We start from the raw sequence: 230,686 nt of genomic DNA on the forward strand, positions 1-230,686 counted from the left end.
GCGGTATGTCAACTCGCACGTTCTATACCGACCTGTGGCCGGCCGTACGTGAGGCACTGAAACCCGGCGATTGGGTAATCGTGTCGATAGGCCACAACGACAATGGTGAATTCTTTGACCAAAAGCGCGCACGTGCCGTCATTCCCGGCGTAGATCCCGACACCTGCTACGTAGGTTTCAACCAGCGCACGCAGAAGCAGGACACTGTATATAGCTATGGTACCTATCTGCGGAAATACATCCACGAGATACGTCAGAAAGGGGCCAACCCTATCCTGATGTCGCTCACCCCACGCGACGCCTATGACGCCAATGGGCTTATCATTCGCAAGCCCCAAACAGGATGGGCTTCCTATATTGCTGAGGCAGAGGGAGTACCCTTCGTTGACCTGAACGAACGCTCTGGACAGAAACTCGATTCCTACAGCACTTGGAAAAAGAAATATCATTTCTACGGCGATAAGATTCACACCTCGAAATGGGGTGCTGAGATGAATGCCCATTCGGCGGCTGAAGGCATCTGGGAGAGTAAGAACGCGCAACTGAAACCGCTGCAGGACATGATGGTGAATGTAGAGGAGGAATGCTATGAGGTTGATCGCACCGGCGGAAAGCCCGTGGTATTCTTTACCGGCGACTCTACTGTGAAGAACATGGACAACGACGACAACGGTATGTGGGGATGGGGCGCACAGGCACAGACCGTATTCGACGAGTCGAAGATCACCCTGTGCAACGCTGCACGTGCCGGACGCAGTACACGTTCGTTCATTCGTGAAGGACTGTGGGAAAAGGTGTACAACTCGCTGCAGCCCGGCGATTTCGTAACCATTGAGTTCGGCCACAACGATATTTGTCCCATGACCGACAAGAAAGCCCGTGGAGTGATAGCCACCGGACGCGACAGCAGTCATGTGTACAAGTTGGACAACGGCACTTACGAGCTGGTTTACTCGTTCGGCTGGTACCTGAAGAAAATGATTGACGACACTCGCGAGAAAGGTGCTACGCCTATTCTCGTTTCGCTCACCCCACGCAACGAATGGCCTGACGGAAAGATAGAACGCCGCGACGCTTCTTACGGTAAATGGTACCGTGAAGTGGTAGAGGAAACAGGAGTAGAATTCGTTGACCTGCATAATATCTCGGCCGACTTCCTGGACAAGAAGTTCAGCGTAAAGAAGTTGCCTAAGGACAAGGAGAAAGCCAAGGCCAAGATAGCCAAACTGAAAGAGAAGGCTGGCAAGTATTTCAAGAAAGACCACACCCACGCTTCAAAACTGGGAGCACAGATGAATGCCCGGTCAGTGGCCAAAGGTCTGCGTGCCAACCGCTCTCCATTAGTAAAATACCTGAAATGACACGTTAATCAACACAAAAAACTAAGGGATGTCTCGCAAAGCGAAACATCCCTTCTTTATTATATCAGGACTTTTTATCCGAAGAACTCACCGTCGCCCTGCGACTGATCGTAACTACTGCCATCAAAGCAGTGGGTACAGATCTGCGACTTGGGCATGCCGATAGAGGCAACAAGGTCTTCAAGTTTAGCAAACTTCAACGATGAGAGTCCCAAACGGCGGGCCACTTCATTTACCATACGATTGTATTCGGGAGTTCCCGTCTGTGAATACTTGTCGAGATTGGTCTTATCATCTCCCTCGAAATCACGGATAATCTGACGGGTAATCAACTCCATATCGCTCTTTGAACTGGTGAAGCCGATGAACGGGCAACCATATACCAGTGGAGGACAAGAGATACGTACATGCACCTCTTTGGCACCATTCTCAAAGAATTCCTTTACATTATCGCGCAACTGAGTACCGCGAACAATACTATCGTCACAGAACACTACGCTCTGGTCGCGAAGGATAGCCTCATTGGGAATCAGTTTCATCTTAGCCACCAGGTTACGACGGCTCTGATTGCCGGGAGTAAACGAACGAGGCCATGTGGGTGTATATTTCAATACGGCACGCTTGTATGGAATCTTGGCGCCAACGGAATAGCCAAGAGCCATACCTACACCAGAATCGGGAATACCGCACACCAAATCGGCTTTCACATCATCCTGCTCGCCCATCATCTGACCGTTACGCTCGCGCACTTCCTCAGTATTGATGCCTTCATAGCAAGAAGCAGGGAATCCGTAGTAAACCCAAAGGAACGAACAGATCTGGCAACGCTTGAATGCCTGCTGCATCACCTCGATGCCATCGGCACGCAGACGAACAATCTCGCCGGGACCTACATCGCGCAGCACTTTATAACCTAAATTAGGGAAACTTGTTGACTCGCTTGAAGCGGCATAGGCCGAAAGGCTCCATTCCACCAGCTCGCCATTAGCCAGACGGTCCTGGTGTGTCTCTTCTTTCTTGCCCAGCACAATCGGGGTGCGACCCAGGAAGTCACGGGCAGCAATGATACCATCTTCAGTAAGAATGAGCATTGAGCATGAGCCCTTGATCTTACGGTAAACGAGATTGATACCGTCAACGAACGTATTTCCCATATTGATGAGCAGTGCCACCAATTCAGTCTGGTTGATGTTGTTGGCAGAAAGCTCACTCAAGTGCATACGCTGAGCAAGGAGCTCATCGGCAATTTCTCGAAGATTGTTGATTTTGGCCACTGTCACCACTGCATAACGGCCCAGATGTGAGTTTACAATAATAGGCTGCGGGTCAGTGTCGCTGATAACGCCCAGACCTTGGCAGCCTACAAACTTGTCTAGTTCGTCTTCGAACTTAGAGCGGAAATAGTCGCGCTCAAGCGAATGGATACTACGATTAAAGCCACGCTCCTGATCGAAAGTGACCAGTCCGGCACGTTTTGTTCCAAGATGAGAGTTGTAATCGGTTCCGTAAAACAAATCGTTTACGCAATCCTTGGTTGATATGGTTCCAAAAAAGCCACCCATATTGTTATCGCTGTTTTTGTGAAAAATGAGGTTGCAAAGGTACAAAAAATTCTGAATTGTAAAAAGTGAAGAGAAAGTTTTTGCTTTACCCCTCACTTTTTTTAATAATCGTCAACGCTATTTTTAATAATTACAATTGATTCTATTTGCTTACACGAAGGTCTCGATGAACTTCACAGTTCCTTCTACCTTCAGTTCCTTGGCGGTGGCAGGAATCAACACGGTCTCGCCGGCATTGAGCGAAGTGGTCTGTCCGTTGCAGGTCAGGGTGCCGCTGCCTTTCAGGCCGATAAGGATGACGAATGAATCCAGGTCGGCATAGTCGAGGGTCATCGGCTCGTCTAAATCATAGACGGCGGTAGTGAAGTAAGGGCAGGTGACCACCTGCTGGGGCTCGTTCTTCTGCAGATTGTACTCTGTGCGGTAGTTCTCGAGTACGGTATAGTCGATACTCTCGGCAGCCAGTTCGGTGTGCAGCTCACGATAGTTACCATTCTTGTCACGGCGCTTGAAGTCGTAGATACGATAGGTGACGTCGCTGGTTTGCTGAATCTCGGCCACAAAACAACCTGCGCCAATGGCATGAATACGTCCGGCTGGAATAAAGAACACATCGCCTTCCTTCACCTCATAGCGAGAGAGGGCTTCGGTGATGGTATCGTTCTCCACCATCTGCTTATATTCCTCGGGAGTAATTTTCTGCTTTAAACCGTTATAGAGCTGGGCGCCCTTGTCTGATTCCAAGGCGAACCACATTTCGGTCTTTCCACGCTCCTTACCCTGACGATGAGCAATCTCATCGGTAGGATGCACTTGAATAGAGAGGTCCTGACGGGCATCGATAAACTTGATGAGCAGTGGAAATTCGGTTCCGAAACGTTCAAAATTTGCTTTTCCAACAAGCTGGGCACCATACTCAGCCACCAGGTCATTGAGCTTACGGCCTTTCAGTGAGCCTTCACTCACTACGGTCTCATTGCCGGGAACGCCAGATATTTCCCAGCTCTCGCCAACCTGTTCCATCTGCACATTCAAATGCTTGAAAGCAATAATCTTGTCACCACCCCATATCGTCTGTTTCAGAAGGGGTTCAAACTTTAACAATTCCATTCTTACTACTATTTAATATGAATATATCATTAGTTCTCTTTCCAGAAACTGCGGGTGAAAAGCACCAGTACCGCCAGTATTTCAAGACGGCCTACCAGCATCAGCAGTGCGCACGCCCATTTCATTGCATCGGTCAGATCGGCCCACGACATCACAGGGCCGATATTGGTATCAAGACCTGCTCCGACATTGCTCACCAGACTGAGGGCGATGGTCACCGAGTTGGTTATATCCACTCCTGAGCCATTCACCATCACCGTTACTCCTATCAGCATACCCAGATAGAGCAGCAGCATGGCCAACAACGATACCAATCGACTTTGCGGAACGCTCTGTCCATTCACCTTCACAGGCAGAACGGCATTGGGATGGAGGATATGCCGAATCTCATTGCGCACCACCTTGTACAGCATCAGTCCGCGAATGCATTTGAATCCACCCGTTGTTGAACCGGCACAGGCTCCGATAAACATCAAGCCACCAAGCACAAACCAGGTGATGGGAGGCCACATGCCGGCATTGTCGTTAGACAGGCCAGTGGTGGTCATAAACGATACCACCTGGAACAAGGCCGAACGGAAAGCAGGTTCATAGTTATAGTGCAGTCGGTAAACGAGCATATACATGATGAAGAGTGTGGCCACAGCAATGATGCTCACATAGACACGGAACTCAGAATTACGTACTACCGTCCCTATACGCAGTCGGAAGATAGACATATATAATAAGGTGAAGTTGATACCTGCCAAAAACATAAACAGAATGGACAGATACTCAATGGTGACAGAATTAAAGAATACCGTCGAGCCATTATGGGTAGAGAAACCACCGGTAGCCGTTGTTGTCATGGCATAGTTCAAGGCATCAAACCAGTCCATGCCTGCTGCCCAGAAACTCAATCCGCAGGCTGCTGTGAGCAAGAGGTAGATAGACCATATCCACTTGGCAGTAGTACTCAGTCGGGGGTGCATCTTCGAACGCATAGGGCCTGTTGCCTCGGCAGCAAACACCTTTACGCTACCACCTACCAATGAAGGCAACAGGGCGATGGTGAAGAATACGATTCCCAAACCGCCTATCCACTGCATCAGTGAGCGCCAGAACAGAATGCCATGAGGCAGCCGTTCCACATCATCAATAGTAGTAACGCCCGTAGTGGTGAAACCAGACATGGTTTCGAAGAAGGCTTCCGAGAGGTTGGTCAATGAACCGTGAATAAGAAATGGCAGCATACCGAACACGCTGAACACCAGCCATGTGGCTGTTACCACCACATAGGCATCGCGGCGCGACAGACTGTTCTCTGCCGACCGGCCTTGTAACAGGAAAAGGAAAGCGGAGCTGAACGTGATAAGGGCCGACATGACGAAAGCCATCACATCGTCCTCATGATGGCACAACGCCATTATCAGGCACCAAGTCATGAAGAATGCCTCGATAAACAGCAATGAGCCAAGAATCTTTAATATGATACGCCAGTTTACCATCTTTATTTAGAAAAAAGTACTATAGGCACTATAGGTACTATAGGTACTATAGCCACTATAGCCACTATAGAAAAACCCCTAAAACAGTCCTTGCTTCTTGAAAAACTTTTCTATTTTGCCCAACTGATGCTCGTGACAGAACACCATCACCGAGTCACCAGGCTGAATCTGTGTCATACCACTTACCAACTGGCCTTCGCCGTTGCGCACCAGACCACCGATGGTTACGCCGAAAGGAAGTCCAAGGTCTTTCACCACTTTCTTTGTAACGCGCGATCCTTCGGCAGCCACGAACTCGGCCACATCACTATCCACCATCATCAGCGAACGCAGATTGCGCACGTCGGCTTTCATCATCATCTGGAAGATATGGCTGGCAGCGATGGTCTTCTTATTGATAATAGTACCGATATCCAATCCTTCTGCCATGCTCACATAGTCAAGGTTCTCGACCATAGCGATCGTCTTGCGAACCCCCTGTTTCTTAGCAGTCAGACAGGCAAGGATGTTTGTTTCGGCATTGTCGGTCAGCGCCACAAAAGCCTGAGTATGCTTGATGCCTTCTTCCTGAAGCAAAGCCAGATCACGGCCATCACCATGAATCACCATTGTGTCGGTATCGGCCAACAACTGGTTTAACCGCTCACAACGGTCGGCATCGTGCTCAATAATTTTCAGGTTCATATATTCAGGCAACGTAAGTGCAGCACGCACGGCCGTCTTACTACCGCCCATGATGATGACATTCTGTACATCGTCATAGTGCTCTTTGCCAACAATCTTACGGATATAGGGTATATACTCGGCGGTGGTCATGAAATAAGCCAAGTCGTAGGCATGGAGTTCGTCAATACCACTGGGAATAATGGTATCATCGCCACGACGGATAGCCACGATATGGTAGGGATCATTCGGTCCGCAGAGGTCTTTCAGCGGTTGGTTCAGAATGGTGGCCGATTCACGCAGTTTCACGCCCAACAGTACGAGGGCACCATCATGAACATCCCAGCGCTGGCGTACCCATGATAGTTTCAGACCATTGATGATATCTGAAGCAGCCAACACTTCGGGATAGATAAGAGAATCGACGCCAAGATTCTTAAAGAACTGCTGGTTAGACTGCAACAGATACTCATAATTATCAATACGAGCCACTGTCTTCTTCGCACCTAACTGATGGGCCAGACTACAAGCAATTATATTAGTACTCTCTTCAGGAGTGACGCCTACAAACAAGTCGGCCGAACCTACACCGGCATCTTTTAAAGTCTTGATACTGGTGGGCGAGGCATTCAGAGCCATGATATCATAGTTGGAATCGATGCTTCCAAGACGTTTCTCGTCGGCATCAATCAACACACAGTCATGTTTCTCGGTAGAGAGAAGTCTCGACAAATGAGTTCCAACGGCTCCGGCTCCGGCTATAACGATTTTCATGAATAGAGACTTTAGAATTCAGAATTAAGTATTTCCTTGCGGATACTGTCAACATCCAACCCCACGATTTTCAGCAGTTCGTTGACTGTACCATGTTCCACGAATTCGTCTGGCAAGCCCATACGAACCACCTGTGGCTGATAACCGTGATCGCTCATCCATTCCAGTACGGCCGAACCCAGTCCGCCATTACGAACTCCATTCTCTACGGTAATAATCTTACGGAACTTGCGTCCAACCTCGTGAAGGATATTCTCGTCGAGCGGTTTCAGGAAGCGCATGTCATAATGGGCTGCTTTCGTTCCTTCAGCGGCCAGTCCGGCATTATTGCCCACTGGTCCGATAGACAGTACGGCCACGCCCTCGCCGTCTTTCATTTTGCGTCCGGTTCCCACTTCCATTTTCTCGAGCGGACAACGCCAGTCAGAAAGGACGCCACAGCCACGCGGATAACGAATGACAAAGGGTCCCATATCGGGCAGCTGGGCCGTGTACATCATACGACGCAATTCATGCTCGTCCATTGGTGAGCAAATAGTGAGATTAGGAATAGGCCGCAAACTGGCTAAGTCAAAAGCACCATGATGCGTTGGTCCGTCCTCGCCTACTAGTCCGGCACGGTCCAGACAGAGTACTACGGGCAGTCGGAGGATCGCCACATCATGAATAATATTATCGTACGCGCGTTGCGCGAAAGCGCTATAGATATTACAGAAAGGCAGCAAGCCGTCTTTTGCCATACCGGCTGAGAAAGTGACAGCATGACCTTCGGCAATACCCACGTCAAACGTGCGTTCGGGCATCGCCTGCATCATAATGTTCATGGAACAACCTGTAGGCATGGCCGGTGTAACGCCTACTATACGTGGATTCTGCTTGGCCAGTTCTAAGAGTGTTTCACCGAAAACGTCCTGGAATTTAGCCGGTTTACCCTTGGTGTCGCTCTTAATCAGTTCGCCTGTATTGGGATCGAAGCGTCCTGGCGCATGCCATATCGGGGTATAATCCTCGGCAGGAGCGAATCCGTGTCCTTTCTTTGTATGCAGATGCAGCAGTTTTGGTCCTTTCATATCCTTCAGTTGTCGAAGAATACGTACCAGTTCTTTCACATCGTGACCGCCGAAAGGACCGAAATAGCGGATATTCATACCTTCAAAGATATTCTGCTGATGCGAAATGGCACTCTTGATGGCATTGGTCAAACGGATAAGACCTTTACGGCGGTCTTCCTTCAACAATCCCTTTGAGCTCAGCCATTGCGATACTTTGAAGCGTACACAGTTATAGGTTTCGTTGGTGTTCAGTCCCAACAGATATTGTTTCATGCCACCCACCGACAGGTCGATAGACATGTTATTGTCGTTCAGAATGATCAGCATGTCGTTCGGACTCGACGACACGTTGTTCAGTCCCTCAAAAGCCAGTCCGCCACTCATGGCACCATCGCCGATGACGGCCACCACCTTGCGTGGAGAGGATGAAGATTTCTGAAAGTTGGCGGCTACTGCCATACCAAGAGCAGCCGAGATACTATTTGAAGCATGACCACATACGAACGAGTCGTACTCGCTTTCCTCTGGAGAAGGGAAAGGCTTGATGCCATGCAACTTACGATTTGTTTTGAATTGTTCGCGACGACCAGTCAGTATCTTATGTCCATAAGCCTGATGGCCCACATCCCATACGATGCGGTCTTCAGGAGTATTGAATACATAATGGAGTGCTACCGTCAGTTCCACCACGCCCAGGCTGGAGGCCAGATGGCCCGGATTCACCGACAGTTCTTCTACAATGTCCTGTCGCAACTCGTCACAGAGTTGTGGCAACTGATCTACCGTAAGTTTTCTTAGGTCTGCAGGAAAGTTTATGCTACTGAGAAGTTCTTGATTATTTGCTTCCACAATCGGTCAATCTTAGTTCTGACAAAACGATCATACCCTACCCACATCCTTAGATGTTTGGCAGGGCAGTCCCTTCTGGGGCAATGGCATAGAGTGTCATATCGAAAATCAGTGTACTATAGGCGGGGAGTCCAGTCTGACTGGCAGCTCCATAGCCCAAAGCATAGGGGATATATACACGCCATGTATCGCCGCGATGCATGTGCAGCAATGCTGTGGTAAATCCTAATACCGTGCCCGACACTTTGAAACGGGCCGTAGCATTCGTTTTCACGTTGTAGTCGCCATAAACAGTGCCGTCAAAGATTTTTCCGTCGGAACTGTTGGCCACTTCAGTCGATATGATACGTCCCTGATAGCTCACCCTCACCGAGTCGTTGAACAGGGGTCTCACCGTGTCGGTAGTCTCAAAACCGGTAGGAATCACCTTCACATAGATATAATCGGTATTCTTTCCGGGTATTGAGTCGGCACTCTTTGAGAAGCACTTGATTTTCTTCCAAGTACCTGAGCCATTGGCGAGCGAGTCTTCCAAGGTGGCAAAGAACTGGTCGTTGCGTTCCTGCCAGTTGGCATACTGATCCACCTCGCCTGTATCCTCAGTGCATGACGACAGGCCGAGAAGGCCCATCGTCATTACAGTGAGAAATATGATGAAATGATTTTTCATTTACTGGAGTTTTTTCAACAAAGAAGCGATGCTCACCTTATCCTCAATGATTGAAGCCAGGTCGCTGATCTTCACACGTTCCTGCTCCATGGTATCGCGGAAACGCAGGGTTACGCAACCATCGTTCAGGGTATCGTGGTCAACGGTCACGCAGTAAGGAGTACCGATAGCATCCTGACGGCGATAGCGCTTTCCGATAGAGTCCTTCTCATCGTACTGGCAGTTGAAGTGGAACTTCAGGTCGTTGATAATCTCGCGTGCCTTCTCGGGCAGTCCGTCTTTCTTCACCAGAGGCATCACAGCCAGCTTCACAGGAGCCAGTGCTGCGGGCAACTTCAGTACTACGCGGGTTTCGCCGTTCTCCAGTTTCTCCTCGCAGTATGAGTGACACATGATAGAAAGGAACATACGGTCAACACCGATAGAGGTCTCGATAACGTAAGGCACATAGCTCTCATTGGTCTGAGGATCGAAGTACTTGATGCTCTTGCCAGAGAACTTCTCGTGCTGAGAAAGGTCGAAGTTGGTACGTGAGTGGATACCCTCCACCTCTTTGAATCCGAATGGCATCTTAAACTCGATATCGGTAGCGGCGTTGGCATAGTGAGCCAGTTTGTCGTGGTCATGGAAACGGTAGTTCTCTGCACCGAAGCCCAGAGCCAGGTGCCACTTCATACGAGTTTCCTTCCACTTGGGGAACCACTCCAGTTCTGTGCCGGGAGCTACGAAGAACTGCATTTCCATCTGTTCGAACTCACGCATACGGAAGATGAACTGACGAGCTACAATCTCGTTACGGAAAGCCTTACCAATCTGAGCGATACCGAAAGGAATCTTCATACGACCGGTCTTCTGTACGTTCAAATAGTTCACGAAGATACCCTGAGCAGTCTCAGGACGCAGATAAACCTTCATTGAGCCATCGGCACTGGCACCCATCTCGGTAGAGAACATCAGGTTGAACTGACGTACGTCGGTCCAGTTCTTAGTACCGCTGATAGGATCAACGATTTCCTCGTCGAGGATAATCTGCTTCAGTGCCTCAAGGTCGGGACCCTGCATAGCAGCAGCATAGCGGGCGTGCAGAGCGTCGCGTTTCTCCTTAGCTTCCTTCACGCGCTCGCTGGTCTCCATATATTTTTCTTCATCGAAAGAGTCGCCAAAGCGCTTGCGGGCTTTCTCCACCTCTTTCTGAATTTTCTCGTCATACTTGGCTATCTGATCCTCGATGAGTACATCGGCGCGATAGCGTTTCTTGCTGTCACGGTTGTCAATAAGGGGATCGTTAAAAGCATCCACGTGACCAGAGGCCTTCCAGATGGTGGGGTGCATAAAGATAGCAGAGTCGATACCTACGATATTCTCATGCAGCAGGACCATTGACTTCCACCAATACTGCTTGATATTGTTTTTCAACTCTACGCCGTTCTGTCCATAGTCATAAACGGCGCCCAGTCCGTCATAGATATCGCTTGAAGGGAACACGAAACCGTACTCTTTGCAATGCGATACGATTTTCTTAAAAACGTCTTCTTGTGCCATAATAATAATGTGTAAATTTCGAAATTTGCGTGCAAAGGTAAGAAAAAAAGTGAAGAGTGAAGCGTATAGCGTAAAGAATTTGCTGCTACGTAACTCTTTTTCACTCTTTATTCTTCAATTTCCGGATATACTTTATCTTTGCACCGAGTGTTTCCCACTCCGCCTGAAGTGAATCGCGATGGGCGCGCAACTGGTTCAGTTTGAGCACTTCAGGCGAGTTATCTTTCAATTTCGTACTGTTTGCCATCACCCATTCGTGTTGGCGGTCGTGTTCGGCCTTAGTGGCTTCAAGAGCACTATCCACCCAGGCAAGCCGCTGCTGAGCCTCGGCCAGTGCAGAATCCTGTTTCTGTACAAGGGCAGCCTTACGCTGCTCAATCTCGGCGCGACGCGACTTATCGGTACAACCGACTGTGAGACACACAACTATCAACAAAATAGCTGTTTTTATGCAATAAATACTCTTCATGCTATATCCCTTTCCGTATAGTTAATCAAATTGCTATTGACTGCAAAAGTACTAAAAAAAAACTCAGAACCAACGAGCGATCATCAGAAGGTCACCAAAAATGAGCCGCCGATGGTAAAGTAGTGCACATCCTTTTTCTTCTTGAACTGATAGGGATCGAGGTTTGTGCCTGCTGCATGATAAACCGATTCAAGATTGGGGGTGGCAAGCTTCATAAAGCGATAGGGGTCGTAAGTCAGCGTGAACTCCTTGCGAGAGTAATCATAGTCAACATATACTCTCCACGAGAAGTTTGATTTGTACTTATAGGTCAGCGACAGACCTGTGCCATAATTGGTTGAATTATTGCCGCCCATTGTCAGATAGTCCCATTCCTGTTCGTAATCCTTGTTTGCCGACTCAAATTTCTGAACAAACAGCATAGGGCCGTTCTCAACATCCAGTGGCACTGTAGTACCTTCAATAGGAACTCCCAAAGAAATACCGGTAGGCTCCGGAAGTCCTTCAGCCAGTGTCATCAGATATCCCACGTTTTTGACATCGCCTTTATAGACAGCATTGATATCCAGTTCCTGAGTCATCGTTCTACCAATCAGCAGTTTACTGCCCAGAGCGAACCTTTCACCTAAAGGTACATTGAAATACAATCCCACACTGGCCGAGAATTCTGTCAGGTGGTCGCTCTCCACAGTATATTCCTCGTCAGTACAAACATTTTGCAGTTCTTTCTTAATATCATCAGTCGGTATGAGAGAATAGCTGTCTATCACATTCAAGATCTCATTGCTAATCTTCACCCGGTCTTCTCGTGCACGACCGATGAAGTCGCTCCACGACTTAGCGGTCATGGCACGCACACGCAAACGTCCGCCCACACCCACATATTTATTGAAGAAATAAGCGCCCTCGGCATCCACCACAGAAGCGGTATGGAAATCTACGCCGAAATTAATGCCGTCGCTAAAATCTTCAGCATCCTCTGCATAGGTGATATCCTCGACTCCGAAATTCAAACTCTTCAGTCCGAAGCCCATACCCATGCCAATACTGAAGAAGGAAGGTTTATCACTGAACCTTTCATGGTCGTTGCGCAGCAATCCTCTGTCCTTGAACAGTGCGTCGCCAACAAAATAGCCCAACTCTGTTGACATGATACCGATACCGGCACCTGACAGCACATCACTGATCCAGTGACGGTTGTTCAGAATACGCATCACGCCTGTTGCCGTTGCAACGCTATAGCCAGCTACCGAATACCACGGTGAACGGGTCAGTCCATATTCTTTATGCAGAATAGTAGCGCCCACAAACGAGGTGGCCGTATGTCCTGAAGGCCATGAGTTGCGCGTACTTCCATCGGGGCGCATCTCGCTGGCGGTGTATTTGATGCCATTCACAAAAGCAGCCATGAAAGCATACGATGCCAGCGAACTGGTAACCAGTCGCGGCCAGTCGCTACGACCTTCCACGCCGCCCACTTTCAATCCAACCGTCATCAACGGTCCGAAGAACTGGGTGTAGTCATCTATGCGCGTTTTGAAATTCGTCATCAGACTGGCTTTGGTCCGGGAGTCTTGCTTAAAATTGTTTTTCTCTCCCTTGATAACAACACCGGCCAAGAACACCGGCACACCCACAAAGGTCACATCATCAAGAAAGCTATAAGGCTTCACGCCTGGATTGGTTTTCGACTTGAAGAAATCGAAATCCATCTTTGCTTCGGGCCTTGCCGAAACAGACTGAGAGGGTAAGTCAAAAGTACGCTGCTCATAATAAGTAAGAGGCTGATGGATAGCGTAGTTCAGTTCAGGTTTCATTTCGGGAACCTCCAGCTTCATGGCGTCCATGTTGCGCCAACTGTCGGCAGTAGCAATGGCCGACACTATAACGCCTACCAATGCAAGAAATAATCTCTTTTTCATTTTAGCAGATATTTTCAGGTTACTATCTGGGCACAAAGTTACTAAAAATATTTAAATTGGCCGTAACACGCTACTCTTTTTTTGTACCTTTGCACCCAAATTAAAAAAATATGAAACTATATTCCGACGAAGAACTTGCAGAAATTCTCGACAAACCGGTATTTCATCTTATTGGCGAATCGGCCGACCACCTGGGCCTTGAATGCTATGTGGTAGGCGGTTTTGTACGCGATATTTTCCTGGAGCGTCCCAGCAACGACATCGATGTGGTTGTTGTGGGCAGCGGTATCGAACTAGCCAAGGAAGTGAAGCGCCGTCTGGGCAGAAAGGCCCACCTCAGCGTGTTCAAGAACTTCGGAACAGCACAAGTGAAGTTAAGTGGAGAGTCTTTTTCAAGTGTAGAGTGTAGAGTGGATAGTGGAGAGTTTGCTACCGCTCCGCAGGACAGTTCAAGGAATAGTGAAGAGTTAAAAACGAAGAGTGAAAAAACTGCAGCGGTAGCCGCTCGGCCTTTGGACGCTTGCACGGCAAGAAACTCTACACTCTCCACTCTCCACTCTACACTCCCTTCTGCAGCGGTAGCAAACTCTCCACTCTCCACTCTACACTCTACACTAAAAGAGCTCGAGTTCGTCGGTGCCCGTCGTGAAAGCTATAGTCATGATTCGCGAAAGCCTATTGTGGAGGACGGCACTCTGGAGGATGACCAGAACCGTCGCGACTTCACCATCAACGCTATGGCTATCTGTCTAAACAAGAACCGTTTCGGCGAACTTGTCGATCCCTTCAACGGACTGGCCGACCTTGAGGATGGCATCATCGCTACACCACTCGAACCTGGCATCACCTTCAGCGACGACCCACTGCGCATGATGCGCTGCATCCGTTTTGCCACCCAACTGAATTTCCAGATAGAAGACGAGACTTTCGAAGCCCTGCAGCGCATGGCCGACCGCATCAAGATTGTAAGCGGCGAGCGCATCGAAGTGGAACTGAACAAAATCATCATGGCCCCCCACCCCAGTATCGGCTTTGAATACTTGCAACGCTCCGGACTGTTACAGATCATTCTGCCCGAGCTGTCGGCACTCGACATTGTAGAACAGAAAAACGGACGCGCTCACAAAAACAACTTCTACCACACACTGGAAGTGCTGGAGAACGTTGTTTCAAATGAAGAATTAAGAATGAAGAATGAAGAATTTGCTACCGCTCCGCAGGACAACTCACAGGAAAGTCTCAATGGAAAAAATGCAGCGGTAGCAAATTCTTCATTCTTCATTCTTAATTCTTCACTTGAAAAAGACTCTACACTTTATCTCCGCTGGGCCGCCCTACTCCATGACATTGGAAAGACCAAGACCAAGCGTTGGGACCCTGCCATCGGCTGGACTTTCCACAATCATAACTATGTGGGTGCCAAGATGGTAGCTCAGATATTCCGTAGGCTGAAACTGCCTTTGGGAGCAGAGATGAGGTATGTGCAGAAACTGGTAGATATGCACATGCGTCCACAGGTTATTGCCGACAACGAAGTGACCGATTCGGCCGTACGCCGACTGCTGAACGATGCCGGCGACGACATCGACGACCTGATGTGCCTCTGCGAAGCCGACATCACTTCAAAGAACGAGGTAAAGAAAAAGATGTTTCTCGAAAATTTCCGAATGGTGCGCGAGAAACTTACCGACCTGAAGGAAAAAGACTACAAGCGTTTGTTACAGCCAGTTATCGACGGCAACGAAATCATGGAACTGTTCCATCTGAAACCTTCACGCGAAGTGGGCACTTTGAAACAAACACTCAAAGATGCCGTACTCGACAACAAGGTTGAGAACGAACGCGAACCCCTCATGCAGCTTCTCATGCAAAAAGCCCGTGAAATGGGGCTTGTGCAATAACACTTTTTCTATATTCCAATTGTTATTCAATTGCATTGCAATTATTATTCAGTTGCAACGCAATTACCATTCAGTTGTAATACAATTGTTATTCAGTTGCAATACAATTGTTATTCAGTTGCAGTGCAATTGAATAACAGTTGCGATATAGCATAATTATCATTACAAAATAGCTGCTTTTTTGTTCTTTTTGCTTATTCATAATAATACAAGAATATGCAAAAATACCAACATTTTTATAATAAATTCTACATTTTTGTTTCAAATTCCAATCAAAAAGTGCGTTTTTTTGCCGTTTTTTCAGATAATTATCAAGAAAAGCGTAAAAAAATGCAAAATATTAGCAACATTTTTTGTGTCAATAAAATAGTATGTTTAATTTTGCAAACCGAAAGAAAAAGGCAAACAATATTTACTATTTGTTCGTTGATATACGGAAACGGTTAGCGATTCGTCAAAAAAGACTTCAGCACTCGCTCCAAATCTCACGGACAACCATTTAGGATAACAAGAAATAGAACACCTTATATTATTAATTATAATTACACAAAAACAAGAGAGAGAGTTTATGGAAAAAAGACTATCAATGCTTTTGGTAAGTCTCTTCCTTTTAGTAGGAGGAGCACTAGCCCAAACAAGAGTCAATGGTACCGTAGTGTCTCAAGAAGACGGCCAAGCTGTGATTGGAGCATCCGTCTTTATTATTGGCACCAATCTAGGTACAGTCACTGACGCTAATGGTAAGTTCACCATTGTTCTGCCAAATGACAAGAACAAGATTCGTGTATCTTACGTTGGCATGGTAACCCAAACCTTAACGGCTAAAAACGGAATTACCGTACGCCTTGCCTCAGACGCCACTTCACTGGATGAAGTTGTGGTAACTGCTTTAGGTATTACACGTCAGGAGCGCACGCTTGGTTATGCAGCTACCACGCTGAAAACCGATGACTTAACCGAAGCGCACAACACCAACGTGACAAATGCTCTGGCTGGTAAGGTAGCCGGTGTTAGCGTACAGTCAACATCGGGCGACCCCGGACAGGCTACATCTGTTGTAATCCGCGGTTTCAGCTCTATCAACGGTTCTAACCAGCCGCTGTATGTCGTTGACGGCGTGCCCTTGCAGAACACTACATTTAATGGTGAGGCAGGCAACCTGAACACAGGTATGGGCTTTTCTAATACATTAGGTGGTATTTCTAACATCAACCCCAACGATATTGAGTCGATGACAGTACTGAAGGGTGCTGCCGCTACAGCTTTGTACGGTAGCCGTGCTGCCAATGGCGCTATTATCATCACAACCAAGACCGGTAAGAAGGGCGAGAGCCGTAACTTCACCATCAACTACGAGGGTAACGTAACAGCCCGCAACATAGCCAACCTGCCTGAGTTCCAAAACAAATGGGGTCAGGGTTGGAATGGTGGACAGACATTCATCGAGAACGGTTCTTGGGGTCCAGCCCTCGATGGTTCACAGCAGGTGTTCGGTCCTATCTGGAACAACCAGCAGATGATTCACGAGTACAGCGCTGCCGAAGACAACATCAAAGATTTCTTCGACACAGGTATTTCTACCAGCCACAGTATCTCTCTGAGCGGTGTATCTGCCGATAACAAGGCAACTTACTACCTGAGCTACTCTTATACCAAGGACGACGGTATCATGCCTACCGATGCAGACTCTTACAAGCGTAATACAATTGCTACTCGTGGAAGTTTTGAAGCTACCGACTGGTTGAAGCTTTCATCTTCAGTCAACTTCGCTACCTCTAGCACCAACACTGTAGGTAACTTCCAGGGCACCTCAGTAATTGATGGTCTGTATGAGTTCCCCCGCGATCTCTCATTGGTTGACCACAAAGACCTCTCAAGTGCTTTCAACACTCCTGAGGCTTGGTTGACTCCTTACGGAATCACCAACCCCTACTGGGCACTGGAAAACAACTTCAACCAGAACAACAGCAAACAGATAAACGGTAAGATTCAGGCCGATATCACTCCGCTGGATCAGCTGACCCTGTCTTATCGTTTCGGCTTTGACTATACAGACTATGACCTCAAGGTGGGCGAGCCCGAAATTGCACTCGATGACGCTCTGATCACCGACGATATGGGTTATGCTCCCTCTAACATGAACCAGGCTGGTGCTATCTACAACCGCTACCTGCGCAAGTATGAGCTGAACCACGACTTCCTGGCAAACTGGAGCGACAAATACTTCAATCAGAAGCTCGATGTTAATGCCAATGCTGGTGTGAACATCAACGAACGCTATCAGACTTATATGGATGGTATGGTAACCAATCTCGCCATCTACAACGGTTATTGGAACCTGAACAACGGTTCGAACAAGCAGGAGCTTCTCGACCGTCAGTCAAAGCGCCGTCTGGTTGGTCTATTCGGTGACGTAACATTTGGTTGGGACGAAATGCTCTACCTTGAGCTGACAGCCCGTAACGACTGGTCGTCAACACTCCCCGAAGACAAGAACAGCTATTTCTACTCTGGCGTAACTGGTAGCTGGATTTTCACCAAGCTGTTACCCAAGAACAAGATTCTCGACTTCGGTAAACTGCGTCTGGCTTATGGTAAGACTGGTAACGATGCCGATCCCTATAGCACTCTTGCTACCTTCACTCAGGCTTACGCCAATGGTTATTATGGCTCAGACATCATCAAGTTCCCATTCAATGGCGTTGGCGCTTTCCAGAACTCATCTTCTATCGGCAGTACTTCACTGAAGCCCGAGATGACCACTGAGTTTGAGGTAGGTCTGAACATGCAGTTCTTTGACAACCGCTTCGGTTTCGATGCAGCTTTCTACAACCGTGTAACCAGCGACCAGATTTTCTCACTGCCCACCGATCCTGCTACCGGATATTACTACAAGGTGATGAACGTAGGTGAGGTTCGCAACCGCGGTATCGAGTTACTGATCAACACTACCCCAATCCGCACCAAGAACTGGCGCTGGGATCTGAGCTTCAACTTCGCAAAGAACTGGAACAAAGTGCTCGAGATGCCTGAAACACTCGATCGCATTGAGATCAACCGTTTCTCTGCCGGCAACGATGCCGTCTATATGTACGCTGAAAAGGGAAAGCCCGTAGGTACACTCTACACCTACCTGCCCACCTACACTCCTGACGGCAAACTGATTGTGGGTAAGGACGGTCAGCCCGTGCTCACTTCAGATGTACAGGATACTGGCAAGACCACCAACTATGACTGGACCGGTGGTATCAACACTTCTATCACTTTCCAGAACCTGACATTGAGTGCTTCACTCGATATCCGTAAGGGTGGCTACATGTTCTCTCGCACAAAGAACCTGATGCAGTTCACCGGTAACGGTACAATCTCTACCTACAACGATCGTAATCCGTTCATCATCCCCAACTCGGCTGTTGTAACTGCTACTGACGCCAATGGTAATCCTACCGCTTGGGAGGATAACAATACACCTATCTACTTGGGTGACGGCAGCTATCAGACCTACTTCAACGACTATGGCTACGGCCAGGGTGGTGAGGCTTACCTCATTGACCGTTCATTCGTAAAACTGCGCAACGTTAACCTGACATGGAACCTGCCTAAGAAATGGGCCAGCAGCATCTACCTGACCAACGTAGCTGTGTCTGTGTTCTGTAACAATGTGTTTGTATGGACTGCAAAGGACAATTACTACATCGATCCTGAGGTCAGCTCTTGGGGCAGTGAGCTCGACGGCCAGTTCGGCGAACTCTACTCTAATCCTACCTGCCGCACATACGGTGCCAGTCTTAATGTGAAATTCTAAGAAAAGGAGGAAACAAAACATGAAGAAACTAGCATTAATCGCAACAATAGCATTCGGGATGGCCGCCACGTCGTGCGACAGCTATATGGACATCAACGAAAATCCCAATTCACCCACAAAGTCTGACCTTTCGGCCGACATGATTCTGCCTGCTGCAGAAATGAACATTGCCTCAAGCTATGGCAACTTCCTGCGCACCGTAGGTGGTTACTATGCACAGCACTATGTTCAGTCATACGGTACGAGCAACTATCTGGACTTCTCACAGTTCACAATGTCTGCTACTCGTTCTGAGGGCACATGGACACAGATTTACCAGCGCGGTCTGCAGAACCTGAAGACTGTCGATGAAATGGCTACCGAGTCAGAAGATTGGGGTACCCACCTTGCAGTAACTGTACTGCGTGCATTTGCTTTCCAGACTCTGGTTGACTGCTACGACGCAGTTCCTTATACTGAGGCACTCGACCTCGACATCGTTACACCTAAGTTTGACGAAGGACAGGTTGTTTATGACGGCATCATCGCAGAACTGGACGAAGCTCTGGCAAAAGTGACTGGTTTGGAAACAGTAAGCAAGAACTTCCTGTACAGCTCAGCTGAAGACTGGATTAAGTTTGCCAACGCACTCAAACTGCGCATTCTGATGCGTGAAAGCGGTGTGAAGGACGTTACTGCCCAGCTGGATGCTCTGGTAGCTGCCAACAACTTCCCCACTGAAGATGTACAGTATGCCGGCATCTGGAGCAATGTTTCTGGTCAGGCTAACCCCTACTATCAGGAAGAATTTGCTTCATACTTCGGTTCAACACAGGTAAACGTTGTGGCCAACATTGCCATCATCGGTACCATGCAGCAGAAGGATGCTGCTGGTGATGTGGTATATGAAGATCCTCGTTTAGCTAAGTTCTTCGAGAAGAACAGTGCTGGTGTGTTCACCGGTGGTATTTCAGGTACAAACTTTTCTACCTCAAGCACCTATAAAGCAGCTTATTGGTGCCGTCCTGTAATGGCTTACGACACCCCACTTGACCTGATCACCGTATTCGAGACTGAGTTCTTCTTGTCAGAATACTACGCTAAGAAGGGTGACGCTGCTAATGCTAAGACTCACTACGAGGCTGCTATTCAGGCTTCATTCGACAAAGCTGGCGTAAACGGTGCTGCTGCCTGCATCGCCCGTTTCCCCTATGACCAGTCGAAATATCAGGAAGTTATCGGTATTGCCAAATGGGTGGCTCTGGCCGGTGTGAACAACTTCGAGGCATGGTGTGAGATGCGCCGTTTGGACTATCCCGCATTCGGTACTGTTAGCGGTCTCGACATGTACAACAAGCAGGACGACAGCAGCTACAAGCCCGAACTCTATGCTCCTGGAACACTCTATACTCCTATCGACGTGTTCAACGAGGTAGGCGACAACAAGTTGTTGGAGCGTTTCCCCTTGCCCGGCGTATCTACTTCACGCAATACCAATGCGCCTAAGTACGACGAGAACAACAAGTTCAGTTATACAAAGCCCGTATTCTGGGGTAAATAATAGTAACACATATTAAACAGAAGACTTTTATGAAAACAAGAATCATATCAATTCTGACGCTGATGGCTGCCGTATTCACACTGAGCAGCTGCAGCGACGATTCAACCGATGGTCTCACTCGTATTACTTACTATGCGATACTCGAGTTGAATGGCGACGAGGCAATGACTGTTCCCGTTGGAACAACATTCAATGATCCCGGTTGTAAAGCACTTATGAAAGGTGAGGATGTTTCAGATCAGGTCATAGTTACAGGTACTGTAGATACTAACACACCTGACTTCTACACAATCGACTATCTGGTTGTCAACAAAGATGGTTTCAAGGCTAGTACCTCACGAACAGTAGCTGTTGTTGATCCAAACAACTTCGCAAGTCCCTATTTCAGTGCTTGCCAATACGGATCACGTCAATATAGCAATCTGCCCGTTAAAATCACTGACAACGGCGATGGCACCTATACTATCGACGACTTGGCTGGCGGTTTCTACGTATATGGCCGCTATCCCGGATATCCATACGATTTCTCCTATGAGGCCAAACTCAAACTCAATGCTGACAACACAGTGTCACTCGTAGAAGAAGGCGACGGATCAGAATGGTACTGGGAAATTCCACTTACCATCACATCAGGCAAATACGATGCCGCAAATGGTAAAATTGAGCTGCTAATCAATTTCGATGGCGACCCATTAACAGTAACTTTAACAAAGTAGTTTAGAGCTATATGAAAAAATCATTATATCTTGCAGCACTGCTGCTCACAACAGTTTTCGCTTCTTGTGAAAAAGACGAGATCGGCGGAACAGCTACAGAGTCAATGGCCGGACAGTGGTACATCACTGTTGATGCTGTAGATGAAAATGGCAAAACAATAACTTCTGGCGAGGATTACTTCGGCTATGGAAAAGTACAGATTCTGACTTACAACACTGTAGCTAACACAGCTGACTCTATGTGGGTGTCAAGCAACGGAAATTTTGATTTGGCTAGTGACTACGGTGTTCCAAGTTATCCTAACTATGCTTTCAGAGTAAAGGTTGGCATCAACCAAGGCAACTTAACATTCAGCTCTGACAAAGCTGAGAATGCTGATGGTGACTACCCTGTAACCATTACTGAAGGCAAGATTTTGAAAAATGCCGGTCATCAGAACAATGGTTCAGCTGCCGACAGCATCGTATTCTTCATCAGCTATGAAGGCGATCCCTGGTATCCGGCCGACGGCTATGCCAAGTATAAAGTGAGCGGTGTTCGCTACTCTGGTCTTGTTGAGAACGACTAAACCTTTATTACACATAATATCAGACCGGGCGTCATCATGATGGCGCCCGGTTATATATTTATAGATAAAGCACATATTATTTTAAAAACTATCATCTTTCACGAACAAATCTATTAAAAATATGTAAAAAAGGAAGTGTCAACGTACACCATATTTATCTATTTCGTATCTTTGCAATCCGAAAACTCACAAGCCAATAAAAAGTTTTCGGAACATTATTAGAATTTATATATAAATTTAGAAGGAAAAAATAGTATGAAGATTAACAAAATCATGTTGGTTGCGGCTTGCGCTGCCACTCTTGTTTCGTGTGGTAATGGCGGTGGACGCCCCAACTTTGGAGACAATGAGTTTCCCGTTGCAGAAGTAGGCACTTCAAACGCTGCCATGCAGCAGACGTATCCTGCAACAATCAAAGGTATTCAGGATGTACAGATCAGCCCGAAACTGGGTGGTTTCATCACAAAGATTTATGTAAAGGAAGGTCAGGTAGTAAGTGCCGGACAAACGCTGTTTGAGATTGACAATGTGACCTATCAGGCACAGGTGCGTCAGGCACAGGCTGCAGTGAACACCGCAAAGACACAGGTTAAGACTGCCGAACTGACTTACAATAACTCCAAGAAACTTTTCGACAACAAGGTGATTGGCGACTATGAGATGCAGACTGCCCAGAACACCTACGAACAGGCTAAGGCCGGACTGGCTCAGGCTGAAGCAGCACTGGCAAACGCTAAGGAGGCTTTGAGCTTCTGCTTTGTAAAGAGTCCTGCCGCTGGTGTAGTTGGTACGCTGCCTTTCAAAGTGGGCGCACTGGTGGGTGCACAGAATGTGCTGACCACCGTGAGCGACAACTCAACCATGGAGGTTTATTTCTCTGTGAACGAAAAGGTGGCTCTTGAGATGTCGAAGACCGAAGGCGGTCAGAGCGCTGCCTTGGATTCTCTGCCCGCTGTTAAACTGCAGTTGGCCGACGGCACTATCTACGCCCATGAGGGTAAGGTGACAAAGATGAGCGGTGTGATCGATCAGGCCACTGGCTCTATCCAGATGATTGCCGTATTCCCCAACCCTGAGAAATTACTGAAGAGCGGTGGTTCTGGCAATATCGTGATTCCACGCGATCACAGCAACGTGATTGTGATTCCTCAGAGCTGCGTGATGGAGGTACAGAACAAGATGTTCGTTTACACCATGAACGACAGCAACAAGGTACAATATACCGAGATTACTGTTGACCCACAGAACGATGGCAACACTTATGTAGTGAGAAGCGGTTTGAAAGTCGGCGACAAGTTCGTTACCAACGGTATCACCAAGCTGACCGACGGCATGGAGATTGTACCCATCACTACCGAACGCTATCAGCAGAAAATCGATGAGCAGGCTAAGGCTATGAGCGCTGGCGACATTGTGAACGCAATGAAGAAGTAAGGAGGACAAACAAATGACATTTACAACATTTATCAAGCGCCCGGTACTCTCGACGGTAATTTCTATCCTCCTGGTACTGCTGGGCTTCATCGGACTCTTCACACTGCCTATTGAGCAGTACCCCGATATCGCACCGCCTACAGTGGTCGTCTTTACCAGTTATCCTGGTGCTGACGCCGAGACGGTGAAGAACTCTGTGATTACACCGCTCGAAGAGAGTATCAACGGTGTGGAAGGCATGGACTATATCTCATCTACCGCTTCATCAGGCTCAGCACAGATTTCTATTCTGTTCCGTCAGGGCATGAACGCAGATATGTGTGCCGTGAACGTGCAGAACCGTGTCAGCCAGGCTCAGGCCCTGCTGCCCGCCGAGGTGACACAGATCGGTGTGACGGTGATGAAGCGTCAGACCTCACAGGTTATCATGTACACACTGACCAGTGACGGCCGCTACGACGATGAGTTCCTGACCAACTACTCTAACATTAACATCGTGCCTGCCATCAAGCGTATTGAGGGTGTGGGCGATGTGCAGAGCCCTGGTCTGAAAACCTATTCAATGCGTATCTGGCTGAAGCCCGACGTGATGAAACAGTACAACCTGATGCCTACCGACATCACTGGTGTACTGGCAGAACAGAACATCGAGGCTGCTCCTGGTACTTTCGGTGAGCAGAGCAATGTGGCCTATGAATATGCCATGCGCTATACCGGTCGTTTCAAGACTGCTGAAGAGTTCGGTAACATCATCATTTCGAGCGATGCCAACGGCAACACTCTGAAACTGAAGGATGTGGCAAAGATTGAACTCGGAGGTCAGCAATATACCGTATCGATGAGAAACAACAACATTCCTTCGGTACTGGGTATGGTACAGCAGATTGCCGGTTCAAACGCCAACGAGATAGCCAAGAACGTGAAAAGAGAACTGGAAGAGCAGGCGAAGCTGTTCCCACCGGGCATGACCTACAAGATCAACTATGATGTTACCGAGTTCTTGTATGCCTCTATCGAAGAGGTGGTGTTCACACTGGTGTTCACACTGATTCTGGTGTTCATCGTAATCTATGTGTTCCTGCAAGACTGGCGCTCAACACTGATTCCTCTGATTGCCGTACCTGTATCACTTATCGGTACGTTCTTCTTCCTCGAAGTGTTTGGCTTCTCTATCAACCTGCTGACGCTATCGGCCTTGCTGCTGGCTATTGCCATTGTAGTGGACGATGCCATAGTGGTGGTTGAAGCCGTTCACGCCAAACTGGACCAAGGATACAAATCTACGCTGGTAGCTTCTATCGATGCCATGAACGAGATTTCGGGTGCCATCATCTCTATCACCCTTGTGATGGCTTCGGTGTTCATCCCTGTATCGTTCATCGGTGGTACATCTGGTACGTTCTATCGTGAGTTCGGTGTGACCATGGCCGTATCTATCTTCATTTCGGCACTGAACGCATTGACACTTTCACCTGCTCTCTGTGCTATCTTCCTGAAAGCGCACGATGAGAACGGACATGAAAAGAAGATGTCAATGATTGACCGTTTCCACGCCTCGTTCAACACTGCCTACGACAAAGTGCTGGGCAAGTATAAAGGTGCTATTGAAAAACTGGTGCGCAAGCCTATCGCCATCGGCATTGCTGTCATCGCTGGTATCGCTGTGCTGGCTGTTTCTATGGCTACTACAAAGACAGGTCTGGTGCCTGATGAGGATACTGGTACCATCTTCTGTACCATCTCTATGCCTCCTTCAACGTCAGTGGCCCGCACCCGTCAGATTATCGATGAGGTAGATAAGATCTTAGCTGCCGACCCTGCCGTTCAGAGCCGTGAGCAGATTCAGGGTTATAACTTCATTGCTGGTGCCGGTTCCGACCAGGCTACGTTTATCATCAAACTGAAGCCGTTCTCAGAGCGTCAGAAAGGATTCTTCTGGAAGCTCGCAGGACTGTGGGAAGGCGATGGTATCTTCCGTTTCTTCCTTAATCCATACGAGTCAAATGGTGTGCTGGCGCAGATCTACCTGAAGACAGCCCATATCAAGGATGCACAGATTCTGGCCTTCGCTCCGCCTATGATTCCCGGTTTCTCTGCCAACAGTGGTGTATCATTGGTGATGCAGGACCGTACCGGTGGCGACCTGACCAAGTTCTTCGGCATTGTGAAAGACTATCTGGCCGAGCTGAACAAGCGTCCTGAGATTCAGATGGCTATGACCTCATACAACCCGAACTACCCACAGTACATGATTCATGTAGATGTGGCTAAGTGTAAGCAGAGCGGTATCTCACCCAAACTGGTGCTGAACACCCTGCAGGGCTACTATGGCGGTCTGTATGCTTCAAACTTCAACGCCTACGGTAAGCTGTATCGTGTGATGGTGCAGGGCGATCCCTCTACCCGCATGACGCCTGAGTCACTGAAGAGTGTATATGTTCGCACTCCTAAAGGAATGTCACCTGTTGAGGAGTTCTGTCGTATGGAGCGTGTTTATGGACCTTCTAACATCAACCGCTTCAACCTGTTCACCTCTATCAACGTGACAGCAACTGTGGCCGACGGCTATTCTACCGGTGAAGCCATTAAAGCTGTAGAGGAAGTAGCTGCCGACATACTGCCCACAGGCTACACCTATGATTATAGTGGTCTGACACGTAGTGAGGCTGCATCAAGCAACTCTACCGCACTGATCTTCGTACTTTGCTTCATCTTCATCTATCTGATCCTGTCAGCACAGTACGAGTCATATATCCTGCCATTGGCCGTAGTACTCTCAGTACCGTTCGGTCTGGGTGGTGCCTTCCTGTTCACCAATCTGTTTGGCCACTCCAACGATATCTACATGCAGATCTCGCTCATCATGCTGATCGGTCTGTTGGCTAAGAACGCCATTCTGATTGTACAGTTCGCATTGGAGCGCCGCCACACAGGTATGGCCATCTCATGGTCGGCTGTGCTGGGTGCCGCTGCCCGTCTGCGTCCTATCTTGATGACGTCACTGGCCATGGTTATCGGTTTGCTGCCAATGATGTTCGCATCGGGTGTAGGTAAGAACGGTAACCAGACACTGGGTGCAGCAGCAGTAGGCGGTATGCTCATCGGTACACTGTTACAGGTACTGGTGGTTCCCACACTATTCACCATCTTCCAGTCGCTGCAGGAGCGTATCTCGCCCATGAAGTTTGAAGGCGATGAGGAAAATCCTGATGTGACCACAGAGTTGCTGCAATATGCCAACCGCCCAGTAGATTATGAATTAGAGAAATAAGAGAAGACTCTCCCCATTCCCCTCCCTGCGAGAGAGGGGAATGGATAGTATAATTAAATGAAGATAAAGATGAATAATATATTAAGGAAAAAGACATCTAATTCCCTCCTCTCGAGAGGAGTATGGGGATTGGTTCTTGGTTGTCTTTTGCTGAGCAGCTGCGGACTCTACAACAAATATGACCGTCCTGAAGAGGTGAACACCAAGGGATTGATTCGCGACATCGTGAGTGATGGCGACACCCTTCAGGTGAACAGCGACGAGAATTTCGGTAATCTTCCCTGGCGCGAAGTATTCACTGACCCTCAATTGCAGGGCCTTATCGAGAAAGCACTGGAGAACAATACCGACCTGCGCAATGCTGCACTGAACGTAAAGATGATGCAGTCAATGCTCACGGTATCGAAACTGGCTTTCCTTCCCTCAATAGCAATTGCTCCTCAAGGAACCATCAGCCGTGTGCAGATGGATGGTGCTTCAACAACGAAGACCTACCAGTTGCCAATTGCAGCCTCATGGAATATTGACCTCTTCGGCAATCTGCTGTCCATGAAGCGTTCTGCTCAGGCACAGCTGCTGGCCACAAAAGACTATCAGGTGGTGGTGAAGACCAATATCATCTGTGGTGTGGCCAATCTCTACTATACGCTGATGATGCTCGACGAACAGCTGGACATTCTCAACAATATGGAGAACCTGACGAAAGAGACCTGGGACATGATGAAACTGCAGATGGAACTGGGCCGTGCCCGTTCTACCAGTGTTCAGAGTGCCGAGGCCAGCTACTACAGCGTACAGGCTTCAAAGGCCAGCATAAAACAGCAGATTCGCGAGATGGAGAACTCTATGTCACTGCTGCTCAACGAGGCTGGTCACCAGATTGAACGTGGTAAGTTCTACAATCAGTCTCTGCCCAGCAACTTTGCTACGGGTGTAGGCATTCAGTTGCTCTCTAACCGTGCCGATGTGCACGCTGCCGAGATGGCACTGGCGCAGTGCTTCTACGACACGCAGACAGCACGCTCACGCTTCTATCCCAACATCACTATCACTGGCAACGCCATGTTCACCAACTCACTGGGCTCAGCCATCGTGAACCCCGGTAAGTGGATTCTCTCAGCTGTCGGCTCACTCACCCAGCCCATCTTCCAGCACGGACAGATTGTGGCTGGACTGAAAGTAGCCAAGGCTCAGCAGGAGCAGGCACTCAACAACTTCCAACAGGCCATTCTGAAAGCCGGCAATGAAGTGAGCAACGCTTTGGTTGCCTATAACACCTGCGATGAGAAGAGCCAACTGGACGAGAAACAGGTGAAGATCTACGAACAGAACGTGGAGGACACCCGTCAGCTGTACACTTCGAAAGGTAGCAGCTATCTGGAAGTGATCCAGGCACAGAGTGGACTGTTGAATGCACGTATCACTAAGGTGCAGGACGACTTCTCAAAGATGCAGGCTGTTGTAAGCCTGTATCAGGCACTGGGAGGCGGTTCAAAGTAAATTGATAATTGATAATTGAAAATAGATAATTATGGCAAGCGAAATAAGTCCAAAAGCCGAGATTTCACCCAAGGCTAAGATCGGTAACAACTGCAAGATATTCCCCTTCGTCTATATCGAGGACGATGTGGTGATTGGCGACAATTGTATCATCTTCCCCTTCGTGAGCATCCTGAACGGAACACGCATGGGAAACGGCAATAAGATTCATCAGGGTTCGGTGATTGCTGCCCTACCCCAGGATTTTAATTTCCGTGGCGAGAAGTCGGAGTGCATCATAGGCGACAACAATATCATCCGTGAGAACGTGGTCATCAACCGTGCCACCCATACTGGCGGACAGACCGTCATCGGCAACAACAACGTGCTGATGGAAGGCGCCCATATCTCACACGATACGAAGGTGGACAACGACTGCGTGTTCGGTTACGGCACAAAGATTGCCGGAGACTGCGTGATTGGTCATGGTGTAATCTTCTCATCGTCGGTCATCGAGAATGCCGGCACCCGTGTGGGCGATGGAGCTATGATTCAGGCCGGAACAACCTTCTCAAAGGATGTTCCTCCTTATATCGTCTGCAGCAAGCGCTCTGAATATGGTGGTGTGAACTTCACCATGGGCCGTTCGTATGGTGTGGATGAAAAGGTATTGAAGCATATTGCCAATGCCTACCGACTGGTTTACCTGAGCAATACTTCACTCTTTGATGCCATCAAGCAGATTGAAAATCAGGTGCCCGACAGTCCCGAAATTCGCAACATCCTCAAGTTCATGCGCAGCACTACACTGGGCGTAATCGGCAAGAAATAAAACATTATTGTTATTAAATAAAAAGATTGCGGCACTACCTATGTAACGCCGCAATCTTTTTATTTAATAATCAGAAGAAAAAGAAACCTCACATTCCACCTCTCACCTCTTACATCTTACCTCTTACATTCTACATTCCACCTCTCCGCTCGACCTTTGGTCGCTCGCAAGGCGAGAACTCTCCGCTCGGCTCCGCCGCTTGCAACAAGCAAGAACTCTCACCTCTCAACTCTCACCTCACTCTTCCTCTTTTGCCAAATCTCAATACTGTTAATGATATTCTGCCAGAGGATATAGCAACCGGGACCTACCGACGATAACGGATTCAGATAGGCACTGGACAACCAGATGGCAAAAGCCGTATTCTTCTGTCCCAAGGCCTGTCCTGCCTCTTGTGCATGACCAAAGAAATGGCCGATGAAACGGCCCACGGCAAACTGAACCACACACACTATAAGTCCCATCATGGCTATAGCCAGCAACAGCCAGATGCTGACACCGGCATGAACGATATTCTTCACCGTAGTACCCGTGACAATCATCAACGAACAGGCCCAGAGATAATAGCTCAAATCGCGAATAGAGATAATACGCTGATGAAGACGCTTCATCGTGTGCTTCACAATATAGGCCAGTATCATGGGGACTATCAGCACCATAAATACTTCGTTCAGTATTTTCAGAAAGGCCGGCCAGAACTCCATGTGGATGCCCGGCTCTACCAATGGAAAACAGACAGGCACCAGCAGGACCGTGATAAAGTTGGACAGGAAAGTATAGGTTGTCATCTGTTCCAGTGAGCCGCCCAGTTTCTGAGTCACCACGGCAGCAGCCGTTGCACAGGGCGAGATGATACACATAAGGATAGCCTCCAGTAGGACAAGCATTCCACTCGCAGACGGGTTGTGAGATACCATCAGCAAGATAACCGCCATCAATATTCCGATGAAAAGCACTTGAAAAACACCTACCCACAGATGCCAGGCCACAGGGCGCAACTGGCGGAAATCCACCTTGCAGAATGTTACAAACAGGATGAGGAACATAAACCAAGGCAAAATGGTGGCCATGATAGGCGAAAAGAACACTGCCGCCTCGCTTAACTGAGGCGTAAAGGCAAACAACAGATAGACCATCGTACCCATGCCCATGGCAAAGGGAAGAGTCCAGTCTTTAATAAATCTTACTATATTCATTTCAGTATGCAAAGGTACAAAAAGACTCTTCAGAATGCTCCTTTTACTTGAAAAAATGACAATTTAGTTGAAGTTTTTTGCCTATTAAATAAAAAAAGGCGAACTTTGCCCCGATTGATTTCAAGAACAACTACAACATAATAAAGAGCATATGAAGAAGTTATTTGTATGTATGATGCTTCTGACGGGAACGCTCGCCGCACAAGCCTACGACTATCCCTACCTGACATTCCAGATTTCGGATGGAACAACGAAAACTGTCAGCGTTGAGTCACTGGTCATCACCTTCAACAACGGTCAGATGGTAGCCACATCAGGAACTGACAGCCAGACCATATCTCTCTCCCAACTGTCTAAGATGTTTTTTTCGGTTAGTAGCGATGCCACTGCCATCAGCGAAGTGACCACTGAAAGCGACGCCATCGAGGTGTTTTCCATCAGTGGCCACTCTCTGGGCCGATACACTTCCTCCAGCGAAGCCAAGAACGCACTGAAGTCGGGTGTCTATATCTTCAAAAGTAAAAACAATTCTGCTAAAATCACTATAAAATAATGAAGAAGTCATTGACTATAATACTGGCCCTCCTGCTGACCATCACTGCAGGAGCACAGACCATGAACGTTGTTGTGGGCAATACCACCTATCAGTTTCCTGCTACTCAGGCGGGCAATATGAACTATTCTGCAGATGCAGCCTCGGGCACTGACCTCACCATCATGGGCAAGGTGTTCAATACTAGCAACATCACCAAGATTTTCATTGACAACAGTAACGTGACCGACAATCTGGTCACTGTAGCCTACAACGGTACAGAGGCAACGGTCGTCGTGGCCGGCAATGTGGCGCAATATGTACAGCCCACCATCAACGGGGCCCACGTCACCATTGAACAGACGAACACGGATGCCGTTGATGGCGATGAGATTACCTATCAGCTTGCCGGAACAACAAGCGATGGTGATTTCTCACTCTCTGGTTCCTATAAGTGTACCGTATCACTGGCTGGTCTTACACTGACCAATCCCAGCGGTGCTGCTATCAACATCACCAACGGCAAGCGCATTCAGATCAGTGCGAAGAACGGCACCGAGAACACGCTCACCGACGGCGCCAACGGTTCTCAGTCGGGTTGTATCTACAGCAAAGGCCAGATCCAGCTTCAAGGCAAAGGCACACTCAATGTCTATGGCAAGACCAAGCACGGCATCAAGAGCGGTGACTATATCCAGGTAAAGAACCTTACACTGAATGTAAAGTCGGCCGTGAAAGACGGCATCAGCTGCAATGAGTATTTCCTGATGGAGAGCGGCACTGTCAACATCAGTGGCGTAGGCGATGATGGCATTCAGGCTGATTTGGACGGTACCACCTCAACGGGTGAGACAACCGACCACGAGGACGAGGACTCAGGTAACATCTATATAGAAGGCGGTACACTGAACGTAACGGTAACCGCTGTTGATACAAAGGCCATCAAGTCGGCTGGCGATATGAGAATCTCCGATGGAACCCTCACCCTGAAGGCAACCGGCTCTGGCAGCAAATGCATCAAGAGCGATGGAAAACTCACCATCAACGGAGGCACCATCAACGCTACCGCATCAGGCAGCAACTACAAGTACGGCAGCACTTCAGCCTCGGCCAAAGCCATCAAGTGCGATGGAGCACTTACCATCAATGGTGGTACTATCATTGCAACAGCCAGTGCCCACGAAGCTATTGAGAGCAAGAGCACCATCACCATCTCTGGCGGTAACACCTATGCCCAGTCTGGCGACGACGCCATCAACTCTTCCTCTACCTTCACCATCAAGGGAGGCTATGTGATGGGCTATTCCACTGGCAACGACGGTCTCGATGCCAACGGCAACTTCAATATCTCTGGCGGTGTAGTCTATGCCATTGGCAAAAACTCTCCTGAGATGGCTATCGATGCTAATACCGAAGGCGGATTCAAACTGACCATCACTGGCGGCATCATCTTCACCTGCGGTCCGCTGGAAGGTGGCTCTACCCTTACACAGGCCTGCTATTCCACCTCTACCATCAACAAGAACGTGTGGTATTCACTGACCGACGGCAACAATACTTACTGCTTCAAGACACCCTCAAGTCTCAGCGTCAGCACCCTGGTGGTCTCAGCTTCCACCCAGCCCACGGTGAAATCGGGCGTTACAGTATCCAACGGCACTTCCATCTTCAATAACATGGGTTATTATAATGCCACCGTCAGTGGTGGTTCGAATGTCACACTCTCATCTTACACCAGTGGTCAAGGCGGTCCCGGCGGTGGCGGCGGCGGACACGGTCCTGGAGGAAGGTGGTAGAAAAGAGACTCTCCCCCTACCCCTCACTGTGAGAGGTAGGGGAGTAGGAAGTCTGACTATACCCCCAAATCTCACTTAGATTACAAAAAAAACACCACAAAATTTTGTTAATAAAAGAAAAATATTTATATTTGCGCCATAAATAACCGAAAACTAATCTCTTATGAAGAAATCAGTTATTGCTGTGGCAATCATCTTGTTCAATGCTATTGGCATGATGGCCCAGGAAAAACATGGTGCAAACAATATCAGTGATTCCAACCAGAAAGTAAGTGCACGCAATATCGGCTTAGGTTTCATCAATATTGCCGACTCGTTGAAGGGCGTACAGTTTTCGCCCATTTCCAATATCTCAGAACATGCCTCTGGCCTCCAGTTGTCAGTTTTCAGCAATGTATCCTACGACGGCATGAACGGTTGCCAGCTTTCTGTGCTGAACAATATTACCCTTGGCGAGGCCAACGGACTACAACTAACGGGTTTCACCAATCAGAATGTGGGCATCCTGAAAGGCATACAGATAGCCTTCCGCAATGCTACCGATACGCTGAGAGGCGTGCAGATAGGTATGTTCAACATCACCGCCCACGACTATCAGAAAGGTGTACAGATAGGTCTTATCAACTACTCTCACGACACTCAGTCGAAACGCTACGGACTCGTCAACATCAATCCCAACACCAAGATTTCCGTCATGGCCTTTGGCGGTACCAACTCCAAGGCCAACATCGCCCTTCGTTTCCGCAACCGCTCTACCTATAATATTATAGGTGCAGGTACCCACTATATGGGTCTGAACAACAAATTCTCTGGCGCCCTATTCTATCGCATCGGTCAGTATTTCCATCTCACCCCGAAACTTTCAGTAAGCGGCGATGTGGGCTTCTTCCATATCGAAACCTTCAAAGAGCATTCCACCGAAGCTCCCGAGCGTCTTTTCTCTCTTGAGGCCCGTCTGAACCTCGACTATCAGTTCAACAAGAAATGGGGAATCTTCGGCACCATTGGCTATGGCAACACACGCTACTACAGTCACAACGAGAGTTTCCGTAGCCGCATGATTGGCGAAATGGGCCTCACCTATAGCTATGCTGGCTATAACAATCAGCGAAATCGCACACTCAAACTTCATTCCGACGAGGATATGGCCGATGGCAGCGACACTCGCTTCGCACTGCCCGACAAGCCCAACATAGCACGTACCGCAGCCATGATTACGGCACTGAATGTGTTTGTAAACCGCTATGATGACTGGGTGCTTGACGAAGAATTTCCACGCATCACCTTCAAAAGCGTAGGCCACAACTTTGAGCATGCCTTTGTATGGGACAACGACAATTTCAACACCAACCTGTTTGCCCACCCCTATCATGGCAATCTCTATTTCAACTCTGCCCGTGCCAATGGTCTTAACTTCTGGCAGTCGTACCCCTGCGCCCTGGGCGGTTCGCTCATGTGGGAGTTCTTTGGCGAGATTACTCCTCCTGCCATCAACGACCTGATAGCCACCTCTATTGGCGGTACCTGTATCGGTGAAATAACGTTCCGCATCAGCGACCTTTTCTATGATGACCGCGAAATCGGTTTCAGCCGCTTCCTTCGTGAGTTTGGCGGAACACTTGTATCACCCATGAAAGGACTGAAGCGTATCCTCACTGGTGAGGCCTGGCAGCAGAAAAGCCGCAACTACCTGCACCACGACTATAGCCGCATCCCCGTGAACTACAGTATTTCTCTCGGTTCGCGCTATTTGGCCGACGACCAGGCCCTGTTCCGTGGCGAGCACAACCCCTATCTGGAACTGTCCATGGAATATGGTGATGCTTACGACAACGAAGAGAACAAGCCCTACGACTATTTCCATTCCAGCGTCACAATGGGATTCTCCAGCAATCAGCCCTTCATTAACCGTCTGAACCTGTTGGGCCGCATCTGGGGCACTCCCATCAGCGATACCGATAAGTTTGAAGCCGACTTCGGTCTGTTCCAGCATTTCAACTTCTACAATTCCGAAGCCGTAAAGGATGGTACCGACCTTATCCCCTACCGCATCAGCGAGGCAGCCTCTGTCGGCCCGGGTCTCATCTATCGTTTCCCGCAGTTGGAAGAACGCAGTATGGAACTTGAACAGCGTATTTTCCTCAGTGGAATTCTGCTCGGTGGTTCACTGAGCGACTATCTGTTTATCCAGGAGCGCGACTACAACATGGGCAGCGGATTCTCGGCTAAAGTGCAGACATGCATGGACATCAAGAAGATTGGCTATATGAATATCGACGCCAACTATTTCCACATTTTCACATGGAAAGGCTACGACCGTGCAGAATGGATAGGCAAGGAAGGTTTCGACCTCGACTACACCAATGCACAGGGCGATCCCGGCAACACCCGTATGATAGCCTTCAATGCCAACTTCGGTATCTACCTGAGCCGTCACCTGTCACTCAACATGCGTGGCAGCTATTTCATGCGCCATGCCCATTACCGCGACTTCGAGAATGTTGATGCCAAGACCTTTGAACTGCGCGCAGGTCTCACCTATAAGTTGTAAACATAAAAAAAACAAGTTGACTCCTTGCATTAAGGCATGATGAACGACGGGTTGATGCCCTTGTGCTTCTTGAATGTACGAGAGAAATAGTTAGGATCGGAGAAACCGGTGGCATAGGCCGTCTCGCTCACATTATATCCCTGACGAAGCATTTTCTCGGCACGGTCGAGTCGCTTGGTGCGAATATAATCGCCCATAGACATTCCCACGAGTGTTTTCATCTTGACATGCAACAGCGAACGGCTGATGAGTAGGGCCGAGGTGATATCGGCTACCGAGAAATCGCTGTTGGCAATGTTCTGATCTACCAGTTCACTTATCTGACGAATAAAGTTCTTGTCCAGATCGCTGAGCGAGGTGGCTTCAATATCAGCCTCATCAGCAGCATGCTGCACCTCCGACTGGCGCGTTTTCTGCAACTGGATAATGTTCTTGATCTGCAACTCCAGCACTTCCGGGTCGAAGGGTTTCGACACATAGGCCTCTGCCCCACTCTTATAGCCAGCCACCACATCGGCCGAGTCGCTCTTGGCCGTGAGCAGGATAACGGGAATATGTGAGGTTTCTACAGCCCCCTTCAACGTCCTACAGAGCGTGATGCCATCCATTTCTGGCATCATCACATCGCTCACCACAAGGTTCACTTCCTCTTCGGCAACACTCGCCATCGCTTCCTTACCATTGCGAGCCGTCAGCACCCGACAGTCTTTCGAGAAATAGGAACGCAGATATTCCAACAAGTCCTCATTATCCTCTACAATCAGTAGTGTAGAGCGCTGATCTTCTTCGTTATTCTCATTTCCTTCGCTATGAACACTTTCCACATCACTGTTAGGTGATACCGGTGTCATGGCGGTATAGTCGCTCAGTGGCACTATCACCTTATCGTCGGTAAGCAGACATTTGTCATCGAAAGCCTGTGGTGAAACACAGAGTCTGCAGGTGAAGGTAGAGCCACTGCCCGGCGAGCTCTCCACGCCGACATCTCCCTTATGAACATCAGCCAGGCGTTTCACCAGCGACAGTCCGATGCCCCATCCGCTGTTGTTCACATTATGTCCTCGCTTGGTCTGATAGTAGCGTTCGAAGATATTCTTCTGTTCCTCCTCGGCAATGCCTATACCTGTATCGCTCACCGAGAACTGCAGATAGGTGAGCCCGTCACTGTCTATGATTCGTCCTTTCACGGTAATCACTCCACCTTCAGGCGTAAATTTCAAGGCATTGGTGAGCAGATTGTTCAGCATCAGATCCAGATAGTTGGGCGAGAACCACACCTCTTCACCATTATCCTCTGTATCGGCCATGAGTTGCAGGCCCTTGGCACGAGCTGGCTCGGCAAACGACTTCGCTATTCTTCCTATCAGTTCCAACGGATTGCCCCGTTGGATATAAAATGGAAACTGATCTGTTTCCAGTTTGTTGAACGTGACCAGCTCGTTGATGAGCGCCTCCATTTTCTGCGCATTCTTAATCGCCATATTAAGATGCTGCTCGCTCTCGCCAGTCAGTGCCTGCTCTTGTCGGGACAGACTTCGCAGTGGAGCCACAATGAGCGAGAGGGGGGTCTTCAATTCGTGCGATACAGTAGTAAAGAAGTCCAGCTTTGCCCTGTCTATTTCCTCCAACTTGGCCTTTTCCATTTTAGCCAGTCTCACCTCATTGCGCGAGCGCATCCTTTCATTGAACACACGCCACACCACATAGGCTATAACAACCATCAGCAGCATATAGACAAGGAATGCCCAAAGGGTGAGATAGAACGGCGGGCGCACAATGATGGTGACCACACGCTCGGGCTGACTGTCCCACGCGTCGTTCGAACTGTTGGCCCGCAAATGAAGCCGATAGGTTCCGGGATGCAGATTATAGCCGTTGAACCTGCGCTCACTGCCCACGCTGCGCCAGTCACTGTCAATACCTTCCAGCCACAACTGATATTCTATCGAACTGTTCTGTCCGGGAGCTATCACGCCATACTGGATAGTAAACGAACGGGCCTGATCATAGCTCAAACTGATGGTATCGGTGACATCCAGCGCCTTGGTCAGCGGCGATTCCTCAGTAGAGGCCAGCATCACCTTATTATTAATAACAAGCGACGACAGATGCACGGCATAGGTGGCAGTCCTTTCCTTCTCAACGGTCAATTTTTGATGAGTACGATGATTCCTGGTGAGCGACACCAATCCATTTACCGTTCCGAAAAGCATGGTGCTGTCAGAGCAAAGCAATGCCGACGAGAAGTTGAACTGATTGGTAGGCAGTCCGTCCTGTGTGGTATAGCGACGAACTGTCTGCTTATCAAGATCGTACTGATAGAGTCCGCGCCCAGTGGCTATCCACAGGTGATGGTCGGCATCCTCACTGATGCTGCACACAGTGGCATTGCGAAGGGTTGCATCGAGCTCAAAGGTTTCTATCGAACGGTAAGGGGCAGTCATAAACTGCAGTCCGCTGTTGTTGGTACCTATCCAGAGCGTACCCTGATGGTCCTGAAAGACAGCTGTCACATAGTTCTCACGCAGACCACCGGCCTGTCTGGTCCAATGTTGCACCTGTTCAGTCTCACTGTCCAAACGGAACAGGCCTCCACTGGCACATCCTGCCCAAAGGCTTCCATCGGCAGTAGCACAGAGGGTATAGACGAAGGTGGTGTTGAGAGGAGACTGAGAGGAGCGGAGCGACAGGAAACAGTCTGTTTGAGGGTCGTACCGGCGCAGTCCTTGGGTAGTGGCCACCCAAAGCCGGTGCTGGCGGTCGAAGGCTAGGTCGAAGATAGCATCCGAAGTCAGTCCATTGGTAAGCAGATAGCGTTGCCACCTGCCCGTTGTCAGATTGTAGCGGAACAGTCCGTAACGGAATGTACCTATCCACATGTCATGACTCACATTGTCGTAACACAGGGTATGAACGTTTGTACCCATATCCACCCCCTTAGTGGGCAATGGAGCGAACTGCTGACGGTTGGCCTCATAGACAAACACGCCAGCGTCCTCGGTGGCTATCCAGAACACCCCCGGAGTAGTTTCACACATTTGGCGCACCACCTTTCCGTTCAGTTGTCCCTGAGCATAGCCCGGTTCGGCCCATGCAAACAGTTTGTTGCTGCGCATCAGGATGTCAACACCACCAAAATAGCTGCCTATCCACAGATTGCCATAACAATCGTTGAGAATGGAGTAGATGGCATTGTCGCTGATCAGCGTGGGCGCCTGAAACCTATGCCGGATGATGTCGATACCTCCGTCGGGATGTATCACGGTAAGTCCGCGCTCGGTGCCCAGCCAGATGTTATGATCATTGTCTTCCGCAATCTCCCTCACTATGCCGTGCGATATCTCATGGGGAGCGAAGATTCTCTTCTGTCCGGTCTTCAAGTCCACACACATCACGCCCTGTCCGTTGCGTCCCAGCCAGAGATTACCCTTGTGGTCGAACATCATAGGCATAATGCCGTCTATGCCCGTGGTAAAATCCTGATAGAGTGCAGGGTCCAGTCGGGTCATCTTCGTGAGCGATGCATCGTAGGAATAGACAGACGTGTTGGAAGCCACATAGAGATTATCGTCCTTGTCAACAGCCATCGACACGATAAATCCTATCTCCAGCGAAGGATAGCGCACAAAGGAGTCCGCTTTCTCATCATAGACGGTCAGAAAATCGCCTGCGCCCACTATCCGTCCAGAGGCCATTTCCAACAGGCTCAGCACATGCTCCGTACTGCCGTGATAGGTAGAGAAATCGTCGGTGTCGGGCCTGTACCTGCTGATGCCAGCCTCAGTACACACCCAGATGCGCCCTTTGCTGTCGCAGCGAATCACCTTTATGAAATTGTTGCTCAACGAGCCGGCCTTTGTTTCGTCGTGGAAATAGCAGTGCATCTCATACCCATCGTAACGAACCAGTCCGTTGCGGGTACCTATCCAAATATTGCCATCATGGTCCTGTGCCAGCGCCTCCACCTGCTGATGGGGCAGTCCGTCCTGACTGGTAAGATGGCGGAAGCGATAGTTTCCCGCTGCCTGTAGTGTGAGCAGGAAACAGATGCATGCTAATATCCCGACTAAACGTTTCACCTGAAAATATACTTTTTACCGTTAGCAACTAATAGTTCGGAAAACAGCGGCATACGGGTGTCGGTCATACGCCCTGCCAAATCATAATAGCGGGCAGTAGCATTGAGGTCATCGCTGGTCTGAGCGCCCCCCATATCGCTGATACCTGCAGCCCGACCGGGTGTGGTGGGACGAATCATTGAGCCTTCCACCATTTGCAGGCGATTGCCCACAAACTCCATCGAGGCTATATACATGCGGCGCGGTGCCACTGTTGTTTCTGAATCGTGGGCATGGAACACAATGCGCAACTGGCCTTCCTTGTCGGTGAAGAACGAGTGATGGCCGGTGCCCACAAGATTCTCTACCCTACGTACAATCGGGTTGTTGGCATACTTCTGCCAAACAGGTGTTGCCCCGCCAACGGTCGATAGCGAACGGCTCATGGCATAGCCCACGGCATAGTCCTGACTGCGATAGTCATTGCCCGAATAGGTGAGGTAGTAGATATTGTTGTGCTTCAGAATGAAGGGTCCCTCGTTGACACGTCCCAAGAGGTTTTCCCACGTCTGAGTCACATTGATACACTTTCTGAGCGTTCCCTCTACAGGGGTTATCATGTCGTCGGCCAACTGGCACATCCAGATGCAATTACCATCGGTAAAGCGCACAAAGAAGCAGTAAGCCGTACCGTCTTCGTCGAAGAATACCGAGCTGTCTATACATTTCTCATCGCCAATCAGCGACTCCATCATCGGACCGCCCTGCTGCTTGAAGGGTCCTTTGGGCGAAGTGGCCGTAGCCACATACAGGTGCTCGTTGGCCGAGAAGTACATATAGTACTGTCCATTCTTAAAATAAACCTCCGGCGCCCAGAACCACTGCTGTTCGGTTGTGTTCTCTTTGCTTAGTGCCAGTTCATTCTGCTTGCGCCATCCGCGCAAATCGGTCGATGTCCACACCTCTATACCATTGGCATCGTGGGTGCCGTAGGCATAGTAGGTATCTCCATCCAGCAGTATATAGGGGTCGGCCAGGGGAACTATACTCTTGTCCTGCGCCTTCACACCTGAGAAAGCCAGCAGGCATAACATACCAAAAAGGAAGAATCGTTTCATTTTACAAAATATTTTTTTCCATTATTAATTACTATCTTTGAAAAAGGACTTGCCGTCTGACGGCCGCCCACAGTGTAGGTCCTGTCAGTAAGCAAAGGACTTGCCGACGGTATCGACACCTCATGTATGTCTTCTACATCTTCGGGCAGCGCACCCAGTTGCAGGGGCATCCAGGTATAAGGCTTCATTTGCTTGGCATCGGGAATGGTCTCAGTATATACTTTTCCCGAACGGTTGTCGGCACATTCCAGAGCAAAAGCCAACCGGTGGTTTACTGGTGTTTCGTCCAGTCCCAGGGCACTCCAGGGTATGGCTATCTCTACCATATAATAGGAAGAGGAGTTCGATGCTGCTGTGCGCAAGGGCATCAGCGACTTGTCGGCCGTTTTCCAACTGCTGTCTTTCCCCATCTGCATGCGGAAGAAAGTGCCGTCGGGGCGTATCATCAGTTTGTAACAACCCTGTTGTGGAGCGCTTTCTGCCTTCTCTCCGGCATCTATCAGCAGTGTCAGACAGTCGGCATTGGCCCCCGTGGTCACCAAGGTACGGTCGCTCACCCGTGCCACGAAGTAGAGCGAGTCAAGGTCGTAAGCCATATCGGCTGCCACACGGGTACCCGTCTGCGTGCCCAGCAGAATCTGTGTGGCAGTGCGCGTCTTATAGCCCTCGTTGGGCGAAATCTTTCCGTCAACAGCAGGTTTTCCATAGGGTGCCAGCAACTGTCTGACGGGATAGCCCTTGATCATCTCAATATTACCGGCTATGCCGCTCACGGCCACCACCACGCCCGTATCTATCACAGCCAGCGAGTTCCACAGTCCTTCCTCGTTTTCGCCTATATTGAACGGCACCGACACGGCTTTGAAGTCGCGTGCCTGCTCGTTGCCCACAGCCACACGCATCTGTATCTTTCCATTGTGGTCGTAGGGCGACTGGTGACTCATCACCGTTTCGCCCCAAGGCAGCACTCTCAGATAGGGAGCGCCACCCGTAGCTAGTGGGCAGTAGTTCAGGTTCAGTGTCTTTTCACGATTGACATCGTTGGCATTTACCCAGTAGTTGTTCCAGTTGTTCTCCAGCGTTGTGCGCACCGTGGTGGGGAAGAAATCGCCATAGCCCCAGCCGTTATCCTCGATGATGACCACTATCTCCTGCTGGTCCTTCAGCAATACGGGCACCGGCATGCCATCGCGGAAACCTGCACGGTAACAGATTTTCTGTGGTGCCGACCACGACAGTCCACCATCGAACGAACGGCAGAGAGATATCTGCTGGTCGTTGTTCATGGTGTAGGGTCCTTCATCGGCAAAGTACAGTTGCAGTTCGCCCGAAGGCAGTTCCAGCATCGAAGGCTCCCAACATCCGTCAGCAAAGGTGTACGAGGCATCGTTCACAAATATCTCGTCGCTCCACGTCTTACCGTTGTCGGTAGAGCGTTTGCAGCGAATACCAAACTTCCGTTCCTCTGAATAGGGAGCCTTGGGCCGAGGGTTGTAGGCCACAATGATGGTACCGTCCGAAAGTTGAATCAGGTCGGGCACGGCCTCGTTGATGCCGCTGGGATTGTCGACAATCCTTGTGGCTGAGCTCCATGTGGTGCCCTTGTTCTGACTGAAGGCAATCTTGATGCCCCCACCCTCGCAAACAGCCATCAGTCGGCCGTCCTGTAATTCTATGATACGGGCATAGCCGCCACCAGTGAACACCGTGGTACGGGTGGCCGTGTCCCAGAAAATGCGCGAACCGCTATAGGTCTCAACAGCACTGCTTGTCTGCCAGCCTAACGCTAAGAATAAGAAACTGATCAGTGTTCTAATCATAACTATTACTTTATATATTATTTATTGTGTAACAAAAGCCACCCTCGTCACCGCCTTCACCTGTGGATTGTCGGCATGAGTGCGCACCAGCGTATATGTAGCCTGCGGGTCTATGTCGCTGCTAGAGGCAACCTCCTTGCCGTCAGCCAAGAGTTTTACATCGTCTTCCAGCGTAAAGGTCATCGTCCTGCCACTCACGGTATAGCTGAGCAAATCCTGATAGTAGGCCGAGCGCTGCAGCTGGGCCTCCGTTCCGTCAACGCTGAGCGAGAGGAATTCGGGATAAACCATGCCATAGTACTCATAGTTGGCAACGGCACCCGAATGGGCCACCACCCTCAGCTGGTGCCTCACTGACAAATCGTAGTAGGCACGTGCATCATAGGGAGCACCATCCACAAACACCCGTGCCGAGTCGCTGGCCACACTGATGTTCAGTCGCTGGCGCTGGGCGTTCACCGCCATCTCACGATTGTTGTACAACTGTTTCTTGGGCAGTCGCATCACCCAGGTATCGGCAGTCTGCTCGGCATAATAAACATTGGGCGTCACCGTGGCACTGATGGCATTAATGGCAGTTGATTGGTCAACCACAGTGACCACAAAACTCAGTGTGTCGGTATGTTGCGATGCGCCCATAAAGGTGTCGTAGGTCGTAGCCACACACACCACCTTGAACGTGCCTGGCGTGGCATAGCTATAGGTGAACAGCTGTTTGTTGACCACAAAGCCGGTGTTGCTGGAATCGCGCAACTCGTACTGATGGTCTTTGTCGCCGGTATAGACCACCACTTGGTCGGCCACACCGCCAAAACGTAGCGTCATCGACTCGTTGACTGTCAACTGCCTGTTGTCCACGCTCACTTCCACCTTCGGCTGCCGTGCTTCTTGATTGTCGTCGGCACATCCTGCAAGCAGCCATGCAATAGATAAAGAATACAACAGGAATAGACTGTTTTTTATCATTGGTTTCATTGTATATAACGTTTCAATTAAAAGGATATTGTAAATAATTATAGCTATAATTACGGCAATTATAGCTATAATTTGTCAGATTATAGCTATAATTTTATTTCGCTAATAGCCAGGATTCTGCTCAACAACGCCATTTGACAGGTCAATTTCATTCTGTGGGATGGGCAATACTTCGTTAACTCCAACACGGAAATACAATCCACGGCTGTTTGGACGCGAACGGCCAAAGGTGTGAAGCACGGTGGCTGCCTGTCCCTGACGCACGAGATCGAAGTAGCGGTCCCACTCGAAAGCCATCTCCATGCGGCGCTCCTGCCAGATCTGGTCGCGCACATAGCCATAGCTACCTGGCTGATAGAGTTTGGTGCTGCCATTGATGGTGTTCACCTGTGCCTTGCACTTGTTCAGTTGGGCGAGTGCAGCCTCACGCTGTCCCGTCTCGTTCAGTGCCTCGGCATAGGTAAGGACAACTTCCGCATAACGGATGATGCGGCGGTTGCGACCATTATCGCCGGCATACTGCGGCTGGTCTTTTCGGGGGGTGTACCATTTCAGCGATACGTGACGGCCTTCACCGCCCTGCCATATCTCACCGTCGGGAGTGTTTCCCTGATGGTGAATGGTGAACTCCTTGCGGATATCATCGCCAAAGAGGGAGGTAAGAATCTCGCTGGTGGCATACATCACCGTGTTGCCTACGGCGAAATGTTCCATTCCGGCGCCTTCGTTGGTATCGCCATTGGTACCGTCGGCACTCTCCTTGAACACTACCTCAAACACAGAACCACGGCAGAACTCGCCATCGGCATACCACTGATACACATAGCTCCACTTGCTGCCCCCATCGAGCGGCTGACCGTAGTAGTCGCGATACTCCAGCGAATAGACATTCTTGAGCGATTCCATGGGCATGTCGGCAGTCTCATAGGGATCGGTATCGGCATTCAGCTCGCGCGGTTTGAACCACAGGCGCTGGCGCAGTGACTCCCATTCTTCTTTTCCGTCATAGTTCAGCACCTGTCCCAGGGTGAGCACGGCATCGTCAACGAAATAGCTGCCCAATCGGGCCACCTCATTCCACTTCTCGGAAGGCACTCCTGGCTGGGCCTGATACATGAGCACTTTCATCAACAGGGCGATAGCAGCGCCACGAGTGACCTTGCCTGTTTCCTGTGAGCCCCATACCACTGGCAGCATGATGGCCGCTTCACGAAGGTCTTTCTCAATATAAGCATAGCAGGCCTCACGGCTGCTGCGTGGAATCACCAAGCTATCCACCGTTTCCACCTCAGGACGAATGGGCACGCCGCCATAGGTTTTCACCAGATTAAAATAGAAGAATGCCCGCAGGAACTTGGCCTGTCCGTAGATACGGCGAACCTGCTGATAGGCGGTATAGGCATCGGTAGAGAGTTTCACTCGGTCAATATTGGCAATCACCTGATTGGCTCTGTGAATGCCTTTATAGTTGACCTCCCAGCGCTGGCGAATCCAGGTGTTCGAGGTGTTGAAACGGAACATCACGAGCTGTCCCATCTGTGAGGCCAGCCCTTCGTCGGTGCCCAGCACATTGTCGGCCATGGCCTCGCCGAAACGCCATTCCTGATTGTTATAGCTGTCGCTCTGCAGCACGTCATAGACGGCATCCAAGGCCGACTGTATCTTATAGGGTGTGTCGTAATAGGTCTGATCGGTGGCATTGCCTGTTATTTCCTTGTCAAGGAAATCGGAACAGGAGGCCATGGAAAGGAATACGCAGCAGAATAGACAACGCAGGGCCTTGCCCACAATGCTGAGACTATCGATATGATTGTTGGTATTTGTTTTCATTGTTCTGTCTCCTCCTTCTTAGATTCCTAATTTTACGCCAAAAGTAAACGAACGGGCCTGCGGATAGTTACCGAAATCGACACCCATGCTCAGGTTGTTGCCCTCGGTGCCTACTACACGACCTACTTCGGGGTCGAAGCCATTATAGCTGGTGAATGTGAACAGGTTGTAACCCGTTACCGACAGGGCCAGACTATTGATACCCAACTTGTCGAGCAAGCTCTGAGGCACGTTATAGGTGAGGCGCATTTCTTTCAGGCGCATATAACTGCCATCGTGCACAAAGAAGTCGCTGGCACGGAAGTTTTGGTTGTTGTCTGAACCACGCAGGTCGGGCACGGTGGCCGAAGTGTTCAGCGGGAAGTATTCGCGGCCCTCAATCAGCTGGCCCGACCAGTGCTGTGAGCGCAAGTCGCTATATACATTGCCATTGGCGGCATTGTACAGCACATTATCCATCACATTGAAAATCTTGTTACCGGTCTGGCCCTGAAAGAAAATACTCAGATCTACATTCTTATAGCCAGCCGACAATGGAATACCGAACACAAACTTGGGCAGCGGAGAACCCAGATAGGTACGGTCCTCGGCCGTTATCTTGCCATCGCCATTGAGGTCCTTGAAACGGAAATCGCCCGGTTTGGTGGTCTGCTCCCAGTAGTTCTTACCGAAATCATACTGTGCACTGGCACGTACCTCCTCGTAGGTTTGGAAGATTCCGTCGGTCACATAGCCGAAGAAGGCACCAATGGGCTGACCGACCGCCGTCTTTGTCACGGGGTCGTCAATCACCAGTCCGGCCGTAGTGCCCCAGATGGGCTCATTGCCCGTTCCTAAAGAGGTCACTTCGTTCTTGATCCACGACAGGTTGAAACCTACTTCATAGCGGAAGTTGTTTCCTATATTGTCGCGCCACTTCACGTCGTATTCAAAGCCCCAGTTTTTCACCGCACCGGCATTCGTCATGGGGGCCTGGTCCAGTCCGGCAGAGATGACCGTGGGCACACGCAACAGCATGTCGGTGGTCTTGCGGTTGAAATACTCGGCACTGATCATGAGCCGATTCTTCAGGAACGAGAAGTCGAAACCGATGTTGAACGACTCGTTCTTCTCCCACTTGATATCGTCGTTGCCCAATACCGTGGCCGTTGAGCCCTCCCAAAGAATATGGTTGCCCAGTCCGTAGGGATAGTTGTAGCCAGAGCTGAGGTAAGTGTAGCGTGCCAGTTCGTCGATACGGTTATTACCCAGCAAGCCCCATCCCACACGCAGTTTGGCCAGAGAAAGCCAAGACTGGTCACGCAACCAAGGAAGATTAGAGAACTTCCAGCCGAGCGACACCGAGGGAAACACGCCCCAACGATTGCTTTTCGAGAACTTTGAGGAACCATCGGCACGGATATTAGCCTGCAGCAGATAGGTGTCGGCGAATGAATAGTTGATGCGGCCAATCCATCCGATGCTGGTCCACTCACGGTCCAAGCCGTAGGTCTTGTCGCCCGTATAGGCCGACGACAGATAGTGGAACACATCCTCGTTGCTGGGCGTTCCGCGACGTCTTGACTCCTGGTAACTGGTGGTTTGCCCCTCAAGCACTTGTCCGGCCAGAAGGGTCAGACTGTGTTTCTTTGTTTCAAACAAGTAGGTAAGAAGGTTATCTACCTCCCACTTGCCTGTGTTCATCTGATATTTATATACTTCTGAGAGTGAGGTGGGCATGGTAAAGTCTTCGTTCAGCCCCCACACTTCGGAGAAATTATCGTTGGTCTGTCGGGTGTTATAGTAGGAGGCCTTGAACTGATAGGTAAGTCCCTTCAGCAGCTTGGCATCCAGACTGATGTTCATGTCCATGCGCTGGGAGTGGGAGGCATCGTTGTTGCGGTCGAGCACCGCCAGCGGATTGTTGCTGTACCAATAGCCCTTGCTGTCGTAGAGGTAGGTCATGGGACTTTCGCTCAACGCCTGTTTCAGAATGCTCGACGAGCCTTCGGGCACACCGTTGCGCCCGTCGCTGGTGAAAGCGAGGTTGGTGGTCATCGTGAGCCATCGAGCCATCTGGGTTTTCACGTTCAGTCGGCCGTTGAAACGCTGATAGTCGCTGGTGCGCACAATACCCTCTTCATTATAATAGCTGGCACTGGCCAGATACTGCGTCTTCTCTGAGCCACCCGACACCGACAGGGCATGCTGCTGTTTGATACCCGTTCGGGTGATGGCATCCCAATAGTTGCCGGCCGAGTTATTGCGGATGGTGTCTATCTCGAAAGCCTTGGCCGGGTCGTAGGCAAGATTGCCGGCGGCATCGGGCGACATGTAGAGCTGGCCGTTATAAGAATAGCGATTGTTGTTGGTCAGGTAGTCGTTCATCAGGGCATAGTCTTCCGGTCCCATCACATCGATTTTCTTCCACGGATTGGAAAAGCCCACATATCCGTCGTAGGTAATGCGGGTCTTTCCCTCACGACCGTTCTTGGTGGTGATGGCCACCACACCGTTGGCAGCACGCGAACCGTAGATGGCACTCGAGGCCGCATCCTTGAATATCTCGACATTGGCAATGTCGGTAGGATTCAGATAGTCAATATTGTCAACCACAAAACCATCGACCACATAGAGCGGATCGGCATCGTTGATAGTTCCGGTGCCACGAATCTTGATAGTTGTCTTTCCACCGGGGGCACCTGTATTCTGAATGATGTTTACACCGGCGGCTCGTCCCTGCAGGGCCTGCAGAGCCGAGGAGACGGGCATATCGTTGATATCCTTGCCCGATACCGACGAGATAGAGCCGGTGATATCACTCTTTTTCTGGACACCATAGCCAATGACCACCAGTTCGTCGAGTACCTGGGTGTCACTGCTCATCGCCACATCAATCTGGCGGCGACTGCCCACACGCTCACTCTGTTTCTTATAGCCCATATAGGTGAACTCGAGCGTGGCGTTGGGCCCGACGCTGATAGTATATTTTCCGTCGAAATCGGTCACGGCACCATTCTTCTGCCCCACTTCCTTCACGGTGACGCCAATGAGCGTCTCTCCACTCTGTTTGTCGGTGACCACACCTGTCACCTGGACCTTCTGGGCCCAGGCAACGGTGGTAGTCAGCAGGGCAAGCAACAATGTGAAGACCCTTTGTATCGTTTTGCGATTGCGCATATTTCTCTTTCCGTTTATCGAACAATGTTCTCTTTATTGGTTATCGAACCACTTTCTTCTTTCCGTCAATGATGTAAATGCCCTTCTGCAGGTGGTCGGCATCAATGCGCACACCGTTCAGCGTGTAGGCCTGTTGTTGGGGAACTTCCACCTTGACAGTGGTAATGGCGGTCTTCTCGGCCTCGGTCATAAAGTCTGGTTCCAGGTAGCCCATATCGCTCTTTCCGTCCCAATTGGGCTTGGTGTACTTATAGGCATACACATGCTTGGTGGCATCGCTGGCAAAGACGATGGTGCCGCCCATATTGCGCAGGGTGTTCACCAAATCGCCCTTCTGCAGGTCGATATGGGTGCAAACCACGGGCTCGGCATTCCATGCATCCAGACGGTAGAGACTGGTGGCATAGCCGCTCTCCACGATATTCTCCTCATTCCACCAGTACATAGAGCCACCGGCCACCACCTGCTCTTTCACCCAGTCGCTTAGCGTGCCAGGGCGCCAGTTGCCATACTGAGGCCAAACCTTCTCGCCATCGGTGCACCATAGTTCGCCACCATAGTGATTCTCATTGGCAGCATCGAAACCGTGAGCGGCACAGAACATGTAATAACCATCGAACACACAACCGGGATCTACAAACGAATTGTGGTCGATAGAAGGAGCCTCATCCCACACATCCATATATACATAGTCGTCTTTCTGCATGTTGGAACCGGCTAGCTCATAACCGCCGGTAGCATCCCAGCCGCGCCACCAGATACGGTCTTTATACACTTCCCAACTGGTGCCGAAAGTGCCGGCATGATAGCCTATTCCGTTCTCGTTCTTACCGGGGTGAGTATCTTTCACCATATAGGTATGCTCATCGCCGGCACCGTCAGGTTCATTGGCCTTCACTGCCTTTGTACCATCGGTAAACCAAGGCTCGCCACCAAAGTCGGGTGTCCATGCCTGGAAGAAGCAACCCTCGTTCTTATAGTTCTCCAGATTGTCGAGACCACTGTTGCGGGTATAGCCTTCGGCATAGCCCCACTGCCCTTCAGGCCAGCGCTCCCAGTTGATATCCATCACACAGTAGGTTCCTGTCTCGGTACCATCGGTGACCCACAGCTCTTCACCGGTAGAGCCATCTATATTGTCGGCCTTGAAAAACACGCGACGGCCCACACGCACATAGGCAGTATGAAGGGTGGTGTTGTCCTGTCCGGGCCAGCGCATATCCACTTTGGCCACGCGCTTGGTACCCTCAACGGTGCCATCGGTAATCCAAAGCCAGCGCTGCGGTCCACGGTCGGGATCGTATTCAGAACTTTCATCATCATAGGCAGCAAAAACGGCACGTTTCTCATCCATTTGGATAAAGGAAACGGGATTGGCTCCAAACATATAGTCGGTGAGCATGAAGGTTCCTTCGGCAGTACCGTCGCTCACCCATGCCTGCACATCATAATCATCTGTATAGGCGGCAAAGAGCACCTTATCGTTCAGTCGGCCCAAATAGCCGGGATTGGACGAACCGTTGCCAGGAACAATGTCAGACACCAAATGTGTACCCTCCTTCGTTCCATCCGTAACCCACAACTCTTCACCATGCTCGGCATCGGTAGCGGCAAAGAAGGCCTTATAGCCTTTCTCGGGCGAACCGGCCACCACAATATTCTTCTGTTTGTCCTGTTTGCGTTCAGGATTCACGTTGGCCTCAACACCATCGGGGAGTACGTCAACAAGTTCACCCTCAGATTGGGCAGATGCAGCACCAGCTGTGAACAGCATGACCAAGGTCAAAAAAGTTTTTACCTGTTTCATAAAAAGTTTTTAGTTTTAAGTTTTTATAAAAAAAATAAGTTAGCGATTATTCAGTTGCAAAAGTAGTGGAAATCCTGATTTATGGCCTGTAATATTGTTTAGAAGGTCTGTAATATTGTTCAAAAAGATAGAATAAAAAAATTGCTGCACTGAAAAACAAATTCCAGTGCAGCAACCATCATATTACTTACTTAATTTCACACTATTCATTGCATCTTCAGATACATTACAAAATTCCTTGTCATAGAAAGAAAAATTCTCAAATTCCCTAATTCTTGATAAAAAATCACTTCCGCAATCAATTATCAATTATCAATTATCAATTATCAGAACTATGAACTGTATAAGTTCCGCTCTCATACTTCTTCCCTTCCGTCTGTCCGGGCAGGATGACAGTAGCGGTGGCACCCTTGGGAATGGTGAATGTCCATACCCACTTGTCGCCCTCGTAGTGCCAGCTGCTCTTGATGAGTCCGGCAGCCGACTGATATTCGGCGTCGAGATGACCCAAACGCTTGTCGGGCACGGGGCGCATGATGATGTGACGGAAGCCAGGCTCGGCCGTATCGGCAGCAATACCGGCAGCCGTTTGCCACAGCCACTGGCACACACAGCCATAGGCATAGTGATTGAATGAGTTCATGCCCCGCGGACCCATACCGCTATCGAGGGTATAACTGTTCCAACGCTCCCAGATAGTGGTGGCCCCGTTGTCGATAGAATAGAGCCAACTGGGGTTCTTACGCTGGAAGAGCAGCTCGTAGGCTATGTCAGACATGCCATTGTCGGTGAGGGTCTGCATGAGGATTGAGGTACCGAGGAAGCCTGTCTGCAGGCAGTTGCCGTGGGCGGTGAAGTTCTCGCGCAAGCGGACAATCATGTTCTCTTTAGCCTGTCCTTCCACCAGATGATTCTTCAGGGCAAAGAGGGCGGGCGTCTGCATGGTGTTGAGAATCTCGTTAACAAAGGTGCCGTCGGCACGGAGGAAACGACTCAACAGCTGTTCGCGTGCCTTAGCGACCATCGCTTCATAGGGGGCTGCATTGCGACTGGTGGCACGGGCCATATCGGCCATCATCTGTGCGTCCATAGCCCAATAGCACAGGCTCAGGTAGTTCCAGTAATCAATAGCATCAGCCTTAGGCTTTCCATTCTCAAAGGCAGTGCCGCCACAACTCTCCAGAGGCTCATAACTCAGCCAGTCGGCCCATTGATAGTTGCCGTTCTCGGCTATGAGGGCCTGATGGTCGTATTGGGTCTCGTTGATATGCTGAATGAACTTATCCATGGCAGCCCAGTTCTCATCGATGATGTCGGTATCGGCATACTGCTTCCAGATGGTCCAGGGAACAATCACGCCGGCATCGGTCCATCCCAGACGGGTGCACTCGCCGCCATACTGTGCCGTAGGTGCCACACCGGGGAAACCGCCCTGCTCGTTCTGAGAGTCACGCATATCGCGCATCCACTTATGGAAGAACTTACGAGTGTTGGCAAAGAAGGTGCCTGTTTCGGTGAACACCTGTGTATCGGCGGTCCATCCCAGGCGCTCGTTGCGCTGAGGGCAGTCGGTGGGCACCGACAGGTAGTTGGAGCGCTGGCCCCAAAGGGTGTTCGAAATGAGCTTGTTGATCAGTTCATTGCCCGTAGTGATGGTACCCGTTTCCAGTTCCTTGGCTATAGAGGTGACGGGAACAGAGACAATAGACTTGATGGTGACGGTGTCGGTGGCTATGATATCCATATAGCGATAGCCAAAGAAAGAGTAGCGCGGCGTGTATTTCTCTATGCCCTCGCCGGCAAAGGTATAGCTGATGCGGGCACCAATAGCACCCATGCGCAGGTTGTCACGATGAACACTGCCCTCGGGACCGTCCATGCCACGGCTCTTTGCGCCATTGCCATCATTGAGCAGTTCGCCGGGCAGACACAGCAGCGTGGTGTTTCGGCGCGCCATGAACACAAACGAAGGTACGGCAGCACAGTTCTGACCGAAGTCAACCACCAGGTTATCGCCCGGCACAAGGGTAATCTCTTCGTCGGGACCAAACTCACTCTCAATCACCACTCGGCCAAATTCCTCGTTCTTGCTTTCGGTGAAATGGCGCCAGATGTAGGATTTCACGGGCTTCATGGCCAGATCGGTGCGGTGATAAACCTCGGCACCGTCGGATGGAAGGATATCGCCATTGAACTCGGTATTCTCCTCGACAGCACCTTTCACCTCGAAGCCCAATGGCTGGCGGGCGTCAAACTCCTCGCCATCGAAAATGGCAGCATGCTGCACCTTTCCGGCTATGCCAGCCTTCCACTGGTCGGTGTTGGTACCATAACGACGGGTAGTGCCGTCGGTATAGGTGATTTCCAGTACACCGCGAAAGGCACATTTCTTGCCTATCATACCATCGTGGCCCCAGGGAGTAACAATTTTGTCGCCCCACCAACCGGGTGTCACCTGAGCAGCCAGCACGTTGGTCTCGCCGCTCTTCTTATTTAATAATGGTGTAATATCGTAGGTAAACGAGCGTTTGGTCTTGCTGTGATGGGTGAAACCGGGACGCAGCACCTCACGACCAATCACCTGTCCGTTGACATACAGTTCGTTGATGCCCAGACTGGTAATCATCCAACGGGCCTTCTCAACATTTGCATCATTAATAACAGTGGAGAGAAACCAGCTGGCACCATCGGCAGCACGACCATTGCTATCGTCATTGATAGCACCCTGTACAACGGGGGCGTCAACAGCCGAAATCCATTTTGACGACTGCCAGGCGGCATCGTCAAGGGGTGCAGTACGCTCAGCCGTCAACGGTGATTCTGAACTGGAGCATCCCCACACAGTCATCATTATTGAAGCTATCCAAAAAGACTTCATAATGGTAAGAATAGTTGTTTTGTTCATCATTACTTCAAAATACAGTTTTAAGTTTAGTGGCACAAAGTTATGATTTTAGCGAATGAAATAATAAAAAAAATTGGTCAAATTATATCACTCTTGTTCCAACGCCGCCCGGTATCCCAATTATCATAGCCGTTATAGCAAATATTATAGCTGCTATGGGCATTTATCAAAATTATTCATACTATGGCCCTCAAAACTCGAGCCAAATTCACCAAACGTGAAGTCGGTCGGAAATACACGAGTTATAATGCGCCTTGCTTGCAAATCACAACTCACTATGTATCAGTACGTTGTGAATACGAACAAGGTTTCTGCGAGGTATGATGCAATCAACGTTCATCATACCGAACAATACCCCATTTTCAGCCTGCAACCACCATTCTATTGCAATGCAACCACCATTCTACTGCAATGCAACCACCATTCCATTGCAATGCAACCACCATTCTATTGCAGAACAACCACCATTCTATTGCGAAGTAAGTACCATTCAGTTGCAATGGAGGTTGCATTCAGTTGAAACAAACTATTCAGTCAACTGTTCAATTACAATCAAATTTGTTCAAAAAAACGCTTTTCAACGGGAAAAAAAGCGTCATTTGCCCTAAATTCACCAGCTTTTTACACAAAACGTCGGCAGTAAACTCGCATGGAAGGGCTAAAACGAAGCTATTTTATGCAGAGCCAGAGAGCAAAATTTTTGTCAATATTCTTCATATAAGAGACCCACTAGTACGACTCTGTGTTAATTGAAAGGTCAGATGGGAGAGATGGTACTACGAATCTCATCTATCACCTTCTGCTGCCATTGGATAGCCAAGGGGAATATCTCTGGTTTTGGGTTCTGAGGCATTTCTAACCATAGGTGTATAGGCTTCGATGATGTGCCGCCAGTCATTATTGCTCATGCCAGGATAGCGTTCGCCAAACGTTTTCTGAACCTCAATCTGCAATTCGCCGTTAGTGATGCTGCTATCCATGTGAAGCCGGTCAAAGATAAGATTGCGTATATCCCTGTCGTCCTCAACATTCTCCAACTTCTTGTATGACAACATCAGTCCGCTATATACCGAATCAAACACACGATTGTTGATAGCAGCCATGAAGTCAGGATTGTCCAGATAGTAACGGCAGAACTCCGTGTTCTCGTTCAACATACCGGCCACAATCATCATCAACGACGCTGCACATTGCTGCATAGCCGTTTCCTTATTGCTGTTCTTGGCCGCATTGACAAATGTCTCGTCAGCACGCAGACGCTCAGGCAATTCTTCTAATTGCTCTTTAGCCTTTTCCATATTGCTGAAGTGAAGATTGTTCCATTCGTTCAGAATGTCGCTTAACTTCACCAAATCCGGTTCTTGTGGACCTTGAACTGTTCCTACAGGTATTGGTGAAATCTCTGAATTCTTATTCTCTAATTCTATCTTTTTCTCATCATTCTTTATCAGGCGGTACTTATCAAAATCAATAGAGTCCAGCAACCCTTCGGTAAAGTCCTCACCTGTCAGTTTGGGCAGTTTATGTACGAGCAATGAGAAATAAGTATCCAACATTTCCCACTCCGTACTCTTGAATGGCATCACTGCAGCTATAAAAGGATAAGTGCGGAGGAATCCCTTGATACTGCTCTTCGTGGTTATCTGCATATTCTCGTCAAGAGCCTTGAACCGTTCCACCGCCTTGTTCACTATTGGGTCAAGTGTTTCTCTTGGAGCATTGCTCCAATACTTCTCATTCAGCAGTCTCACCTCTTCCTCTGTATAGATATTAGCTTCTTCTATCTGCATCAGCAAATCGTTGAGTTTGTTAGGATCTGTCTCTTTCGAGAGAATCGTGGTCTTATAGAAACGTTGGAATGATTTTTGAATATCATCAGCATCATTAGCGAAATCCAGTACGAAGGTATCTCGCTTTTTGGGATGACAGCGATTCAGTCTTGATAGCGTCTGCACAGCCTTCACATCCGTAAGAACCTTGTCAACATACATCGTATGCAGCAAAGGCTGGTCGTAGCCTGTCTGGAACTTGTCTGCCACTACCAGTATGCGATATGGATCATGCTCCATGTTCTCCTCAATATCCTTTGAGGGGAAACCGTTGATGTCTGCTTCCGTCACATCCTTTCCACCATAGTTCTTCGAGCCAGAGAAAGCTACGATAGCCTTGTATGGACTCTTACGCTCTTCCAACAGACGCTTGATTTCATAGTAGAATTCAATAGCTCTGAGTATGCTGCTTGTTACCACCATGGCCCTTGCCTGACCTCCTACTTTTCCCTTGTCAATAACTTGGGTATGGAAGTGCTCCACAATAATACTTGCTTTCTGCTGAATCGTTTCAGGCTGACTTTCCACAAAAGCACGCAACTTCTTCATGGCTTCCTTCTTGTCGAACATGGGATCGTTCTCTACCGCCTTCACTATCTTATATAATGAGGTATAGGTGGTATAGTGCGCCAATACATCCATAATGAAGCCTTCTTCAATAGCCTGTTTCATGGTGTATTCGTGGAATGGTTTGTGGCCTATTTCTCCATCCGGCTGTTGGAAAGGCGTGCCAAACATCTGCAGCGTTTTGTTCTTGGGCGTAGCCGTGAAAGCATAGTAGTTCGCATTCTTCACCATTTTACGTCCCTCAATGATGGCAGTAAGGCGGTCTTCTAAATCCATCTCGTCGTCACCCGCGTTACCGCTCAATGCTATATTCATCTTGGCACTCAGCGAACCATTCTGACTGCTGTGCGCCTCGTCGATGATGATGCCAAAGCGCTTGTGCTTCAGTTCACCACCGATAGCCTCCAAGATGTATGGGAACTTATGAACAATAGTAATGATAATCTTCTTGCCACTCTCCAGATGATTTCTCAAAGATTCTGCGCTGTCTGCCCAAGCTACCAAGTTCTGCAGGCGTTTGAAGGCCACAATATTATTCCTGATCTGCGTGTCCAGATTCACACGGTCTGTCACCACAATCACACTATCCAGCAATGCCTGTGTTCCGTCCAACAATCCTACCAACTGATAAGCCAGCCACGTAATAGAGTTTGACTTACCAGAACCTGCTGAGTGCTGAATCAAGAATCTTTGACCTACACCCTTGGCTTTTGTCTCTGCCAACAACCTACGCACACAGTCCAGCTGGTGATAGCGAGGCCATATCACGCTTTGCTTCTCTGTATTCGTCTTAGGGTCGAGCTTCTTGATTACCTGTGCATAGTTTTCGATAATATCCGAAAGCGACTCCTTTGCCAATATCTCTTCCCAGAGATAGGCCGTCTTCACACCATTGGGATTGTTGGGGTTGCCAGCACCACCATTCACACCTTTATTAAATGGAAGGAACCACGATGATTTGCCACTCAGCCAAGTACACATTTTGATGTCATCGTCATCCACAGCGAAATGTACTGCACAGCGCTTTGGTGCCAGCAAAGGGTCCTTTGGGTCACGGTCCGTCTGGTATTGCTTCACGGCATTTTCCACCGTCTGCCCTGTATAGTGGTTCTTCAGTTCCATGGTGATCAGTGGCAGACCATTCAGCGACACCATCAAGTCTATGCGATTGTCGTTCTCCTTGCTATATGCCAACTCCTTGGTGATGCAGAAAATATTCTTCTTGTACAGCTCCTGCGCTGTGGGGTTCAGTTCAGAAGGAAGAGGATAGTACATGTCGAAGAGTTCTGATATATAGCGGAAGCCCTTGCGCAGCACATCCGTCACGCCACGATTAGCCAACTGCTTTGCCAACTCCGTGAAGAACCTGCGTTCAGATATCTCATTGCCAAAACATGCCGTATTCTCCACTTTCTGTCTTTGCGTTGAAAGTAGGAATCGCTTCACTCGCTCCGTATCCAGAGCATAGTCTTTAACGTAGTCATTGCTTGTTCCCTCTTCATATCCTTGCTTATCTCTCAAGTAAGCAAGAATCATGTCTTCGAGGTTCATTTCACTTACATTTGTCGGCATTGTCTTTATCTTGTTTTATTAACGTCTTAATTCTAATCAAGACAATAGCGACACAAGAAAGCGATTATTGCTTTTGATACAATTTCAAAGGCTTTCGCTCTGATGAGCGGATACTGAGAACCGTAATTTTTCTAGTATTATAACGAAAGATGATTGTAAATCCCATCAAATAGAAAAAGCGAACATCACTTCGAGTTGAAGGGCTGCTTGCTGTAGGAGTCATAGCCTTTTGCCGTAAATCTGCCAGCAGACATTTCAACAAGCGACGACTATAAGTGTCATTTCCATTACGTTCGTCATAAAACTCCAGAATTTTCTGAAGTTGTACTGTAGAACGCCGACTAAATTCTATTAGTCGAGCCATTTCGCAAACATTGTTTTAAACTCGCCCATAGAAACGACTTCTCCACGCTCTACTTCAGCCAATTCTTCCTCAATATCAGGAGTGACCTGCAAAGTCCCATCAACTATGTTAGCATAGTCAACGGTTTCGGGCATTTCATAGTCTGTAACCATTGCCGTAGCAGCAACAGCTTCACCAGCCGTCATCACTTTGCCGTCCTCTTCGTCAATCCTTGAATATGGTTTTCTCTCTTTCATTTGCGTTTATTTCTGCTGCAAAGATAGAGCTAATAATCAATAATTCCAAAGATTTCTTTCACTTTCTTGTGCCGCAATGTCAAAGACCTCTTTTCTTGCACAGCTTTTCAGCCACACCTTATTTTATATCATTTCGTTTTGAACATTTATCTGTCCTGTTACGCAGTCAGCAATAAGTCGCTGCTTATACTCTTTTAAATAGTCTATTTCTGATTGTAGCTCAGAAGCAAGTTTATCTATCTTCTCGCACTTCTCTTCGATGTAGGCGACGATGGATTGTTGCTCGTTGAGAGGTGGAATAGCCAATTTCTTTTGTTTTAATGAACTCCAATCTAAGTTTCTCTGGATGGAACCAATTCCCTTTGAACATATATAATAATATGCAACACACGAGGTTGAACGTAGTAAATAATTTGCATATAATGGATTCAGCTTTGATGACATTTCAAATATGAAGTATGCAGGACTTATTATACCTCTATATCTTGAAACGCCAACGGAACCTCTCCACGCTTGTTGATTGTTCAGAACAAAATCACCAATATCTACTAGTTGATATTTTGATAAGTCTTTACTCGTTGGGTTTGTTCTTTTATTGTTATCTTCAGAAAATCTAATGACTCCTCGATCAAGATAAACAGATAGTAACTCTTCATTCACATGGTTACATATTGATTTTTCTTTAAATAAAGTTGCAAATCGATATTGTACCCAATGCTCTGGTATTTCCCCAATCCACGAGATGCCACTATCCTTCATCTTCGCATCAGGATTCAAGCCTTTAGTGACAGCATCGGCAATGGTTTTCTGTTTCAGTTCCTGAAGCAGTTCTATCTCTTTCTCCTTGTCTGCTACATAAGCATCTATCTTGGAAGTCTTATCCTCCAAGTAACTTACAATCTTCTCTTGCTCAGCAAGAGGAGGAAGAGGGATTGATAACGCCATGATTTTTGATGCAGCCAACCCTGGTTGAGCTGCAGTTCCAAATGCATATTGATTCAAATTAATGGCTATTAAAGCATAATAAACATAGTTGATATCTTCTCTCCTAACATAAGTTATTAGAGCATGATCTGTCGCCCAAAATTTTCCGTTATAGTGGTGAACATTACCAGATAAAGCACCTTGCCTTCCAATAAGCAAATAATCACCATCTACATTATATCTGTTATAATAACCCCGCATACCATTTGCACCAAAAACGGGATATGGACCTTCATCTAATATATCTAATGAGGTAATGTTGTTACCGCTTTTCATAGAACAAACCCTCTTTACAGGAATGCAATTCCAATGACTTGGAATCTCTTCGAACCCTTGCATATATGTGGGCTTATATGAACTATACCTCTCCATACTACTTCCCTAAGATTTCGTTCAACAATCCGTCTGTGCGTTCCTCGATGCCACGAATATCCTGGCTGATTTCGTCAATAGTACGCAACTGCTTGGGCTTATAGAAATACTTGGTGAATGAGAGTTCGTAGCCTGTCTCGACACTCTTCATGTCGATGATAGCATCGGGAGAGTAAGGCTTGATTTCGTTCTCAAAGAATCCTTCTATGCCTCCTTCATAACGGAAAGGTATAATTTCCGTATCCTTGCTCTTTTTGTCTATCACAGGTTCACCTTTCTTCATGATGATATTGCCTTGTTCGTCACGCTGTGGCTGATAGACTTTCACACTCCAGTAACCAAACTCGTTGTTAGGGAATATCTTGCTTTGAGGTGTCTCTTTGAAGTCCATCAGCAGCTTCATAATCTGAGCACGGTCTGTATCAGAAGTCTCGCAGTTCTTCTCACCTAAGTTTTTGCGCAAAGGTGTTTTTATCTCGGTGGCATCAATAAGCTGTACAAAGCCCTTACGACGTTCCTCTTTCCTGTTCGTTATAACCCAAATGAAGGTGCCAATACCCGTGTTGTAGAAGTCCTTCTCAGGCATAGCAATGATGGCTTCAAGCAGGTCGTTCTCTATGATATACTGGCGCAGGTTGCTGGCTCCACTTCCTGCATCACCCGTAAAGAGTGAAGAGCCATTATGTACTTCCACAATACGAGTGCCCAAGGCTGTATCTTCTCTCATGCGAGAAAGGTTGTTGGCAAGAAACATCATCTGCGCATCGCCAATATCAGGAATCAAAGAAAGTTCTTTGCCCTCACCATCTAAAACAGTAAAGCGACTGTCCGTAAACTTCTTTTTGTCTTTTTCGTCAAGGCCGCGTTTCTTGAGATCTTCCTTCCAAGGTGTTCCAAAAGGAGGATTGGAGATGCAGAAGTCGTAGGTCTCACCTGGGTGACCATCACGCGATATGGTACTGTCGAAGGCTATATATTCACGCTGCTCTGTGCCATGATGATATTGGAAAGACTTGATATTCTCAGAAATCATCAGGTCTGCCTTGCAGGTAGCAAAAGTATCAGGCTGGAGCTCTTGTCCGAAGATGTTTACCTGAACGTTCTTGCCTTGCTCTTTCGCAATCTCCAAGATACGATCCTTTGCAATCGTTAGAATACCACCAGTGCCACACGCACCGTCGTAAATATGATAGGTATTATCCGTTATCTTGTCTGCGATGGGGAGCACAGCCAAATCGGCCAGCAACTTCACATAGTCACGAGGCGTGAAGTGTTCACCGGCCTCTGTTACGTTGTTTTCCTCGTTGAATTTGCGCAGCAGTTCTTCGAAGATGGTGCCCATTGTGTGGTTATCAAGTCCTGGAAGGCGCACATTGCCATTATCGTCAAGTACCGGTTTGTTAGACAGGTTAATCTTGTCGTCTGTAAACTTCTCGATAATACTGCCCAGACGTTCTGCCTCAGTAAGGTTATCAACCATCTGGCGCAGGTGGAACTTATCGATGATGTCCTGCACATCCTTGCTAAAGCCATTCAGATAGTCCGTAAAGTTCATCTTCAGTCGCAGAGGATCTGTTTCACTCTTCAGTGTCTTCATCGTAAACTTCGACGTATTGAAGAATGGATAACCAGTAACATTATATAATATAGGATCCTGATTCTGGATATTGCTCTCATCAAGCTTTTGCTTCATGGTAAGCAACGCTTCCTTTGTAGGCTCCAACAGCACGTCAATGCGTCGAAGCACCATCATGGGCATGATAATCTTCTTATACTCACCTTTCTCGAAGGCATATACAAGTACATCTGTTGCAATATTCCAGATGAACGAAAACAGTTGGTTATATTGACTCTGATTCATAGTCTATGCAATAGTGTTTTAGGCAGCACACTTGTCATTAGAATGATTATAGGCCTTCTAAAATCAGAGCCTCCAGACATGGAAAAAGCGTAGAACGCTACTTACCCATATCTGGAGGCCGTGAGATTGCCTATAACATCCGGAATAAGTCGTGCCTACGCTATCGCATAGGCATTAACTTGTCTTTGGATGTTATGAATATCTTGTGAATTTCTCAGGTTCCCAGATATTTCCAACAACATTAATGCTGTATTTATGTTTCCCTCAAAAGTCATATCGCCACTCTGCACTCAGAGATTCTGCTGTAGTTTTCACCGTTTACGGTGTGTCGGCGATATTTGATTGCAAATATACGCAATAATTATCTAATACGGTGTATTTTAATGGAAATTTAACCGTCCGAGGCATAGGATTCTGCCTAAACAGGGAACGGAAGGATACATATGCTATATGGTTTGACTTGCTTTTTCTTTGCCAATTCAGATAATAGTCTTAACTTTGCAGGCTGAAAAATAAAAACAGATTTAATTGAACCGACAATGACAATCAACGAAAGGCAAGCCTGTAGATATTCCATGGAAGTTAAAAGAAATGGATGATAAACTGGCGAACTATTATACCAACTTCTTCTAACACCGTGAAGTCATGAGCAAAAAGTCTATCCGTTTTTTTAACGACCGTGAGGTACGGGCCGTCTGGGACGAAGAGCACAACAAGTGGTGGTTTTCGGCTACAGACATTGTGCGAGCCATCAATGATGAGGAGGATTATGTAAAGGCCGGTAACTATTGGCGCTGGCTGAAAAAGAAGTTAAACACAGACGACATTCAACTCGTGAGTATCACTCACGACTTCAAATTCGAGGCTCCTGATGGCAAACAACGTAAGGCCGATGCGCTGGATGCAGAGGGTGTGCAGACATTAGCCATCCACTATCCTAACAATCGGGCTAATGCCTTTCTCAATTGGTTCACCTATAGCGACAACAGCATTGACGGGCAAAGCAAGAAGAAAGCATACACGCTGATAGAGAGTGGTTTGCTCGACAGTATGGAGCCAGGAACGGTGAAATGCCTACAACAGATTCATGCCTACCTCTTCGGCGGACTCTATGACTTTGCCGGGCAGATACGCACCAAGACTATCTGGAAAGACGGTACGCTGTTTTGTCGTGCCGAATATCTGATGCAGAATCTGAGGCTTATTGAACAGATGCCTGAAAATTCTTTCGATGAAATAGTCAATAAGTATGTAGAGATGAACGTGGCGCATCCCTTTATGGAAGGCAATGGGCGTTCTACTCGCATCTGGTTGGACTTGATGTTCAAGAAAAACCTGAAACTGTGTGTCGATTGGAGCCAGATAGACAAGAAACGCTATCTGGAAGCGATGCGGAGAAGTACCACTGACCCAACATACATTAAGGCCTTACTTAACGGGGCAATGACAGATGAGATTGATGACCGTGAGATTTTTATGAAAGGCATAGACTACTCTTACTATTACGAACAGGAAGAATAGCGTATACAACTGTTACATTGTTTGCTTATCGCAAATATGCCGACCTAGACAGGCAAGAACGAATATATGCTTGTTATCAGCATGCCTGTCTGAAGTATGTCACCAATGACAAGATGACCAACCTGACGCTTCGCGAACGCCTTGGAATAGACAAACAGAACTACCCGATGGCATCACGTATTATAAAGGATACTTTGATTGCAGGAAAAATCTAGGAGGAGAAGACGGAGAACCAAATCCGGAACAATAAAGGGTATGTGCCATTCTGGGCTTAGGGTATGTAACTGGTATGTAACTGGAGGCTTGTTTTTATACTTAACAGACATTGAAGTCTCCCATAAATAAGGGGCATCTTGAATGTTCTCGGTATGTAACTGGTATGTAACTCACATGTAACTGAACGTCGGCAGTAAACTCGCATGGAAGGGGTCATTCGAAGCTATTTTATGCAGAACCAGAGAGCAAAATTTTTGTCAATATTCCTCATATAAGAGGCCTACCCCAACCCCATACTTGGGAGGGACATTATCCCAAATGAACTTTCAATACAAAATATTTTGATTTTTGAGGCGGGGAGAAACAAGAGCAACACATTTTTCTTTGCCAATTCAGATAATAGTCTTAACTTTGCAGGCTGAAAAATAAAAACAGATTTAATTGAACAGACAATGACAATCAACGAAAGGCAAGACGAGATTATAGAGGAGTTTCAGGGGTTTGACGACTGGATGGATAAGTATCAGTTGCTGATAGACCTGGGAAATGAGCAGGAGCCACTGGATGAGAAATACAAGACTGAGAGCAATCTGATTGATGGCTGTCAGAGTCGTGTGTGGCTTCAAGCTGACTATGAGGACGGTCGTATTCATTTCTCAGCTGAGAGTGATGCGCTGATAGTGAAAGGTATTGTTGCTTTGCTGATCAGAGTGCTTGACAACAGCACCCCACAGGAGATTCTTGATGCCGATCTTTATTTTATTGAGCAGATAGGATTGAAAGAGCATCTTTCGCCCACCCGCTCAAACGGATTGCTGGCAATGGTGAAGCAAATGCGAATGTACGCACTGGCATACGGGAAAAAAGGATAATCCTTCAGACGCTCCACAGCCCCTCTCGACTCACCATCGCAATATGAAACGGACTCAAGATGATTTCTACATAGAAAGTAAACGCCTTCGCAAAGAGGTATTGCAACTAGCTGAAAGGCTAAAAGAGCATCCCATGCATTTTACAGTAAATAATGGTATTACGATGGAGGTCGAAATCACTAAGTCTGATCTTAAGACAATTGTAAGTAAAGCTTCACGAGACAATAAATTCAATGCTATCAAAAATGCGTTAGCAAAGGATATCCCATCATTCCTAAAAAAAGCCGAATACCTTGGGTGGCGAACCATACTAGAAGGAAAACATGAAGAAAGTGCCTTCTTCGTATATTTTGATCGCGAGATTGGGGTAAGATCAATTTTGGCTATGCGAAAAATGAAGAATGGTGGTCCTTACAAGCCATACGCCATTATTGATCAGCATGCTTTTGAAACAACCGTTAGCGAGCTTAAAAAAGGAACTCCGCTTTAATGGCCTTGCTTGCCGGACCAACCGGGGCTATCCATCTGAAGCGGAGTTTAAAAGTGCTTCTGTTTTTAACGAGTCGCTTGCCGGACCAACCGGGGCTCCCATCCTAAACAGGTTCCTTTCATGCTGCAAATGTAGGAATAATTCCTGAAACGTCCAAATTTTGGAGCTATTTCTTTCTTACTCAGCATATGTGCTAAGTCTTCTTAGCATATATTTTTTTACATCTGCCCATCGGTAGTAAGGGCCTTGATAGGCGGGGATGGGAAGAGTGGCCTCTTGCTCGTTCAGCAAGACTTTCAGCAACGGGTCACGGTCTTTCGCATTACGGCGATAGAATACTAACTGGAGGTTGCCGGCCATGGGGAACACCCGGTAGTCAATCCATCCGCTGGCAGCCAGTGAGTCAAGATTATCCACTTGCTTGTCGTATCCGTTGATGCCCATCAGACAAACCAAGGGCAGCAGAATGGTGTCGTGACCGAAACGCAGTTGGACGTTGGTTTCCTTCAGTTGTATGCACGAGTCGGCATCAGCAATCATCTTGCGCAGGAGGTTGCGTTGTACGAAAGGCTGTGTGCCGCCGTTCAGAGAAGTGAACCCGTAGCCCAGATACCACCATACGTTTGCCGTAAGCCAGTTGTTGTATATCTCGTTTGGTGTGAAAATGTCGTACAGGCTTACAGAATCGGCCAGTTCGGTATTTTGCAGGATGCCAGCCAAACGGAACAGGCGCAAATGCAACTCCTTGATATCAATACTGTCTCTTATATATGCCGGGTCGTTGAACAACGAGTTCATCAGACGGTCGTGAGCCCAATGGTCCTCGCAGAACTTGTTGTATGCCTTTATCAGCGTGTCGGGACGGTTTTTCGCCCTGAGTTTCTTGTCTTGATAGTACATGAAGTAATTCTCGTGACCACTGGCTGTCTTTCTGATTTCCAGTCGTGGATTGTAGGCTTTCAGCTGGAGGATGGCATTGCCCATTGACAGGATGCATCGTGACACCACCGTGCTACGGGCGTCAACTGTGGCATTTCTGCGAAAGAGCTCTGGGAAATTCTCGGTCATACGGCGGGCAATGTCCCTAAGCTGTTGGGCACCCAATGGTGTGAGGTCGCCACAGTGACCGGTAGTCTTTTCCCTGATATACTGGGCACGTTTCAGCACGTCTATTCCCAGCTTGGTCAGTTTACCCAGTTTCTCAGCCTCTTTCAGTATGCGTGGCACATAGTTATATTCCTCTTTCTTGGTCAGGTAGCGCGAGCCGTGACGGCCATAGTGACTCAAGTAGAAAGGCTTCATCCCTTTGGGTGCAGGGGTCAGTTTTGTCTGATGTGATGGATATGCCACACTATTGCTGGCAGAAAGATTGGGGTTGCCAAGTATCTCTTCCTGTGATGTTGGCTGCGCAGAAAGCAGTAGAATGGATATTTGGAAAATGACCAGCAGTAGAAGTCGGCTCATTAGGGAAGCTTCGTTTTTGTTTGGATTGTGATAGAGATTCACATGCGTTGTCTGCAAAGATAACAATATTTTTACAATGAGTTGATGAGTCTGCATATAATTACTGCTATTTTTCATTACATTAACAATCAAAATCGTACGCCGCGTATGTTTTTTTAGTAATTTTGCACAATAATAAATAATAGATGATATGGCAAGGAACACAGTTTGGCAGGACGACTATTGGCTTCCCATCATGCAGATATACTTGCGTAAGCCCGTTGGTGTGAAGCCCACTTACAGCCGCGACATGGTGAACCTCAGTCTTGAACTGCACATAGCTCCCCCATTGTTGGCAGCACGTATGCAGCAGGTTGCCACACTCAGTACACCCAGAGTAGAGCATTTCTGGCAGAGCTATGCCGAAAATCCGCGCCGACTGGCTCGAGCCGTTCGTCTATGGCGCGAGATGCGTGGTTTCGGGCTCCCGGATATGTTTTACAACGGCGTAGAGGTGAACGAAACCTTCGAACGTGATTTCCGCCCCCTTCCAGAAGAGCCTTCGCTCACACCGGTGGCCCTGATCCTGATACTCGATCTGTATTTCCGTCTGACTCCCATTACGATGGTGGCCGAAACACCGGAAGTGACGGAACTGGCCCAACTGTTGAAAGTAAATGCATCGCTGGTGGTCAGCGCTTTAGAGACCTATCAGCTGTGCGATCCCTACCTGCATCGCTCTTCTTCAGTTCCGCATCCACTTTCTGAACCCTGTCAGGAAATATGGCAGCGTTTCGGAAATGGCGAGACCGAAGAACTGTCCACTTTTGCCGAGGAACTCAAAGAATACTACCGTTAGAGAAATGGCTCAGAGTCAGATACAAGAACAGAAGCTGGAGCAGAAACTCCAACAGAGCATCTCAGCCCAGCAGTTGCTACAGGCGCAACTTGTAGAGTTGCCCATTACGCAACTCATGGAGCGTATTGAGACCGAGATGCACGACAATCCGGCTCTGGAGACATCTGCTGACGAGGACATGCCTCTGGATGATCATTTCAGTACTGACGGAAGTATAGACAGTGACGACTCTTCCGATGACGATTTCGACCTGCAGCGTGAACGTGAAGAGCGCAGCGATGCCCTTGACGCCGCTCTTGAGAATATAGGGCGCGACGATGAAGAACTGCCCGTTTATCATGGTGGCTACTCATCGGCCGAAGAGCGTGAGGACATGGTGTATGGCGATACGCTCTCCTTCTACGACCAGATTCTGCAGCAGGTCAACGAGCTGCAGATCACCGAGCGTGAGCGTTATATCATGGAGTATCTGATAGGCTCGCTCGACGATGACGGTCTGTTGCGCAAGGAGTTGGAGAGCATCAGCGACGAACTGGCCATCTATCACAATGTAGATGCCACCACCGATGAGATTGAACAGGTGCTTCATAAACTTCAGCAACTTGACCCTCCCGGTATTGGCGCCCGCTCGCTGCAAGAGTGCCTGCTGCTCCAGATAGACAGAAAGGGAGAGGAGGATAATTATTCTCCAACGCTCATTGCCCAGATGCGTGAGGTGATCAGTAACCATTTTGAAGAGTTCACCAAGAAACACTGGGACCGCATCCGTTCGGCCTTAGGCATTAAAGACAATCAGGTGGAACTCCTTCAGCGCGAACTGCGCCGACTGAATCCCAAACCGGGTGCCTCTATGGGTGAAAGCGTGGGGCGCTCCATGCAACAGATAACTCCCGATTTTATTGTAGATACACAGGATGACGGTACGCTCACCTTCAGCCTCAACAATGGCGAACTGCCACAGTTGCAGGTGTCGCAGTCGTTTGCCGATTTGCTGAAAGACTATCAGCAGAACAAGGAAGGTCTCTCTCGACAGATGAAGGAAGCCCTTCTCTATACCAAGCAGAAAGTAGATGCCGCACAAAGCTTTATTGAGGCTGTGCGCACCCGCCGCCACACGCTTACCGTGACGATGAAGGCCATTATCCAGATTCAGCACCGCTTTTTTGAGGATGGAGACGAAGCCTCGCTGCGCCCAATGATTCTGAAAGATGTGGCTGCAAAGACGGGGCTCGACCTTTCTACTATCTCACGCGTCAGCAACTCCAAGTATGTACTTACCCGCTGGGGCATGTTCCCATTGAAATTTTTCTTCAGCGACGGCTTTACTACCGAGAGCGGCGAGGAACTGTCCACCCGTGAGATAAAAGCTGCCCTGCGCGAAATAATCGAGGGTGAGGACAAGAAACACCCATTCTCTGACGATGCCCTCAGCGATTTGCTGAAACAGAAAGGCTATCCTGTGGCCCGTCGCACGGTGGCTAAGTATCGCGATCAGATGGGGTTCCCTGTAGCACGATTAAGAAAATGAGTAAAGAAAAAAATATCATCTATCTGGCACGGTTCGTGAGTTTGCTGTTCACACCGTTCTACTTGCCACTCGTCGGACTCATTATCCTGTTCACGTTCAGCTATCTGGCACTTCTGCCCATTAGCTATCAGCTTGAGATACTGTGCATCGTCTATCTGTTCACCATTCTGCTGCCCACCTACCTGATTCATTTCTACAGGAAATATCAGGGATGGACACTGATAGAACTGGGGCAGCGCGAGCGCCGTATGGTGCCTTATGTACTTTCTATAGCCTGCTATGTAAGTTGCGTGGTACTGCTGATGCATCTGGGTGTGTTCCGCTTTGTGAGTAGTATTATCCTGTCGGCATTAGTCTTACAGATTCTCTGCGCCATCATCAATATCTGGTGGAAAATATCTACCCATACGGCCGCAATCGGTGGCGTGGCAGGTGCACTTTTGGCCTTCTCTGCTCTGTTTGCCTTCAACCCCGTGTGGTGGCTCTGTCTCACCCTCATTGTGGCCGGCGTGCTGGGTTCTGCCCGCATGATTCTGCGTCAGCATTCGCTGTCACAGGTGCTGGGTGGTTTCGGCGTAGGCTTTTTCACAGCGCTGATAGGTATTCTGTATTTTTGAATCATCAAATAACAAGTTCTGCTTTCTGAATCGAATCATCAATTATAATAATAAATAGTAATTCCAACAAAAAACAATGACTCCACAAGTTAGCATCATCATGGGCAGCACTAGTGACCTGCCCGTTATGGAGAAAGCCTGCAAGTTGCTCGACGAGCTGCAGGTTCCGTTTGAAGTGAATGCCCTTTCGGCTCATCGCACTCCCGAGGCTGTTGAGGAATTTGCCCGTACCGCCAAGGATCGTGGTCTGAAAGTGATTATTGCCGGTGCCGGTATGGCTGCCGCACTGCCCGGCGTGATAGCCGCTTCTACCACTCTGCCGGTGATCGGTGTACCCATCAAAGGTATGCTTGATGGTCTTGACGCCATGCTCAGCATCATCCAGATGCCCCCGGGCATTCCTGTGGCTACTGTGGGTGTGAACGGTGCCCAGAATGCAGCTATCCTTGCTGTCGAGATGCTGGCTCTCGCCGATGAAGCGTTGGCCGAACGTCTTTCAGCCTATAAGAGCGGACTGAAGGCTAAGATTGAGAAGGCCAATAAGGAACTGGCTGAAGTGAAATATCAGTTCAAGACGAACTAAGTGAATTTTCGGTTCAAGACAAACTAATTCGGTCTAAGAGATACTTACTCATGAAAAAAGTTTATGGCGTCATAGGTGTCGGGGCTATCGGCGGGTTCTACGGAGCCAAGCTGGCACACAGCGGACAGGAAGTCCATTTCCTGTCGCATAGCGACTATCAGTATGTGAAGGACAATGGTCTGCAGGTTGATTCGTGCGACGGCTCGTTCCATATTGACCATCCACATGTCTATCAGTCGGCAACTGACATGCCAAAGTGTGATGTGGTGCTGGTGGGCTTGAAAACCACCAACAATCATCTTCTGCCCGAACTACTGACCCCATTGCTGAAGCCCTCTACCCTGGTAGTACTCATTCAGAATGGTATTGGTGTAGAGGCCGATGTTCAGCAGATGTTCCCCCATCTGCAGTTGGTGGCAGGCTTGGCTTTCATCTGTTCTGCCAAAACCAAGCCCGGCGTGGTCAATCATCAGTGCTATGGCAACATCAACTTAGGCAACTACTCTTGCCGTGACGAAAGACTGCTGCAGGAAGTTGTTGACGATTTCAATGCCACTGGCGTGCGTGCACAGCTGGTAGAATATGAGGAAGCACGTTGGAAAAAGGCTGTTTGGAACATGCCCTTCAATGGCATGACCGTAGCCTTGAACACACGTACCGATTTGCTGCTGAAGAATCCGGCTACCCGCCAACTGATTCGTGACCTGATGATGGAGGTAATCAATGCTGCCCGCCATTTAGGGGTGAAGAACATTGACGAGACGTTTGCCGACAAGATGATTCACACCACTGATGTGATGACTCCCTATTCGCCTTCAATGAAACTTGATTTCGATTTCCACAGGAAGATGGAAATCAAGTACCTCTATTCACGTCCTATAGAGATAGCCCGTCAGGCAGGTTTCGAGATGTCTAAACTGTCGATGCTCGAAGCCGAACTGAAGTTCTTGTCAGAGGAAGAAGAGGGCTGAGGGATCTGAGTGTTCTGAGTATTCTGAGTGTTCTGAGTGTTCTGAGTATTCGGAGTGTTCGGAATATTCTGATTATTCAGATTATTCTGAATACTCTGATTATTCTGATCATTCTGATCAAAATACCCTTGAATATCGGCCTGAAGTTTGCGGAAGGGTGCCGAAAGCGTATAGCCGGTGTTTTTCTTCAACATGGTTTTAATGTCCTGTCGCGAGTTTTCGTAGCAGGACATTTCATTTCGCTTCTGTGTGCCGTGAGCCCTCGAGTGATAGATCTCGTTCTGCCGTTCCTGTCTCAGCTGGTTGCACACCTTTGTTAGAATCGGAGCCACAACGGTATCGAACAGATGGTGGCCCTGAATGTACAGATAAGTGGTCTGAGGAGTTACGCCCAGCGTCAGAATCTCGTCTTTCAGTTTCAGGTACGCCTCTTTGTTGCCGGGAAACATCCGTTGCAGTTCGCGCACTTTCTGAAAAGCTTTCCGCCGCACATTCTGAATGGAGCGTACGGAATCTTGTATCACAAAACCGCCGGGGTCGCACACTCGATTGAAATCGGTGAGTGAGAAACGCCCGTAGTGACCCGTTCGGTAAGCCCACACCGACCATACGAACAATGGGAAGATGGCTTCACTGAACTGACTGAAATATTCCTGGAAGTCGAAGATGCGGTGATCGTTCAATGTTACGGCCACACACACATCGTGCAGCGAAGGAGCATAACATTGATAGTTTTCAATGGCATAAACATAAGTGTGAAACACGTATGGACTGGTCAGAATCTTTTTCGACGTAGGTGTCACTCCCTGCAGCAGATAGTCGTAGTCGGCATCCACACAGGCTATCATGTCAGGGCCTGTCTGTCCTTCAATGAAATTCATCAGTACCGACTTCTTCCCCCTTAGCAGGGCTTGTTTTGAAGGGAGCATCACCTCAAAATAGCGGGTCTCGTCTTCAAAAGGACCTAATACGGTGCGCCAAAAGTAAATATCATCGTAGCTCTCGACGTAGGCCACAATCCTGCGTCGTGCTTTCTTCGACCTCAAGGCGTTGGCTGCCTGGAAGTACTGACTGTTGATATTATCTCTTAAACGGTTCGACACGGATGAAGATTTTTTAGTGTAAAGTGTAGAGTTTAGAGTGGATAGTGTAGAGTTTGCTACCGCTCCGCAGTACAACTCAAAGAATAGTGAACAGTTAAAAGTGAATAGTGGAAAGATTGCAGCGGTAGCAAACTCTACACTATCCACTCTAAACTCTCCACTATACAGTGATGTCGCTCACTTCTGTGACGTTGTCCACCCATCCGTTCATCACTACGGCCGGCGAGTGAGTGGTGAGTATAATCTGTACGTTCGGGTTCAGTTCCAGAATCAGATCGATGAGTTTCTTCTGCCATTCAATGTGCAGGCTCACTTCCGGTTCGTCCATGAACAGTACGTAGGGCTGATCATCCTCAACAAGGACAGTGAGCAGGATGATGAGCATCTGCTTTTCGCCACTCGACAACTGGTAGGGCATGAGTTGCTCACCTATTTGTGTGAATCGTATCTCGTTTTCAGTGCGCACAATGCGTTTCCCGGTATTGGAAAACAGGTCGTCGAGCATGTCCTGAAAGCGTTTCTTCTTTTGCGACAGTTGCTGGGCTGCATCCATATTGCCAGTCTGCAACTGCTCAATGATACGGTTGCCAACATTCACTTGATAGTCCAGAAACTTACGTTGCAGGTGGTAGAGCTGTATGTCAAGCAATGAACCGGTGAAACTACCGCTCAGTGCTGTCAATGCCTGCTTCATAGAGTTATCTACTTCCGATAGCGAGGCCGACAGACTGCTATCCAGTGACCGGATCATATCGTAGCGTATCCAGCGGGCATCTTCAGGCTCTACGTCCAAGTGTACCCCTTTCAGCATGTGACTGGGAAACTCACCGCCGGCAGCCAGTCCTTTCACCACCTTATTTATAATAGTGCTCTTGCCCATACCGTTGATACCACTCAGGATGTTCACCTTCGGGTCCAGTTCCCAAACGATATGTTTCTTGCCGCTCCACAGCGAGTCGATCTCTATCCTCTTAATATAGTTGGCAAACTTCTGCATAAGCTAAATGGTTATTTTTGGCAAATATAGAAAAAAACTATTTATCAGACAAGTATTTTCATAACATTAACGATTGGCACAACAATGGGCCTGCAACCCCTTGTCATACCAATCGTTGTTATCCTGAACAATCTGTTTCCCTTTTATTCGGCTAGTCTTTCAAACAGTCTCTTTCATTTGAGTAGTTCTTCAGGCAGTTTAGGCATAGCACCATTCTGTGTGCAAACGAAAGCTGACACCTCGACTGCCTTCTTGTGGGCTTCTGATACCGTCTTTCCGTTGAGAATCGATGCACAGAACGAACCTGTGAACGAGTCGCCGGCTCCTACGGTATCGGCCACCTTTACCTTCGGCGTTTCCTGGAACGACATCTGACAGGCCTTTCTCGGACCCTCGTTAGACTCGCAGCGTGAGAACACATACGAACCATTGGTGCCACAGGTAAGTACCAGCATGTCCAGATTGTATTTGCCAAGTATGAGCCAGCACTTGTTTTCCATATCCAGACCGGGATAGCCGAACATGCGACCTATAAGCACCAGTTCCTCATCGTTGATTTTCAAAATATTGCAACGCTGCAACGATTCCTGGATAATCTCCTTGGTATAGAACTGCTGGCGCAGGTTGATATCGAAAATCTTCAAGCAGTCGTGTGGGGTAGCATCGAGGAACTTATGTATTGTCTCGCGGCTCACCACATTGCGCTGGGCCAGTGAGCCAAAGCAAACGGCACGGCAGTTTTGTGCAATCATCTGTATATCCTCGTCGAAAGGAATATTGTCCCAAGCCACGTTCTCCTTGATATCATACGTGGGAATACCCTGTTCGTCCAACTGTACCTGTACGGTGCCTGTGGGGTATGGCACACGGGGCAGCAGGTCGTTCAGTTCATGTTCACGAAGGGCGCTGACAGTTTCTTCAGCCAGTTTATCCTCGCCCAATGCACTCACGGCGATGGTATTGTCCATGCCAAGGAACTGTCCGGCATGATAGGCGAAATTGGCAGGAGCGCCACCCAGTTTCTTTCCTTCTGGAAGTACATCCCAAAGGACCTCTCCGAGTCCTACTACATAGCGTTTTGTTTCCATATTCTTTTTTCTAACGAAGGTTACGAGCATAAATAAAAAGATACAGTACACCAACGGCCATCACAGACACAGCACCGGCCTGTCCCATGGCATCGCTGGCAAAGCCCATCAGCAAGGGGAAGATGGTACCGCCGAAGAGACCCATAATCATTAGTCCCGATACCTCGTTCTGTTTCTGTGGAACGGCAGCCAAAGCCTGCGCAAAAACTATTGAGAAGAGGTTGGAGTTGCCATAGCCTACCATTGCGATAGAAGCGTAGAGAATGCCTGCCGACTGACCGGCGAAGAGGCCGCACATGGCTACTGCCAGCATCATCGACGAGAGTACGAAGAACGTGCGGTTGTTCATCACGCGCAGAATGTAAGAACCCGTGAGGCAACCCAGTGTACGGAATATGAAGTATAGTGATGTGGCAAAGGCAGCCTCGTTGAGCGTCATTCCCAGGCGCTCCATCAGAATTTTCGGAGCTGTGGTGTTGGTGCCCACGTCAATACCCACATGACACATGATGCTCAGGAACGAGAGCAGTACAATGGGAGTACCCAGCAGTTTCAGGCAATCGACAAAGGAGGAGGCTTTTCCCTCGATTGGCTCTTCGGTAATAGGAGTTATCCACAGCCAGATGGTAGAGAAGGCGCCTACTACCAGGAAGATGCAGAACAGTATGCGCCAGTCAAGTCCGAACGAGGGAATAACTGCTGTAGCGCCCCACATGGCCAGATAAGGAGCCGAGAACGAGGCAATGGCTTTCACAAACTGTCCGAAGGTGAGTGTAGAGGCCACATTCTCGCCGCCTATCACGCCGCTCACCAGTGGGTTCAATGAAGTCTGCATCAGTGCGTTGCCAATTCCCAACAGTGAGAAAGCAATGAGCATCACGTAGAAATTATTGGCTGTGAGCGGCAGCAACAGTGAAATCACTGTGATGACCAACGACACCAATACCGTGTTCTTTCTTCCAATCTTGTTCATCAGCATGCCTGTGGGCACTGAGAAGATGAGGAACCAGAAGAACACCAACGAGGGCAGCGTATTGGCTACGGTATCGCTGAGCGACAAGTCTTCCTTCACATAGTTTGAGGCAATGCCCACCAGATCGACGAAGCCCATGCAGAAGAAGCAGAGCATCAGGGGCACAAGGGTAAGTTTTTTGTTTTGGCTCATAATAAATCTATTTCAGTTTTTTCAATTCTTCAGTCTTTTTCATTTCTTCAACGCCAAACTATAGATCGTGGCCTTTCCGCCTTTCACCTTAATTATATTATAAGGTTCGCTGGGGAACACCAGATTGGTCATTACCATGCGGCCCTCGCCTTCAAAGGCTTCAATAGAGCTATGGTCAATGAACAGGCGCAACTGCTTCATCGGTCCGAAGGTGGGAGCCTCCGTTACACAAGGGAAGGCCTCGCTGAAGCTCACTTCTCCGCTCTTGGTACGGTCCATGCTGAACGTTTGCTTCTTGCTGTCGTAGTTCATCACTACCCGTTCGCCCTTGCTGTTCATCAGCGTCAGTTCCATCGTTCCCTTCACGTCTATCACTATCTCGCAGGCATCTGTAGGAGTCTTCACTTTCTTACTGCGCAGGGCGAGCAGCTCTTTTGAAGGGGTGTTGGTCAGGATGCTTTCTCCGTTGACCGTGGTGAGTCCAAGGTCGCGGGGCAGACCATTGGCCGAGCGGAACTGCAGGGTGGGAACGGCACCGCCATACTGCCAGTTGCTCATCCAGGGAAGGGCAACGATGCGTCCTTCCGGACCGTTATGGAAGGTGACAGTGGCATAATGGTCCTTTCCGTAGTCCATCCATTTTGTCTCGCCGGGCTCGTCTTCACAAGTGAACTTATGTCCGTCGAACTGACCTACGAAATACTGTGTGGCAGAGCCTCCGAACGGACCGCCGGGGTTGATGTTGAGTATCAACACCCATTTCTCGCCCAGTTGCACCAGGTCGGGACATTCCCAAACACCCTCGTGATTGCCATACTGCCTACCGAATGCGCTTTCAAATTTCCATTCCTTCAAGTTCTTTGAACTGTAGAAATGAACCTCCTGTCCAACGGCCAGTATGACCATCCAGCACTGGCGAGGCTCGTACCAGAACACCTTTGGGTCGCGGAAGTCGGGCGCATTGAAGGTGATTACAGGGTTGCCGGCATATTTGGTGAACGTGCGTCCGCCATCGGTCGAATAGGCAATGCTTTGGGTCTGCGATGCACCAGCCGATGTGTACATGGCGATGACGGCATCCTTGCCAAAGCCTGCCGTATTGTTCTTATCCACAATGGCACTGCCCGAGAATACAGCTCCCAGCCAGTCAGACTGCAGTGCGGTGGGCTGGGCAGTCCAGTTTACCAAGTCCGTTGATGTAGAGTGTCCCCAGGTCATGTTCTCCCACTGCGATCCGTAGGGGTTCCACTGATAGAACAGGTGCCATACACCATCTTTATAGAACAGTCCGTTGGGGTCGTTCATCCATCCGTAGAGCGGAGTATGATGATAAACGGGGCGGAAACGTTCGCGATTGGTGGTATCGAAAGAATTGCTGTATTTCATTTCACGCCAGCAGGCAAAATCCTTGATGGCACCAGTGGTGCGACGGTCGCCATGGAAGATGATGTCCAGCAGTCGTGCCTGTTTCAGTTCCAGCGGCACAAAGTAGTCCACTTTATCTACAGCCAGTTTCACGTTCAGCCGCATCACCATCTCGTTTCTTTCGTCCAAAACGGCAATAGAGGCATTCTCTTCCTTCTCCTGTACAGGCAGCAGCAAGTACTTCTTGCCCTGTTCCAGTTTGAGCATAGCGTGATTGTCGCTCAGTACCATCTGGGCTTTCACGCCGGCGACAGTCATCAGCATGACCATCAAAGCAAACAGTTTTTTCATTCTTTCGTTTAGGTCTTTAGTTGTTATATCAACGTTTAATATGCCGCAAAATTATACTTCCCTGCTTTATTTCACAATCTTTTTGCCATTCAGGACATAAATACCCTTTTTATTTGCTTTGTCAACGCGCACTCCACTCAGTGTGTAGATTTCGCTGGCCTCAGCCTTGCGCGTGCTTATATTATTGACGTTAAGAGTCTTTTGGGTAATGATCTGGATATCTGGGCACTTAGCAATGATTGTCGTGAAGTCTTCATCCCAACGGGCAGCCTCACTAACGTCCAGAACCGTAGCGTCGGGAGCCAGTTTCTGTGCCAGGAGAGCATAGTCATCATAAGCCTCTGGATGCCAGTCGCCATCCCAAGTGCACTGGTAGGAACCCTTGCCAATGACGCCCGTCACCTTCACTTCGCCAGTCAGAGAGTTGTCGGCATAGGAAAGGATGCCCTTGTCATTCACCATTGTACCTTCAAACTTAATATCGTCGATATAGAAATTCTTTCCCTCGCCGTCAGCAGTCTTTTCAAAGGGCCAGATAGCCAGAACGTTGTTGCCGTCATTGGTAACCTTTTCAGAGTCAGGACCCTTGGCAAACTCATAGACAAGTACCTGCCATCCGTCGCCACCGTCATACCATGCTATACGCTCGGCGTTGTAGGCGCCATCTTTGCCTTCAAGCTGTACCAGCACATTGTGGGCATCGGCCATTTTCAGGCGCATGGTCATGCGGCGCAGATCTTTGAGGTTTACATCACCCAAGGGGAGTGCAGCATTGTGGTGCTCGTCGGCCCAACCGCCAGGATTACCCTTCAGGGTGAATTTCATGATCGTGTTGCCGTTTTCCTCTACCACCGTAGGTTCGGCACGGTCCCAGAAACCACCGTCAGAACCAACTTCCTTGTCAGTTCCATCCCACAGGACCACCTGTGCATTACATACTGTAGTGACGAACAATGTTGCGAGTAAAAATAATTTTTTCATAAGGATTACTGTTTTAGAAATTAATAGATAGTTATACTTTTTCTCGGTTTTTTCTCTGCAAATGTATTCTGTAACGGTAAATTCTTTATAAAAAAATGATTCACAGACTAAGAAAAATCGTTCGATGCAACATTTTTCTCACAGAATGAGCGATTTTTTGTTGTCAGATTTTCTCTCTATTTTTCTTGCTCAATAAAATCTTTTGTGTATTTTTGCAAAAAAGTATCTGATAATAAACTAACCCAATTAATAAGAAATCAAAATGAAAAAGGTATTTTTGTTTCTTTCGCTATTCTCGTTTTGTATGCTGACCTATGCACAGCGTAAAACCGAGATTGTTGAGCCCGTGAAGCAGAACCTGGCCGATGCGGGACAGCGTGTGATCAAGCGGAAAGTGGCCATTGGCCGCTTCAGTAACGAGACGCAATATGCCAAAGGTATTTTCTACGACAAGGAAAACGACCCCATAGGCAAACAGGCGTTGGACATCCTTTCGGCCAAGCTGGCCGCCTCCGACAAGTTCCTGCTGCTGGAGCGTAGCGATCTGGCTGCCCTGCTGGAAGAGGCCAAAAAGAGCGACAACGGACTGGCCACCATCGGTGCCGACTATATGATTATTGGTTCGGTGACAGAGTTTGGCCGTAAGAACGTAGGCAAGTCGGGCGTATTCTCGGCCACGAAGAGTCAGATCGTAGAGGCTGCCGTTGCCATCCGTTTGGTCGATGTGTCAACAGGACTGATTATCTATTCCGATGAAGCTAAAGGCTCAGCCGAACTCACCACACGTACCACAATGGGCGTAGGTGGCAAGGCCGATTACGATGCCACTCTGAGCGACAAGGCCATCTCCGAGGCTATAGGCCAGTTGGTAGAGAACATTATTAATAAATGTACCGACAAGCCCTGGCGCACTTTCTTCCTCTCCTATGATGCCGATGCACAGCTGATAGCTGGTGGTGCCAGTCAGGGCATCAAGGTGGGCGACACCTTCGCCGTAAAGACAAAGGGCAAGAAAGTGAAGAATCCCCAGTCGGGCGTGATGATTGAACTTCCCGGCAAGCAGATTGGCACCGTCACCGTAACCGCTACTGCTGGCGACACCCCCGAGACGGAGTTCTCGTTTGTAACCTTCTCAGGCGAAACGGCCATAGATGCCAACAAGTTAACTGATTATTACATCGAAGAAATAAAATAGCAGGCTTATGAAAACAAGAATATTATTAGCAGTTGTTGCATTCGTTAGTCTTTTGCTGGGCTGTAAGAGTAGTTTTCCCGTTGCCCAGCAGAGTGGTAAGGAAGACATGGCCTACCTCGTTTTTGTAGGGCCGAAGGATACCTATGGAAATGGTTCCAAACTGGTGCAGGTCGATGTTGACGGCACCACCTTCGATGCCAAGGTGGTGAAGCCCAAGGTGGCCAATAGAAAGGGCACTCAATACGGAGTGGCCACCGGTCGCCGCAACGTTACTGTCAAATTCAACGGGAACACCGTCTATCAGAAGCAGCTGTTCCTCTCAACTCAAGAAACTAAAATCATCACATTGCCATGAAGAAATTGTTTGTAGCAGCCATCTGTCTCGCCACATTCGCCTCGTGTGCCACACAAAGCAGCCTGTACTCCTGGTACGATTCCGAGGATGCTACCTATAAGTACACCAAGCGTACCACCGACGAGACGCTCACTGAAGCGATGGCTCAGTACGAGAAGGTGATCAAGAAACAGAAAGGACTGCGTGGCGTAGTGCCTCCCGGGGTGAATGCCGAGTATGGCTATCTGCTGTGCAAGGCAGGAAAGAAAGAAGAAGGACTGGCCCTGTTGCGTGCCGAGATTGCGGCCTATCCAGAGTCCGAGAAGTTTATTTCAAGAATTATTAAGCAGTTGGAAAAATGAGAAAGTTTATTATCCTTGCATTAGCGACCCTGCTTCTGTCGTCGTGTGCCGAGCAGGTGACGCGCCTTGCCCGATATCCCAAGATGTATGACGAACAGCCCCTGTCCATTGTGGTGATGCCACCCATCAACCGTACAAACCATGTTGAGGCCAAGGACTATTTCTATACCACGCTCTATGCCCCTCTGTGCGAGAAAGGCTATTATGTCTATTCGCCCATGATGACCATGGAGATGTTTCAGGCCGAGAGTGCCTACGATGCTGAGCTGTTCCTTGAGGGCAGTCTGTCTCAGTTCCGTGAGGTGCTGGGAGCCGATGCCGCCATGTTCACCATCATCAAATCGTGGAAGCGAAGCAATCTCACCGGTTCGCTGACGGTGGGAGTGGAGTATATTCTCCGTTCCACTAAAACAGGTGAGACTATCTACAGCCGTGAAGGTTTGATCAGTGTTGACCGTAGGGTGAAGAGCGGTACCGGCGGACTGTTTGGTGCCCTTATTGACATGGCGGCCACTGTGGCCTCTACTGCCTCTACCGACAATGTTGTGGCCGGTAGGGCCTGCACCATGTATGTGCTGAGCGACATGCCAGAAGGCAAGTATGGCACCCAGTTCAACAAAGACCAGAAGATGGCTGCCGGTAAAGCCTATGTAGAGGCAACGGTGCAATAGTCTCCCGGCCGCAGTTTTTCTTGCTGCCAACATGAAGCAAGAAACTATAGACTCATAAAGTATTAAAGAAAAAGCCCTCCCAATCTTCGCAAAAAGATTAGGAGGGACTTTTAGTTAATTTGCATTACTGCCAACTCACCTTTACGTCGCTCACCGTAATGGTGCCGCCATAATTGTTGATGCTCCAGCAGTTGCGCTGAATACCGTAGATGCGGTTGGTGTAGCAAACATTATCGTTGATGTACATCACCATCACCGAGTTGTCGGTGTAGATATCAATCTTATACACATTGTCGGCAGGACGCTTAAATTTATAGCCATCGATACCGGCCACAGATCCTTTGCCAAAGACTTTTATCTCCTCACCTTTTTCGTTGGTCTCCAAACGGTAGCCTTCCTGTTCGAATTTTACTTTACGATCGTTCTCGCCTTCGGGATTCACCACCATGGTGTAGTAGAACTCAGGATCGGTACTGCGCACCAGCGATACGCCGAACTTGTCCTCATTGCCTTCAGTGGTCACCGTGAACGAAATGTGGTTGCACGTACCCAGACGGTTGTAGAGCACGTAGGCGTCATCGCCCGTAAGTTTTCCATCGGCATAACCATTCGAGGCCATCACGTTGACAGGCTGCTCCTTAGTATATTTAGCCTTAATGGCAGGCACTTCGCCCAGTGTGAGGGTACCATCCTCATGCTGAATAATCTTGTGGCATACCAGTGCGCCCGACCAGTTGGGTTCACCCTCGGCACCCACGTTGATGTTCTTGTCGTGAACAGTAGCACCCGAGCGGAAAGGACACCATCCCCAGATATAGCGGTCGGTACCATTGGATGCTGTCTTGCCTGCATAGAAAGCGCGACTGTCCAGCACTCCCTCTTTGCCGTCCTTGGGCCAGTTGGCACCAGGGTCGTTGAAACATTTCTTCAGATTCTCAAACGAATCTGCCATCATATACTTCACCTTGCGGCTCCAATCTGAGCGATAGGCCTCGCTATACACCAGATACCACCAGTCGCCCATCTTAAACACATCAGCACACTCGCACATGCGGTCCCACACCATGTTGAAACCACCCACATGCTCCCAGTTCTTCAGGTCGGCTGACTTATAGTCAACGAAACGCAGTTTACTGCTAATCACCATGTGCCACATGCCGTCCTCAGCCTTGAAAATCTGTGGGTCGCGGAAGTCAGAAGCTGAATAGCCATTGTCAGGGCCATAGAGTGCCCAGCTGTAGTCCTTAGTCCAGTTCTTGAAGTCGGGCGACGTGGCGCGCAGCACCACTTCCTGTGCGGTGTGACCGGTATAGTAGATATAGTACAACCCGTCGGCCTCGTTGTAGATGGCACAGCCCGTACCTATGGCTGCATCGGCCTCTTGAACAGAAGTGCCGGTAGGCAGCACCTCGCCCAGCGACTGATAGTTGGCACCATCCTTAGTAGATACGCCCCAGATGGGATGATAGCACGGACCGTTGTTGTCGTATTCCTGCAGATAGAGCACCTTGAACTCGCCTGCCTTCTGATCGTAGAAAGGCATAGGGTCGCCGCATCGGCCTATGGCAGGATTGTAGTAGGTCTGGAATCCGGCATCGTCGGCAGAGGTGAATGCGCCGGTAGTACCAGCCCAGTCTTTCTCGGCATCAGGACCAAACGAGTCCTCGGTGCAGGCGGTGGTTGCAGCGATGCTGCAACCTACAAGACCTGCAAATAATATATGGATCATCTTTTTCATAATTATTTATTCATTAAGTAATTGAATGCGTTTTGGGTCATAATCTCAATATTCTTGTGGAACTTCTCCACATAGCCTGCCTCATAGGTATATGAGTACCAGTCGAAGCAGCCTGAGCCGATGCAGATGATAGCACCCTTATTATCCTTGGCAGGATATTCCCATAGCACGATGGCTCCATCTCCGCCCACGCCCAGGATAGTAGCACCCGTACGGGCTTCCCAGGCAGCATAGTTGTCATAGCCTCCCCAGTCGGTACCGATATGATACTGTGAGGTGGTATTGGTGATGTAATAACCGGCGTCGGTACAGTAAACCCTGTTGGGATCGTCACCGGCAATGAGTCCCTGATAGATGGGGTGATTGTTCTGACCGGTGTACATCAGGAAGTCCCACGGACCGTTGCACAGTTCGGCAGCGTCTTCGTTCTTTCCCCAGCAGTTGTTAGGTGTTGTCCAGTCATCATCGCCAGTAGCACCGATAAACGATGGCAGGTTTACGGCACAGCGAGTCATGAACAGCGAACCGCCATTCTCGTAGAACTGTCGGATCTCGTTCTTGGTGTCGAGGGCGTCTGTAGCCTTAGCCATAAACACGTCGTGACCATCCACGCCTCCATCTACATGCCAGTGCCACCAAATCACCTTACACTGTGAAAGGTCAACCGTTCCGGCACGCAGGTCGGCAAACGATACATAGAGTGAGTTGGCCACATTGCCCAGCATCCACTGGCAGGCTGCCTTGGCCTCAGGATCCAGCTCGCTCAATGAAGCAGCCGAACCTATGAAGAGTGCTGATGGCTTGTCAATAGCAATAACCTTGGCGGTATAGGTGCTTTCAGCCGAATTGTTTTTCACCTTATACTGTACAGGCTGGGTGAAATCCTGTGCCACGCCCGAAGCCGGTGTAATGGTGGCATTGGCACTATAAGTGATGGTGGGCACCAAACCGGTGAGTCCAACAGAGGCAGGCACATAAACGGTGATAGTCTTAGTGGTCTGATCAATTGCACCTGTGTAAATGTCGTTGATAACAAACTGTGTGATACGTGCCTCATCGTTCATCACTGAGAGTGTCCAGTTGAGAACCACATCGCCATTTTTCACACAGAGGTTCTTGGGAGCCTTCATGTTAAGAGTCTGACCTTCAACCACATTGCAGGAAGCTCCGGCAGACAGTTTCAACTTCGTCACCTTCATGGCTGCTGTCTCATAGATTTCTGGAAGGCGCACCACGATGGTGTGTGTCTTGGCATCAACGATACCCTCATAGTCATCGAGGGCGATAGCCTCAATGTCGCAGTCGCCACCGAGCATCATCTCGTTTTTGCTGTCGTCATCATCGCAGGCTGTGAGTGCAGCAGTTATACCGCAACACATCAGACAGGCGCAGACGAACTGGAATATTTTCGATTTCATATCTTTCATTATTTAAGTTAGTATTATAATTTTACCAGTTACCGATGTTTTGAGTATAATGGCCGTTGGAAGCCGAGATCTGCGCAAAGGGAATGGGCAGATATTCATCCTTGTCGGCAGTGAAATGAGCTTCCTTGTAGATGGCGCAGTTGTCTATTTCCTCGGAATAGTACTTGTTCAGTACTGTTGCGGCATCGCCCCAGCGCACCAGGTCGAAGAAACGTTCACACTCCATACCCAGTTCCAAACGGCGTTCCATCTTCACAATATTCAAGGCCTCTTCTTTCGAGTAGCTGCCATTGTAGTTGGCTACATAGAATTTTACACCATATGTATTGGGATAGCTGGCAATCATCTGTGTGCTGGTAGCGGCACGCGAACGAATCTGGTTGACCAGTTGGATGGCCTGTGGAGCCTTGTCAAGTTGGGCATAGGCCTCGGCACGCATCAGCAGCACATCGGCATAGCGGAACACAATTCTGTTCATAGAGCTGGCCCAGTAGCTGCCCTTGATCAGGTAGTTGTCGATGAGGGCGGGGTCAACATTCTGTTTCAGTGACACATTATAGCCATAGAGACCGTTCGAGCGACTCCAGATGCTGGTCTTTTCCATCATATAGTTCTTGTTGAACATATAGGGAAGTCCTGAGATGCCCACGGTAAGGAACAGTCGAGGATCGGCATTGTCCTGCGTCATGTTGTAGTCCTTGTCGTTGAAGCTGGTCAGCAGGGGCAGACCGTCTGCACCGGTACGATAGGCATTCACCAAGTTCTGTGAAGGTTTGTAGAAATCGCATCCGCCATCAGTAGCACCGGGAATATTGGGTGGAATCAGGCCGTAGCTCCAGTTCAGGTTGCCATAGGTAGATCCGTCGTTGCGCGAATACTGGATGGCCCAAAGACTCTCAATACCATTCTCAAACTGTTCTTCCGGGCGGAAGTTGTTGTGCAGGTCGGATTCCAGACCGTAGTTGCCGTAAAGCGACGGGTCGGTAAAATCAATGACCTTCTGCATATCGTCGGCATTGACAGATGTTACCTGATTGCTTTTCGGATTGTCTTGGCGATAGGCTTTGTACAGATATACCTTGGCCAGGAAAGCAGCAGCGGCAGCCTTGGTAGGACGGCCCTTGTCGTCCTGCGTCTGCGGCAGAGTGTTGTAGGCTTCCATCAGGTCGTTGATAATCAGTTGCCAGCCTTCATCATTGGTATAGGCAGTATTCGACAGGTTGTTGTACTGCTCATAGCTCAAGTTGTGATCTATGATGAAAGGAATGTTCTTGTACAGACGTTTCAGCAGGAAGTGGGCATAGGCACGCAGAAATTTCATTTCGGCCAGTCGTTGCTCTTTCAGTTCGTAGTCACTTTCATTAAGCAGGGCGATGGCTGTGTTTACACGTGAAATACTATTATAGAGGCGCACCCACATGTCGTTGATATTCCAGTTGGTAGTCAGCACGCCCTGTTGTACTTCCAGCTGATGGAACACATCACCGTCGCTGGTACCTGAACCGCCTTTATAGGCATCGTCCGAGCGCACGTCGAAGTTCCACATCGAGAACGATGAGTTGATATCCTCGGCGGTAGTGAAAATGGCGTAGGCAGACACTGTCATGGCCTCGGCATTTTCAGCATTCTTTGCCTGCTCATCACTGAAAGTGCCTTGTGGTACGTGTTCGTCAAGGAAACTGTCACAAGAGCTGAAGAGTGAGCAGTTGATTGTAAATAGCGCAGTGCTGAAAAGCAAGCAGCTTATTTTGTTTATCTTAGTATTCATAATGGCAATCGTGTTAGAATGAGACATTGAGACCAAACGTTACGTTAAGAGGAATAGGATAACCGAAGTTGGCATTCTCTGGATCTACGCCAGTGAAGTTCTTACTCTTGATGGTGAGCAGGTTCTGTGCAGAGACATAGGTGCGCAGACGTGAGAGGTGAACCTTGTCGATGATACTCTTTGGGAAGTTATACCCCAGCTGTATGGTGCGCAGTTTGGCATATGAGCCATCCTCTACGAAGAAACTGCTCACACGTTTCTCATTATTATTGTCCATTGTGCTGATGGCAGGGATGTTGGAATCCATGTTCTCAGGCGTCCATGCGTCAAGCAGGCGGTGACCTTTGTTCAGGTTCGAAATGTTCAGACCGCTCCAGAGGTCGGTTTCTTTCTTCAAGTCGCTGATCACGTCAACGCCCTGCACTCCTTGCCAGAACATAGTCAAGTCGAAGTTCTTATATTGCAGGTAGATGTTCAGACCCCAGGTAAAGTCGGGAACAGGATTGTAGATCCACTCCTGGTCTTTCTCGTTGATGACACCATCTTTGTTCAGGTCCTTCCAGCGAATGCGGCCCAGCCCGGCTCCATTCTGTTGGGCATGATTGTCTATATCGGCCTGACTCTTGAAGATGCCGTCGAACACATAGCCCACCTGAGCTCCCATCGGATGGCCCACTACACTCTCCACACCATTGCCGCCAAAGTCGCCGCGGGCAGCAAGTGTCTCAGGCAGTTTGGTCACCTCATTGCGATAGGTACCGATGTTTCCGGCAATGTCGTACTGGAAACTGCCTATCTCGCCGCGATAGCCAAGGTTCAGTTCAATACCCTTGTTCAGCATCTCGCCGGCATTGATCCACTGACTTGAACCTTCACCCATCACACCGATGCCGGGCATATATACCAGAATATCGGTGGTTTTCTTATGATACCATTCAAACGAACCGTATAGGGCGTTGTGGAACAGGGCAAAGTCAAGACCAAGGTTGGTTTGGGTAGTTGTTTCCCATTTCAGGTCATCATTGCCCAACTGGTTACGCTTGAAACCGCTGGCCAGCTGCTGACCGCCATTCGTACCAGCAATATCATAGCTTGTTCCATAACTCTGTCCGCCGAAACCAGCTTCACCGTAATTGCTCTCATAGAGTGTATAGCGGGCAATGTTTGATATTTCCTGATTACCAGTCTGACCCCATGAAGCGCGAACCTTCAAATTGTCGAGCCAGTCAACATTTTTCAGGAAGTTCTCCTGATTGATACGCCAACCTGCTGATACCGATGGGAAGGTACCGTATCTGTTGTTACGTCCAAAGCGGCTGGAACCGTCACGACGAATGGTGAAACTGGCCATATAGCGGTCGTCATAGGTGTAGTTGGCTTTTCCGAAAAATGAAACCAGTGTGTATCCTTCTCCAGAACCGTAAGCCTCTGCCTCGCCTACAGCAGCTTTGGGCCACATATAGTCGGGATTCAGAATAGCGAAGTCGTAGGCTTTTCCACTGAACCATGTGTCGTCCTCACGGTTCAACTCCATACCCACCATGGCGTCGGCACGGTGTTTCTTAACCTCCAGATTATAAGTGGCAATAGCGTTCCACATCCATTTTGTCCAATGCTCCTGTTTGGCCTCAACGGCGTTGGTGGCATTGGCCATAGTTCCTTCTGTGATAGGATAGGTGAAGATGCGTTGTTCTTTCTGTGAATAGTCCAGACCGAAGGTTGATTTCACGTGGAAGTCCTTCAATGGATTGATGTCGATATAGGCATCGCCGAACATGCGCCAGTAGATATAGCGGTTGTCGCTGTTGCGGTCCAGACGTGCTACGGGGTTCTCACGGTCGGGATAGCCACCCACCGGTCCTGCATAGTCGCCATTCTTTGTATAAACAGGGAGTGAAGGATTAAACTGCAGCACATTCTCCAGGAACCCGCCGGGAGCCTGCACCTCATTGGTACGATTCAGTGTGAAGTGCTCACCGACAGTGACGATGCTGCGGTCCTTGACTTTCAACAGTTTGTAGTCACTGTTCATACGGGCCGAGAAACGCTCGAAGTCCGATTGCTTGATGATACCGTCGTTTTTGTAATAGCCCAACGAGAAGAATGAAGAGCCTTTCTCCGACCCATTGCTCAGCGACACGTTGTACTGTTGAACCAGTCCGGTGCGTGTGGTCTCCTTAAACCAGTCGGTGTCTGATGCCGGTGTAGTACCTGCAGCGTCCAGATATTTGTTCATGCTGATGCCGTTCAGCACCGGTCGTCCCTGTGCGTTATAGCTCCAGTCGTAGCGATAGCCCAGACCGTTCTGGTTGGGGTCCAGTCCGTCGTTCACATAGCCCTGCCACATCACCTTGCCGAACTCTTTGGCATTCAGCACATCCATCTTGTGGGCATAGGTCTGTACCGACACACTGGCATCGAAGTCTATCTTCACACTGCCTTCCTTACCTTTCTTGGTGGTGATGATGATCACACCGTTGGCAGCGCGCGAACCGTAGATAGAGGCCGAGGCTGCATCCTTCAGCACCTGAATACTCTCAATATCGTTGCCGTTCAGTTCGTGCATACCGGCTTTGGTGGGCACACCATCTATAATATATAGAGGATCGTTGTTGTTCAGGGTGCCGATACCGCGAATACGTACTGTTGCCGAACCCGATGGGGCACCGTCGGCCGAGATGTTCATGCCAGGCACACGGCCCTGCATGGCCTTGATGGGGTTGTTCTCGTTCTGCTTGGCCAGTTCGCCCACGCTCACCACGGTCACCGCACCCGTAAGGTCGGACTTGCGCTGGGTGGTATAGCCTGTCACCACTACTTCGTTCAGCGTCTGGGCGTCTTCCTGAAGGGTTACCTTCATGCCATTCACTGCAGCCATTTCAACTGTCTGGTAGCCTACGAAACTGACGGTTAGTGTTTTTCCGGCAGCAACTTTCAGTCTGAACTCGCCATCAAAGTTGGTTACCGTTCCGTTCGAGGTTCCCTTTTCCATGATCGTAGCACCGATAATCGGTTCGCCTTCCGAATCGAAAACAGTACCTGCAATCTCACTCTGTGCAAACACAATGGTGCCTACACAAATGAGCATCATACTCAACAGGAGTCTTTTAAGTTGTTTCATAAATGTTTTTTGGGTTAGTATTGAAAAATTGCTGCAAAGATATATGTCAACAGGCTATAGGAGACTAAAAAATCGTTCATCACCCTCCAAATTTGTTGCGATGTAACAAATTTTTCTGATAATGAACGATTTTTCTTATCGGTATGTTTTTTGTCTGTTTACGAGCTGTGAGTCATGTCGGACGGGCTCAGTCCGAATTCCTCCTTGAAACATTTTGTGAAGTAGCTGGGGGCGGTGAACCCTACCTCGTAGGCTACTTCGCTGACGGTCTTGTCGGTGGTAATCAGCAGCTGGTAGCCTCGGTTCAGTCGGGCGGTGCGCAGCAGCTCTACCGGCGACGAGCCTGAGATGGCTTTCACCTTCCGGTATAGTTGTACACGGCTCAGATTCATTTGCGTGGCCAGGTCTTCAACAGAGATGTTGCTGTCGGCCAGATTCTGTTCAACCACTTCGCGGAAGCGGCTGATGAACAGTGAGTCGGCCACGTTGGTTCCTTGTGGCTTCACCTCCGCCTGTTCGCTCTTCACTGTGCTTTCTTCCTGCTGGGGGAGTGCGGCGGGTGGCTCAATGTTCCAAAGGGTGTTCACCACCTTCTGGCGCTGCAGGGTCTTCTTACGCTGTCGGTACAGGAACGAGAGTACCATGACCAGAATGAGCAGGCCGATGGCTATAAGGGCCAGCAGACTGATGGTGCGCTGATAGTTGAGCTGCTTCAGGTAGTTGTCGGCTTTCTTGTGAAGACTTTCCAGTCGCATGGCCTGATAGATGATTTCCTCGCCTTGCATATAGAGCACCGCGGCATTGTCGCGAGTGATGAGGGCCGACATCATCCGGGTTTCCTTCTGGTATGGCTTTCCCTCCAGTATATCGACTGCCAGTTGCAACAGCTGGTCGCCGTGGGTGGGATAGATGTAGGAGGCCTCAAGGATGGAGTCGCGCACCAGACTGATGCCTCCGTCCTTTCCGGGAAGTCCGTCAACGCCGCAGAAGAGAGGAAGGGAGGAGGGACGGGCATTCTCGCCTTGCAAGCTGTCTGAGCCAGAGCGGTGAGCCAAGTATGCCTTGCGGGCCCCCATGGCGGTACGGTCGTTAGCACCGAACACCAGGTCAACCTGCGCTTCAGGGTGTTCGGCTATCCACAGTCCGACAACATCTTCTGCCATCGGCTCTGTCCAGTCACCTTGAAGTGAGCCGACAATCTTTATGTCAGGCGACTGTTTGACGGCATCCATAAAGCCGTTGTGGCGCTCGATGGCGGGCGACGAGCCTTCCAGTCCTTTTATCTCCAGCACATTGCCTTTGCCGTGCAGTCGCGAAACGATATACTCGCCCATCACACGCCCCATCTCGTAGTTGTCGGCACTGATAAAGGCGGTATATTTCTGCGAACTCGTTTTGCGTTCAAACACAATGACGGGGATTCCCTGATCGTAGGCACGGTCGATGGCGGGACTGATGGTCTGCACCTGATTGGGTGCCACAATCAGCAGGTCGATGCCTTCAGCCACAAGACTATCTATCTGCTGTATCTGTCGCTCATCGCTGTCGTAGGCGGCCGCAAAGCACAGTTGCACGTTTTCGTGGAAATAGGCCCCAACGCGCAGTTCGGCATTCTGCTTGTCGCGCCAGATGTCTTCCGAACATTGCGACACGCCTATCTTATACTGCTTCTCGTTTTTTGGCGAGCAGCCTGTAAGTAGTAATGTGCCTATTATGAGGCTGAAAAGATACCTAATCATAGGTTTTAAATGTTTACTTCTTTTTCATATCTTCCTCGATGAAGGCCAGCAGTCGTTCTACGGCCTCGGCCTCGGGGATGTTCTTCTCAATGCATTCCTTTTTGCGGTAGAGGGATATCTTGCCACGACCAGCACCCACATAGCCATAGTCGGCATCGGCCATCTCGCCCGGTCCGTTCACTATACAGCCCATGATGCCAATCTTCAGTCCCACCAGATGACTGGTAGCAGCCTTGATGCGCTGGATAGTGTCCTGCAGGTTGTACAGTGTGCGTCCGCATCCCGGGCAAGATATGTATTCTGTCTTGGTGAACTTGATGCGCGCCGCCTGGAGAATGGAATCGGAAAGACTTTCCAATTGAGAGGTGAGTGGTGAGAACTGAGAGGTATGATTAGACTCATCGTTGAGCTTCTCATTAGTAGAACTATTCATTCCTCTCAGTTCTCCGTTCTCAATTCTCAGTTTGGTGGCCTTCCTGTCTATCAGCAGTGCGCCTACGGCCATGGCGGCCTTCAGCTGGAAGGTTTCATAGTCGGGGGCGTTGAGGGTCAGTGTGATGGTGTCGTCCTTTATGCTCTGTTCGGCCTCATGGCGCAGACGGGCACACTCGGGAATCATCTCTACCAGTTTCTTGGCCACAGGAATCTCACATTCGGGATCCTCACTCAGACTCACACGGATGGTGTCGCCAATGCCCTCGGTGAGCAGGGCGCCTATACCTACGGCACTCTTGATGCGTCCGTCCTCGCCCTCGCCGGCTTCGGTCACGCCAAGATGCAGCGGATAGTGCATGTCCTCCTTGTCCATAGCGGCCACCAGCAGGCGCACACTCTGCACCATGACCACCGTGTTGGAGGCCTTGATACTGATCACGATATCATTGAAATCATATTTGCGGAAGATGCGCAGAAACTCCATACAGCTCTCTACGATGCCGGCCGGTGTGTCGCCATAGCGCGACATGATGCGGTCGGAGAGCGAACCGTGGTTCACACCGATGCGCACGGCCGTGTGGTGCTCCTTACAGATATTGATAAACGGAACAAGGCGCTCTTCAATGCGCTGCAGCTCGGCCTGATATTCCTCGTCGGTATATTCCAGGTGCTTGAACGTGCGGGCGGGATCAACATAGTTACCCGGGTTGATGCGCACTTTCTCGCAGTACTGGGCTGCCACATCGGCCACATGGGCATTGAAATGCACATCGGCCACCAGAGGCTGAGGGTATCCGTCGGCTTTCAGACGGGCAGAGATGTTCTTCATGTTCTCGGCTTCACGGCTGCCTTGAGTGGTGAGGCGCACTAGTTCGCCACCTGCATCAATAATGCGTTTGGCCTGAGCCACACATGCCTCAGTATCGTTGGTGTCGGTGGTGTTCATCGACTGGATGCGAATAGGGTTTTCTCCTCCTATTTCAATATTGCCTACATGGGTAACGCTCGACAAGCGGCGTTTATAGAAGTTATGCTGTTGCTCCATTTTCTGTCTTTACATATTTATATTAAGCTGTGCAAAGATAGTATAATCTGCATGAAAAAACAAAAAAAGTTTGTACTTTTGTCGGGAAAAACAATACACACGTGATTTACGACGAGTTGAAACATCGCATTCTGGGCGTGTTTGGCCATGTGCCCACCGCCGACCAGCAGCAGGCCATCAACCTGTTTGCACAGTTCCTGGAGTATGGCTCTGGCTATGCTTCACGCAACAGTGGTTCGGCAGTGATGATTCTCCGTGGTTCGGCCGGAACGGGCAAGACCACCCTGGCCGGTGCCTTTGTCAAGGCTATGGTGGGATTGAAGCAGAAACTGGTGCTGATGGCGCCTACCGGTCGTGCGGCCAAAGTGTTCTCGCTCTATGCCGGCCATGCCGCCCACACCATCCACCGACGCATCTACCGACAGAAAACGGCAGGCGACCTCTCGTCGTTTAATCTCAATGCCAATCTGCATAGCGACACCCTTTTCGTGGTCGATGAGGCCTCCATGATTTCTCATTTCTCAGCCAACGAAACGTTCGGATCGGGCTCACTGCTCGACGACCTTGTTCAGTATGTGTATAGCGGTAAGAACTGCCGACTGCTGCTCATTGGCGATACGGCCCAGTTGCCTCCTGTTGGCGAAGAAGAAGCTCCGGCCCTGCAGGACGGTATGCTGCAAGGATATGGCCTACAGGTGTTCAGTTACGACCTCACCGAAGTGCTGCGACAGAGTCAGCAGTCGGGCATTCTGTGGAACGCTACGATGGTGCGCCAGATGATCACCCACGACGAACTCACCCAGTTGCCCCGTCTTCGCATAGAGGCCTTTGCCGATATCAGCGTGGTGCCGGGCGATGAGCTCATTGAGACGCTTGCTTCCAGCTATAGCAGAGTAGGAGTGGATGAGACCATTGTAGTGACCCGCAGCAACAAACGGGCCAATATCTACAACGAAGGCATTCGCCGCACGGTGCTCGACCGTGAAGAGGCCATCAACCGTGGCGACCAGCTCATGATCGTGAAAAACAAGTACGGACTGCCTGACGGCGAAGGCACACCCGACTTTCTGGCCAATGGCGACCGCTGTGTGGTTCAGCGTGTGCGCAACCATCACGAGCTCTACGGTTTCCATTTTGCCGAGCTCACCGTTCAGTTTCCCGACTACGACGATTTTGAATTCACCACCACTGCCCTACTCGACACGCTCACCTCTGAGGCTCCGGCACTCACCCGCGAGCAGCAGGAGCAACTGTATGTGAAGGTGATGGAAGACTATGCCGACATTCCCCTGAAGGCCGACCGCATCCGGAAACTGAAAACCGACAATTATTACAATGCCCTGCAGATTAAGTTCGGCTATGCCGTCACCTGCCACAAGGCGCAAGGCGGACAGTGGGCCCATGTGTATATAGACCAAGGCTATATGACCGACGACATGCTTACCCCCGACTATATCCACTGGCTATACACCGCCCTCACCCGAGCCACCGAGCATGTCTTCCTCGTCAACTGGCCCAAAACACAGTTGTAAGCAGGAAAATAAGTTCTAAAATCTTATTGGAAATATCTTATCTTAAGAAACTAATTAGGGAGAATGGGGGAAAAATAACGTCAATAATCAGAATTTCGCACAAAGAATTGTCAATTATCAATTATCAATTGTCAATTAACTAAATCCGTCGTTCCACCCTTGCGGCTCGAATTTCGGCATTGATTTCATCCAGTGTCATCTCAGGCTCCTGACTTGCTTCTGCAGCACTACGTTGCTGCATAAACAGATCGAGCGCATTTGACTGAGCCGTGTTTGCACTCATACCAAACTGTTCGCAGAGTTCGTCGAACTGTGACTTCACCTTCGAGTCTATCCTTACTGTTACTGCTGACTGTGCCATACTCTTCATTTTTTAGCATCATTGGTAGCAATATGCCACCTATTCGATGGCAAAAATACGATTTGTTTGTGATATTACCAAAGATTTTGGCAAATAGTTGCACATTTTCTATAAAATCACAAAAAATAAGCCAGGCGTTTTTCCCAGTTAGAGTATGACTAATGCGAGATACGAAAAGAACAATGTCAAAATCCCTCTCGATACTCCAACACACTTTCTGCTGTAGTAAACAATGGCTCACCATCTTCGTAAGAGTCAAACTCTTCAAGGTGTTTTACTCGCAAATAGGCTAACAGCTCACGAACCTGTATTTTCCCCAACGTTACCTCTTCATCAAATCGGAAAAAGAAATGAGGTCCCTTTACATCGAAGGGATACCATGTGTCACGCATTCGTTCTTCCGTCACTTTGCTGGCAGTATCCTTTACATGAAACACGCGATACTCTCCCGTTTGTTCAACGCCATCAGTATAAAGGATAACGAACTGGATATTTTTCTTCTCGTAAAAATATGATGTGTGAGCACCAGGACGTGGTGGCTCACCTTTAACTTCAAGGCGCACATTATATACCAATGAGCCTTTATCGTTATGGCCAAGAATCCATTTCAGATGCTCTTCGTCCTTGTAGTAACCCACCAGGATGCCTTTATCCGCATATCGTTCCAAATAGTGAAGCGTTAGCCATTGCGAATGTGCTACAGGTTGTTGCAGTTCTTGTTCAATAGCAGGTTTCAGCACGTCCTGTGGATCTTGTCCCATACCACATTTCTCAATCACGAAATATCGCGACAACTCATCATATTGTGCCTGCGTTTTCTCGAGATCATTTGCTGGACGTGCATAAGCAAAATAAGCCATCCTTTCTTCGCCGTATGGCTGGAACACCCTGCCGTTCAAATCGTAGAAATGCTGCTGAAGATACAAAGCGCCATCTACCCCCAAACGGGCACGCATGGCATACACCATAAACTCCTTTTGGATGACAGCCCTTATCTCTTCGCGGAACTTCTTCCTTACATATTCTTTCCATTGCGACTTCTCATTGGCCTTATTACGTGCATACAGGAAGAGCACATAAAGGAAATTTACATCATATTGCGAAAGAAACAGCGTATCCCTATCAAACAGGCGGTCAGGGAACTGATACGAGATCTTTGTGCAATGTTCCTCGTTTTTATCCTTATGCGGTCGTATGTTCTCCTGTACATTATACTTGAGGTCATCATTGACAAAGGCGCTGATAAAGAAATTGGGAATCACGTCGTAACCCTCAGTCAGATTGGCATCCTGTAAGCGAATACCACCGAAAGGTCCTCTATCTGCCTGTCTCTTCTGCCTGTCCAGTTCATCATACGCAGTATCGTCCGACAAGAACAAGTTGATATTCCATTGTATGACGTTCCTTGCATACGTGTACTGCTTATAGATAGATTCGGATGTCAGCGGATGTCCACTCTTATAGTATTTGCTGTCACCGATATAATAGACTTCTCTGTTTGTTTGAGACTCTGCTGATGTCAATGCCAGATCTGTGTACATATGGTCAACACGTTTGCCATCGTCTTGGTCAGCCAATCCTTTGGGAATATCATGGTGAGGGGTACCTATCAGTTCGTCAATCATTGCCTCAAATACAATATTGAAACTCTTGGCCAAAAGGTACTCTTGAGCATTTGTATTAATAGCTATACTATACGAGTTTTCGAAGAAGGCATAGCACAAGTCCCAAAGTTGAAGAGCCTTGTCTGAAAAGTATTTGTACTTTATCTGCATCAGCCTCATCTTTCCCATTCCGTGCATGTATTGTGTGAACTGCTTGCCAGTAATCAGTTCGTACTGAATGTTGATAGGCGTATGGAAACCGTATGCTCCATTCAAATAGTTCAGTATGCTATAGAAGATAACAAATAATTCCTCCTCGTAGTTGACAATACGTTTCTTGTTCACAGGATTCAGATACACCACATCCTTATCCTGCACAAAAGCCTGTGAATGTGAGATGGTTCGTGTCCAGTTGATTTTGTTGTTTCCCCTGTGCAAGTTCTTGATGGTAAAGAGCACGAAGTCACGGTTCTCCTGATTGAAGTTGATGAGCGACAGCACAATATCCAGGTATGTTTTCGCCTGATGCCTGCGACCTTTACCTGCTTGCGGTAAATGCTTATATAGAATGGCCTTGCTCTTGGGGTTCGCTTTGTAGAACACATTCAATGCCCTATATATCCACACAGAGAACTCGTAGATGAACTTCCGATACTCCTTGTTAAGCTTTTCCTGACCTTTCGGCTCCAGTACCATTTCTGGTGTTACAGGTTCGCCTGATTCCAATTTTACACCCACCAATGTTTCCTGCTCCGTCAGCAACACCTTGGGCAGAATGAACACGCAGTCGTGCAGGTGTGGGTTGTAGAAATAGCCCACATACTGCACACTCACGCGTTTATCTACATCTTGCAAGACGTAGATGTCCTTCAGGACTTTCTCAACTCGTGAGCTTTCGTACTGATGTTCTTCAAACAGGATATACATTAGTTCTTCTCTTCTTCCTTCTTCTTCCAGTTCATCACCTTCTGCACGAAGTCAGTCACCATTTCGGGATTCACATCGTTGCTGTCTTCCTTGTAGAAGTCTGGGAAAGTCAAATCTTGCACATTCCCCTCATTGTCTTTATACTGGAACAACGAGGCATCATCAAAGCCATAGTCTTTAAACACATCGTTCCAAAGATAGAACAGCACCTTGCTCACGAATGTATCTACGGAGATAAGGTCGTTTTCACTATTTGGCAACTCAGCTCTTTCTGGCGTCTTCTTATCAGGCTTGCAGAAGAAGTAACCTAACTGTTTGTCGGCACTCGATGTCATAGAGGCGATGATGTCGTTGACTTTACGGATGAAGTCCCACCAATCCACAGGTTTTTCCACTCCATCAGCATCCTTTATCCTCACATCAATTTTCCATTCCTTTCCCTCGTTCTTTATCTTCATGTATTTCCACTCCCAGCGACGTTTGAATGCAGAGTCGATAGGGAACAGACTTTGGTCACTTGTATTCATCGTGGCCCAGATGTAGAGGTTCGAGGGAAGAAGCAGGACTCTGCCATGTTGTATATCCTCGGAAAGTGTTGCATCATAGTTACTGGTGTAATCCTCAATAACATCCTCAACGTCAATATCATGCTCAAGTTTATAATTCTTATGTTCCTTGAAAGCCCTCTCTATTTCTTTCTGCAGATCGGTATCTGATTCTATCGGATATTCAGAGAAATGTTCATCGTTTCGATCAAGTAATTGGAAGAGATCGCCAAATATTTGAGCACAATTGCCGCGATTGATTTCTTCAATTACAAGAAATTGGGGTTCAGCCTCATCACTCTTTCTATCTGTGTATTTCTTCCATGCTCCAAGATAAGCTTTCAGGAATGCTTGCATGATGAACTTATAGACAATACGTTTCTCAACAATAGTCCCCTTTTCTTGAAGGCTGATTCCATTGTTTACCACCACAGGAACCACCATTGTTTCAGTATCCTCCATCGTAGGCTTATAAGCGCCAACGAAGGTGGAATAATCGCTATCTGGATGGAACGTTGTGCGGATAACGCTCTTCCCTTTTGTCACTATCTTAATTTCATGTGATTTACCTGTACCTGGGGCACCATAGAAAATCTCTTGAAGGGAATATGATAACGAATGATGCTCTTCTTTTTCCTGTCTCATAAGGAAATCCGATTTAAATATTCGTGCTATTTCTTGTGATGTTCTTAATTCAAAGGATTCTTTCAAATCATCATATGATTTATTATCTTGCGGAATCAAAAAATCAACAAATCGTTGGGTATATTTTTCAGTAAGTTTTTCTCTTATGGATTCTATATTTAATTCTTCAATACAGTCCTTCCTTAAAAGCCATATGGCCAAAGCGAATCTTGCTTCTTGTGTTGTAATATAGTATTGAAGATTATCATAATATTTCTCTTCTCTATATACATTTCCTTTTAAGCAGTAAAATAGAGGTCGGTTGTCTTGCTGTGGGTACACAACCTTATCGGGACTTTTTCTTGAAATATCAACAGAACTTCCACCAAAGAAATTACTTTGTATAGTGCCTTGTATTGCCTTTTTTCCTTCATACAATTCCTTAAACGTCTTTAAATAGCTGCCATCGTCCAAAGATATTACTTCGGATACGTATGAAATAAATTCCTTCTTTTCGGTCGTTGAACTACCATCCAAGAACTGATCTTTAACATTTTCATCAAAAAACTCGTCAATATGTTCGTTCTGTTTTTGCTGTCCTGATTCTCTTTGATGATAGAATCTGTCTAATGCAATAAAGTATTGTATAGCACTTAAGCAAGGTGTAGAAACTTGTACTTCTGCGTCCTTGACAAATTTTAGAGCTTTAACTAACGCTTGTTTTGCTAAATACATAATTATTCTGGTAAAAAGTTCAACAATGCTCTTGCGATAACCCAACCCAACACAGGAGGAACAGCATTTCCAATAACCTTGTATTGTGATTGAAGAGGAATGTTTCCAAAGTGGTAATTATCAGGAAACGATTGAATACGTGCGCACTCTCTGACGGAGTATCTGCGATTTTCGACAGGATGTGTAATTCCGCAATTCTCAGGCTGAGCAGAAGCTGTTATAGTGCCATTTATCTCACCAAATGCAAAACGTCTGAAGAATTTTGGTGCGTGATAGCGTTTGGGATCATCTGCAATCTTCTTGAATCTCGGTGATAACAACTCGTATGGTATGTCTTTCCATGAACGTCCCTCAAACACTATTTCTGGCAAATCCTCCTTGTGAAAGCCTGGAACGAAATAATCGAAGGCTTGCATTCCATGACGGCACCCCCCAATCAAGTCTACAGAACGTTGGGTTGTCTCGCTATAGTTCCAAACAACGTCATCCTGAACCTCGTGAACGCCCTGAAGAATACTTCCAAGCAATAGTTCTTCGTCTCTACCGAAACTTTTAGAAGGTATATGGTGTTGACGAACAACCTGTTCCATCATGTGGAAATCAAATGCACCAATACCAAGTTCTCTATCAATACCAATGATTAGAACCCTGTATCGTTGCTGAGGAACACCATAATCACTCGCACAAACAAGTTGCATACTCATTTCATATCCCATATCATGCATCCTGTTCGAGATTTCCTGTGGAACTGTCGTGATTCCATCTGGCATTTTGGAAGAAAGGATGCCTCTTACATTCTCGAATACAAATGCTTGCGGACGATGTCCATTTGCAATTTTTGCCCTAATTATGCGCTCACACTCTTCAAATAAGGTTCCGCGGCCATTAACATCATTGACACCTTTACGATTGCCTGCATTAGAGAATGGCTGGCAGGGGAAGCCAGCTAAGAGAATGTCAAAATCGGGAATGTCATCTGCGTTCACATTCCTTATGTCTGCTAACAAACATTCTGCTCCATCTTCGACTAGTAAAGGATTGTTGTTATAACATGACTGAGCATCTGCATCAAAATCATTTGCAAAGACAATCTCTGTATTTAACCTCTCGTAGTCCCTTCCTAAAAAATGGAATCCACCTGTGAAGCCTAAATCTAATCCTCCACAGCCAGAGAAGAGTGATGTAACAATCTTTGGCATATAGTCACTTCATTGCAACAAAAGCCCCTGCGTTTTGTGAGAAGCGCAGGGGTGTCATGCTTTGACATAAGCGACTGGAAACGCTGCAGAATGAAGCATAACGAATCCCCCACGCTGTTCGTGCGAGGTCATTATCCCTTTCTGCTTCTGCGTTGTGTTAGTTTTCCAGTTCTATGTCACCAGAAGTGAAATGAATCTCGTATTATTGTTTGTCAGTTACTCTTTATTGCCTTGTCTTTTTCTTTTTGTTCTGACAAACACCCAAGTCAGATTTATTGTTTTTAATTGATGACTACATACAAAAAGAGTGGGTGCTTAACATCTGCCTGTCCCACCCATCGCGGCCTACCACAGCCTTGCAGAAAGAACAAACAGTGTAAACACCCACGTTGGAGTATATAGACACCCGTAAAGTGTGCATTGAGGCTACACGAGCCTCGCAGCACACTACGGAGAGTATATACTACACCCCGTGGAGTTACCCCTGCATTTGTTTTTGTTCTGCAAATCGATTGTGGTAGTTTCGATGGATCCAAAAACAAAGCGTCAGTAACGCCTTTCAATATGTAGTGCTCCACCAATTGGCTCCGTCATTCTCAAATGACATCGTTGCCTCATTAGGCAGATGCATCTGCAAATATACTCAAAAAATTTTTATCTATATATAATATGGTGCATTTTAATGCAATTTTAACCGTCTAAGGCATAGTTACAAAGCGATGTCTGTTTGCTTCAGTATCAGGACCTCGCCATTTTGGAACTCAAACTAGAATTTATAGGTTTCTGATCAATGATAAATCACCACTTGACAAGGCTTTGAAATTGCGTTCTATCTTCTCGATGTCCCAATCCCACCATTTCAGTTGCAGCAGAAAGGCGATGAATTCGTCATCAAAACGCATCCTGACCACTCGGCAGGGATTTCCCACGGCAACAGCGTATGGAGGAATGTCTGAGGCAACAACAGAGTTGGCTCCGATAATTGCTCCGTCACCTATGTGAACGCCTGGCATGATGGTAACATGCTGGCCAATCCAGACATCATTGCCCACAACGGTATCACCCTTCAGAGGCAATTCATCTTTCACTGGAGCAATGGCACTTCCCCAGTCGCCACCAATGACATAAAACGGATAGGTTGTCACACCGTCCATCCTATGATTGGCTCCATTCATGACAAACTCCACACCCTTGGCAATAGCGCAGAATTTGCCAATAATCAGCCGGTCACCTATGAAGTCGTAGAAATGAGTGACATGCTTCTCGAACTGGTCAGCACCATCCACATCATCGTAGTAGGTATAGTCGCCGATGATGATACGCGGGTTCTTCACCACGTTCTTGATGAAGCAGAGGCTTGGAATCTTCGGATTCGGAAAAGCCTCATTGGGGTTGGGTCTATTATTGATTTCCATAAATTCTTGCTTTGGCAAGCGACTTAAGTCGATGACCGATTTATCTGTTACTATTTCTTATCTGGCTGCTGGCCGTCGTGGGCCTTCCAGGCGCACTCGGTAATCTTCATGTTGGAGAATACAGCCGTGAAGGATGATTCCTCGGGCGAACAGGCATAGATGCCAAAACTGATCTCGTCGGCACCGGCATACATGTGGCAGATGCGCATCTGGCTGAACTTCTCGCCGTCGGCGGAGCACTCGATGCAGTAGTCATCTTCGCGGCGCGAGAAGCGGTACCACATGGTCTTCACATCGGCAGGAATGGCCGTAGTGGCCCAGTCGGAGTAGCCATTGTTGGTGGCTACGCTGCCCAGATGCTGAAACTCCTCGTTCTCGTATTCCACCGAGCCCTTCAGCCAGTTCTCGCTATCGAGATACATCACGATACCACATTGGTCGAAGCGGTGATGACTCTCCGTGAAGTCAGTCTTCACCACGAAGCTGAAAAACTTCTCGCGCGTCTTCATCTGAAGCACGGGGGCATTGTCGTTCTGGAAGTGATAGTAGGTGCGCTGCCAGAGGTCGGTCTTCGGAGCGGTGGTGATGCGAATGGTATCATTCTTGATTTCACATGCGGCAGGCTCCCGCGTCCACTGGAGGCTGTCCAGATTGATGTGGCCGCTGTCAGAGAGTGCCACCTTTACGTTGTCTACGAAATCCATAGTCGTTACTTGTTTGTTCTGCTGTCCGCATGCCGTGAGCATGAGACCAGCGCAGAGAAATGAGAATAGTTGCTTTTTCATATTTGTTTTTATTGTCCGCTAAATTGGAATTTCTTGCTGGTTGTTCTTGTGGATGATACGATGATAATTGGTTACAAAGCGATGTCCGTTTGCTTCAGTATCTTTTTACAGCACGGAATATGGGGGAACAGTGGTCGCAGAAATGGTCTTCCCTAACCCTGGCATAACGAGGAATGAGTACCTCTTCCAGGGAAATGCATCCACGGAACGGGTCCGATTCAATAACCTCTGTTGACGGGGGAAAGACGATGCTTTTTAAGGAAGTGCAACCCTGGAAAGCATAGCGGTTAACCCTCTCAATGTTGACAGGAAGTACGAGACTTATTAGCGAAGAGCAATTGGTAAACATATATTGCCCGATGGTATAATCCTGACAGTAATAATTCTGGAAGTATTTGTCGTCGTCTGTCCGGGTTATCTTCATGTCCTCTAAGCTGTAACCAATCTTTTCGTTGAAGGTTAGCCATTCACTCTTGGTCAATTTTGAAAAGTCAAAACTGTATTTCCGGTTGTTGACAGTGCGATAATATGTTCCAGAAGCGGGCCTGGTATAGTAAGGGGTTTTGCTGGTTTTTATCTTCGCTTCTCTGAGGTCAAGTTTCCGCAAGGCACCGCCTCGCCATCCGTCAATGGAGAACTCGTCATGGGCTCCGGCCATTTTTCTCAGGAGTTTTATGTCTCTGGCGTTTATCGGGCCTTTTATCGTTAGTTTGGTTATGTTTTCCTTTTCAGCATCCGTCAGCAGCTCTTCAAGGGTTCCTGCCTTTTTCATCTTTATCTCACGGACAGTGGAGCTGTCACTCCGTTGGGGCTCGATACCGCAGACCATCGATTTGACAAGGGTTAGGGTTTCTCCGTTTTCGGGCTTCTGGTAGTCTCCGATTCTCAGTCTGTAGTAGCCGTTGTAGTGGCCTGCCCATCCAAGATTATAGTGAAAGAATCCGTCTTTATAGCCATCACAGACAAATGCATGGCCATGGAGGGAAACGATACAGGGGCGGCTTTCATCCAGCTCTTTATATAAGAGGGCTTCTATCTGATCATCGGTGATATCTTTGTAGAACGTAGCATGTCCTGAATAGCCCAGATGATTGCACAGGGTGCGTTTTATATTGCTCAAGGAAGCGGTTGTCCCATGGTCAGAGAATGATGCATTGACAGAAAGTCCGATAAAGACCATTAGTTTTGACAGATTCTGGACCACTTCGTCAAGAGAGTCTTTCGGGGCATAATAGCTCTTATAGGATTTCCACAGGGGCGCACATTTTGAAAAATCGATGGTAGCTATTGTCTTGTCGTCCACCTTATAGTAGCAAAGGCCATCGCCTCTTTCCGGCCATTGATAGTAGCTCATTACCATAGCTACGGCAGTAGGCACGCAGCCAATGATCATTTTTCTGTCGTTTTTGGTTGGTGAATATATATTGTATGGATCACCCTGGTTCCATCTGTTCCAGGCGAGCATTGGCTGAACTTCGCTGTTTTTAGGCAGATATAAGGGCTGAACAGCAGGTCTTGGGGTTGCGGAATTGTTTTTCAAGGCAGCTATCTGATCTCTGAATGGTTTCACCAGATTCGTATAGTTGACGCCGAGAAACTGGGTTGGGCCTAGGCGTAAGGCATTTTCTGTGCTGTATGCCAGGACTGGGCCATAGAGCAAGGGCCAGAGTTCCTTGTTGGCAACAATACAGAAGCAGTTGTTCCTGGAATCCTCAAAATACAAGAAGCCTTCATCCTTGTGTTTCATTACTAAAGACAGGTTATTATTTTGCACTCCTTGCTCGGAGAATTGTTTCAGCAGCCACTGTCGGGCACACTCTTCCTCCTCTGCATATTCTTTTACTTCTGCATTTACTGAGTCTGCGCAAACATCGTGTGACGCCTTAGCCATCGCCGAAGAATGGCCAAGAATCATGATCAGGCATAACAGTTTGAAGATAAAGATCAGTCTCATACTACTTCTAATTACTTTTTCAGTCTGTTTCTGTCTGGGCAAAGATACAAATTTTTCTGCAAATCGCAACAATTGGAGGTGACTTAGACTAGAAAAAGTTGTAACTTTCGGAAGCAAAAAAGAATGCGACACTTTTTCGGTTCACCAGTATTATCTGCGTTAATTGAAAGAAAACCGAAATTACCCATTTTTTTTACAAAATGAAAACCTCGGACCTACGGTCCTGAAAAACCGGCTGAGTAGGAGCAAAGATTTTGAAACCAGATTTTTCGGCAGATTTTAAGCGGAGCGCCCAAAAACTCTTGGTCGTCGTTTCACTCCTCAAAATCGAACGAAAAATCAAATAAGAAAATCTTTCCCAAAAATCTTTTCTTGTTTTCAATTACATAAAAACAGAAAAAAAAGATTTTAAAAACAGATTCTTCGTCAGATTTTAAGCGGAGCGCCCCTAAATTCTTGGTCGTCGTTTCACTCCTCAAAATCGAACGAAAAATCAAAAAAGAAAATCATTCAAAAATTTTTTCTCACGGTGAGGTTCATATTCATGCACTTTTTCTTGCCTAAGCCAGTATGCAAACTTGCCGAAAAAAGCATCAATTGTCTGTTTGATTTTAGCGAAATTTCACTTGCTTACCGGGCTCAAAACTCGCGCCGAATTCACCAACCGGAAAGTGGGTCGGAAATACGCAAGTTTTGGCGAGTCTTAAAAGTTTTTATAACTACTTGAATATCAAGCAATTACACTCCTACTACTATTCTCCTATTGCAGCATTTCTATTATGCAGCAATGGCACTTCTGCTATACTACAACTGCCGTTCTATTGCAACACAACCACCATTCAGTTGCAACACAACCACCATTCAGTTGCAATGCAAGCACCATTCTATTGCGGTGGAAAATAAGTGCTACTTCACCATAGTAGTTAAGACAATTCCATCACATCAGGAAAAAATGCGCCAAAATATGCGTTTTGCTATGAAAAAGCAGAAGAAAAGTGGCAAAATTGGTTGTTTTTCGCTTCAAGCTATGGGGTAAGAGCACATAATGGAGGGGCAAAAACAAGGGTTTCCCGTTCTAGATTGAGAATTTTGTTTGTCTTGATTTTCGAAAAAAAGAGGTGGAAAAAGAGGAGAAAGGAGGACACGACTGTACAACCGTTTCTTCCTGCAAGAGCAGACGCAGGAGGAAGGTTGCAAAATAGAGATTAACTAATAATGTGGATGGTGTTAGTGTATAGATCGTAACCGATGGGGCGTGCAAAGCTGATGGCCTTACCGTTATAAATGGACGACACATTGATGCCGCGACGTTGGAACTCATCGATGAGTGCACGGTCGTGATAGGCACGCATAGAGGTCCAGCCGGTGTGGCCGACCTGGGAGTTGAAAACTGTTACTAACTCGGGGATCTGCATGTCTGCAAACTGCAGAGCATACTTGGTGTAATAAATGTGCTGTTGCATAAACCTGGAATGTTTTTGAAGTTTATAAATGTTGCTTCCGCATCGTACTGACCACCGTGGTTTCCAAAACTCGGTTGGCGAGTCACCTTTTCAGGCACTGCTCTTGATGCTTTCGGCTGCAAAGATAGTTATTATCTGGGAAAAGACAAAACTATTGCAAAAAAAAACGTAGCTTATTATTATCTATATTTATATTGTTTATATTGCTTTTAATGTGAATGCCATATCATAATTAATCATCTGTCCGCTGTCAACATACTTTTGCCATGCATCTTCGTTGTGACTGATGTCCGAAAGCTTAGTGGCGTTCTCTGTCTTGAAACGCTGATAGATAGATTCAAGAATCTTGAGTTCTTCGTCTGAGAATTCTGAAAGGTCTGGAGAAAGTGTAGAAGTCAGTTTAGTTCCCTCGGCTCCAGATTCAAAATGCACAATCTCTTGCTGTACATCATCGTAGAAACTATAAATCCTGTCCCATCTAATGGGTACAGGGCCTCTCTGAATGGCTTTATAAGCCAAACCGCTCATTCCCTTGCTGGTCATCTTATAACTATAGAAATCTGTGTAGAACAGCAGTTTGTTCATCATCGTGAAGAATACACCATGATATTTCTCTATGTAGAAAAGGATGATGTTCTTCAGTTTGCTGACAGACTGGGTGGCATAGCCATTGAAAATATCCCTTCGACTTCCATTGAAGACATATTCTTTGATGAATGCATCATTGGTATCTGTTTTGACCGATTTCACCTTATTGAGTATCTTGGAAAATTCGTTTTTCTCAAATTGATTTCTGGCGTTGGCTACAAAACTCTCAAAGATGTGCGGATTCTGAATGGACATTAAAATCTTACCATTAGCCTCGCTGGGCATATCACCATTTTCGTATAAACGATACTGGTTGTCACCAAATCCAAGAATCTGCGACATCTTAGAAGCTGACAGGCCAAAGCGCTGACGAATACGCTTGATTTCGTCAGGGAAAGGAATGCCGTATTTGGCCCGATACTGATTATATACCTGACCAACATTGACTTCGTCTAATGCTGTAGTAGTGAAGCGCTCTTTGGTCTCATCACACTCATAAAACTGGTGTACGTACTGAAATTTCTCTTTACGGAACGTCAGTTCTGATAATTCGTGGCGGAGGGTTGCATGACCTCCTGTAAATGGACTTTGCATATCACTTTTATTTAAATGGATAATTCATCGGATGTTCTGCAATGTGGAAAGAAATGCATAATGCACTAGATCCCTTACCCAATGTAATCTTAATGTAAACTTCCTGTCCTTTAACGTCTTTTCCAAAGATCCACATCTCTCCACATTGATTGAGTGTGTCTATGACAGGTCCTTCAGAGTAGTCCTCGACTTCTATATTGATAATAACAGAGTCTCGATACTTAGGTGTAATTTCCAGATCAATCAGTGTCTGAGTGTTTTTTCCCCTGTCATCTCTATATATAATTCCGAAGACTTTGATCTTTTCCTTCATTTGATTCAGGAAACGTTGTACTTCTTCTTTTGTAGCCATTAATAAAATAATTATATTTACGATTGCAAAATTAAACTTTTTAGTTAAATAAGCAAAGAAAAATGACATCTATTTAACGATAAAGTTGAAAATACAGCAAATCAGAAAGAAGATTGACAAATATAAATAAACAAAAAATCCTCAACCGAAGTTGAGGATTTTGCGCTTCAGGATGGGCTTGTGCTCGGCTATGCCGCTTTCAAAGCGTAGCGAAGAAAGAACCACGACCCGGGGAGTTGGTGAAAACCACCTGAAACAAAAAATCCTCAACCGAAGTTGAGGATTTGCGCTTCAGGATGGGCTTGAACCAACGACCCCCTGATTAACAGTCAGGTGCTCTAACCAACTGAGCTACTGAAGCATTGTTTGCTTGTTTGCGGGTGCAAAGGTAAATCGTTTTTCTGAATTACGCAAACTTTTTTGCAAAAAATTTTGGTTTTATGCTGTTTTTTCTCCCAATTTGCATTTTTTTTCATAGAAAAAGGGCGTTTTACGGTGTAAACATGTAAATTTGCAACATAATTGCAATTATCTCATCATCACGTATGAAACAAACACTCATTGCGTGGCTGTTGGTTATGCTCCCATCAGCCATGGTGGCACAGGAAATGAAGAATCACAACCTGGAGGTTGGGAAAAATCTGGATATATTTAATACGGTGTATCGCAATCTGGACCTTTTCTATGTCGATACGCTGAACCCCGAAAAGACTATCACAGCCGCCATCAACGGAATGGTTCGCTCACTGGATCCTTACACTGAATACTATCCTGAGAGTGAGACCAAGAACCTGAAGCAGATGATTACCGGCAAATATGCGGGCATCGGTGCCATGATCAAATATCATTCTGGCTACAAGCGCATTGTAATTGACGAACCTTACGCCGGCATGCCTGCCGCAGAGGCCGGACTGAAGAAAGGCGACATCATCCTTTCTATCGACGACTCGGTGATGACCGACAAGAATACTCAGTATGTCTCTTCACACCTGCGTGGCGACGCCGGTACCAGTTTTATACTGAAAGTGCTACGTCCTGAACCTGGGCAGAAGGTGAACACCAAGAAGCCTAAAGGACAGGAAATGAAGTTCAAGATTACCCGCCGCAACATCAAACTGCCTGAGATGCCGTGGTATGGTATGTTAGAGAACGGGAATATTGGTTATATCTCCCTAAATCAGTTTACAGAAGGATGCTCGCGCGATGTTCGCCGTGCCCTGATTGAACTGAAACAGCAAGGTGCCACATCACTGGTATTTGACTTGCGTGGCAATGGCGGCGGCTCGGAGATGGAGGCCGTAGATATTGTGAGTCTTTGGGTGCCGAAAGAGCAGCTGGTGGTGGAGAACCGCGGTAAGGTGCGCCAGGCCAACCGTTCCTACAAGACGCGCCTTGAACCTATTGACACCATCATGCCCATCGTGGTACTGGTGAATGGCGAGACGGCTTCGGCTAGCGAGATCACTGCTGGTGCATTGCAGGACTTGGACCGTGCGGTCATCGTAGGCACACGCACATTCGGAAAGGGACTGGTACAGGTTCCTTTGGACTTGCCCTACAACACGAACGTGAAGATTACCACCTCTAAATATTATATTCCCAGCGGCCGCTGTATTCAGGCCATCAACTACAAGAAGCGGAGGGAAGAAGGAAGAGCGGAGAACAGTCTGTATGGTGCCCGTGTGCCTGACTCACTGGCACAGGTGTTCCACACAAGAGCCGGAAGAGAGATGCGTGACGGCGGTGGCATCAAGCCCGATATTGAGATAAAGGCAGACTCGCTACCCAACATTGTCTATTACCTGTCGGTGGGCGGTTTGGATTCCACCGAAGTGATGTTCGACTACGTGGTGGATTATATTGCCACCCACCCCACCATCGGTGATGATCCCCTTTCGTTTCATCTCACCGAGCAGGACTATGCCGATTTCCGTCAGCGTGTGATAGACAGCGGTTTCACTTACGACCCCGTGAGTCGCAAGCAATTCGACGAATTGGTGAAGACGGCAAAGTTTGAGGGCTACTATGAAGAGGCCCGTGACGCTTTTGATGCCCTTTCAGCCAAGTTGCGTCACGATGTGGCCAGCGACCTTGACAAGCACCGCTCTACAATCATCCAGATGCTGGAGCTTGACATCATCTCGGCTTATCACTATCAGGCTGGCGCATTGCGTGCAGGTCTGACGTACGACAACCAACTGCGCAAGGCTACAGAACTGCTGAACAACCAGGAAGAATACAAAAAGTTGCTCACTCCGCAACAGAAATAAAATGATTGACAGAGCTACCGTTGACAAGATCATTGAATCGGCCCGTATCGTCGATGTGGTGAGCGAGTTCGTGACACTCCGCAAGAGTGGCGTGAACTACAAGGGACTGTGTCCTTTCCACGACGACAAGAACCCTTCGTTCATGGTGAGCCCTGCCAAGAACATCTGTCACTGCTTTGTGTGTGGAAAAGGCGGAACACCTGCCAACTTCCTGATGGAACACGAGCAGATTTCCTATCCGGACGCCCTGCGCTGGCTGGCTAAGAAATACAATATCGAGATTGTAGAAAAGGAGCTGACCGACGAGGAGCGACAGGAACAGAGTGAGCGTGAGTCTATGTTCGTGGTCAACGAATGGGCCAAAGACTATTTCCATCGCATTCTGAAAGAAGACCCGGACGGTTCAGCCATCGGCAAGCAGTATTTCTACAGCCGTGGCATTCGGGATGATATCATAGAGAAATTCCAACTGGGCTTTTCGCTTCAGCAGCGCGACGCCATGTCGTCAGCAGCTATCAAGGCTGGCTACAAGCCCGAATTTCTGATAAAGACCGGACTGTGCTATCAGAACGACAAGCCAAACACTGAGGACAATGACAGCCAACAGGAGAAGAGCGTTCCACAACTCACCGACCGCTATCGCGGACGTGTCATCTTCCCTTGGTTCAACATCAGCGGAAAAGTTGTAGCCTTTGGCGGACGACTGCTGGATTCGCGCACCAAGGGCGTGGCTCAGAAATATGTAAACTCCCCCGAGAGTGAGATTTACCATAAGGAGCGTGAACTCTACGGTATTTTCCAGGCCAAGCGGGCCATTGTCAAAGAAGACCGTGTGTTCATGGTGGAAGGATATACCGACGTGATTGCTATGCATCAGGCTGGTATAGAGAATGTGGTGGCCAACAGTGGAACAGCGCTTTCCACACATCAGATTCACATGCTGCACCGGTTCACCCAAAATATCACCCTACTCTATGATGGAGATGAGGCTGGTATCCATGCTGCCATGCGAGGTACCGACATGCTGTTGGCCGAGGGAATGAACATTAAGGTGCTACTGCTGCCTGACGGCGACGACCCCGACTCATTTGCACGCAAACATTCGTCGGAAGAGCTGAAGAAATATATTGAAGAGAACCAGAAAGACTTCATTGCCTTCAAGAGTGAGCTGACGGTAGAAAACCAGACCGACCCTGTGAAGCGAAGCGAAGGTATTGCAGGCATCGTAAAGAGTATCTCGGTGATTCCCGAACAGATACTGCGCGACACCTATCTTACTGATTTCTCGCATCGTATCGGCATGAAAGAGCAGACGCTCATTGCCGAAATGAACAAATTCATCCGCAAGGACATTGAAGACAAGGAGAAAGGCAACAGGGCTGTTCCAGCCGTGCAAAGGGAGGAGAGTAATCAACAACAAGAGGAAGTTCCTTCTTCTGCCCTTCCTCAACAGGGAGAAACAGGGAGAGCGTTTTCTTCTCCTGTATCATCGCCCATCGAGACTCTCCTGATACGCGAAGTGGTACGGCACGGAGAGGAGATTATCTTTGAGAATATTGAGACCGAAGACGGACAGTTCATCTCGTTCACAGTGGCCGAATATATTGACTTTGACCTCGGTCAGGATGAATTGCAATTCTCTTCACCCTTATACAACCAGATACTGGCTGAAGCTGTTGCCCACAGCAAGGAACAGGGATTCAAGGCCGAGACATACTTTTGCAGTCATCCGGATTTGGAAATCAGTCAACTGGCCACTTCTCTCGTCATTGACCGCCACCAGTTAGGCGGCCGCTTCATCGTTCAACCGAAAGAGGATACGCTTCGCCAACGCGTGCTTCACCTGGTTCTGGACTTCCGCATGGCTATTCTTGAGAAACGCCTGAAAGACATCCAACTACAGATGCGCCAAAACAGCAGCGACATGAAACGCATCATGGAACTGATGAAAGAATACAAGGACACTCAGGAAATGCGCAATATGATTGCCAAGAAACTGGGCAACGACCTCGTGGTATAAGAAAGAGCGACGACGGTCATCACAGTTATCACACCCTATAGAAACTAAAAAACAACAATAATATAATGTATTACGTCGAAAAGCGAATTGAAATTTCTGCCTGTCACCAACTCTCACTCAACTATGAGAGCAAGTGCACACGGCTCCACGGACACAACTGGATTATCACCATCTACTGCAAGGCCCGCGAATTGGACAGCAACGGAATGGTGGTGGACTTCTCTGAGATCAAGCGCCTCATCAAACAGCCCCTTGACCATCAGAACCTGAACGAGGTGTTGCCTTTCAATCCCACAGCCGAGAATATTGCCCGCTGGTGTACGGAACAGGTTCCACAATGCTACAAGGCCGTGGTCCAGGAGAGCGAAGGCAACGTGGCGGCCTATGAGAGGGAAGAGTGAAGAGGGAAGAATCTTTTCAAGTGAAGAATGAAGAGTGAAGAATTTGCTACCGCTATGAATGGAAAATGTTATCGGGTGAACGATATCTTCTACTCACTTCAGGGTGAAGGAAGAAATACCGGACGGGCTGCCGCTTTCGTGCGGTTTGCCGGTTGCAACCTGCGTTGCTCTTTCTGCGACACCGAGTTTGAGAGCTATCGTGAGATGACGGGCGAAGAGATTCTGCAGGCCATCAGTTCGTTTCCCTCTCGCTTCGTAGTGCTCACGGGTGGTGAACCTACATTGCAGGTTGACGAACCGTTTATAGACCTGCTTCACCAACATGGCTATGAAGTGGCAATGGAAAGCAACGGCACTCGCCCTGCTCCTACTAATCTCGACTGGCTGACCGTTTCGCCAAAGACACAACCCAAGCAATTGCGTTGCAACGAGCTCAAACTGGTATTCACCTCCGCTGAACAAGTAGATACTCACGGCATTGAGGCCGACTACTACTATCTTCAGCCTTGCGACACGGGTGACCGTCAGCAGAATGCTCTGCTCATGAAAGCCTGCGTAGAATATATTGAGCAGCACCCTATGTGGCGACTGTCGCTGCAAACACATAAAATGATAGACATCAAATAAATCATCTGTTCCATGGACGCAATGAACCTGTGCTTAATTCTCTATCAGGTGATTGTGATTATCGCAGTCATTCATGTCGTCATGGACAATCGTCAACCCGCCAAAACAATGGTATGGGCACTCATCCTTTATTTTGTGCCTATCATCGGTATCTTAGCCTATATCTTCTTTGGCGTAAACACACGCCGCAAACGACTTGTCAGCCGACGCTCGCTCGACCAGCTGACACGCCGTTCCATGTTTAAGTATGCCGAACAGCCCGACTTAGTATTACCAGAAGAGGAGAAACCACTGATTGACCTATTCATCAATCAAAACTTCTCGCTTCCTTTCGGCGGCAACGACCTAAGCATGATTACCAACGGGCACGACTTTTTCCTTCAGCTTCTACGCGACATCGGTAAAGCTGAACACCATATACACATAGATCTCTATATTTTTGAGGATGATGCCTTGGGCCGTCTGATTGCCGATGCCCTTATTGATCGTGCCCGTCACGGTGTGGAAGTGCGGATTGTCTATGATGATGTGGGCTGTTGGGGCGTAAAAAAACGTTTCTTTGAAAGAATGCGCGAGGCCGGTATTGAGGCTGTTCCCTTCATGCCTGTACACTTTCCGCCTTTCACCAGCAAGGCCAACTACCGTAACCACCGCAAACTCATTGTTATCGATGGCAACGTAGGTTATATCGGTGGCATGAACATTGCCCTGCGCTACACCTTCTCCACCTGGCGCGACACAATGGTTCGTATCGAAGGGCGAGGCGTTTATTCTCTGCAGCGCGCTTTCCTTACCGACTGGTACTTTGCCGACCGGACCCTTCTGAGCGACAAGAAATACTATCCTGTCATTCCTGTAGAGAAGACAAACACCGAGACACTCCTTCAAACCGTTACCAGCGGCCCCTCATCGCCCGAACCGGAAATATTGCAGGGCTATCTGCACATCATTCTCAATGCCCGTCGCTATATTTATATTGAGACACCCTATTTCCTTCCCACCAACTCCCTGCTCTTTGCCTTAAAGACAGCGGTTACCACAGGTGTGAACGTGCGACTGCTGGTGCCCCGCAACGGCGATACCTGGCTCACCAGCTGGGCCAGTCGCAGCTATCTTCGTGAGGTATCTGAAGCCGGAGTCCAGGTATTCCTCTACGAAGCAGGATTTTTACATTCAAAACTAATGGTGTGTGATGACCATATCGCCACGTGTGGCTCAACGAATATTGACTTCCGTTCACTGGAAAATAATTTTGAAGCCAATACATTCTTCTATGGTAAGGAGACGGCTCAGCGGATGCGTGATATTTTCCTAAACGATGAAAAACGGAGTACGCCTCTTACCGATATTCCCGACCGTATTTCGCCTTCGTTCCGCATACGTCTTTGGGAGAGTTTCACCCGTATGCTATCTCCATTACTTTAATTGGAACAGCGAGCGTATGCTATCGCCATTACTTTAACTTGAACAGCGAGAAGTTCACGCTTCCATAAGCGCGATGCTCTATGAAGCAGGGATGATTGGAGAAATCATTATCTTTACCATGCTCAAAAACAAATACACCTCCATCTTTCAATAGATTCTTTCCTAAAACGAGGTCGGGAATCTGTGGCAATTCCTTCAAGGCATAGGGAGGATCGGCAAAGATAAAATCAAACTGCTGACGACAGCTTTTCAGGAAACGGAACACATCGGCACGCAATGGAACACACGAAGGTGTTGATGAGGGTGATGAACCCACTTCCAGTTTCTTCAGACAATCAGTGATGAAACGGTGATGGTCGCGATCCATCTCCACACTGACCACCTGACTACAGCCGCGCGACAGCATCTCAAGTGTGATACTTCCCGTACCTGAAAAAAGGTCGAGAGCAGTAGCACCCTCAAAGTCCAGATAGGCAGACAGTACGTTGAAAATATTCTCTTTGGCAAAATCGGTTGTCGGACGTGCCTTGAACGAACGGGGCACCTCAAAATGACGGCCTTTAAAGATTCCTGTAATAACTCGCATAACTTCTTATTCCTCTATCTATACTCGTTGAGAATTATTGAGAAGTGTTGAAAAGAAACTTAGTTCCTGGTCCCCATTTTTCCTTTTACAAACAACGTTTGAAGGTCATAGGGCATTCCCTTGATCTTCGTTACCTGTGCACGGTTAAAATCGGCCGAAGGATTTATCACATACACTTTCTGCAGGAACTTACGCAACTCTCCCAGCAATTCATCACGCTCAATACCGCTGAGCGTTTCACCTTGAAACACATCGCCCACCAGATGCAACTCGTCATTCTGCTGGTTCATCTGTAACTGATTCCATACATAAAGCAAATAGAAAACTGCATCGCGCATGTATTTCACATCATAGGAGTTACAGAATTTGAAACGGTTCTGCTGAAAACAGAACACATCCAGTCTGCGTTCATGGAAATAGCCGAAGAGTTTCTGATTAGAGCCTGTAAAACTACGCTGATGCAGATGATTCCATACGGGCATCATAACCGGAAGAATCGTCACATCCTGAAAATGATCATCGACCACCAGTTTCAAGTCTTTGCTCAACGACGACACCGCCACCACATTCAAATCGGGCAAAGCGGTGCTGAACAGTACATTCTGCTCATTACCAGGGAATGCCTGGTCGTACATTGTCTTTGACTCATTCTCATCATACAGACTCAGTGGCACCATCAGCACATCGCTGTCCACTATCAGTCGGGCTTTTGAGGGAATCTGCTTCAGAAAGTCCATCGATTTAAAAGCCTCACGAAGGTTTGCGGGCATCGACACACCGCTCTTCACCACATAAGGCTCAAACAACACCTTCGTGTTTTGCTCATCGGGCATTGAGAACGACAGTGTTCCACGTCCCACTCGAATGGTCATTCTGAGATTGTTGATGATTTTTTCGGGCTTTTCCATATTTCTTTCTTCTCGGAATACAGGTTTTTAGCTCTTCGGTTCTACGGTCACCAGTTTGAACAACTTATCGCTGGGGCGTATCTTTCCTGTGACAGGAATAGCAATACGTGTTCCTTGAGGAGCCTCTTCCACAGGATTTCCATCATTGTCGTGAATCTCTGTAGCGGTAAGATACATCACGCCTGTAGTTGGTCCGGTAACCAGAAGTTTATCTCCAAGTTTGAAGGTTGTAGCCTCCACAGAGAACTCTGCTACGCCCAGACGCGAGAAATATTTTACACCACGGCCCACATAGACCTTGCGCTCGGTAGCGTTCGAACCATAGCTGGTGTTCCACTCGCCCAGTGTCTGTCCCTGATAGTATCCATCCCAGAAACCGCGGTTGAACACACGTGCCAACTGCTCGTCCCATTGGTCTTTCCTGTCTTCAGTAAAGGTACCGTCAAGTACGGCCTGAATAGCTTCTTTATAGCACTTCACCACCGTATATACATATTCAGGACCACGGGCACGGCCCTCTATCTTGAACACCCTTACGCCACTGTTCATCATCTTGTCGATGAAGCGAACGGTTTTCAGATCCTTGGGCGACATGATATACTTATTATCTATCTCCAACTGATGACCAGTCTCGTTGTCGGTGACGGTATAGCTGCGGCGACAAATCTGCACGCACTCACCACGGTTGGCCGAACGGTTGGCATTATCCAGACTCATGTAGCACTTGCCACTGATAGCCATACAGAGGGCTCCATGACAGAACATCTCTATACGTATCTGTTCGCCGCTGGGGCCGCAAATATGCTCTTCCTCAATATGACGGTAGATATCGGCCACCTGCTCCATGCGCAACTCACGGGCCAGCACCACCACATCGGCAAACTGGGCGTAGAAGCGCAATGCCTCGATATTCGAAATATTCAGCTGTGTAGAAAGGTGCACTTCCTGTCCCACCTTTCTACAATAAGTCATCACGGCCACATCGCTGGCTATGACAGCTGATATTTCCGCTTCATGGGCAGCATCAATAATCTGATGCATCAGTTCAATATCTTCCTCGTAGATGATGGTATTTACTGTCAGATAGCTCTTCATGCCATGCTCACGACAGGTAGCAGCTATCTCACGCAAATCATCGATTGTAAATGTAGAGGCAGAGTGGGCACGCATGTTCAGTTTCTCTATACCGAAATAAATGCTATCGGCACCTGCCTGAATGGCTGCGGCCAGCGATTCGCGCGAGCCGACGGGAGCCATAATTTCAAAATCGTTTAGTTTCATGGATGCAAAATTACTGAAAAGATAGTAAAACGCCAAATATATTTCACCTTTTCAGACTACTACCTACGGACGTCTTCCTTCCTCAGTTCCACAACTTTACCATATCGGGCAAGGGCTTTCATGTCAGTAAGTTTCCTATCGCCAATCACCACCCAAACGCGGTTTTTATGACTGGCAACATGTTGCTTATGGAACTGCTCCATTTCCTTGGCAGTAACTTTCGACACAAGGCCTGCCATCTCTGTCTCGGGATTAACGGTATAGCCATCCCGACGCTGATTGGCCACATACTTTCCTACCGTACGGAAGGTGGGGAATGCATTCTGAATATCGTTGAGCACACCCTGACGTGCTGCCTCCAGGTTCTCCGTCTTCATCGGCATCTGATGCAACAGGCTGTCAATGGTTGAAAGGGCTTCCATCGTTTTGTCGGCTTGTGTACCGGTCACCGTCACATAGCCCTGCATCTCATTGGGATGAAGCGCCATACTGGTAGTAAACTCTTTTCCTCCCGTTGAATAGGCCAGCGAACGGAACTCACGCACGTTCTGGAACAGCACCGACGACATGCTACCACCGAAATACTCACTCCACAAACGGAACACCGCACGCTCTTGAGCCGTTGGCAGTGCATCGATGGCGTCGTAGCTCATCACCAGGTTCTGACGCGACTTAGGCACATGGTAGAAGAACACCGTCGGCTCGTCGTATTGCTGGGCAGGACGGAAAGTGTCGGCCTGTTGGCGACGGCATTGCGACAAAGGCAGTGTCTGTTTCATCAGGCTTGACACCTCACTTACAGGTTTCTTTCCGCTATAGAACAGTTTACACTCATACTGTTGCAACTCGTGGAAGAGGTTGAGCAAGTCCTCGTTCTTCAAAGCTTTCACCTCTTTTTTATTTAGCTGGGTGAGATAAGCAGATTTTTGGCCGTAGAGTACCTTGTGAATCATTGGTCCTATCACATCGTCTTTCTGTTTGCCAAAAGCCTTACGCTCCACCTTGTCGTTATCTTTCAACTCCTTGAGCGCTTTATCGTCGCCCTTAGCTGAATGCAGAAAATGCGCCAACAGCTTGAGTGCTGGTTCCAGCTGACTTTCCGGTCCGGTGAGATTAATACTGAAAGCCACGTCGCCAGGCACTATCTCCATCGTGGTACTGATGCGCTGCCAGGCTTGTTCCAATTGCTGTTTCTTCAGTGAGTCGGTGCCCAACTGCGACAAATAGTCGGCCAGATGTTTAAGGGCCGGTGTGTGCAGATCGCCATCCTTATATCTGATGGTAAACGAGAAAATATCGTTCACCGGGTTCTCCTTATAATATAGTGGTGTATGCGATTCAAGCTGAATCATCGTCACATCCCGTTCAAGGTCAACAGTACGTATCGTTGCATGCTCCACCGGCAACTGCTCCAGCTGACGGGCAAAGTCCGACTTCGCATCAGTGTTCTTCGGGTTCACGGGCTTGTAGCCGGGCTGTTTCAGTGTTTCTTTGTCGGGTGTTCCGTATTTCTTGACCAGTGTGATATAGTTGGCACCATAGTATTTCCTGGCCGCAGCCACTACATCCTGCTTTGTCAGTCTGCGTATATTCTCTATTTTGTTGAGCACATCCTGCCAGGTGCGCCCTTTAAAGAAAACGGATATCAGCAGATCCGAACGACTGTCGATAGTTTCCAAGTCACGCTGTGCCTCCATCACCATTTCTTGCTTCAGGGCTTCCATCTGCTCGTCAGTAAACTCGCCGTCCATCACCTTTTTGATCTGCTCCATAACACGGGCCTCAGCCTTTTTCATCTTACCGAAGAGGTTGGGAATGACCACAATGCCAGAACCTGCTGCATCATCCAACGAGGCACTCATAGCCGCAGCCATCATCAACTTGTGTTCGTTGACCAACGAATCCAGAAGGCCAGCCTTACCGTTATATAGCAGCTTGTTAGCCAAGTCGAGCGCATTAGCATCTGCCTCAAACTCTGTTGGAGCCTTGAATATCAAAGCCTCAGCACCAATCAGTGGGATTGGCAGTTTTATCTCCTCACGCTCGCCGGCCGCAATCGTAGGCATAGGACTCTTAATTCGCTCTGGCGCAGGACCGGTCTGCACACGCCCGAAGGTCTTCTCCAGCAATACTATCAGCGCTGCGTCAGGCTTGATATCGCCACAAAGAATCAGGCCCATGTTTGATGCCACATAGTATTTCTTGAAAAAGGCTGCCATATCCGACAGTCGCGGATTCTTCAGACTCTCGGTAGAACCGATGATAGGATAGGCATAAGGCTGAGTCTTGAACACGGCACTGAATATCTTTTCCTGCGCATCGCCCATATTATCGGCAGCGCGGTTCTTCTCCTCATAGACATTCTCCAGTTCGCCCTGAAAACCGCGGAACACTGGTTTTATCAGGCGTTCAGAATTAAGCCAGCACCATTGTTCCAAGAACTGAGGGAGGAACGAGTTATGGTAAAAGGTCATATCATAGCTTGTGCCAGCATTCAGTTCGCTACCGCCATACTTTGAGATGAGCCGTCCGAACTCATTGGGAATGATATAGTCGGCGGCCTTGAGACTCAGTTCGTTGATATGCTTCTGAATATGAGTGCGCGCTGCCTCATCCTTTGTTCTGCTCAGCAGGTCGTATGCAGCAGAGATACTGTCCAGCCACGGCTTTTCTCTCTCATAGTCGGTAGTTCCTATACGGTCGGTACCCTTAAACATGATATGTTCAAAGTAGTGGGCTATACCCGTATTGGGACAGTCCTTGGCACCAGCCTTCACCACTACGGCGCCAAACACCTTTGGCTGCGAGTGGTCCTCGTTCAGCCAAACGGTCATGCCGTTACTGAGTTTCAATTCCTTGATATCCAACTGTGCCTGGACAGACAGACTTATAAAGGCTGCTGCAAAAAGAAAAGCAATACGTCTCATATTCGTTATAGTTTAAAAAAAATCCCCGTTCGCCAGAACGAGGATAATTGGTTTTATCTTGCAACTAGCTTACTTGTTCAATTTCCAAGTGACGCCGTCTTTCGTGTCTTTCACCTCAAAGCCGGCAGCAGCCAGCTCATCGCGAATCTGGTCGCTGGTGGCCCAGTCCTTATTGGCCTTAGCCTTGGCACGCAGGTCGAGCACCATGTCAACCACCTTTCCGAAAGCTTCCTCACGGCCAGCGTTATCGGCACCGGCATTCTGAGGCTGCAGACCCAGGATGTCGAAAGCGAAGAGGTGCATCACCTCTTTCAGTTCCTTCAGGCAGTCGGGACAGATGGTGGCCTTGTGGTCAATAAGTTTGTTTACCACTGTGCAAGCCTCAAACAGATAGCTCAGCACCTGTGGAGTAGCCAAGTCGTCGTTCATGGCGTCATAGCACTTCTCACGCAGCGACTTCACTATCTTGTCGGTTTCGGCATCACACTTGTCAGAAGCCTGAACACGCTCCAGATCGTTGATTCCGTTCATCAGTTTCTCCAGTCCTTTCTCGGCAGCCTGCAGAGCCTCATCGCTGAAATCTACGGTGCCGCGATAGTGGGCCGAGAGGATGAAGAAACGAATCACCATGGGCGAATAGGCTTTCGACAGCAGCTCGTGCTTGCCGGTGAAGAACTGTTCCAGGGTGATGAAGTTGTTGTATGACTTACCCATCTTCTGTCCGTTGATGGTCAGCATGTTGTTGTGCATCCAGTATTTCACGGCAGGATGACCCATCGAAGCCACGGCCTGTGCTATCTCGCACTCGTGATGGGGGAACACCAGGTCCATACCGCCGCCATGGATATCGAACTCTTCACCCAGGTACTTACGTCCCATGGCCGTGCACTCACAGTGCCAACCTGGGAAACCGTCGCTCCAAGGCGATGGCCAGCGCATGATGTGTTCGGGCTGAGCCTTCTTCCACAAAGCGAAGTCAGCCTGATTGTGCTTCTCGCCGATACCGTCCAGCTCACGACTGGCATCCTTAATATTCTCCAGTGAACGACCGGAGAGGATTCCGTACTTATGTTTCTTGTTGTAAGCCTCAATATCGAAATACACCGAACCGTTCGACACATAGGCAAAACCGTTGTCCATAATCTGCTTCACCAGTTGCTGCTGCTCGATGATATGTCCGGTGGCATGCGGCTCGATAGAAGGGCGCAAGCATCCTAATGCGTCCATTGCCTGATGGTAGCGGTTGGTATAGTACTGAGCTATCTCCATAGGCTCCAACTGCTCCAGGCGCGCTTTCTTAGCTATCTTGTCCTCGCCTTCGTCGGCATCGTGCTCCAAGTGGCCTACATCGGTAATGTTGCGCACATAGCGCACCTTATAGCCCAGATGTTTCAGATAGCGGAACACCAAATCGAACGTAATGGCCGGACGTGCATGACCCAGATGGGGATCACCATAAACGGTGGGACCACACACATACATACCCACGTTGGGGGCATGCAGGGGTTCGAAACGTTCTTTCTGTCGCGTCAGCGTGTTATAGATAACAAGTTTTGATTCCATGAGTTCTATCTTTTTAATCCTTAAATATGGTGCAAAGGTACGAAATAATTCATAATTCATTATTTATAATTTATATTTTTTCATACCTTTGCAGCCAAATATTTCAAAAACTATTCATGGTAAGACCCAATTTGACCAAGGCAGGTATTCTGGCCGAAGTTCGCGACTATCTGGTAATTGGCATCGGTATGCTGAGCTACTGTATCGGATGGGGTATTTTTCTTCTGCCAAACAACATCACCACGGGTGGTGTGGCCGGTGTTTCATCTATTCTTTTTTGGGGAACAGGCATACCCGTCCAGGCTTCCTATTTCGTTATCAATGCTCTTTTATTGTTGGCTGCCCTACGCATACTGGGTTGGAAATTCTGCGTAAGGACTGTCTATGCCGTATCGGTGCTAACCGTCGGTGTTGGTCTTGTCACGGCCAACTACAGTGGTCACTTGCTGGCCGACCAGCCGTTTATGGCCGCCATCATCGGTGCGGTGTTCTGCGGTTGCGGTGTTGGACTGGGCCTTTCCAGCAATGGTTCAACGGGCGGTACTGACATCATTGCCGCCATCATCAATAAGTATCGTGACATCTCTTTGGGGCGTGTTATCATGATTTGCGACGTAATCATCATCACCAGCAGTTACATGGTATTGAAAGACTGGGAGAAAGTGATCTATGGCTACGTGGTACTCTATGTCACCGCTTTCTGTATCGACCAGGTAGTCAATTCACGTCGTTCTTCCGTTCAGTTCTTTATCATCAGCGACAAGTGGCGCGAGATAGGCCAGCGCATCAACCGTGAGCCTCATCGTGGCTGCACCGTTGTCGATGCCCAGGGATTCTATTCTGGCAAGGAAGTAAAGATGCTGTTCGTACTGGCCAAGCGCCGCCAGAGCAGTCTGATATTCCATATCATCAACGATGTTGACCCTGCCGCGTTTGTATCACAGAGTGCCGTTATCGGCGTGTATGGTGAAGGTTTCGATCAGTTCCGTGGCAAGCGCAAGTCCACACACACTACCCCTACTCCTACCCCCCAACTTTCTGATTCTAAATGATTCGCTACACCCATAAAGAAGAGCTGTGGAACGTCTGGAGCCATGTAGGTGGTGTGGTGATGGGCGTTGTGGTGGGTGTCATCTTCATGATTATGGCCGTAGGTGCGGGTAGTGCCTGGGCCTCATTGGGTGTTAGTCTCTATTTGTTTGGCATGCTGGGCAGTTATGCCGCTTCCACCATCTATCATTCCCTACCCCTTCGTTCAAAATGGAGAGAGCGGTTGCGCCGCTGGGACCACGCTGCCATCTACTGGCATATAGCCGGCAGCTATTCGCCCCTCACCCTTGTAGCCCTTCGCGAACAAGGCTATTGGGGATGGTCGCTCTTCGCTTTTGTATGGCTGTGCGCCGTGGCAGGCACCATTGTCAGTTTTGTGCGACTGAAGGAACATTCCAATTTCGAAACCATTTGTTTTGTAGGCATGGGCCTCAGTGTGCTCGTAGCCTTCAAGCCCCTTATCGATACCGTATCTACAGCAGCCGTCATTTGGATTATTGCCGAAGGCGTATGCTACATCACCGGCGCCGTGTTCTACTCGTTGAACAAGAAGAAATACATGCATTCGGTGTTCCATTTCTTCGTCCTTGCAGGCTCTATCTGCCATATCGTCGCCGTCTGGGATGTATTGCTCGACTATTTGTAGAAAAAATGAATACGCCGACGTGATTGAGGCATTGGTTGATAAATAGAACAATTTTGCTACTTTTTTTCATGCTTACTGTGCTCAAAACTCGCTCCGAATTCACCAAACGCAAAGTGGGTCGGAAATACGCAAGTTTTGACTATTTCTGTCATTTTTTAGAACAGTCTGAATATCAACGGATTGCGCATCTTTCATTATTCTCCTATTGTAGTATTTCTATTATGCAGCAATAGCACTTCTACTATACTACAACCACCATTCTATTGCAATGCAACTGCCATTCTATTACATTGCAACTACCATTCAGTTGTAATGCAACCACCATTCAGTTGCAGTATAGCGGACATTCAGTTGCAGTGAAAAATAAGTGCTATTTCACCATAACAGAAAAGACAATTCCATCCTATCAAGAAAAAATGCGCCAAAACATGCATTTTTCTATGAAAAAGCAGGAAAAAAGAGAAAAAACTAGTGTTTTTCAGCTCAAAGCAAGGATGCAAGAACATATGATTGAAGGTCAAAAAGATGGCTTCCCGTTCTAGATTGCGAATTTTATTTGTCTTGATTTTCGAAAAAAGTATGAGAAAAAACAAGAGAAGAAATGGTGGAAAAAAAGGAGAAAAAAGTAGCCAACCAAGCCTAAGTTTTTTGTGATGTCATCGAAGCACTTTTTGATGACTTAAGAACGGAGATTTTATTCGATAGCAAAATAAAATCCATTATATTTTGTGTTATTCTCTTTTCTTTGTAATTTTGCAATCAAGTACTGCCGATGGCTGTAGACAGCCCATGGTCTCTGAGTGCAGAGTGGCAATATGACTTTTGTGGAATACAATAACAGCATTAGCTGATTATTCGGTACATCTTGAAACGTAGGAAATTTCAATGATAGAGTAACTGATAGTCGCTAGTTCTGCACCTAAGGGTGTGGACATGACTTATCTGGTTACTCGGGCAATTCCTACGGCCTCAAGATGTAGATAAGGCGGTTCACGCCTTTTCTATGTTCTGAGGTCTTGTTAGTTTTGTCCGTTTACAAAGCCCGATAAGTCAGTGAGTGCACTAAGAACCGAATAACAGTTTTATGAAAACTGAGAAACAAATGGCTGCTGCCGCTACAGAGTTCGCTGAGCGGTGGAAGGGTAGAGGATATGAAAGAGGTGAGTCACAGCCTTTCTGGATTGACCTCTTAAGCAATGTGTTTGGCATTGATACACCCACTAATGGCTTTATTACCTTTGAAGATCACCGTATGGTGGATGCGTCCAACTTCATTGATGGTCGAATTCCGTCAACCAAGGTACTCATTGAACAGAAGTCTTTGGGTAAGGATTTGCGGGCAGGCATCCGTCAGAGCGATGGCTCTTTACTCAATCCTTTCCAACAGGCTCGTCGCTATGTTGTAAGCCTTCCCGTTTCAGAACATCCCCGTTGGATTGTTACCTGCAACTTCTCTGAGTTTCTTGTCTATGATATGGAACAACCTAATGGCGAACCGCAACAGATACTGCTTGAGAACTTAGGCAAGGAATACTATCGTCTGCAATTCCTTGTTGATGCCAAGAGTGAGCATCTCTCCAAGGAGATGGAGGTGTCAATAAAGGCTGGAGATATTGTTGGTCAAATCTATGAGGCTCTGCTAAAGCAATATGATGACAATTCACCTGAAGCTCTCCGTTGGTTGAACATTCTCTGTGTTCGTCTGGTGTTCTGTCTTTATGCTGAGGATGCTGGCATCTTTACCAGAGACCAGTTCCATGATTTCCTTGTCATCTATGAAGCAAAGGATATGCGCAGGGCATTACGTGACTTGTTTGAAGTGCTGAACACACCACAAGAGAAACGTAGTAAATACCTGCAGGCAGAGTTGGCAGCATTTCCTTATACCAATGGCGGACTGTTTGAAGAGCAGATAGAGATACCTCAGTTTACGGAGGAGTTGAAGCAGACGCTACTCAAAAATGCCAGCCTTGACTTCGATTGGAGCGAGATTTCTCCTACCATCTTTGGTGCAGTATTCGAGAGTACGCTGAATCCAGAAACACGTCGCTCTGGAGGCATGCACTATACAAGTATTGAGAACATTCACAAGGTCATAGACCCATTGTTCTTGAACGACCTGCGCAAAGAACTGGATGAGATATTAGAGGAAAAAGTAGAGAAACAACGCCAGAAGAAGCTCGATGCTTATCAAGACAAATTGGCCGCATTGACTTTCCTTGACCCTGCTTGTGGCTCTGGCAACTTCCTTACTGAAACTTACCTGAGTCTTCGTCGCTTGGAAAACGAGGCCATTCGTGAACGCTATCATGGTCAGACCATGCTGGGCGCTTTTGTCAACCCCATTAAGGTAAGCATTCAGCAGTTCTATGGCATAGAGATTAATGACTTTGCTGTTACTGTTGCAACAACAGCCCTTTGGATTAGTGAGGCGCAGATGTTAAATGAAACGGAGCGCATCATCCATCAAGATATTGACTTTCTGCCACTGAAAAGTTACACCAATATTACAGAGGGTAATGCACTAAGAATTGATTGGGAAACAGTTGTGCCTAAAGACCACCTTAATTAAATAATGGGCAATCCTCCGTTTGTGGGGTACTCTCTGCAAAGTAAGGATCAAAAGGATGACATTCTTAGTGTGTTTGTTGATGTTAATGGCAAACCATTTAAAACTGCAGGGAAGATTGATTATGTTGCTGGGTGGTACTATAAAGCTGCCCAAATGATACAACATACAAACATTAGAGTAGCACTTGTTTCTACGAATAGTATTACTCAGGGTGAGCAAGTTGCAGCTATATGGAAGCCAATCAAAGATTTGTTTGGCATTCACATTGATTTCGCACATCGTACTTTCCGTTGGGATAGTGAGGCAAGTCTTAAAGCTCATGTTCATTGTGTGATTGTAGGCTTCAGTAATATGAATGTTCCTAAGGTCATATACGACCGTGATAAGCAGAAAGTTGCAGAGACAATTAATGCATATCTTATTGACGCACCAGATGTATTCGTTGAGAGTAGAAACAAATCTCTTTGCGATGTACCTCAGATGGTCTATGGTAACAAACCTGTTGATGGAGGTTATTTGTTCCTTAGTGATGAAGAAAGGAAAGAAACAATTGCCCAAGAACCTCAAATTGAGAAATTTATTAAGCGAATATATGGTTCCGTAGAATACATCAATAATAAAGAAAGATATTGTCTATGGTTGGTCAATGTAAATCCTTCTGAGATAAGAGCTTCATCATTTATTCATAATCGTGTTGAGCAAGTTAAGCAATATAGACTTAGTAGCCCCAAAAAAGCTACTCAGGATTCTGCCGCATATTCAACGCTATTCCAAGAGGTGAGGCAACCCAATAAAGAATATATAATTGTTCCTCGTGTCTCTTCTGAAAATAGGCGATATGTTCCAATGGGCTTTATGTCTCCAGAAAACATTGTGAATGATTCTGTTCAGATTATCCCCGATGCAACTCTCTATCACTTCGGTGTTTTGGAAAGCAATGTCCATATGGCTTGGATGAGAGCGGTATGCGGAAGATTAAAGAGCGACTATCGCTATAGTAAAGATGTTGTCTACAATAACTTCCCTTGGCCTAATCCAACAGATGTACAAAAAGTAAAGATAGAACAGACAGCCCAAGCCATTCTCGATGCTCGTGCTCTCTATCCAGACTCATCGCTAGCTGACCTCTATGATGAATTGACAATGCCCGTCGAACTTCGCAAAGCGCATCAAGATAACGATAGGGCTGTCATGCAGACCTATGGATTTAATGTGAAGACAATGACTGAAAGCCAATGTGTTGCAGAACTTTTCAAACTATATCAGAAACTTACAAACCAATAAAGATATGCAAGAAACTTGGAAACGATTCGTTTATCCTCTCATTGAGGACAAGAAACAGGACGTTGAGGAAGAAGCTTATCATCGTCATATAGAAAACCAATTGATGCTTCTGGGCTGGGAACCTTGGAAAGGAGATATTATCCACAAACAGTCGCTCAGAATAGGCAATCGCAATCGAATGGAACCAGATATTCTTGTTGCTCGTGATAATGAATACCAATTTGTAATAGAAGTGAAGCGACCTGGAAATATTCAGGCAAAAGAGGAGATAACCCAGTTGGAGTCCTATATGCGACAACTGAGGCTTGATGTCGGTATATACATTGGTGAACACATTGAGATGTTTTATGATAAGCCCAACATGAGCCATGTGGTTTCGGTATTCAAATGGGCTGTTGACTTGGAAGAAAAACGAGGAGCACGCTTTGTTGAACTCTTCTCAAAAGAGATTTTTACAAGAGAGGCCATTGTGGACTTCTGTGAGGAACGCATTCAGGAGATACAACGTCAGAACAGTTTGAATGAAATAAAAAGAAGTCTGATAGCAGATGCGCAAACTCAGATAACAGAAAGTCTGAAGCCTTACTTGATGGAGAAATATGGCAGTAGTTTCTCTGAGGAAGAAATCAAGGGTATGTTGGCAACTATTCGTTTTACGGCATCTCCAGATGGGAGTCAACCAGCCCCCAAGGTGATTATTCCCAAACTTCAACCTGCACCAAAAAGTACTCTCGTAGAGTGTTTGCTGACCAGAAATGCCAATGCTAATGGTCTATTCAACCCAGCAGACCAGTCGCTGACAGTTCTAAAGGGCAGTACGGTTAATCCTATTCATGTTCCCAAAATTAGTGATTCAAACAGAAAGAAACGTGATAAGCAGTTGGCAGAATATACTGAACTGAAAGAGGGCAAAAGAATCGTTAAGGAAGATGTGTGCTTTGACACTCCCAGTGGCGCTGCCCAATTCTGTGTCGGTGGTTCGGCAAATGGGTGGAAAGAGTGGAAAGATGCAGAAGGGCGTGAGTTGGATGTATATCGCACTAACGATGTTAACCATAAGACAGGAGGCAGTTTCGATACAAACAGGGTAACTGACCCACACAAATTTCAGTTGGATTTCTGGACGAGATTTAAAACCAAACTAGAAGCAACTGGAAAGATTCCATCCTTGCAGACACCACAGCCCCACAATTGGTACGATGTGAGGATTGGACGCTCAAACATTTTGCTGAACAATGTCTGCAACACCCAGAAAAACTTCGTAAGTGTGAGGCTTTATATCAGAAATCAAGTAGTTGATAAATACTATCCTGCATTGGAAGCCAAGCGCAATGATATAAATCAGGCATTGGGCTGTGAACTAACATGGGATACAAACCCCACTGCAAAGGATAAGACAATCGCCCTGTTCCACAAGACGGATCTATCAGATCCACAGAAGATGGAAGAAGCATTGGACTGGCTTGTTCAGCAGACTATCATCTTCTACAATGTATTCTCGAAAGAAGTGAAGGGAATAAAATAAAAAAGAAGATGCAGGACTTTCATCGTTCTGCATCTTCTTATTCAACCAATCATCTAAACTTTACTGTTGGGCAGAAATATTTCATGATTGGGCCGTACTTCTTCATCTCGTAGTTGTTCATGGAACGGGCCTCATTAGATAACCGCTTGAATGTACCATCCTTCTGTTGTTCCCATATTTGAACATGTACTGTGCCTGCAGGAAAACGATGACCATTACCTTTGTTTGTGTGAGTGTGACTCCAATCGAAATCAAGATAAGTCTTCTGACCAATATATACACGTGCTTGACATACACCTTTCGCATTCTGCCTAAAATAGACATCCGAAGTGTTGGCATATAAAGGCAAGTTACTATATGTGTCCTTGTTTCCTTTTCGTTTTATCAAATGCCCTTTTACTCCGTTGATTGTGACAGCAGGTGCCAAAGAGACATATTCAGAACGCCGCCCCTTATAGTCGCGTGAAAAGAAATCAGCTCCGTTTCCCATTTTCTAACAAATCATAGTTACGTCCGTAATTCACAATTGCATAGTCCTTCTCACGAAGCCATTCCCAGAGAGTAATGTCACGGTCAAGAAAGCCTTCTGTCTTGAAGTTAACATTCAGCGCTTCTGATAGGTTCATTACATGAACTTCTTCGGCACCATCAGTTCCTATTCCGTGACCGATGACATATTCTTCATAATACATTCTGACCATGTATATCTGATCCGTATTCTCGTATGCAGATATAAGCACATCGTTAAGTGCAGTACACTCGTACTCCTCCTTGAATTGCATGTTGCTGAAGAAGTTTGCTTCATTAAGTGTGAGGCTATTTGTCTTCATGGATGCGAACAACTTTGCGTCAACATCCCATAACTGGTTTTTATTATTATCCATGTCTGAATCGTTTTGAAATGAAATCTTTTAAGAATTTAACTGGAGTATGAAGGTCTGGAATTTCAATTTCCGGACCATAAACCAATATAAGAGTCGGATGTTTCTCTGCTTCAAGTCGCCTTAATGCATAACACCAGATATTATAAGCCTGAGCATCTTTTCGGTTGCTAAGCCCGCAAACTGCAATCACACTGTTAGAAGGCAAGCCTTCAAGACAATAAGAAAAGGACTGGAGACCTCCAAAGCTGAATGTTGGGATAGCTTTAAATCCCCTGAGCTGCCAAAAAAGTCCTACAAATCTTGTACGAAAAGTATTTTGCTGATTATAGTACTCAGTGGGCAAGTCTCGCCACAGACTGAAATCGGGAGTAAAGAAATAATCGTAATGGGAGATACTAAAGGTCGTACGCTCCAAATCACACCATAATTGATTCCTAAACCGATAGTCATCAAGAAAAAAGATTAAAGCTTCATTTTTACCAGTGTGTTTTTTCCTGTCAGAAAAAGAAACGAGCTCAAAGTCTGTGCTGTCATTATATGGGAGCATCTGAGGGAAAGAGTGTGTCGCCGTAAAAGTCATACCCTCCATGAGGTGCATGTTGTCATAGATTACCTTGCGTCTCTGACGTTTGGGAATCATGGTGGTCTTAATAGATACACCCTTTGGAGTATGCTCCATATAGTAGAGCTCTTTTGGTGGGAAAAGACTAATATGGGTAGTCATACCTTATGATAATTAAGTTAATACTTGGCATGGAGGATTACCAAAAATCACACCACGCCGTTTATTAATTTTTTATAAAAAATGCCCGATATGAAAACCATCTTATAGTACATCTAAGAATAAAACATTAATTTTGTACCAACGAACTATGACGATTTCCTGAATTTAGGCAACTAAGACACGCCTATCGGGAGAGCAGTCCTAAGGTCTCGTACTATTGCAGTAGTACGGGACCTTTTTGCATTGCCATATCTGTTATATTTCCATACGCATTGTTAGAGCGCCTCCATAATTAATATTGTTATTACTTGACTTCATCATTGATGAGGGTAATGACTCCGTCGTTTATCACCTACAAATTTAGCAATAATAATAAAAAACACAAAAAATAATGTAGAAAAATGCTACACTTTAAATAACTTTTGGCAATTATCAATCAGTAATAGAAGCTATCTAAGCATCACAAAATAAATTGATGGTAATTATCTCTACAGTACCGTGATCAACGTTCCCATTTTTTCTCGGGGAGGGGCTGTGGGTAAGGATTATTTTACTCTGTGAACAATATTAAAATGCCATTAGTAACCTATTTAGGAAATAACGGTCTCAAAAGTGCCTTAACCCATAACATTGACGTTTCCTACCTCAACATCATCGGGGAAAAAGGGTTCTACAATTATAGCATCAACGCTGCATTATATAAAAGAAGAATTGGTAATGCCCTGAAGGAAGTGACATTGCTTATTTAAAAAGAGTATACTTGCCAAGAATATCGAAAATTTATTGTATATTTGCAGTGATAATTCAAAATATTATCGAAGAGTATAACGAGGCATTTGTAGAATCAGAAGAATAGGAATCGCTATGGTAGAATTTAAGTTCAGAGAATACGGCACGGACTTTGGAACATGCGCCATGGGACAGAAACTCCGTGAGAAGCTTTTGCCGCTGATAAATGGCGAAGAGAAGGTTGTTCTTGACTTTACGGGCGTCAACGTGGTGTCAAACTCGTTTGCCGATGAATGTATTGCCAAGCTACTCTTAGAGATTCCGTTGTCAGAACTGAAACGTCGCACTACATTCAAAGGGCTGAACCCATTGGCTGAGCGCAGCGTTTTGGTTGCACTTCAGCGCCGGTATAAGGTTCTGAAGAACAGTTAGGGAATACAACTTTTACTCTGTGAACAGTACTTGGATGATGGTCTGACCGACGGCTTTGAGGGTGTTGAGGTCAAGATGCTGCATGTCATCGTTGACGGTGTGCCAGGTGGGACCAAACGAGCTCTGTTCGCAGTCGGCATAATAAGGAATGATATCGACGCAGGGAATACCGGCCACCTCGTTTACAGGCACATGGTCGTCGGTGACGGTGCCACCCGTGCGGGGAGGAAAGAAACTGGCATAGCCGGCAACAGCAGCAGCCTGCCACACACGGTTCACCACATTGTTGGCATAATGGCGAGAATAACCCTCCTGATAGAAATGGGCTCCCATACCGCCAACCATGTCGAGCAGTATGCCATAACGAGCCTTGTAGCCCTCGACATGCGGATGCGCAGCCCAGTACTGTGCACCTAAAGCCCACGAATCGCTACCATCCACATCGTTCACAAACTGAGGAACGCCCCAGTCTTCAGCATCAAAACAAATGAAGTCTATTCCGAGTTGAGAGTTGAGAGTGTCGGTGGTCAGTAAACGGGCCACTTCGAGCATCACGCCCACACCGCTGGCACCGTCGTTGGCTGCCATCACGGGTGTCTTCCAGTTGTCTGGATCAGGGTCGTTATCAGCCCACGGACGACTGTCCCAGTGGGCACAGAGCAGAATGCGGTCGGCAAGGTCGGGACGATAACTTGCAATGATATTGGTGCTGTGCAGTACCGTTCCGTCATAGCCCTTCAGGTCGGCCTTCTGAAGAGTCACCGTCATACCGTACTCACTAAACTTACTGGCTATCCATTGGCCACAGCGGTCGTGTGCTTCGCTGTTCATGGTTCGCGGCCCGAACTGGCACTGCTGTTCGCAGAATATGTAGGCCGAATCGGCCATAAACGTGATGCCGACAGGTTCTTCATTCTTAGCTGTCGTCACATTGCCTTTCTGCTGACTGCCACAGGCTGTGAGCAGTAGAAAGGAGAAGAAAATCAAAAAGCGATAGTAGTTCATTCTCTTTTAGGAATTACAGATAATCCAGCAGCCATCCTCATGCTGCTGCGCATTTGTTTTGCAAAGTTAGCTACAATTCCCTATATCTCCAAGATGCGAAACCTCTTTTTTGCTTTTTTGTATGAAAAGGGGCTGGCAGCAATATCCGATATTGGCAAATCGCTTAGAATTTTCGGGTCACTAGCAAATTCCAGTGTTTGCCTTACTTCGCATTATACAAAAACCTTCAAAACCCTGAACTGTACTGCTTTGCTCTGCGAGCAATCGTTCTAAGATATCGTTCAAGGACTGCGCAAGCCAGCTTGGCAGTCCTTGAACGATACCTCAGAACAGCCTGCGGCTTAGCAGTACAGCTCAGAAAAACAGAGAAAACCGAGAGACATTTTTAGATGGCTGAGGTGCATCCAGCTTTCACAGGAACTGTAAAAAAGACAACAACAAATTACACAATAATCCGTACAAAAAATACGTTTCTACGCAAAAAGAATGATGAAGATTGAGAGTTCGAATATTAGACCAGATCTTTTAAAACAACTGAAATCGTATGTTTATGATATCATCGGTTGTTGTCAGGACGTCCATAGAGAACTTGGTCCATGGCTGAACGAGTATATGTATCAGGAGGCCCTAAAAGTGGCGTTTCAAGAGAAGCAGCTACCTTTCATTAAAGAATACTATTTCCAAGTGTCTTATCACGGAGTTCCTTTGGAACACCGGCACTTCATGGATTTCCTTTGCAAAGGGAATGTTGTATTGGAATGCAAAGCCATCTCTTCTTTGGGCGCTGAGCAGCGCCAGCAGTTGTGGAATTACATGCGTCTAACCAATACTCCTATTGGCATACTGTACAATTTTGCACCCGTTAAAGACCAGTGTGAGAAATACTACTACGATGTGAATACCAAGACCATAACAGCATTTTAGTTCATAGTTTTTTAATGCATAATTCATAATTAAGAGTTCATAGTGCATAGTGCATAGTTCATAGTTCATAATTCATAAGGATCCTTTTTTTCTGTTTTTCTTTTTGTCTGATGATATCCTGTAAGGATTGATGGCATGGATGTAGGCTTTTATCTGGGTGCTTGCACACAAGTAAAAGGCTACATCCATGACATCAGAGACGTAGTCTCAACCAGACAAAAAGGGTTTTGAAGGTTTTGGTTAATAGTACACAGGGGTCTGCAGGTGACCCGAATTTTCTGAAAAATGACATATGTATCTCTGCGAGAGAAAATCACTTTTACAACTGTCCGGCCTCGACCATCAGTACGACTCGCTCGGTGAGACGGTCAACACCATTCGGATCATAGCCTTTTTTCAGGGAGGCGCCAAACATCCAGGCAAAGGCCTGCCACATGCCTGAGCGAACGGGACCGATGAAAGCCTGAATGGTTTCGTAGGCGGTAGCGTTGCACTCACGGTCAATGAGCTTGATGAGCAGTTTGCCCTGCGAATAAGTCAGTTTTTTCATTTTCGGCTTATACTCGGCCACAATAGCGGATTCCACTTTCTTCAAGTGAGCATCGCGCTCTTTCTGGGTGGGAAGCGTCTCAATATATTCGGCCGTTTCTATAAGCATCTGTCGGGCTTCCTTGGCTATGGGCAACACCTTTTTCACATTCTTCACCAGTCGCATATAGGCTTGTTCCTGCTTCTTGGTTTTGAAAGTAGGCTTGGGATAGACATAGACGTTCGACATCTCCATGTACTGAATGGAGTCGCCATCTACCAGCACCTTGCTCACTTTCACCGAAGGAGTGAGGGCATCCGAGACAGGTTCCTGCGCACCAGCAAACTGCAGTCCGGAACTTATAATAATAGCCAACAAGGGAAGTCGTTTCATCATGGCAAAGGTAGGCAATAAAAACAAATTATAGCTATATTTGCCGTAATTATATCTATTATTTTCAAAAATTTATCTATATTTGCCACAGAATACTAATCTAAAACAATGTAAGCCTTATGAAATCTTTGATTAACCGAATACTGCAAGACGGGCGCTGTCTGGAGGGTGGCATATTGAAAGTGGACCGTTTTATTAACCACCAGATGGATCCCTACCTGATGAAACAGGTGGCCGTGGAATGGATGAACCGTTTTGCGAAAGAGAAACCGACGAAGATTCTTACCGTAGAGGCTTCGGGCATTGCGCCGGCGGTGATGCTGGGCTATCTGATGGAACTGCCGGTGGTGTTTGCCAAGAAGAAGCAGCCCTCTACCATGAACGATTTCTATACGGCGAAAGTGCGCTCGTTTACCAAACAGCGAGAATACACGTTCATCATCAGTCGTGAATACCTGTCGGCCAACGACCGTGTGCTGTTCGTTGACGACTTCCTGGCTTTCGGCAATGCTGCACTGGGCATCATCGACCTTTGCCGACAGGCGGGTGCTGAGGTGGTTGGCATGGGCTTCATCATAGAAAAGGAGTTTCAAGGAGGCCGCAAACTACTCAACGAGGCGGGCGTCACCAACATCGACTCACTGGCCATCATCGAATCGCTGGAAGACAATCAGATTAAGCTGAAGGGGGTAAAGATACGCAAAGTGAATATCTATGAGGAAGCCAACAGGTGCTTGTTGTGTCAGGATGCTCCCTGCACCAAGGCCTGTAAGACAGGTGATCCTGCACGCGCCATCCGTGCCATTCGCTTTGACAATCACAAGCCTGCACTGCGCTGGGTGAAAGACTGTAGCGACGGCGACTTGGAACGTGCCGAACAGGCTTGTATTCACTACAACTGGCCCATCCGTATCAAAGAGATGTTGCGCAGTATTCATAAAGATGATGTGGACGACAGCAACTATCCTTCCCTTGCCATCGACTTCTGTGGCATACGCTGTGAGAATCCGTTCTTCCTGGCCTCATCGGCTGTATGCACCAACTATGAGATGGTGGCGCGTGCCTTCGAAGCAGGTTGGGCGGGCGTGTTCTATAAGACTATCTGCATGCAGGAAATAAAAGAGGTGTCGCCCCGTTTCGATGCCATGCACAATAATGCCACGCATGGCGACTTCTACGGTTTCCGCAACATGGAACAGTTGAGCGAGAATCCGGTAGAAATGGACTTCGATATTCTGCGCCGGTTGAAGCAGGACTATCCCACAAAAATAGTGGTAGCCAGCATTATGGGACAGAACGAAGAAGAATGGATGACCCTGGCCAAAATGGCCGAAGAGGCTGGCTGCGATGCCGTGGAACTGAACTTCTCTTGTCCGCAGATGAAATATGAGGGCATGGGCAGCGATGTGGGACAGAGTCCGGAACTGGTAAAGGAATATACGGAGTGCGTAAAGCGGAGTGTGAGGATTCCTGTGATACCGAAGATGACGCCCAACATCACCCATATCACGGAACCTGCTCAGGCTTGTATTGAAGCCGGTGCCGATGCTATCTCGGCCATCAACACCATCAAGTCGGTGACCATGTGTGCCGAGGCTGAAGTGGCTGGGCAGCGTACTATATCCGGTTATTCAGGAAGAGCTGTACGCCCCATCGCTCTGCGATATATCCTGGAACTGGCCCAGATGGAGAAGCCTGCCGAGCTGAGTGGTATTGGCGGTATTGAGACCTGGCGTGACGCTCTGGAGTTCATCCAGTTAGGCTGTAGCAATGTACAGGTATGCACAGCCGTGATGCAATACGGCTATCGCATTATCGACGACCTCATACTTGGTTTGCAGCGCTATATGGCCAAACGCGGAGTCACCCAACTGAGTCAGCTTGTAGGCGAGCAATTGCCAAAGTTCCTGAATCCTGACCATCTGGACCGTGACACCATTCTCTATCCCAAGTTCGACAAATCCCTATGTGTGGGTTGCGGACGCTGTGAGATGTCGTGCAACGATGGTGGTCATCAGGCCATCGTCTTCGACCACGAGACCCGTCAGCCACGCCTGATAGGCACCAAGTGCGTGGGTTGTCACCTCTGCCGCCTGGTTTGTCCGGCAGGAGCCATCGGCGTGAGCAAACGAATCAACAAAAGATAACGGCCCCTTAAAAGAAGAACTATCGCCGAAACTCCCAAAAATACTTTTTTATCTCAAATAATATTACATTTTGTTGTTTTTTTAGTACCTTTGCCGCATATTTATCATCAATAACAGTCAAATCGTAAACAAATGGCTTATACACGACTCTCTGCTGCCGAGGCTGCAGCAATGATCAAGAACGGCGAGAATATCGCCATGAGTGGATTCACACCCGCCGGTGTGGCAAAGGCAACAACAAAGGAACTGGCCAAGATTGCGGTGGCTGAACATGAGGCCGGACGCGAATTCAAAGTGGGCATCTTCACGGGTGCATCAACAGGACAATCGACCGATGGTGACATGGCTAATGCCCAGGCCATTAAATACCGCGCCCCCTACACTACTAATCCCGATTTCCGCAAACATGTGAACCTGGGAGAGATTCCCTACAACGACCTTCACCTGAGCCACATGGCACAGGAACTGCGCTATGGTTTCTATGGCGAACTGGACTGGGCTATCCTGGAAGTATGCGATATAGAAGAGGTGGGCAACGACTATCATGTCTATCTGACAGCTGCCGGCGGTATCAGTCCCACAGCTGCACGACTAGCAAAGCACGTGATTCTGGAGTTGAACTCATTCCACAATGCTAACGCTAAATTTATCCATGACGTTTACGAACCGCTTGACCCACCCTACCGCAAGCCCATTATGATTGAAAAGGTGAGCGACCGCATCGGTGTGCCCTACGTATCGATTCCTAAAGACAAAGTGGTTGGTGTGGTAGAATGTAACATTCCCGACGAAGCCCGTGCTTTCAAAGATAGCGATCCCATCACCGAGAAAATCGGTTTCCTAACCGCTGAGTTCCTGGTTGAAGAAATGCACAAGGGCCGTATTCCTAAGGAGTTCCTTCCCTTGCAGAGCGGTGTGGGAAGTACTGCCAACGCCATTCTGGGCGCACTGGGACAGGACAAGCACGTGCCCGATTTCAATATCTATACCGAAGTGATTCAGAACTCGGTGATTGAGATGATGCTCAATGGCCGCGTGAAAGACGCTTCAGCCTGCTCACTGACCGTTTCTAACGACTGTCTGATGCAGGTATATGACAATATGGACTACTTCAAGAACCACCTCACACTGCGCCAGAGCGAGATTTCCAATTCGCCTGAGGTGATTCGCCGACTGGGTGTCATCGCCATCAACACTGCCATCGAGGTTGACCTCTACGGCAATGCCAACTCTACCCATATCAGCGGTACGAAGATGATGAACGGCATCGGCGGTTCAGGCGACTTTATCCGCAATGCCTACCTGAGCATTTTCACCTGTCCTTCAACAGCAAAGGGTGGTCTGATCTCTTCGGTGGTTCCCTTCGTAAGCCATCAGGACTCGTCAGAGCACGACGTGAACATCATTGTGACCGAACAGGGTGTGGCCGACCTTCGCGGAAAGAGTCCTGCACAGCGCGCCGAAATCATTATCGAGAACTGTGCTCACCCCGACTACAAACAGCTGTTGTGGGACTACCTGAAGATTGCGAAGATGGGACAGACACGTCACAACCTTACTGCAGCCTTCGCCATGCACGACTCGCTGGCACGCAAGGGTGACATGCACCTCACCGACTTCTCAGAGTATCTGAAGTAAGTCTATTCATAGGAGATAAGGTTTCTGGGAGTTTAGAAGAAAATAAACTCCCAGAAACTCCACAAAATACCATTATATGAATCAAGAAGAAAAGACAAAAATAGAAGAGCGCATCGTTGATGTTCTGAAAACCGTCTATGACCCGGAGATTCCTGTAGATATCTACGAACTGGGCATGATTTACAAGATAGACGTGAAAGACAACGACAATGCCTCAGCAAGCGATAACGGCGTTGCCATCGTCGATATCGATATGACCTTCACCGCACCCAACTGTCCTGCGGCCGACTTCATCCTTGAGGATGTGCGCACAAAGGTAGAAGGCGTGGAAGGCGTAGCCTCTGCAAACATCAACTTAGTATTCGAACCTGCCTGGGACCAGTCCATGATGAGCGAAGAAGCAAGAATGGAACTGGGATTCTGATTCTCAGATGAGAGGTGAGAGTTGAGAACTGAGAGGTATGGTTAGACGTGCTAATACTTATACTTTACAGAGAAAACGATGGCAATGCGAAGAGAGCGAAGCATCTTGATGGATAAGTCTGAAGCTTTCACAGGAAGAATATTAAAGATGCACAAATATTTGCTCCAGGAAAAAGGCGAAAAGGTATGTTCTAGTCAAGTTGTCAGAAGTGGAACTAGTATAGGTGCTAATATCTCAGAAAGCAGAAACGCTCAAAGTACGGCAGATTTCATTCACAAGTTAAGCATTGCATTGAAGGAAGCCGATGAAACATTATATTGGCTGAAAAGTCTACATAATGGAGGATACTTAAATGAAAAAGAATTTATATCAATTTATAATGATGCTGACGAACTTGTCAAGATTCTCGTCAGTACAATCAAGACTCTTAAAAAGAAGGCTGGCATTCTATAGCTATCCTACTAATAGTAAGTCTAACCATACCTCTCAGTTCTCAACTCTCAACTCTCAGTTATGAAAAAGATCTATTTCCTTTCCGACGCCCATCTTGGTTCTCTTGCCATTCCTCATCGGAGGATGCAGGAGCGACGACTGGTGCGTTTTCTCGACGACATAAAAGACAAGGCCGCCGCCATCTATCTGTTAGGCGATATGTTCGACTTCTGGTACGAATATAAATATGTAGTGCCAAAGGGGTTTACTCGCTTCCTGGGAAAGATTAGCGAACTGACCGACATGGGGGTTGAGGTGCACTACTTCACCGGCAACCACGACATATGGGCCTACAGCTATCTGGCAGAGGAATGCGGCGTCATCCTACATAAGAAGCCGGAGACCACCGAAATCTACGGTAAGATATTCTACCTGGCCCACGGCGACGGACTGGGCGATCCAAACAAAAGTTTCAAACTAATCAAGAGCATCTTCCACAACAGTTTGTGCCAAGTGATGTTCTCGGCTCTGCATCCCCGTTGGGGCATGTGGTTCGGACTAAACTGGGCCAAGCAGTCACGCCTGAAACGCCCCGGTGGCGAAGAGCCGCCCTACATGGGCGAAGAGCGCGAACACCTGGTGCTCTATACTAAAAAATACATCCAGTACCACTCGAATGTGGATTTCTTCATCTACGGACACCGACATATCGAGGTTGACCTGCAACTGACCAAGAAGGCCCGTATGATGATACTCGGTGACTGGATCACACACTTCTCTTACATCGTCTGGGACGGGCAACACCTCTTCATGTCGCAGTACATAGAGGGCGAAAGCCAACTGTAGCTACTACAGAGACCGAGGCCAGACGGAGCGATGAGATAACGTAAAGAAAGGCCTTGATGATGAAAAAAACACTGATTCGCATCCTGAAGATTTCAGGAATCGCCATCCTCGTGTTGATAGTGTTCCTCGTTTTTGGAACATTAGTCCTTAACACGCCTACTGTTCAGCACAAACTGATGAAGCACTCCACCGCCCTGCTCTCTGAAAAACTGGAGACAACGGTGGATATTGACAAGGTGAATGTCAACGTGTTCTCACAAAGCTTAGAGATGCACAATGTGGTGATTGAGGACCTGCAGCACCGTGAGATGCTGAAGGTGGGCGAACTCGATGTTAAGTTTGAAATCATCCCCTTAGTAACCCAGAAACTGGTAAAGATCAAGTCGGCCCGCCTTATTGGCCTGAAAGCGTTTCTTTTAGGCGAACAAGGTGACGAGCCAGCCAACTACCAGTTCCTTGTCGAAGCGATTAAAGAAGACAAGGAGAACGCTATCGACGACCATCACGAAGAGCCTGACACGCTGAAGAGACCGAAGAAAAAACTTTCTTTCGATGTCAATAACCTGTTCTTGCAGGATATTGACCTGAGCTACAACGACAAGAAAATTGTTCTCGGTTCTCTTTACTATAAGAAGAACTTTCTGGAGGAAGCTACTGGCCAACTGACCGACCTCAGTTTTGAATGGAAGCAACAAACCAAGAAGGGGCTTCAGGACTGCAGGGCCTCTATAGACAGAATCAACTACAAAGGCGATAAGAAACAACATACGCTGGACATAGACCGCTTGCGCTTTAAGACCAACAATCACCTGCCCCGCAAGAACAGCGGGAAACCCAAGCGTGGAGCTTTCGATGCCGGACACCTCAACATACTGGCCAATGCCAAGATGAACATCGAACTGATACAACCCGACAGTCTTATAGCCACCATCACCCATCTTGACGCTAAAGACGACGATGCCGGTTGGCTGGTCAAGGATATAAACCTGCACCTCAATGCCAACAAGCGTCACGCCACACTCTCGGACATCAACATCAAACTGACAGAGACCACCCTGGCCATTCAGAAGGCCGAAGTGCAGTTGCCCAACAAGAAAGAGAACCTACCCTTCACCTATACAGCATCGCCCATCACAGGAAGAGTGATTCTCCGCGACATAGCCAAGCCCTTTGCACCCGTTCTGAGCAAGTTCGACATGCCGCTCACGCTGAATGTGGAACTCTCAGGCGACAGCACCTCAATGGACTATCAAAACATCACCGTGGCCACTGGCGACAAGCGACTCACCATTTCCTCTACCGGTACGCTGCGCCATCTGAAAGACAAGTATGCCCTGGCCATCCGGTTCCACGTCAACAAGATGACGGCCCGCAATGGTGTGGCCAAAGATATTATTGAGCTGTTTCCTGTCAAGAAGTTCATGATGAAACAGTTGCAAGCCCTGGGCACCATTCACTACACAGGCGACTTTGATGTGCTGTGGAAGAAAGAACAGTTCAGGGGACTGCTGAACACTAACGTTGGCGACCTGAACTTCCAGTTCCAGCTCGACGAGGCCAACAAATATCTGATTGGTTCAGCCTCAACCAGTAATGTTGAACTGGGAAAAGCGTTCGACGTGAAAGACCTGGGAAAGATAGTTTGCACCACCGATTTCCGTTTTGACATTCATAAAGGCCGAACGGCCGAAATGCGCCGCAAGTTAGGCGGCAAACTGCCTATCGGTGAAGTGAAAGCCAACGTGAAAGAGGCTAAGTACAAGAAGATAACCGTTCGCAACATCAATGCCGACATCAAGAGCAATGGTGCCGTTGCCATCGGAGACATTGCCATTCTGGGCCGTCACACAGACCTGCTTGCCTCGTTCAGTTTCACCAATACCGACTCCATCAGGTCCAAACTGAAAGTGAAGCCCGGCATCCGTTTCCACGGTCTCACAGACGAGCATAAACAGGAAAAAGCCGAGAAAAAGAGAAAGAAGAAAGAACAAAAGCTGTTGAAAAAACAGCAAAAGGAAATGGAGAAAGAACGTCGGAAGGCAGAAAAGACACAGGGGGATAACGCCTGACGGCGCTCCCCCCGTGCTACTAAATAACCAAATACAATTTACTATCTTATTACTACTTTCTTGTTCTTGTTCAGATAGATTCCCTTGGCAGGTGCCTTTGTTGCACGACCCATAAGATCGTAATACAAAGAATCGCCAGAGAAAGTATGACGCATCTCGCTGATACCAGTAAGAACACTTCCCTCTACGCTGATGCTAACTTCCGTATTTTCGGGCACAGCAAAGAAAGCGCTCAAACCCTTGATTTCTTCGCCTTCGGCAGGTTTCTTTAATGAACCATCCAACTGCAGCAGAAGGTTTGTACCATCGCTCAGCAGAGCCTGTTTGCCATAGGTACCAACAAACTGGACGTTGCCTTCGACTACACTCACAGGTGCCGACTGCGAAATAGTAAGGTCGGCGGTAAACGAGGTTGGTGCCTTCTCAGGATTGATCAGACAGGGCACACCGGCCTCAACAGTCGTTGCCAGTTCGAAATTAATCACATTGTTCACCACATTCTTAAATGCGGCAACCTTGGTATTGGCACCAAAGATGTCCGCAATCTGTTCGGCGGTGAGACTAAAAGGAACGCAAAGAGTGTTCCATTGATTTGCCGTGAGCGTTTTAACGGTTTTCACATCGGTGGTCAAAGGGGCTGGAAGAACAGACGACTCCTGAATTTCACTCAGAACGAGAGGCTCGTATGGCTGTTCACTCTGAAGCAAGCGGAAAGCATTTCCATTGCCAGCGGGCACATCATAGCAGAAAGCCTCATCCTCGATATAAGTAAGCGGATTCAGCTCTACATCCAGATAGCGTGCGCTTTCGCCGGCAAAATTGTCGAACAGGTCAACACTTAGAATGTTTCCCTCAGCATCGAAGTGAGTAAGCGTCAGGTTATCTACTTTTCCTCTATGCGTAGCATTATTAGAGCCATCGGCACGCAGTCCGACACCTCCGTCGTTCAGACGCTCCAAATCGGTCATGTCACACTGAACGAACGAATTCTGTAACTTTCCGTCAATATAAGTGTTGACAATATTTCCATCGACCTTGATGGTTACGTGATGCCACTGGTTCAGAAAGGCATCGCCGTCAAAATCAGGGAAATTAGCGCTGGCAGCATGTGCTTTCCAATTCTCGTTTCCATTGTCCAGATGGTAATAGATGATGGTGCGGTTCTGGTTCTCATACCAGGGCGACAGCTGCCACATATAGTTGCTGCCGTTCTTACCAATGCCAAATACCAAAGAGAGGAATCCCTCCTCGATATACACGTCGGCATCAACGGCATAGTGCATATCTACAGCATCAAGAAACATATTCTTCGGGAAGTACTTCACCTCGCTCAGGTTGCGTCCCTCTGTGGTAATGGTGCCGTTCTCCCAAATGGGGTCGTTCTGCCAGTTGCCATCGGTAGTTTCGAAATCCTCATAATAGAGGATGCGCCCCGAATCATCGTCAGTAATCTTGAAATAGTCATAGCTGGCCGATTCGTTAGTATTGCCGTCGTGGTCCTGTCGAGTGCCTACCATACCAAAGCGGAAATTTCCGTCGCGCGAGTCAATGAGCACATCGATATCATCGTCAGCCTTTCTCAGATAGGTATCGGCATGGGTACCATTGTCACTAACGACAATCTTTGTTACAAACCAGTCGGTAGTGTTCAGCGTTACGCCATAGTTTCTGGTATCTATCTCGCCCAGAAGAATACCGCCCACCTTCCAGTCGTGAGGGCGGAAAAGAGATTTTGTTCCGTCCTGACCCACATTGAACTGCCACATGCAGATAGAGCCTCCAAAACCCTCGAACACGCGGAAAGCGAGTCCGGCACCCACGGCATTGATCTTGAACTTGGTTTCGATGGTGTAGTTGTCCGAAATACGGTAACCCCACGCACTAACTCCCACCATCAGAGTGGCTAAACATGTTAAGAAAAATTTTCTCATAATTGTTGGTTTTTAGTTTTTAATAATAAGGTAATTAAAAATGATTATAATGTTGAGTTGTTTTTTATCGAATCATGCTATACTTCTTTCCTCCGGCAATGGCTATTCCATGAAACGGCTTTCCCTCTGGAACGGGCCGCCCGTCAATGTTCCAGAATTTGGACGACATGCTATATACATGAAGAGCATTTACAGCACTCGGAACCTTATTGAGCCACGCCAGCACATCGTGCGACATCTGACCTTCCACCTTGAGCCATCCCGAGACGACAGAGCCGGCAGAAAAAGGATTGCTATTACTGAAATCGGCCGTAAACACCTGTGTTTCCCTGATGGTATTATCAGTGGGATTGCTGGTAAGAGTAGTAATGCACACATCGTCAAAGCGGGCTATCTCTGTTTTTCCGAAAGCATCATCATGGGCCTGGCGGAAACCTATTCTCCCAAAGACGTAACTACCTCCGCGTTCGTCAACCAGCACATCGTTGATATAAGTCTTGATATAGGACTCCTCCTCAATCTCGAGCTTCAGGCGAAACGGACTTCCTATTTCAAGACCGAGCTCGGCAGGCAGGTCTATCTCGCCCAGCACAGAGGGATTGCCCCCCATCCAACGGTGAGGGCGCAGGCGTGGATGCTGTGGATTGGACATATTGATCTGCCACATGCAGTAGTTCTGCTGATCGGCAATACTGAAACAGACTCCTGCAGAGAGTTGATCCACCTCAGCCTGCATCTCGATAGTATATGACTGCTTCTTTTCTACAGGCTCAACAGGTGAGCCATTATCCAACAACAGTCCTTCTTCCACCAGAAACACCGACTGACAGGGACGGAGCTGCAAACGAAACTCAACAAAACCTTCATCGACGGTATTCAGTTCAGGAACAACAGTCTGGCCTGTATGCGGATTGAGCAGCACGAATTTAGAGGCTGCCGTTCTTATGCGAATGGTATTGGTGGCCGATGTGGCATCAATATTGCCGAAATAGAACACCTCACGCCCGTCAATCACCTTGTGAAGATAGTTGAACGGATGGGGGCCGTCACTGAATGCCACATCACGCCGGGGCAGGAGTTCACTCATCACGGCACCCAAGGTCTCGACACTTGGTACCGGAATGAACCGGGCTTTGTTGACTGCCGACTCAAGCATCCGATTGACAATCGCTTTCACTTCGTCATCGCCTTCCTCGCCATCGGCAGCCTGTTGAGGATACTGCGTGGTGAACACTACTTTCACCCCCTCGTTCCAGGCCTGTTCTATCTTGCGAAGGTTGGCCAATGAAATCACTTTTACACCAGGAAGGAGTATCATGTTGAAATGCTCGGTATTCACCTTGTTGCTCATCACAAGCTGACCATTGGCCACAGTACAGCGATCATCCATGGTCTCGGGATGAAGATAGGTAAAGTCGATACCTAAATCGTCGGTCAACAGATGTGAGATACGGGGATAGTCGGTACCTTCCACTTCCACACCGCCTTCGTAATATCCTTTCGGACCATCAAACTTATGTCCGGCATACTGTGTCTGAATAGGATACAGAACGGCCACATCGGCCACATGGCGCCCCGGGCGTTCCAACACATAATTCAGTCGCGCAAGGAAACGGTTGAACGCAGGCAGTTCGCTGTTGTAGAGCGGATTTCTCCACGATAGCTCAGGCAGGAACGTCACATCCCTGTCGTTATACCATACGGCATGGGGAATCAGGTGGTTGATGCCTTTGGTATATTGCTCAATAGCTGTCTCGTAGAGTTTCTCAACGGGGATGTTTCCCATCGCACCGAAAGTCTCCGACATTACATACGTCTTGTCCCAGTTGTTGGCCGATGACGACACCACTTTATAGAAATCTTCCGTAGCACGCCCGTTGCCTATCTTGTCGATGCCGGGCATACCGAGATACTTGCCTACCAGCATCAGGTCGCCTGCCACACTGGTGGGATTGGCTATCTCTTCCTGATCCTGATGGCCAGTGGCCAATATACCATGAGCCTCAGCCCAGTCGCTGATGGTCTTCATGAATCCCTCACTATAAAGGGTAGAGTGAAGGCCGAACATCAGATTGCGGGCATAGGCTGTCTTCGGTCCTATATCATACCACAGAGCGGGATAGAGCATCTCGGGAGAGAAGCCATAACGCTGTTCAAACTGCTCGTTGAAATCATTAGTCCACATGCGGCCTTGTGCACGGTACATCGTAGGCTCGTCAAAAAAGGTAGAGACAATGGCTTTACCAAAGTGCTCGCCGAAATGGCGATAATAGGCCTCGTGAGTATCCTGCACAAACAGGCTCACAGCCTCCTGCGACAGGTAGTCAACATTGGGATCGCCATCCGCCACACACTGAAACACCATCACACGCCAGTTGCTGCTCTCAGGTGCCGTCCATTTCAGATGTTGGGTCTCGGCGTCATAGTATTCACGCAGGGGTAGAATTTCCTTTGTGGTTTTGTTCCATGCCACCAGCGACATCAGTTTGCCACTCAAAGGCAGCTTGCGGTCGAAGGTAGCGCCGCTGCCCACCATATATTCCATCTTGTCCAGTCGCTTGATGGTGTGGTCGGGATGATTGTTCTTAAACGTAGTAACGCCCGAGCCGTTGATAGCCCCCATGCTGCCGCTTGGAAAGCCATACTCATCATATATGGACATAGAAGCGCCGTGCAAACTGGCGTAGTCAACAGCCATTTTGTAGAGATTGAAATAATCGGCCGACAGATACTGAGGACGGAATCCTTGCCCGAAAGGCAGGATTGCACATCCTCCGTAGCCGTCTTTTTCGATCATTTGTTGAAGTTGTTGTTCAAGTACAGTACCTGAAACTCGTGTGTTGTTCCAAAACCACAAGGGTATTGGACGCCATTTCATGGAAGGTTTGGCAAAATCTGCCGTCGTCAGAAGTGGTGCATCATCGGCCGACATGGACAATGAAATCATCCAACAGCCAATCATCATCATCAAAAATCGTTTATACATTATTACTTATATATAGATGTTAGTTAAAAAATTCAATTTATAGTTTTTGATACTATGGTTAAAAGGTTGCAATATGCTACTAAATCTTATTTTCGGTGCAAAAATACGCAAATCAACGCTTCAAAAAGTATAATTTTTGATATTTTAGGTATAAGATATGATTAATCCAAGAAAAAGTTATAATTTTGCAGTCAGAAAAGAACTACTATTATTATCAAGACATTCTCAGGATGCAAAACAGCAAATATCTCGTTGCCAACGAACAGAGCCGAAAACTGGGATTGGCAGTCAGCACCGTTGGGCACGAACACTTGAAACCCTTCGAGCACTACCCCACCAGCGGACACGCCAAGGGCTATTACTTCAACACAGCCACAGGCAGAATACTCCAGGAATATCAGATACTGTTCATTGTAGAAGGCGAAGGAGTGTTCTCGTCGAGCCATGTGACCGACGTAAGAGTAAAGGCCGGAAATATCATTATGCTATTCCCGGGAGAATGGCACAGTTATCATCCGGATGCTGAAGTGGGATGGAACCTGTATTGGATAGGTTTCAAAGGCGACATCATCAACCCGTACTTAAATGCTGGAATACTGTCGGCAGAAAAGCCCATCTACTATGTAGGACAATCATTGGAGATCACGAACCTGTACGAGTCGGCCATTCATCTGGCCGAAGAAGAGCAGATGTGCATGAACATGGTACTGAGCGGCATAGTGCTCCACCTCATCGGAATGATTCACTATCAGGAACAGAGTCTTGTTCAGATTGACCACGACGAGAATATTGAACTGATCACAAAGGCCCGTTCGCTGATACGTGAGAATATCGAGACCGACCTCTCCATTCAGGATATTGCCACCCAGTTAGGCACCAGCTACAGCAACCTGCGCAAGCTATTCCGCAAATATACAGGTATGCCGCCTACACAATACCAAAACGAGCTGCGCCTTCAGGAGGCTTGCAATCTGGTGACATACACCAATCTGCCCATCAAGGAGATTGCCTATCGCCTATTCTTCGACACCCCTCAGTATTTCTCTATCACCTTCAAGAAGAAGACTGGTTTCACTCCGCATGAATACAGGGTACTCTCACGGCGTAAAGAATAAATCACTGGGGAGGTTGTCTTGAAATAAATTCACCGAATTCACTCAAACAACCTGTCACCAGTAATCTTTTAATTAATCCAAGAAAAAAAGAAGGGAACTCCTATGCGCAAACTATTCCTTGAACACGATTCTGTCGGCCAACTGTAGGAAGTAGTCGTTCGACCAAATATCCAGTTCGTGAGGGTTATCTACAAAACCTATAACATCCTCCTTCACTCGCTCAATGTCTGTTGTTGATAACTTTTCGCGGAGTTGACTCATAAAATCTTCTTTGCTAGTCTCCTCACCACTAAATACATGGATGCGCTCTTGCAAGTGCTTGAAATCGAGAGGCACATTCCATCGGACATACCACTCGAAGTCATACCAGTCGCGACCTTTTACTCTGCGTTGCCAGGCCCTATAAACCAATGCATGCATTTTGCCGGCAAAGAGGTCGGGCAACGTAAAACAGCGCGTCATAAACGAATATGGCTGTTGCAGAGCCAATTGTTCAGTTTCAAAAGCCAAAGGCGGATCTGTGTCAAGTTCAAGTTTCACCTTTACCGTTTTCTTGGTCTGAAACTTTATGTCGTAAACCTCTGTATTCTCCTTCAGGAAAGCCGATTCTACACGCCCGAAGATTTTCTTTTCCTTCTTGACGATGCTCACTTCATGACCAGCTAAGCGAAACTCTTCAATAATGGCAGGGAAATAATTCTCGATATGAATATCATTGCGTTTCTCTATCAGAGAGAAATCCATATCCTCAGAAAATCTTGGCAGATTGTGAAATAGTCTCAGACAGGTGCCTCCATAAAAAGCAGCATGCTGAAAGAAGCCCCCACGATGTAGTCCTGCCAGGGCTATGTGTTGCATCACTTCCTGTTCTACATTAGGCGTAGCCGTACCCCGCTTTTGGGTATAAGCAGCTACCATCTGATCATAAATCGTCATCGTTTCAGAATTTTGACAAGGTTATTCAATATATTCTCCTTCCGTCCAAACTTTGCGCAAGCCTCGATTATGTTGACATTGAACGTGGGCAGCTCGTCCATGTCGAAACGGATATCCTCTTCCAAGTATTGCCAAAGGCCTTTGACAGACTGGTGAGGCAGATAGGTGTCGTGGAGTATTAAATCGCAGAGAGCCTTTTCACGACTGGCTATCAGAAAAGAGACACCATTTTCTTCTACGCTATCGATGCCAATGGCAAAGTATTCAGGCTTTACCTGCTCGTACGTGAATCTTCCTAAGGAGTTTTCAAACTTACGGGAGTGCTTGGTAGTAACAGAAGTCATCGTATAAACCTGCTCGGGTATCAGTCCGTACCAGCGAAGCGCCCATTGTTGAGACACATACGAAGGACCATAAATATGATTGGCACAGAGGCAGGCATTCACAGGCTTCCTACTTACCTCTTCGCTCACCACATAGAGTCCGCGTTTCAGACGAATAAGCTGTCCTTCTTTCTCTAGAGCCCTGATCTTTTCGCTGGGTGACAACAAGTAATCATAGCAAGCAGCAATGGTGCCTGTCTGCACAGGAACATTCCCAAACTTTACTAACGGGTTTATCTTCATGTCATATATATTTAGATGCAAATCTAACAAATCCCGTACACTTATCCAAGTTTTTCCTTGTTTTCTGTGCGAATTTTAATAATTTTTATCCGTATTCTGATTTCCACAAAAACAGGTGCCAATTCCTCCCTGACTCCTAAAGCGCACAAATGATGGCGCCGCTGTCGAGATTAAGACAATCTGAAAAATAAATGGGTGGACCACCATTGTGATCCACCCTGCTTATTACTTGTTGGCAAAGGGATTTACGCTTGGGATGCGTACGTCGGCAGTGATATAGTGCAGACTGTACTCCTGATTATCAACATAAAGAGTTGTACTGAATTTATGTTTTAAACCGTAAGTGGAAACTTGATTGGAATACCCCTTTACTTTTTCAGGAAATGCCCCGTTAAACTCGTTTTCTTCGTACCACGAGGCATTGGCGGCGAGAATCTTTTGCCAGTATTCCAAAAAGCTTCCAAGGTCATTGAGGTCTATTCCTGAACCATTTTGATATGCGTTATAAGGAGTCGCAAATGGAATGTTAGAAGAATACGAACTATGTCTTTGATCAAAGTAAACATTATCATGTCCACATAAATTACAAACAATGGTGTCAATATCTTTTTTTGTTGATGTCATAGAAGCAAGGACATCCATAGTCGCCTGGCTTATTCCCATATCTGAAAGCGTAGATGTGATAGTCACTTTCCATACCTGATTGTCATAGTCGGGCACGGCGTTGCAGACGATATGCTTTTTCAATTCATTCTTACTGTAACCACCTGTCTTGATCGTCGCAATTTCACTCAACACAGGATAGGAGCCGACAAGTTTGAACTCTGCATAATAATAATCTTCCCCACTATCCAATATCATTTCGTCTCCATTGTAATAATAAGTACTGATATAAGCTCTAACATAACCTGCATCTACATAGCCTATAGACAATCCGTTTTTCTCTCCCGAAATTCGTTCTTTGACTTTCGCTGAGGTAAGAAGGGATTTGTCCTTAGCACATACGACACCATTATTAATATAATTTCCACTATACCCCAAACTGAAATCAATATAAGTCCGTTCGTAGCTTAAAACGGTAGTACCAATTCCTGCTTTCATATTCTGCTCCTGCACCATTGTCTCAACGTCCTTTGTGGTGAAAGAATCAGTCTTTCCATAAATTGGGATATTCTCTCCTGTCTGAATAAAGGATCTGTAATAATACTTCGTGTTTTGATACAAATTCTCAAACGGAATAGTGAACTGGCGATCGTCTTTCAGCTTTCCCTCTTTCTTTATGGTATTATAAATGGGTGTACCCATATATCCGTATGTCACTCCCGATGGAAACGTTTCATCTGTTGACACCTCTATACCAAACTTCATCAGGCCACCATAAAGGAGCTTCATTGAATCGGAAAGATTTACATAGCCGTTGATATTGGCAGTAAACGCTCCATCCCAATCCATGCTGATGTTTTCAATGCCACCCGTAACCACTAAATCCGTGGTATTGTTTTTACCCTTGTCGGCTGACGGGATATCATTTTGTTCGTCCTTAACAGCAGGACCGTTCTCATCCTCGTCATTATCACTACTACAAGAAACGAATCCCAACAAAAGGGTAGCGAGTAAGAAAAATTTCCAGTTATGCATATTCATTTTTTGATTTGATTATAGACAAATAAGAAAATAGCTATTTACAAATGTACAAACTAATTTCAAAAACGAATTACACTTTTCCATTTTTTAACACATCAGGATTTATCAATGAACGCCCTTACGGAAGTGAAATGTTGGTCAATAAATAGACCAACTTTCGAGCCCAAAACTCGCACCAAATTCACCAAACGGAAAGTGGGTCGGAAATATGCGAGTTTTGAGAGGGGATGGATTGTTTTAGAACTAACTGAATATCAAGCGATTGAATAACTATTGATACTCTTCTGATATGCTCCTGTAGTAGAACGTCCACTATGCTGCAACTGCCGTTCTATTATAATGCAACCACCATTCAGTTGAAATGCAACTACCATTCAATTGCAATACAACTACCATTCAATTGCAGTATAACGGACGTTCAGTTACGGTGAAACAGAAGTACTATTTGTACTTTAACGATTTTAGTTGAGTACTTCGAGTCTTATTTGTATTTTCGATTGACTTTGGTTAATACTTATTGTTAATCTCAGTTGACTGTTGTTGTTGCTTATTTATGATATCAGTTGACGATGTTTGTTTCTATTCACAAATTAGGTTGTGCCCCAAAGTCGTCTGCAAAGCTACACAAATAATTTCATGCAGCCAAGCTTTTGATGGCCTTTTCTCTGTAGCTTGTCCACTTTTTCTTCAGTTCTCCCGTGCAGAGCGCCGCTTCTGCAGGCGTTCTCCAGTCAAGACTCATATGCGGACGCTCGTTGTTGTAGAAGTCGATGGCAGCCTTCAAAGCCTTCCTGACCTCCTGTATTGAGAAGAAAGACATTCCCTGAAGCAGCTCGTTCTTGACGATGCCGTTGACACGTTCTGCCACAGCATTGTCCTTTGGGTCTCCACATTCGGTCATGCTGATCTTAATGTTGTGTTCTCTCAAGATGTCCGTATAGGCGTAGCTTGCGTACTGTACGCCACGGTCAGAGTGGTGAATAAGATCAACATCCCGTCTGCCTCCAAGCCGGCCCAATGCCATTTCCAGGGCTTCGATGGCAAACTTGGCCTCCAATGTCTCGCCTACGCACCAGCCGATAATTTCCTTTGTATAGTAGTCTGTCACAAGCGACAGGTAGCAGAAGTCGTATTCGCCCGTCTGGGCATTCAGATAGATGACCATATAGGTGATGTCGCTCACCCACAGCTGGTTGGGACGCAGCGGGATGAGTTCCTTCACCAGGTTGGGGTACAGGGGCAGGTCGTGGTCGGAATCGGTCGTCTTAGCGCGACGCTTGCGCTTACGCACCTTCAGGTTATACTTCTCAATGATATCATAGAAACGGTTGTAGCCTACGCTGTGGACGTCGCCGAACTCCTTCCTGTACATCTGCCAAAGCTTGCCGCCGCCGATGCCGCGGTCCTTCTGACGGATACGCTTGACATACTCCACGCAGAACGCCTCCTCCGCCAACTTGCGAAGATCCGTGTCACCATGCTTATAGTAGGCCTGGGTTGACACACCAAGCAGCTTACACTGTGACGTGACGGGGTAAGCCTTCACGTCGCGGGTGTATAGCCTACTGACTACTTGGTGCCAGCTTTTTTTAAGTCAATGCCATATACCTCCTTGCCGAAGGCTACCATCTCCTCATAAAAGTCGGCACGCAACTTCTCTTGTTTCAACTCACTCTGAAGACGGGCTATCTCTGCCTGCAGCTTCTTGTAATCATCAGGGGTTACATCCTTACGTTTCTTCATTTGAACAACTAATTCTGGGTTTTCGGCCTCAAAGGTACGAAGATATTGGTAAACTGTACCATGACCCAAACCTGTTTTTTTCATAACATCCTTAAGGGGAAGGTTCTCTAAACGATAAAGCCTATACACCTCTTGTCGCAAATGAACACGATCCATACTTGAACGAAGATAATCCTTACTTGTTTTCATCACTTTCTGTAATTTAGGTGTCAACCTTATTTACAAAAAGACAATTTCACCATTGCATTTAAATAATTCCATCACATCAGGAAAAAAGGTGCCAAAATATGCTTTTTTTCAAGAAAAAGTAGAAAAATTGGCAATTTTCAGCTCTAAACGGTAAGGTAAGAGTACATCATGAGGGGCAAAAAAGAGGGTCTTCAGTTCTAGATTGAGAATTTCATTTGTCTTGAAAATCGAAAAAAACACCCTGTTTTCATATCCATTTTTCGGCCCAATCGCTGCGTTCGAAGTCAAGAAATTTACATTTCATCGTCAACATAATTGATGCCAAAGGTTAAATTAAGTGAATGTATCAGCCGTACAGGTTTTCCGTTTTTCTTACCGGGATTCCATGTTTTCATTTTACGTATAACACGCAGTCCTTCTTTGGCCATTTGCCGCGCACATTCTTTTTTGATGGCTTTTAATTGGTCATCGGAATATCTTTCACTTTTCCCAGAATTCATCTGCGTGATTTTACAGTCTTTTGCTGAAACACTACTTATATATCCATTTGCTTCAACGACAAACACCATAGTGCAAACGCCTTCAGCCCCAAATTGTGCACAATAGTCAGGATATTGCAAATTCCTCTTGATAAACTTTCTGAAGGCTTTTTGTCCTCCAGGGTAAGTTGGAATAGTATCACTGGCAACCTTTTCCTCACCAGCATTCACAACTTGAGCGCTTAACATCGTTACACACAGAATGAACACACAGAATGCTGAAAAAAATTTCCTGTAATTCATAAGCAAATCATTTTATGTTGTTACAATTTTATATCCCTCTCTCTGCCCTGTCGCCTCTATCAAGGTCGCGATAGCCGATGGCCTCGGCGATGTGCATGGACTGTACTTTCTCGGAGCCGGCAAGGTCGGCAATGGTGCGGGCGACCTTGAGGATGCGGCTATAGGCACGGGCTGGATTTCGCAATGGATATCGATACTGCTGGCGATTTTAGGGGCCGCTTTTCGATTGTTAATTTTCAGCATTACTCTCATATTATATGTCATACATCTCCGACTCTGGGGCTCCGATAGCTCTCAGATACTTGTTGACCTGTTGCATGGCCTTGATGAGTTCCTTTATTTCCTCATCGGTCTTGCCAGACTTGCCATTCATCTTTTCTATATAAGCATCCAGCTCGGCTATCTTGGCCTTGAATTCAGCCTCTCGTTCTTTCCTAGTCTTCATATATCTCTTTTATTGGTTTAAATTTAAAGTAAATATAGTTGTGTAGCGGGAAAAATTCAAAGAATATCATCATTAAGCAAAAACTGTATCAGTCCCATAAAGACAATCCCGTTATTGTCGGTATAGGTAGCGATGTCATCACCAACAATAACAATTTTCCGAAAGGAATCGTTAATCCGCTTGAGTGATTTCAACTCCTGCTCGCGCTTCTCTTCATCGGGAAGTGCATAAGCCGACTGGATATAGTATTTGTCAGTACCATTATTAGCTATAAAATCCACTTCATACTGAATGTATACCAGTTTTCCATCGCGCTTCTCACGGCTTTCTATCACTCCGACATCAACGAGATAGCCTCGCGTCCGAAGTTCATTGTAGATAACATTTTCCATAATATGGGTTATCTCTTGTTGCCGGTAATTCAGCCTGGCATTTCTCAGCCCCACATCAACGGAATAGTATTTGGCTATGCTCTCGTAATACTTGTTGCCTTTGATATTAAACCGTTTGGCACCTTCGAAGAGGAAGGCGTCTTCCAGATATCCGATGTAAGAGTTGATAGTCTCATCATCTACCTTCACATGCTGCACACTCGCAAGAATATTAGTGACCCTGCTGGGATTGGTGAGTGAACCAATGGAGGAGCAAAGCGCATCAACAAGCGACTCCAGTGCCTGTCGGTTTTTCACGTTGTGGCGTTCTACGACATCGTCTATATACGTTTTGTTCCATAGTCTCTGGAGATACTTGACCTTTTGCTCCGCCGTACGCTGTTTAAGCAGTGCGGGCATTCCGCCATAAGTATAGTATTCCTTCCACAACTCATTCAAAGGCTCTTTCCTGTCAGTAATAAACTCCTTGAAGGAAAGTGGAAACACCCTAACCTCATCACCCCTTCCACGGAATATCGTGCGAATATCACTGGACAGGAATTTTGAATTACTGCCTGTTACATACACATCCACATTATCGTGTGAGTTGATGCCGTTGACGATACGTTCAAAGCCCTCTACCTCTTGGACCTCGTCAAGGAACACATAGTAGTTCTCATCGTCGTTGGCAATATGTTCACGAAGATGGGCCTTCAACTTGGTGGGATCAGTCAAATCACTTTCTTCCTCATTTTCATCTGCGTCAAGCGACACGGAGACTATGCATTCCTCTTTCACCCCCTGTGCGAGCAGATAGTCCTTATAAATATGAGACAATAGCCATGATTTACCACAACGTCGAGGGCCGGTTATTATCTTCACCTCACCATTGTCACGCCTGTCAATAAGCTGTTGCAGATATCGTGGTCTGTTGATATAATTCGCCATAATTGCCATCTGTTATTTGTTTTTAATTCGAAATTTACTGCAAAGTTACACAAAATTTCGAATTGCGATGTAATTGAAGCGAAAATCAATAGGAATTTAACGATTATTCATTTTCACGCCAGTTACCTTCGTTTAAACCAGCTAAAGCCACCTGACGAGGAGTCATAGACATGGACGTAGTGACTCCATCCCTTATTTATATTCTCTCCGCCAAAAAGAAAACTCGCGCAAGCAATCTTACGCGAGTTAATGGTGTCAGTCACTGTCACTATGACATTGGCCGATTATGCTATATATTTAATCTATCCACACAGACCTCAACCACCGATTAGCTAGTTCATTGCCTTGGTTGGCAGACTTTTTTATCCATTTGAAGGCCTCTTTAGTATCTTTTTTATAACCTCCTTTAGCATATTCGTATGCTAATCCTATCTCTACCATCGCATAGGGGTTACCAAGATTAGCTGATTTATCATAAAACGTGAGGGCTTTAACTGAATCTTGTTCTATGCCTTTACCATCAGCATAGACATCACCCAGTCGATTGAGCAAGATAGTATCCTGCACATCTTCCAACTCCTGATAGATGGCGACAGCCTCAGCCACTTTCTCTTGTTTAATCAACTCGATAGCCTGAGCTATCTTCTCTTCCTTACTCGTACAGCTTGAAAAGTCAGGATCATGCCCAACAGAGCGGCAACGCTGCAAACGCTCATTACTATCTTTTTCATATTTTATCTTCCCCAATGTATTGAAGTTATCACATTATTTCTTGTCCAGAAGTAGCCCATGTAATAAGCAGTGTTATACCAATAGAATTGGTAACACTTACTTGCTCCTAAATCATTTGCTAACTTAATAGTTACTATCGCATTCCTATCATCACCATATTCATCCACCCATTCCTTTCTGGCATCTAAAATACCTAAAAGATTCCTTCCAACTTTTACAATATACTTTACGTCATTAACACTTGGGTCAAATCCGTATTTCTTCTTAAAGTTGGCGATGGATTTATTTAAAGCAGCTTTTTCTGCCGCATCTCGTTTTGCTTTTGCTGCAGCTGCTTGTTCATTAGAAGTAAACACTCCTTTTTCGTATTTCCCATTTGGAGTTGTATATTCTGAAGTATTTCCATTCTCAATATATGGTATGACATCTTCGCGAATAAACTTCTCCATTTCGCTGTTTGAGAGTTTTTCAAAATCAAGAGAGTCAGAAGTGATGGTAATTTCACGACAGGATGGAGCCGTAAACTTTTCTTTATTGATATTTTTCGCAAACGTCCCTATAATAGTACTTGGCCAAGTTGAACTGTAATTGGTCTTAAAACTAAAATCACCCATATTATAGACCGGATCCGTGTTGTCTGGCGGCCAATTTGTTTTGACAATTTTACCATTAGGATAATGAATACCCCAGGCTATAGTCTTTTTGTTGTTATATCTATCAACTTCGTAGGCTAAATAACTACCATTCGGATATTTTACTCTTATTCCCTCAAATCTTTGCGGTTTTGCTATATAATCCCATACCCTACCTTCATTGTCTTTATAGCCTTCAACTTTAATCGGTTCGATTAGTTCATTACGGTAGTTATAATGACTAATAGCAGCAAACACATCCATATCCACTTTATTACCTTTATAATAAACCGCATGAGTTAAGTCAACGGTATATGATGCACATAAAGTTGGAACATTGAGCTCCTTCACATCATCAAAAACAAAGCCTTTGTCTTGGGGAGGATTAAAAGAAATTGTCAATTTCTTTGTCTCAAAAGTACTAGAATTTACTATTTTATCCTCTTTAAGGGTATCTTTAACAAAACTCGGTTCGTCATCTTTTAAGTAATCACCATTACCTCTAGGATAGTTCGGATCTAAATAATAATATTTTGTAGATATAACTCCCCCCGCTTTCAATACTATATTTTCTGACTCATCGTAAGTTATTGTGCCGCTGAAAGTCGTGTTACTTGTTCCCATATATGTAGTTCTCCATACCTCGACATTACTCACGGAATGATCACTAAAGTCACCTTCAATCATCAATCCATGTACATTCATAACACCTTTACCAGCAGGAACTTTTTGGTCATTCACTTCACCCCTGTAGTTGTGACCAAGATACTTCACCTTCTTTTCCTTGGCCATCACACTCTGACTCATGCCCAACGCCATTATCAGCGTCATTACAAGCATTAAAATACTGTTCTTTTTCATATTCATTTGTTTTAGATTAATAAAATGTTGTTTAGTTGCATACACAAAGAGTGTGAGCCTTCTTGACATTCCTTGTCAGAAGGTTCTGGAATACCTGTAGCATAAAGAATGAAAATCAGCTCACACCTGCAGGTATATATGTGAGCTGACTCCGTAAAAGGAGAGAGCAGTATATATGCTACTGCAGGAGAAGCAGCTTTCAGACTTTTACCCATGCTACTTGAATTTTCCAGATTCTCTGACGGGTCAAAGCTTAATCGCTCTTCTCGATGTTGTCGGATGCTATTCACAAACGGACGGGACAAAGATAGAAATTAATTCTGAAAGTTGCAACATTGTGAGCTGTTTTTTAAAATTTGTGAGCAAAAATAGTGGATCTGGTTCTTTTCTCGTTGTTCCATTTTGTTCCTTTTCAAGTTTTATTTGTACTATTGCACATAATGTGTTAACTTTGCACCATGCATCACGAGAACTTCGATTCATCTGCCTCGGGATATATCACCAACTCCTTCGAGGGCATTAGCCAGACGTTTACTGATGTGGAGATATTGACTACGTCAGAAGTAAATGTTGTGGCTAAAGCGAAGCGCTATGGGCGCTGGTGGCTGCTGAAGGGACTGCGCAAGGAGGTGGCAGGAGAAGCGGGCTATCAACAACGATTGCGCAAGGAACTGGAGATACTGATGCTGCTACAACATCCGAACGTGGTGGCGACATACGGCATAGAGGAGGTTGAGAACCTGGGACGCTGCATCGTGATGGAGTATGTCGATGGTGTGACGCTGAATGAGTGGCTGACAGAGAAGCCTACACGACGAATGAGGATCAGGGTGATGTTGGAGATAACAGATGCTGTGTCTTATCTCCATACGAAAGGCATCGTCCACCGCGACTTGAAGCCTACAAACATTATCGTCACAGGCAACGGCAGTCATGTGAAGCTGATAGACCTCGGACTGGCTGACACAGATAGCCACACCATATTGAAACAACCAGCAGGAACGCCACGTTATATGTCGCCGGAACAGAAGCAGACGACTGTGGCCGATGCGCGCAACGACATCTACAGCTTGGGCATCATCATGCAGCAAATGGAATTGGGATGGCGATACCATTATATAATAAAAAGGTGTTTACGGCCCATCGAAGATCGTTATCAGCAAATAGCGGAACTGCAACATGCTATCCGTTCAGCAAACAGTCGCATCAGGAGAATTGCGGTATGCTTGGGGGCTATACTCATCATGGCTCTGTTACTGCTAATAGGCTTACAAATGCGAAGGGCCAAGGAACAGGACGAAAGACTGGCTGCAATTCACGCAAGCTATCAGCAACAACTGGAAGCGCAACAGCAAAAGCTGAAGCAGTTGGGTGATTCCACAACAGAACTAAAGCTTTACAACCAGCAGCAGAGGCAGAAAGAAATCGCCTTGGAAACAAGCAGAAGGAAAGTAGAGAATGCTATCAGCAAGGGGAAGGCTCTCGTTGACAAGACCATGCGTCAGACAAACATCGACAAGCATCTGGACACTCTGACCAACATCCTCTATATATGGAGCGACTTCACGTACAGAAGTAAGTCGGGCGAAAGAGCCATAGAGATGTATCTTAAGCAGATGGATTCTTCTTTTAGCGACGCTGAGAAGGAAGTAATAAGAAAATCAATGTATCGACACAACGAAGCTATTGTTGCGAAATGGAGAAAAAGACTAGTCAGTATCAGCAAATAGAAACCTGTGAACAACTCCGTTCGGAAATTGAAACGGCACTGAAAAAGAAACTGCAGACCCCGAAGGATTTTGAATTCCTGCGAGAGCGTATCTATGCACGGTTGCATATTCTTGTCAGCCGCACCACACTGATGCGCTTTTGGGGCTATATCAATGAAGATGTCTCTCCACGAAAAGCAACACTGGATATTCTGGCACAATTCCTGGGCTATCAGGACTTGGATGGCTACTGTCAGAACAGCCTTCTGCCTAAAGAACAACAGAGTAGTCCTGTGATGTGCAGACGATTGAGTGTGGCTAAGGAACTGGTCGAAGGAGAACGGCTACGACTGACTTGGAATCCGGAAAGAATCTGCGACATAGAGTATCTGGGCAACCTGCAATTCCGTGTCGTTGCATCAGAGAACACGCGTCTGAAAACAGGCGACACCTTTGAATGCAGCCTCATCATAGAAGGGGAGCCTCTCTATCTTGATAATCTCAAACAGGGAGATCAACCCCCGATTGCCTATGTCTGTGGTAAAAAGTCAGGCGTGTTTTATGAATACATGATTATGTAATCATTTTTATATTCCTCTCTCAGCCCAGTCGCCTCGGTCAAGGTTACGATACCCGATGGCTTCGGCGATGTGCATGGACTGTACTTTCTCGGAGCCGGCAAGGTCGGCGATGGTGCGGTCGAGCAGTTCCTTCCAATAACTTCCACCACCCAGATTCTTTAGTCGTTCATCATCTAGGGTAAAGCCCTTCACGATATACTCATGCAGACGTTCTGTGGCCCATTGGCGGAAACGAGTGCCTTGAATTGACTTCACCCGATAACCCACGGAAATAATGACATCGAGGTTGTAAAGTTTTACTTCTTTCAGTTGTGATTTCCCCTCTATAGCACCATGTTGAATGGTATGTCGGATTTTCCGACATACCTTATTCTCTTCCAGTTCACCTTCCTTAAAAATGTTGGAAATATGTTCTGTAATAGTACTACGTCCTTTATTGAACAACATGGCTATCTGCTCTTGTGTCAGCCACACCGTTTTATCTTCCAACCTTACATCCAGACGAATAGTTCCGTCTTCTGATTGATAGATTACAATATTTCCTTGTTCGTCCATATTTTACCACATATAACCTTCAACTTTCAAAATTAATAATGTGAGTTCATCGTCATTAGAACATGTGAATCCAGCTTCTCTGTCCCTTTGATTCTGTGATTTATGTAGTCTTATTTTATTATGACCTTTACGCTCTTATCACAAATATTTACGATGCCAACTTGTCCTCTCGCCAGCGAAGTTTTCACATTTGTTGTCTTTGAATCGACTACAGCACCTCCTACCTTCTTGCCTGTAATGTCAAATACACTAATTGATGTTCCTAAATCAGCACCTTGTATAGTCAAAACATTTCCGTTACTTTGAATAAGCACAGCCTTGGCACTAACATTGGTTATACCATCAATCATGCCTTCTTTTGTTGGTTCAGTATCAATCCAGCAGAGGGTTGCTCTTGCGATGTCTGAGGGGGCATGATTAGGCACCTGAGCATAGACACTAATATTATAGGTAGCAGAAAGTGAGATGGTAGCACTATTGTGCTGGGTCACATCTGTATCCGTAATTACTGAAATGAACTCTGCTCCTTCTGTCTCACATGTGAATGACAATTGACCATTCTCATACTTAATGGTTGGTGTTGCACATTTTGGTACTGCAACGAATGTACCTGTAACTGTTACGTCATGCGCTGGCATAATTTCTGGAATCTCGCTCCATCCAGAAAACACAAATCCTTCTCGTACTGGTTCAGGTTCTGCGATAATTTCCTCGTCTTCCTCAATAGAGTACGTTTTGTACACTTCTCCATCTACCATATAGGTCAGGGTGTGTTCTGGAATGATGATGGGGACAAAGGTTTTGAATTTACTCCAGGGCTCTGTCGTCTTGTATGTTTCTATAGACTTTGCGGGAGCATGCAAAGTTGCATGCTCAATGTATGAATCATAGAAAACATCCATTGTCTTTGCATAAGCACTGAGATATTCTGTATGACAAGTTGGTGGAGTCTTTGCCATGCAATAGATGTCCTCAAGAGCAGGGCAATTGGCAAAAGCGCCGGAATAGATGTCCTTCACGCCTTTCCCGATTTTTACCGTCTTAAGATTACTGCAATCGTAAAAAACGCATCTGTATATAGTATGAGTGTTATCAGGAATGTCTATAGAGGTCAGTCCTGTGCAACCCTCGAACGCACTCCAGTCGATTTTATTCAGATTACTTGGAAGCTTTACCTCTGTAAGGTTTGTACAATAAGCAAAGGCCATTTCTCCTATAAAATCCACACCATCTGGAATTATAATGCTTTTTAGATTATAACAACTGCTAAAGGTAGCCCATTCAATGCGTTTAAGATTATTAGACAACTGAACAGACTCCAGATTCTCACAAGAAGCGAAAGCATGGTTGGTTATCGTTGTTACGCTGTTAGGTATGACTATACTCTGTAAGCTATTACAGTAGCCGAAAGCCTCATGTCCTATCCCCACGATATTATTGCCTAAAATTACTGACGTAGCATTTTGGCATTTGTAGAAAGCGCGTTGCCCCAGAATGGTAGCTGCTTCTTGTGATGTGTTATCACCTACCTCTACAGTTTTAATATTAGTACAATATGCAAAACATTCGACTCCTATGCTGGTAACACTACTTGGAATCTTTACTGAAGTCAAACCGCTAAAATAATAAAAAGCATGACTGGTAATAGTTTTTACGCCATCAGGAATGACCAAGTCATGGATTTCCTCATCATTCAAAAACAGATGCGATGCCGTAGAAAGTGGATTAGTCTTAAAATACGATTCAAAATTGATGTTGCACCATGCTGCTAAATCTTTTATCTTAACAGATGTGGCTTTCCCGTTATAGAATGCCTCTTGACAAATTTTTGTTATACTACTTGGTATTTCAATAGAATTCAAGTTACAATTAGCAAAAGCATTTTTCCGTATAGTAGTAACACTATAAGTCACATCGTTATAAGTCACCGTTTCAGGGATAACAACATCTCCGGAACGATGGCTGTTTCCTGTCACTTCAGCTATGTTCCCTTTAGAAATCAGATTGTAGGAAATACCATCAATCTCTACTACCTCTGCACTCACTGATATCGTAAATAGTGCAAGTAAAATAAGCAAAAAATTTCTTTTCATGTTTCAATAAAAAATTTTAATTCAGTTTGTTTTATAATCCTCTCTCAGCCCAGTCGGAATAGCTGTTCTGTATCAGCCACATCCGTCTTGCGCATCTTTCCGTCAGCCGCCTGCAATTTCAACTGGTGACAATTTGTCACCGTTTCATTTCCTTCTTCCTTAAGCCTTTGTTTCAGTTTACGCCAATACGCTGTGGCATCCTTGCTTTCCGTAAGCACTTCACAAACGTCAACTATCGAAAAAAACCACTTCTCTTCTGCGTCGTCATACACGGCGCGTACCTTTTTCTCTTCAAAGAGCTTTATTTGATTGAACTTTGTCATAGCTTTTATTTTTACCCTCTAACTTGCAAATATACTATACCCCTCCTTCCGCCCAGTCGCCTCGGTCAAGATTCCTGTATCCAACTGCTTCGGTGATATGCTGGCTTTGTACTCTCTCTGAACCTTCCAAATCTCCGATGGTTCGGGCTACCATTATATTCTATTGTATGCGTGAGCGGAGAGTTTCAGACGCTCCATCGCCATGCTGCTGGGGATTTTCGGGCTCGCTTTTCGTTTTACATATGCAGTCATTTCACTCGTTTTTGTCTTTTTCTAAAATGTTTTTCTCCAAGTCTTCCAGCATCTTTAAGTCCTCAGCATCAGCTATCTGAGCATCAAGTTGCTTACGCTTAGCATTGAAAGTGTCATAAACGCTGCTAACTATATTCTCTGCTTCTGCATTTGATATAGCCCCTTTGCCTTGCAAGATGTCTTTCTCTTGGAAAGTAAGCAAATTGTCAACATTCTTCCTCCAATAGTCAAGAGTGAGGTCTCTACGCCCTTTCACCCGTTCCTCAGCACTGGTCAGGAAGATGTCAACGAGACGATCCAAGGATTCTATTTCATCTGTTAGAAGATAATTTTTTGCAATAATGACATCTCCTTTTCGAACAATACTGCCTTTCCATGTGGTTAATCCCATGTTGGGTTGGTTGGCATCCGCACGTGCAACAATTAATTCGGCTGCAGTCTGGTGAGTTACTGCATAGAGCAACTTGTTTTGCGTCTCAGCAAAGAACATCTGAGTGGCCTTGTCTGTCTTGTCGTAATCGCTACTGAGCTTGAACAGGTCACGCACCTTTTGATAGAATCGCTTCTCTGAAGCGCGAATATCACGAATGCGAGCTAGTAACTCATCAAAGTAGTCGGGACGGCCATCAGGGTTCTTCAGCCGTTCATCATCCATTGTGAATCCCTTCACAAGATATTCTGTCAGATGCTCCGTTGCCCACTGACGGAACTGAGTACCTCTCAATCCCCGAACACGATAACCTACAGCAATGATCATCTCCAAAGAGTAGAAAACAACGTTGTAGTTCTTACCGTCAGCGGCAGTAGTCAAATATTCTTTGACAACTGATTTTTCTGTTAACTCTTTCTCCTTCAGTATGTTAATTATATGATAACTAACAGTTTGCTTCGAGGTGGCAAAAAGTGCTGCCATCTGTTGTTGGTTCAGCCAAATCTTACCATCTTTGGCATATAGTGCCACCGATGCACGTCCATCAGCAGTGCGATAAATGATAATATTCTGTTGTTCGTCCATACGTTATTGCATGTTAACTGTTAATCTGCTGAACAATGAATTTCTTAATGACTATTTCACTATAATCTTCTTGCCATTTACAATGTTTATACCGCGTTCAAGATACGTCTGCTTCATGCCATTAAGATTATAGATAGTTCCCGTTTTATCATCGTATATCCTAACAGGATTGACTCCATCTACCTGATAATCCTTACTCGTTTTATGTTCGCCCGAAATTGTTCCAGTGCCACTCTGGTACCAAAACCAATAAAAGAATGTCTGCAACGGAACATTCTGTATTTCAATTCCCGATGACGTGAATGATGTCAAACCTTGGGACAGTATAATCAAGTTCCCGTCATATCTGCCAAAGTAATCTGCATAGGGATTGGAGTTTTTAAATGTTGGGTCAACAGGAATCCAACCATAATCTTCATGGTAAAAGTCTGGCCATACGTGATAGCCTCCGTCTGCCCATACTCCAATATTGTGCCGGGCAGGGATTCCTTTGTGTCTCATGAGATTGACAAACAGAGTGGTGAAATCCCCACATTCACCGCCTCCTGCACTGATAATCTGTGCAAGTGTACGCCAACTACCGTTGATATAGCTGTAATGCGAGGCAACATATTCATAACAACGTTTTGCATAATCAAGCTTATTAGCAGATTGTGCCCATAACTGGTCGCCAATATTTTTTATAGTAGTGTTGCTCAAATCGATATATGTGCCATCGCTACCGAGGTATTCATTCGGGTCAATGCCTGTAACTTCATTCTTATTTCCTGGTTTGTTGAAATCAATTTGAATAGGCCTACTTTTATACTTAAAGGATTCAGCTACATCGAACGAGTTGTTACTGAATGAGCCATCATAAAAAAGAACCTTATTCGCTACGTTGACGTCAATGAAGTTCCCACAATTAGAACTTAGCTCGTTTATTTCCTGATATTCGTTCGTAACAGGGGCAGGCATTAGAGAAACCAATCTCACTCCGATTATACTTCCAGTTTTAGTGTATGTCACCTTATTGGTGAAAGCAATTTCACCTTGGGCATTAACAAAGAAAGGTGTGAATAGGCTAAATAAGCCACACAGAATCATGTTGTAAAACGCTCTTTTATTCATAAGATAAAGTATTAAAAGGTGTTATTATAAAAAGTAATAATATCCCCAATGATCATATCCCTCTTTCTGCCCAGTCGCCTCGGTCAAGGTTACGATACCCGATGGCTTCGGCAATGTGCATGGACTGTACTTTCTCGGAGCCGGCAAGGTCGGCAATGGTGCGGGCCACTTTGAGGATGCGGCTGTAGGCACGGGCAGAGAGTTTCAGACGCTCCATGGCCATGCGGAGCATATCGAGCGACTGGGCGTCGGGCTCGGCAAACTCATGGAGCATGCGCTCGGTCATCTGGGCATTACAGTGAGGACGGACTCTCCCCCCGCCCTCCCCGAGAGGGAGGGAGCTAAAGCGCTCGGTCTGTATTTGTCGGGCCTTTATCACGCGTTCACGAATGACGGCAGACGGCTCGCCCGGCTGCATCTGTGAGAGTTGGGCAAAGGGCACGGCCTGGATTTCGCAATGGATATCGATACGGTCGAGCAATGGACCTGAAATCTTGTTCATATAGCGCTGAATCTGTCCGGGAGTACAGGCGCAGCGATGGGTCGGATCACCATAATAGCCACAGGGACAGGGATTCATGGATGCAACAAACATAAAGGAACAAGGGTAATCGACGGTGCTCTTGGCACGACTAACGGTAATCTTTCTGTCTTCCAGCGGCTGACGAAGTACTTCGAGTACAGAGCGGTTGAACTCGGGCAACTCGTCGCAGAAGAGTACGCCATTATGGGCCAGTGATATTTCGCCGGGCTGCGGATTGGTGCCACCGCCTACAAGAGCCACTTGAGAAATGCTATGATGGGGCGAACGGAAAGGACGCTGGGAAATGAGTGAAGTATCTTTGTTCAGTTTGCCTGCAACAGAATGTATCTGGGTGGTTTCAAGACTCTCGGAAAGGGTGAGAGGAGGGAGAATACTGGGCAAGCGCTTGGCCATCATAGACTTTCCCGATCCCGGAGGACCAACCATAATCAGATTGTGGCCACCGGCAGCGGCAACTTCCAAAGCGCGTTTCACACTCTCCTGACCACGCACATCGGCATAGTCAAGCTCAAAATTATACTGATGGTCATAGAATTCCTTACGGGTATCTACACGCATCGGTTCGTAATCCTCAGCCCCATTGAAGAAGCGTATCACATCCATCAGCGTGTCCATGCCATAGACATCAATATTGTTGACAACGGCAGCCTCGTGAACATTCTCACGCGGAACGATCAGTCCGCGAAACTTCTCGGCACGAGCCCTGATGGCGATAGGCAACACACCCCGAACAGGACGAAGCGTGCCGTCGAGTCCTATCTCGCCTACCATCATATATTCACACAGGCGATCACTGACCACCTTGTTGTCAGCAGCCAGCACGCCAATGGCCAATGGCAGGTCATAGCCAGAGCCCTCTTTCTTAAAATCAGCAGGAGAAAGGTTGATGGTCAATTCGGCTACAGGCATACGGAAACCGTTGTTCTCGATGGCAGCCTTGATACGGTCGTAACTTTCACGGACAGCCGTATCGGCCATGCCCGACAGGTGGAACAGCACACCTTTAGTCATACTTATCTCTATAGTCACTGTGACGGCTTCCAGTCCCATCACAGCAGCACAAAAAGTCTTTACAAGCATAATAGTTTTGTGGTTTAGTTGCAAAGGTAATGATTTTTGAGGAAAAAGAAAGATTACTCTTTGAGAAAAGAACAAAAAAAAGAGCGGGATGGCAACCATTTCGGTTCCATCCCGCTTGAATGTTCTTTTTTAGGTCGGTAAAAAGCGCCTCTCGGCTGCTCTTACTTACCGTGACGCTCGTCGCTAACAGTGAGCTTCTTACGGCCCTTAGCGCGACGTGAAGCCAACACGCGGCGGCCATTCTTTGTAGCCATGCGCTCGCGGAAACCATGCTTGTTCACGCGGCGGCGATTGTGTGGTTGAAATGTTCTTTTCATTGCAATGAATCTTTATTTATTAGTACTAATCTTCCGATTTTGGGCTGCAAAATTAGTAATTAATATTGAATTGTGCAAGAAAAGCGTAAAAATTAGTTGATTTTTTGTATTTTTTTGCGGTAAAACAGGAAAAATGAGTAACTTTGCAGCCGTAAAAGCGTACGCATATAACATATTAGTATATATACATTTAAGTTTTTATGATTAATTCACAAGACATTAAGAAAGGCACTGCCATTCGCATGGATGGTGCTATTTGGGTTTGTATCGACTTCCAGCACCGCAAGCCCGGTAAGGGAAACACCATCATGATTATCAAGCTGAAGAACGTTTCTGACGGTCGCGTACTGGAGCGTCGCTTCAACATTGGTGAGAAACTCGAGGACGTAATCATCGAGCGTCGTCCTTACCAGTACCTCTATGAGGATCAGGAAGGTCGCATCTTCATGAACCAGGAGACTTTCGAGCAGATTCCCATCGCCAACGACTTGGTTATCGGTCATGAGTACATGAAGGAGAGCGACATCGTGGAAGTTGTTTCTGACACTACCGACGGTACCATTCTCTATGCCGAGATGCCTGTTAAGACCATCCTGCGCGTGACTCACTCTGAGCCCGGCATCAAGGGTGACACCGCTACCAACACTCTGAAGCCCGCTACTTTGGAGACCGGTGTTGAGGTTCGTGTTCCCCTGTTCATCAACGAGGGCGACCTGATTCAGGTTGACACTCGCGACGGTTCTTACCTGGCTCGTGCCAAAGAATAATTTTTAGTGCAGAGTGTAGTCCCTCTACTGCGGTAGCGAACGCTACACTATACACTCTAAACTTGATGAATATGACATATTCATTCATTGTTCCTGTCTATAACCGCCCCGATGAGGTGGACGAATTGCTACAGAGTCTATGCACACAAACATTGAAGGACTTTGAGGTTATTGTTGTAGAAGACGGGTCAAAGATAACATGCAAGGATGTTTGCGATAAATTCGCAAACATCCTTGATTTACATTATTACTATAAGGAGAACAGTGGTCCCGGACAGAGCCGAAACTACGGTGTTGAACGGGCCCATGGCGAGTATGTAATCATCATAGACTCTGATGCCGTTGCCCCGGAAGGATTCCTTCAGGCCATCGACGATGAGTTGCAGCGCCAGCCTTCTGACGCATGGGGAGGTCCCGATGCTGCCCACGAGTCGTTCACCAACGTTCAGAAAGCCATTTCCTATGCCATGACGAGTTTCTTCACTACTGGTGGGATTCGTGGTGGTAAGAAACAACTCGACAAGTTCTATCCACGCTCTTTCAACCTTGGTATTCGCCGCGAGGCTTATCTTGCATTAGGCGGTTTCTCGAAGACTCGTTTTTCGAAGATGTCGCTCTATGGTGAGGATATCGACTTTTCCATCCGCATCTACAAGGCAGGCTATAGTTGCCGTCTGTTCCCCGAGGCGTGGGTATGGCACAAGCGCCGTACTGACTTCCATAAGTTCTGGCGACAGATTTACAACAGCGGTTATGCCCGTATCAACCTCTGGCGCATGTACCCGGAAGCATTGAAACTTGTTCACCTGCTGCCCGCAGTTTTCACCCTTGGCACATTCGCACTTATATTGGTAGCGCTGGTTGGTGTTCTGTTCAATACTCAAGCCTGTTTGGCCCTGACTCCCCTGCTGCTCTACACACTGCTTATCTTTATCGACTCGGCTATCAGGAATCGCAGTCTTTACGTAGGATTTCTTTCCATCCCTGCATCCTTTACCCAACTGATAGGCTATGGCATAGGATTCATTGAGTCGTGGTGGACCAATTGTGTGATGAAGAAGAATGGATAAACTGACCATTGCCAACTGGTCGCCCGATGACCAACCCCGTGAAAAACTTCGAGACAAAGGAGCCGATGCGTTGAGCAACGCTGAGTTGCTGGCTATCCTTGTGGGCTCAGGAACGCCTGGCGTGAGCGCTGTAGAACTGATGCAGCAGATACTGAGCAACTGCAACAACAACCTGAACACACTGGGCAAGATGAGCATACACGAACTGATGCAGTATAAAGGCGTAGGCGAAGCAAAGGCCATCACTATCCTTGCTGCCTGCGAACTGGGCAAGCGCCGTCAGATGGAAAGTCCGGAAGAACGCCCGCAACTCTCTACTGCCACACGTGTTTACAACCATATGCACCCAGTAATGCAGGATCTTGACGTTGAGGAGTTCTGGGTACTTTTTCTCAACCAGGACTTCCGACTCATCAAGAAAAACCGCATTTCCCATGGTGGTATTTCAGAAGTGAGTGTTGACATTCGCATCATCATGCGCGAGGCAGTTCTCTGCAATGCCACAATCGTGGTAGCCTGCCATAACCATCCTAGTGGAAACATCAAGCCCAGCAAGCAAGACAATGCCTTAACACAAAGTCTGATGAATGCCTGCGAAGTGATGCGACTGCATTTTATGGACCATATCATCGTGGCTGACGGACAATACTTTTCATACCATGAATCGGGCAGAATATAGAGTTGACGGTATCTATAACTATAAGCTATAGAAAGGCTATCCTTCTATAGAAAAAGACCATAACACTATCACAAAAAAAACAGTGCCTTTAGTTGAACTATATTATTTATAGCAACTAAAGGCACTGTTTTTAGTGCGATTATTTACTTTTACGCCTCGCAGAAAGCTGCGTAAATCTTATCGGCAATAGCTTTCATCTCTTCAGCAGGAAGCTGAAGTTTTTCTTTACGGAAGTCAACATCAGCTTCAGAATTCATTGGAATGAGATGAATATGAGCGTGGGGGACTTCCAATCCAAGCACAACCTGAGCTACCTTTTTGCAGGGAAAAGCCTTTTTGATAGCTACAGCTACACGCTTGGCAAACTGCTCAAACCGACCAATCTCATCGTCTTCCATATCGAAGATATAGTCAACTTCACGACGAGGGATGACCAGTGTATGAGCCTTTCCTACAGGATTGATATCAAGGAAAGCATAGAACTCATCACTCTCTGCACACTTATAACTGGGTATTTCGCCTGCGGCGATTTTACTAAAAATATCCATAGTTCTTTTTTGATAGGGGGCTATAGTTGCTATTGTGACTATAGTACTTATAGATAATTATCCTACAGTGATTTTCTCAATACGCAATTTGATGGTGCCACGAGGAATTTTCACTTCAACCTCATCGCCCACCTTATGGTTCAACAAGCCCTGTGCGATAGGAGTAGTGATAGAAATCTTGCCTTCGCGCAGGTTGGCCTCACTCTCTGATACGATAGTATAGGTCATACGAGCCTTGTTGGCCATATTGGTCATCTCTACCTTCGACAGAATCTGAACCGAATCTGTGCTCAAGCGAGAAGTATCAACAATTTTTGCTTCGGTAATAGCTTGTTTCAACTGATTGATTTTCGACTCCAAGTGAGCCTGTGCTTCCTTGGCAGCCTCATACTCACTGTTCTCGCTCAAATCACCCTTATCACGTGCCTCTGCGATTGCAGCCGATGCCTTGGGGCGTTCAACACCCTCCAAATGTTTCAACTCGGCTATGAGTTTGTCATAACCTTCTTGCGACATGTATGCCATAATTACTTATTTTTTTATATTGTTTTATGTATTCTTTTGGTTAGCAAAAAACAAAGAATCCCGACTTTTTCAGTCGGAATCCTTGTTATCGATGTGTCTTTTACCTTTTATCCGTTGGCAAAAGTACAAAGTTTTTTCGAAACAAACAAATTTTTACCGCATTAATTAATAAAGGTATATGCGGAAGTTCTTTACCGAACCAGGGGCTCCCTGCTCTGCGCGTGGCAGATATTCAAGAGCATTGACAGTCTGCTCAGAACCGAGGTCGATCACCAGTAGATGAGGCATTGCAGAGCCCTTTTCTGTCTGCCAGTAAGTGCTTTCCTGAAGGTCGAACACCTTATCGCCAAGATGGTTGCCTGCCTCATCCTCGCTGTCGGCATACTTTGTCTTCCAAGGTTCGCGACTCAAACGACGACCGCCAGGATTCTGCAGATAGAGTTCAGCAATGGCCACACGGTCACCTTCCTTCTGCGTAGAGAGACATTCGATGGCGAGGTAGCGGCCCTTGGCAGGAGCATTGAAACTGATGGTCTGCCAGCCATTGCCAGCCTTGAAGGAACCAATAGCTACAGGGGTAGCACTATTGAGGTCGGGCTTGTCGCCGATGTTGTTGTGCTTGTTGCTCTTCTCCAACTGAAGTTTGTTCAGTTCAGGCTCAGTCTGTCCCCAGACGACAGCCTCACGAGGACCAACCACGTCGAGGACGATGATTTCGTTCTTGCCCTTCTTCAGCCAGCAACCGGGCACATAGAGTGTCTGTTGCGGACCGATAGACCAGATGCGACCCATGGCGTGACCGTTGACATATACCTGTCCTTTGCCCCATGTCTCGAAATTCAGGAACGTGTCACCCACCTTTTTCAGCTCGAAGTAACCACGATAGTAGCCGCGACCGAAGATAAGGTCGTCACTATTCTTGGCATACCTATAGCCACGACCAATGACAGGTTCGTTGAGCTTTTCGCGAGTGGTGGGCTTAGTCTTCTGCATCTCGAAAGCTTTTACAGCCACCTCATAGTCATCAGGAATGCGCATACATTCCCATTGGTTAGGAGTAAACGTTACCTCTGTCTTGTCAACGCCGCCGAGATGAGAATGTAGCTCAGCAGTAATGGTTGGTTTGCTTACAAGTCCCTTGAAGTCCTTGATGGCACGTCCGAAGTTGATGCGGCCCATACCCTCAACAAGAATCTGCAGTTCCTGACCTTGCTTGATACCAGGCAAGGTAAGTGTCTTCTCGTTCTTCACACGGTCCACCTTACCAATGTACTTACCGTCGATGAATACCTGGGCATAGTCGTGAGCATCTATAGTGAGTGTACACGTAAACGCATCGTTCGGATAGACACCTTCCACTTTCACATTGTCAATCTGGGGAAGACGAGTGGTATAGAGCACGGTACCCCAGCCCATGTCGAGCTCCTCAAAGGTCTTTGGGCGGTCGCCATGAGCCTCTTCTTTGTGGTCCCACCAAGTATATTTGTAGTCAAAGCCGTTATATAGCGGTGCAAACTCCTTCAACTCAAACTTAGGCACGGTGATGATGGGCATAGGAGCCTTGGGCACGGCAGGCATCTTTTTGCCATTGTTGTATTTTGCCATCATCTTGCGCAGTTCCCAGAACTTTGGTGTGGCATGGCCATATTCATTGATAGGGGCATCATAGTCATAAGAGGTGACATCGGGTGCAAAACCAGGAGAGTTAGCACCTGCCCAGTGACCAAACGAAGTACCTCCGTGGGTCATATAGAGTGAGAACGAGATGCCTTTCGAGAGCATTTCATCCATACCCTCCACCATATCCTTGGCAGGACGGGTCTCATGACGTGCACCCCACTTGTCGAACCAACCGCTCCAGAACTCAGAACACATCTTGGGCGCATTGGGACGCAGCTCACCCAAACGACGGAACTGCTGATCGATATTGGCTCCTGTGCCGAAGTTCATGGTCCATGTCAGGTCGTCAAGACCATTCTTGGTGAAGTTAGAAGACCAGTCGCACTGGAACAAAGACAGCTCCTTACCATAGATAGAGCGTAAGCAGTCGCGTATCTCACTGACATAAGGCTTATCCTCACCATACGAACCGTACTCGTTCTCCACCTGTACCATGATGATAGGGCCACCGTTCTGGATGGTCAGCGGAGCCAATTGCTCGCCCACCTTCTGCTCGAACAGTTTTACACGCTCCATAAAGTACGGATCGCGTTCGCGTAGTTTGATATCTTTCTTCTTCAGCAGCCACCAGGGCAAACCGCCCATCTCCCATTCTGCACACACATAGGGACCAGGGCGCACAATAACATACATGCCATTCTTCTGTGCCAGGCGACAGAACTCAGCCACATCGTTATTGCCTGTAAAGTTAAACTCGCCCTCTTTTTGTTCGTGGATGTTCCAGAATACATAGATGCACACTGTATTCATACCGAGTGCCTTACACATCTGGATGCGGTGTTCCCAGTAAGGACGCGGAATACGGGGATAATGAACTTCGGCAGCCTTCACAACAAAAGGCTGTCCATTGAGCAAGAATGTCTTATTGCCCGTAGTAAAGGTGCCAGGCTTGTTGACAACGTTCTTCTGCGCTGCTTGCATCATGGCAGGTGCAGTCAGCAACATCGCAGCAAATGCGAACTTGCGAATAATGTTTCTCATTGCAGTTTTGGGTTTTTGATAAGTAATCTTCTGCAAAAATAAAGAAAAAAAACGAAATCGGCTACTGTTTATAATAGTTTAATATTCTGTCAAGAGTTCTGCAAACATTGCGACGATAGCTTCCAGATGGCGACGGTCGGTATCATCAAAGGTATTCAACTCGCGACTGTCGATATCTAGCACGCCCAATACACGCTGATCACGAGCAAAGATAGGCACCACGATTTCCGAACGCGATGCACTACTACAGGCTATATGCCCAGGGAACTGTTCCACATCGGGCACCACCACTGTCTCACGACGTTCATAGGCTGTTCCGCATACGCCCTTTCCGTGAGGAATACGATAGCAGGCCACAGGTCCCTGAAACGGTCCAAGCGTCAGCACTCCATTCTTCTCCAGATAAAAACCTGTCCACCAGAAGCCCATTGCTTCGTGGATGGCAGCAGCCACATTAGCCATTACGGCTACAGCATCGGTTTCGCCCTCAATCAGGGCAGCAATCTGCTGTTTCAGCAGTGTATATTTCTCTTCTTTTTCCATAGTAAAAATGTATTTATATAAGTTCTTATTCTTCTTTATAAAAGTCTGGTCGAGGTGCGGTGAAATGCATCTGTTCGCCTTTTGATGGATGACGAAAAGACAATTCGGCAGCATGCAGACAAAGCCGTTGGCCTTTCTTTCCATAGAGTGGATCACCAACGATAGGACAAGCCAAGCCATCAGGATGAGCACAGTGCACACGCAACTGGTGGGTACGCCCGGTATGAGGAATCAGCGACACGAGAGCAACAGCACCTTCACTATCCACACCAGAGTCCATAACCGACAGCACCTCAAAATCGGTAACCGCCTGCTTGCCATGAAGAGGATCGACCACCTGGCGTGGACGGTCTAATGGGTCTGGCCGCAAAGGCAATGATATCGTGCCTTTATCACCTGCATGAAGAATCGTTTTCCCATTCTTATGTCTTTCCGCAACATCCAATAAGGCGATATATTTCTTAGAAACAGTACGCGAATAGAACTGGTGCTGCAGATGTTTATATGCATCTTCATTACGAGCCACCACCAGCAATCCTGATGTGTCCATATCCAACCGGTGAGGCATAAACACCCGACCGTATTTTTCAGAAAGGATTGTTTCTACAGAAGGAGCCTCTATTCGCCCTGGTACTGAAAGGAGACCTGAGGGTTTATTCACTACAAGAATCGTTTCGTCTGCATAAAGCACCTCCAGTTGGTCTTTCAAATTCTGAACCGAAGGCGAAGGCGTTTCGTCAACATCCAGTCCCTTGAGCATGTGGGTAAGGATGGGCAAACACTTTCCGCGACAGGCAGGATAGAACTGTCCATGATGACGGATTTCGCCTTTCGGAGATGCACCATACCAGAATTCGGCAATGGCCACAGGGGACAATCCGTGCTGATAGGCATACTGCAACAACTTCGGTGCACAGCAATCGCCGCTACCGCCTGGCGGCAGAGGAAAACGCTGCTGGATCTTCGGCAGACGGTGGTAGTCGCGCCATATCTCTACCAAATCTTTTATTTCTCCCAGTGCATTCAGCATGCGGTACTGACTGAACAGCCATAACTGAAGTTCCTCCGACAACTGTTTGCGCTGCTGCTTGAGGGCAAGAACCTCTGACGAGCAGGTGGAAGGGGATGTTGAAGATGAGGATAACTGTGACAACTGGGCGTTGATTGAAGAAATGAGACGCTCGGTCTGTTTGAAATGACCGTCAGGCTGCTGAGCATCGAAAACAGGAGGCACAAAGAAAGGCCAGTCGTTACGCCCTGCCAGTAATCCGGAATAAGCAGCAATATAAGAAAGCCCCGATTCTTTTCCTTGCTCCACAATCAACACGCCAAACATCTTCCCGCGCTGAGCATCAGCAAGCAATTCCGACTGCGAGGCAATAAAACGATTAACCTCATCCGCCGCCAACAGACAGAGCGGATGAGGTTCGTAGTCGAAAGGATTATTGAAGCGCAAAGGCTTCTCTATGGATGTATGTAGCGGATGCAGATGCACGGGCTATCTCAAATACGAAATTACTTCTTATAGTCGAAGCCAATACGCAGACCATCGTAGTTCTTAGACAAATCGCCGATTGTCTGAGCAGTGCTGTTGCCGCTCAAAGCAGTCATGGTCTGAATAACTGTCAGCAGTTTTGATGCTTCAAACAACAAAGCAATACCATTCGAATTCTTCTTGGCATAGCAGTTGATGTTCAGCAGCAAGCCCTGCAGATTTACTTTATAGTTGGCTTCATCGAAAGTATATTTGCCTGAGAAGTTCTTTCCTGCGATGGTCGATGTGAAAGTACCGTCCTGCTTGAAAGTGATCTTGGTACTGGTTGAGTTGATGCCTACCGACTGGAAAGTGGGAAGCATCTTATCCTTGATGGCCTGAGCCATTGCCTCACCGCCAGCCTGTGCCAGCATCTCCTTACTGGTGAAAGCGCAACCCGGCTGACTATAAGTCCAAGTACCAATCAAATCGGCCTTCGTCATCTTGTCCAGGCCCAATACACTCTGCAGTACATTACCCAATACCTGTCCGTTGGTAACAGCAGAAATAACACTACCTAAGGCGCCTGCTCCAGCAGCACCAGTGGTTGTTCCAGAAGTAGTACCCGTTGTTCCCATTCCGCAGCTGCTGAGCATCATGCTAACGGCAGTTGCCACAATCAATGAAATATTCTTCATAATCGAATTTTAGTATAATTTTTTTAGACTGTCTTTCAAAACTTAGAGTGCAAAATTACGCCTTTTCCATCACAAAAGCAAAGGAATCGCCGTTTTTCTCCTCAAGTGTTTCATTTCATTAGGATTTCCGTCAATTCTTTCATACCTTCCGAACCGCCTTTCTGTATCTGCTTGACACGCTCTCCGGCGTTGATAGGATTCGGGTCAATGAGGTAGATTGGAACAGACGGACGCACATAGTGCAATAATCCTGCAGCAGGATAGACATTGAGCGAAGTGCCTATGACAATGAAAATATCTGCTTGCTGAGCCTCTTCGGCAGCCACTGTGATATTGGGAACTGCCTCGCCAAAGAACACGATAAAGGGCCTCAGCAGCGAACCGTCACCCGCCTTTGTACCAGGAGCCACCTCACAATTATCAGGTGTCAATTCTATCTGATACCTCGGATCGTCAACATCACGACTGGAGCACACCTTCATCAGTTCGCCATGCAGGTGAATCACTTTCGACGAACCAGCCTGTTCGTGCAGGTTGTCCACATTCTGTGTCACCACTGTCACATCGTATTTTTCTTCAAGGGCCGCAACCAGCTTGTGACCCTCATTGGGTTTCACTCCCCAGCATTTCTTGCGAAGCATGTTGTAAAAGTTCGTCACCAGCGTAGGATCGGCTTCCCATCCTTCATGAGTGGCAACCTGCTGCACAGGATATTCCTCCCAAAGGCCATCGGCATCACGGAAAGTTTTCAACCCGCTCTCCACCGACATTCCGGCACCCGTCAAAACAACGATTTTCTTTTTCATTTGGCTTGTTTTTTTCAACAATAAACTATTAAATCTCCACAAAAATAATATATTTTAGCGAAATAACAATGGTTGAATGCAAAAATATGCGTAACTTTGCGCGATTTTAATTATATAATAAGGAGAAAGCATGGACAAACTGAGCTATGCCCTTGGATTGGGCATCGGACAGCAGCTGGCACAGATGGGTGCTGGCAGTGATTTGAACGTAGATGATTTTGCACAGTCTATCAAGGATGTGCTGGCAGGTAACGAGCTGAAAGTTTCTCATCGTGAGGCCCAGCAACTGGTGCAAGACTATTTTGCCAAGAAAGAAGAAAAGATGAACGCTGAGCGTGCCGAGAAAGGCAAGGCTGCCAAGGCTGAAGGCGAGAAATACCTGGCTGAGAATGCTAAGAAAGATGGTGTTATCACCCTTCCCAGCGGACTTCAATATCAAGTAATTAAGGAAGGTAACGGCAAGAAGCCCAGCGCCAAGGATTCTGTGAAGTGCCACTATGAGGGTTTCCTTATCGACGGTACCGTATTCGACAGCAGCGTACAGCGTGGTGAGCCCGCAGTCTTTGGTCTGCAGCAGGTGATTGCCGGTTGGACTGAAGGATTGCAGTTGATGCAGGAAGGCGCTAAGTATCGTTTCTTCATTCCCTACCGTCTTGCTTATGGCGAAGGTGGTGCCGGACAAATGATTCCTCCCTTTGCAACCCTTATCTTCGATGTTGAACTGATTGAAGTTGTTTAAACTAATTGAAGTCGTATAATCAATAAAATACAAAAAACAAATGAAAAAATCAATGATTTTGGCCGCTATGGCCATTGCTGCCACCACGATTACTTCGTGCGACGGCGGTACTCCTACTGCTGATCTGAAAAGCGATGTTGACTCTGTAAGCTATGCTATCGGTATGGCTCAGACTCAGGGTCTGAAGGATTATCTCGTTATGCAACTCGGTGTTGATACCACCTACATGGGCGAGTTCATCAAGGGTCTTAATGATGGTGCCAATGCTGGCGACAACAAGAAGAAGGCTGCCTACTATGCTGGTATCCAGATTGGTCAGCAGGTTGCCAACCAGATGGTGAAGGGCATCAACTACCAGCTCTTCGGTGACGACTCTACCCAGACCATCTCTATGAAGAACTTCATGGCTGGTTTCATCACCGGTACCACTGGCAAGAAAGGTCTTATGACTATGGACGAGGCCAACGAGAACGCTCAGCGCCTGATGCAGCAGATTAAGACTCGTGAAACAGCCAAGGCTTACGGTCCTAACAAAGAGGCTGGCGAGAAGTTCCTGGCCGAGAATGCCAAGAAGGAAGGTGTGATAACACTGCCCAGCGGTCTGCAGTACAAGGTTATCAAGGAAGGCAACGGTAAGATTCCTACTGATACCGCTACTGTAGTAATGCACTACGAGGGCCGTCTGATCAACGACTCTGTTTTCGACAGTTCTTACAAGCGCAACCAGCCTTACACCGTTCGTTGCAATCAGAACATCAAGGGCTTCACCGAGGCTCTCACCCACATGCCTGCCGGTTCTGTTTGGGAGGTTTACATCCCTCAGGAACTTGCTTACGGCGAGCGTCAGGCCGGTGCTCTTATCAAGCCTTTTTCTGCTTTGATTTTCAAGATCGAGTTGCTCGAGGTGAAGTAATCATTAGCACAGAACTATTTTGAAAAGATATTTTCTCAACATGAAGAAGATACTATTCATAGCACTCGCTTTACTGGCGAGTGCTTCTTTTGGCACCGTAGATGCTAAAAAGAAAAAGGACAAGAAGCAGACTGCCGTTGTGGCTCCTGCCGAACTGAAGAACGGCAGCGACTCTCTGAGCTATGCCGCCGGTATGTCTATCACCAATGGTCTTATTCCCTACCTCGTTCAGCAGCAGGGTGTCGATACAGCCTATATGGCCGACTTCGTGGCTGGTTTCAAGGAGGCTATTGCCGCTGCCAATGATGCTCGTCAGAAGGCTCGCATGGCCGGTATAGACATTGCCTCTCAGATCACTCAGCGCATGCTGCCTGGCATGGAAAAGGAATTCACCGACACTCCCGACAGCATTCTGCACGACCTGTTCTTCCGCGGTTTCAGCGATGCATTGCTGGGCGATACCGCCACTATGAAGCAGGAGGACGCCGAGGAACTGTTCCGCGTAAAACAGCAGACCAACAAGGCTGCCAAGGATGAGAAGCTCTACGGTTCCAACCGTGAGGCTGGTCGTAAGTTCCTGGCCGAGAACAAACTGAAAGAGGGCGTTATCACCACTCCTTCCGGCTTGCAGTATAAAGTGCTGACCAAGGGCGAGGGTGCCGTTCCACAGCGCACCGACAAGGTGAAGGTTCACTATGAGGGCCGCCTGGTTGATGGTACCGTGTTTGATGCCTCAGCCAAACACGGCAGCGAACCTGCCTCATTCCGTGCCGATCAGGTTATCAAGGGTTGGACCGAAGCGCTGACCATGATGCCCGTAGGTTCAAAATGGCAACTCTACATCCCTTACGAACTTGCCTATGGCGAGCGTAACATGGGAAATATCAAACCTTATTCTGCACTGATATTCGACGTAGAGCTGGTTGATATTGAAAAATAAATCTACATTACTCTCGAAAACTGAGTAAATGTATATAGCACAAGTAATGGACTCACCCAAAAGAGTCCATTACTTTTCTTTTTCAGAACATTTTGCGACATTTTCCTCTACTTTTTGTCACAAATTGTTGGAAGTTTCGATTAAATTATGTAATTTTGCTATCAGAAATGCATTAATATCAGACATTTAACATGGAAAAAATTGACAACCTTGACAAAAAGATACTGAGTATCTTGTCAAAGAATGCACGTATGCCCTTCAAAGACGTAGCAGCAGAGTGCAATGTTTCGCGAGCCGCTATTCATCAGCGTGTACAGCGCCTCATCGACAACGATGTCATCACTGGCAGCGGCTTTGACGTAAACCCCAAGTCGTTGGGTTACAGCACTTGCACCTATGTAGGCATCAATCTGGAGCGCGGTTCCATGTACAAAGAAGTGGTAAAGCGCCTGGAGCACATCCCCGAGGTTGTAGAATGTCACTTCACCACGGGTCCATACACAATGATGGTGAAGCTCTATGCGCGCGACAACGAGCAACTGATGCACCTTCTGAATGGACAATTGCAAGAAATTCCCGGTGTCGTAGCTACCGAAACGCTCATCTCGCTCGAACAGAGCATCAAACGCGAGATACCCGTACATTTTAACGAGACCGACGAAGCTTAATTATGAACTCATTCAATATAGATAAAAAGCTGTCGGCCATCTACTCCGACAGCTTTTTTAATAAAAACAAAGCGAGTCGTCCTGTTATCGGCATCACCGGCAACTATGGCGAACAGACTTGTAAACTTGGAGAAGGATACTATAAAAAAGTTGTTGAGGCAGGAGGCACTCCCTTTATCATTCCTCCCACCAACAACGAAGAAGAATTACTAAGCATCCTTGACCACATTGATGGTTTACTGCTCAGCGGTGGTGCTGACATCAATCCGTTGTTCTGTGGAGAAGAACCTTCACCCAAACTTGGTTCTATCAACGCCGAGCGTGACAGTTTTGAACTGCTGCTCACCCGCCTGGCCTATAACCGTCAGATGCCTATTCTTGGCATTTGCAGAGGCATCCAGACACTCGCCATTGCACTGGGCGGAAAAATTGCACAGGATATCTATGAAGCAGACGCCAAAGAAGCAGAGCCCCGACTCCTGAAACACTCTCAAGAGGCCGACCGCTCTGTTCCCACCCACACGGTTACCATCAACAAAGACTCCAACCTGTATTCATCCATTTATGAAACGGAACAGATAGCCGTCAACTCATTCCACCATCAGGCTGTGAGCAATCCAGGCGAACACCTTTGGGTAGTGGCTCAGGCCAAAGATGGCATTGTTGAAGCTGTTGAGAGCAACGAGGGAAAACCTGTTATCGGTGTGCAATGGCATCCTGAGTGCCTGAAAGAAGAGGGCAAGACCGTATTCACATGGTTGATAGGAGAAGCCGCCCTCTATAGGCGCGTATTGGATATCCACCAAAAAGTCTTCACGCTCGACTCTCACTGCGACACCCCGATGTTCTTCTCACAGGGAGTGAACTTCATCACACGCGATGAGAAGCTGAAGGTTGACCTGCCCAAGATGACAGAAGGCCACCTCGATGCCACCGTCATGGTGAGCTATCTGCCCCAGCCCAAACCGGGGGAGAAGTTCCAGGACATCGTACCTTTCAAAGTGGAAGGACCGAAAGCCTATGCCGACCTTATCTTCGACAAGATCGAGAAGATTGTTGACAGCAACAGCGATTATATTGCCATTGCCCGCAACACCAACGACCTGCTTCTCAACAAAGCAGCAAACAAGAAGAGTATTCTGCTGGGAATAGAAAACGGACTGGCTCTTGAAGGTAACATCAAGAACCTGAACCATTTCCAGAAACGCGGTGTTGTCTATATCACCCTTTGTCACAACGGCGATAATGATATCTGCGACTCAGCCCGCGGCTCTCAGACACATGGCGGTGTGAGCGAGTTTGGCGCCCAAGTCATCAGGCAAATGAACGAACTGGGCATTATCGTTGACCTCAGTCATGCTGCTGAAAAGAGTTTCTACGATGCACTTGAAATATCAAAGAAACCAATCATCTGCAGTCATTCATCGGCCCGTGCCCTTTGCAACCATCCACGCAATCTGACCGACGATCAGATGCGTGCTTTGGCTCAAAAAGGCGGTGTCTGTCAGATAACCCTTTACAACGGATTCCTGAAGGAGAACGGAAGGGCTACCATCTATGATGCCATAGACCATCTGAAGCATGCCATCAGTCTTATGGGTATCGACCATGTCGGACTGGGTACCGACTTCGATGGCGACGGTGGTATCTGCGGTCTTGATGATGCCAGCGAGTTGGTTCTCTTCACCCGCCAGCTCCTACTCAACGACTACAGTCTTGCAGACATAGAGAAAATCTGGGGCGGAAACTTTATGAGAATCATGAACGAAATTCAGAATTAATCATACTGTTCAGAACAGCCAACGCACCTGAACATCCAGATCGGTCATCGACGAGCCGGCAATTTCCTGCAAACCGCTCCCGATGACCGATCTGTCGTTATAATGGGTATAGCCGCATTTGGCATCTATCTGCAGCGATGCGCCTATCTTTGCACGGCCCACCAACAGTGCACGGTAGCCACAACCGAAATACACAGGGAAAGAAAACTCATGGGGCAATTGGCGCTCATAGGCATAGATACGACTGTCGTAGGAGTCGGTATTGAAATAGGCTATCGCCGTCCCCACTTGCCACCAGTCTTGCTTCCATCCCACATTTCCACTCACCATATATCCTTGGTCTATCTGCTCATTCACAGCCCTCACCCCATCGGCTTGAGCCGCAGCTGTCCATCCACCATTGCTGAAGCCCACCACTATGCGCGCACGGTGCTCGTTATGACGCTGAAGGGCTGTCTTCGCCTCATTGTCCAACTGTCGCAGGTGCAGTCGGTAGCGTCCTTTCAATGTCCAGTGCCGGTTGAGTGTATAGATAGCCTCGCCCAGATAGTCTTGAGCCGATGAAGCCTGTGACACTCTGTAGCGTGCCCATGGGAAATAGGCATAGTCAGCATATCCCTGCAACTGCAGCCTGGCCAGCGGTCGCCAAGTAGCTCCCAGATAGAATCCGCTCTCGTTCTGCACGCGTCCGCCTTCGCTGAAGGCATGGCCGAAGAGAGAGGTATAACGATAACTATAGAATCGTTGCACCGCTGTCACGCTCCATCCGTCATGCGACTGGTAGCCAAGTGCGTTCAGGGTGGCCACAGCCCCATTCTGACTGATGGCTGTCTCGCCGTTAAGCATCCATCGGTGGTGCATATAACCATAGTCAACACTTCCGTTCAGAAAGCGGCGCCCCTGGGCATAATAGCGGCAGTAGTTGCTCTTGGTGTCTGGCGAAAGACGCCTGTCAAGCTGAGTATAGACAGAGGTTGCGCCCACGTGGAATCCACCTGTCTTATAGGCCAGACGCCCGCCCACTGCCATCTGCATGGTGTTGTTCTTCTTCTCCATCTCAGTGGGCGTGCGGTGGTAGCCACTGGTCACAATGGTTTTCACCGTGCCGTCATCATTCAGCGTTGCATCAAGAGTCCTGTAGGAAGCAAAAGCCGTCAGTTTCAGCTTTTTGGCCAGCGACAGCGTGGCGGCCGCTCCTTGAAAATAATCGGCTTGCGAACGCGAGGCATGAGCCCTGATCACATTCTGGGAACGACCTGAGTTCTGCAGCACGGTCATTTTCCCTAATGAGAAACTGTTGTTCAACACCAGTCCCATACCGGCCGACAACTTATACTTCCCCACTACGGCATTATCTACTCGTCCAAGTTTCCGAATCTGCAGATAGTAGGAATAGGCATCATAGCCCCATTTGTTCTGGTTTGAGAAAAACGGTTCACCAGCATCCTGTGCGCCCACCACTCCCAGTTTCACATAGTCGCCATAATGAAACTGATAGCGCAGCCAGTGACGATACTTATAACCTAAATAGCCGTTCGTATCGCCTTTCCTGTCATAAAAAGGCATACGAACGGCTGTCGTAATCTCTTGTTTACCGTTGGAGAGTATCTGTCTTAATTTAGGAAAGTACTGTTCCTCTTTCTGTTCTCCTATATATATAAAATAAGGTAGCAGCATCACCTGCCTGTAGTCCAGCGAACGGACCGCCCTCAACTCACCCATCGACCTTACCGGTCCGTAATGGTCACGATATTCTATCAAGTCCATCACCTGCTGGGCCGAGAGAAACGGCAAGCGTTCCAATTCCTCGCGCGTAGCACTGTTCAGGTCTATAGGCTGCTCACTCAGTTCGTTCAGCAGGACATAGTCTTCCTCAGCAGTGGCCTGCTCTTCATCGTCAGCAATATCCATTGTTTCCTGCCATACTTGCTGCCAAGACTGTTTTCCATCGTCTGTCCGGGTTTGCTGAGCCGATACTGTGCCAACAGTCAGCAGAAAGAATAGCAGAATACGGTTCACGAATAGTTCTCCCCGTATTTTATCGTTATCTCATTCACATATTTGCGAATGAGTGCCGATGAGTCCTCCTTCGGACAAATCAGCAGCACATCGCCCTGTTCAGCTATGATATAGCCCTCCAGACCGTTTATCACGCCTACATGTCCCTTCGGCAAACAAACAATATTGTTGCGGCAGTTCTCCATCATCACCTCCGAATCGAGCACCACGTTCTCGCCTTCTGCCTTCTGCACATGCTCGTAGAGAGAATGCCAGGTACCGATGTCGGCCCATCCGAAGTCGCACTTCATCACATACACATTCTCCGTCATCTCCAGTGCCGCCTTGTCCATCGACAGGTTCGGGTACGACGGGAAATGTTCCAGCACCCACTGAGCCTCTTCCTCCAGCGAGTAGTTCCCTTTCAGCTCGGCAAAGCGATAGGGCATATCAGGAGTCACTTCCAGGCACCATTTGCGCAGGTTCGTCACATTGGTCAGGAACATACCCGTGTTCCACATAAACTCGCCGCTCTCCATAAACACCTTGGCAAACTGGCGGTCAGGTTTCTCAGTGAACGACTGCACCTTACTGATACCATTTGCCAGTGTCGATTCACCTATCTGAATATATCCATAACCGGGCTCCGGCCGAGTAGGACGCACGCCCATCGTCAGCATAATATCATTATCGGCAACGTAATTCAGTCCCTCCAATATATTCCGCATAAAAGCATCCTCGTTCATCACAAGCTGATCGGCAGGAGTCACCAGAATACGTGCCGAACCGCTCTCGCGATGAATACGTCGGCCAGCCCATGCCACTGCCGGCATTGTGTTGCGGTTCACCGGTTCACACAGAATATGCTCACTCGGAATCTCGGGCAACTGTTCTTGCAACAGTGTGCGATATTCCAAACTGGTGACCACATATATTTGATTGACAGGGATGAAGGCCGACACGCGGTCGAAGGTCTGTTGCAGCAGCGAGCGTCCCGTTCCAAAGAAGTCCATAAATTGCTTTGGTTTTTCCATTCTGCTCGACGGCCACAATCGGCGTCCTCGTCCGCCAGCCAGTATCACACAATAGTTCAAGGAAACATTATCTGTATGGTTTGCAGTAGAGTTCAAGAGTTGTTCCATAATTCCAGATTTATAGTTAAACACTTTTCCATTCAGTATTAGTTATTTGTTTCATGGCACTAAATTACATAATAAACCTGAAATAGCCAAGTAATTTTGTAATTTTTAGGAGAATCTTTTGTTAATTCAAAAAAACTTCTTACCTTTGCACCGCTTTAAGAGCCCAGATGGCGGAATCGGTAGACGCGCTGGTCTCAAACACCAGTGGGGCAACCCGTCCCGGTTCGACCCCGGGTCTGGGTACAAGGCTCAAAAAGCAATCCCTTGCAAGTCTGATGCTTGCAAGGGATTTTTTTGTTATCAAAATGGAAGTGATAGTCACCCATGTCCGGATCATCTATCACGATGCTGCCAGTATCGGGCTGAAACTTGAAATTGCGGATGCTGTCAAGTTCTATGTCCTTCATCACATCTGGGAACATACGCTTGATAAAGTCGGCACGGACACGTCCCGTATAGTCTTTGTCGGTTGCCATCATAGATACAAAAACAGGCTGAAGCACAATTTTGTACCTCAACCTGTTTTTTTGTTCTTCTGTACTTACTTCACCATCACCTTGCGCACCGTTCCGTCGCTCATGCGGATGATGTTCAGACCTCGACGGGCGGCTGGGAGCTGCTGGCCGTTAAAGGAATAGTTGACGGCAGGCGTTGCCGCTTCACGCTTTGCCGTTGTGATAGAGGTGGTTTTTTCTATCTTCTGAAACAGTTTCCATCCATTGGTATTTCTGTAAAGCTCTTCACTACCTTCTGGCACATACAGCGTGGTAGTGGTATAGATGTAATAGGGCGGTAAGTCCCCTTTATTTATTAAAAAAACACTTTCACTAATATAGCAAGGATTCTCCATGTGTGCGGTGACACTCTTCAGGCTTCTGCAATTAAAGAACGCTTGATAACCGATAATGGTCACGCTATTGGGTATGGTGACGCTCGTCAGGCTGCTACAGCCTAAGAACGCATCGTCGCCGATACTGGTCACACTGTTGCCGATGGTGATGCTCGTCAGACCGCTGCAGTTAAAGAATGCTTCCATGCCGATGCTGGTCACACTATCGGGGATGGTGATGCTCGTCAGGCGGTAGCATCCTTTGAACACCCTTGGTTCGATGCTGGTTAGGCTGTTGGGGATGGTGACACTTGTCAGTCCGTCGCAGTAAGAGAACGCACCGATGCCGATGCTGGTCACACTGTTGGGGATGGTGATGCTCGTCAGACCACTGCATTCTGTGAACGCATAGTCGCGGATGCTGGTCACGCTGTTGGGGATGGTGACACTTGTCAGTCCTTCGCAGTAAGAGAACGCACCGATGCCGATGCTGGTCACGTTGTTGGGGATGATACTGTTTTTGCAACCAAGGAGGAGCTCGTTATCTGCAGTTTTAATAATAGCATTACAATTGTCGCGTGAGTCATAGACAGTATTTCCGCTTTCTACAATCATTGATTCAAGGCTGCTACAGCCTGCGAACGCACTCTTACCGATGCTGGTCACGCTGTTAGGAATGGTGATGGAGGTTAGGCCGGAGCAATACCAGAAAGCCCGTTCGCCGATGCTGGTCACGCTGTTGGGGATGGTGATGGAGGTTAGGCCGGAGCATCCAGAGAAAGCCCGTTCGCCGATGCTGGTCACACTATAAGTCTGACCAGAATAAGTAATGGATTCTGGGATGGTTTTATTGCCAGAATAGCTGTTATAATCATAATCTTTATACGTCACTTCCGCAGTCATTTTCTCATTGTTCAGATTGTAGTAGATGCCATCAACCTCACAGTCGTAGGCAAAAGCAGTTGTTCCTACCATACACATCATTAGGAGCAACATAGTTTTCAGATAAAGTTGTTTCATAAATTGGTAAATAAAAAAAGGACGGAACTGCTCTGTTGCTTTTCCTTCCTGTAGGCTACCGCCAAGTGGCCTTTTACGTAGAAAAGGGAGAACAATTCACGCCCTAACAGCGTGAACTCTTCATCACTTGTTCTTACGTAAATGATTTGGCGGTATTTACAGGAAAAGAACAAGGACTTGAAGTCCAAGTTATATCAAAAAGTCTTTCTGAGAGCAGAAACGTCGGGTTAAACTTGTAATTACTTGTTTTCGGGTACTAAGGCTGAGCCGATAGTACCTTTCTCATTTCCCAGAGGTTTCGCTTTAGTCTAATCTTTTCGTTATGTCATAATTCTTGTCTGTTTTAAAAGGTGAAACAATAATTTGAATTAACCTGTTGCAAAAATACAAAAAAATAGGAAACCGAACAAGAATTAGGAAAAAATATTGGCTCATCGAAATGATCATGGGGACAGGTTGTGACCCATGTTTGAAAAAAATTGTAATTCCCGTGCAGTCTTTTTGGAAAAGTGGTATCTTTGTCAATAGAGGCAGAATGTTTTCGATGGACATAGAACAACGTTTTGATTAAGTGAGAGCAGAGCAAACGCGTTTACTCTGCCGAACGGGAAAAATGAAGGATGAAATCCAACTCATAGAGCGAGGGCGACAGGGCGATGAGACTGCTTTGGGGAGCCTATATAGGGCATATCACCGACAAATGACGATGATATGCCAACGCATCGTAGACAATCGTCAAGTGGCAGAGGAATTGGCACATGATGCTTTTCTACTGGCTTTTGCCAAGATGGATCAACTGCATAACCCACAACGCTTTGAGGCATGGCTGACAAGTATTACAACCAATGTTGCCCGACGCTATATGCAGCGGCATCATGATCCCGCAATGCTTTCGCTTTCCACTCTCTCAGAAGAAGTCATCGGCTCTGCCGCTTCGCTTGTCGAAGAACTTCCTGGGGAACCTATTCCAACAGAAGACAAGCCGTTACCAACTATGGAAGAACTGATGACGGCTGTAGATGCGCTGCCCAAAGGCTATGGACAGGTATTCAAGTTGGCGGTCATCCAAGAAATGTCGCATAAGGAAATTGCCGAAATCCTTGGAATTGCAGCCCATTCTTCATCGTCACAACTGTCACGGGCAAAGAAAATGTTGCAGAAGTCACTTGCACAGTATTGGCTGTTGTGGCTCATGCCACTTCTGTTGCCTTTGGCCATATATCTTTATAAAACAGGAAAGACCACTGACGTGCCGCAACCAATAGTAACAAAACAAGAACAGACTACGCCTGATACAAAGCATGATGATGAAGGTACTCCGACGATAGGGCAAGGAACTCCTGCCATTCCAATAATTGCGACACAGCAAATAGCCATTGCTCCTGTCAAAGATGTTCCAGTAGATAGTCTTACTCCTGCTGACACGCTCCAACATACCGGCGAAGAAACAGAGAGTACCGACACTGCGACCATCTTGCACAACAACAAGCCACTGCCCGACTTGCGTCCAGACAAAGATATAAATATAGCAGACCTGTTCCCGGAAAAGTCCACAGAGATTAAGGATAGACAGAAGTGGTCTGTAGAATTGGCATACACAGGTAGTATGGGTGAACAGAATGCTAACCGTCCGTTTATATTCACTGAAACGGAGATGACAGATGAAACGGAGATGACAGATATTACAAGCGAAGTTCCGCCTATCCGCTCTTTCGACAAATGGAGCGATTATGCCGAGGCATTACAGAATGGAACACTTGATGTTGATTACAAGACGTATCAGTTCTTGTTGAAGATTGCCCAAAACAACGCAGCCCAGCCCAGCACGGACATGATTGAGCGTAAGACTCACCATTACATGCCAATCTCTTTCTCCTTGGCATTGAAGTACAAACTGAATAACCGCTTTGGCTTAGAGACAGGCTTGAGTTATAGCCATCTGAAATCAGAGTCCGAAGTAGGAACAGGTGGGAACGCCATCCGTGAGCAACAGACCATACATTACCTCGGCATACCTCTGAAGGGTACATATAATATATATAATGTAAGAAGATGGAACCTATACGGAAGTCTTGGCGCGAAGTTGGAGATACCTGTTTATGCTCCGTTCAGCACAAGCTATTTCGTTAATGGAATGAAAGAACTGGAAGAGAAGACTACGCTCCATGCTCCGTTGCAGTGGTCGATAGGAACAGGCATTGGCTTGCAGTATAACCTCACACCTAACATCGGTTTCTTTGCTGAGCCAAGTCTGCAATACTACATCCCGACGGGTAGCGACATCGAGACCTACCGCACAGAACACCCATTCACGTTCTCGTTGCCATTAGGAATCCGCATAACATGGTAGTTTTCTCCCTGAAGTCGTGCAGTCTTTTCTTGCTTTGTGGTATCTATCCCTATAGAGAAACAAAACAAGAAAAGACTATGCAACAACGACATCTGAACCGCAAACAGTATTTCTGTGAATTGGCTAACACGGCCAGGACATTCTATATGGAATACCTTAATACATACATCAAGCTAACGCCTGACACCCGGGTGCTGGAAATAGGCTGTGGCGAGGGAGGCAATCTTCTTCCATTCGCAGAACAGGGCTGCAAGGTAACTGGGATTGACATCTGTCAAACTAGAATCAATGAAGCACAGACGTTCTTCACAGAATATCACCAGCAGGGAACTTTCATCTGCCAGAATTTTCTCCTTTCAGAAGAGCCAAGGACGGAGAATGAACGGTATGACCTCGTACTTATTCACGATGTAATAGAGCACATCGAACCATCCAATAAACGAGACTTTCTTCTTCACATCAAACACTTCCTCAAACAAGATGGCATCGCTTTCTTTGGTTTTCCTGCCTGGCAGAACCCATTTGGAGGCCATCAGCAAATTAGCGTTGGTCTGGCCTCCAAACTTCCTTTCATTCATCTGCTGCCAAAGCCGCTCTACAAAGTCCTGTTGAAGACAAGCGGAGCCACAGCAAGTATCATTGGCGAACTGATGAGCATACGAGCTTCGCGGGTGACCATAGAGAACTTTGAACGACTGGTTTCCGAGGTCGGTTATACCATTTGCAAGCGCACCCTTTGGCTCATCAACCCACACTACAAGCAGAAGTTCCACATAAATCCTCGCCGCCAGTGGACTTTCTTTGCCAATATTCCATATCTTCGCAACTTCTATACTACATCAGCATGGTATTTACTCCGTCAAACTCAAAAACAATCATAAGATGAAAAGACTATTTCAAATTTTAGCAGTCACTCTGCTTTCTGCGACTTTGTCAGAACTATGCGCTCAACACAATTGGGCGATGGCATTTGTTGAAAAGGGACAAGACATTCCAACTGTTGTGGAGTATCATAGTGCCCAAGAAACAGCTGAGAACGGGATTGTGTATAATCGTATCTTTGATGGTACAAGGCTTAAAAGCAAAGTGTGTTGGCTATTAATTAGTTACAACACACTTTTTTTGTGCAACATTGGTGCAACAATTCTCGTAATACAAAAACAGCAGCTTCTTTTTCTGAATATAATTACATATCTTCTAAAGATAAGGTTTGCAAAGTAAAGTGATAGCGACCAAAGTCTGAAGGCGGCAGATTTGACACCTTTCGTTCAAGCTCTGTAAAACTGAGTTTTCGAGGATTACGCTTTATCTCGGCAGAAATACCTGTGTGGTCAAACTCGTTAAGAGCTATCATATCAATCTCATTCTCGCCTTTGCGGTCCCACCAATTGCCTACCACAGTATAGTGTCCAGACTCCATTGTCTTTTGTTGAAAGAACATCTCAAGCGTCCTGCCCGAAAATTGCTCGTAATGCAGGCTTATGTTTTTACGTAACAATGATAATTGGCCACGTTCCACCAATGACTGGTACGGACAAACAAAACGGAACCAGAAACGGAGAAACTGGTCTGTAATTTCGTAAACACTTGTTTTGCTATTCGGTTTCGAAAGTATGGGCTTCAGACGAGAAACAACATTGAAATTCTGCTCCAAATTCTGCAGGTAGGTACCCATATCCTTCTGAATTGCCCCATCAATATCCGACCTGCGGTTCAATCCTTCTGCAATTAGCTGGAGAATGGAAAAATAAGTAGAGCCTTCATCCCCAAACTCTTGATTCATCAAGTCACGCCCTTCAGAAAGAAAATAAGAATCCTGACGGCATAAATAGTTGAGCATCTTTTCTTTTGTATAGCAGCCTGCATCCATTAAAAGTTCTACATATTTTGCAACACCACCTGTAAGCATGTATAGACATAACAGGTCCTCCGGGGTGTAGTCGGGCTTGTAGTCACGAAATATTTGTTTGAGTACATCAATCGTGAAAGGCAAAAGCGCAAATTTGGAAGTGGGACGCCCATAAAGTGGTTCATTCTCGTCTTCGAATATACGCTTCATAAGAGAACGGATGCTTCCCATGGTGATAAGATTGAGGTGCGACTCCCGATGATAGCGATCCCACAAATCTTGTATCTCACTAAATATGGCCGAATTAATCTTGTACAGATTCTGAAACTCGTCGAATATAATAGTGAAATGACGTTGAAGAGACTCTCGCATCACAACCTCAAAGAAATCACGGAAACTGGTCAAACGGCCATATACTTTAATACCTAATTGTTCTTCTATAGTCTGTTGAAACTTACTACAAAGCATAGCCTCACTATCTTTTGAGACAAACAAGTAAGCATGCTTGTGACCTTCAAAAGTCTTTGTCACAAGCGATGTTTTACCAACTCGCCTTCGTCCCATCAGCACTGTGAAAGTTGCACTTTTCTCTGCCTGCTTCTCATTATCAAGCAAGATCTCTATTTCCGAGTCACGATCATAGAACTTCATAAATGTAAACCGTCATTTATATAAACACACGTTTATATTTCTAATCGCAAAAATATGATTTAAATTCCAAACTTCGGCTATTTAAGCCAACAAACTACACTTTATTCACATTTTTTAATCATGGACTATCAAACAAGAAATAATCACTGCTTTGATCATGATCTACCTGTTCTCTTTTTCAACCTGTTTTTTTCGAAAATCAAGACAAAAAAAAATCTCAATCTAGAACGGGAAGGCCTCGTTCTGACCTTCATCAATGTGTTCTTCCTCCATTGCTTGGAGCTGAAAAAAGGCTAGTTTTGCCACTTTTTATTGAAAAAACACATATTTTGCCCATTTTTTCTTGATGTGATGGAATTGTTCTTCTGCTATGGTGAAATAGCACTTTTCTTTCACCATAACTGAACGTCCGCTATACTGCAACTGAATGGTGGTTGTATTGCAACTGAATGGTGGTTGCATTGCAATAGAACGGTGGTTGTAGTATAGCTGAAGTCCCATTGCAGCATCATAGAAGTTCTACAGCAGGAGAGTATCAGAAGAATATCAATACACACAATCATCTGATATTCAGATAGTTCTAAAAACAACAAAGACTCTTCAGAACTCGCGTATTTCAGACCCACTTTCCGTTTGGTGAATTTGGCGCGAGTTTTGAGCCCAGTAAGCAAGTAAAATTTCGATAAAATGAACCTGCAAATTGATGCTTTTTTCAGCAAATCGAAGATCATGGAGAGGCAGGCTTTGGGTAGAAACATACAATTTCGCCCGCCTTTTTGCACTTTTAACGGCAAGCGCATCATCTTTCCGAAAAAAGTTGGAGTTCCCACAAGAAATTGGATAATTTTGAGTAATTTTGCGCCCGTTAAAAACGATGTGTAATGAATAATGTCACCATGATGAATTATAATAAAGGAAAAAAACTGCTTTCAGAAAGATTCTACCTGACATGGGCAGGAGAACAGATGAGTTGGACGGTACGAATGACGATGAAGATGCGAGATGTCGTTGACGGCGACTTGTTGCGTCAGGCTGTAGAATCAACGCGCCTGCGGTATCCATACTATCAAGTGAAGCTCGGCATGAGGAAAGATGCTGAAGGCACGGAATATTTTGTGTATGAAGACAACAGCGAGCCGTGGGTAGTCAGCGAAGGGGAAAAACCTGTGAGACTGATTGGCCCGGAGTCGAACAACCATCTGCTGGCCTTCTGCTGCTGGGGCGACTGCATCGCTATCGATTTCTTCCACTGCCTGACTGACGGCACTGGAGCCTATAACATCCTACGCACCTTGCTCTATGAATATTCCCGCCGTCGCTATGACACGACACTGGAAAGGGGTATGGCGAACATTCGTGTGTCAGGTGACACTATTAGTTCAGAGGAATGGGAAGACCCTGCCGCACTGGCTAAGCCCGACCAACTGAACCCGCTACCCCTTACGGAACGTCTGCGCTGCATCAATCTGACCACACAGGCAAAGGTGGCGGTAAGTGAGGACGTGGAAACTGTCAACATCCTTGTTGAAGAGCAAGAGATGATGAGGTATGTGACCTCAGGCGACACATCGCCCGCTACGCTCATTTCGCTGCTGCTCGTCCGTGCCATTGCCCGTCTGCATCCCGACTTGACGGAAGGAGTGCCGATGGTGGCACTGGCCATCAACCAACGTCCCGCACTGGGTTGTCCGCAGGCCGGACAATCGATGGCAGCATCGCTCCGCCTGACCCTGAACGATGAGATGAGAGGGATGGATATTGAAACGCAGCAGACCATATTCCGAGGCATGGTGGCCCTGCAGTCGAACGAAGACAACGTCATTGAGAATTTCTGGCAAACTCAGCATACGCAAGACATGTTCGAAAAGATTCCCACCCTTGAGGGGCGCCATCAGGCAATGGCCAAAGCCTACAGTGTCGCAACATCAGCAGCCACAACCTGTGTCAGTTACGTCGGCAAAGCTAATCTGGGTGCTGCCGAACAATACGTCAGCGAGATGTACACAGAGGCCTATACGCCGTATGCTCTCACCATTGAGATGAGTGCCGTGGGCGGCACGTTCTGTATCAGCCTAATGCAGCGGTTTGCAGATGATACATATCTCGAAGCCTTTCTCGACGAATTCCGCCAGATAGGTCTGCCCTATCGTATGGCTACTCGCCATACGATGACGGTGGCACCAATAGCAAACTATCGGGAAACAGCCGTGAACGCCGCGACAGGAAAATGATCGGTCTTGCTGCTTTGCAGGTCTGCCCATCTGGGTTGCCTGCTCATTTTTCTGTGTGGAGGCGGGTTATCGCTCTTCGCCGATGACTACGCCCCAGGGCTCGATGGTGATGTTCTGGCCCCTGGCGAGGGACTGTTTGTCGAGCAGCGACTGGCTGGCGGGATAGGGCCAGGCAATGGTCTTGGGCTCGTAAGAGAAATTGAAGAGGTAGTGAATCTGACGCCCCTTGGCGTTAGTGCCGGAGCGGAGGATGACGGGGAACTGGTACTGGCGCTCAACGATTGCGATACCCTTGCGGTCGGCAGCACGGGTGATGAGTTTATAGAGGAGGTCGGTAGATGGCACGGTGCCGATGTAGATGAGGTGGCCCTTGCCGTACTGGTTCTCCGTGATGCAGGGCCACTGGCCGAAGAACTGGTGCTCTACGGTGGCTAAAGACTTGGCCGTGGTCAGTTGCAAGAACTCCATCCAGGTGTTAACGGTATTGTCCGCAGCTCCGATGCCGTTGGGCTTCAGCGGCAGCGTGTTGATGCTCGAATACTCCTGATAGGTGAACCCGCAGGCTTCGGCCAGCGGACCGGGAGCCAGCACGGGGCGAACGGCATTGTCGTAGTCGGTGTAGCCGCTCTTGAAGAGCATCACCACCTCGCCGCCCTCTCGCACGAAGTCGCTGATTTTCCTGAGCAGTTCGTCGGTTGCCACATAGAGCGAGGGCACCACGAGCATGTCGTACTGCGAGAAATCCTGCATCTCGGGCTTATCGACAGGCAGGATGTCGCACTCGATGTTCTGACGGTAGAGTGCGTCGTACATCATGTTCACCTTGTATTGGTCGCGGTCGGTGTAGGGCATGAAGTCGAGGGCGTGCTTCGAGTCGTGACTGAACAGTAGGGCTACGCGGTTCCGCTTCTTCAGGTTCACCAGTCGGTCGCCAATCTTCTCCAACTCCTTGGCTCCCCGTTGGAACTCACGATAGACGCGGTTGGGCTTACCGTCATGACCGAGGATGCCGCGCCAGTAGGTCTCCTGACCGTAGTGCAACGTACTCCAGTGCCAGTATTCCACCATATTCGCACCGCCCGAGAGGAAGGCGTACATGTTCTGGCGCAACTGCCCGTCGTAGGGAGGCCACTGGTTGCGGCTCGACCAGCCTGTGCCCTGGGCGTTGGTCTCGGTGATGAGGAAGTTGTGGCTGCGGCTGACGGTGCGCATGAAGTCGCACGAGTAACTGATCCACTGTCCGTCCTGTCCGTTCTGCATGGTGTAATAGACGTTGATGGCGGGGTACTCCATCTGGCGGAATGCCTCCACTTGGTCGATGTCGTAGAAACTGGGCATGAAGCAGTGCATGATAAACTGGTCGGGGCGCTTGTACTCGCTCACGATGTCGGCCTGCCAGTTTAGGAAGTCGGCCGTCACCTTGCGGTTCCAGCGCTCCCACCACACCTTATACGAAGGGTTCGTCACACCCTTGCGGTCGTAGAAATCTTCCCAGCGGTTGATGTTCATGCCCCAGTAGTTCAGTCCCCAGCGGCGGTTCAGTTCCTTCAGGTCGCCATGGAACTCCTGCCTGATGTACTCGCGGAAGCCCTCGAAGTAGTCGGGGTTGTCAATCTTGCGCGCCTCCACCTCGTTGTCCACCTGATAGCCGATGATGGCGGGGTGCTGGGCGTAGTGCTCCATCATTTTGCGGATGATGCGCTCCGAGTAGCGGCGGTAGGTGGCGTTCAGCAGGTCCATGTTCTGTCGGATGCCGTAGTGGCTCTGTCCGCCGTCCCACGTCTGCGACAGCACCTCGGGATGCTCTGCTGCCAGCCACGACGGGATACTGTAGGTCGGCGTGCCGAAGATGACCTTGATGCCCGCCTTGTGCAGCGCGTCAATGATGCGGTCCATCCAGGCGAACTCAAACTGCCCGTCCTGCGGCTCGAAGAGCGACCATGTCGATTCGCCCACGCGCACCACCGTCAGTCCTGCCTCCTTCATCAGCCGGATGTCCACGTCAAGCCGGTCCGTTGGCGTGTATTCCGCATAGTATGCAGCACCGTACAGCGGCTTGTCAAACTGGTAAACCTTGTCCTCTCCCTTGGCAGAAGCCGTCATTGTGAGCAGCCATCCAGCCATCATCAGTAATACTTTTTTCATTGTCCTAATAGATTTTATGGCGCAAAGATAATACATTATCATTTTATAACCAAAGGCTTTCACGGCTTTTCGTCCCGCTTGTTACAAATGAATAGCCATACGTTACAGATGAAGAGGCAGGCATGCCGGAGAATGGCTAATTTTGCAGCCAAAAGCAGATAATAATATTAAGCCATAGAATGCACGCTCCCCAATACTGGTTACGCTGTTAGGAATGTCAATACTCGTCAGGCCAGAACAGCCTCAGAATGTAAAATTTCCAATTTTGATCTGATCTACTCCCCTAATATCTTCAAATATTTTTCGATGGCATCTTCCAGTTCACTCAGGCAGATAAACTCATCGGCGGAGTGGGAACGACTGCTCTGGCCGGGTCCCAGTTTCAGGGAGGGGAACGACATCAGGGCCTGATCGGACAGGGTGGGCGAACCGAAAGGCTGCATGCCCAACGACAGACAGCGCTGTACGATGGGATGATCTTCAGCAATGGAAGAGGAATGCAGGCGGAAGGAACGAGCTTTCAGTTCGCAGTGTTTCATCTTACTGCACAGGAACTGATAGAGTTCTTCGTTCTGATAGAACTCGTTGGGACGCACATCGAGAATGAAGTGGAGCGTGTCGGGCACCACATTGTGCTGGGTACCGGCTTCCACCACGGTGACGGTCATCTTGGTGGGGCCCAACAGTGGACTCACCTTCTCAAAACGATAGTCGCGCAGCCATACCAGGTCGTCGAGTGCCTCATAGATAGCGTTCACCCCTTCATTGCGCGCAGCATGTCCGCTCACACCGTGGGCATAGCCGTCTATCACCATCAGTCCTTTCTCGGCAATAGCAGGTTGCATTCCGGTGGGCTCGCCCACAATGGCCACGTCAATCTTCGGCAACAACGGAAGCACACGAACTATTCCATCCTTGCCCGACACCTCCTCCTCGCAAGAGGCGAGGAAAACGAGATTTACTAGTGGAGAGTGGAGAGTGGATAGTGTAGAGTTTGCTACCGCTGCATTATTTCCATTGAGACTATCACCGAATAATCCATTGAGGCTTTCCCGTGAACCGTCCTGCGGAGCGGTAGCAAACTCTGCACTCTCCACTCTCCACTCTCCACTACCTTCTGGAGCGGTAGCAAACTCTCCACTCTCCACTCTACACTCTACACTAGAATCTTCATTTATTAAGATTCTATAGGCCTGCAGCAGCGATACGAGTCCGCCGCCGCAGTCGTTAGAACCAAGTCCGTAGAGCTTGTCGCCTTCCCATGTAGGTTTGAAGGGATCGCGGGTCCAGGTGGCCACCGGTTTCACTGTGTCGATATGCGCATTGAGCAGGATTGTTTTGCGCTGAGGGTCGAAATCAGGGCTGATGGCCCACACATTGTTTCCCTCACGCTTGGGGTTTAGTCCCCATTCTTCCATCTGCTTAAACAGCACATCGGCGGCAGCAGCCTCATCCCGACTCACACTCGGTGTGGCAATCAGTCGGCTCAGCAGTTCAGCACCTTCAAGAGCATATTTTCTTACGTCCATCATAGAAAGGAAATTATGTTTTCGCCAGATCGCTCCTAACCTATTATATATTTACTTCCAGGAAGGAACGACAGCAGTTTTGTGGTCAGCGCACAACAAATAAAAGTGAGTATGGCTATCACGGGAATGGCCACCCCTACGGGAAGCATCGGCTCGGCAGCATTGCCATTGATGAGCCAGCCTGCGATGGGTGCCAGGAAGAACAGGTGCATCAGGTACATGCCAAACGAGAGTTTAGACAGTTCGGTGATGATGGCCGTGGGCCGTGAGATACAGCTGAACAGCAGGAACAGTCCAAAGGTGGCCAGTAACACGTTGATGGTACAGAACTCCCACGACCACTCCAGCATGGGGGTCTCTATCAACACACCGGGTTCTCCTTTCCACCAGAAGCTCCATGCCGTGAAGGCGGCCCCTGCCACGAAGGCGATAGAGCCTACGGTCAGTCGGCGGCTGTTGCTCCATTTCAGATGCACACGGATGTAGTGAGCCAATACCAAATAGCCTAAATAGCCTGAACAGTACCAGAAAGCGGAATACTGGTTCCAGAAACACTCACCCCACAGTTCGGGCGACACGAAGCGATGCAGCCAGGGCGTCAGCGTGGTAAAGGCGAAGATACCGATGAATACCAGTTCGTCCTTTGCCGAAGCCCGCTCCAACCATGGTGAAACCACGGGAATGATGAGATACAGCGAGATAAGGGGATACATGAACCACAGATGACCGGCCATAGAGGGAAAGTTGAAAGGCAGCATCTTCAAATCGGCTACCGACTGTTCCCAAGTCATAGCCCCCCAAGCCAGTGGCAGCAGTGAATAAAGAATCATGAAGCACACCATCGGCGGCAATATACGCATAAAACGGCGGCAATAGAACTGCGACATCGTCATTCCCTCCCTGACAGGAACCAACAGAAAGGCCGACACAATCATGAACAGGGGTACGGCCACGCGCCCTAATGCGCCATCGTAGAAAGCCACCCAGAAACGGTTCTGCTCGTTGGCCAGCATCGACATATTACCGGCCAGGCCCGATGCATCGGCACCATAGAAGTTCTCACTTGCATGCACCAGCATCACCAGGAAACATGCCACCACACGGATGTAGTCAAGAAAGGGTATTCGCTCTTTCATTGTCATTTTTTAGTTATTGTTGATAATAAATTGTTCAGTCTTCGGCGTTGCTGTCAGCCATTACCGCCCTATCCACAGTCCGGGATTGAGCAGAGTGTTCCAGTTGCGCAGTTGGAACTGCATAGTCTGGTCGGGACCGAGAGAGCCGAGGGCCTGACGGGCCTTCACCTTCTGCCCTTTGCGAACACTCACCTGAGCCAGGTTGATATACGCAGAGATATACTTACCATGACGGACTGTGACAATATAGCTGCCACCCTGGAAATAAACACCGCTCACCACACCGTCGAACACGCTCTGGGCCTTTGCTCCCGACTGTCCTTTCAAGTGCCAGCCGTTGCTTTTCAGTTTTACATGACTCAGTCCTTCGGGAGAATAAGTTCCGAATCCGCGTACCAGTCGATAGGCACCCGATATGGGGAGTGGCAAACGTCCACGGTTCTGTTCAAAACTGCCACTGAGTCGGCGGTCTTCGGCAGGCTCTCTGAAAGTTTCTTCCACCTTCTTGGCCTCGGCAATCTCACGCTGACGGTTGCGGTTGTCTTCCATTGCGCGCAGCTCAGCCTCACGACGCTCATTCTCTGCCTCACGGGCTCTGCGTTCTGCCTCGGCACGTTCCTTTTGCGAGGCTGCCTGCTGAGCTTTTCTGCGAGCATTCTCTTCCTTCTTACGAGCCTCGGCAATACGGCGTTCGTTCTCTCTGCGGGCCGCCTCGGCAGCTGCTTTCTTCCGCGCCAGTTCTTCGGCACGCTTCTTGGCAGCCTCAGCCTCTGCACGCTTCTTAGCCTCTGCCTCCTGACGGGCTTTCTCACGGGCTATCTCCTCGGCTATCAGCTTGTCGATACGTGCGTTGAGTTCAGCCTCACGCCGCTGCTGTTCAAGAATCAGGGCTTCGACGGTCTTCTGCTGTTTCTTCAGCTTGTTCACCTGATTCTGCTGCTCGTTCTGCTTTCCTTCCAGGTTTTTCTTCTCCTGTTCGCCACGAGCCAAGAGAGCACTCTTCTCATGTCGCGACTCAGCCAGTTCGCGTTTCTTATCCTCCACCTGCTGCTGTTTAGACTTCACAGCCTCGCCCTGAGCACGCTGATAGGCAGCATACTCACGCGAGAAACGCAGTCGGCGGTACATCTGATTGAAATTATCGGCACTGAAAACAAACATGAACTGGTCTTGTGCCGAGCGGTTGCGATGCATATAGCGCATGCTCTTCATATAGCGGTTACGGCGCTGTTCCAGTTCTTCCTCCAATACGATAAGCTGGCGGTCGAGCAAACTGATATACTCAGAAAGGCGACTGATATCGTTGCGGATGGTATCAACGACTTTGCGCTTTTCGGCAATCTCCTGATCCAGAATCATGAGATTTTCCATTCCACGCTTTACCCCGCGCTTCAGTTCCTCCTGCTTACGCTGGTTGGCAGCACGCTGGGCCTGCAGTGCCTTGCGTTCATTCTGCAAACCTTTCACGGTAGCCGGCTGTTTAGCAGCCGGCTTTTTTGTGGTTTGCTTCTTGGTCTTCTTATTGGTGGTCTGTTTCTTAGTGGTCTGTTTCTTCCCTTTCTGCTGTGTAGCCACTGGCTTGCGAGTGTTCGTCTTGCGCTGCTGAGCTGGAACGGTAGCAGTGAGCAGAGAGAGAAGAAGCAGTATAACGAATCTTTTCATGTAAGGAAATTAAAATGATGGGTTAGAAACTACCCATGATGCGGCGCAACAATTCATCGATTTCTACCTGGCGATACTTCTCAGACACCTCGGTACGTGTTTCCCACTCATCGTCAGTGCCCATATAGTTCAGTTTGATGTTCATCTTCACCTCCTTCTTCGGAGTAGTCAGCGTCACCTCCATGTCGCTGGGGAAAGGCTTGCCGTTAAGAGCACCCATAACACGGTAGTTCCAGTTCAGCTGGGTATTGCCGCGGTATGAATCGCGATGCATGATATTGGCCATCTTGATGCGACCCGTTGACTGGTTGGCAAGCCAACTGTAGTTGATATTTCCGCGCGACAGGTAGATAATAGCCTCGTCGCCACCCAGGTCGGCAGAGAAATCTTCCAGTTCACCCTTGCTGAGTGATGACTTTCCGGGAATGAACAACTCGTTCCAGAACAGGGCCTGAAGGGTATTGAAATTGATTCCGCTCTGACGCAAGAAGTCAATATATTTATAGGGGGCCTTCACATACTGCTTGTTGATACGGTCAACAAAGAGCACATAGTCCTTGGTGAACTCCATGCGAGCGGCCTCAACGAATCCGAAAGCCATCAGCTGCAGGCGAATCACATCGTCGCGCTTCATGCGCAGATTGCCCGTAAGATTCACTTTCTGCGGACCCACCTCGATAGTGAACTTCACCTTCGACGACACATACAGCAGTTTGTGGTACGATGCATTATGGACAAAGCCAATAAACTCCGACTGCGTCATGCTATCGGTTGATACTTCAACAGGTTTCACCACTTTCTTGTGAGTGCCACATGAAGAAAGGCCAATGACTACTGCCAGGGCAACAGCCGTGATAATACGAAATGCTTTCATTTTTTGAGGTATTTTTTCTTTTTAATTTTCCGGATAAGTAACTTGTTCTTGGGCTCCTGCTCCAAGGCCTGCTGCCAGTAGTTGACGGCTTTCTCAATCTCACCGCACATGGCATAGATATCACCGGCATGTTCAAGGATTACTGCGCTCTGCAGCGTATCGTTCTGAACGGCCTGGTCTATATATGGACAAGCATCGGCATATCGCTGCTGCATGAACAGGATCCATGCGTAGGTGTCGAGATAGGTACCATTGCGTGGCTCGGCCTTGATGGCCTTACGGCTCATCTGCTCGGCCTTGTCCAAGTCGATGCCCAGTTCGCTGAGGTAGTAGGCATAGTTATTCAGACAGCCCACATTGTCGGGTTGCCACACCAGACAAGAGTCATAGGCTTCGAAGGCCTCCCGCTGACGACCCTGCAGGTGAAGCAGATCGCCCATCACAGCATAGAAATCGCTCACAATGGCGGGATTGCTCTCCTCGGTGATGACGCTGATACCGTTCTGGAAGGCTTCCAGTGCATCGCCGTGATCGTCCTGGCGGTAGAAAGCCATACCCTGATAGTAGTAGAACGCCATTTCGTCGGGATTGTACTGACGGGCCTGGCGACATAGCTCTACAACGCGTTCGTTATTCTCTTCTTCCCATGCATACTGCACCAACTGCAGGCGTGCCGACGCATTGTCGGGAGCCAGGCGGAGCACCATCTCAAGCATGGCCGAGATACTGTCGCGCGGCATCTTCTTCAGGTTCATATAGGCAGCACAGAATTCTGCTATATCAGCCTGCGGATTGGGCTGTGACAACAACTCCTGAAACAGCTGCAGCACACGGGTGCTGTCGCCGCCATTGTTCTCACTGTAGCCTATTTCCTGACGCAGCATACTGATTTTGTCTTCAAGGGCTGTAGCAGGATTCAACAGGATGCTACGGGTCAGCGAATCGGCACGGAGGGTATCGTGCTCGTTCTGATAATAGTTGCGCAAGGTGGCCTGTGCCCTATAGTTGTCGGGTTCTTCTGCCAGTACCTCTGTGAGCACCCGATGGGCTTCATCCCTATGCGCTTTCTCGTTCTCGCCAACGGTCATCATCAATGTGTTGGCATAGAGTGTACGATAGTTCAAGTCATTAGGATAGCGCTCTGACAGTTCTTTCACCTCGGCAAGAGCATCCTTGTGATTGTTCATCTGCAGGTAGAGACTGCTTTTCGACAGCGACAGGCGTTCGCTCTTGCCGTCGATAAGTTCCATACGGTCCAGCACCTCAATGGCTTTCTCATAGTTGCGCTGTTGCAGGTGCAGACGGTAGAGCATTTCCAGCAAGTCCTGTCGGCTTTTATCCACCTCATAGAGATGTTCCACCACGCCGACAGCATCGGCATAGCGTTCCTTCGACACATAGGCCTGGGCCAGTGTCTCCATATAGGTAGTATTGTCAGGATCGCATTGCGATGCCTTCTGAAAATATTCGAGTGCCTTGTCGGCCTGTTTCATCTCGGTATAATACTGAGCCAGGAAGAAATAAGCCTCTGAAGCAGTAGAGTCTATCTGCAAGCAACGCTCCAACAGGTTGAATGCAGCATCGTGACTGCCTTTCTGGCGTTCCAGCATGGCCTCAATGAAATAGGCATCATACTTTCTACGCTGCTCATAGTCATCTGCCCGAGCCGACAATCCGCAACCCAGCAATCCAATTATTCCGATATATAATAAAAAACGTCTCACCTCTCAGTTCTCACCTCTCAGTTCTCAGTTCTCACCTCACTTCACTCCCGTATGTCCATATCCTCCCTCTCCGCGTTCTGTCTCGTCGAGCTCCTCGACTTCCACAAACTCGGCCTGTTCGTGACGGGCAATCACCATCTGGGCGATACGCTCGCCATCATTCACAGTAAAAGGTTCTTGGGAAAGATTGATCAGCACCACTCCTATCTCGCCACGATAGTCGGCATCGATAGTACCCGGTGAGTTGAGCACAGTAAGTCCATGCTTCAGGGCCAGTCCGCTGCGAGGACGCACCTGCGCCTCATAACCGGCGGGCAAGGCAATATGCAGTCCTGTAGGAATCAGACGGCGTTCTAAAGGCTTCAGCACAATGGGCTCTGTAAGATTAGCCCTTAAATCCATACCTGCACTTTGCTCGGTGGCATAAGCCGGAAGCGGCTGGTGCCCCCGGTTCACAACTTTTATCTTCATGAGCATTTATATATAAATGTTCTGCAAAAGTACGGATTTATGTTGAAATTACATTATTTTTGATGCAAAAAAATGCGTTTTTTAAGATAGTTATGCCCAACAACGAGAAACGGCTCAGCCCCCCTTACTGATTGGCAAGAGGGGTGAGACGTATTCCGGCAATGCGCAGGATGCGATTATAGGTATGATTAGAAATCTGACTACTTGTGACATAGGTCTGAATCTGCAACTTCATTTCCATGGAGTTGATACATAAGTCGTCAATGGTGAGCGTGGTGACTTCTGTACCCGACACTTCCTTTACATCGGGGATAATGGTTGACTTGTCCTTGCCATTGATCTGTTCAATCGTTGTCAGTACCACTTTCGTAGGCAAGAAATCATCGGCATTCTCAGCGGTCTGCTCCTTTGTTTCCGGGGCAAAAACAATTTCCACCTTGTAGTGAGTGCCTGGCACCACCTCTGCACTACGGAAAGTGACAATGGGGTTGACCGTCGCTGAGACAGGTGTAAAAAGCATATAGCTATTACCCGGCACTCCCCATTTAGCATCGATACCCCTTACCATTGTGGCATCGGCAGCAGGAATGATTTCGCCCTGCGCCTTTACAGTAGATACTTCGGCCAGGCCCTTCAAGGGATCTATAGCAATCTGACGACCTTTAAGCCACTGATAGAACTGCTGGGGAATCTTGTTCAGACGATAGCCGGTGCCGTCGTCGAAGACTATCGAAGAGATATCGGAAGAAAGGTCAACGGCCTTGCCTTCAGCGGTTTCTCTCCAAACGTTCCAAAGAGAGTCCATCTGGTTCCATGACGGTACAGTATAGCCCTGTGGGAAATACTGCTGGAAATCGGCAATGGCATCTGAGGAACCTTGGAGGGTGGGATAATAGTCGGAATCGGCCATCACATAAGGCACACGGAAACTGTGCTCCGGACCATAGAAATATTTGTCAGAGCCATCGACAATGCCTTTGAAATAGGGCCGATAATAATAGGTCTTACCATATTCCAGCGCACACTTCACCATATTGCGCACGGTGTCGCGTCTGACGAAAACCAGTTCTGTGGGCTTCAAATAGTCGGAAGCCCACGACACCGTCTTAGGATCAAGGTCAGGCGCCGCTATCGGTACTTGTAAGCTGAGCAGCTTGGAACCAATCACCATATAGTGCTCACGGCCCCAAAGATAGCGTTTACCACCGTCATAGATCGCACTTGTCTGATTATTATAATCATAGGTCACTACAGCATCACTGTTTTCTACCGACAGGTTGGGTTTCTCGCCAAAGCACAATCCGTGAACGGGATTAAGACAATATGATGCATCACTTGTCCAATATACCACTGCATTATACTGTTTGTTGGCATGAACAACGCCGTTCACATCCCACACACTCTGATAGTTGTTGTCGTGACCGACATCGACAGAATAATGAGTGTTGTCGGGTTGGTATGACCAGAAACTCATATAGATGTAATTCTTATCGCCGGTATAGTAAGTATGCACACTACCATCCTTCATGTGAACCTTCACAACTTCCTGAGATGTGGCCGTAAGCATGCCTGCCATCATAGCCATCAAAAAAACAATATATCTTGTATTCATAATGCTGTTCCTCCTTAATTACTCTTCAGGTATTTCTGTATTGTCAACAATTGCCTTGGGCACAAACTCAAAGTAGTCGAACATGGACTCTAATTGATTGCGGGCACTGCCACGTGCCTTGAAACGCAGATAATTGTCGCTCTTGCCATCGCTGACTAAACGCCCCAGGACATATCTCACAAGGTTGTCGGATTGCGAGAAACTGGTGGTAGAGCTGGTATTAAAGAACTGACAAGCTTTCGGACCCCTCAGCGGTTTTGGCTGCGAGTTGATAAAATCTATCTTTGCCTGTTCACGATACTCCTTGGCTCGCTGGGTCCAGTTTACTGTTTTACCCGATTCAGGATCACGTCCCGTGAGTGTAAAGTTAGTATTCCAAAACTGATTAGATGCCGTAGCATAGGGGTTCTTCCAAACAATTATCTGTTCGCCAGTAATCAGGTCGGTCAGCAGGTACGAATTGTCCTCCAGAGAACTAAGCGTGATAAAATGCCGAAGCATATAATCGAGAACATCAAATTGAATAGGCAGTTCTGAAAACGACATTTCAGCATCAAAATATAAACGTGAGGCAACCAGAGAGTCGATTGTCTTTTCATCGTTCAGATACACATCAAATGGGGCACGCGTATTAAGAGCGCAAAAACCAATACGCACTTCCCACTCGCCGACTGGGAGCGGCGGCAGTTTGACGGTGAAATCGAAAAGACCAAATAAGTTCATTTCATCACCTTGCCACGACCAGAAATTACTGTGCGCACGACGCGCTACCAATCCTCTATTCAGTACTTCTGGATTTGCACTAATATTCTCTAAGTATTTCCAGTCATAGATAAAGTTACGACCATTGCGGGGATAATAGCTATCATCGGGAGTATTAAAGTTATCATCATTATAATAAGAGCCACGCAACTCAACGGAATTATTCATGATATCTGATGAGAGGGTCTTGAAATCTACTCGCCACAGCTCACCGCCCAACACATTGTCACGTACTTGCTGATCGTAAGTAAGAATGCGGTCTATATAGAAATAATAGCCATTGAAACAGGGGTGGTCGAAACTGTTCTGAGCTTCGTCAAGAGTGATTTTTGCTCCACGACTCTGATAACCATAGCGATCGGCACCATTCTTCAGTCCGCGACGGTTCAGGTAGATACCTCTGTCAGCTCCGGAAATCTCAGGATAGGAGCATTTCAACGCAGCATGAGGCATAAGCGTAGCATACCACGCCGACACGTCCATTAGGTTACGGTCAAAACTATTCTCCAGTCCTTTTCCATCATAGACAGTGAGATAGTCATAGCTGGATCCGTGACACAACACATGATAAGCCACAAAACGGTTCAGCGAGTTGCGGCGGTCGGTAGGATCGCTCACCGAAGCATCCTCGGGATAAACAACATCATACACCTGTTTGGCATAGGCTTTCAACTGGTCGATATTGGTAATGCCCTGTTGAGCAAAAACGTCATCAGTCTCGACAAAGACGGTAAACTGATGAAGGCGGCGCTCATTAAACCAGGCCACTTCATTATTAACATAGCTCTTATAGTAAAACCTATTGTCTTGAGGGAAATAGCCCTGATACTTGACTTTCTTCAGTGAATCAGCCAGACCCGTGAGCTGAAGGGCTGCACTGAAAATAGTGGTCTTTGCATCGGCAGCTAGCATGCCAGGCAACAGTTTCGAGTCGAAATCAGGATCGACCTCATAGGTAATCTTATCAATGTTATCTACTGAGAGAGCCTCAGTAGTAAGAACGCTTCCACCAATACCTTCAAATTGGTCGTTTTCAACAACAAGGTACTGCTGGGCGGAGGCAGTAACAAAACAGCCAGCCATCATCGACAGCAGGACTATTGACTTCTTTGACAGGGTACTTATCGGAGTCTTCATTTCTTCATCAGTTTAAAGGTAAAACCTCGGTTAACACTCACCACATAGCAGCCACTGGACTGGCCACTTAAATCAACGATTGCCTCGCCATCCTGCCTGCTGACAGGCACCTGAATGGCTTTACCATCGAGCGAGACAACCTGAAGACGGTCTTTGTCCTGCAAACCGCTTACTCGAACCACAGACTTGCGAGTCAGGTCAAAACGCACAATATTGTCCTGACCTACAACTTCTTCAACACCGTCATAATCCACCACTTCAAAGTCCAGATTGACAATCTGCTCCCGGCTGTACTCCAATCTTTGCCAGTCGGTATCGTAAGCATTTTTACGAAACTCAACTATTAATAATCCATTCTCAACTATGATATAGGGTTTTTGTTCGGGCAGCACCAACTGCACCTTAGTCTGATTGGTTAGATGAAGGGTTAGCGCTTGACGCTCTTCGGCCATTGTTACAAATGGCAACAAAGCAAAAAGGTAAATGAAACAAAGTAGTAATTTTCTCATATTTTAAGTAATTAGTTAGTAGTATAATGCAAAAATAAAACGTTTTTTCATAAACTGCAAGAAAAAAGCCTGTTTTTTGACATTCAGGCATTTCGAAATTACAATTATTTCGTATCTTTGCAATAAAAAGCAAAGCATTTGCATCATGATGAACTGGAACCAACTGATATCCAACTGCCGCTTAGGCCAGGAGCATCGCCATCTGGAGCGACACGATGTAAGAACAGAGTTCAAGCGCGACTACGACCGACTGATTTTCTCGGCCCCGTTCCGCCGTTTGCAGAACAAGACACAGGTATTCCCATTGCCTGGCAGTGTGTTTGTACACAACCGACTGACACACTCACTGGAGGTGGCCTCCGTAGGCATGTCGCTGGGCAATGATGTGTATCGGCAATTACTGAAGAAATATGGCGACGAACTGAGTCCGATGGTAGCCGAGATTGGTCAGATTGTGGCAACAGCCTGTCTGGCCCACGACATGGGCAATCCTCCCTTTGGACATAGTGGCGAAAAAGCCATTCAGACTTTCTTCACCGAGGGTAAAGGGGCCTATCTGAAAGAAAAAGTGTCGGAAGCCTTCTGGAACGATATCACCCGATTTGATGGTAATGCCAATGCTTTCCGCCTGCTCACCCATAGTTTCAAAGGTCGCCGACAAGGCGGCTTTGCCATGACCTACAGCACACTGGCCAGCATCGTGAAATATCCCTACTCATCGGTTTTGGCAGGCAAGAAAAACAAGTTCGGCTTCTTTGCCACCGAAGCCGCCAATTTCCAATGCATAGCCAAAGAGCTTGGCATAATGCCAGTTGAGAGTTTAGAACTGAGAGGTGAGAGGTATGATTACTCTGCTAATGAAAAGAACTCAAAAGAAAATATTGATCAACATAATGCTGCTCATGACAAGAGCTTGAATAGCAAAACTAATCATACCTCTCAGTTCTCAGTTCTCAACTCTCAGTTAAAATACTCCCGCTATCCCCTCGTTTACCTTGTAGAGGCAGCCGATGATATCTGCTATGAGATCATGGACCTGGAGGATGCCTTCAAACTGAAAATCCTCTCCTATCAGGAAACGGAACAGCTCATGCTTTCCTTCTTCAGCGAAACAAGCAAGGAGAATATCCTGAAGCGCTTCAAAGAAGAGGAACTAAGCGATACAAACGAAAAAGTACAATACCTGCGTGCCTGCGTCATCGGTCTGCTGGAAAACGAATGCGTAAACACCTTCATGCTTCACGAAGAGGAGATACTGGCCGGAACATTCAGCGGTTCGCTCATCGACCATATCAGCGAGGTGCCCCGCAAGGCCTACCAAGACTGTACCGTAGTGGCTCGTAATCGCATCTACCGCAGTCAGCCCGTTCTCGATGTGGAACTGTCCGGTTATCGCATCATGGCCACCCTGATGGAACTGATGGTAGAGGCCATAGAGCATCCCGAACGCTACTACTCCCAGCAACTCATCGGCCGTGTTAGCAGTCAGTACGACATCGCCCATCCCGACCTTGAAACACGCCTCATGGCCGTCATCGACTACATCTCTGGCATGACCGACGTCTATGCCCTCGATGTCTATCAAAAAATCTGCGGCATCTCACTGCCTATCGTTTAGGCATGTTTTTATAAATTTCATCCAGCATCTACCCATTTTTGATACCCCAAATGATTTTTGAAAGATTTTCTCTTTAGATTTTTCGTTCGATTTTGAGGAGTGAAACGACGACCAATAGTTTTGGGGGCGCTCCGCTTAAAATCTGACGAAAAATCTTGTTTCAAAATCTTTGCTGTTGCGCAGCGGTTTTTAGGACCGTAGGTCCGGGTTTTTCATTTTGTGAAATAAAATGGGTTATTTTGGTTTTCTTTCAATTCACACAGGAATTTGAAGGTTTTAGTGTAATACAAAGTAAGACAAATACAGGATATGTAGGCGAACCCTCATTCTCCTCTTTTTCCACCTCCTTTTTTCGAAAATCAAGACAAATAAAATTCGCAATCTAGAACGGGAACCCCTTGTTTCCCCCCCTCCATCTGTACTCTCACCTCCTTGCTTGGAGCTGAAAAATACCCATTTTACCCCTTTTTTCCTGCTTTTTCATAGAAAAATGAATATTTTTGCGTGTTCTTTCATGATATGATGGAATTGGTTTAACTGTTATGGTGAAATAGCACTTATTCTTCACTGCAATAGAACGTCCGTTATACTGCAATAGAATGGTGGTTGCATTGCAATAGAACGGTGGTTGCATTACAATAGAATGGTGATTGCAGTATAGCTGAAGTACCATTGCAGCATAATAGAAGCGCTATTGTTGGAGCATATCAGAAGAATATTAATATGCTTACAATTGATTGATATTCAAGCAGTTCTAAAAACAGCCAAGACTCTTCAAAACTCGCGTATTTCCGTCCCACTTTCCGTTTGGTGAATTTGTCGCGAGTTTTGAGCCCAGTAAGCAAGAAAAATTTCGATAAAATGAATTCGCAGATTGTTCCTTTTTTCAGCAAATAATGGACACAACTGATGTCCATTACTTACTTGTCATCAAGGAATCATAATCAATAATGCCGTCTATCATTCTTGGTATGGTCACATCGTTCTGAGGACCAATCAGTGAGAGCCGTTCATCATAGTCGGCATGCGATATACCTGAAAGATATAGAAGCAGATGGGGCAAACGATCAGTAATCCAAGGACGACGGGCTGCCGAACGTATTTGGGCTACGATGTCAGGATGCTGGTCAATATATTTTGAAGAACACCATATCCAGAAAGGAATCTCGAATTCCTGACGTGCCTGCCGTGCTGTAGGCGTAGCGTAAATACGTCCCTTTACAGGAAGATCATCATAGACCTCTTCGCCATGGTCAGCTAAATAGATGACAACAGCATCACTGTCTTTATAGTTCCGCAAGATGCCATCTACAACGACATCATTCCAACGTGTGGCATTATCGTAATGGGCCACGACTTGTTTTTCTTCATCATTCAGTTGGCGATTGCGGTAATCAGCAATCTTAAAGAACTGTTGCTCCTTAGGATAGTGGTTTTCATATTCAAAATGCTGTCCGCGCAAATGAATGATATCTAATTTGTAGGCTGAACAATCTGAAATGAGCGGCAGATTCATCGTCACAAATTCCAAATCATTATGAGACTTCTTATGGTTGCATATATCAAAAAGACCGTGATAGAATGCAGAAGAATTCAAGAAGAAACCACCAGCAAGATTGAAACTTTTTGATTTTCGTTTTCTACGAAACTGATTACTGAGAAAGGCTACACGGTACCCTGCATGACGAAAAAGAATGGGAAACAGCGGATAGTCAGCCCAAACGCGTTCAGCCCCGTAGTGATGAAGCGAGAAGAACTGATTAAAAGAATTTGTAGTGATGTTCCAGGATGACACAACATCGGTAAACACTACCAGATTTCCCTTTTCGGCCCATTCTTTCTGATGGGGAGTAGTAGGCAGTGCATAGCCATACAGCTGTGAATGGTGACGGTTATAACTCTCGCCAATCACCACAACAATATGCTTTGAACGGTGCGAACAACTGTCTATTTGAGTACAGAAGGTGCTCTCTTTCAGTCGTTCTATCTCATCGTCAACAAGTAACAATGACTTATGAGCAAAAATCCATTTCAGAGGTGGTGCATAAGCACTCTGATAATATCCTTGGAAGATAAGTGCCTCGGTATCGGTTTGATTCTGTTGGGAGAGCAGTTCAAGGTACTGCCGGCGTATGGGCCAGGACACGACAAGGCCGAGAAATACAAGCAGGCAATAAACTGGCAATACATATCTTTTACATTTTCTAAAATGAAAAAACGGAAGCCTTATCTTCCTTATCTTCCATGACAGCAGTATATGGCCAATTATCAATAGGAGGAGCACATCAGTATGCCAGTCGGTAAAAAACTCTCCTCCATAGGTATTCAGAAAATCTACCACCTCATGACTATCGGTATTAAACAGGAAAGCAATCATGGTGGGAGTAATTCCCTCACCAAAATGATATATACAGAACGTGTCATATAAAGCAGCAACATAGCTTACCACTTCAAAAGAGATGCGCAGGGTTGCAGACAGAAGCCTTGGAGTTTTCCATAAAAATAGCCCTATCAAGAGGATGTCTGTGAGCAGGCATATTACATGAAGTGCAATACATGACACATACGTATTAAGACAGAACAGCCCTACAATCAGCATCATAAGGAGTCCGATAAGCGTACGTTTCTGATGGAAAGTCATAGATATGTTGTCAGTCATATACTATTGTTCGTTGCGGCAAAAAGGCACCTGCTTTTCACAAAGCAGATGCCCGAATGTTATCTATATTATCAATAAAAAAATTTTGATGAATCCTATTTCTTAATAAGTATATCTATAGGAGTAAGAATAAGAATCGTCGTCATCATCATCGTCCTCCTCCTCTTTATAAAGGGAGAGGGTCTCCGTAATGGTGTATCCATCTTCCATGTAGGTTCGATACATCTTAAGATGGCCTTTCTTTTCATTATAAGTATAAGTGTACTCCACAGCATCCTTCTTCTTTCCATCAGGATAGATGGTAATGATTTCATCGTCATAGTCATAGGTAAAATCTCCACCCATATTGCCATAGCCACTGATATAGCAATTCATCTCACCCTCACCGTCTTCACACTCAATCCAAACCGAACCACTGGCAGAATAGCCATTTGATGAAACGGTCATGGTGCCAGACCATTCTCCTTCCAGCGGATCGTCACTATCATCATCATCTTTTGTACAAGAAGAAATGGTAACTGCTGCTACAGTCATCATGACCAAAGCAAATAAACTCCAAAATTTTTTCATAATCAAAGTTTTTTAATGAGTTAAACTATTGCTTATTCAATTAGAAAGCGAAACCAACTGTAAGACTGGTGGTAGAGATTGTCGTTTTCTTAGCAATCTCAGACATGTCGTTGCCATAAGACAGGCCAACGAGGAAGCTACTGCCAAGACGAGCTTTCAAGCCAATCTGCCAACCTACCTGAAGACGATTCCAGGCTTTGCCATCCAGCATACCCATATCTTCCATATCCTTCTTGTCAAACACATCATATTCCTTATCCTTCTTACCTCCTTTGTAAGTGAACTTACCTGAGATATTGCCACGCAGGGTGAGGCCGCCAAAAGGAATAATGGATATTTCACTATTGGGTAGGTTGAAAGCATACATAATATTTACAGGTATTTTTGCTGATACCATAGAGAAATCCAAATCATCAATATCATCAAAGTCACTCTTATTGGCATACATCAAGCCCAATCCAGCCTCAACGAACAGTGGTATGCCCTGAGAAACAGGGAAGGCCTGACTATAACCGGCAGAGAATGCAGTCATTGACACATCGTCAGCACCCTTTTCGTCAATTTTCACTGTCAGTGGATTATATTCCACATAGGCATATCCCCAACCTGAACTATTCCCGATACTTGAAACCGATGCTGTTGATGCAGAATTGTCAGTGAACTGTGCAGAGGCAGAAAGGCTCATGGCCACTAAAGCTGCCGTCAAAAAGAATTTTGTTTTCATAAGATTTAAATTTTAGGATTGTTAAATATTAAAACTGTCATTATTAATATACAAAATCTATTTTCCAAACATTAGCCACACCTGTTGCCGATCCTCGCTGGGAAATAAAATAGACCGCCTTTCCATCACGGCTCCACACCGGACTCAAATCGTCGGCAGCATGGTAGGTGAGTTGAACCAGCTGAGTACCGTCTGTTTTACAGGCAAAGATATCGGTATTGGCATAGGGCATCGTGCCGTTCATCAACACATTGCTGCCTACGAACAATATCCACTGGCCATTAGGAGACACACTTGGTGTACTGAAACTGCGCTTGGCATCGCTCACCACACACTCTTCAACTCCAGTATTATAATCTACCCGCCATATTTCGCCTCTTCCTTCCGCATTGAAACGTGTACAAATAACAGCTGTATTTTTTAGAGGAAAAGGATTCAGGCCTTTTGAATAACTTGAAAGGAAGTTGCGCTCTATGCTGTAACTCCATACGCTGACACCATTACGTTCCTGACGGGCAAAGAAAATATCCTTCATATCATTAGAATACACAGGCGAATAGTCCTGGGCACCACTGGTAATCTGTCGACACACATAACCACTTGTAGCGCTGGTTTGGAAAATCTGATTCAACTTTCCGTTCGCTTCAGAAAAACAGATAAACTTACCATCAGGAGAATAACTGAAATCGAGTACTGCCTGACGATTAGTACGCTGAACGGAAGCGCCCTGCTTTGCAATATCTTTTATAAAAATATTTGTAGTATTATTTCGGCGTGACAAATAGGCCAACTGACTGCCATCTACTGATACATCGAGAATGCGATTCGTCAACCAATTGACGTTATGCCCACTGCGTTTCACTTGGGGCATACAGACATAGTCGTTGTCACTTGTAATACGAGTGAAGTTAAGCCCAGATTCTTCATTAACAGTAACTACCGAGTAATCTACTTGTGCCGAAACTGACAAAACAGTAGCAGTAAGAGCAAAAGCAATAGGGAAGTATTTTATATTCATCTATTTCCTATTATTTAAAGGTTAGTTTTGCAAAAGTAAACGAATCTTAAATAAATAATAGTAAAACGTGTATCCGTTTGGACTACATGTAGTCACAACAGCTACACTTTGGAATAAAATTAGGAATATAATTATCCTATTTCCTCAGTATAGAGGTTAAAAAAGTCATAATTTAGTATGCGACTGATACGTAGCAACACCCCGGTATCGATTGTACGCTTATCATAAATCTTATAAAGATTGGTACGATGACAGCCGAGTTCTTGAGCGAGCCAAACAGACGTTTTGCCCTGCTCTTCAACTTGTTTACGGATTTCTTGGCCAATGTGTATCATAATTGTTTGTGAAAGGCGATTACAACAAATAAAAAAAACGTGGACTTCTCACTTCGTCTACGTTCACCTGGTATCGCCAAACACCTTACAACCCTAAACGAGCAAAAGCCCACGCCATTGGCGTGAGCATCCTTGCTTTTACTCTGGGTTGTTCTTTAAATTTGGCGAATTTGGTGAACAAGAATTAAGCGGACGCTTCTATCAATATGTATTTAGTCTTTAGTCTATTTCATCGGCAAAAAAATTAAGGATTAAAAAAGTGTTGATATTCTTTTAACATACTTGGGCATTTGTTGTTTCTGCAAAAATATAGATAATAATTGAAAAAAAGAAATTATATTAGTTCTTTTTTTTCTAACAAGTTAATTATGTTTTACCTGCACTATTACCCGAAATCAAGTTTCAGTTGTACTCTTTATTTATATATGCTATAACACTGAATAGTGGAATATTCTCCATCCATCCCTGGTCTATGTAGGGCATCATGGAGCAACGCAAACCTTTCAAATGTTTATCGGCATTATCGACTGTCACGAACTGGCTAAGCGACTTACTTTTCAGGTTATCTTCCGCCTTCACTTCTATAGGAATTATACGTTTTTCTGTTTGTACAAGAAAATCTATTTCTTGAGTAGAATTATCCTTACTGAAATAATAAATACCCAAGTCGTCAAACGTTCTCAATTGCTCAAAAACATAATTTTCAGAAAACGCCCCTTTAAATTCCTTAAATACATCGTTACTGGTCAGCATCAGACTTGCTGGTGCATTTGCCATTGCTCCTAAAAGTCCAACATCAAGAGCAAAGAGTTTAAATGCATTGAAATCTTCGTAAAAACTTAATGGCATGGTAGGTTTATTAGAACGATGCACCTTAAATGCCAATTTTGCATCAATAAGCCACTGAATAGCAGATTCTAAATCACGCGCACGGCCTCCTGGCTTAACAGCCCCATATATAAATTTTTTATTTTCCTTAGACAATTGTGCAGGAATACTCTTCCAGACCAATCTTATTCGTTCTGTCTCGCTGCCAGCATGTTTTGCAAAATCACTATCATAGTTACTGAGAATACTGTTCTGAATTTTACGGACCTTTTTAATATCACCATTGGTTGTATAATGAAGAACCACTTCAGGCATTCCGCCCACATAATAATACTGCCTAAGACATTCCTGGATTTTACTGTCGAGGTCACTCATTACAGCCCAGTCGCAAGACATGATTTTTTCAGCTAATAATTCTTCACCCTTTGCCCAAAGAAACTCTTCAAAGGTCATGGGATATAGATGTAGTAGATCAACTTTACCCACAGGATAGGACTCACCAGGTCTATGAGTTACTCCTAACAACGAGCCTGCCACAACAATATGCTGCTCACGAGCATCCTCACAAAAATATTTCAAACTATCCAGTCCTCTATGAGCCTCTTGTATCTCATCAATGAAAATAAGGGTTTTCCCGGGAACAATCGACTGATTTGTGAACGCTTGAAGTGACTGCAAAATACGTTCAACATGCAGATCCTGCTGAAACAGATTTTGCATCCGCTCATCATCGTGGCAATTAACATATACGAGATTTGCAAATTCATTTTTGCCGAACTCTTTTAGAAGCCATGTTTTGCCAACCTGACGTGCTCCCTCCAACACCAATGGCTTGTGATAAGGGTCGTTCTTCCATTCGACAAGAGAGTCATAAAGTTTCCTTTTCATATAACGTGTAGATTATCTTAGACTGACTTTTGCTGCAAAGATACGCTTTTAAAGGATAACCACCAAACAATTTGCCAATTTTATGAGGGAAAGTTGTACCGTTTTTGCCAATTTTATGAGGGAAAGTCAGACTACTTTTGCCAATTTTATGAGGGAAAGTTATACCATTCTTGCCAATTTTATGAGGGAAAAAGTCATCTTGCCTGACCTTAACTGAAAAAGTATATGGAAATGAAAATAATCTTATTCATGTGAGCAACATTATTCCCCGAAATCGAACGAAAGCTGGCCGTCACCCAACAGGTTGTAGGAGCGGCGGTGGTAGGGAGTGATGCCAAATTCCTTGATAGCGGCACGGTGCTTCTTGGTGGGATAGCCCTTGTTGGACAGCCAGTCGTACTGGGGATATTCCTCGGCCAAGCGGTTCATATAGTCGTCACGATAGGTCTTGGCCAGGATAGAGGCGGCAGCAATGGAAAGATATTTTCCATCGCCTTTCACAATGGTGGTATGAGGGAGTGCCTCCTTCTTCCCCTCAGAAAGAGGGGGGTAGTACGGTTTGAAGCGATTGCCATCAACGATGATGGCCTGCGGACGAACGGCGAGCTGGTCTAATGCCCGGTGCATGGCCAGGATGGAGGCGTTGAGGATATTGATCTGATCAATCTCCTCGGGACTGACGATGCCTACTGCCCATGCCACTGCATCACGCTCTATCTCGGTGCGAAGCTGATAGCGGCGACGCTCGGTGAGCTGTTTGGAGTCGTTCAACAGCGCATTCTGATAGTCGGGTGGCAGGATTACTGCTGCCGCATAGACTGCACCTGCCAGACAACCGCGTCCGGCCTCATCGCATCCGGCCTCAACAAGGCCATCATAGAAATGACTTTCTAACATATCTGACTGAAAATTTCCGGTGTTTCCTTCTTCTGGTGCAAAAGTATAGAAGAAAACTGAAAACACAAAACTTTCAGTCAGACAATATTCTATTTAAAGACATCCAAAAGCGCTCTTCTGGAGTCTTATTTTTCAAAATGCTGCCAGTCTTTTACTGAACGCCAGGAACCTCCCCATGTAAAACCACGCTCGGTGAGGAGACGCCACAGGAGATCGCCTCTCTCTATTTTATAATTAAATGTACGCGCACGTAAAGCATAACGGCGTCCCTTCTCGGGCTGTACCCGTTTACCGCGCACGCATGGATTGTAAAGTGGGTTGATGTCAATGGCCATTCCCAGTGCATGCTTCGACAGTTTCTTTGACCCATTCACCACACGATAACAGAAGCAAGAGGTATTGTTGGCCGCCATCGACTGTTCATCGTTGGCCCCATAGTTGTCAATAAGTTGCATGCGCTCAATGGGATAGTGCGCCTCATAGAGTTTCTTGAAAATATACAAAAGGTCGTCGGCAATCAGTTTGTTGCACACCAGTTCGCCTTTGTGTATCCGCCCTTTTGCATCATAGTGCATCACAACAAGATAGCGCAGGTCGCTTCTTTCAATGGTGCATCCTTCAGGATAGCTTTTTCCTCGCATGGTTGCAAACACGCTATCGCTGAGCATACTGACAGAGAAAGGCTCCTGTGCCTTCGCGAAACCGAATACAGAAAACAGCATCGACATTAGAAAGACGAATCTACGCACCATATAAATATCTTTTGTTCTGCACATATTCTTTTGCACAATGAATGAAGTTACTTATCTGTTTTGCTTAATTTCCTCTATTGAAGAAAATAGGTGACGCCGAGAAGGCATCACCTATTTATTTATCAGATAGACTGTATCGGCTATTATGCCTTCACTTCCTCTTCCTTGATGGTCTTACCCATGGTGAGGTAAGCAACAGGAGCAGCGATGAAAATTGAAGACAGGGTACCGAATACAACACCCAGAATCATTGCGAATGAGAACGAACGGATGCTGTCGCCACCGAACACGAAGATGATGGCCAGCACAAGGAACGTGGTCACAGAGGTGTTGATGGTACGAGCCAGTGTCTGGTTCAGAGAATCGTTGAAAATCATCTGAGGGTCACGCTTTCCGTAGAGGTTAATGTTCTCACGGATACGGTCGAATACCACCACCTTATCGTTGATAGAGTAACCAATCACGGTCAGGATAGCACCGATGAACACCTGGTCAATCTCGAGTGACATGGGCAACCAACCCCAGCATACGCTGTAGAAGCCCAATACTACGAGTGCATCAAGAGCCAGAGCAACGATAGCACCTACGGAGAACGACAGGTTGCGGAAGCGTACGAAGATATAGATGAAGATAGCAATCAGGGCGATGATCACCGAGATGATAGCACCGTAGGTGATGGTCTTAGCCACTGAAGGACCTACCTTAGCCGAAGAGATGATTGAACCACCCTCGCGAACGTCGGGGTTCTTGAAGTCGGCAATATTTGACTGACTTACGAAGCCTGCCTTGGTGAGAGTCTCGAACAGGATGTTCTCAGCCTGGTCGTCAACCTCAGGATTGTTTGACTCGATATCCCAGTTGGTAGAGATACGCATGGTCTTGCCATCGGTACCCAGAGCGATCACGCTGGTGTTGGCGGGCTGACCGGCCTTATCGCCGATGGTGTTAACGAAAGCACCGTCGAGAGCAGCGCGCACATCCTCAACATGGCTCTCCTTGTCGAGAGTTACCACGTAGTTGCGACCACCGGTGAAGTCGATACTGCGGCTCAGACCGCGAGTTGACAGGAAGCCGATGAATACTACGGCAGCGACACCCCATACAAGGAAGCTGGCCTTGAACTTAGCCATGAAGTTCACCTTGGTGTTCACGAACATCTTGTTCACGAAGAAACCGGTGGTGAAGGTCAGGTTCTGCCACTTGTCTTTCTTCATACGGTTCTCATAAACCAGACGGGTCATGAACACAGCGGTGAAGAACGAAACGGCAATACCGATAATCCAGGTGGTAGCGAAGCCCTTCACAGGACCTGTACCGAAGTAGAGCAGGATGATACCGGTGATGAGTGAGGTGAAGTTAGAGTCGAAGATAGCCGAGAAAGCGTTAGAGTAACCCTTTGTGATGGCTTCTTTTACATTCAGTCCGCGACGAAGTTCTTCCTTGGTGCGCTCGTAGATCAGCACGTTGGCGTCCACAGCAGTACCCAGTGTCAGCACGATACCGGCAATACCTGGCATGGTCAGTGCAGCCTGGAACGAGGTAAGGATACCCAGAGTGAAGAACAGGTTGAAGAGCAGTGCGATATCAGAGATGATACCGGGGATGAATCCGTAGAGCAGGATCATGTAGATCATCAGCAGCAGGAAAGCTACGCCGAATGAGATGATACCCTGCTGGATAGACTGTGCACCGAGTGAAGGACCTACAACCTCTTCCTGTACGATACGGGTAGGAGCAGGCATCTTACCAGAGTTCAGCGTGTTGGCCAAGTCCTTGGTATCCTCAATGGTGAAGTTACCGGTGATCTGTGAACGACCGCCATCAATCTGGTTCTGAATACGGGGAGCAGAGTAAACGGCATCGTCGAGCACAATAGCTACGGCCTTGCCAATGTTCATCTTGGTAATCTGGCTCCAACGACGGGCACCATCGCTGTTCATTTCCATTGATACTGAAGGATGACCCATCTGATCGAAGTCGTCCTTAGCGCTGGTGATTACGTCACCTTCCAGTGGAGCACGACCATTGGGCTCGGTGATCTTCAGTGCATAGAGAGCGAACACGTCACCATGAGAACCGGTACCGAAATCCTCGGCCTTAGCACCCCAGCGCAGCTTCAGCTCAGCAGGAAGAATCTCAGCAGCCACCTTTGAATAGATCACTTTGTTTACATCGGCAGTATCGCGTGCCAAAGCATAACCTACGATAGCCAGGCCCTGACCCTGTACGGGCTGGAACACAGCAAAGAGGGGGTTCTGCTTCAGGGCTTCAGCCTTGTCGGCAGCCTTATCAGCTTTGTTCAGTTTGGCAGTGAAAGCGCTTGCAGCAGCAGAAGCGGTGTCAGCAGCGGTGGTATCGGCCACCTCAGCTACTTCGGCAGCAACTGAATCGTTGCTCTCAGCAGCCTGTGCGTTGCTCTGTACGGCAGCAAAGCGGTTGTTCAACTGAGCCAGCAGGGGAACAATCTCCTGTGAGTTGTAGGTCTCCCAGAACTCCAGATTGGCAGAACCCTGCAACAGCTTACGAACACGCTCAGGCTCTTTCACACCAGGCATTTCTACCATGATGCGTGACTGACCCTCCAGACGCTGAATGTTGGGCTGAACCACGCCAAACTTATCAACACGCTGACGAACCACGTTCTCAGCATTGTCAATAGCCGACTGTACCTCGGCGCGAATAGCGCTCTCAACCTCTGCATCGCTCGACTGGGTGCTTACCTTGCCCTTCATCTGCTGAGTAGCGAAGATAGCAGCCAAGGGACGACCCTGACCGTTCTGCTTCCAGCGGTTGATGAACAGTGAAATAAAATCGTCCTGACTGGTCTCTTCGTCTTTCTTTGCCTCAGCAAGTGACTGCTGGTAGGCAGGATCCTGCTTGTGGTCAGCGAGAACGTCAACAACATCGGGTACTGACACCTCCATGATTACGTTCATACCACCCTTCAGGTCCAGACCGAGGCCGATTTCCATTTCCTGGCACTGCTTCAGTGAGTAGATGCCGAGATAAACTTTCTCGTTCTTCAGCGAATCGAGATACTCCACACCTGCTTCGCCCATGGCCTCGGCCTTACTTGCGTAATGTCGGGTCACGAAACCGAAGGACAGGTAGAAGCAGCAGATGAGCACAAGTGCCACTGCAATCGTCTTAACTAATCCTTTGTTTTGCATTGTTTTTTATGTTATTTTACTGATTTATTACAAATTAGCCTGCAAATATAGTTATTTTTCTCCTTTTCGGAAAATTTATCACCTATTATTGTACATTTTTTAAGGATTTTCCCGTATTTCGAGCCAACAAAGCAGCGGATAATGGTCGCTGGCGTCCATTTTGCTGTCAATTTCGCACGCGTGCGGTTTAAAATGTGAGGAACACATCAGATTGTCTATCCTGAAGTTGAATCCTCGCCTGTTGTAAGACAGTCCCGGTCCCCTCCCCGACTCCACATAGCAGTCGGTCAGTCCTTCGGCCATCTTCCTTCGCACATACGAGATGGGGGTGTCGTTGAAGTCACCGCACACGATGATGGGGTATTGTTTGTGACGCTCCACATAGCTGTGCACACTGTCGGCCTGCACCGCCCTTATAGCCATTGCTTCGCTCAGTTTTCCCGCTATCATCACCGTCTCGGTGGTTGCCGTGTCGCGCCCCATGCCGCCCTTTATCATTTTCTCGTAGCGGTTGCGGTCTTTACTATTCAGATGACTACTCTCTAAGTGATTGTTTATCACGATGATAGTATCACCGTTCACATTCAGATAGTAAGCCACCGACCCGTTGGTGCGCGAGTCGTATTCTATCTTTTCTTTTTTCAAAATAGGGAAGCGCGTGTGTATGCCCACGTAATTATACCCTATCGTTGGGGCATAGGCTACCTGAGTGGTATCATTATAGGGGAAATAGCGCTCGTAGTCGGAGAAAGGTACGTGCCGGTCTTCCTGAATACACACAATATCGGCCTGTTGCGCTTTCAGATAGGTAAAGATGGTGTCAAAGGCATGCTCATACTTATAGTTTCCACCGTATATGCACACATTATAGGACACTATTCTCAGCGAGCCTTCTGGCGGAGCATCCTGTCCGTGCAACGGCATATAAACGCGAATAGCGGGATAGGCCAGGAGGAAACCCAAAACAGGAATAAGCAAGCGTTTCCAACTGAACAGTACCCAAAAAGGAACAAACATCAGATTGGCCATCAGAAAGAACGGTATCAGCATACCCGCACAGGCCATCAAGGGATATTCCACAGGATTCAGATGGTCGCTATAGGCCACTGCCAACAGCAACAGCACAGTGGCCACATTGGCCCCTGCCAACAGGTTCAGTAGGAAAGACTTCAGGTGCTTGATCATTGTTCACGACTGGCTTCAAACAGCCGTTGCTTCTCGGCTTTGGTCAGACTGTCATAGCCGCTCTTTCTGATTTTGTCAAGAATGGCATCTATCTCGGCCTGGCGCTGCTGCTTGCGCGCATTGTATTCCATATCCATCTGCTGAGGATTCTCACGGGGCGGTGTCGTGGTATTCTCATTCTGCTTGCGACGGGCCGTGCGCTGGTCGAAGTTCCATTTCATATTCTCAAAGAACTGTCGTCCGCTACCCAGGTTATAGTCGATACTGGGATGTCTGCGCCAATAGCGTATCATCATAAAACCAAAGAACATACCGCCCAGATGAGCCATGTGGGCCACACCGTCACCAGCAGAGTTTACTGCCGAGAACAGCTCAATGGCGGCATAAATCATTACAAACCATTTTGCCTTAATGGGCACAGGCAGCGGGAAGATAAAAATACGCTCCTCCGGGAAAGTCATACCGAAAGCCAGCAGAATGGCATAGACGGCTCCCGATGCACCGATGGTCAGACTGTAGCTGCCCATCAGGAACTGAACAACCTCCTGACACAGTCCGGCACCAATACCGCACACCAGATAATAGATCAAGAATTTCTTCGGTCCCCACACCCGTTCAATCACACAGCCGAACATCCATAGCGCAAACATATTAAAGAACAGATGCGTGAACGAGCCATGCAAAAACTGATAGGTGATAAATTGGAACAAATGGAAATAGGGCGACAAGAAAAAATGCAGTCCGCCCCAAATATTAAGATTGATGCCCCTCATCTCAAAAACCGTCGTTGCCAGATAGGCTAAAACATTAATGATGAGCAGATTTTTAGTAATAGTAGGTATCTTCTGAAACACGATATTTTTCCTTTCTTTTGTTAATTAACGTCTTATAGCGTTTGGGGGGCAAAATTACTAAAAATATCTCTCTTTATGCACTATTTTTGGGCTTTTCAAAGTTTTTTTTATGAAAAAATGCATTTTTTCGTGTTTTTTGTTTGTTTAATGAATTCTTTATCTTATATTTGCGACAGAATTTAAGCAAACAACTTTATTTTCACACTTTTAAAACATTAAAAAGCATTATGAACAAGACTGAATTGGTTGAGAAGATTGCAGCTGGTGCTGGTCTCTCTAAGGTTGACGCAAAGAAGGCTCTTGACGCTACTGTAGCAGCTATTAAGGAAGCCCTCATCGCAGGTGACAAGGTTGCTCTCGTTGGTTTCGGCACATTCGCTGTTAACGAGCGTCCCGCTCGTGAGGGTATCAACCCCGCCACAAAGGCTAAGATCAAGATTGCCGCTAAGAAGGTAGCTAAGTTCAAGGCTGGTGCTGAGCTGGCTGACGCCCTGAACTAATCTTAACCAACCTATTCAAAGTAAAACGCTCCCTCGAAAGAGGGAGCGTTTTTTGTGCCGCGAGCGGGAACTTTCGTCCCTATGCGTCATTTCTTGCCTTGCAAGTCTTGTGCCGCGAGCGGGACTCGAACCCGCACAACCATTTCTGGTCAAGGGATTTTAAGTCCCTCGTGTCTACCATTCCACCATCGCGGCCCAGTGCGTAAGACGGTTGCAAAGGTACAGTCTTTTCTCGGAACAGCCAAACCTTTTCCCATTTTTTTCATCAGACAGTGTTTTTCCAATCATCAATCAGAAACCGTTTGGTAGGGAAATTAATGCTAATCCTAAACGATTGACGTGAGTTCACTTCTTGGAGACATAGCACTTATCTGGTTTTCTATTCCACGCAAAAGATGTTCCCGATTTTCGTCACTACTCTTTTTTTCTTTTCCATAATAGTTCTGTATATTATGCGTGATAGTACACTTCATGGAAATATATGCCTCTTAATCCAAACTTTTTCATCAGCGTAGCTGTTTTCTTACCAACAACAAACTCGTAACCTTTTCGCCAGTCAGGCCCAAACATACCTGAAGGCCTTTTTAAAAAGTTATCATCATCACTCAGGTCGTTTTTACTATAAATCATTCGCAAACCATGCCATTCATGAGTTCCACAAACTGGACATAGTTCACCATCATAAGGCATATCAGAATACTCTTCATTAACTTCGAGAATATCGTCTGTCTCAAGTATATAAAAACCGCCAGGACTCCGAAGCGGAATAAAACGGACATTATTAAAATGCTGGACTTTACAGAACATTCTGAACTTCTCACTTACTATTACAAAACCATCATAGGTCTCTTGAAAATGATTCGTTCTTGGGACATAATAATCCAAGTCTGGTAGTTTCTCTACTGTATTATGACAAGCAGGACACAGTCCTGGCGTCTCTTCTCGCGAACCATACATATACTCGGCGTCAACTCCTGATAAAAGCCAAGCAACCACTTTACTATCTGGCAAAACGGGCTTAAAGGGAGGAAGATATGGTTCTTCTATATTGTTGCGTAAACCCAAAACGGACAAAAAAGCGTTTAGCTTGTCTAAAATAAATCTCTTCATTTCTTATCGCTTTATATTTTATATGCAAAATTAATAAATAATATGCTAGAAGCATAATTCATTTCACCAAAGCCACCAATTAAGATGGTTATTTCTATAGAAATCCAATCGAGCATCCCAATATTTATAGGGATATGAATCATAAAACTCTTTTGTTTGTTTAAAAAGTGTAGGAACAGTAAACTTATCCTGAATCATCATTCACAGCAGCTTGCAGATAATGTGCTTTCATACGCTCATTGCAACTACCACGATTATCCATCCACGACACGACAAACGGCATAATGCTATCATCAGCCAATGACTCATAATGCTGATAGAGACTATCTACCTGTGTCATTTGCATAAGCACACGTTCCCTATCTGAACATGACAACAATAAAGAATATAATAATAGAACAAAAAATAGTTTTTGCATATACAGTTATCCAACCTTATTTAGAAGTCCAGTTGCCCACCACAAGAGCATTCTCAATAATATTTTAAAAAATCAAAGATGTCAGCATGCGCCCCATCTCATTCAAGGCCACGAACTTGTAACGCTTCGAGGTCAACGGAACTGGGGTATAATTGAAGTGCTTCATCTCGGCTTTACGCCGCAAAGCCTCCTCGGTAGCCTTCATTACATCTGGATTTTCAAATGCGCTCTTTTCTGGCTCCAGCAGTAGCAGGCGGCCTTTTGAACACGCCTCGAAATACACGCCGTCTGGCTTATAGAAACGCTCTTGAGGTGAGCCTGCAGCCGGAAAGCCATCGTTCAAAAGGACCACCAAAGGGAAACCATGCTCGCGGACAACCCTGGCAATTCTCTTTTCGCCATTACTGATGGCTGCCGTATAGGTTACGGCCCCATTATGCGCTGCTGCCAGCACCGATTGCAGCCGTTCCTCCATCAGATTCTCACTGGCACTTCTGCTCATCTCCACCAGTTGTCTGTCGGGCCAGTTCAACAAGAAATGATTGCCCATAGACGTGAAATATAAGCCTTGCACCTCCGTTTTGCGATGCATACTGAAGAGATTGGGGTTCTGTTTAAGCTGCCAGGCGCGTTCAGGATTCGCTTTCACATATTCAATCATGACATGCAACTGCCCTTTATGGGTAAGCACCCGATAGAAGGGCGGCCCGTCATACAGGTTCTCAACGAATCCGAGTCGGCGTGCCTCCTCCTTACAGCCCTGCATATAGCCGCGCACCACCTGTTTGATGCTTCGGGGCATTGTCCGCTGCACATGCAGCACCATGTGGTGATGGTTCGGCATCACTTTGTCGGCAAGAATCCGAATCTCGGGGCAAAGCTCCAGCATTTTTCGCTGCTGATTGATAAGTGCCCAGCCAATAGGCGTCTTTTCTATGACGGCCGCAGTGCCATCATGCGCAAGCTTGCCGAACAAGGGCTGCCGTGAATTGGCAACCATCGTGACATGAACAATGCAGGGCTTGCGCCAGGTGCCAGGCTCAAGCCAGGTGAAGGTTTCGGTGGTTTTTGAGATATTGTTGGGTAGCATCAATGGAATTTATGGTTAAGGAACGGGACATTGCTCCCCTTTTTAAGTTTCGTATAGTTGTTGCGGATTGTATCCGCAGATATACGCAATTTTCGCTCTCCGCACAGGCTGCCGTAGATGCCGCTCAGACAGCTGCAGATATACGAACAGGCATCAGTTGCCCACCACGAGGGCGTTCTCGTCGAACATGGCGTTGTAGCGAAGGAGGGCGTCGCCATCGTCGCCACTCACGATATTTCCGGTTTCAAGGTCGTAGGTGCGGTGACATTTGCTGCATAGCACCTGCTGGCGGTTGCCTGTCCATACAAGGGGCAGCAATGCCGGACAGTTGGGGCAGATGCGGTCGTAGGCAGTAAGCCCGTTGAAATTGGTGTGGCCAACAATGAGTCCTATCTCGTTGCTGGCTCCAAGCATGTAGGCCTGGTAGTTGTTTTCCTTGTCGGTGGTGATGAGGTTGTCTTCCTCGCCTGGCTTACCGCTGTTGCTCTGTGCCAGCACATGGCGAAGGCCGTGGTTGTCAACCCGCGTATAAATATAGACATAGGTTCCTGCAGAGCGACAGGCAGAGAAAATGATACTTGTTTCATGGCCCTGCACATTAAAACGAAAACGGCAGGGGAACCGATGACTAATTGGATCGTCTTCTTTGCAAGATAAAAGAAGAACTATTGAAAAGCTGAAAAAAATAATGGCCAAAATTGTTTGAATTTTGGCCATTATTTTGAAAATTTTGGCCATAATTTATTTTTCACCTTTTGAAAGGAGTGACTGTTCTGCGTTATCTACGCGCTCAAAAGCGAAACTTTTGAGCACTGATTGCATATAGGCTTCGATACGGTCGTTGCAGAGGTTGCCGATGGAGCCTTCGTGAGTGTGGTGAATCTCCTTGCAGGGAGTGAACTGTCCGGCCTCGATATCGAGTCCCACTTTCTTGTAGGCATCGCGGAAAGGCATACCATTGGCAGCCAGGCGATTCACTTCTTCTACAGAGAACATCGGGTCGTAGCGCGGGTCGTCGAGTATATGCTCGTTCACCTCGATGCGGTTGATGATATAGGCCGTCATGCGCAGGCAGTCGCGCAACTCGTCGAAAGCTGGCAGGAACACCTCCTTGATAATCTGCAGGTCGCGGAAATAACCCACGGGCAGGTTGTTCATCATCATCGTAATCTGATAAGGCAGCGACTGCAGTTTGTTCGACTTCGAGCGAATGAGTTCGAACACGTCGGGGTTTTTCTTATGTGGCATGATGCTCGAACCGGTGGTGCACTCCTTCGGGAGTTTCACGAAACCGAAGTTCTGCGAATTGAACAGACAGGCATCGAAAGCCAGTTTTGCCATGGTTCCGGCGATGGAAGCCAGTGCAAAGGCCACGTTGCGCTCGGTTTTGCCGCGCCCCATCTGGGCATAGACCACGTTATAGTCCATGGTTTCGAAGCCCAACAGGTCGGTAGTCATCTGGCGGTTCAGTGGGAACGATGATCCATAGCCGGCAGCCGAACCCAGCGGATTGCGGTTGGTCATCTTATAGGCAGCCTGGAGGAAAAGCATATCATCGGCTAGACTCTCGGCATAGGCGCCGAACCAAAGACCGAAGCTCGACGGCATGGCCACCTGCAGATGGGTATAGCCGGGCATGAGCACATCCTTAAACTGATTACTCTTAGCAATGAGCTGGTCGAAGAGGTCCTTCACATCGTCGGCCACCAGTCGCAACTGATGACGAGTGAAGAGTTTCAGGTCAACGAGCACCTGATCGTTGCGTGAACGGCCGGAGTGTATTTTCTTACCCATATCGCCCAGTTTGCGGGTGAGCATCAGCTCCACCTGCGAATGGACGTCCTCGATACCGTCTTCAATAACGAACTCGCCTCGCTGTGCCTGGTCGTAGATGTTCTTCAGTTCCTGCAGAAGCACAGGCAGTTCGTCCTTACCTATCAGACCGATGCTTTCCAGCATGGTGATATGAGCCATAGAGCCCAACACATCGTAAGGAGCCAGATAGAGGTCCATTTCGCGGTCACGACCCACGGTGAAGCGGTCAATCTCGGCATTCACCTCATAATTCTTTTCCCAGAGTTTCATATTTCGTTTTTTGGCTTTAGGTTTCTGAGTATAGCCTAATATAGACTTTAGACTACAGACCATAGTCCGAAGTCTAAAGTCTGTAGTCTAAAAAAATTATCTGTAGTCAATAAGAGCCAGTGCATCTGCAATCTTCTCTACCCCATCCTGCAGTGGTCCTGAAACCATTCCTTTGAGCATGAAGGGGATGTCGGCTTTGACTGTGACCTTCATTTTTGAGGTCTCTGCCGTTACGGGGAGTATCTGAATCCAGAGGTTGAAGGGCAGTGGCGATTCCACCGTCTCGAACTTCACGCATTTCGGTTCCTCCCGGTCACAGATACGAAGAGTGATTTTGCCTACAGGAGCCACGCTGATGGACACAGAATCGTTGTCGAAGGTGAAGTCCTGCAATTTATCGTTAGGCACACGGTCGCGCACACTTTCCAGATTGCTCAGATTGCTCAGCTTGGCATAGACGGCCTGCTGGGCGAAAGGCACTTGCTTAATACTACTTTCGAATGTTGCCATAGTCAGTGCCCCCTAAGTTAGGGGGCTGGGGGTCTGAACAAGCGAGTCAAGACTCCTTTTTGGGTTAATAATGTATTTGGCCTGCGCTTGTTCAGGCCTCAGCCTCAATCTATCTGAGGGCGAATGATGACGTCTGTTCAGACCCCCACCCCCCTCGCTCGGCTCAGCCGCTTTGCGCAGCTAAGAACTTAGGGGGCTGTTCCATTCGGCAGGATTCTTACGCCACTCAGCCAGTACGGCCTTGTCTTCATCCTTGATATAACCGGTCTCGGCAGCCTGTTCGATAACGGCATTGTAGTCGCTAAGTGTCACCAGACGAACGCCTGCTTCCTTAAAAGCCTCTTCGGCCACAGGGAAGCCATAGGTGAACGAAGCCACCATACCGATTACCTCAACGCCATACTCGCGCAGAGCAGCAACAGCCTTCAGCGATGAGCCGCCGGTAGAAATCAGATCCTCAACCACGATAACCTTTGCACCCTTGGGCAGCATGCCTTCCACCTGATTGCCCATACCGTGATCTTTGGGTTTTGGACGCACATAGGCATAGGGAAGTTGCAACTCTTCAGCCACCAAAGCACCCTGTGCAATGGCACCAGTAGCTACGCCAGCTACGGCCTCAGCCTCGGGGAAACAAGCCTGTATGAGATGGCACAGTTCCAATTTTACGAACGAACGAAGTTTGGGGAAAGAGAGAGTTTTGCGGTTGTCGGTATAAATAGGAGATTTCCAACCACTAGCCCATGTAAAAGGTTCTTTGGGCTGTAACTTGATGGCTTCGATGTCCATCAGCTTCTGAGCAAATTGCTTTTTGATAGCGTCCATTATTATTCTTATTTAATAAAAAACTGAGTGCAAAGGTACGATTAAGCGAGTGAAAATGCAAATTTATTTGCGATTTTCCGAGCGTGAGTACCTTAGAGCGCCTTAATTTTTGGCATAGCCCAACGCCACGACACTGATTCTCACCCCGGGTATTCGTGCCAGTTCGCTGGCGCAGTTAATAATGGTGCTGCCAGTGGTTATCACATCATCGACCAACAGCAGATGGGCCCCTTTGAGCGAGCTGTCATCCATCAGTTGGAAAGCGCCCTCCACATTCTTCCGGCGTTCAAAGGCGTTCAGACGAGTCTGACTACCGATATAGTTCACTCGTTTCATCACATCCGTTCTGACGGGAATATCTGTTGCCATACTGATGCCACGGGCTATCATCTCGGCCTGGTTGTAGCCACGCTCACGCCGGCGTTCAGCCGTCAGCGGAACAGGAATGATGGCATCGATCTGTTCAAAGAAGCCATCACTCTTCATATATTCCACCAACAACTGCCCCACCTGCTCGGCAATATCGCTGCGGCCAAAGTATTTAAGATGATGAACCAATTGGGCCGACAACGTTTGAGGCTCATAAAAGAAAAAGGCACTGGCCCGTTCAATGGGAAAGATTCCCCAGAACAGGCGTGCCAATGGATTGTCTAATGAATGACGAGAATAGTTGGTCAACGGCAAGTGCATCATGCACGAAGAGCAGAGAACATGCTCATGCTCTACGAGCCGCTGTCCACAGCCAACACAACGGCGAGGCGACAGCAGGTCGAGCAGTGATGTCCAGAAATTCATTGCCGAAACCTAAGGATAGGGCTAACCACGACGATACTGGCTGGGACTCATGCCCACATGTTCCTTGAAATACTTGCCCAGGAACGACTGATTGGGGAAGTTCAGCGCTTTGGTGATGTCCTTGATCGACATAGAAGAATTACGCAACATCACGCGTATTTCAATCGTCACATATCTGTCTATCCATTCGTTAGGGGTGCGCATGCTCACCTGTTTCACCATCTCGGCCAGGTATTTCGGGGTGATGTTCAGCTGCTCGGCGTACCAGGTGACGCGGCGCTCCTGACGACAGTTATCTTCTACCATACGAATAAACTGGTTGAAAATAACATCGGCACGTGTCTGATGAATGTCGCGCTTGCTGGAAGACTGATACACCACATTGCTCAGGTCGTAGAGCATGGCAAGCAACAGTGCTGCCACCAGATTGCGACGGAAATGGTTGCCCGTATCGCCAACCTTCTTGCGAATGATATAGAAATAATCCTTGAATGTTTTCTGAGATTGCGCTGTCAACGGGAAAATAGGATGATTGTGTGAAAACAGGAACAGCGCCGATGCATCGCCCACATTGCGTACAATCTCATTATAGATCGGCATGCTCATCATCATGCACAGACCGTCAAAATCAGGGGATGCATTATATTTGTCAAGCACATGACGTTCCGACACCACCAGCAAGTCGCCAGGAGTAAGTCGTTGTTCAACAGTATCAAGTGTATAGGTCACCTCGCCTTTTGTACACAGGCAGATGAGAATAAAGTTCAGACGGCGTGTTGACTTGGGAAAAGGAGCTTCAGTCAGGCGGTCGATGAGTAAGATATCATCTTCCATCGCTAAGCAGTTAGTCCATTGCTTAACCTTAGAGAAGTTTGTTTCAATAATCCTCTTATTCATAAATGTGCTTTCTATCAAATAATTGATTAAATAAATAATGTATTATCCTTATGTGATAGCAGACGGTATCAAGTGATTGTCGGCTGCAAAGATAAGACAAAAATCATGAGAAAAAGAACCATAGGCAGTCAAAATTGTCAAATAAAATTAAAATTCAGTTTACGTTCCCTTTTTTAGTTAGAAAAAGAAATATATTTGCAATATAGTAATTCTTATTTGTAGTATTTTTCATGACATATAACGAACTTTGCCGCTTGCTCACATCATACTATGACGAAGGCGAGGCCAAGGCTGTGGCCCGTTACGTACTGGAAGTGGCTTTTGGACTGACGATGACTGATGTGGTGTGCGGTGGCGTAGAAAAGTTATCGGCAGCGGATACTGAGCGGCTGAACGGATATATAGACAGACTGCTGAAAGGCGAACCCGTACAGTATGTGTTGGGCGTGGCCGACTTCGGTCCCCGACAGTTTGGTGTAGGTCCAGGTGTTCTCATTCCCCGTCCCGAAACTTACGAACTGTGCCAATGGGCCGTTGAGTGTGTCAAAAAAAAAGACTATCCATCAGAAACAGGAGTAAACATCCTCGATATCGGTACAGGCAGTGGATGTATTGCCTGCACACTGGCGGCCGAACTGCCTAAAGCCCATGTTACGGCTTGGGACATCTCTCCCATCGCTCTCGGTATAGCCCGCGAAAATGCCAAACGCAATAGTGTGAAGGTGGATTTTCAGGCGCGAGACGTACTGAAGGTGCGCTATGGCAGCGATGCCGGCAAATGGAACGTCATTGTGAGCAATCCTCCCTATGTCCTCGACAGCGAAGCCGACGACATGGCCGACCATGTGCTTGATTACGAACCGGAGATAGCACTCTTCGTGCCCGATGACGACCCGCTGCTGTTTTATCTCCACATCAGCAACTACGCTCAGTCGGCACTGGCCGAGGGCGGTCTGCTGCTTTTTGAAATCAACCCTCTTTTCGATGAGCATATCGAAGACATCCTGCTCGGACTGGGATTCGATGACATCACCATTCGGCAAGACCAGTTCGGCCGTAACCGTTTCGTCAAGGCTCAATGGCACTGAGAGGGAAGAGGGAAGATGGAAGAGGTAAGATGTAAGAAGGAAGAGTAAAAAGTAAAAAGGGAAAAATGAATAGGGAAATGAACGAACAGCAGGTATTCCAGAAACTGGCTACGCTCTGTGCGCGTGCCGAGCACTGCCAGTGGGAAATGCTGGAAAAAATGCGGCAGTGGGGCATTGACGATGAGGTGCAGGCACGTATCATGGCCCGCCTTGTGGGCGAACGCTATGTCGATGACAACCGCTATGCCGAGGCTTTCGTACGCGACAAGGTGCGCTACAACCAATGGGGGCGCCGCAAGGTGGAACAGGCACTATGGATGAAACATATAGACAGCGACATTGCCCGTGAGGCCCTCGACAGCATTGACGACGAGGAATATATCAGCATGCTGAAGCCAATGCTTAAGCAAAAAAGCCGCTCCATCAAAGCCAGCAACGACTAC

Annotated in this window: 179 protein-coding genes, 3 tRNA genes, 5 pseudogenes and 1 riboswitch (2 of these 188 only partly in view); of the genes and pseudogenes, 66 read left to right on the forward strand and 121 right to left on the reverse strand. The window is 47.3% G+C overall.

Annotated elements, in window-relative coordinates:
* A protein-coding gene (locus L6475_RS13190) for a GDSL-type esterase/lipase family protein (RefSeq protein WP_237820786.1) crosses the window boundary here: on the forward strand, positions 1-1,361 show its 3' portion. 322 nt of this gene lie to the left of the window's left edge; the window shows 1,361 of its 1,683 coding nt (coding positions 323-1,683); its start codon lies off the left edge, out of view; its stop codon occupies positions 1,359-1,361.
* 74 nt (positions 1,362-1,435) lie between these two features.
* Here the strand turns inward: L6475_RS13190 and L6475_RS13195 are convergent, their stop codons facing one another.
* The 9 genes from L6475_RS13195 to L6475_RS13235 all read right to left on the reverse strand — a co-directional run bounded on the left by L6475_RS13195 (position 1,436) and on the right by L6475_RS13235 (position 13,461).
* Complete coding sequence (locus tag L6475_RS13195; RefSeq protein ID WP_237820788.1) at positions 1,436-2,923, reverse strand: amidophosphoribosyltransferase; 1,488 nt, start codon at positions 2,921-2,923, stop codon at positions 1,436-1,438.
* 150 nt (positions 2,924-3,073) lie between these two features.
* Positions 3,074-4,033 carry a type I phosphomannose isomerase catalytic subunit gene (locus L6475_RS13200; protein ID WP_237820790.1) on the reverse strand — a complete coding sequence of 320 codons (960 nt, stop codon included), beginning with the start codon at positions 4,031-4,033 and terminating at the stop codon, positions 3,074-3,076.
* 29 nt (positions 4,034-4,062) lie between these two features.
* On the reverse strand, positions 4,063-5,520 hold the full coding sequence (locus tag L6475_RS13205) for a TrkH family potassium uptake protein (RefSeq protein ID WP_237820792.1): 1,458 nt from the start codon (positions 5,518-5,520) through the stop codon (positions 4,063-4,065).
* 78 nt (positions 5,521-5,598) lie between these two features.
* Positions 5,599-6,957: a Trk system potassium transporter TrkA gene (gene trkA / locus L6475_RS13210; RefSeq protein ID WP_237820794.1), complete on the reverse strand. Its 1,359-nt coding sequence runs from the start codon at positions 6,955-6,957 to the stop codon at positions 5,599-5,601.
* Between the two features lie 11 nt (positions 6,958-6,968).
* Positions 6,969-8,858: a 1-deoxy-D-xylulose-5-phosphate synthase gene (gene dxs / locus L6475_RS13215; RefSeq protein ID WP_237820796.1), complete on the reverse strand. Its 1,890-nt coding sequence runs from the start codon at positions 8,856-8,858 to the stop codon at positions 6,969-6,971.
* A 49-nt stretch (positions 8,859-8,907) separates the two neighbouring features.
* Positions 8,908-9,528 carry an FKBP-type peptidyl-prolyl cis-trans isomerase gene (locus tag L6475_RS13220; RefSeq protein WP_237820798.1) on the reverse strand — a complete coding sequence of 207 codons (621 nt, stop codon included), beginning with the start codon at positions 9,526-9,528 and terminating at the stop codon, positions 8,908-8,910.
* Complete coding sequence (locus L6475_RS13225; RefSeq protein WP_237820800.1) at positions 9,529-11,070, reverse strand: glycine--tRNA ligase; 1,542 nt, start codon at positions 11,068-11,070, stop codon at positions 9,529-9,531.
* A gap of 100 nt (positions 11,071-11,170) precedes the next feature.
* Positions 11,171-11,539 (reverse strand): hypothetical protein, encoded by a 369-nt coding sequence (locus L6475_RS13230; protein ID WP_237820802.1) that lies wholly within the window; start codon positions 11,537-11,539, stop codon positions 11,171-11,173.
* 83 nt (positions 11,540-11,622) lie between these two features.
* A complete protein-coding gene (locus tag L6475_RS13235) occupies positions 11,623-13,461 on the reverse strand; it encodes a phosphatase PAP2 family protein (RefSeq protein ID WP_237820804.1) in 1,839 nt (612 codons plus the stop codon).
* A 110-nt stretch (positions 13,462-13,571) separates the two neighbouring features.
* Here L6475_RS13235 and L6475_RS13240 point away from each other — a divergent pair, with 110 nt between their 5' ends.
* From L6475_RS13240 to lpxA, 9 genes are all read left to right on the forward strand, one after another.
* A complete protein-coding gene (locus L6475_RS13240) occupies positions 13,572-15,362 on the forward strand; it encodes a CCA tRNA nucleotidyltransferase (protein WP_237820806.1) in 1,791 nt (596 codons plus the stop codon).
* A 568-nt stretch (positions 15,363-15,930) separates the two neighbouring features.
* Positions 15,931-19,167: a SusC/RagA family TonB-linked outer membrane protein gene (locus tag L6475_RS13245; RefSeq protein WP_237820808.1), complete on the forward strand. Its 3,237-nt coding sequence runs from the start codon at positions 15,931-15,933 to the stop codon at positions 19,165-19,167.
* A 19-nt stretch (positions 19,168-19,186) separates the two neighbouring features.
* A complete protein-coding gene (locus L6475_RS13250) occupies positions 19,187-20,707 on the forward strand; it encodes a SusD/RagB family nutrient-binding outer membrane lipoprotein (protein WP_237820810.1) in 1,521 nt (506 codons plus the stop codon).
* A gap of 29 nt (positions 20,708-20,736) precedes the next feature.
* Entirely contained in the window at positions 20,737-21,423 is a 687-nt protein-coding gene (locus L6475_RS13255; protein WP_237820812.1) for a BT_2262 family domain-containing protein, read from the forward strand.
* 11 nt (positions 21,424-21,434) lie between these two features.
* Entirely contained in the window at positions 21,435-21,992 is a 558-nt protein-coding gene (locus L6475_RS13260) for a lipid-binding protein (protein WP_237820814.1), read from the forward strand.
* Positions 21,993-22,247: 255 nt separating this feature from the next.
* A complete protein-coding gene (locus L6475_RS13265) occupies positions 22,248-23,426 on the forward strand; it encodes an efflux RND transporter periplasmic adaptor subunit (RefSeq protein ID WP_237820816.1) in 1,179 nt (392 codons plus the stop codon).
* Between the two features lie 13 nt (positions 23,427-23,439).
* A complete protein-coding gene (locus L6475_RS13270; protein WP_237820818.1) occupies positions 23,440-26,697 on the forward strand; it encodes an efflux RND transporter permease subunit in 3,258 nt (1,085 codons plus the stop codon).
* 69 nt (positions 26,698-26,766) lie between these two features.
* On the forward strand, positions 26,767-28,197 hold the full coding sequence (locus tag L6475_RS13275; RefSeq protein WP_237820820.1) for an efflux transporter outer membrane subunit: 1,431 nt from the start codon (positions 26,767-26,769) through the stop codon (positions 28,195-28,197).
* Between the two features lie 31 nt (positions 28,198-28,228).
* Entirely contained in the window at positions 28,229-29,008 is a 780-nt protein-coding gene (gene lpxA, locus L6475_RS13280; protein WP_237820822.1) for an acyl-ACP--UDP-N-acetylglucosamine O-acyltransferase, read from the forward strand.
* A gap of 218 nt (positions 29,009-29,226) precedes the next feature.
* On the opposite strand, the gene L6475_RS13285 is transcribed toward lpxA, so the two are convergent.
* Positions 29,227-30,204 carry a transporter gene (locus L6475_RS13285; RefSeq protein WP_237820824.1) on the reverse strand — a complete coding sequence of 326 codons (978 nt, stop codon included), beginning with the start codon at positions 30,202-30,204 and terminating at the stop codon, positions 29,227-29,229.
* Between the two features lie 151 nt (positions 30,205-30,355).
* Here L6475_RS13285 and L6475_RS13290 point away from each other — a divergent pair, with 151 nt between their 5' ends.
* The 3 genes from L6475_RS13290 (at position 30,356) to L6475_RS13300 (ending at position 35,083) form a co-directional block, all read left to right on the forward strand.
* Positions 30,356-30,757 (forward strand): hypothetical protein, encoded by a 402-nt coding sequence (locus L6475_RS13290; protein WP_237820826.1) that lies wholly within the window; start codon positions 30,356-30,358, stop codon positions 30,755-30,757.
* On the forward strand, positions 30,757-32,532 hold the full coding sequence (locus L6475_RS13295; protein WP_237820828.1) for a carbohydrate-binding domain-containing protein: 1,776 nt from the start codon (positions 30,757-30,759) through the stop codon (positions 32,530-32,532). Before L6475_RS13290 ends, L6475_RS13295 begins: the two co-directional genes overlap by 1 nt.
* 163 nt (positions 32,533-32,695) lie before the next feature.
* A complete protein-coding gene (locus tag L6475_RS13300) occupies positions 32,696-35,083 on the forward strand; it encodes a DUF3943 domain-containing protein (protein ID WP_237820830.1) in 2,388 nt (795 codons plus the stop codon).
* A gap of 29 nt (positions 35,084-35,112) precedes the next feature.
* Here L6475_RS13300 and L6475_RS13305 read toward each other — a convergent pair whose 3' ends face one another.
* From L6475_RS13305 to L6475_RS13365, 13 genes are all read right to left on the reverse strand, one after another.
* Positions 35,113-39,162: a two-component regulator propeller domain-containing protein gene (locus L6475_RS13305; protein ID WP_237820832.1), complete on the reverse strand. Its 4,050-nt coding sequence runs from the start codon at positions 39,160-39,162 to the stop codon at positions 35,113-35,115.
* The gene (locus L6475_RS13310) at positions 39,159-40,259 is read right to left on the reverse strand and encodes a glycoside hydrolase family 43 protein (protein ID WP_237820834.1); all 1,101 of its coding nucleotides are present in this window, start codon (positions 40,257-40,259) and stop codon (positions 39,159-39,161) included. The genes L6475_RS13305 and L6475_RS13310 overlap by 4 nt, the downstream gene beginning before the upstream one ends.
* Positions 40,256-42,079, reverse strand: coding sequence for an exo-alpha-sialidase (locus tag L6475_RS13315; RefSeq protein ID WP_237820836.1), 1,824 nt, complete (start codon positions 42,077-42,079; stop codon positions 40,256-40,258). Before L6475_RS13315 ends, L6475_RS13310 begins: the two co-directional genes overlap by 4 nt.
* A gap of 21 nt (positions 42,080-42,100) precedes the next feature.
* Positions 42,101-43,045 (reverse strand): DUF5017 domain-containing protein, encoded by a 945-nt coding sequence (locus L6475_RS13320; protein WP_237820838.1) that lies wholly within the window; start codon positions 43,043-43,045, stop codon positions 42,101-42,103.
* Between the two features lie 111 nt (positions 43,046-43,156).
* Positions 43,157-44,884: a RagB/SusD family nutrient uptake outer membrane protein gene (locus tag L6475_RS13325; RefSeq protein ID WP_237820840.1), complete on the reverse strand. Its 1,728-nt coding sequence runs from the start codon at positions 44,882-44,884 to the stop codon at positions 43,157-43,159.
* Positions 44,885-44,902: 18 nt separating this feature from the next.
* Positions 44,903-48,043, reverse strand: coding sequence for a TonB-dependent receptor (locus L6475_RS13330; RefSeq protein WP_237820842.1), 3,141 nt, complete (start codon positions 48,041-48,043; stop codon positions 44,903-44,905).
* 40 nt (positions 48,044-48,083) lie between these two features.
* On the reverse strand, positions 48,084-49,850 hold the full coding sequence (locus tag L6475_RS13335) for an ELWxxDGT repeat protein (protein WP_237820844.1): 1,767 nt from the start codon (positions 49,848-49,850) through the stop codon (positions 48,084-48,086).
* Positions 49,851-50,169: 319 nt separating this feature from the next.
* Positions 50,170-52,701 (reverse strand): family 78 glycoside hydrolase catalytic domain, encoded by a 2,532-nt coding sequence (locus tag L6475_RS13340; RefSeq protein ID WP_237824165.1) that lies wholly within the window; start codon positions 52,699-52,701, stop codon positions 50,170-50,172.
* 839 nt (positions 52,702-53,540) lie between these two features.
* Positions 53,541-56,723, reverse strand: coding sequence for a type I restriction endonuclease subunit R (locus tag L6475_RS13345; protein ID WP_237820846.1), 3,183 nt, complete (start codon positions 56,721-56,723; stop codon positions 53,541-53,543).
* A gap of 64 nt (positions 56,724-56,787) precedes the next feature.
* A complete protein-coding gene (locus L6475_RS13350; RefSeq protein ID WP_237820848.1) occupies positions 56,788-57,087 on the reverse strand; it encodes a type II toxin-antitoxin system RelE/ParE family toxin in 300 nt (99 codons plus the stop codon).
* Positions 57,075-57,323, reverse strand: a complete 249-nt coding sequence (locus L6475_RS13355; RefSeq protein ID WP_237820850.1) for a hypothetical protein — start codon at positions 57,321-57,323, stop codon at positions 57,075-57,077. The genes L6475_RS13350 and L6475_RS13355 overlap by 13 nt, the downstream gene beginning before the upstream one ends.
* A 123-nt stretch (positions 57,324-57,446) precedes the next feature.
* Positions 57,447-58,679 (reverse strand): restriction endonuclease subunit S, encoded by a 1,233-nt coding sequence (locus L6475_RS13360; protein WP_370641610.1) that lies wholly within the window; start codon positions 58,677-58,679, stop codon positions 57,447-57,449.
* A gap of 1 nt (position 58,680) precedes the next feature.
* Positions 58,681-60,540 (reverse strand): class I SAM-dependent DNA methyltransferase, encoded by a 1,860-nt coding sequence (locus L6475_RS13365; protein ID WP_237820854.1) that lies wholly within the window; start codon positions 60,538-60,540, stop codon positions 58,681-58,683.
* 645 nt (positions 60,541-61,185) lie between these two features.
* On the opposite strand from L6475_RS13365, the gene fic reads away from it, so the two are divergent.
* The 4 genes from fic (at position 61,186) to L6475_RS13385 (ending at position 63,639) form a co-directional block, all read left to right on the forward strand.
* Positions 61,186-62,061 carry a protein adenylyltransferase Fic gene (gene fic, locus L6475_RS13370; RefSeq protein WP_237820856.1) on the forward strand — a complete coding sequence of 292 codons (876 nt, stop codon included), beginning with the start codon at positions 61,186-61,188 and terminating at the stop codon, positions 62,059-62,061.
* 17 nt (positions 62,062-62,078) lie between these two features.
* The gene (locus L6475_RS13375; RefSeq protein ID WP_237820858.1) at positions 62,079-62,276 is read left to right on the forward strand and encodes a hypothetical protein; all 198 of its coding nucleotides are present in this window, start codon (positions 62,079-62,081) and stop codon (positions 62,274-62,276) included.
* A 453-nt stretch (positions 62,277-62,729) separates the two neighbouring features.
* Entirely contained in the window at positions 62,730-63,149 is a 420-nt protein-coding gene (locus L6475_RS13380) for a SufE family protein (protein WP_237820860.1), read from the forward strand.
* A gap of 43 nt (positions 63,150-63,192) precedes the next feature.
* Complete coding sequence (locus L6475_RS13385; protein WP_237820862.1) at positions 63,193-63,639, forward strand: hypothetical protein; 447 nt, start codon at positions 63,193-63,195, stop codon at positions 63,637-63,639.
* Positions 63,640-63,816: 177 nt separating this feature from the next.
* Here the strand turns inward: L6475_RS13385 and L6475_RS13390 are convergent, their stop codons facing one another.
* A complete protein-coding gene (locus tag L6475_RS13390; protein WP_237820864.1) occupies positions 63,817-65,103 on the reverse strand; it encodes a histidine-type phosphatase in 1,287 nt (428 codons plus the stop codon).
* Between the two features lie 190 nt (positions 65,104-65,293).
* Between L6475_RS13390 and L6475_RS13395 the strand changes: the two genes are divergently transcribed.
* The 5 genes from L6475_RS13395 to L6475_RS13415 all read left to right on the forward strand — a co-directional run bounded on the left by L6475_RS13395 (position 65,294) and on the right by L6475_RS13415 (position 69,640).
* Positions 65,294-65,941, forward strand: a complete 648-nt coding sequence (locus L6475_RS13395; RefSeq protein ID WP_237820866.1) for a hypothetical protein — start codon at positions 65,294-65,296, stop codon at positions 65,939-65,941.
* Between the two features lie 4 nt (positions 65,942-65,945).
* Positions 65,946-67,469, forward strand: coding sequence for an RNA polymerase factor sigma-54 (gene rpoN / locus L6475_RS13400; protein ID WP_237820868.1), 1,524 nt, complete (start codon positions 65,946-65,948; stop codon positions 67,467-67,469).
* Entirely contained in the window at positions 67,466-68,086 is a 621-nt protein-coding gene (locus L6475_RS13405) for a hypothetical protein (protein WP_237820870.1), read from the forward strand. Before rpoN ends, L6475_RS13405 begins: the two co-directional genes overlap by 4 nt.
* A 76-nt stretch (positions 68,087-68,162) precedes the next feature.
* Complete coding sequence (purE, locus tag L6475_RS13410) at positions 68,163-68,669, forward strand: 5-(carboxyamino)imidazole ribonucleotide mutase (RefSeq protein WP_237820872.1); 507 nt, start codon at positions 68,163-68,165, stop codon at positions 68,667-68,669.
* 50 nt (positions 68,670-68,719) lie between these two features.
* Positions 68,720-69,640 carry a putative 2-dehydropantoate 2-reductase gene (locus L6475_RS13415; protein ID WP_237820874.1) on the forward strand — a complete coding sequence of 307 codons (921 nt, stop codon included), beginning with the start codon at positions 68,720-68,722 and terminating at the stop codon, positions 69,638-69,640.
* Here L6475_RS13415 and L6475_RS13420 read toward each other — a convergent pair.
* The 6 genes from L6475_RS13420 to L6475_RS13445 form a co-directional block, all read right to left on the reverse strand.
* A complete protein-coding gene (locus L6475_RS13420; protein ID WP_237820876.1) occupies positions 69,562-70,743 on the reverse strand; it encodes a DUF4435 domain-containing protein in 1,182 nt (393 codons plus the stop codon). The two genes, L6475_RS13415 and L6475_RS13420, sit on opposite strands and share 79 nt — an antisense overlap.
* A gap of 160 nt (positions 70,744-70,903) precedes the next feature.
* Positions 70,904-71,740: an AAA family ATPase gene (locus tag L6475_RS13425; protein ID WP_237820878.1), complete on the reverse strand. Its 837-nt coding sequence runs from the start codon at positions 71,738-71,740 to the stop codon at positions 70,904-70,906.
* 173 nt (positions 71,741-71,913) lie between these two features.
* Positions 71,914-72,828 (reverse strand): carbohydrate kinase, encoded by a 915-nt coding sequence (locus tag L6475_RS13430; protein WP_237820880.1) that lies wholly within the window; start codon positions 72,826-72,828, stop codon positions 71,914-71,916.
* Between the two features lie 10 nt (positions 72,829-72,838).
* On the reverse strand, positions 72,839-73,993 hold the full coding sequence (locus tag L6475_RS13435) for an MFS transporter (RefSeq protein WP_237820882.1): 1,155 nt from the start codon (positions 73,991-73,993) through the stop codon (positions 72,839-72,841).
* Between the two features lie 39 nt (positions 73,994-74,032).
* Complete coding sequence (locus L6475_RS13440; protein WP_237820884.1) at positions 74,033-75,709, reverse strand: DUF4980 domain-containing protein; 1,677 nt, start codon at positions 75,707-75,709, stop codon at positions 74,033-74,035.
* Positions 75,710-75,775: 66 nt separating this feature from the next.
* Positions 75,776-76,690, reverse strand: a complete 915-nt coding sequence (locus L6475_RS13445; RefSeq protein ID WP_237820886.1) for a hypothetical protein — start codon at positions 76,688-76,690, stop codon at positions 75,776-75,778.
* Positions 76,691-76,952: 262 nt separating this feature from the next.
* Between L6475_RS13445 and L6475_RS13450 the strand changes: the two genes are divergently transcribed.
* From L6475_RS13450 to L6475_RS13465, 4 genes are read left to right on the forward strand one after another with little or no spacing between them, the layout of a single operon-like run.
* Positions 76,953-77,885: a CsgG/HfaB family protein gene (locus L6475_RS13450; protein WP_237820888.1), complete on the forward strand. Its 933-nt coding sequence runs from the start codon at positions 76,953-76,955 to the stop codon at positions 77,883-77,885.
* A 7-nt stretch (positions 77,886-77,892) separates the two neighbouring features.
* Positions 77,893-78,240 carry a hypothetical protein gene (locus tag L6475_RS13455; RefSeq protein ID WP_237820890.1) on the forward strand — a complete coding sequence of 116 codons (348 nt, stop codon included), beginning with the start codon at positions 77,893-77,895 and terminating at the stop codon, positions 78,238-78,240.
* A complete protein-coding gene (locus L6475_RS13460; protein WP_237820892.1) occupies positions 78,237-78,581 on the forward strand; it encodes a DUF4810 domain-containing protein in 345 nt (114 codons plus the stop codon). Before L6475_RS13455 ends, L6475_RS13460 begins: the two co-directional genes overlap by 4 nt.
* Positions 78,578-79,252: a GNA1162 family protein gene (locus tag L6475_RS13465; protein ID WP_237820894.1), complete on the forward strand. Its 675-nt coding sequence runs from the start codon at positions 78,578-78,580 to the stop codon at positions 79,250-79,252. The genes L6475_RS13460 and L6475_RS13465 overlap by 4 nt, the downstream gene beginning before the upstream one ends.
* A 124-nt stretch (positions 79,253-79,376) precedes the next feature.
* Here L6475_RS13465 and L6475_RS13470 read toward each other — a convergent pair whose 3' ends face one another.
* From L6475_RS13470 to ispG, 6 genes are all read right to left on the reverse strand, one after another.
* Entirely contained in the window at positions 79,377-80,990 is a 1,614-nt protein-coding gene (locus tag L6475_RS13470) for a glycoside hydrolase family 32 protein (protein ID WP_237820896.1), read from the reverse strand.
* 2 nt (positions 80,991-80,992) lie between these two features.
* Positions 80,993-82,408 (reverse strand): DUF4960 domain-containing protein, encoded by a 1,416-nt coding sequence (locus tag L6475_RS13475; protein ID WP_237820898.1) that lies wholly within the window; start codon positions 82,406-82,408, stop codon positions 80,993-80,995.
* A gap of 31 nt (positions 82,409-82,439) precedes the next feature.
* Positions 82,440-84,185: a RagB/SusD family nutrient uptake outer membrane protein gene (locus L6475_RS13480; RefSeq protein WP_237820900.1), complete on the reverse strand. Its 1,746-nt coding sequence runs from the start codon at positions 84,183-84,185 to the stop codon at positions 82,440-82,442.
* Between the two features lie 13 nt (positions 84,186-84,198).
* Entirely contained in the window at positions 84,199-87,306 is a 3,108-nt protein-coding gene (locus L6475_RS13485) for a TonB-dependent receptor (protein ID WP_237820902.1), read from the reverse strand.
* A gap of 158 nt (positions 87,307-87,464) precedes the next feature.
* Positions 87,465-89,045, reverse strand: coding sequence for a substrate-binding domain-containing protein (locus L6475_RS13490; protein ID WP_237820904.1), 1,581 nt, complete (start codon positions 89,043-89,045; stop codon positions 87,465-87,467).
* A gap of 13 nt (positions 89,046-89,058) precedes the next feature.
* Positions 89,059-90,525, reverse strand: a complete 1,467-nt coding sequence (gene ispG, locus L6475_RS13495; protein WP_237820906.1) for a (E)-4-hydroxy-3-methylbut-2-enyl-diphosphate synthase — start codon at positions 90,523-90,525, stop codon at positions 89,059-89,061.
* Between the two features lie 101 nt (positions 90,526-90,626).
* Between ispG and L6475_RS13500 the strand changes: the two genes are divergently transcribed.
* Positions 90,627-92,057, forward strand: coding sequence for an ATP-dependent RecD-like DNA helicase (locus L6475_RS13500; RefSeq protein ID WP_237820908.1), 1,431 nt, complete (start codon positions 90,627-90,629; stop codon positions 92,055-92,057).
* A gap of 139 nt (positions 92,058-92,196) precedes the next feature.
* Here L6475_RS13500 and L6475_RS13505 read toward each other — a convergent pair whose 3' ends face one another.
* The 7 genes from L6475_RS13505 to L6475_RS13535 form a co-directional block, all read right to left on the reverse strand.
* Positions 92,197-92,418: a hypothetical protein gene (locus L6475_RS13505; RefSeq protein WP_237820910.1), complete on the reverse strand. Its 222-nt coding sequence runs from the start codon at positions 92,416-92,418 to the stop codon at positions 92,197-92,199.
* A 185-nt stretch (positions 92,419-92,603) separates the two neighbouring features.
* Positions 92,604-94,949, reverse strand: coding sequence for a restriction endonuclease (locus L6475_RS13510; protein ID WP_237820912.1), 2,346 nt, complete (start codon positions 94,947-94,949; stop codon positions 92,604-92,606).
* Complete coding sequence (locus L6475_RS13515) at positions 94,949-96,139, reverse strand: AAA family ATPase (RefSeq protein WP_237820914.1); 1,191 nt, start codon at positions 96,137-96,139, stop codon at positions 94,949-94,951. Before L6475_RS13515 ends, L6475_RS13510 begins: the two co-directional genes overlap by 1 nt.
* A gap of 716 nt (positions 96,140-96,855) precedes the next feature.
* Positions 96,856-98,052 (reverse strand): DNA cytosine methyltransferase, encoded by a 1,197-nt coding sequence (locus tag L6475_RS13520; RefSeq protein WP_237820916.1) that lies wholly within the window; start codon positions 98,050-98,052, stop codon positions 96,856-96,858.
* Between the two features lie 773 nt (positions 98,053-98,825).
* Positions 98,826-99,467, reverse strand: a complete 642-nt coding sequence (locus L6475_RS13525; RefSeq protein ID WP_193215894.1) for a Vat family streptogramin A O-acetyltransferase — start codon at positions 99,465-99,467, stop codon at positions 98,826-98,828.
* Positions 99,468-99,517: 50 nt separating this feature from the next.
* The gene (locus L6475_RS13530) at positions 99,518-100,252 is read right to left on the reverse strand and encodes a DUF1349 domain-containing protein (RefSeq protein ID WP_237820918.1); all 735 of its coding nucleotides are present in this window, start codon (positions 100,250-100,252) and stop codon (positions 99,518-99,520) included.
* A 94-nt stretch (positions 100,253-100,346) separates the two neighbouring features.
* Positions 100,347-102,206 (reverse strand): C10 family peptidase, encoded by a 1,860-nt coding sequence (locus tag L6475_RS13535; RefSeq protein ID WP_237820921.1) that lies wholly within the window; start codon positions 102,204-102,206, stop codon positions 100,347-100,349.
* Between the two features lie 787 nt (positions 102,207-102,993).
* On the opposite strand from L6475_RS13535, the gene L6475_RS13540 reads away from it, so the two are divergent.
* Positions 102,994-103,242 (forward strand): hypothetical protein, encoded by a 249-nt coding sequence (locus tag L6475_RS13540; RefSeq protein WP_237820923.1) that lies wholly within the window; start codon positions 102,994-102,996, stop codon positions 103,240-103,242.
* Positions 103,243-103,411: 169 nt separating this feature from the next.
* On the opposite strand, the gene L6475_RS13545 is transcribed toward L6475_RS13540, so the two are convergent.
* From L6475_RS13545 to L6475_RS13560, 4 genes are all read right to left on the reverse strand, one after another.
* Positions 103,412-103,669, reverse strand: coding sequence for a hypothetical protein (locus L6475_RS13545; RefSeq protein WP_237820925.1), 258 nt, complete (start codon positions 103,667-103,669; stop codon positions 103,412-103,414).
* A gap of 1 nt (position 103,670) precedes the next feature.
* Positions 103,671-103,784: riboswitch (SAM-I-IV-variant riboswitch) on the reverse strand.
* Positions 103,785-103,867: 83 nt separating this feature from the next.
* The gene (locus tag L6475_RS13550; RefSeq protein ID WP_237820927.1) at positions 103,868-104,851 is read right to left on the reverse strand and encodes a type II toxin-antitoxin system antitoxin SocA domain-containing protein; all 984 of its coding nucleotides are present in this window, start codon (positions 104,849-104,851) and stop codon (positions 103,868-103,870) included.
* A gap of 7 nt (positions 104,852-104,858) precedes the next feature.
* Positions 104,859-105,203: a toxin gene (locus tag L6475_RS13555; protein WP_237820929.1), complete on the reverse strand. Its 345-nt coding sequence runs from the start codon at positions 105,201-105,203 to the stop codon at positions 104,859-104,861.
* A gap of 287 nt (positions 105,204-105,490) precedes the next feature.
* A tRNA-Asn gene (locus L6475_RS13560) sits at positions 105,491-105,564 on the reverse strand.
* A gap of 184 nt (positions 105,565-105,748) precedes the next feature.
* Between L6475_RS13560 and L6475_RS13565 the strand changes: the two genes are divergently transcribed.
* From L6475_RS13565 to cls, 5 genes are all read left to right on the forward strand, one after another.
* Positions 105,749-107,473 (forward strand): S41 family peptidase, encoded by a 1,725-nt coding sequence (locus L6475_RS13565; protein ID WP_237820931.1) that lies wholly within the window; start codon positions 105,749-105,751, stop codon positions 107,471-107,473.
* Position 107,474: 1 nt separating this feature from the next.
* On the forward strand, positions 107,475-109,493 hold the full coding sequence (gene dnaG, locus L6475_RS13570) for a DNA primase (RefSeq protein WP_237820933.1): 2,019 nt from the start codon (positions 107,475-107,477) through the stop codon (positions 109,491-109,493).
* 65 nt (positions 109,494-109,558) lie between these two features.
* Positions 109,559-109,894 carry a 6-carboxytetrahydropterin synthase gene (locus L6475_RS13575; RefSeq protein ID WP_237820935.1) on the forward strand — a complete coding sequence of 112 codons (336 nt, stop codon included), beginning with the start codon at positions 109,559-109,561 and terminating at the stop codon, positions 109,892-109,894.
* Positions 109,895-109,921: 27 nt separating this feature from the next.
* Complete coding sequence (locus L6475_RS13580; protein ID WP_237820937.1) at positions 109,922-110,521, forward strand: radical SAM protein; 600 nt, start codon at positions 109,922-109,924, stop codon at positions 110,519-110,521.
* A 12-nt stretch (positions 110,522-110,533) separates the two neighbouring features.
* Positions 110,534-111,946, forward strand: coding sequence for a cardiolipin synthase (cls, locus tag L6475_RS13585; RefSeq protein ID WP_237820939.1), 1,413 nt, complete (start codon positions 110,534-110,536; stop codon positions 111,944-111,946).
* A 28-nt stretch (positions 111,947-111,974) separates the two neighbouring features.
* Here cls and L6475_RS13590 read toward each other — a convergent pair whose 3' ends face one another.
* From L6475_RS13590 to cysS, 5 genes are all read right to left on the reverse strand, one after another.
* Positions 111,975-112,532 (reverse strand): RsmD family RNA methyltransferase, encoded by a 558-nt coding sequence (locus L6475_RS13590; protein WP_237820941.1) that lies wholly within the window; start codon positions 112,530-112,532, stop codon positions 111,975-111,977.
* A gap of 59 nt (positions 112,533-112,591) precedes the next feature.
* Positions 112,592-113,440, reverse strand: coding sequence for a DUF3822 family protein (locus L6475_RS13595; RefSeq protein ID WP_237820943.1), 849 nt, complete (start codon positions 113,438-113,440; stop codon positions 112,592-112,594).
* 27 nt (positions 113,441-113,467) lie between these two features.
* A complete protein-coding gene (locus L6475_RS13600; RefSeq protein WP_237820945.1) occupies positions 113,468-114,721 on the reverse strand; it encodes a U32 family peptidase in 1,254 nt (417 codons plus the stop codon).
* A 59-nt stretch (positions 114,722-114,780) separates the two neighbouring features.
* Positions 114,781-117,648, reverse strand: coding sequence for a pitrilysin family protein (locus L6475_RS13605; RefSeq protein WP_237820947.1), 2,868 nt, complete (start codon positions 117,646-117,648; stop codon positions 114,781-114,783).
* A gap of 69 nt (positions 117,649-117,717) precedes the next feature.
* The gene (gene cysS / locus L6475_RS13610; RefSeq protein ID WP_237820949.1) at positions 117,718-119,211 is read right to left on the reverse strand and encodes a cysteine--tRNA ligase; all 1,494 of its coding nucleotides are present in this window, start codon (positions 119,209-119,211) and stop codon (positions 117,718-117,720) included.
* Between the two features lie 116 nt (positions 119,212-119,327).
* On the opposite strand from cysS, the gene L6475_RS13615 reads away from it, so the two are divergent.
* The 4 genes and pseudogenes from L6475_RS13615 (at position 119,328) to L6475_RS13635 (ending at position 126,288) form a co-directional block, all read left to right on the forward strand.
* Positions 119,328-120,263, forward strand: a complete 936-nt coding sequence (locus L6475_RS13615; protein WP_237820951.1) for a YitT family protein — start codon at positions 119,328-119,330, stop codon at positions 120,261-120,263.
* Entirely contained in the window at positions 120,260-120,907 is a 648-nt protein-coding gene (locus tag L6475_RS13620; RefSeq protein ID WP_237820953.1) for a hemolysin III family protein, read from the forward strand. Before L6475_RS13615 ends, L6475_RS13620 begins: the two co-directional genes overlap by 4 nt.
* Before the next feature lie 1,102 nt (positions 120,908-122,009).
* Positions 122,010-124,763, forward strand: a pseudogene (locus tag L6475_RS14600) (DNA methyltransferase).
* Positions 124,764-124,767: 4 nt separating this feature from the next.
* A complete protein-coding gene (locus L6475_RS13635; protein WP_237820959.1) occupies positions 124,768-126,288 on the forward strand; it encodes a DUF4268 domain-containing protein in 1,521 nt (506 codons plus the stop codon).
* A 49-nt stretch (positions 126,289-126,337) separates the two neighbouring features.
* On the opposite strand, the gene L6475_RS13640 is transcribed toward L6475_RS13635, so the two are convergent.
* The 3 genes from L6475_RS13640 to L6475_RS13650 are packed head-to-tail and all read right to left on the reverse strand — an operon-like array spanning position 126,338 to position 127,896.
* On the reverse strand, positions 126,338-126,778 hold the full coding sequence (locus tag L6475_RS13640) for a hypothetical protein (protein ID WP_237820961.1): 441 nt from the start codon (positions 126,776-126,778) through the stop codon (positions 126,338-126,340).
* Positions 126,762-127,172, reverse strand: coding sequence for a hypothetical protein (locus L6475_RS13645; RefSeq protein ID WP_237820963.1), 411 nt, complete (start codon positions 127,170-127,172; stop codon positions 126,762-126,764). Before L6475_RS13645 ends, L6475_RS13640 begins: the two co-directional genes overlap by 17 nt.
* The gene (locus L6475_RS13650; protein WP_237820965.1) at positions 127,165-127,896 is read right to left on the reverse strand and encodes a DUF4417 domain-containing protein; all 732 of its coding nucleotides are present in this window, start codon (positions 127,894-127,896) and stop codon (positions 127,165-127,167) included. Before L6475_RS13650 ends, L6475_RS13645 begins: the two co-directional genes overlap by 8 nt.
* A gap of 864 nt (positions 127,897-128,760) precedes the next feature.
* On the opposite strand from L6475_RS13650, the gene L6475_RS13655 reads away from it, so the two are divergent.
* Positions 128,761-129,057 (forward strand): STAS-like domain-containing protein, encoded by a 297-nt coding sequence (locus tag L6475_RS13655; RefSeq protein ID WP_237820967.1) that lies wholly within the window; start codon positions 128,761-128,763, stop codon positions 129,055-129,057.
* 12 nt (positions 129,058-129,069) lie between these two features.
* Here the strand turns inward: L6475_RS13655 and L6475_RS13660 are convergent, their stop codons facing one another.
* Positions 129,070-130,062, reverse strand: coding sequence for a M28 family peptidase (locus L6475_RS13660; RefSeq protein WP_237820969.1), 993 nt, complete (start codon positions 130,060-130,062; stop codon positions 129,070-129,072).
* A gap of 486 nt (positions 130,063-130,548) precedes the next feature.
* Between L6475_RS13660 and L6475_RS13665 the strand changes: the two genes are divergently transcribed.
* Positions 130,549-130,986, forward strand: coding sequence for a GxxExxY protein (locus tag L6475_RS13665; RefSeq protein WP_237820971.1), 438 nt, complete (start codon positions 130,549-130,551; stop codon positions 130,984-130,986).
* Between the two features lie 319 nt (positions 130,987-131,305).
* Here L6475_RS13665 and L6475_RS13670 read toward each other — a convergent pair whose 3' ends face one another.
* A complete protein-coding gene (locus L6475_RS13670) occupies positions 131,306-131,911 on the reverse strand; it encodes a DUF4294 domain-containing protein (RefSeq protein WP_370641611.1) in 606 nt (201 codons plus the stop codon).
* Positions 131,912-132,027: 116 nt separating this feature from the next.
* On the opposite strand from L6475_RS13670, the pseudogene xpt reads away from it, so the two are divergent.
* The 7 genes and pseudogenes from xpt to L6475_RS13705 form a co-directional block, all read left to right on the forward strand.
* A pseudogene (gene xpt / locus L6475_RS13675) lies at positions 132,028-132,594 on the forward strand (xanthine phosphoribosyltransferase); the annotation flags it as partial.
* A gap of 18 nt (positions 132,595-132,612) precedes the next feature.
* Positions 132,613-134,055, forward strand: coding sequence for an NAD-dependent dihydropyrimidine dehydrogenase subunit PreA (gene preA / locus L6475_RS13680; RefSeq protein ID WP_370641683.1), 1,443 nt, complete (start codon positions 132,613-132,615; stop codon positions 134,053-134,055).
* A gap of 132 nt (positions 134,056-134,187) precedes the next feature.
* The gene (locus tag L6475_RS13685; protein WP_237820973.1) at positions 134,188-135,693 is read left to right on the forward strand and encodes a succinate CoA transferase; all 1,506 of its coding nucleotides are present in this window, start codon (positions 134,188-134,190) and stop codon (positions 135,691-135,693) included.
* A 76-nt stretch (positions 135,694-135,769) separates the two neighbouring features.
* Positions 135,770-136,117 carry a metal-sulfur cluster assembly factor gene (locus tag L6475_RS13690; RefSeq protein WP_237820975.1) on the forward strand — a complete coding sequence of 116 codons (348 nt, stop codon included), beginning with the start codon at positions 135,770-135,772 and terminating at the stop codon, positions 136,115-136,117.
* A gap of 108 nt (positions 136,118-136,225) precedes the next feature.
* On the forward strand, positions 136,226-136,570 hold the full coding sequence (locus L6475_RS13695; protein WP_237820977.1) for a four helix bundle protein: 345 nt from the start codon (positions 136,226-136,228) through the stop codon (positions 136,568-136,570).
* A 60-nt stretch (positions 136,571-136,630) separates the two neighbouring features.
* On the forward strand, positions 136,631-137,395 hold the full coding sequence (locus L6475_RS13700) for a UDP-2,3-diacylglucosamine diphosphatase (protein ID WP_237820979.1): 765 nt from the start codon (positions 136,631-136,633) through the stop codon (positions 137,393-137,395).
* A 56-nt stretch (positions 137,396-137,451) separates the two neighbouring features.
* Positions 137,452-139,464: an AsmA family protein gene (locus tag L6475_RS13705; protein WP_237820981.1), complete on the forward strand. Its 2,013-nt coding sequence runs from the start codon at positions 137,452-137,454 to the stop codon at positions 139,462-139,464.
* A 41-nt stretch (positions 139,465-139,505) separates the two neighbouring features.
* On the opposite strand, the gene L6475_RS13710 is transcribed toward L6475_RS13705, so the two are convergent.
* Positions 139,506-141,395 (reverse strand): LamG domain-containing protein, encoded by a 1,890-nt coding sequence (locus L6475_RS13710; protein WP_237820983.1) that lies wholly within the window; start codon positions 141,393-141,395, stop codon positions 139,506-139,508.
* Between the two features lie 64 nt (positions 141,396-141,459).
* Complete coding sequence (locus tag L6475_RS13715; RefSeq protein ID WP_237820985.1) at positions 141,460-144,381, reverse strand: glycosyl hydrolase; 2,922 nt, start codon at positions 144,379-144,381, stop codon at positions 141,460-141,462.
* A 230-nt stretch (positions 144,382-144,611) separates the two neighbouring features.
* Here L6475_RS13715 and L6475_RS13720 point away from each other — a divergent pair, with 230 nt between their 5' ends.
* A complete protein-coding gene (locus L6475_RS13720; protein ID WP_237820987.1) occupies positions 144,612-145,496 on the forward strand; it encodes an AraC family transcriptional regulator in 885 nt (294 codons plus the stop codon).
* A 111-nt stretch (positions 145,497-145,607) separates the two neighbouring features.
* On the opposite strand, the gene L6475_RS13725 is transcribed toward L6475_RS13720, so the two are convergent.
* The 11 genes and pseudogenes from L6475_RS13725 to L6475_RS13775 form a co-directional block, all read right to left on the reverse strand.
* Positions 145,608-146,432 carry a nucleotidyl transferase AbiEii/AbiGii toxin family protein gene (locus tag L6475_RS13725; protein ID WP_370641612.1) on the reverse strand — a complete coding sequence of 275 codons (825 nt, stop codon included), beginning with the start codon at positions 146,430-146,432 and terminating at the stop codon, positions 145,608-145,610.
* Positions 146,429-147,058 (reverse strand): hypothetical protein, encoded by a 630-nt coding sequence (locus L6475_RS13730; RefSeq protein ID WP_237820989.1) that lies wholly within the window; start codon positions 147,056-147,058, stop codon positions 146,429-146,431. Before L6475_RS13730 ends, L6475_RS13725 begins: the two co-directional genes overlap by 4 nt.
* A 225-nt stretch (positions 147,059-147,283) precedes the next feature.
* A complete protein-coding gene (locus L6475_RS13735; protein WP_237820991.1) occupies positions 147,284-148,696 on the reverse strand; it encodes a hypothetical protein in 1,413 nt (470 codons plus the stop codon).
* A gap of 640 nt (positions 148,697-149,336) precedes the next feature.
* On the reverse strand, positions 149,337-150,248 hold the full coding sequence (locus tag L6475_RS13740; protein WP_237820994.1) for an IS3 family transposase: 912 nt from the start codon (positions 150,246-150,248) through the stop codon (positions 149,337-149,339).
* Between the two features lie 23 nt (positions 150,249-150,271).
* Positions 150,272-150,634 (reverse strand): hypothetical protein, encoded by a 363-nt coding sequence (locus L6475_RS13745; protein WP_237820996.1) that lies wholly within the window; start codon positions 150,632-150,634, stop codon positions 150,272-150,274.
* Positions 150,635-150,927: 293 nt separating this feature from the next.
* Complete coding sequence (locus tag L6475_RS13750) at positions 150,928-151,416, reverse strand: energy transducer TonB (RefSeq protein ID WP_237820998.1); 489 nt, start codon at positions 151,414-151,416, stop codon at positions 150,928-150,930.
* A gap of 28 nt (positions 151,417-151,444) precedes the next feature.
* Positions 151,445-151,588, reverse strand: a pseudogene (locus L6475_RS13755) (ATP-binding protein); the annotation flags it as partial.
* Between the two features lie 81 nt (positions 151,589-151,669).
* The gene (locus L6475_RS13760) at positions 151,670-151,861 is read right to left on the reverse strand and encodes a hypothetical protein (RefSeq protein ID WP_237821002.1); all 192 of its coding nucleotides are present in this window, start codon (positions 151,859-151,861) and stop codon (positions 151,670-151,672) included.
* A gap of 56 nt (positions 151,862-151,917) precedes the next feature.
* Positions 151,918-153,180 carry an ATP-binding protein gene (locus L6475_RS13765; protein ID WP_237821004.1) on the reverse strand — a complete coding sequence of 421 codons (1,263 nt, stop codon included), beginning with the start codon at positions 153,178-153,180 and terminating at the stop codon, positions 151,918-151,920.
* A gap of 297 nt (positions 153,181-153,477) precedes the next feature.
* Positions 153,478-153,927 (reverse strand): tetratricopeptide repeat protein, encoded by a 450-nt coding sequence (locus L6475_RS13770; protein ID WP_237821006.1) that lies wholly within the window; start codon positions 153,925-153,927, stop codon positions 153,478-153,480.
* A complete protein-coding gene (locus L6475_RS13775) occupies positions 153,915-155,405 on the reverse strand; it encodes a hypothetical protein (RefSeq protein ID WP_237821008.1) in 1,491 nt (496 codons plus the stop codon). The genes L6475_RS13770 and L6475_RS13775 overlap by 13 nt, the downstream gene beginning before the upstream one ends.
* 458 nt (positions 155,406-155,863) lie before the next feature.
* Between L6475_RS13775 and L6475_RS13780 the strand changes: the two genes are divergently transcribed.
* Both L6475_RS13780 and L6475_RS13785 read left to right on the forward strand, forming a co-directional pair.
* Positions 155,864-157,135, forward strand: coding sequence for a serine/threonine-protein kinase (locus tag L6475_RS13780; protein WP_237821010.1), 1,272 nt, complete (start codon positions 155,864-155,866; stop codon positions 157,133-157,135).
* Entirely contained in the window at positions 157,102-157,695 is a 594-nt protein-coding gene (locus L6475_RS13785; protein WP_237821012.1) for a hypothetical protein, read from the forward strand. The genes L6475_RS13780 and L6475_RS13785 overlap by 34 nt, the downstream gene beginning before the upstream one ends.
* A 6-nt stretch (positions 157,696-157,701) precedes the next feature.
* On the opposite strand, the gene rhuM is transcribed toward L6475_RS13785, so the two are convergent.
* The 8 genes and pseudogenes from rhuM to rpmH all read right to left on the reverse strand — a co-directional run bounded on the left by rhuM (position 157,702) and on the right by rpmH (position 164,984).
* The gene (rhuM, locus tag L6475_RS13790) at positions 157,702-158,250 is read right to left on the reverse strand and encodes a virulence RhuM family protein (protein WP_237821014.1); all 549 of its coding nucleotides are present in this window, start codon (positions 158,248-158,250) and stop codon (positions 157,702-157,704) included.
* A gap of 110 nt (positions 158,251-158,360) precedes the next feature.
* Positions 158,361-160,343, reverse strand: a complete 1,983-nt coding sequence (locus tag L6475_RS13795) for a leucine-rich repeat domain-containing protein (protein ID WP_237821016.1) — start codon at positions 160,341-160,343, stop codon at positions 158,361-158,363.
* A gap of 50 nt (positions 160,344-160,393) precedes the next feature.
* Positions 160,394-160,666, reverse strand: a pseudogene (locus L6475_RS13800) (hypothetical protein); the annotation flags it as partial.
* A gap of 34 nt (positions 160,667-160,700) precedes the next feature.
* Positions 160,701-160,870 (reverse strand): annotated as a pseudogene (locus L6475_RS13805) (magnesium chelatase); the annotation flags it as partial.
* A gap of 49 nt (positions 160,871-160,919) precedes the next feature.
* Positions 160,920-161,933, reverse strand: a complete 1,014-nt coding sequence (locus L6475_RS13810) for a virulence RhuM family protein (RefSeq protein WP_237821018.1) — start codon at positions 161,931-161,933, stop codon at positions 160,920-160,922.
* A gap of 51 nt (positions 161,934-161,984) precedes the next feature.
* The gene (locus tag L6475_RS13815; RefSeq protein WP_237821020.1) at positions 161,985-162,890 is read right to left on the reverse strand and encodes a transglutaminase family protein; all 906 of its coding nucleotides are present in this window, start codon (positions 162,888-162,890) and stop codon (positions 161,985-161,987) included.
* Between the two features lie 205 nt (positions 162,891-163,095).
* Positions 163,096-164,667 carry a YifB family Mg chelatase-like AAA ATPase gene (locus tag L6475_RS13820; RefSeq protein WP_237821022.1) on the reverse strand — a complete coding sequence of 524 codons (1,572 nt, stop codon included), beginning with the start codon at positions 164,665-164,667 and terminating at the stop codon, positions 163,096-163,098.
* A 161-nt stretch (positions 164,668-164,828) separates the two neighbouring features.
* A complete protein-coding gene (gene rpmH, locus L6475_RS13825; RefSeq protein ID WP_091818823.1) occupies positions 164,829-164,984 on the reverse strand; it encodes a 50S ribosomal protein L34 in 156 nt (51 codons plus the stop codon).
* A gap of 200 nt (positions 164,985-165,184) precedes the next feature.
* On the opposite strand from rpmH, the gene efp reads away from it, so the two are divergent.
* The 3 genes from efp to radC all read left to right on the forward strand — a co-directional run bounded on the left by efp (position 165,185) and on the right by radC (position 167,500).
* Positions 165,185-165,751 (forward strand): elongation factor P, encoded by a 567-nt coding sequence (gene efp / locus L6475_RS13830; RefSeq protein WP_237821024.1) that lies wholly within the window; start codon positions 165,185-165,187, stop codon positions 165,749-165,751.
* Between the two features lie 71 nt (positions 165,752-165,822).
* On the forward strand, positions 165,823-166,821 hold the full coding sequence (locus tag L6475_RS13835; protein WP_237821026.1) for a glycosyltransferase: 999 nt from the start codon (positions 165,823-165,825) through the stop codon (positions 166,819-166,821).
* Positions 166,814-167,500 carry a DNA repair protein RadC gene (radC, locus tag L6475_RS13840; RefSeq protein WP_237821028.1) on the forward strand — a complete coding sequence of 229 codons (687 nt, stop codon included), beginning with the start codon at positions 166,814-166,816 and terminating at the stop codon, positions 167,498-167,500. Before L6475_RS13835 ends, radC begins: the two co-directional genes overlap by 8 nt.
* A gap of 149 nt (positions 167,501-167,649) precedes the next feature.
* On the opposite strand, the gene L6475_RS13845 is transcribed toward radC, so the two are convergent.
* The 7 genes from L6475_RS13845 to L6475_RS13875 form a co-directional block, all read right to left on the reverse strand.
* Positions 167,650-168,048, reverse strand: coding sequence for an HIT family protein (locus L6475_RS13845; RefSeq protein ID WP_237821030.1), 399 nt, complete (start codon positions 168,046-168,048; stop codon positions 167,650-167,652).
* Between the two features lie 57 nt (positions 168,049-168,105).
* Complete coding sequence (greA, locus tag L6475_RS13850) at positions 168,106-168,573, reverse strand: transcription elongation factor GreA (RefSeq protein WP_237821032.1); 468 nt, start codon at positions 168,571-168,573, stop codon at positions 168,106-168,108.
* Between the two features lie 165 nt (positions 168,574-168,738).
* The gene (locus L6475_RS13855) at positions 168,739-171,234 is read right to left on the reverse strand and encodes a beta-galactosidase (RefSeq protein ID WP_370641613.1); all 2,496 of its coding nucleotides are present in this window, start codon (positions 171,232-171,234) and stop codon (positions 168,739-168,741) included.
* Positions 171,235-171,312: 78 nt separating this feature from the next.
* Positions 171,313-171,777, reverse strand: coding sequence for a GAF domain-containing protein (locus tag L6475_RS13860; protein ID WP_237821034.1), 465 nt, complete (start codon positions 171,775-171,777; stop codon positions 171,313-171,315).
* 25 nt (positions 171,778-171,802) lie between these two features.
* Positions 171,803-173,233 (reverse strand): RluA family pseudouridine synthase, encoded by a 1,431-nt coding sequence (locus tag L6475_RS13865; RefSeq protein ID WP_237821036.1) that lies wholly within the window; start codon positions 173,231-173,233, stop codon positions 171,803-171,805.
* Between the two features lie 59 nt (positions 173,234-173,292).
* The gene (locus tag L6475_RS13870; protein WP_237821038.1) at positions 173,293-173,949 is read right to left on the reverse strand and encodes a DUF4923 family protein; all 657 of its coding nucleotides are present in this window, start codon (positions 173,947-173,949) and stop codon (positions 173,293-173,295) included.
* Positions 173,950-174,059: 110 nt separating this feature from the next.
* Complete coding sequence (locus L6475_RS13875; RefSeq protein WP_237821040.1) at positions 174,060-174,755, reverse strand: Sir2 family NAD-dependent protein deacetylase; 696 nt, start codon at positions 174,753-174,755, stop codon at positions 174,060-174,062.
* 130 nt (positions 174,756-174,885) lie between these two features.
* Here L6475_RS13875 and L6475_RS13880 point away from each other — a divergent pair, with 130 nt between their 5' ends.
* The 5 genes from L6475_RS13880 (at position 174,886) to L6475_RS13900 (ending at position 179,796) form a co-directional block, all read left to right on the forward strand.
* Complete coding sequence (locus L6475_RS13880; RefSeq protein ID WP_237821042.1) at positions 174,886-175,494, forward strand: FKBP-type peptidyl-prolyl cis-trans isomerase; 609 nt, start codon at positions 174,886-174,888, stop codon at positions 175,492-175,494.
* Positions 175,495-175,534: 40 nt separating this feature from the next.
* Complete coding sequence (locus L6475_RS13885; RefSeq protein ID WP_237821044.1) at positions 175,535-176,407, forward strand: FKBP-type peptidyl-prolyl cis-trans isomerase N-terminal domain-containing protein; 873 nt, start codon at positions 175,535-175,537, stop codon at positions 176,405-176,407.
* A gap of 40 nt (positions 176,408-176,447) precedes the next feature.
* Positions 176,448-177,347: an FKBP-type peptidyl-prolyl cis-trans isomerase gene (locus L6475_RS13890; protein WP_305079891.1), complete on the forward strand. Its 900-nt coding sequence runs from the start codon at positions 176,448-176,450 to the stop codon at positions 177,345-177,347.
* A 191-nt stretch (positions 177,348-177,538) separates the two neighbouring features.
* On the forward strand, positions 177,539-178,015 hold the full coding sequence (locus L6475_RS13895; protein ID WP_237821046.1) for an Lrp/AsnC family transcriptional regulator: 477 nt from the start codon (positions 177,539-177,541) through the stop codon (positions 178,013-178,015).
* A 2-nt stretch (positions 178,016-178,017) separates the two neighbouring features.
* Positions 178,018-179,796, forward strand: coding sequence for a gamma-glutamyl-gamma-aminobutyrate hydrolase family protein (locus L6475_RS13900; protein WP_237821049.1), 1,779 nt, complete (start codon positions 178,018-178,020; stop codon positions 179,794-179,796).
* A gap of 9 nt (positions 179,797-179,805) precedes the next feature.
* Here L6475_RS13900 and L6475_RS13905 read toward each other — a convergent pair whose 3' ends face one another.
* Both L6475_RS13905 and L6475_RS13910 read right to left on the reverse strand, forming a co-directional pair.
* Positions 179,806-181,815 (reverse strand): helix-hairpin-helix domain-containing protein, encoded by a 2,010-nt coding sequence (locus L6475_RS13905; RefSeq protein WP_237821051.1) that lies wholly within the window; start codon positions 181,813-181,815, stop codon positions 179,806-179,808.
* Positions 181,812-182,936 (reverse strand): mannose-1-phosphate guanylyltransferase, encoded by a 1,125-nt coding sequence (locus L6475_RS13910; protein WP_237821053.1) that lies wholly within the window; start codon positions 182,934-182,936, stop codon positions 181,812-181,814. The genes L6475_RS13905 and L6475_RS13910 overlap by 4 nt, the downstream gene beginning before the upstream one ends.
* Positions 182,937-183,097: 161 nt before the next feature.
* On the opposite strand from L6475_RS13910, the gene L6475_RS13915 reads away from it, so the two are divergent.
* Positions 183,098-183,179 (forward strand) — tRNA-Leu (locus L6475_RS13915).
* A gap of 298 nt (positions 183,180-183,477) precedes the next feature.
* Here L6475_RS13915 and L6475_RS13920 read toward each other — a convergent pair.
* Positions 183,478-184,785 carry a leucine-rich repeat domain-containing protein gene (locus tag L6475_RS13920; protein ID WP_237821055.1) on the reverse strand — a complete coding sequence of 436 codons (1,308 nt, stop codon included), beginning with the start codon at positions 184,783-184,785 and terminating at the stop codon, positions 183,478-183,480.
* Positions 184,786-185,398: 613 nt separating this feature from the next.
* On the opposite strand from L6475_RS13920, the gene L6475_RS13925 reads away from it, so the two are divergent.
* From L6475_RS13925 to L6475_RS13935, 3 genes are all read left to right on the forward strand, one after another.
* Positions 185,399-187,135, forward strand: a complete 1,737-nt coding sequence (locus L6475_RS13925) for a sigma-70 family RNA polymerase sigma factor (protein ID WP_237821057.1) — start codon at positions 185,399-185,401, stop codon at positions 187,133-187,135.
* Positions 187,136-187,212: 77 nt separating this feature from the next.
* Positions 187,213-188,016: a bifunctional 2-polyprenyl-6-hydroxyphenol methylase/3-demethylubiquinol 3-O-methyltransferase UbiG gene (locus L6475_RS13930; protein WP_237821059.1), complete on the forward strand. Its 804-nt coding sequence runs from the start codon at positions 187,213-187,215 to the stop codon at positions 188,014-188,016.
* 1 nt (position 188,017) lies between these two features.
* The gene (locus L6475_RS13935; RefSeq protein ID WP_237821061.1) at positions 188,018-188,356 is read left to right on the forward strand and encodes a hypothetical protein; all 339 of its coding nucleotides are present in this window, start codon (positions 188,018-188,020) and stop codon (positions 188,354-188,356) included.
* Here L6475_RS13935 and L6475_RS13940 read toward each other — a convergent pair.
* Together L6475_RS13940 and L6475_RS13945 are read right to left on the reverse strand one after the other, a co-directional pair.
* On the reverse strand, positions 188,322-189,635 hold the full coding sequence (locus L6475_RS13940) for an ATP-binding protein (protein ID WP_237821063.1): 1,314 nt from the start codon (positions 189,633-189,635) through the stop codon (positions 188,322-188,324). The genes L6475_RS13935 and L6475_RS13940 overlap by 35 nt on opposite strands.
* A gap of 309 nt (positions 189,636-189,944) precedes the next feature.
* On the reverse strand, positions 189,945-190,136 hold the full coding sequence (locus tag L6475_RS13945) for a hypothetical protein (RefSeq protein ID WP_237821065.1): 192 nt from the start codon (positions 190,134-190,136) through the stop codon (positions 189,945-189,947).
* Between the two features lie 380 nt (positions 190,137-190,516).
* Between L6475_RS13945 and L6475_RS13950 the strand changes: the two genes are divergently transcribed.
* A complete protein-coding gene (locus L6475_RS13950; protein WP_237821067.1) occupies positions 190,517-191,866 on the forward strand; it encodes a hypothetical protein in 1,350 nt (449 codons plus the stop codon).
* 66 nt (positions 191,867-191,932) lie between these two features.
* Here the strand turns inward: L6475_RS13950 and L6475_RS13955 are convergent, their stop codons facing one another.
* The 10 genes from L6475_RS13955 to L6475_RS14000 form a co-directional block, all read right to left on the reverse strand.
* Positions 191,933-194,053 (reverse strand): beta-galactosidase, encoded by a 2,121-nt coding sequence (locus tag L6475_RS13955; RefSeq protein ID WP_370641684.1) that lies wholly within the window; start codon positions 194,051-194,053, stop codon positions 191,933-191,935.
* 233 nt (positions 194,054-194,286) lie between these two features.
* The gene (locus tag L6475_RS13960) at positions 194,287-195,543 is read right to left on the reverse strand and encodes a M20 family metallo-hydrolase (protein ID WP_370641614.1); all 1,257 of its coding nucleotides are present in this window, start codon (positions 195,541-195,543) and stop codon (positions 194,287-194,289) included.
* Between the two features lie 32 nt (positions 195,544-195,575).
* On the reverse strand, positions 195,576-196,682 hold the full coding sequence (locus L6475_RS13965) for an acyltransferase (protein ID WP_370641615.1): 1,107 nt from the start codon (positions 196,680-196,682) through the stop codon (positions 195,576-195,578).
* Between the two features lie 54 nt (positions 196,683-196,736).
* Positions 196,737-198,338 (reverse strand): peptidoglycan DD-metalloendopeptidase family protein, encoded by a 1,602-nt coding sequence (locus L6475_RS13970; RefSeq protein ID WP_237821071.1) that lies wholly within the window; start codon positions 198,336-198,338, stop codon positions 196,737-196,739.
* A 22-nt stretch (positions 198,339-198,360) separates the two neighbouring features.
* Positions 198,361-199,212, reverse strand: a complete 852-nt coding sequence (locus L6475_RS13975; protein ID WP_237821073.1) for a DUF4292 domain-containing protein — start codon at positions 199,210-199,212, stop codon at positions 198,361-198,363.
* Entirely contained in the window at positions 199,209-200,936 is a 1,728-nt protein-coding gene (locus tag L6475_RS13980; protein ID WP_237821075.1) for a tetratricopeptide repeat protein, read from the reverse strand. The genes L6475_RS13975 and L6475_RS13980 overlap by 4 nt, the downstream gene beginning before the upstream one ends.
* Before the next feature lie 36 nt (positions 200,937-200,972).
* A complete protein-coding gene (gene dut / locus L6475_RS13985) occupies positions 200,973-201,413 on the reverse strand; it encodes a dUTP diphosphatase (protein WP_237821077.1) in 441 nt (146 codons plus the stop codon).
* A 118-nt stretch (positions 201,414-201,531) separates the two neighbouring features.
* Positions 201,532-203,019, reverse strand: a complete 1,488-nt coding sequence (locus L6475_RS13990) for a hypothetical protein (protein WP_237821079.1) — start codon at positions 203,017-203,019, stop codon at positions 201,532-201,534.
* Between the two features lie 18 nt (positions 203,020-203,037).
* The gene (locus L6475_RS13995; RefSeq protein WP_237821081.1) at positions 203,038-204,918 is read right to left on the reverse strand and encodes a hypothetical protein; all 1,881 of its coding nucleotides are present in this window, start codon (positions 204,916-204,918) and stop codon (positions 203,038-203,040) included.
* The gene (locus tag L6475_RS14000; protein WP_237821084.1) at positions 204,915-205,427 is read right to left on the reverse strand and encodes a hypothetical protein; all 513 of its coding nucleotides are present in this window, start codon (positions 205,425-205,427) and stop codon (positions 204,915-204,917) included. Before L6475_RS14000 ends, L6475_RS13995 begins: the two co-directional genes overlap by 4 nt.
* Positions 205,428-205,575: 148 nt before the next feature.
* On the opposite strand from L6475_RS14000, the gene dgt reads away from it, so the two are divergent.
* Positions 205,576-207,045 carry a dGTP triphosphohydrolase gene (dgt, locus tag L6475_RS14005; RefSeq protein WP_237824182.1) on the forward strand — a complete coding sequence of 490 codons (1,470 nt, stop codon included), beginning with the start codon at positions 205,576-205,578 and terminating at the stop codon, positions 207,043-207,045.
* Positions 207,046-207,961: 916 nt separating this feature from the next.
* Here dgt and L6475_RS14010 read toward each other — a convergent pair.
* The 11 genes from L6475_RS14010 to L6475_RS14060 form a co-directional block, all read right to left on the reverse strand.
* A complete protein-coding gene (locus L6475_RS14010) occupies positions 207,962-209,704 on the reverse strand; it encodes a phosphoethanolamine transferase (RefSeq protein ID WP_237821086.1) in 1,743 nt (580 codons plus the stop codon).
* A 102-nt stretch (positions 209,705-209,806) separates the two neighbouring features.
* A complete protein-coding gene (locus L6475_RS14015; RefSeq protein ID WP_237821088.1) occupies positions 209,807-210,274 on the reverse strand; it encodes a hypothetical protein in 468 nt (155 codons plus the stop codon).
* Positions 210,275-210,314: 40 nt separating this feature from the next.
* Positions 210,315-210,998, reverse strand: coding sequence for an outer membrane beta-barrel protein (locus L6475_RS14020; protein ID WP_237821090.1), 684 nt, complete (start codon positions 210,996-210,998; stop codon positions 210,315-210,317).
* A gap of 43 nt (positions 210,999-211,041) precedes the next feature.
* Positions 211,042-212,016 (reverse strand): hypothetical protein, encoded by a 975-nt coding sequence (locus L6475_RS14025; protein ID WP_237821091.1) that lies wholly within the window; start codon positions 212,014-212,016, stop codon positions 211,042-211,044.
* A 131-nt stretch (positions 212,017-212,147) separates the two neighbouring features.
* Positions 212,148-212,351 (reverse strand): helix-turn-helix domain-containing protein, encoded by a 204-nt coding sequence (locus L6475_RS14030; RefSeq protein WP_237821093.1) that lies wholly within the window; start codon positions 212,349-212,351, stop codon positions 212,148-212,150.
* 402 nt (positions 212,352-212,753) lie between these two features.
* Positions 212,754-214,067 carry an ATP-binding protein gene (locus L6475_RS14035; RefSeq protein WP_237821095.1) on the reverse strand — a complete coding sequence of 438 codons (1,314 nt, stop codon included), beginning with the start codon at positions 214,065-214,067 and terminating at the stop codon, positions 212,754-212,756.
* Positions 214,068-214,328: 261 nt separating this feature from the next.
* Positions 214,329-214,964 (reverse strand): ribonuclease HII, encoded by a 636-nt coding sequence (locus L6475_RS14040; protein WP_237821097.1) that lies wholly within the window; start codon positions 214,962-214,964, stop codon positions 214,329-214,331.
* A 125-nt stretch (positions 214,965-215,089) separates the two neighbouring features.
* Entirely contained in the window at positions 215,090-215,740 is a 651-nt protein-coding gene (locus L6475_RS14045) for a M15 family metallopeptidase (protein ID WP_237821099.1), read from the reverse strand.
* A gap of 119 nt (positions 215,741-215,859) precedes the next feature.
* Positions 215,860-218,886 carry a protein translocase subunit SecDF gene (gene secDF, locus L6475_RS14050; protein ID WP_237821101.1) on the reverse strand — a complete coding sequence of 1,009 codons (3,027 nt, stop codon included), beginning with the start codon at positions 218,884-218,886 and terminating at the stop codon, positions 215,860-215,862.
* Positions 218,887-218,985: 99 nt separating this feature from the next.
* Positions 218,986-220,071 (reverse strand): endonuclease/exonuclease/phosphatase family protein, encoded by a 1,086-nt coding sequence (locus L6475_RS14055; protein ID WP_237821103.1) that lies wholly within the window; start codon positions 220,069-220,071, stop codon positions 218,986-218,988.
* A complete protein-coding gene (locus L6475_RS14060; protein WP_237821105.1) occupies positions 220,068-220,925 on the reverse strand; it encodes a rhomboid family intramembrane serine protease in 858 nt (285 codons plus the stop codon). The genes L6475_RS14055 and L6475_RS14060 overlap by 4 nt, the downstream gene beginning before the upstream one ends.
* Positions 220,926-221,152: 227 nt before the next feature.
* On the opposite strand from L6475_RS14060, the gene L6475_RS14065 reads away from it, so the two are divergent.
* On the forward strand, positions 221,153-221,425 hold the full coding sequence (locus tag L6475_RS14065) for an HU family DNA-binding protein (protein ID WP_237821107.1): 273 nt from the start codon (positions 221,153-221,155) through the stop codon (positions 221,423-221,425).
* A gap of 110 nt (positions 221,426-221,535) precedes the next feature.
* Here the strand turns inward: L6475_RS14065 and L6475_RS14070 are convergent.
* From L6475_RS14070 to L6475_RS14115, 10 genes are all read right to left on the reverse strand, one after another.
* Positions 221,536-221,620: transfer RNA gene (locus L6475_RS14070), tRNA-Leu, on the reverse strand.
* 255 nt (positions 221,621-221,875) lie between these two features.
* Complete coding sequence (locus L6475_RS14075) at positions 221,876-222,535, reverse strand: hypothetical protein (RefSeq protein WP_237821109.1); 660 nt, start codon at positions 222,533-222,535, stop codon at positions 221,876-221,878.
* Positions 222,536-222,719: 184 nt separating this feature from the next.
* Entirely contained in the window at positions 222,720-222,875 is a 156-nt protein-coding gene (locus tag L6475_RS14080; RefSeq protein WP_237821111.1) for a hypothetical protein, read from the reverse strand.
* A gap of 142 nt (positions 222,876-223,017) precedes the next feature.
* Positions 223,018-223,842, reverse strand: a complete 825-nt coding sequence (locus L6475_RS14085; RefSeq protein WP_237821113.1) for a hypothetical protein — start codon at positions 223,840-223,842, stop codon at positions 223,018-223,020.
* A gap of 354 nt (positions 223,843-224,196) precedes the next feature.
* A complete protein-coding gene (locus L6475_RS14090; protein WP_237821115.1) occupies positions 224,197-224,739 on the reverse strand; it encodes a hypothetical protein in 543 nt (180 codons plus the stop codon).
* 45 nt (positions 224,740-224,784) lie between these two features.
* Complete coding sequence (gene argH / locus L6475_RS14095) at positions 224,785-226,128, reverse strand: argininosuccinate lyase (protein WP_237821117.1); 1,344 nt, start codon at positions 226,126-226,128, stop codon at positions 224,785-224,787.
* A 96-nt stretch (positions 226,129-226,224) separates the two neighbouring features.
* Complete coding sequence (locus L6475_RS14100; protein ID WP_237821119.1) at positions 226,225-226,638, reverse strand: SRPBCC family protein; 414 nt, start codon at positions 226,636-226,638, stop codon at positions 226,225-226,227.
* 180 nt (positions 226,639-226,818) lie between these two features.
* On the reverse strand, positions 226,819-227,463 hold the full coding sequence (pyrE, locus tag L6475_RS14105) for an orotate phosphoribosyltransferase (protein WP_237821121.1): 645 nt from the start codon (positions 227,461-227,463) through the stop codon (positions 226,819-226,821).
* Positions 227,464-227,565: 102 nt separating this feature from the next.
* On the reverse strand, positions 227,566-228,258 hold the full coding sequence (locus L6475_RS14110; protein WP_237821123.1) for a ComF family protein: 693 nt from the start codon (positions 228,256-228,258) through the stop codon (positions 227,566-227,568).
* Between the two features lie 21 nt (positions 228,259-228,279).
* Positions 228,280-229,155, reverse strand: coding sequence for a helix-turn-helix domain-containing protein (locus L6475_RS14115; protein WP_237821125.1), 876 nt, complete (start codon positions 229,153-229,155; stop codon positions 228,280-228,282).
* Positions 229,156-229,385: 230 nt separating this feature from the next.
* Between L6475_RS14115 and prmC the strand changes: the two genes are divergently transcribed.
* Together prmC and L6475_RS14125 are read left to right on the forward strand one after the other, a co-directional pair.
* Positions 229,386-230,243, forward strand: coding sequence for a peptide chain release factor N(5)-glutamine methyltransferase (prmC, locus tag L6475_RS14120; RefSeq protein WP_237821127.1), 858 nt, complete (start codon positions 229,386-229,388; stop codon positions 230,241-230,243).
* A 77-nt stretch (positions 230,244-230,320) separates the two neighbouring features.
* A protein-coding gene (locus L6475_RS14125) for a regulatory protein RecX (protein ID WP_237821129.1) crosses the window boundary here: on the forward strand, positions 230,321-230,686 show its 5' portion. The gene runs 90 nt beyond the window's last position; only the first 366 of its 456 coding nucleotides appear in the window; the start codon lies at positions 230,321-230,323; its stop codon lies beyond the right edge, outside the window.

Source organism: Prevotella sp. E9-3, from assembly GCF_022024015.1.
Lineage (GTDB): Bacteria > Bacteroidota > Bacteroidia > Bacteroidales > Bacteroidaceae > Prevotella.

Excerpts from the sequence above, each read along its gene's own strand:
- L6475_RS13545 (WP_237820925.1), bottom strand. The coding sequence starts at position 103,669 with ATGCAACAGCACATTTATTACACCAAGTATGCTCTGCAGTTTGCAGAC.
- L6475_RS13700 (WP_237820979.1), top strand. The coding sequence starts at position 136,631 with ATGAAAAAGATCTATTTCCTTTCCGACGCCCATCTTGGTTCTCTTGCC.
- L6475_RS13600 (WP_237820945.1), bottom strand. The coding sequence starts at position 114,721 with ATGAAACTAAACGATTTTGAAATTATGGCTCCCGTCGGCTCGCGCGAA.
- purE (WP_237820872.1), top strand. The coding sequence starts at position 68,163 with ATGACTCCACAAGTTAGCATCATCATGGGCAGCACTAGTGACCTGCCC.
- L6475_RS13325 (WP_237820840.1), bottom strand. The coding sequence starts at position 44,884 with ATGAAAACAAATACCAACAATCATATCGATAGTCTCAGCATTGTGGGC.
- L6475_RS13880 (WP_237821042.1), top strand. The coding sequence starts at position 174,886 with ATGGACAAACTGAGCTATGCCCTTGGATTGGGCATCGGACAGCAGCTG.
- L6475_RS13870 (WP_237821038.1), bottom strand. The coding sequence starts at position 173,949 with ATGAAGAATATTTCATTGATTGTGGCAACTGCCGTTAGCATGATGCTC.
- L6475_RS13930 (WP_237821059.1), top strand. The coding sequence starts at position 187,213 with ATGCAACAACGACATCTGAACCGCAAACAGTATTTCTGTGAATTGGCT.
- L6475_RS13710 (WP_237820983.1), bottom strand. The coding sequence starts at position 141,395 with ATGAGAAAATTTTTCTTAACATGTTTAGCCACTCTGATGGTGGGAGTT.
- L6475_RS13300 (WP_237820830.1), top strand. The coding sequence starts at position 32,696 with ATGAAGAAATCAGTTATTGCTGTGGCAATCATCTTGTTCAATGCTATT.
- lpxA (WP_237820822.1), top strand. The coding sequence starts at position 28,229 with ATGGCAAGCGAAATAAGTCCAAAAGCCGAGATTTCACCCAAGGCTAAG.
- L6475_RS13890 (WP_305079891.1), top strand. The coding sequence starts at position 176,448 with ATGAAGAAGATACTATTCATAGCACTCGCTTTACTGGCGAGTGCTTCT.
- L6475_RS13670 (WP_370641611.1), bottom strand. The coding sequence starts at position 131,911 with ATGATGAAACGACTTCCCTTGTTGGCTATTATTATAAGTTCCGGACTG.
- radC (WP_237821028.1), top strand. The coding sequence starts at position 166,814 with ATGGATAAACTGACCATTGCCAACTGGTCGCCCGATGACCAACCCCGT.
- L6475_RS13385 (WP_237820862.1), top strand. The coding sequence starts at position 63,193 with ATGAAACGGACTCAAGATGATTTCTACATAGAAAGTAAACGCCTTCGC.
- L6475_RS13970 (WP_237821071.1), bottom strand. The coding sequence starts at position 198,338 with ATGAAAAGATTCGTTATACTGCTTCTTCTCTCTCTGCTCACTGCTACC.
- L6475_RS13275 (WP_237820820.1), top strand. The coding sequence starts at position 26,767 with ATGAATAATATATTAAGGAAAAAGACATCTAATTCCCTCCTCTCGAGA.
- L6475_RS13900 (WP_237821049.1), top strand. The coding sequence starts at position 178,018 with ATGAACTCATTCAATATAGATAAAAAGCTGTCGGCCATCTACTCCGAC.
- greA (WP_237821032.1), bottom strand. The coding sequence starts at position 168,573 with ATGGCATACATGTCGCAAGAAGGTTATGACAAACTCATAGCCGAGTTG.
- L6475_RS13310 (WP_237820834.1), bottom strand. The coding sequence starts at position 40,259 with ATGAAACGATTCTTCCTTTTTGGTATGTTATGCCTGCTGGCTTTCTCA.
- L6475_RS13965 (WP_370641615.1), bottom strand. The coding sequence starts at position 196,682 with ATGACAATGAAAGAGCGAATACCCTTTCTTGACTACATCCGTGTGGTG.
- L6475_RS13650 (WP_237820965.1), bottom strand. The coding sequence starts at position 127,896 with ATGACTACCCATATTAGTCTTTTCCCACCAAAAGAGCTCTACTATATG.
- cls (WP_237820939.1), top strand. The coding sequence starts at position 110,534 with ATGGACGCAATGAACCTGTGCTTAATTCTCTATCAGGTGATTGTGATT.
- L6475_RS13380 (WP_237820860.1), top strand. The coding sequence starts at position 62,730 with ATGACAATCAACGAAAGGCAAGACGAGATTATAGAGGAGTTTCAGGGG.
- L6475_RS13355 (WP_237820850.1), bottom strand. The coding sequence starts at position 57,323 with ATGAAAGAGAGAAAACCATATTCAAGGATTGACGAAGAGGACGGCAAA.
- L6475_RS13765 (WP_237821004.1), bottom strand. The coding sequence starts at position 153,180 with ATGGCGAATTATATCAACAGACCACGATATCTGCAACAGCTTATTGAC.
- fic (WP_237820856.1), top strand. The coding sequence starts at position 61,186 with ATGAGCAAAAAGTCTATCCGTTTTTTTAACGACCGTGAGGTACGGGCC.
- L6475_RS13715 (WP_237820985.1), bottom strand. The coding sequence starts at position 144,381 with ATGTATAAACGATTTTTGATGATGATGATTGGCTGTTGGATGATTTCA.
- L6475_RS13575 (WP_237820935.1), top strand. The coding sequence starts at position 109,559 with ATGTATTACGTCGAAAAGCGAATTGAAATTTCTGCCTGTCACCAACTC.
- L6475_RS13485 (WP_237820902.1), bottom strand. The coding sequence starts at position 87,306 with ATGAAACAACTTAAAAGACTCCTGTTGAGTATGATGCTCATTTGTGTA.
- L6475_RS13530 (WP_237820918.1), bottom strand. The coding sequence starts at position 100,252 with ATGAAAAAGCAACTATTCTCATTTCTCTGCGCTGGTCTCATGCTCACG.
- L6475_RS13260 (WP_237820814.1), top strand. The coding sequence starts at position 21,435 with ATGAAAAAATCATTATATCTTGCAGCACTGCTGCTCACAACAGTTTTC.
- L6475_RS14040 (WP_237821097.1), bottom strand. The coding sequence starts at position 214,964 with ATGTTAGAAAGTCATTTCTATGATGGCCTTGTTGAGGCCGGATGCGAT.
- L6475_RS14110 (WP_237821123.1), bottom strand. The coding sequence starts at position 228,258 with ATGAATTTCTGGACATCACTGCTCGACCTGCTGTCGCCTCGCCGTTGT.
- prmC (WP_237821127.1), top strand. The coding sequence starts at position 229,386 with ATGACATATAACGAACTTTGCCGCTTGCTCACATCATACTATGACGAA.
- L6475_RS13620 (WP_237820953.1), top strand. The coding sequence starts at position 120,260 with ATGATTCGCTACACCCATAAAGAAGAGCTGTGGAACGTCTGGAGCCAT.
- L6475_RS13605 (WP_237820947.1), bottom strand. The coding sequence starts at position 117,648 with ATGAGACGTATTGCTTTTCTTTTTGCAGCAGCCTTTATAAGTCTGTCT.
- L6475_RS13255 (WP_237820812.1), top strand. The coding sequence starts at position 20,737 with ATGAAAACAAGAATCATATCAATTCTGACGCTGATGGCTGCCGTATTC.
- L6475_RS13720 (WP_237820987.1), top strand. The coding sequence starts at position 144,612 with ATGCAAAACAGCAAATATCTCGTTGCCAACGAACAGAGCCGAAAACTG.
- L6475_RS13565 (WP_237820931.1), top strand. The coding sequence starts at position 105,749 with ATGAAACAAACACTCATTGCGTGGCTGTTGGTTATGCTCCCATCAGCC.
- L6475_RS13395 (WP_237820866.1), top strand. The coding sequence starts at position 65,294 with ATGGCAAGGAACACAGTTTGGCAGGACGACTATTGGCTTCCCATCATG.
- argH (WP_237821117.1), bottom strand. The coding sequence starts at position 226,128 with ATGAAACTCTGGGAAAAGAATTATGAGGTGAATGCCGAGATTGACCGC.
- L6475_RS14000 (WP_237821084.1), bottom strand. The coding sequence starts at position 205,427 with ATGAGAAAATTACTACTTTGTTTCATTTACCTTTTTGCTTTGTTGCCA.
- L6475_RS13230 (WP_237820802.1), bottom strand. The coding sequence starts at position 11,539 with ATGAAGAGTATTTATTGCATAAAAACAGCTATTTTGTTGATAGTTGTG.
- L6475_RS13520 (WP_237820916.1), bottom strand. The coding sequence starts at position 98,052 with ATGCCAAAGATTGTTACATCACTCTTCTCTGGCTGTGGAGGATTAGAT.
- L6475_RS13550 (WP_237820927.1), bottom strand. The coding sequence starts at position 104,851 with ATGCAAAGTCCATTTACAGGAGGTCATGCAACCCTCCGCCACGAATTA.
- L6475_RS14085 (WP_237821113.1), bottom strand. The coding sequence starts at position 223,842 with ATGCTGGAGCTTTGCCCCGAGATTCGGATTCTTGCCGACAAAGTGATG.
- L6475_RS13860 (WP_237821034.1), bottom strand. The coding sequence starts at position 171,777 with ATGGAAAAAGAAGAGAAATATACACTGCTGAAACAGCAGATTGCTGCC.
- L6475_RS13480 (WP_237820900.1), bottom strand. The coding sequence starts at position 84,185 with ATGAATACTAAGATAAACAAAATAAGCTGCTTGCTTTTCAGCACTGCG.
- L6475_RS13450 (WP_237820888.1), top strand. The coding sequence starts at position 76,953 with ATGAAAAAGGTATTTTTGTTTCTTTCGCTATTCTCGTTTTGTATGCTG.
- L6475_RS14010 (WP_237821086.1), bottom strand. The coding sequence starts at position 209,704 with ATGACTGACAACATATCTATGACTTTCCATCAGAAACGTACGCTTATC.
- L6475_RS13240 (WP_237820806.1), top strand. The coding sequence starts at position 13,572 with ATGAAACTATATTCCGACGAAGAACTTGCAGAAATTCTCGACAAACCG.
- L6475_RS13225 (WP_237820800.1), bottom strand. The coding sequence starts at position 11,070 with ATGGCACAAGAAGACGTTTTTAAGAAAATCGTATCGCATTGCAAAGAG.
- L6475_RS13780 (WP_237821010.1), top strand. The coding sequence starts at position 155,864 with ATGCATCACGAGAACTTCGATTCATCTGCCTCGGGATATATCACCAAC.
- L6475_RS13895 (WP_237821046.1), top strand. The coding sequence starts at position 177,539 with ATGGAAAAAATTGACAACCTTGACAAAAAGATACTGAGTATCTTGTCA.
- L6475_RS13705 (WP_237820981.1), top strand. The coding sequence starts at position 137,452 with ATGATGAAAAAAACACTGATTCGCATCCTGAAGATTTCAGGAATCGCC.
- L6475_RS14115 (WP_237821125.1), bottom strand. The coding sequence starts at position 229,155 with ATGAATAAGAGGATTATTGAAACAAACTTCTCTAAGGTTAAGCAATGG.
- L6475_RS13845 (WP_237821030.1), bottom strand. The coding sequence starts at position 168,048 with ATGGATATTTTTAGTAAAATCGCCGCAGGCGAAATACCCAGTTATAAG.
- L6475_RS13360 (WP_370641610.1), bottom strand. The coding sequence starts at position 58,679 with ATGGAGAGGTATAGTTCATATAAGCCCACATATATGCAAGGGTTCGAA.
- L6475_RS13465 (WP_237820894.1), top strand. The coding sequence starts at position 78,578 with ATGAGAAAGTTTATTATCCTTGCATTAGCGACCCTGCTTCTGTCGTCG.
- efp (WP_237821024.1), top strand. The coding sequence starts at position 165,185 with ATGATTAATTCACAAGACATTAAGAAAGGCACTGCCATTCGCATGGAT.
- L6475_RS13690 (WP_237820975.1), top strand. The coding sequence starts at position 135,770 with ATGAATCAAGAAGAAAAGACAAAAATAGAAGAGCGCATCGTTGATGTT.
- rpmH (WP_091818823.1), bottom strand. The coding sequence starts at position 164,984 with ATGAAAAGAACATTTCAACCACACAATCGCCGCCGCGTGAACAAGCAT.
- L6475_RS14100 (WP_237821119.1), bottom strand. The coding sequence starts at position 226,638 with ATGGCAACATTCGAAAGTAGTATTAAGCAAGTGCCTTTCGCCCAGCAG.
- L6475_RS13750 (WP_237820998.1), bottom strand. The coding sequence starts at position 151,416 with ATGAATTACAGGAAATTTTTTTCAGCATTCTGTGTGTTCATTCTGTGT.
- L6475_RS13470 (WP_237820896.1), bottom strand. The coding sequence starts at position 80,990 with ATGAAAAAGATGATCCATATATTATTTGCAGGTCTTGTAGGTTGCAGC.
- L6475_RS13440 (WP_237820884.1), bottom strand. The coding sequence starts at position 75,709 with ATGAAAAAACTGTTTGCTTTGATGGTCATGCTGATGACTGTCGCCGGC.
- L6475_RS13365 (WP_237820854.1), bottom strand. The coding sequence starts at position 60,540 with ATGAATCAGAGTCAATATAACCAACTGTTTTCGTTCATCTGGAATATT.
- L6475_RS13960 (WP_370641614.1), bottom strand. The coding sequence starts at position 195,543 with ATGATGGACGTAAGAAAATATGCTCTTGAAGGTGCTGAACTGCTGAGC.
- L6475_RS13685 (WP_237820973.1), top strand. The coding sequence starts at position 134,188 with ATGGCTTATACACGACTCTCTGCTGCCGAGGCTGCAGCAATGATCAAG.
- dgt (WP_237824182.1), top strand. The coding sequence starts at position 205,576 with ATGAACTGGAACCAACTGATATCCAACTGCCGCTTAGGCCAGGAGCAT.
- L6475_RS13345 (WP_237820846.1), bottom strand. The coding sequence starts at position 56,723 with ATGCCGACAAATGTAAGTGAAATGAACCTCGAAGACATGATTCTTGCT.
- L6475_RS13920 (WP_237821055.1), bottom strand. The coding sequence starts at position 184,785 with ATGAAACAACTTTATCTGAAAACTATGTTGCTCCTAATGATGTGTATG.
- L6475_RS13775 (WP_237821008.1), bottom strand. The coding sequence starts at position 155,405 with ATGAAAAAGAACAGTATTTTAATGCTTGTAATGACGCTGATAATGGCG.
- cysS (WP_237820949.1), bottom strand. The coding sequence starts at position 119,211 with ATGGAATCAAAACTTGTTATCTATAACACGCTGACGCGACAGAAAGAA.
- L6475_RS13525 (WP_193215894.1), bottom strand. The coding sequence starts at position 99,467 with ATGGAAATCAATAATAGACCCAACCCCAATGAGGCTTTTCCGAATCCG.
- L6475_RS13200 (WP_237820790.1), bottom strand. The coding sequence starts at position 4,033 with ATGGAATTGTTAAAGTTTGAACCCCTTCTGAAACAGACGATATGGGGT.
- L6475_RS14020 (WP_237821090.1), bottom strand. The coding sequence starts at position 210,998 with ATGAAAACAAAATTCTTTTTGACGGCAGCTTTAGTGGCCATGAGCCTT.
- L6475_RS13955 (WP_370641684.1), bottom strand. The coding sequence starts at position 194,053 with ATGATAATGTATTATCTTTGCGCCATAAAATCTATTAGGACAATGAAA.
- L6475_RS13510 (WP_237820912.1), bottom strand. The coding sequence starts at position 94,949 with ATGTATATCCTGTTTGAAGAACATCAGTACGAAAGCTCACGAGTTGAG.
- L6475_RS14035 (WP_237821095.1), bottom strand. The coding sequence starts at position 214,067 with ATGAAAAGGAAACTTTATGACTCTCTTGTCGAATGGAAGAACGACCCT.
- L6475_RS14080 (WP_237821111.1), bottom strand. The coding sequence starts at position 222,875 with ATGACACAGGTAGATAGTCTCTATCAGCATTATGAGTCATTGGCTGAT.
- L6475_RS13515 (WP_237820914.1), bottom strand. The coding sequence starts at position 96,139 with ATGAGACAGGAAAAAGAAGAGCATCATTCGTTATCATATTCCCTTCAA.
- L6475_RS14045 (WP_237821099.1), bottom strand. The coding sequence starts at position 215,740 with ATGTGCAGAACAAAAGATATTTATATGGTGCGTAGATTCGTCTTTCTA.
- L6475_RS13195 (WP_237820788.1), bottom strand. The coding sequence starts at position 2,923 with ATGGGTGGCTTTTTTGGAACCATATCAACCAAGGATTGCGTAAACGAT.
- L6475_RS13635 (WP_237820959.1), top strand. The coding sequence starts at position 124,768 with ATGCAAGAAACTTGGAAACGATTCGTTTATCCTCTCATTGAGGACAAG.
- L6475_RS13555 (WP_237820929.1), bottom strand. The coding sequence starts at position 105,203 with ATGGCTACAAAAGAAGAAGTACAACGTTTCCTGAATCAAATGAAGGAA.
- L6475_RS13270 (WP_237820818.1), top strand. The coding sequence starts at position 23,440 with ATGACATTTACAACATTTATCAAGCGCCCGGTACTCTCGACGGTAATT.
- trkA (WP_237820794.1), bottom strand. The coding sequence starts at position 6,957 with ATGAAAATCGTTATAGCCGGAGCCGGAGCCGTTGGAACTCATTTGTCG.
- L6475_RS13475 (WP_237820898.1), bottom strand. The coding sequence starts at position 82,408 with ATGAAATCGAAAATATTCCAGTTCGTCTGCGCCTGTCTGATGTGTTGC.
- L6475_RS13245 (WP_237820808.1), top strand. The coding sequence starts at position 15,931 with ATGGAAAAAAGACTATCAATGCTTTTGGTAAGTCTCTTCCTTTTAGTA.
- L6475_RS14065 (WP_237821107.1), top strand. The coding sequence starts at position 221,153 with ATGAACAAGACTGAATTGGTTGAGAAGATTGCAGCTGGTGCTGGTCTC.
- L6475_RS14025 (WP_237821091.1), bottom strand. The coding sequence starts at position 212,016 with ATGAATATAAAATACTTCCCTATTGCTTTTGCTCTTACTGCTACTGTT.
- L6475_RS13580 (WP_237820937.1), top strand. The coding sequence starts at position 109,922 with ATGAAGAGTGAAGAATTTGCTACCGCTATGAATGGAAAATGTTATCGG.
- L6475_RS13250 (WP_237820810.1), top strand. The coding sequence starts at position 19,187 with ATGAAGAAACTAGCATTAATCGCAACAATAGCATTCGGGATGGCCGCC.
- L6475_RS13745 (WP_237820996.1), bottom strand. The coding sequence starts at position 150,634 with ATGAAAACAAGTAAGGATTATCTTCGTTCAAGTATGGATCGTGTTCAT.
- L6475_RS13430 (WP_237820880.1), bottom strand. The coding sequence starts at position 72,828 with ATGGAAACAAAACGCTATGTAGTAGGACTCGGAGAGGTCCTTTGGGAT.
- L6475_RS13505 (WP_237820910.1), bottom strand. The coding sequence starts at position 92,418 with ATGGCACAGTCAGCAGTAACAGTAAGGATAGACTCGAAGGTGAAGTCA.
- L6475_RS13290 (WP_237820826.1), top strand. The coding sequence starts at position 30,356 with ATGAAGAAGTTATTTGTATGTATGATGCTTCTGACGGGAACGCTCGCC.
- L6475_RS13350 (WP_237820848.1), bottom strand. The coding sequence starts at position 57,087 with ATGGCTCGACTAATAGAATTTAGTCGGCGTTCTACAGTACAACTTCAG.
- L6475_RS13340 (WP_237824165.1), bottom strand. The coding sequence starts at position 52,701 with ATGATGACTGTGTGGGGATGCTCCAGTTCAGAATCACCGTTGACGGCT.
- L6475_RS13935 (WP_237821061.1), top strand. The coding sequence starts at position 188,018 with ATGAAAAGACTATTTCAAATTTTAGCAGTCACTCTGCTTTCTGCGACT.
- L6475_RS13640 (WP_237820961.1), bottom strand. The coding sequence starts at position 126,778 with ATGGGAAACGGAGCTGATTTCTTTTCACGCGACTATAAGGGGCGGCGT.
- L6475_RS13975 (WP_237821073.1), bottom strand. The coding sequence starts at position 199,212 with ATGAAAGCATTTCGTATTATCACGGCTGTTGCCCTGGCAGTAGTCATT.
- rpoN (WP_237820868.1), top strand. The coding sequence starts at position 65,946 with ATGGCTCAGAGTCAGATACAAGAACAGAAGCTGGAGCAGAAACTCCAA.
- L6475_RS14030 (WP_237821093.1), bottom strand. The coding sequence starts at position 212,351 with ATGATACACATTGGCCAAGAAATCCGTAAACAAGTTGAAGAGCAGGGC.
- L6475_RS13220 (WP_237820798.1), bottom strand. The coding sequence starts at position 9,528 with ATGAAAAATCATTTCATCATATTTCTCACTGTAATGACGATGGGCCTT.
- L6475_RS13725 (WP_370641612.1), bottom strand. The coding sequence starts at position 146,432 with ATGACGATTTATGATCAGATGGTAGCTGCTTATACCCAAAAGCGGGGT.
- L6475_RS13730 (WP_237820989.1), bottom strand. The coding sequence starts at position 147,058 with ATGAAGATAAACCCGTTAGTAAAGTTTGGGAATGTTCCTGTGCAGACA.
- L6475_RS13590 (WP_237820941.1), bottom strand. The coding sequence starts at position 112,532 with ATGCGAGTTATTACAGGAATCTTTAAAGGCCGTCATTTTGAGGTGCCC.
- L6475_RS13205 (WP_237820792.1), bottom strand. The coding sequence starts at position 5,520 with ATGGTAAACTGGCGTATCATATTAAAGATTCTTGGCTCATTGCTGTTT.
- L6475_RS13425 (WP_237820878.1), bottom strand. The coding sequence starts at position 71,740 with ATGCAGAAGTTTGCCAACTATATTAAGAGGATAGAGATCGACTCGCTG.
- L6475_RS13315 (WP_237820836.1), bottom strand. The coding sequence starts at position 42,079 with ATGATTAGAACACTGATCAGTTTCTTATTCTTAGCGTTAGGCTGGCAG.
- L6475_RS13595 (WP_237820943.1), bottom strand. The coding sequence starts at position 113,440 with ATGGAAAAGCCCGAAAAAATCATCAACAATCTCAGAATGACCATTCGA.
- L6475_RS13795 (WP_237821016.1), bottom strand. The coding sequence starts at position 160,343 with ATGAAAAGAAATTTTTTGCTTATTTTACTTGCACTATTTACGATATCA.
- L6475_RS13435 (WP_237820882.1), bottom strand. The coding sequence starts at position 73,993 with ATGAGCCAAAACAAAAAACTTACCCTTGTGCCCCTGATGCTCTGCTTC.
- L6475_RS14075 (WP_237821109.1), bottom strand. The coding sequence starts at position 222,535 with ATGAAGAGATTTATTTTAGACAAGCTAAACGCTTTTTTGTCCGTTTTG.
- L6475_RS13855 (WP_370641613.1), bottom strand. The coding sequence starts at position 171,234 with ATGAGAAACATTATTCGCAAGTTCGCATTTGCTGCGATGTTGCTGACT.
- L6475_RS13695 (WP_237820977.1), top strand. The coding sequence starts at position 136,226 with ATGGATAAGTCTGAAGCTTTCACAGGAAGAATATTAAAGATGCACAAA.
- L6475_RS13455 (WP_237820890.1), top strand. The coding sequence starts at position 77,893 with ATGAAAACAAGAATATTATTAGCAGTTGTTGCATTCGTTAGTCTTTTG.
- L6475_RS13760 (WP_237821002.1), bottom strand. The coding sequence starts at position 151,861 with ATGAAGACTAGGAAAGAACGAGAGGCTGAATTCAAGGCCAAGATAGCC.
- L6475_RS13655 (WP_237820967.1), top strand. The coding sequence starts at position 128,761 with ATGGTAGAATTTAAGTTCAGAGAATACGGCACGGACTTTGGAACATGC.
- L6475_RS13835 (WP_237821026.1), top strand. The coding sequence starts at position 165,823 with ATGACATATTCATTCATTGTTCCTGTCTATAACCGCCCCGATGAGGTG.
- L6475_RS13320 (WP_237820838.1), bottom strand. The coding sequence starts at position 43,045 with ATGATAAAAAACAGTCTATTCCTGTTGTATTCTTTATCTATTGCATGG.
- dut (WP_237821077.1), bottom strand. The coding sequence starts at position 201,413 with ATGCTCATGAAGATAAAAGTTGTGAACCGGGGGCACCAGCCGCTTCCG.
- L6475_RS13330 (WP_237820842.1), bottom strand. The coding sequence starts at position 48,043 with ATGCGCAATCGCAAAACGATACAAAGGGTCTTCACATTGTTGCTTGCC.
- L6475_RS13820 (WP_237821022.1), bottom strand. The coding sequence starts at position 164,667 with ATGCTTGTAAAGACTTTTTGTGCTGCTGTGATGGGACTGGAAGCCGTC.
- L6475_RS13490 (WP_237820904.1), bottom strand. The coding sequence starts at position 89,045 with ATGATTAGGTATCTTTTCAGCCTCATAATAGGCACATTACTACTTACA.
- L6475_RS13945 (WP_237821065.1), bottom strand. The coding sequence starts at position 190,136 with ATGGGACTTCAGCTATACTACAACCACCGTTCTATTGCAATGCAACCA.
- pyrE (WP_237821121.1), bottom strand. The coding sequence starts at position 227,463 with ATGGACGCTATCAAAAAGCAATTTGCTCAGAAGCTGATGGACATCGAA.
- L6475_RS13405 (WP_237820870.1), top strand. The coding sequence starts at position 67,466 with ATGAGTAAAGAAAAAAATATCATCTATCTGGCACGGTTCGTGAGTTTG.
- L6475_RS13815 (WP_237821020.1), bottom strand. The coding sequence starts at position 162,890 with ATGCCTGCCCCTGTTACGAACGAATATCAGGAAATAAACGAGCTAAGT.
- ispG (WP_237820906.1), bottom strand. The coding sequence starts at position 90,525 with ATGGAGCAACAGCATAACTTCTATAAACGCCGCTTGTCGAGCGTTACC.
- L6475_RS13645 (WP_237820963.1), bottom strand. The coding sequence starts at position 127,172 with ATGGATAATAATAAAAACCAGTTATGGGATGTTGACGCAAAGTTGTTC.
- L6475_RS13295 (WP_237820828.1), top strand. The coding sequence starts at position 30,757 with ATGAAGAAGTCATTGACTATAATACTGGCCCTCCTGCTGACCATCACT.
- secDF (WP_237821101.1), bottom strand. The coding sequence starts at position 218,886 with ATGCAAAACAAAGGATTAGTTAAGACGATTGCAGTGGCACTTGTGCTC.
- L6475_RS13335 (WP_237820844.1), bottom strand. The coding sequence starts at position 49,850 with ATGAAACAGGTAAAAACTTTTTTGACCTTGGTCATGCTGTTCACAGCT.
- L6475_RS13445 (WP_237820886.1), bottom strand. The coding sequence starts at position 76,690 with ATGAAAAAATTATTTTTACTCGCAACATTGTTCGTCACTACAGTATGT.
- L6475_RS13285 (WP_237820824.1), bottom strand. The coding sequence starts at position 30,204 with ATGAATATAGTAAGATTTATTAAAGACTGGACTCTTCCCTTTGCCATG.
- L6475_RS13925 (WP_237821057.1), top strand. The coding sequence starts at position 185,399 with ATGAAGGATGAAATCCAACTCATAGAGCGAGGGCGACAGGGCGATGAG.
- L6475_RS13810 (WP_237821018.1), bottom strand. The coding sequence starts at position 161,933 with ATGGACGAACAACAGAATATTATCATTTATCGCACTGCTGATGGACGT.
- L6475_RS13785 (WP_237821012.1), top strand. The coding sequence starts at position 157,102 with ATGGAGAAAAAGACTAGTCAGTATCAGCAAATAGAAACCTGTGAACAA.
- dnaG (WP_237820933.1), top strand. The coding sequence starts at position 107,475 with ATGATTGACAGAGCTACCGTTGACAAGATCATTGAATCGGCCCGTATC.
- L6475_RS13885 (WP_237821044.1), top strand. The coding sequence starts at position 175,535 with ATGAAAAAATCAATGATTTTGGCCGCTATGGCCATTGCTGCCACCACG.
- L6475_RS13460 (WP_237820892.1), top strand. The coding sequence starts at position 78,237 with ATGAAGAAATTGTTTGTAGCAGCCATCTGTCTCGCCACATTCGCCTCG.
- rhuM (WP_237821014.1), bottom strand. The coding sequence starts at position 158,250 with ATGGACGAACAAGGAAATATTGTAATCTATCAATCAGAAGACGGAACT.
- L6475_RS14015 (WP_237821088.1), bottom strand. The coding sequence starts at position 210,274 with ATGAAAAAATTTTGGAGTTTATTTGCTTTGGTCATGATGACTGTAGCA.
- L6475_RS14055 (WP_237821103.1), bottom strand. The coding sequence starts at position 220,071 with ATGATCAAGCACCTGAAGTCTTTCCTACTGAACCTGTTGGCAGGGGCC.
- L6475_RS13940 (WP_237821063.1), bottom strand. The coding sequence starts at position 189,635 with ATGAAGTTCTATGATCGTGACTCGGAAATAGAGATCTTGCTTGATAAT.
- L6475_RS13665 (WP_237820971.1), top strand. The coding sequence starts at position 130,549 with ATGATGAAGATTGAGAGTTCGAATATTAGACCAGATCTTTTAAAACAA.
- L6475_RS13990 (WP_237821079.1), bottom strand. The coding sequence starts at position 203,019 with ATGAATACAAGATATATTGTTTTTTTGATGGCTATGATGGCAGGCATG.
- L6475_RS13735 (WP_237820991.1), bottom strand. The coding sequence starts at position 148,696 with ATGCATAACTGGAAATTTTTCTTACTCGCTACCCTTTTGTTGGGATTC.
- L6475_RS13950 (WP_237821067.1), top strand. The coding sequence starts at position 190,517 with ATGAATAATGTCACCATGATGAATTATAATAAAGGAAAAAAACTGCTT.
- L6475_RS13910 (WP_237821053.1), bottom strand. The coding sequence starts at position 182,936 with ATGGAACAACTCTTGAACTCTACTGCAAACCATACAGATAATGTTTCC.
- L6475_RS13660 (WP_237820969.1), bottom strand. The coding sequence starts at position 130,062 with ATGAACTACTATCGCTTTTTGATTTTCTTCTCCTTTCTACTGCTCACA.
- L6475_RS13265 (WP_237820816.1), top strand. The coding sequence starts at position 22,248 with ATGAAGATTAACAAAATCATGTTGGTTGCGGCTTGCGCTGCCACTCTT.
- L6475_RS13535 (WP_237820921.1), bottom strand. The coding sequence starts at position 102,206 with ATGAGACTGATCTTTATCTTCAAACTGTTATGCCTGATCATGATTCTT.
- L6475_RS13615 (WP_237820951.1), top strand. The coding sequence starts at position 119,328 with ATGGTAAGACCCAATTTGACCAAGGCAGGTATTCTGGCCGAAGTTCGC.
- L6475_RS13540 (WP_237820923.1), top strand. The coding sequence starts at position 102,994 with ATGGCACTTCTGCTATACTACAACTGCCGTTCTATTGCAACACAACCA.
- L6475_RS13875 (WP_237821040.1), bottom strand. The coding sequence starts at position 174,755 with ATGAAAAAGAAAATCGTTGTTTTGACGGGTGCCGGAATGTCGGTGGAG.
- L6475_RS13390 (WP_237820864.1), bottom strand. The coding sequence starts at position 65,103 with ATGAGCCGACTTCTACTGCTGGTCATTTTCCAAATATCCATTCTACTG.
- L6475_RS13235 (WP_237820804.1), bottom strand. The coding sequence starts at position 13,461 with ATGAAAAAGAGATTATTTCTTGCATTGGTAGGCGTTATAGTGTCGGCC.
- L6475_RS13415 (WP_237820874.1), top strand. The coding sequence starts at position 68,720 with ATGAAAAAAGTTTATGGCGTCATAGGTGTCGGGGCTATCGGCGGGTTC.
- L6475_RS13995 (WP_237821081.1), bottom strand. The coding sequence starts at position 204,918 with ATGAAGACTCCGATAAGTACCCTGTCAAAGAAGTCAATAGTCCTGCTG.